Origin of the sequence: Ruegeria arenilitoris (genome assembly GCF_013035425.1) — a bacterium.
In the GTDB taxonomy this organism is placed as follows: Bacteria; Pseudomonadota; Alphaproteobacteria; order Rhodobacterales; family Rhodobacteraceae; genus Ruegeria; species Ruegeria arenilitoris_A.
On sequence record NZ_WQHX01000002.1, the window covers coordinates 342,009 to 572,108 of the forward strand.

Annotated in this window: 217 protein-coding genes and 2 tRNA genes (2 of these 219 running past the window's edge); 120 read left to right on the plus strand and 99 right to left on the minus strand. The window is 52.0% G+C overall.

Annotation, left to right across the window (positions count from 1 at the left end):
* The 4 genes in view from GOV45_RS23245 to GOV45_RS07320 are tightly spaced (each overlapping or abutting the next) and all read left to right on the plus strand, a layout consistent with a single transcriptional unit that may run on beyond the window.
* Positions 1-127, plus strand: the 3' portion of a protein-coding gene (locus GOV45_RS23245; RefSeq protein ID WP_254447936.1) for a hypothetical protein. The gene continues 140 nt to the left of window position 1, outside the view; 127 of the gene's 267 nt are visible here — the last part of the coding sequence; its start codon lies beyond the left edge, outside the window; it ends in the stop codon at positions 125-127.
* On the plus strand, positions 124-426 hold the full coding sequence (locus GOV45_RS23250; protein ID WP_254447937.1) for a hypothetical protein: 303 nt from the start codon (positions 124-126) through the stop codon (positions 424-426). The genes GOV45_RS23245 and GOV45_RS23250 overlap by 4 nt, the downstream gene beginning before the upstream one ends.
* A complete protein-coding gene (locus GOV45_RS07315) occupies positions 423-1,052 on the plus strand; it encodes a TadE/TadG family type IV pilus assembly protein (RefSeq protein WP_170475992.1) in 630 nt (209 codons plus the stop codon). Before GOV45_RS23250 ends, GOV45_RS07315 begins: the two co-directional genes overlap by 4 nt.
* Positions 1,049-1,612, plus strand: a complete 564-nt coding sequence (locus GOV45_RS07320) for a TadE/TadG family type IV pilus assembly protein (RefSeq protein WP_170475994.1) — start codon at positions 1,049-1,051, stop codon at positions 1,610-1,612. The genes GOV45_RS07315 and GOV45_RS07320 overlap by 4 nt, the downstream gene beginning before the upstream one ends.
* Here the strand turns inward: GOV45_RS07320 and GOV45_RS07325 are convergent.
* Entirely contained in the window at positions 1,609-2,088 is a 480-nt protein-coding gene (locus tag GOV45_RS07325) for a hypothetical protein (RefSeq protein ID WP_170475997.1), read from the minus strand. The two genes, GOV45_RS07320 and GOV45_RS07325, sit on opposite strands and share 4 nt — an antisense overlap.
* A 160-nt stretch (positions 2,089-2,248) precedes the next feature.
* Here GOV45_RS07325 and GOV45_RS07330 point away from each other — a divergent pair, with 160 nt between their 5' ends.
* Positions 2,249-3,160 carry a pirin family protein gene (locus tag GOV45_RS07330; protein ID WP_170475998.1) on the plus strand — a complete coding sequence of 304 codons (912 nt, stop codon included), beginning with the start codon at positions 2,249-2,251 and terminating at the stop codon, positions 3,158-3,160.
* Positions 3,161-3,194: 34 nt separating this feature from the next.
* Here GOV45_RS07330 and GOV45_RS07335 read toward each other — a convergent pair whose 3' ends face one another.
* Positions 3,195-3,782 (minus strand): TetR/AcrR family transcriptional regulator, encoded by a 588-nt coding sequence (locus GOV45_RS07335; protein WP_170476000.1) that lies wholly within the window; start codon positions 3,780-3,782, stop codon positions 3,195-3,197.
* Positions 3,783-3,881: 99 nt separating this feature from the next.
* Between GOV45_RS07335 and GOV45_RS07340 the strand changes: the two genes are divergently transcribed.
* The 13 genes from GOV45_RS07340 to GOV45_RS07400 all read left to right on the plus strand — a co-directional run bounded on the left by GOV45_RS07340 (position 3,882) and on the right by GOV45_RS07400 (position 16,477).
* The gene (locus GOV45_RS07340) at positions 3,882-4,130 is read left to right on the plus strand and encodes a hypothetical protein (protein ID WP_170476002.1); all 249 of its coding nucleotides are present in this window, start codon (positions 3,882-3,884) and stop codon (positions 4,128-4,130) included.
* Positions 4,131-4,260: 130 nt separating this feature from the next.
* Positions 4,261-5,547 (plus strand): homoserine dehydrogenase, encoded by a 1,287-nt coding sequence (locus tag GOV45_RS07345; protein WP_170476004.1) that lies wholly within the window; start codon positions 4,261-4,263, stop codon positions 5,545-5,547.
* A 71-nt stretch (positions 5,548-5,618) separates the two neighbouring features.
* Positions 5,619-6,602: a class II fructose-bisphosphatase gene (glpX, locus tag GOV45_RS07350; RefSeq protein WP_170476594.1), complete on the plus strand. Its 984-nt coding sequence runs from the start codon at positions 5,619-5,621 to the stop codon at positions 6,600-6,602.
* Between the two features lie 92 nt (positions 6,603-6,694).
* Complete coding sequence (gene recJ, locus GOV45_RS07355) at positions 6,695-8,437, plus strand: single-stranded-DNA-specific exonuclease RecJ (RefSeq protein ID WP_170476595.1); 1,743 nt, start codon at positions 6,695-6,697, stop codon at positions 8,435-8,437.
* Between the two features lie 109 nt (positions 8,438-8,546).
* Positions 8,547-8,621 (plus strand) — tRNA-Glu (locus tag GOV45_RS07360).
* A 24-nt stretch (positions 8,622-8,645) separates the two neighbouring features.
* Positions 8,646-8,720, plus strand: a tRNA-Glu gene (locus tag GOV45_RS07365).
* A 379-nt stretch (positions 8,721-9,099) separates the two neighbouring features.
* Positions 9,100-10,461, plus strand: coding sequence for a V-type ATP synthase subunit B (locus tag GOV45_RS07370; protein WP_170476006.1), 1,362 nt, complete (start codon positions 9,100-9,102; stop codon positions 10,459-10,461).
* Positions 10,439-11,044, plus strand: a complete 606-nt coding sequence (locus GOV45_RS07375) for a V-type ATP synthase subunit D (protein WP_170476008.1) — start codon at positions 10,439-10,441, stop codon at positions 11,042-11,044. The genes GOV45_RS07370 and GOV45_RS07375 overlap by 23 nt, the downstream gene beginning before the upstream one ends.
* Positions 11,041-12,837 (plus strand): V-type ATP synthase subunit I, encoded by a 1,797-nt coding sequence (locus GOV45_RS07380; protein WP_170476010.1) that lies wholly within the window; start codon positions 11,041-11,043, stop codon positions 12,835-12,837. Before GOV45_RS07375 ends, GOV45_RS07380 begins: the two co-directional genes overlap by 4 nt.
* Positions 12,834-13,277, plus strand: coding sequence for an ATP synthase subunit C (locus GOV45_RS07385; protein WP_170476012.1), 444 nt, complete (start codon positions 12,834-12,836; stop codon positions 13,275-13,277). The genes GOV45_RS07380 and GOV45_RS07385 overlap by 4 nt, the downstream gene beginning before the upstream one ends.
* On the plus strand, positions 13,277-13,954 hold the full coding sequence (locus GOV45_RS07390; protein ID WP_170476014.1) for a hypothetical protein: 678 nt from the start codon (positions 13,277-13,279) through the stop codon (positions 13,952-13,954). The genes GOV45_RS07385 and GOV45_RS07390 overlap by 1 nt, the downstream gene beginning before the upstream one ends.
* Before the next feature lies 1 nt (position 13,955).
* Positions 13,956-14,639, plus strand: a complete 684-nt coding sequence (locus tag GOV45_RS07395; protein ID WP_170476016.1) for a hypothetical protein — start codon at positions 13,956-13,958, stop codon at positions 14,637-14,639.
* Positions 14,636-16,477, plus strand: a complete 1,842-nt coding sequence (locus GOV45_RS07400; protein WP_170476017.1) for a V-type ATP synthase subunit A — start codon at positions 14,636-14,638, stop codon at positions 16,475-16,477. The genes GOV45_RS07395 and GOV45_RS07400 overlap by 4 nt, the downstream gene beginning before the upstream one ends.
* 12 nt (positions 16,478-16,489) lie before the next feature.
* Here GOV45_RS07400 and GOV45_RS07405 read toward each other — a convergent pair whose 3' ends face one another.
* Positions 16,490-17,509: a LacI family DNA-binding transcriptional regulator gene (locus GOV45_RS07405; RefSeq protein ID WP_170476019.1), complete on the minus strand. Its 1,020-nt coding sequence runs from the start codon at positions 17,507-17,509 to the stop codon at positions 16,490-16,492.
* A 137-nt stretch (positions 17,510-17,646) separates the two neighbouring features.
* On the opposite strand from GOV45_RS07405, the gene GOV45_RS07410 reads away from it, so the two are divergent.
* From GOV45_RS07410 to GOV45_RS07460, 11 genes are all read left to right on the plus strand, one after another.
* Positions 17,647-17,832: a hypothetical protein gene (locus tag GOV45_RS07410; RefSeq protein ID WP_170476021.1), complete on the plus strand. Its 186-nt coding sequence runs from the start codon at positions 17,647-17,649 to the stop codon at positions 17,830-17,832.
* A 23-nt stretch (positions 17,833-17,855) separates the two neighbouring features.
* On the plus strand, positions 17,856-19,001 hold the full coding sequence (locus GOV45_RS07415; protein WP_170476023.1) for a TRAP transporter substrate-binding protein: 1,146 nt from the start codon (positions 17,856-17,858) through the stop codon (positions 18,999-19,001).
* A 111-nt stretch (positions 19,002-19,112) separates the two neighbouring features.
* The gene (locus tag GOV45_RS07420) at positions 19,113-19,625 is read left to right on the plus strand and encodes a TRAP transporter small permease (protein ID WP_170476025.1); all 513 of its coding nucleotides are present in this window, start codon (positions 19,113-19,115) and stop codon (positions 19,623-19,625) included.
* A gap of 11 nt (positions 19,626-19,636) precedes the next feature.
* A complete protein-coding gene (locus tag GOV45_RS07425; RefSeq protein WP_170476027.1) occupies positions 19,637-20,965 on the plus strand; it encodes a TRAP transporter large permease in 1,329 nt (442 codons plus the stop codon).
* 12 nt (positions 20,966-20,977) lie between these two features.
* Complete coding sequence (gene hisD / locus GOV45_RS07430; RefSeq protein ID WP_170476029.1) at positions 20,978-22,285, plus strand: histidinol dehydrogenase; 1,308 nt, start codon at positions 20,978-20,980, stop codon at positions 22,283-22,285.
* Positions 22,278-23,039 (plus strand): SDR family NAD(P)-dependent oxidoreductase, encoded by a 762-nt coding sequence (locus GOV45_RS07435; RefSeq protein ID WP_170476031.1) that lies wholly within the window; start codon positions 22,278-22,280, stop codon positions 23,037-23,039. The genes hisD and GOV45_RS07435 overlap by 8 nt, the downstream gene beginning before the upstream one ends.
* Complete coding sequence (locus GOV45_RS07440; protein WP_170476032.1) at positions 23,036-24,016, plus strand: alcohol dehydrogenase catalytic domain-containing protein; 981 nt, start codon at positions 23,036-23,038, stop codon at positions 24,014-24,016. Before GOV45_RS07435 ends, GOV45_RS07440 begins: the two co-directional genes overlap by 4 nt.
* Before the next feature lie 23 nt (positions 24,017-24,039).
* Positions 24,040-24,450: a universal stress protein gene (locus GOV45_RS07445; RefSeq protein WP_170476034.1), complete on the plus strand. Its 411-nt coding sequence runs from the start codon at positions 24,040-24,042 to the stop codon at positions 24,448-24,450.
* A gap of 48 nt (positions 24,451-24,498) precedes the next feature.
* A complete protein-coding gene (gene comD, locus GOV45_RS07450) occupies positions 24,499-25,005 on the plus strand; it encodes a sulfopyruvate decarboxylase subunit alpha (protein WP_170476036.1) in 507 nt (168 codons plus the stop codon).
* On the plus strand, positions 25,002-25,556 hold the full coding sequence (gene comE, locus GOV45_RS07455; protein ID WP_170476038.1) for a sulfopyruvate decarboxylase subunit beta: 555 nt from the start codon (positions 25,002-25,004) through the stop codon (positions 25,554-25,556). Before comD ends, comE begins: the two co-directional genes overlap by 4 nt.
* On the plus strand, positions 25,556-26,677 hold the full coding sequence (locus tag GOV45_RS07460; RefSeq protein ID WP_170476040.1) for an alpha-hydroxy acid oxidase: 1,122 nt from the start codon (positions 25,556-25,558) through the stop codon (positions 26,675-26,677). Before comE ends, GOV45_RS07460 begins: the two co-directional genes overlap by 1 nt.
* A 44-nt stretch (positions 26,678-26,721) precedes the next feature.
* On the opposite strand, the gene GOV45_RS07465 is transcribed toward GOV45_RS07460, so the two are convergent.
* Genes GOV45_RS07465 through GOV45_RS07485 form a run of 5 tightly spaced genes read right to left on the minus strand, consistent with a single transcriptional unit; the run spans position 26,722 to position 32,475 of the window.
* Positions 26,722-27,732: an Ldh family oxidoreductase gene (locus GOV45_RS07465; protein ID WP_170476042.1), complete on the minus strand. Its 1,011-nt coding sequence runs from the start codon at positions 27,730-27,732 to the stop codon at positions 26,722-26,724.
* Between the two features lie 12 nt (positions 27,733-27,744).
* Positions 27,745-28,374, minus strand: coding sequence for a DUF3726 domain-containing protein (locus GOV45_RS07470; protein ID WP_170476044.1), 630 nt, complete (start codon positions 28,372-28,374; stop codon positions 27,745-27,747).
* Entirely contained in the window at positions 28,371-30,056 is a 1,686-nt protein-coding gene (locus GOV45_RS07475) for a hypothetical protein (RefSeq protein WP_170476046.1), read from the minus strand. Before GOV45_RS07475 ends, GOV45_RS07470 begins: the two co-directional genes overlap by 4 nt.
* Complete coding sequence (locus tag GOV45_RS07480) at positions 30,053-31,030, minus strand: membrane dipeptidase (protein WP_170476048.1); 978 nt, start codon at positions 31,028-31,030, stop codon at positions 30,053-30,055. The genes GOV45_RS07475 and GOV45_RS07480 overlap by 4 nt, the downstream gene beginning before the upstream one ends.
* Positions 31,030-32,475, minus strand: a complete 1,446-nt coding sequence (locus GOV45_RS07485; protein WP_170476050.1) for an aldehyde dehydrogenase family protein — start codon at positions 32,473-32,475, stop codon at positions 31,030-31,032. The genes GOV45_RS07480 and GOV45_RS07485 overlap by 1 nt, the downstream gene beginning before the upstream one ends.
* A 102-nt stretch (positions 32,476-32,577) precedes the next feature.
* Here GOV45_RS07485 and GOV45_RS07490 point away from each other — a divergent pair, with 102 nt between their 5' ends.
* The 11 genes from GOV45_RS07490 to GOV45_RS07540 all read left to right on the plus strand — a co-directional run bounded on the left by GOV45_RS07490 (position 32,578) and on the right by GOV45_RS07540 (position 44,566).
* Positions 32,578-33,459, plus strand: coding sequence for a LysR family transcriptional regulator (locus GOV45_RS07490; RefSeq protein WP_170476052.1), 882 nt, complete (start codon positions 32,578-32,580; stop codon positions 33,457-33,459).
* 119 nt (positions 33,460-33,578) lie between these two features.
* Positions 33,579-35,957, plus strand: a complete 2,379-nt coding sequence (locus GOV45_RS07495) for a fatty acid cis/trans isomerase (RefSeq protein WP_170476054.1) — start codon at positions 33,579-33,581, stop codon at positions 35,955-35,957.
* Between the two features lie 97 nt (positions 35,958-36,054).
* The gene (gene trhA / locus GOV45_RS07500; protein ID WP_170476055.1) at positions 36,055-36,723 is read left to right on the plus strand and encodes a PAQR family membrane homeostasis protein TrhA; all 669 of its coding nucleotides are present in this window, start codon (positions 36,055-36,057) and stop codon (positions 36,721-36,723) included.
* A 271-nt stretch (positions 36,724-36,994) separates the two neighbouring features.
* A complete protein-coding gene (locus tag GOV45_RS07505; protein ID WP_170476057.1) occupies positions 36,995-38,734 on the plus strand; it encodes an ABC transporter substrate-binding protein in 1,740 nt (579 codons plus the stop codon).
* A gap of 86 nt (positions 38,735-38,820) precedes the next feature.
* Positions 38,821-39,870, plus strand: a complete 1,050-nt coding sequence (locus tag GOV45_RS07510) for an ABC transporter ATP-binding protein (RefSeq protein ID WP_170476059.1) — start codon at positions 38,821-38,823, stop codon at positions 39,868-39,870.
* Between the two features lies 1 nt (position 39,871).
* Positions 39,872-40,948, plus strand: a complete 1,077-nt coding sequence (locus GOV45_RS07515; RefSeq protein ID WP_170476061.1) for an ABC transporter ATP-binding protein — start codon at positions 39,872-39,874, stop codon at positions 40,946-40,948.
* Positions 40,945-41,808 carry a carbohydrate ABC transporter permease gene (locus GOV45_RS07520; RefSeq protein ID WP_170476063.1) on the plus strand — a complete coding sequence of 288 codons (864 nt, stop codon included), beginning with the start codon at positions 40,945-40,947 and terminating at the stop codon, positions 41,806-41,808. The genes GOV45_RS07515 and GOV45_RS07520 overlap by 4 nt, the downstream gene beginning before the upstream one ends.
* Positions 41,805-42,602, plus strand: a complete 798-nt coding sequence (locus GOV45_RS07525) for a carbohydrate ABC transporter permease (protein ID WP_170476065.1) — start codon at positions 41,805-41,807, stop codon at positions 42,600-42,602. Before GOV45_RS07520 ends, GOV45_RS07525 begins: the two co-directional genes overlap by 4 nt.
* 8 nt (positions 42,603-42,610) lie before the next feature.
* On the plus strand, positions 42,611-43,018 hold the full coding sequence (locus tag GOV45_RS07530; RefSeq protein ID WP_170476066.1) for a DUF2160 domain-containing protein: 408 nt from the start codon (positions 42,611-42,613) through the stop codon (positions 43,016-43,018).
* 68 nt (positions 43,019-43,086) lie between these two features.
* Positions 43,087-43,482: a BlaI/MecI/CopY family transcriptional regulator gene (locus GOV45_RS07535; protein WP_170476068.1), complete on the plus strand. Its 396-nt coding sequence runs from the start codon at positions 43,087-43,089 to the stop codon at positions 43,480-43,482.
* The gene (locus GOV45_RS07540) at positions 43,469-44,566 is read left to right on the plus strand and encodes a M56 family metallopeptidase (RefSeq protein WP_170476071.1); all 1,098 of its coding nucleotides are present in this window, start codon (positions 43,469-43,471) and stop codon (positions 44,564-44,566) included. The genes GOV45_RS07535 and GOV45_RS07540 overlap by 14 nt, the downstream gene beginning before the upstream one ends.
* A gap of 124 nt (positions 44,567-44,690) precedes the next feature.
* On the opposite strand, the gene GOV45_RS07545 is transcribed toward GOV45_RS07540, so the two are convergent.
* The 15 genes from GOV45_RS07545 to GOV45_RS07615 form a co-directional block, all read right to left on the minus strand.
* On the minus strand, positions 44,691-45,485 hold the full coding sequence (locus GOV45_RS07545; RefSeq protein WP_170476073.1) for an aldolase/citrate lyase family protein: 795 nt from the start codon (positions 45,483-45,485) through the stop codon (positions 44,691-44,693).
* Between the two features lie 11 nt (positions 45,486-45,496).
* Entirely contained in the window at positions 45,497-46,297 is an 801-nt protein-coding gene (gene hpaH / locus GOV45_RS07550; protein ID WP_170476075.1) for a 2-oxo-hept-4-ene-1,7-dioate hydratase, read from the minus strand.
* On the minus strand, positions 46,294-47,148 hold the full coding sequence (locus GOV45_RS07555; protein ID WP_170476077.1) for a fumarylacetoacetate hydrolase family protein: 855 nt from the start codon (positions 47,146-47,148) through the stop codon (positions 46,294-46,296). Before GOV45_RS07555 ends, hpaH begins: the two co-directional genes overlap by 4 nt.
* Positions 47,145-48,542 carry a pyridoxal phosphate-dependent decarboxylase family protein gene (locus GOV45_RS07560; protein ID WP_170476079.1) on the minus strand — a complete coding sequence of 466 codons (1,398 nt, stop codon included), beginning with the start codon at positions 48,540-48,542 and terminating at the stop codon, positions 47,145-47,147. The genes GOV45_RS07555 and GOV45_RS07560 overlap by 4 nt, the downstream gene beginning before the upstream one ends.
* Before the next feature lie 20 nt (positions 48,543-48,562).
* Positions 48,563-49,546, minus strand: coding sequence for a 3,4-dihydroxyphenylacetate 2,3-dioxygenase (gene hpaD / locus GOV45_RS07565; RefSeq protein ID WP_170476081.1), 984 nt, complete (start codon positions 49,544-49,546; stop codon positions 48,563-48,565).
* Positions 49,547-49,627: 81 nt separating this feature from the next.
* The gene (hpaE, locus tag GOV45_RS07570) at positions 49,628-51,136 is read right to left on the minus strand and encodes a 5-carboxymethyl-2-hydroxymuconate semialdehyde dehydrogenase (protein ID WP_170476083.1); all 1,509 of its coding nucleotides are present in this window, start codon (positions 51,134-51,136) and stop codon (positions 49,628-49,630) included.
* Entirely contained in the window at positions 51,133-51,522 is a 390-nt protein-coding gene (locus tag GOV45_RS07575; protein ID WP_170476085.1) for a 5-carboxymethyl-2-hydroxymuconate isomerase, read from the minus strand. The genes hpaE and GOV45_RS07575 overlap by 4 nt, the downstream gene beginning before the upstream one ends.
* A gap of 179 nt (positions 51,523-51,701) precedes the next feature.
* Positions 51,702-53,054, minus strand: a complete 1,353-nt coding sequence (locus GOV45_RS07580; RefSeq protein ID WP_170476087.1) for an aminotransferase class III-fold pyridoxal phosphate-dependent enzyme — start codon at positions 53,052-53,054, stop codon at positions 51,702-51,704.
* The gene (locus tag GOV45_RS07585) at positions 53,051-53,866 is read right to left on the minus strand and encodes an IclR family transcriptional regulator (RefSeq protein ID WP_170476089.1); all 816 of its coding nucleotides are present in this window, start codon (positions 53,864-53,866) and stop codon (positions 53,051-53,053) included. The genes GOV45_RS07580 and GOV45_RS07585 overlap by 4 nt, the downstream gene beginning before the upstream one ends.
* Complete coding sequence (locus GOV45_RS07590; RefSeq protein ID WP_170476091.1) at positions 53,867-54,577, minus strand: type 1 glutamine amidotransferase; 711 nt, start codon at positions 54,575-54,577, stop codon at positions 53,867-53,869. It lies immediately after the preceding gene.
* 1 nt (position 54,578) lies between these two features.
* Positions 54,579-55,871 carry a glutamine synthetase family protein gene (locus GOV45_RS07595; RefSeq protein WP_170476092.1) on the minus strand — a complete coding sequence of 431 codons (1,293 nt, stop codon included), beginning with the start codon at positions 55,869-55,871 and terminating at the stop codon, positions 54,579-54,581.
* Between the two features lie 7 nt (positions 55,872-55,878).
* A complete protein-coding gene (locus GOV45_RS07600; protein ID WP_170476094.1) occupies positions 55,879-57,135 on the minus strand; it encodes a cytochrome P450 in 1,257 nt (418 codons plus the stop codon).
* The gene (locus GOV45_RS07605; RefSeq protein ID WP_170476096.1) at positions 57,116-58,720 is read right to left on the minus strand and encodes a tripartite tricarboxylate transporter permease; all 1,605 of its coding nucleotides are present in this window, start codon (positions 58,718-58,720) and stop codon (positions 57,116-57,118) included. Before GOV45_RS07605 ends, GOV45_RS07600 begins: the two co-directional genes overlap by 20 nt.
* Positions 58,720-59,253 carry a tripartite tricarboxylate transporter TctB family protein gene (locus tag GOV45_RS07610; RefSeq protein ID WP_170476098.1) on the minus strand — a complete coding sequence of 178 codons (534 nt, stop codon included), beginning with the start codon at positions 59,251-59,253 and terminating at the stop codon, positions 58,720-58,722. Before GOV45_RS07610 ends, GOV45_RS07605 begins: the two co-directional genes overlap by 1 nt.
* Positions 59,254-59,311: 58 nt before the next feature.
* Positions 59,312-60,250: a tripartite tricarboxylate transporter substrate-binding protein gene (locus GOV45_RS07615; RefSeq protein ID WP_170476100.1), complete on the minus strand. Its 939-nt coding sequence runs from the start codon at positions 60,248-60,250 to the stop codon at positions 59,312-59,314.
* 173 nt (positions 60,251-60,423) lie between these two features.
* On the opposite strand from GOV45_RS07615, the gene GOV45_RS07620 reads away from it, so the two are divergent.
* A complete protein-coding gene (locus GOV45_RS07620) occupies positions 60,424-61,908 on the plus strand; it encodes an aldehyde dehydrogenase (protein ID WP_170476101.1) in 1,485 nt (494 codons plus the stop codon).
* Positions 61,909-61,921: 13 nt separating this feature from the next.
* A complete protein-coding gene (locus GOV45_RS07625) occupies positions 61,922-63,160 on the plus strand; it encodes a Tm-1-like ATP-binding domain-containing protein (RefSeq protein WP_170476103.1) in 1,239 nt (412 codons plus the stop codon).
* Between the two features lie 16 nt (positions 63,161-63,176).
* Here GOV45_RS07625 and GOV45_RS07630 read toward each other — a convergent pair whose 3' ends face one another.
* The 6 genes from GOV45_RS07630 to GOV45_RS07655 all read right to left on the minus strand — a co-directional run bounded on the left by GOV45_RS07630 (position 63,177) and on the right by GOV45_RS07655 (position 69,444).
* The gene (locus tag GOV45_RS07630) at positions 63,177-64,109 is read right to left on the minus strand and encodes a hypothetical protein (RefSeq protein WP_170476105.1); all 933 of its coding nucleotides are present in this window, start codon (positions 64,107-64,109) and stop codon (positions 63,177-63,179) included.
* Positions 64,110-64,115: 6 nt separating this feature from the next.
* Positions 64,116-65,429, minus strand: coding sequence for a TRAP transporter large permease (locus GOV45_RS07635; RefSeq protein WP_170476107.1), 1,314 nt, complete (start codon positions 65,427-65,429; stop codon positions 64,116-64,118).
* A gap of 4 nt (positions 65,430-65,433) precedes the next feature.
* Entirely contained in the window at positions 65,434-65,967 is a 534-nt protein-coding gene (locus tag GOV45_RS07640; protein WP_170476109.1) for a TRAP transporter small permease, read from the minus strand.
* Between the two features lie 69 nt (positions 65,968-66,036).
* Positions 66,037-67,014, minus strand: coding sequence for a TRAP transporter substrate-binding protein (locus GOV45_RS07645; RefSeq protein ID WP_170476111.1), 978 nt, complete (start codon positions 67,012-67,014; stop codon positions 66,037-66,039).
* A gap of 49 nt (positions 67,015-67,063) precedes the next feature.
* Positions 67,064-68,314: an NAD(P)/FAD-dependent oxidoreductase gene (locus GOV45_RS07650; RefSeq protein ID WP_170476113.1), complete on the minus strand. Its 1,251-nt coding sequence runs from the start codon at positions 68,312-68,314 to the stop codon at positions 67,064-67,066.
* Entirely contained in the window at positions 68,311-69,444 is a 1,134-nt protein-coding gene (locus GOV45_RS07655) for an enolase C-terminal domain-like protein (protein ID WP_170476115.1), read from the minus strand. The genes GOV45_RS07650 and GOV45_RS07655 overlap by 4 nt, the downstream gene beginning before the upstream one ends.
* A 97-nt stretch (positions 69,445-69,541) precedes the next feature.
* Between GOV45_RS07655 and GOV45_RS07660 the strand changes: the two genes are divergently transcribed.
* On the plus strand, positions 69,542-70,471 hold the full coding sequence (locus GOV45_RS07660) for a LysR family transcriptional regulator (RefSeq protein WP_170476117.1): 930 nt from the start codon (positions 69,542-69,544) through the stop codon (positions 70,469-70,471).
* Here GOV45_RS07660 and GOV45_RS07665 read toward each other — a convergent pair.
* A complete protein-coding gene (locus tag GOV45_RS07665) occupies positions 70,423-72,117 on the minus strand; it encodes a thiamine pyrophosphate-binding protein (protein ID WP_170476119.1) in 1,695 nt (564 codons plus the stop codon). The two genes, GOV45_RS07660 and GOV45_RS07665, sit on opposite strands and share 49 nt — an antisense overlap.
* Positions 72,118-72,225: 108 nt before the next feature.
* Here GOV45_RS07665 and GOV45_RS07670 point away from each other — a divergent pair, with 108 nt between their 5' ends.
* Together GOV45_RS07670 and GOV45_RS07675 are read left to right on the plus strand one after the other, a co-directional pair.
* Positions 72,226-72,924, plus strand: a complete 699-nt coding sequence (locus GOV45_RS07670) for a GntR family transcriptional regulator (RefSeq protein ID WP_170476121.1) — start codon at positions 72,226-72,228, stop codon at positions 72,922-72,924.
* A 3-nt stretch (positions 72,925-72,927) separates the two neighbouring features.
* Positions 72,928-73,650 (plus strand): aspartate/glutamate racemase family protein, encoded by a 723-nt coding sequence (locus tag GOV45_RS07675; RefSeq protein WP_170476123.1) that lies wholly within the window; start codon positions 72,928-72,930, stop codon positions 73,648-73,650.
* A gap of 104 nt (positions 73,651-73,754) precedes the next feature.
* Here GOV45_RS07675 and GOV45_RS07680 read toward each other — a convergent pair whose 3' ends face one another.
* From GOV45_RS07680 to GOV45_RS07745, 14 genes are all read right to left on the minus strand, one after another.
* A complete protein-coding gene (locus GOV45_RS07680) occupies positions 73,755-74,762 on the minus strand; it encodes a LacI family DNA-binding transcriptional regulator (RefSeq protein ID WP_170476124.1) in 1,008 nt (335 codons plus the stop codon).
* A gap of 5 nt (positions 74,763-74,767) precedes the next feature.
* Entirely contained in the window at positions 74,768-75,937 is a 1,170-nt protein-coding gene (locus tag GOV45_RS07685; RefSeq protein WP_170476126.1) for a dihydrodipicolinate synthase family protein, read from the minus strand.
* Between the two features lie 3 nt (positions 75,938-75,940).
* Entirely contained in the window at positions 75,941-76,249 is a 309-nt protein-coding gene (locus GOV45_RS07690) for a Dabb family protein (protein ID WP_170476128.1), read from the minus strand.
* On the minus strand, positions 76,249-77,838 hold the full coding sequence (locus tag GOV45_RS07695; protein WP_170476130.1) for a GMC family oxidoreductase: 1,590 nt from the start codon (positions 77,836-77,838) through the stop codon (positions 76,249-76,251). Before GOV45_RS07695 ends, GOV45_RS07690 begins: the two co-directional genes overlap by 1 nt.
* Positions 77,839-77,865: 27 nt before the next feature.
* A complete protein-coding gene (locus GOV45_RS07700) occupies positions 77,866-78,624 on the minus strand; it encodes a 3-ketoacyl-ACP reductase (RefSeq protein ID WP_170476132.1) in 759 nt (252 codons plus the stop codon).
* On the minus strand, positions 78,621-80,111 hold the full coding sequence (locus tag GOV45_RS23565) for a GMC oxidoreductase (RefSeq protein ID WP_170476134.1): 1,491 nt from the start codon (positions 80,109-80,111) through the stop codon (positions 78,621-78,623). The genes GOV45_RS07700 and GOV45_RS23565 overlap by 4 nt, the downstream gene beginning before the upstream one ends.
* Positions 80,108-81,220 (minus strand): ABC transporter ATP-binding protein, encoded by a 1,113-nt coding sequence (locus GOV45_RS07710; protein ID WP_170476136.1) that lies wholly within the window; start codon positions 81,218-81,220, stop codon positions 80,108-80,110. Before GOV45_RS07710 ends, GOV45_RS23565 begins: the two co-directional genes overlap by 4 nt.
* A gap of 6 nt (positions 81,221-81,226) precedes the next feature.
* Positions 81,227-82,108 carry a carbohydrate ABC transporter permease gene (locus GOV45_RS07715; protein ID WP_170422333.1) on the minus strand — a complete coding sequence of 294 codons (882 nt, stop codon included), beginning with the start codon at positions 82,106-82,108 and terminating at the stop codon, positions 81,227-81,229.
* On the minus strand, positions 82,108-83,001 hold the full coding sequence (locus GOV45_RS07720) for a carbohydrate ABC transporter permease (RefSeq protein WP_170376146.1): 894 nt from the start codon (positions 82,999-83,001) through the stop codon (positions 82,108-82,110). The genes GOV45_RS07715 and GOV45_RS07720 overlap by 1 nt, the downstream gene beginning before the upstream one ends.
* A gap of 101 nt (positions 83,002-83,102) precedes the next feature.
* The gene (locus tag GOV45_RS07725; protein ID WP_170476138.1) at positions 83,103-84,353 is read right to left on the minus strand and encodes an ABC transporter substrate-binding protein; all 1,251 of its coding nucleotides are present in this window, start codon (positions 84,351-84,353) and stop codon (positions 83,103-83,105) included.
* A 58-nt stretch (positions 84,354-84,411) separates the two neighbouring features.
* On the minus strand, positions 84,412-85,935 hold the full coding sequence (locus GOV45_RS07730; protein ID WP_170476140.1) for an aldehyde dehydrogenase family protein: 1,524 nt from the start codon (positions 85,933-85,935) through the stop codon (positions 84,412-84,414).
* A gap of 4 nt (positions 85,936-85,939) precedes the next feature.
* Entirely contained in the window at positions 85,940-86,707 is a 768-nt protein-coding gene (locus GOV45_RS07735; protein ID WP_170476142.1) for an enoyl-CoA hydratase/isomerase family protein, read from the minus strand.
* Entirely contained in the window at positions 86,704-88,275 is a 1,572-nt protein-coding gene (locus GOV45_RS07740) for an acyl CoA:acetate/3-ketoacid CoA transferase (protein ID WP_170476144.1), read from the minus strand. The genes GOV45_RS07735 and GOV45_RS07740 overlap by 4 nt, the downstream gene beginning before the upstream one ends.
* Entirely contained in the window at positions 88,275-89,276 is a 1,002-nt protein-coding gene (locus GOV45_RS07745; RefSeq protein ID WP_170476146.1) for a Gfo/Idh/MocA family protein, read from the minus strand. The genes GOV45_RS07740 and GOV45_RS07745 overlap by 1 nt, the downstream gene beginning before the upstream one ends.
* A 377-nt stretch (positions 89,277-89,653) precedes the next feature.
* Here GOV45_RS07745 and GOV45_RS07750 point away from each other — a divergent pair, with 377 nt between their 5' ends.
* Positions 89,654-90,652 carry a LacI family DNA-binding transcriptional regulator gene (locus tag GOV45_RS07750; protein WP_170476148.1) on the plus strand — a complete coding sequence of 333 codons (999 nt, stop codon included), beginning with the start codon at positions 89,654-89,656 and terminating at the stop codon, positions 90,650-90,652.
* On the opposite strand, the gene GOV45_RS07755 is transcribed toward GOV45_RS07750, so the two are convergent.
* Complete coding sequence (locus GOV45_RS07755; protein WP_170476150.1) at positions 90,653-91,786, minus strand: Gfo/Idh/MocA family protein; 1,134 nt, start codon at positions 91,784-91,786, stop codon at positions 90,653-90,655. It abuts the gene before it with no gap.
* A gap of 41 nt (positions 91,787-91,827) precedes the next feature.
* Positions 91,828-92,931, minus strand: a complete 1,104-nt coding sequence (locus GOV45_RS07760) for a Gfo/Idh/MocA family protein (RefSeq protein WP_170476152.1) — start codon at positions 92,929-92,931, stop codon at positions 91,828-91,830.
* A gap of 114 nt (positions 92,932-93,045) precedes the next feature.
* Between GOV45_RS07760 and iolC the strand changes: the two genes are divergently transcribed.
* From iolC to GOV45_RS07775, 3 genes are read left to right on the plus strand one after another with little or no spacing between them, the layout of a single operon-like run.
* The gene (gene iolC / locus GOV45_RS07765; protein ID WP_170476154.1) at positions 93,046-94,026 is read left to right on the plus strand and encodes a 5-dehydro-2-deoxygluconokinase; all 981 of its coding nucleotides are present in this window, start codon (positions 93,046-93,048) and stop codon (positions 94,024-94,026) included.
* Positions 94,027-94,035: 9 nt separating this feature from the next.
* Positions 94,036-94,872, plus strand: a complete 837-nt coding sequence (locus tag GOV45_RS07770) for a 5-deoxy-glucuronate isomerase (protein WP_170476156.1) — start codon at positions 94,036-94,038, stop codon at positions 94,870-94,872.
* Positions 94,869-95,708 carry a class II fructose-bisphosphate aldolase gene (locus GOV45_RS07775; protein WP_170476158.1) on the plus strand — a complete coding sequence of 280 codons (840 nt, stop codon included), beginning with the start codon at positions 94,869-94,871 and terminating at the stop codon, positions 95,706-95,708. The genes GOV45_RS07770 and GOV45_RS07775 overlap by 4 nt, the downstream gene beginning before the upstream one ends.
* A 14-nt stretch (positions 95,709-95,722) precedes the next feature.
* Here the strand turns inward: GOV45_RS07775 and GOV45_RS07780 are convergent, their stop codons facing one another.
* The 9 genes from GOV45_RS07780 to iolG form a co-directional block, all read right to left on the minus strand.
* Complete coding sequence (locus GOV45_RS07780) at positions 95,723-96,502, minus strand: TIM barrel protein (RefSeq protein ID WP_170476160.1); 780 nt, start codon at positions 96,500-96,502, stop codon at positions 95,723-95,725.
* Positions 96,503-96,629: 127 nt separating this feature from the next.
* Entirely contained in the window at positions 96,630-97,436 is an 807-nt protein-coding gene (gene iolB / locus GOV45_RS07785; protein ID WP_170476162.1) for a 5-deoxy-glucuronate isomerase, read from the minus strand.
* Between the two features lie 50 nt (positions 97,437-97,486).
* Positions 97,487-98,668: a phytanoyl-CoA dioxygenase family protein gene (locus GOV45_RS07790; RefSeq protein WP_170476164.1), complete on the minus strand. Its 1,182-nt coding sequence runs from the start codon at positions 98,666-98,668 to the stop codon at positions 97,487-97,489.
* Between the two features lie 49 nt (positions 98,669-98,717).
* On the minus strand, positions 98,718-99,617 hold the full coding sequence (gene iolE / locus GOV45_RS07795; RefSeq protein ID WP_170476166.1) for a myo-inosose-2 dehydratase: 900 nt from the start codon (positions 99,615-99,617) through the stop codon (positions 98,718-98,720).
* Positions 99,614-101,446, minus strand: a complete 1,833-nt coding sequence (gene iolD / locus GOV45_RS07800) for a 3D-(3,5/4)-trihydroxycyclohexane-1,2-dione acylhydrolase (decyclizing) (protein ID WP_170476168.1) — start codon at positions 101,444-101,446, stop codon at positions 99,614-99,616. Before iolD ends, iolE begins: the two co-directional genes overlap by 4 nt.
* A 168-nt stretch (positions 101,447-101,614) precedes the next feature.
* Positions 101,615-102,436: an ATP-binding cassette domain-containing protein gene (locus tag GOV45_RS07805; RefSeq protein ID WP_170476170.1), complete on the minus strand. Its 822-nt coding sequence runs from the start codon at positions 102,434-102,436 to the stop codon at positions 101,615-101,617.
* A 1-nt stretch (position 102,437) separates the two neighbouring features.
* On the minus strand, positions 102,438-103,544 hold the full coding sequence (locus GOV45_RS07810; RefSeq protein WP_170476172.1) for an ABC transporter permease: 1,107 nt from the start codon (positions 103,542-103,544) through the stop codon (positions 102,438-102,440).
* A 64-nt stretch (positions 103,545-103,608) separates the two neighbouring features.
* Entirely contained in the window at positions 103,609-104,529 is a 921-nt protein-coding gene (locus tag GOV45_RS07815; protein ID WP_170476174.1) for a sugar ABC transporter substrate-binding protein, read from the minus strand.
* A 119-nt stretch (positions 104,530-104,648) separates the two neighbouring features.
* Positions 104,649-105,662: an inositol 2-dehydrogenase gene (iolG, locus tag GOV45_RS07820; RefSeq protein ID WP_170476176.1), complete on the minus strand. Its 1,014-nt coding sequence runs from the start codon at positions 105,660-105,662 to the stop codon at positions 104,649-104,651.
* Positions 105,663-105,928: 266 nt separating this feature from the next.
* Between iolG and GOV45_RS07825 the strand changes: the two genes are divergently transcribed.
* The gene (locus tag GOV45_RS07825; protein ID WP_170476177.1) at positions 105,929-107,203 is read left to right on the plus strand and encodes a TAXI family TRAP transporter solute-binding subunit; all 1,275 of its coding nucleotides are present in this window, start codon (positions 105,929-105,931) and stop codon (positions 107,201-107,203) included.
* A gap of 93 nt (positions 107,204-107,296) precedes the next feature.
* Here GOV45_RS07825 and GOV45_RS07830 read toward each other — a convergent pair whose 3' ends face one another.
* From GOV45_RS07830 to GOV45_RS07845, 4 genes are all read right to left on the minus strand, one after another.
* Positions 107,297-108,076, minus strand: coding sequence for an IclR family transcriptional regulator (locus GOV45_RS07830; RefSeq protein WP_170476179.1), 780 nt, complete (start codon positions 108,074-108,076; stop codon positions 107,297-107,299).
* Positions 108,077-108,167: 91 nt separating this feature from the next.
* Positions 108,168-109,526, minus strand: coding sequence for a TRAP transporter large permease (locus tag GOV45_RS07835; RefSeq protein ID WP_170476180.1), 1,359 nt, complete (start codon positions 109,524-109,526; stop codon positions 108,168-108,170).
* The gene (locus GOV45_RS07840; protein WP_170476181.1) at positions 109,526-110,194 is read right to left on the minus strand and encodes a TRAP transporter small permease; all 669 of its coding nucleotides are present in this window, start codon (positions 110,192-110,194) and stop codon (positions 109,526-109,528) included. The genes GOV45_RS07835 and GOV45_RS07840 overlap by 1 nt, the downstream gene beginning before the upstream one ends.
* A gap of 91 nt (positions 110,195-110,285) precedes the next feature.
* Positions 110,286-111,518, minus strand: coding sequence for a TRAP transporter substrate-binding protein (locus GOV45_RS07845; RefSeq protein WP_170476182.1), 1,233 nt, complete (start codon positions 111,516-111,518; stop codon positions 110,286-110,288).
* Between the two features lie 108 nt (positions 111,519-111,626).
* Between GOV45_RS07845 and GOV45_RS07850 the strand changes: the two genes are divergently transcribed.
* Positions 111,627-113,222, plus strand: a complete 1,596-nt coding sequence (locus GOV45_RS07850; RefSeq protein ID WP_170476183.1) for a GMC family oxidoreductase — start codon at positions 111,627-111,629, stop codon at positions 113,220-113,222.
* A 392-nt stretch (positions 113,223-113,614) separates the two neighbouring features.
* Here the strand turns inward: GOV45_RS07850 and GOV45_RS07855 are convergent, their stop codons facing one another.
* Together GOV45_RS07855 and GOV45_RS07860 are read right to left on the minus strand one after the other, a co-directional pair.
* Complete coding sequence (locus GOV45_RS07855; protein WP_170476184.1) at positions 113,615-115,228, minus strand: mechanosensitive ion channel family protein; 1,614 nt, start codon at positions 115,226-115,228, stop codon at positions 113,615-113,617.
* A complete protein-coding gene (locus GOV45_RS07860) occupies positions 115,225-116,547 on the minus strand; it encodes a mechanosensitive ion channel family protein (protein WP_170476185.1) in 1,323 nt (440 codons plus the stop codon). The genes GOV45_RS07855 and GOV45_RS07860 overlap by 4 nt, the downstream gene beginning before the upstream one ends.
* A 199-nt stretch (positions 116,548-116,746) precedes the next feature.
* Between GOV45_RS07860 and GOV45_RS07865 the strand changes: the two genes are divergently transcribed.
* The 4 genes from GOV45_RS07865 to GOV45_RS07880 all read left to right on the plus strand — a co-directional run bounded on the left by GOV45_RS07865 (position 116,747) and on the right by GOV45_RS07880 (position 120,556).
* The gene (locus GOV45_RS07865) at positions 116,747-117,235 is read left to right on the plus strand and encodes a potassium channel family protein (RefSeq protein ID WP_254442445.1); all 489 of its coding nucleotides are present in this window, start codon (positions 116,747-116,749) and stop codon (positions 117,233-117,235) included.
* A gap of 180 nt (positions 117,236-117,415) precedes the next feature.
* Complete coding sequence (locus GOV45_RS07870) at positions 117,416-118,495, plus strand: AI-2E family transporter (protein ID WP_170476186.1); 1,080 nt, start codon at positions 117,416-117,418, stop codon at positions 118,493-118,495.
* A complete protein-coding gene (locus GOV45_RS07875) occupies positions 118,492-119,556 on the plus strand; it encodes an HlyD family secretion protein (RefSeq protein WP_170476187.1) in 1,065 nt (354 codons plus the stop codon). The genes GOV45_RS07870 and GOV45_RS07875 overlap by 4 nt, the downstream gene beginning before the upstream one ends.
* A complete protein-coding gene (locus GOV45_RS07880) occupies positions 119,546-120,556 on the plus strand; it encodes a DUF2955 domain-containing protein (protein WP_170476188.1) in 1,011 nt (336 codons plus the stop codon). Before GOV45_RS07875 ends, GOV45_RS07880 begins: the two co-directional genes overlap by 11 nt.
* 151 nt (positions 120,557-120,707) lie before the next feature.
* On the opposite strand, the gene GOV45_RS07885 is transcribed toward GOV45_RS07880, so the two are convergent.
* From GOV45_RS07885 to GOV45_RS07915, 7 genes are all read right to left on the minus strand, one after another.
* The gene (locus tag GOV45_RS07885) at positions 120,708-122,123 is read right to left on the minus strand and encodes an FAD-binding oxidoreductase (RefSeq protein WP_170476189.1); all 1,416 of its coding nucleotides are present in this window, start codon (positions 122,121-122,123) and stop codon (positions 120,708-120,710) included.
* A 120-nt stretch (positions 122,124-122,243) separates the two neighbouring features.
* Entirely contained in the window at positions 122,244-122,501 is a 258-nt protein-coding gene (locus GOV45_RS07890) for a DUF4242 domain-containing protein (protein WP_170476190.1), read from the minus strand.
* A gap of 27 nt (positions 122,502-122,528) precedes the next feature.
* Entirely contained in the window at positions 122,529-126,116 is a 3,588-nt protein-coding gene (locus GOV45_RS07895) for an adenylate/guanylate cyclase domain-containing protein (protein WP_170476191.1), read from the minus strand.
* Between the two features lie 851 nt (positions 126,117-126,967).
* Positions 126,968-128,122 carry a Gfo/Idh/MocA family protein gene (locus GOV45_RS07900; protein ID WP_170476192.1) on the minus strand — a complete coding sequence of 385 codons (1,155 nt, stop codon included), beginning with the start codon at positions 128,120-128,122 and terminating at the stop codon, positions 126,968-126,970.
* Positions 128,122-129,177 carry a sugar phosphate isomerase/epimerase family protein gene (locus GOV45_RS07905; RefSeq protein ID WP_170476193.1) on the minus strand — a complete coding sequence of 352 codons (1,056 nt, stop codon included), beginning with the start codon at positions 129,175-129,177 and terminating at the stop codon, positions 128,122-128,124. Before GOV45_RS07905 ends, GOV45_RS07900 begins: the two co-directional genes overlap by 1 nt.
* Positions 129,178-129,203: 26 nt before the next feature.
* Positions 129,204-130,256 (minus strand): LacI family DNA-binding transcriptional regulator, encoded by a 1,053-nt coding sequence (locus tag GOV45_RS07910; RefSeq protein WP_367648662.1) that lies wholly within the window; start codon positions 130,254-130,256, stop codon positions 129,204-129,206.
* Positions 130,257-130,263: 7 nt separating this feature from the next.
* Entirely contained in the window at positions 130,264-131,886 is a 1,623-nt protein-coding gene (locus tag GOV45_RS07915; protein WP_170476194.1) for a dihydroxyacetone kinase subunit DhaK, read from the minus strand.
* A 374-nt stretch (positions 131,887-132,260) separates the two neighbouring features.
* Between GOV45_RS07915 and GOV45_RS07920 the strand changes: the two genes are divergently transcribed.
* The gene (locus tag GOV45_RS07920) at positions 132,261-133,040 is read left to right on the plus strand and encodes an MOSC domain-containing protein (RefSeq protein ID WP_170476195.1); all 780 of its coding nucleotides are present in this window, start codon (positions 132,261-132,263) and stop codon (positions 133,038-133,040) included.
* Positions 133,041-133,155: 115 nt separating this feature from the next.
* Here the strand turns inward: GOV45_RS07920 and GOV45_RS07925 are convergent, their stop codons facing one another.
* Both GOV45_RS07925 and GOV45_RS07930 read right to left on the minus strand, forming a co-directional pair.
* Entirely contained in the window at positions 133,156-133,665 is a 510-nt protein-coding gene (locus GOV45_RS07925) for a redoxin domain-containing protein (protein WP_170476196.1), read from the minus strand.
* An 86-nt stretch (positions 133,666-133,751) separates the two neighbouring features.
* On the minus strand, positions 133,752-134,645 hold the full coding sequence (locus GOV45_RS07930) for a phytanoyl-CoA dioxygenase family protein (protein ID WP_254447938.1): 894 nt from the start codon (positions 134,643-134,645) through the stop codon (positions 133,752-133,754).
* An 86-nt stretch (positions 134,646-134,731) separates the two neighbouring features.
* Here GOV45_RS07930 and GOV45_RS07935 point away from each other — a divergent pair, with 86 nt between their 5' ends.
* A complete protein-coding gene (locus tag GOV45_RS07935) occupies positions 134,732-135,499 on the plus strand; it encodes an SDR family oxidoreductase (RefSeq protein ID WP_170476197.1) in 768 nt (255 codons plus the stop codon).
* Between the two features lie 52 nt (positions 135,500-135,551).
* On the opposite strand, the gene GOV45_RS07940 is transcribed toward GOV45_RS07935, so the two are convergent.
* Genes GOV45_RS07940 through GOV45_RS07960 form a run of 5 tightly spaced genes read right to left on the minus strand, consistent with a single transcriptional unit; the run spans position 135,552 to position 140,489 of the window.
* Positions 135,552-136,142, minus strand: coding sequence for a LysE family translocator (locus GOV45_RS07940; RefSeq protein WP_170476198.1), 591 nt, complete (start codon positions 136,140-136,142; stop codon positions 135,552-135,554).
* A 16-nt stretch (positions 136,143-136,158) separates the two neighbouring features.
* Positions 136,159-137,082 carry a 2-hydroxyacid dehydrogenase gene (locus GOV45_RS07945; protein ID WP_170476200.1) on the minus strand — a complete coding sequence of 308 codons (924 nt, stop codon included), beginning with the start codon at positions 137,080-137,082 and terminating at the stop codon, positions 136,159-136,161.
* Complete coding sequence (locus tag GOV45_RS07950) at positions 137,075-137,923, minus strand: fumarylacetoacetate hydrolase family protein (RefSeq protein WP_170476202.1); 849 nt, start codon at positions 137,921-137,923, stop codon at positions 137,075-137,077. The genes GOV45_RS07945 and GOV45_RS07950 overlap by 8 nt, the downstream gene beginning before the upstream one ends.
* Before the next feature lie 11 nt (positions 137,924-137,934).
* Positions 137,935-139,734 (minus strand): IlvD/Edd family dehydratase, encoded by a 1,800-nt coding sequence (locus tag GOV45_RS07955; protein WP_170476204.1) that lies wholly within the window; start codon positions 139,732-139,734, stop codon positions 137,935-137,937.
* Positions 139,731-140,489, minus strand: a complete 759-nt coding sequence (locus GOV45_RS07960) for an SDR family oxidoreductase (protein WP_170476205.1) — start codon at positions 140,487-140,489, stop codon at positions 139,731-139,733. Before GOV45_RS07960 ends, GOV45_RS07955 begins: the two co-directional genes overlap by 4 nt.
* Positions 140,490-140,678: 189 nt before the next feature.
* Here GOV45_RS07960 and GOV45_RS07965 point away from each other — a divergent pair, with 189 nt between their 5' ends.
* Positions 140,679-141,563: an NAD(P)-dependent oxidoreductase gene (locus tag GOV45_RS07965; protein WP_170476207.1), complete on the plus strand. Its 885-nt coding sequence runs from the start codon at positions 140,679-140,681 to the stop codon at positions 141,561-141,563.
* Complete coding sequence (gene denD / locus GOV45_RS07970) at positions 141,560-142,528, plus strand: D-erythronate dehydrogenase (protein ID WP_170476209.1); 969 nt, start codon at positions 141,560-141,562, stop codon at positions 142,526-142,528. Before GOV45_RS07965 ends, denD begins: the two co-directional genes overlap by 4 nt.
* Here the strand turns inward: denD and GOV45_RS07975 are convergent.
* Positions 142,525-143,175 carry a GntR family transcriptional regulator gene (locus tag GOV45_RS07975; protein ID WP_170476211.1) on the minus strand — a complete coding sequence of 217 codons (651 nt, stop codon included), beginning with the start codon at positions 143,173-143,175 and terminating at the stop codon, positions 142,525-142,527. The two genes, denD and GOV45_RS07975, sit on opposite strands and share 4 nt — an antisense overlap.
* 197 nt (positions 143,176-143,372) lie before the next feature.
* Between GOV45_RS07975 and GOV45_RS07980 the strand changes: the two genes are divergently transcribed.
* From GOV45_RS07980 to GOV45_RS08025, 10 genes are all read left to right on the plus strand, one after another.
* On the plus strand, positions 143,373-144,386 hold the full coding sequence (locus GOV45_RS07980; protein WP_170476213.1) for a TRAP transporter substrate-binding protein: 1,014 nt from the start codon (positions 143,373-143,375) through the stop codon (positions 144,384-144,386).
* Between the two features lie 75 nt (positions 144,387-144,461).
* Positions 144,462-145,628 carry a mandelate racemase/muconate lactonizing enzyme family protein gene (locus GOV45_RS07985; RefSeq protein ID WP_170476215.1) on the plus strand — a complete coding sequence of 389 codons (1,167 nt, stop codon included), beginning with the start codon at positions 144,462-144,464 and terminating at the stop codon, positions 145,626-145,628.
* Positions 145,629-145,640: 12 nt separating this feature from the next.
* On the plus strand, positions 145,641-146,495 hold the full coding sequence (locus GOV45_RS07990; RefSeq protein ID WP_170476217.1) for a TRAP transporter small permease subunit: 855 nt from the start codon (positions 145,641-145,643) through the stop codon (positions 146,493-146,495).
* Complete coding sequence (locus GOV45_RS07995; RefSeq protein WP_170476218.1) at positions 146,495-148,324, plus strand: TRAP transporter large permease; 1,830 nt, start codon at positions 146,495-146,497, stop codon at positions 148,322-148,324. The genes GOV45_RS07990 and GOV45_RS07995 overlap by 1 nt, the downstream gene beginning before the upstream one ends.
* Before the next feature lie 12 nt (positions 148,325-148,336).
* Positions 148,337-149,284 carry a phytanoyl-CoA dioxygenase family protein gene (locus tag GOV45_RS08000; protein ID WP_170476220.1) on the plus strand — a complete coding sequence of 316 codons (948 nt, stop codon included), beginning with the start codon at positions 148,337-148,339 and terminating at the stop codon, positions 149,282-149,284.
* A 3-nt stretch (positions 149,285-149,287) separates the two neighbouring features.
* Positions 149,288-150,799: a UxaA family hydrolase gene (locus GOV45_RS08005; protein WP_170476222.1), complete on the plus strand. Its 1,512-nt coding sequence runs from the start codon at positions 149,288-149,290 to the stop codon at positions 150,797-150,799.
* Entirely contained in the window at positions 150,775-151,800 is a 1,026-nt protein-coding gene (locus tag GOV45_RS08010) for a Gfo/Idh/MocA family protein (protein WP_174823606.1), read from the plus strand. Before GOV45_RS08005 ends, GOV45_RS08010 begins: the two co-directional genes overlap by 25 nt.
* Before the next feature lie 152 nt (positions 151,801-151,952).
* Entirely contained in the window at positions 151,953-152,840 is an 888-nt protein-coding gene (locus GOV45_RS08015; protein ID WP_170476224.1) for an NAD(P)-dependent oxidoreductase, read from the plus strand.
* A gap of 3 nt (positions 152,841-152,843) precedes the next feature.
* Positions 152,844-153,725 (plus strand): DMT family transporter, encoded by an 882-nt coding sequence (locus tag GOV45_RS08020; RefSeq protein WP_170476226.1) that lies wholly within the window; start codon positions 152,844-152,846, stop codon positions 153,723-153,725.
* On the plus strand, positions 153,722-154,585 hold the full coding sequence (locus GOV45_RS08025) for a sugar kinase (protein ID WP_170476228.1): 864 nt from the start codon (positions 153,722-153,724) through the stop codon (positions 154,583-154,585). Before GOV45_RS08020 ends, GOV45_RS08025 begins: the two co-directional genes overlap by 4 nt.
* Here the strand turns inward: GOV45_RS08025 and GOV45_RS08030 are convergent.
* Positions 154,572-155,768, minus strand: coding sequence for a mannitol dehydrogenase family protein (locus GOV45_RS08030; protein WP_170476230.1), 1,197 nt, complete (start codon positions 155,766-155,768; stop codon positions 154,572-154,574). The genes GOV45_RS08025 and GOV45_RS08030 overlap by 14 nt on opposite strands.
* Positions 155,769-157,112, minus strand: coding sequence for a glucuronate isomerase (uxaC, locus tag GOV45_RS08035; RefSeq protein WP_170476604.1), 1,344 nt, complete (start codon positions 157,110-157,112; stop codon positions 155,769-155,771).
* A 124-nt stretch (positions 157,113-157,236) separates the two neighbouring features.
* On the opposite strand from uxaC, the gene GOV45_RS08040 reads away from it, so the two are divergent.
* The 6 genes from GOV45_RS08040 to GOV45_RS08065 all read left to right on the plus strand — a co-directional run bounded on the left by GOV45_RS08040 (position 157,237) and on the right by GOV45_RS08065 (position 163,475).
* Positions 157,237-158,253 carry a Gfo/Idh/MocA family protein gene (locus GOV45_RS08040; RefSeq protein ID WP_170476232.1) on the plus strand — a complete coding sequence of 339 codons (1,017 nt, stop codon included), beginning with the start codon at positions 157,237-157,239 and terminating at the stop codon, positions 158,251-158,253.
* Positions 158,250-159,251: a Gfo/Idh/MocA family protein gene (locus GOV45_RS08045; protein ID WP_170476234.1), complete on the plus strand. Its 1,002-nt coding sequence runs from the start codon at positions 158,250-158,252 to the stop codon at positions 159,249-159,251. Before GOV45_RS08040 ends, GOV45_RS08045 begins: the two co-directional genes overlap by 4 nt.
* Positions 159,248-160,300 (plus strand): Gfo/Idh/MocA family protein, encoded by a 1,053-nt coding sequence (locus tag GOV45_RS08050; protein WP_170476235.1) that lies wholly within the window; start codon positions 159,248-159,250, stop codon positions 160,298-160,300. The genes GOV45_RS08045 and GOV45_RS08050 overlap by 4 nt, the downstream gene beginning before the upstream one ends.
* Entirely contained in the window at positions 160,297-161,478 is a 1,182-nt protein-coding gene (gene uxuA, locus GOV45_RS08055) for a mannonate dehydratase (RefSeq protein WP_170476237.1), read from the plus strand. The genes GOV45_RS08050 and uxuA overlap by 4 nt, the downstream gene beginning before the upstream one ends.
* Before the next feature lie 225 nt (positions 161,479-161,703).
* On the plus strand, positions 161,704-162,594 hold the full coding sequence (locus GOV45_RS08060; RefSeq protein WP_170476239.1) for an NAD(P)-dependent oxidoreductase: 891 nt from the start codon (positions 161,704-161,706) through the stop codon (positions 162,592-162,594).
* Between the two features lie 17 nt (positions 162,595-162,611).
* Positions 162,612-163,475, plus strand: coding sequence for a sugar phosphate isomerase/epimerase family protein (locus tag GOV45_RS08065; protein WP_170476241.1), 864 nt, complete (start codon positions 162,612-162,614; stop codon positions 163,473-163,475).
* Between the two features lie 63 nt (positions 163,476-163,538).
* On the opposite strand, the gene GOV45_RS08070 is transcribed toward GOV45_RS08065, so the two are convergent.
* The 4 genes from GOV45_RS08070 to GOV45_RS08085 form a co-directional block, all read right to left on the minus strand.
* Positions 163,539-164,819, minus strand: a complete 1,281-nt coding sequence (locus GOV45_RS08070) for a TRAP transporter large permease (protein ID WP_170476243.1) — start codon at positions 164,817-164,819, stop codon at positions 163,539-163,541.
* Positions 164,820-164,828: 9 nt separating this feature from the next.
* Entirely contained in the window at positions 164,829-165,356 is a 528-nt protein-coding gene (locus GOV45_RS08075; protein ID WP_170476245.1) for a TRAP transporter small permease, read from the minus strand.
* Positions 165,357-165,430: 74 nt separating this feature from the next.
* Positions 165,431-166,408 (minus strand): TRAP transporter substrate-binding protein, encoded by a 978-nt coding sequence (locus tag GOV45_RS08080; RefSeq protein WP_170476606.1) that lies wholly within the window; start codon positions 166,406-166,408, stop codon positions 165,431-165,433.
* Between the two features lie 58 nt (positions 166,409-166,466).
* Positions 166,467-167,336 (minus strand): SDR family NAD(P)-dependent oxidoreductase, encoded by an 870-nt coding sequence (locus GOV45_RS08085; protein ID WP_254447939.1) that lies wholly within the window; start codon positions 167,334-167,336, stop codon positions 166,467-166,469.
* A 181-nt stretch (positions 167,337-167,517) separates the two neighbouring features.
* On the opposite strand from GOV45_RS08085, the gene GOV45_RS08090 reads away from it, so the two are divergent.
* The 4 genes from GOV45_RS08090 (at position 167,518) to GOV45_RS08105 (ending at position 169,940) form a co-directional block, all read left to right on the plus strand.
* Entirely contained in the window at positions 167,518-168,198 is a 681-nt protein-coding gene (locus GOV45_RS08090) for a GntR family transcriptional regulator (RefSeq protein ID WP_170476247.1), read from the plus strand.
* Positions 168,199-168,235: 37 nt separating this feature from the next.
* The gene (locus GOV45_RS08095; RefSeq protein WP_170476249.1) at positions 168,236-168,547 is read left to right on the plus strand and encodes a cupin domain-containing protein; all 312 of its coding nucleotides are present in this window, start codon (positions 168,236-168,238) and stop codon (positions 168,545-168,547) included.
* A 12-nt stretch (positions 168,548-168,559) separates the two neighbouring features.
* Positions 168,560-168,979 carry a secondary thiamine-phosphate synthase enzyme YjbQ gene (locus GOV45_RS08100; protein ID WP_170476251.1) on the plus strand — a complete coding sequence of 140 codons (420 nt, stop codon included), beginning with the start codon at positions 168,560-168,562 and terminating at the stop codon, positions 168,977-168,979.
* 79 nt (positions 168,980-169,058) lie between these two features.
* A complete protein-coding gene (locus tag GOV45_RS08105) occupies positions 169,059-169,940 on the plus strand; it encodes a sulfotransferase domain-containing protein (RefSeq protein WP_170476253.1) in 882 nt (293 codons plus the stop codon).
* Between the two features lie 189 nt (positions 169,941-170,129).
* Here the strand turns inward: GOV45_RS08105 and GOV45_RS08110 are convergent, their stop codons facing one another.
* Complete coding sequence (locus GOV45_RS08110) at positions 170,130-170,771, minus strand: TetR/AcrR family transcriptional regulator (RefSeq protein WP_254447940.1); 642 nt, start codon at positions 170,769-170,771, stop codon at positions 170,130-170,132.
* Between the two features lie 85 nt (positions 170,772-170,856).
* On the opposite strand from GOV45_RS08110, the gene GOV45_RS08115 reads away from it, so the two are divergent.
* Together GOV45_RS08115 and GOV45_RS08120 are read left to right on the plus strand one after the other, a co-directional pair.
* Positions 170,857-172,017 (plus strand): efflux RND transporter periplasmic adaptor subunit, encoded by a 1,161-nt coding sequence (locus GOV45_RS08115; RefSeq protein WP_170476255.1) that lies wholly within the window; start codon positions 170,857-170,859, stop codon positions 172,015-172,017.
* 12 nt (positions 172,018-172,029) lie between these two features.
* A complete protein-coding gene (locus GOV45_RS08120) occupies positions 172,030-175,173 on the plus strand; it encodes an efflux RND transporter permease subunit (RefSeq protein WP_170476257.1) in 3,144 nt (1,047 codons plus the stop codon).
* Between the two features lie 157 nt (positions 175,174-175,330).
* Here the strand turns inward: GOV45_RS08120 and GOV45_RS08125 are convergent, their stop codons facing one another.
* From GOV45_RS08125 to GOV45_RS08145, 5 genes are all read right to left on the minus strand, one after another.
* Positions 175,331-176,305: a zinc-dependent alcohol dehydrogenase family protein gene (locus tag GOV45_RS08125; RefSeq protein WP_174823626.1), complete on the minus strand. Its 975-nt coding sequence runs from the start codon at positions 176,303-176,305 to the stop codon at positions 175,331-175,333.
* Positions 176,306-176,429: 124 nt separating this feature from the next.
* Positions 176,430-176,837, minus strand: a complete 408-nt coding sequence (locus GOV45_RS08130; protein WP_170476261.1) for a universal stress protein — start codon at positions 176,835-176,837, stop codon at positions 176,430-176,432.
* 58 nt (positions 176,838-176,895) lie between these two features.
* Entirely contained in the window at positions 176,896-177,345 is a 450-nt protein-coding gene (locus GOV45_RS08135) for a phasin family protein (protein WP_170476263.1), read from the minus strand.
* A 461-nt stretch (positions 177,346-177,806) separates the two neighbouring features.
* Complete coding sequence (locus GOV45_RS08140; RefSeq protein WP_254447941.1) at positions 177,807-178,100, minus strand: DUF1127 domain-containing protein; 294 nt, start codon at positions 178,098-178,100, stop codon at positions 177,807-177,809.
* Complete coding sequence (locus GOV45_RS08145) at positions 178,090-178,314, minus strand: DUF1127 domain-containing protein (RefSeq protein WP_170476265.1); 225 nt, start codon at positions 178,312-178,314, stop codon at positions 178,090-178,092. The genes GOV45_RS08140 and GOV45_RS08145 overlap by 11 nt, the downstream gene beginning before the upstream one ends.
* Positions 178,315-178,445: 131 nt before the next feature.
* Here GOV45_RS08145 and GOV45_RS08150 point away from each other — a divergent pair, with 131 nt between their 5' ends.
* The gene (locus GOV45_RS08150; protein ID WP_170476267.1) at positions 178,446-179,366 is read left to right on the plus strand and encodes a LysR family transcriptional regulator; all 921 of its coding nucleotides are present in this window, start codon (positions 178,446-178,448) and stop codon (positions 179,364-179,366) included.
* 40 nt (positions 179,367-179,406) lie between these two features.
* Here the strand turns inward: GOV45_RS08150 and GOV45_RS08155 are convergent, their stop codons facing one another.
* Positions 179,407-181,344: an FAD-dependent monooxygenase gene (locus tag GOV45_RS08155; protein WP_170476269.1), complete on the minus strand. Its 1,938-nt coding sequence runs from the start codon at positions 181,342-181,344 to the stop codon at positions 179,407-179,409.
* Positions 181,345-181,481: 137 nt separating this feature from the next.
* Here GOV45_RS08155 and GOV45_RS08160 point away from each other — a divergent pair, with 137 nt between their 5' ends.
* The 12 genes from GOV45_RS08160 to GOV45_RS08215 all read left to right on the plus strand — a co-directional run bounded on the left by GOV45_RS08160 (position 181,482) and on the right by GOV45_RS08215 (position 193,439).
* On the plus strand, positions 181,482-181,925 hold the full coding sequence (locus GOV45_RS08160) for a MarR family winged helix-turn-helix transcriptional regulator (protein ID WP_170476270.1): 444 nt from the start codon (positions 181,482-181,484) through the stop codon (positions 181,923-181,925).
* 338 nt (positions 181,926-182,263) lie between these two features.
* Positions 182,264-183,304: a TRAP transporter substrate-binding protein gene (locus tag GOV45_RS08165; RefSeq protein WP_170476272.1), complete on the plus strand. Its 1,041-nt coding sequence runs from the start codon at positions 182,264-182,266 to the stop codon at positions 183,302-183,304.
* A 59-nt stretch (positions 183,305-183,363) separates the two neighbouring features.
* The gene (locus GOV45_RS08170) at positions 183,364-183,948 is read left to right on the plus strand and encodes a TRAP transporter small permease (protein ID WP_170476274.1); all 585 of its coding nucleotides are present in this window, start codon (positions 183,364-183,366) and stop codon (positions 183,946-183,948) included.
* A complete protein-coding gene (locus GOV45_RS08175) occupies positions 183,945-185,258 on the plus strand; it encodes a TRAP transporter large permease (RefSeq protein WP_170476276.1) in 1,314 nt (437 codons plus the stop codon). Before GOV45_RS08170 ends, GOV45_RS08175 begins: the two co-directional genes overlap by 4 nt.
* A 90-nt stretch (positions 185,259-185,348) precedes the next feature.
* Positions 185,349-186,113, plus strand: coding sequence for an SDR family NAD(P)-dependent oxidoreductase (locus GOV45_RS08180; protein ID WP_170476278.1), 765 nt, complete (start codon positions 185,349-185,351; stop codon positions 186,111-186,113).
* A 10-nt stretch (positions 186,114-186,123) separates the two neighbouring features.
* Positions 186,124-186,891 (plus strand): crotonase/enoyl-CoA hydratase family protein, encoded by a 768-nt coding sequence (locus tag GOV45_RS08185; RefSeq protein WP_170476280.1) that lies wholly within the window; start codon positions 186,124-186,126, stop codon positions 186,889-186,891.
* Between the two features lie 4 nt (positions 186,892-186,895).
* Positions 186,896-187,378: a MarR family winged helix-turn-helix transcriptional regulator gene (locus GOV45_RS08190; protein WP_170476281.1), complete on the plus strand. Its 483-nt coding sequence runs from the start codon at positions 186,896-186,898 to the stop codon at positions 187,376-187,378.
* Positions 187,379-187,380: 2 nt separating this feature from the next.
* Complete coding sequence (locus tag GOV45_RS08195) at positions 187,381-189,198, plus strand: feruloyl-CoA synthase (protein ID WP_170476283.1); 1,818 nt, start codon at positions 187,381-187,383, stop codon at positions 189,196-189,198.
* 15 nt (positions 189,199-189,213) lie between these two features.
* Positions 189,214-190,089, plus strand: a complete 876-nt coding sequence (locus GOV45_RS08200; RefSeq protein ID WP_170476284.1) for an amidohydrolase family protein — start codon at positions 189,214-189,216, stop codon at positions 190,087-190,089.
* The gene (locus GOV45_RS08205; RefSeq protein ID WP_170476286.1) at positions 190,086-190,553 is read left to right on the plus strand and encodes a DUF3237 domain-containing protein; all 468 of its coding nucleotides are present in this window, start codon (positions 190,086-190,088) and stop codon (positions 190,551-190,553) included. Before GOV45_RS08200 ends, GOV45_RS08205 begins: the two co-directional genes overlap by 4 nt.
* A 2-nt stretch (positions 190,554-190,555) precedes the next feature.
* Positions 190,556-192,106, plus strand: coding sequence for an acyl-CoA dehydrogenase family protein (locus GOV45_RS08210; RefSeq protein WP_170476287.1), 1,551 nt, complete (start codon positions 190,556-190,558; stop codon positions 192,104-192,106).
* A 49-nt stretch (positions 192,107-192,155) separates the two neighbouring features.
* On the plus strand, positions 192,156-193,439 hold the full coding sequence (locus GOV45_RS08215; RefSeq protein ID WP_170476289.1) for a flavin-dependent oxidoreductase: 1,284 nt from the start codon (positions 192,156-192,158) through the stop codon (positions 193,437-193,439).
* Here the strand turns inward: GOV45_RS08215 and pcaQ are convergent.
* Positions 193,436-194,356 carry a pca operon transcription factor PcaQ gene (gene pcaQ, locus GOV45_RS08220; protein ID WP_170476290.1) on the minus strand — a complete coding sequence of 307 codons (921 nt, stop codon included), beginning with the start codon at positions 194,354-194,356 and terminating at the stop codon, positions 193,436-193,438. The two genes, GOV45_RS08215 and pcaQ, sit on opposite strands and share 4 nt — an antisense overlap.
* A gap of 100 nt (positions 194,357-194,456) precedes the next feature.
* Here pcaQ and pobA point away from each other — a divergent pair, with 100 nt between their 5' ends.
* Genes pobA through GOV45_RS08255 form a run of 7 tightly spaced genes read left to right on the plus strand, consistent with a single transcriptional unit; the run spans position 194,457 to position 200,144 of the window.
* Positions 194,457-195,626 carry a 4-hydroxybenzoate 3-monooxygenase gene (gene pobA / locus GOV45_RS08225; RefSeq protein ID WP_170476292.1) on the plus strand — a complete coding sequence of 390 codons (1,170 nt, stop codon included), beginning with the start codon at positions 194,457-194,459 and terminating at the stop codon, positions 195,624-195,626.
* Positions 195,626-196,411, plus strand: a complete 786-nt coding sequence (pcaD, locus tag GOV45_RS08230; RefSeq protein WP_170476294.1) for a 3-oxoadipate enol-lactonase — start codon at positions 195,626-195,628, stop codon at positions 196,409-196,411. Before pobA ends, pcaD begins: the two co-directional genes overlap by 1 nt.
* Entirely contained in the window at positions 196,408-196,806 is a 399-nt protein-coding gene (pcaC, locus tag GOV45_RS08235; protein WP_170476296.1) for a 4-carboxymuconolactone decarboxylase, read from the plus strand. Before pcaD ends, pcaC begins: the two co-directional genes overlap by 4 nt.
* A 28-nt stretch (positions 196,807-196,834) precedes the next feature.
* Positions 196,835-197,563: a protocatechuate 3,4-dioxygenase subunit beta gene (gene pcaH / locus GOV45_RS08240; protein ID WP_170476298.1), complete on the plus strand. Its 729-nt coding sequence runs from the start codon at positions 196,835-196,837 to the stop codon at positions 197,561-197,563.
* A 3-nt stretch (positions 197,564-197,566) separates the two neighbouring features.
* Positions 197,567-198,187, plus strand: coding sequence for a protocatechuate 3,4-dioxygenase subunit alpha (gene pcaG / locus GOV45_RS08245; RefSeq protein ID WP_170476299.1), 621 nt, complete (start codon positions 197,567-197,569; stop codon positions 198,185-198,187).
* A gap of 14 nt (positions 198,188-198,201) precedes the next feature.
* Positions 198,202-199,041 (plus strand): 3-keto-5-aminohexanoate cleavage protein, encoded by an 840-nt coding sequence (locus GOV45_RS08250; protein WP_170476301.1) that lies wholly within the window; start codon positions 198,202-198,204, stop codon positions 199,039-199,041.
* A 32-nt stretch (positions 199,042-199,073) separates the two neighbouring features.
* Positions 199,074-200,144: a 3-carboxy-cis,cis-muconate cycloisomerase gene (locus GOV45_RS08255; protein ID WP_170476303.1), complete on the plus strand. Its 1,071-nt coding sequence runs from the start codon at positions 199,074-199,076 to the stop codon at positions 200,142-200,144.
* Between the two features lie 83 nt (positions 200,145-200,227).
* Here GOV45_RS08255 and GOV45_RS08260 read toward each other — a convergent pair whose 3' ends face one another.
* From GOV45_RS08260 to GOV45_RS08275, 4 genes are all read right to left on the minus strand, one after another.
* Positions 200,228-200,989, minus strand: a complete 762-nt coding sequence (locus GOV45_RS08260) for an FkbM family methyltransferase (RefSeq protein ID WP_170476305.1) — start codon at positions 200,987-200,989, stop codon at positions 200,228-200,230.
* A gap of 57 nt (positions 200,990-201,046) precedes the next feature.
* Entirely contained in the window at positions 201,047-201,850 is an 804-nt protein-coding gene (locus GOV45_RS08265; protein ID WP_170476306.1) for a GNAT family N-acetyltransferase, read from the minus strand.
* 59 nt (positions 201,851-201,909) lie between these two features.
* Positions 201,910-202,728: a polysaccharide deacetylase family protein gene (locus GOV45_RS08270; protein ID WP_170476308.1), complete on the minus strand. Its 819-nt coding sequence runs from the start codon at positions 202,726-202,728 to the stop codon at positions 201,910-201,912.
* Positions 202,729-202,888: 160 nt separating this feature from the next.
* Positions 202,889-203,851 carry a LysR family transcriptional regulator gene (locus tag GOV45_RS08275; RefSeq protein WP_170476310.1) on the minus strand — a complete coding sequence of 321 codons (963 nt, stop codon included), beginning with the start codon at positions 203,849-203,851 and terminating at the stop codon, positions 202,889-202,891.
* Between the two features lie 129 nt (positions 203,852-203,980).
* On the opposite strand from GOV45_RS08275, the gene GOV45_RS08280 reads away from it, so the two are divergent.
* The 6 genes from GOV45_RS08280 to GOV45_RS08305 all read left to right on the plus strand — a co-directional run bounded on the left by GOV45_RS08280 (position 203,981) and on the right by GOV45_RS08305 (position 211,140).
* Entirely contained in the window at positions 203,981-204,985 is a 1,005-nt protein-coding gene (locus GOV45_RS08280) for a TAXI family TRAP transporter solute-binding subunit (protein ID WP_170476312.1), read from the plus strand.
* Between the two features lie 84 nt (positions 204,986-205,069).
* Positions 205,070-207,283, plus strand: a complete 2,214-nt coding sequence (locus GOV45_RS08285; RefSeq protein ID WP_170476314.1) for a TRAP transporter permease — start codon at positions 205,070-205,072, stop codon at positions 207,281-207,283.
* A 4-nt stretch (positions 207,284-207,287) separates the two neighbouring features.
* Complete coding sequence (locus GOV45_RS08290) at positions 207,288-208,526, plus strand: NAD(P)/FAD-dependent oxidoreductase (RefSeq protein WP_170476315.1); 1,239 nt, start codon at positions 207,288-207,290, stop codon at positions 208,524-208,526.
* Positions 208,527-208,574: 48 nt separating this feature from the next.
* Entirely contained in the window at positions 208,575-209,315 is a 741-nt protein-coding gene (locus GOV45_RS08295; RefSeq protein ID WP_170476317.1) for an aspartate/glutamate racemase family protein, read from the plus strand.
* A 75-nt stretch (positions 209,316-209,390) separates the two neighbouring features.
* The gene (locus GOV45_RS08300; protein WP_170476319.1) at positions 209,391-210,119 is read left to right on the plus strand and encodes a TSUP family transporter; all 729 of its coding nucleotides are present in this window, start codon (positions 209,391-209,393) and stop codon (positions 210,117-210,119) included.
* A 16-nt stretch (positions 210,120-210,135) separates the two neighbouring features.
* Positions 210,136-211,140, plus strand: a complete 1,005-nt coding sequence (locus GOV45_RS08305; protein WP_170476320.1) for a D-cysteine desulfhydrase family protein — start codon at positions 210,136-210,138, stop codon at positions 211,138-211,140.
* An 80-nt stretch (positions 211,141-211,220) separates the two neighbouring features.
* Here the strand turns inward: GOV45_RS08305 and acdA are convergent, their stop codons facing one another.
* Positions 211,221-212,441 (minus strand): 3-sulfinopropanoyl-CoA desulfinase, encoded by a 1,221-nt coding sequence (gene acdA / locus GOV45_RS08310; protein ID WP_170476322.1) that lies wholly within the window; start codon positions 212,439-212,441, stop codon positions 211,221-211,223.
* Between the two features lie 115 nt (positions 212,442-212,556).
* On the opposite strand from acdA, the gene GOV45_RS08315 reads away from it, so the two are divergent.
* Together GOV45_RS08315 and GOV45_RS08320 are read left to right on the plus strand one after the other, a co-directional pair.
* Entirely contained in the window at positions 212,557-213,417 is an 861-nt protein-coding gene (locus GOV45_RS08315) for a LysR family transcriptional regulator (protein WP_170476323.1), read from the plus strand.
* 185 nt (positions 213,418-213,602) lie between these two features.
* Entirely contained in the window at positions 213,603-215,105 is a 1,503-nt protein-coding gene (locus GOV45_RS08320; protein ID WP_170476325.1) for a winged helix-turn-helix domain-containing protein, read from the plus strand.
* 96 nt (positions 215,106-215,201) lie between these two features.
* On the opposite strand, the gene GOV45_RS08325 is transcribed toward GOV45_RS08320, so the two are convergent.
* The 3 genes from GOV45_RS08325 to GOV45_RS08335 all read right to left on the minus strand — a co-directional run bounded on the left by GOV45_RS08325 (position 215,202) and on the right by GOV45_RS08335 (position 218,663).
* Positions 215,202-215,582: a group I truncated hemoglobin gene (locus GOV45_RS08325; protein ID WP_170476326.1), complete on the minus strand. Its 381-nt coding sequence runs from the start codon at positions 215,580-215,582 to the stop codon at positions 215,202-215,204.
* Between the two features lie 53 nt (positions 215,583-215,635).
* Positions 215,636-216,460, minus strand: a complete 825-nt coding sequence (locus GOV45_RS08330) for a class I SAM-dependent methyltransferase (protein WP_170476328.1) — start codon at positions 216,458-216,460, stop codon at positions 215,636-215,638.
* Positions 216,461-216,770: 310 nt separating this feature from the next.
* Entirely contained in the window at positions 216,771-218,663 is a 1,893-nt protein-coding gene (locus GOV45_RS08335) for an amidohydrolase family protein (protein WP_170476329.1), read from the minus strand.
* Between the two features lie 394 nt (positions 218,664-219,057).
* On the opposite strand from GOV45_RS08335, the gene GOV45_RS08340 reads away from it, so the two are divergent.
* The 8 genes from GOV45_RS08340 (at position 219,058) to GOV45_RS08375 (ending at position 227,690) form a co-directional block, all read left to right on the plus strand.
* The gene (locus GOV45_RS08340; RefSeq protein WP_170476331.1) at positions 219,058-219,231 is read left to right on the plus strand and encodes a periplasmic nitrate reductase, NapE protein; all 174 of its coding nucleotides are present in this window, start codon (positions 219,058-219,060) and stop codon (positions 219,229-219,231) included.
* A gap of 31 nt (positions 219,232-219,262) precedes the next feature.
* Positions 219,263-220,450, plus strand: a complete 1,188-nt coding sequence (gene torC / locus GOV45_RS08345) for a pentaheme c-type cytochrome TorC (RefSeq protein WP_217362442.1) — start codon at positions 219,263-219,265, stop codon at positions 220,448-220,450.
* 11 nt (positions 220,451-220,461) lie between these two features.
* Positions 220,462-222,927, plus strand: coding sequence for a trimethylamine-N-oxide reductase TorA (gene torA, locus GOV45_RS08350; protein WP_170476333.1), 2,466 nt, complete (start codon positions 220,462-220,464; stop codon positions 222,925-222,927).
* Complete coding sequence (locus GOV45_RS08355; RefSeq protein WP_170476335.1) at positions 222,924-223,505, plus strand: molecular chaperone TorD family protein; 582 nt, start codon at positions 222,924-222,926, stop codon at positions 223,503-223,505. Before torA ends, GOV45_RS08355 begins: the two co-directional genes overlap by 4 nt.
* Positions 223,506-223,678: 173 nt before the next feature.
* Positions 223,679-225,214, plus strand: coding sequence for a cryptochrome/photolyase family protein (locus tag GOV45_RS08360; protein ID WP_170476337.1), 1,536 nt, complete (start codon positions 223,679-223,681; stop codon positions 225,212-225,214).
* A 209-nt stretch (positions 225,215-225,423) separates the two neighbouring features.
* A complete protein-coding gene (locus GOV45_RS08365) occupies positions 225,424-225,936 on the plus strand; it encodes an aggregation factor core (protein WP_170476339.1) in 513 nt (170 codons plus the stop codon).
* Positions 225,937-225,952: 16 nt separating this feature from the next.
* The gene (locus GOV45_RS08370; RefSeq protein WP_254447942.1) at positions 225,953-226,423 is read left to right on the plus strand and encodes a TspO/MBR family protein; all 471 of its coding nucleotides are present in this window, start codon (positions 225,953-225,955) and stop codon (positions 226,421-226,423) included.
* A 232-nt stretch (positions 226,424-226,655) separates the two neighbouring features.
* Complete coding sequence (locus tag GOV45_RS08375) at positions 226,656-227,690, plus strand: zinc-binding dehydrogenase (protein ID WP_170476341.1); 1,035 nt, start codon at positions 226,656-226,658, stop codon at positions 227,688-227,690.
* Positions 227,691-227,828: 138 nt separating this feature from the next.
* Here GOV45_RS08375 and GOV45_RS08380 read toward each other — a convergent pair whose 3' ends face one another.
* Positions 227,829-228,671: a nitroreductase family protein gene (locus GOV45_RS08380; protein ID WP_170476343.1), complete on the minus strand. Its 843-nt coding sequence runs from the start codon at positions 228,669-228,671 to the stop codon at positions 227,829-227,831.
* 172 nt (positions 228,672-228,843) lie between these two features.
* Between GOV45_RS08380 and GOV45_RS08385 the strand changes: the two genes are divergently transcribed.
* The 3 genes in view from GOV45_RS08385 to GOV45_RS08395 are tightly spaced (each overlapping or abutting the next) and all read left to right on the plus strand, a layout consistent with a single transcriptional unit that may run on beyond the window.
* A complete protein-coding gene (locus tag GOV45_RS08385) occupies positions 228,844-229,518 on the plus strand; it encodes a succinate dehydrogenase/fumarate reductase iron-sulfur subunit (RefSeq protein WP_170476617.1) in 675 nt (224 codons plus the stop codon).
* Positions 229,518-229,850 carry a succinate dehydrogenase gene (locus GOV45_RS08390; RefSeq protein ID WP_170476345.1) on the plus strand — a complete coding sequence of 111 codons (333 nt, stop codon included), beginning with the start codon at positions 229,518-229,520 and terminating at the stop codon, positions 229,848-229,850. The genes GOV45_RS08385 and GOV45_RS08390 overlap by 1 nt, the downstream gene beginning before the upstream one ends.
* A protein-coding gene (locus GOV45_RS08395) for a succinate dehydrogenase (protein ID WP_170476347.1) crosses the window boundary here: on the plus strand, positions 229,847-230,100 show its 5' portion. Its footprint extends 100 nt past the window's final position; only the first 254 of its 354 coding nucleotides appear in the window; it begins with the start codon at positions 229,847-229,849; its stop codon lies beyond the right edge, outside the window. Before GOV45_RS08390 ends, GOV45_RS08395 begins: the two co-directional genes overlap by 4 nt.

Below are 230,100 nucleotides of genomic sequence, written 5' to 3' on the forward strand. Positions count from 1 at the left end.
TGTACAAGCTTCTACGATGGTAAATGCCACAGCATTAACTCATCGTCGTATTACACCGACACCGAGTACGGCGACACCTTGGAACTGGATTGGCCGGATGTTTGGGCGCACTCAGAGAAACACGTGATCTACTATCTTCTGCGCGACACATTTGGCACTACGAAAGCACAGGAGTGGTGGGATAAATCCACCACCGAACTGCAAGGCTATCAAAAAGACCCGCGGGTTTATTCACTTTGCGCACAGGCAGAAGCCGAAGAAGTTCTTATTTTCTCAATAGCTTATGAAGCGCCCGAAAGCGTGAAGCCGATGCTCAAGACTTGTGCGGTAGACGATGGGCGTTACTACGAAGCCACCGGAACCAAGATCCAAGGCGTGTTTGACTCGATCAGCGCTACAATTCAGAACTTAAGGCTAACTCAATGAAACCGTTACTTCGAATGCGCCTGCGTCGATTTCGCCGCAGCGAGGACGGAAGTTCGTCGACTATCGAGTTTCTGTTCTGGTTCCCGGTGTTCATCTATGTCTGCTATTCGGGCATGGACATGGGGTTGATGTCATTCAGTCATGCCAACCTTGAACGGGCGCTTGATGAAACTATCAGAGAGGTTCGCCTCAATCGCCTTCCCGCTGGTGAAACAGAGTGGACACATGACCTTCTCAAGGACATGGTTTGTGACAGGGTTCGGCATGTCTCGAACTGCTCTACTCATCTTGCGCTTGAGATGAAGTCGATTGATCCGCGCGTCGGCAACCAACTGAACACACAGGTATTTTGCGTTGACACGCCCGAGACGATTCGAAACCCGGATCAGGTTGATTTCGACCGAGGCACATCAAACGAACTGATGATCATTAGGGCCTGTCTAGAAGTTTCCCCGGTTTGGGGCTTTACCATGACCGGCGGCTTGGCAAGCCAAGATCCGGATGGACAATGGGAATTGCACGCCACGACGGTATTCGTGCACGAGCCATTCGGCGGCGACACGTCGAACCCAATAACCAACCCGGCGGCGACAGGCGGTACTTCTGAAACTGGAGGCGCAACATGAAACGCGCCATCGCAAGTTTTTTGAAGCAATTCTTCGACCGGGAGGATGGCATTATTACGGTTGAGGCAGTGCTGGTTCTGCCGATGATGTTTTGGTCGATCTTTGCATCCTACACCTACTACGACAGCTATCGTCAAAGCGCCCGCAACATCAAAGCTGCTTATGCCGTTGCCGATATCATTTCGCGTGAACGCAACATGATCAACGCAACCTACATCAATACGATGCATAGTTTGCTTGAAACCATGGTGTCTACTCGGGCTCCGGTATCTATGCGCATTTCGTTCCTGCTTTACGAAGAACCGACAGACAGCCACACAGTGTTGTGGTCGTGTGTCCGGGGGGGCGTTTACAACTCGCTGAACGACGGAGATGCCAAGCTGATGAAACCGCTTCTGCCGACGATGCCGGACAACGGCAAAATGATTGTTGTTGAAACCAACAACACATATCGCGCGCCGTTCAACATCGGTTTTGGGTTTGATGATTTTTCGATGGGCAATTTCGTCTTCACGCACCCACGCGTTTTCGACAACATTGTTGCATCGACCCCCTGCTAACTGCTCTCCGCCCGCTCCATCAGCAGAGCGGATAGCATTTCCGACATAAACTTTGTTTCGGCGGCAGAAGTCATGCCACCGACACCTATCCGACGGCCAATTCTCCACCATAGGCCTGGTTCCCAAGCATTTTTTGTCCTTGCACGGGTCAACACCAGAAACCCGTTGGATGGTTTAAATGCGAACACACCCCGATCCACTGACACGATATCAGCAATCTCGCAAATGGGTCGTCCAGACCGGGTCCTAAGTTGCGATTTAGTCAATTCAATTGCGTCCTTAGTCGATACCCACATGCGCTGTGCCAACCACAGTGAAGCAAAGCCAATCACCAACAGAAATACCTGCCACCCTGTTTCCGGTGGCGATGCAAGTGCAACGTAAATCACCAACAGTGCGACAATGCCCAGCATCCCTACCCCGATCCAACGCCTTGGCGATGAGGCCTGTACAGTGGCTAATACGTCCTGTTGCATGTGCGTCTCCCAATATTCGCCTTTGCCTTAGCGCCTTTGGCGGCAGAAGGACAGAGACCCCGAAAAATCTGAGCATCATTGCACATTATCAGTGTTTCTGTGCCAATTGATTGCCTCGCATCAGGATTTACATTGCAGATTGAGCAATCAGGAGGATGCAATGTCCCTCAGACCTACATTAGAAACACGAAAAGCTATCCCAGCCATGGAAGGCGCCGGCGTGAAACTGCATCGCGCGTTCGGATTTCAGGATCCATCCGAATTGGACCCATTCCTGTTGTTTGACGATTTCAGAAATGAAAACCCGCAGGACTATCAGGCTGGTTTTCCTTGGCACCCCCACCGGGGAATAGAAACAATTACCTATGTTCTGTCAGGCAATGTCGATCACAGTGACTCGCTTGGCAACAGCGGAACTTTGGGTGCCGGGGACGTGCAATGGATGACCGCCGGTTCCGGAATTTTGCATCAGGAGATGCCTAAGGGTAACTCGCGCGGACAGATGCACGGGTTTCAACTTTGGGGCAATCTTCCTGCTGACCAAAAAATGACTGCGCCAAGGTATCAGGATGTGAGTAGCGCTGAAATTCCAGAAGTCATCGATGACGATGGAACCACTGTGCGCATCATCGTGGGTGACTTTTGGGGAAAGACAGGGCCCGTCGACGGGATCGCGGCCGATCCGCAGTATTTGGACGTCTCAATCCCTGCAGGACTGAAAAAGACGTTTAAAGTGGACACCTACAGACGCGCATTTGCCTATGTCTTTCAAGGCCAAGCCGCGTTTGCAGATGCGTCTCAACCCACTGGAGTACTGTTGGAAAAAGAAATCGCCGGGCAAGAGGTCAATATCCGCGACATGTCAGGGAACCGCACGTTGGTACGCTTTGGCACGGGCGACGAAATCACGGTGCAGGCCGGTCCTGAAGGGGTTCGTTTTTTGTTGATTTCCGGCGCGCCCATCAATGAGCCGGTTGCGTGGCACGGCCCGATCGTGATGAACACACAATCTGAGCTGGAACAGGCCTTTCGCGAACTTCGCAACGGCACATTCATTCGTCCGGCACACTAACGGAACCCGCCTTGCCGAATTCCGGCAAGGCGGATCAGCGCGTTACGGATCTGCGTACCATATCCCAATAGATTTGCTCGACGGCATCGAGAGTCAGCCTACCCTCTGTCCGGTACCAAGTCATAACACCATTCAACATCGCAATCACCGCCAACGTTGCTATCTTGCTGTCGGTGACTGTAAATAAACCTTCGACTTGTCCTTGCTTGAAAATTCCTTCGAGCGTGTCCTCGTAATTTCGGCGCAGTGCTTCAATTTCAGCGAAATTTTCGGGGGTGAGATTGCGAAGTTCCATATAGGCAATAAACACCTCGTCAGGGCGTTGAAGATGAAACCGGATATGAAAACCTACAAACTGCTTCAATGCTTCGATGGCGTTTTCAGTCGCAGGCAATTCGGCGGCGGAATTCAAAAGCTCTTGCATGTGCTCTTGCATAAGTCGAAACAGCAGACTTTGCTTATCTGGAGTGTAGTTGTAAAGCGCACCGGCTTGCACACCGACTTCGGCAGCGATCTGCCGCATGGATACCGCGGCGTAGCCACGTCTTGAAAACAGTCTCAGCGCAGCCTTTCGGATGCGCGGGCCGGTTATATCGGAATGAGAACCTTGCGTACGTGCCATTTGGCCAACTTATCTGAACAATCGTTCAAATAGAACCCCGCTTGAACCGCGACGCTAAAAGGTGCATGACCAACCAAAGCCGCAACCCAAAGGTCCTTTATGAAACCTCTGCCGCTGATTATCTCTTTGCTTGTTTGCGCAGCCTGCGCCGATATTCCCGAGCTTGAAGGCAGCGAAGAGCCAGAATTGCGCAAAACCTCTTATCCGCGACTAATTCCAATTTCCGAAAGCCTGGGGCCTCCGGCAGATCCAGTGAGCGAAGCAGAGGAAGTCGAAGAAGAGCTAACCGAGCGCAGTGAAGCATTGGCTGCAAAAGCAAAAACCCTGCAAGAAGCTAATACCGACTAAGCGGACATATGCGTTCAAAATCAGCCTGATCCGCCCGAGATGGATTGCACCCTTCCGATGAACCCGGTAAGGCAGCCGACAAAGGGAACATGCCCTAACCGGCACATTCGAGCGGAAAGGACCCAAAGGAATGGCACAGGCGCTGAGGCTTGGAATTGCGGGTTTGGGAACCGTTGGCGTTGGGGTTGTAAAGATCATTCGCCGCCACGCCGAGCTATTGACCGCTCGAACAGGTCAATCCATTGAAATTGTGGCCGTTTCAGCACGGGATCCGAACAAAGCCCGTGGCGTGAACTTGTCAAGCTATATGTGGGAAACCGATCCGGTCGCGCTGGCAAAACGCGATGACATTGACGTCTTTATAGAACTAATGGGGGGTGAAAATGGCCCGGCAAAGACATCAGTAGAAGCGGCTCTTGCCAGCGGCAAGGATGTCGTTACCGCGAACAAAGCTCTACTGGCCATCCACGGTCAGGAATTGGCTGAACAGGCCGAAGCAGCGGGCCGCGCGGTTAGGTTTGAAGCCGCTGTTGCAGGTGGCATTCCGGTCATCAAATCCCTGACAGAAGGACTTGCCGGTAACCAAATCTCGCGCGTCATGGGCGTAATGAACGGCACCTGCAACTATATTCTTACGCGAATGCAGTCTCAGGAATTGGGCTACAACGCACTTTTTGAGGAATGCGCAAAGCTAGGGTACCTCGAAGCCGATCCCAATCTGGACGTGGGAGGCATTGACGCTGCGCACAAACTGGCGCTTTTGTCTTCGATTGCATTTGGCACCAAGCCCAACTTCGACGGAATCCAGATTGAAGGCATTCAACATATCAGCCTCGACGATATACATCAGGCCGCTGACATGGGTTATCGCATTAAATTGTTGGGCGTGGCGCAACGAACTCCGCGCGGGCTTGAGCAGCGTATGCAGCCGTGCCTTGTTCCCAGCGACTCACCGATTGGGCAGTTGGAAGGCGGGACCAACATGGTGGTCATAGAAGGTGACGCTGTTGACCAAATTGTGCTGCGTGGTCCCGGCGCCGGAGAAGGCCCGACCGCGAGCGCAGTCATGGGCGATGTTTGTGATCTGGCCAGGGGATTACGAATTCCGACTTTTGGCCGTGCGGCGACGTCTTTGGAAGAGGCACAACCCGCCCAAACCGGTACGCCTGCTCCTTATTACCTACGGCTGGCTTTACTAGACAAACCTGGTGCCTTGGCCAAGGTGGCCGCAATTCTGGGCGATGCGGGAGTATCCATTGACAGGATGAGGCAATACGCCCATTCCGAAAGTACTGCACCTGTTTTGATTGTGACGCATAAGACCACACGATCGACGCTCGACTACGCCCTGAATGGGCTGCGCGATACAGAAGCCGTTGCCGAAGAGCCGGTAGCGCTGAGAATCGAACAAGTTTGACCCCTTGCAGCCTGCAGCAGTCGCAGGCTATGCCAGAAGCAACGTCCGATCCGACCAAAGGAATACCGAACATGAACGCTGCCAAGACCGATTTCAACGATCGCCTGCTTTCGCTTGGCCTTGCGCGGGTAGCGGAACAGGCCGCGCTTGCCTCGGCATCACTGGTTGGTCGAGGTGACGAAAAGGCCGCCGACCAAGCAGCGGTGAACGCCATGCGTGAACAGCTGAATATGCTGGATATCGCGGGGGTTGTCGTCATCGGAGAGGGTGAACGCGACGAAGCGCCAATGCTCTACATCGGCGAAGAAGTCGGCACCGGTAATGGACCCGGGGTGGATATTGCTTTGGACCCGCTGGAAGGCACGACCTTGACGGCCAAGGATATGCCTAACGCTTTGACCGTAATTGCAATGGGCCCGCGCGGATCAATGTTGCATGCGCCGGACGTCTACATGGACAAGTTGGCAATTGGCCCGGGATACGAAGCTGGAGTGGTAAACTTGGACATGAGTCCCAAGGAAAGAGTCAACGCTTTGGCCAAAGCAAGGGGATGCAGTGCCAGTGACATAACTGTTTGCATTCTTGAGCGCCCGCGCCACGAGGCGATGATTGCTGAAGTTCGCCAAACTGGTGCATCGATCCGCTTGATTACCGACGGCGATGTCGCTGGTGTAATGCATTGCGCAGAAAGCGAAGTTACAGGTATTGATATGTATATGGGCCAAGGGGGAGCGCCCGAGGGAGTTCTTGCTGCGGCGGCCCTGAAATGTATGGGTGGGCAAATTTTTGGCCGTTTGCTGTTTCGAAACGACGACGAACGCGGACGTGCAGCCAAAGCAGGTATCACAGATTTGGATCGCGTATATTCTCGCGACGAAATGGTTACATCAGATGTGATCTTTGCCGCGACTGGTGTGACTGGCGGCTCGCTATTGCCGCGCATCAAACGCGAACCCGGGTGGGTAGAGACGACGACTTTGCTGATGCGATCCAAGACCGGATCGGTTCGCCGTATGTCATATCGTACACCGACCTGGCCGCACGACAACGTCTAGATACCCAAACCGAAGTTATTTCGGGAGTTTTCGAAAAGTTAGAAATAGGACGAATCCGTTAGGATCCGGCCTTGCTCTCAACAGGTGCCGAGATGAGTTTTCTTGGGGTGGAACAGTCTATGACCGGTAGGCGCTGGATTGGACCAGCGCCGAACGTCGAGCGCGCCTCGGAAATGATGGCGCAACAAACCGACCTGCCACGCGCTCTGTGTCAGGTATTGGCACGTATGGGTGTCCCCGCAATAGAGGCCGAAGGCTTTCTCGAACCCAAACTCCGAGAATTATTGCCTGATCCACGTGCGATCAAAGACATGGAGACTGCGGCAACGCGATTTCTATCTGCTGTACGCAACCGGCAAAGAATCGCGGTTTTCGCGGATTACGATGTTGACGGCGGCAGTTCCGCGGCTTTGCTAATTGTCTGGCTCAGGCAGATGGGGTTGCAGGCAACCCTGTACGTTCCTGATCGAATTGACGAAGGTTATGGGCCAAATGTGCCAGCCATGACTGAACTGGCAGCATCCCATGATCTCATCGTATGCGTCGACTGCGGTACGCTTAGCCACGAACCTATCGCTGCAGCAAAAGAAGCGGACGTCATAGTTCTTGATCACCATCTTGGCGGTGAAACGCTGCCAGATTGTCTGGCTGTGGTGAATCCAAATCGACAGGATGAAAGCGGTGATTTGGGATACCTATGTGCTGCCGCAGTAGTTTTCCTAATGCTTGTTGAAGCCGGTCGGCAATTGCGAGCCGAGGGCGCAAAGGGGCCGGACCTAATGGCCTTGTTGGATTTGGTGGCTCTGGCCACCGTGGCAGATGTCGCCCCCCTGATACAGGCCAACCGGGCATTGGTGCGCCAAGGGCTTAAGGTTATGGCAGCACGTCAAAGGCCGGGCCTCGTTGCGCTGTCGGATGTGGCTCGGATGGACACTGCGCCAAACAGCTACCATCTTGGTTTCCTGTTAGGACCGCGTGTAAACGCCGGAGGTAGGATCGGACAAGCTGATTTAGGCGCAAGATTACTGAGCACGGACTCGGCAACCGAAGCAGAAGCCCTGTCACAGCGACTGGATGCGCTGAACTCTGAGCGACGCGAGATCGAGAATTCGGTTCGCGCTGCCGCGATGGCTCAGGCCGAGGAACGAGGTCTGGACGCACCTTTGGTTTGGGCAGCTGGCGAAGGCTGGCACCCGGGCGTCGTAGGAATCGTGGCGTCACGACTAAAGGAAACAGCGAACCGTCCAGCGATTGTAATCGGCTTTGAAGGTGACGAGGGCAAAGGTTCGGGTCGGTCAGTCGCGGGAATTGATTTGGGCGCATCAATACAGAGGCTTGCTGCCGAGGGATTGTTGGTCAAAGGTGGCGGTCACAAAATGGCGGCAGGCCTGACGGTTATGCGCGCCAATGTGGAACCTGCGATGAAGCGATTGAGCGAACTTTTGGCCAAGCAGGGCGCGGAAAATAGTGGACCAAGTGACCTGAAACTTGACGGTGCCCTGATGCCAGGTGCTGCAACCGTTGACCTTATTGAACATATTGAAAAGGCAGGACCATTCGGTGCCGCCGCCCCTGCCCCACGTTACGCGTTGCCAGATTTGCAGGTACGTTTTGCAAAGCGCGTCGGGGAAACTCACCTAAAGCTGTCATTGTCCGACGGCATGAGCGGTGGGCTGGACGCCATTGCTTTTGGTGCCTTTGACGGACCGATGGGAGATCGACTTGTGAACCACGGCGGCGCCCGATTTCATTTCGCGGGCAGGCTAGAGATAAATTCGTGGGGTGGACGTCAGAACGTGCAGTTGAGGCTCGAAGACGCGGCCGAAGCGAATTGAAGTCGCAAACGACCGTCTTTGAAAGTCTTTAAAAAAGTTGCAAAGCCTTGCGTTTTTCGGCTTGCGGGGGTGCTAGGTAATCCGTAAAAGGCCCTCCACAAGCCAGCGTGGCCCGTTCGTCTATCGGTTAGGACGCCAGGTTTTCAACCTGGAAAGAGGGGTTCGATTCCCCTACGGGCTACCACTTGTACTTGGCCAGAGAGCTTGCGGCCCGTTCGTCTATCGGTTAGGACGCCAGGTTTTCAACCTGGAAAGAGGGGTTCGATTCCCCTACGGGCTACCATTACGTTGAAGTCCTGAAATCGCTAAGCACTAGTCGAATAACGCTCGTTTTGAGAGGCAAGATAACTTCTCTTCTGATGTCCTCGCTAGAACCGTTGTCACAACGACCTGATTTTGCCATCAGAGTGTCGACATTTTTGCTGACCAGACCGAGTGAGGCAATCGATTTTCGCAAAATATCAGCCGCTGAATTCCGGTTGCACAATAGTCGCCTACGTAAGGTCGGAAACGTCCGCACGTCGCATGCCGATCCGGACTGAATAGTACTGCCAGTGCTTGAGAATTGCCGGATTCATTGTAAGGTGGTCGCACTAACTAAATGATATTTATGAATATCAACGGCGAAGTTTAAAGTTGCTCGTCCCGCGTGAGGATAGCCCATGTCTCAGACACTTCTGAAATATACACGTGTGCTGGAAATTGTTGGAGACACGATCAAGGTTCGGGTTCCGCCGCAAAACACGACGGATCTAAACATTAGATTCAACGACTTAGCGATGATAGAAACCGTAGACGGGCAAAAAACGCTGGCTCAAGCGATTTTTATTGATCGGGACGTTGTAACCCTGCAGGTCTTTTCTGGAACCAAAGGCATTTCGACCGAGGCAACTGCTACGTTTGTGGGGCATCCAATGCGGACTCCGTATTCGTCCAATATTTTAGGACGTGTATTTGACGGAGCGGGTGTTCCTATCGATGGTGGACCAGACCTTTCGGCAGAGCCACGGATCGATATTGGAGGGCCCTCGGTTAACCCGGCAGAACGGGCTGTCCCCAACAAGATGATCCGTACCGATGTACCAATGATCGACGTGTTCAACACATTGGTTGAAAGCCAAAAGATTCCAATTTTTTCGGTTTCCGGAGAGCCATTTAACCCCTTTCTGAGTCGAATAGGCATCCAGGCAGACGCAGATATTGTTGTCTTCGGTGGGCTGGGGTTGATATTTGATGACTACCATACTTTCCGAACCGCCTTTGAAGATGCAGGTGTCTTCTCTCGGACCGTGATGTTCGTCAATCAAGCCATGGACCCGCTGGTAGAACGCCTGCTTGTTCCGGACATGGCACTGGCCGTAGCAGAGAAGTTCGCACTGGAGGAAGGCAAGAGGGTTTTGGTCCTTTTGACCGACATGACCGCCTATGCTGACGCCATGAAAGAGGTCGGGATCAGCCAAGAACGTGTACCATCTCAGCGCGGATACATGGGCGACCTCTATTCCCAATTGGCGCGGCGGTATGAGAAAGCTTGCGACTACGCCAAGGGTGGCTCTGTGACGGTTCTGACCGTGACGACAATGCCTGGTAACGATGTGACACATCCGGTGCCGGACAATACGGGGTACATCACCGAGGGACAGTTTTATCTGCATTCCGGCGTGATTGATCCGTTCGGCAGCCTTTCGCGGCTCAAGCAAAATGTGATTGGCAAAACCACGCGTGAGGATCACGGGCAGATCATGAACACAATGATCCGGTTTTATTCAGAAAGCCGCGACGCATCGCAGAAGCAAGCGATGGCTTTTGACTTATCGGAATACGATCATCAATTACTGAAATTCGGTGACCTGTTTCGTACGCGTTTCATGGACATCAACGTATCGATCCCGTTGGAAGAGGCGCTGGATTTGGGCTGGAAAACACTGGCCGAGTGTTTTGCGCCAGAACAGTTGCTAATGAAGCAATCCCTGATCGACAAGTACTTCCCAAAGGAAACCAATGGCGCGGTTGCAGCTGAATAAGTCCTCGCTAGCTCGCGAGCAAAAGCAATTAGAAAGCTTCGAACGGTTTCTGCCGTCATTGGATCTAAAGCGGCAACAGTTGATGGCGGAGCGTGTAAAAGCACGCGCAGAAGTGGACCGTTTGCAGGATCAGGTAAATGAGCTTTCGCAGCAAGTTGGGGAAAAACTGCCAATGCTGTCCCAGCGGGGCATTAATTTGGACGGATTGGTCGAACTGAGGGAATACAAGGTCAAAGAGGTCAACGTGGTTGGGGTGAAAATGCCCGATCTTGACCGAATTGAAGTTGCGGTTCGATCATATTCGACGCTGGCCAAGCCGCATTGGGTCGACGCTGCGGCGCGGCTGCTGCATGACATGATCGAAGCAAGGCTGCGCGTCAAAATCGCCAAGGAGCGCGTCAAGATTTTCGATAAGTCTGTCGCCACCATCACGCAACGGGTTAACCTGTTCGAAAAAGTGCTTATCCCTAGAGCAAAGGCAAATATCAAGAAAATCCGCATATATTTGAGTGATGAGCAAATGCAGGCTGTTGTGCGTTCGAAAATCTCGAAACGCAAACACGCAAATGAGGTCACGTTATGACGGTCGCTCGGCTCAAAAAGCTTTCAGTGGTTGGAATGGCCTCACAAAAGCCAGCCACGTTAGAAGCTCTGCAAGATTTGGGTTGCATGCATGTGTTGCCGTTGGCGGAAATCCCTAGCGAGCCAGAAAAGATCAGTGAACGCGGGGCGCGTGAAGCCTATAAAGCATTGCGTTTTCTTACCGAAGTTCCAAACCCGCGACGCCAGATTCAGCGCGACAACAATTTTGATATGGATCGCTTTATCAAAGATATACGTAATCTGATGCAGCGCACTCGCGATACAATTGACCGTCGGGACTTTCTGGAGCATCGAATTTCTCAAGTGCGTCCGTGGGGGGATTTAGATTTTCCTCCTTCGGATGCTTTGGCGGGCAATCGACTTTGGTTCTATCAATTGCCGATCAAGCACCGCGCATCTTTGGACGGTATAAGATTGCCCTGGGCGGTGCTGGAACAGGATCACAGATACCTTTACGCGGTTTTGATCTCAGCCGACGAACCCGAGGATGATATTCTACCTGTGCCCCGCACTCATGTCGGTTCACTACCAATCCACGAGCTTGAGGCGCAGCTGGAAGACGCTGAAATCGCTCTGGAATCTCTGGATGCGGAGCGCGTTGCACAGACCAGATACCTAACACTGATGCGTCAGAATCTGTCCTTAGCAGAAAGTGCAGCGGAGTTGGCACACGCAATCCAAAAAGTTCGAGATGAAGAACAGATGTTCGCCGTACAGGGTTGGGTACCGGAAGAACAGGTAGACGCAGTTCTAGAAATGGCGAAAACCCGAGATGCGGCTGTTCTTATCGAAGAGCCAGGGCCAGATGAAACCCCTCCGACACTGTTGGAACAGCCCGATAATCGTAGTGCCGCCGTCGATCTGGCATTATTCTATCAGGTGCCCGGTTACAGAGACTGGGACCCAAGCGTCATTGTCTCTGTTTCTTTCGCAATTTTTTTCGCGATGATCGTGGCGGATGCGGGCTATGGCGCCGTAATCCTGTTTGGCATGCTTTTGTTCTGGCGCCGAATGGATCGAACGGTATCCGAACGGTCATGGCGCAGATATGGCTTAACAGTTGCGGGTGCGACAGTCTTATACGGCATTCTTGTCGGCAGTTATTTTGGTGCTTCGCCACCCGATGGATCGCTATGGGCAAAGCTGAAGATCCTCGATTTGAACAACTTCAGCGCGATGATGATGGTGTCTATTGTTGTCGGCGTTTTCCATCTTGTGCTGGCCAACGCATTGGCCGCGCGTGCAGCATGGGGTCAGCGCAAAGCTGTTGCTAACCTTGGATGGATCGCTGCGCTGATCGGTGGGTTTGTTTTGTGGCTCAGTTACATGAAAGGTAATGCACCCCTACCCGTTGCATCAATCTTAGCAGTCGGTGTGTTGGTCATCATCCTATTTTCAAGTGAACGGGTTATCAATAAACCGACCGACTGGTTGTGGCGCCTTGTCGAAGGGCTGCAAAGCCTTGCTGGTGCTATGGGCGCGTTCGGGGATGTACTAAGTTACATGCGCTTGTTTGCGCTTGGACTAGCCTCGGCCTCGCTCGCAATCACATTCAACGATCTGGCGGTATCTGTAATGCAGGCGCTAAAAGGGCCTGGAATCCTGTTCGGTCTACTTATCCTGATCATTGGCCACATTCTGAATTTCGCCCTCGCGATGATGAGCGGCGTCGTTCATGGATTGCGCCTCAACTATATCGAATTCTTTAAATGGGGTCTTCCGGATGAAGGGATTGTCTTTCGCCCGTTTGCCCGCAAGGAGGTTCAGGAATGAATGAGCTTGTTCTAACATTGGGTTGGCTTGGTATCTACGCTCCAATGGCGTTGGGTGCCGCGGCCAGTGCAATTGGCTGCGCGATCGCGGGTCAAGCCAGCATCGGGGCGATGACCGAAACTGATGGCGGATATGGCCGCTTTGTCGGCGTCTCTGCCTTTCCCTCCACCATGGTCATTTACGGTATCGTTATAATGTTCACGTTAAACCGCGACGTGACGCCGGAAAATGCCGGCGGCTTATTCGGTATCGGAATTCTATCCGGGATTGCCCTTATGTATTGCGGCATCTGGCAAGGTCGGGCTTGCGCCGCCGCAATCAATGCCACCAAGGAAAAACCAGAGATATTTGGATTAGCGCTGGCGCCAGCCGCGATTATCGAAGGTTTCGGCGTCTTTGCATTTGTGTTCGCACTAGTAATCAGCGCGGGGATTAGTTGATGGGACAGAATGGTACGATTTCACATGGCGTAGATGAGTTGATCGAAAGGCTGCGCAGCGAAGGGGTCACAGCCGGCCAAGCCGATGGTGAAAAATTACGCACCGAGGCAAAATCCGAGGCAGCGCAAATTTTGTCGGACGCAAAACGTGAAGCAGATGAGTACCAAAAAAAAGCTCGTACAGAGGCCGATAATTATCGTTCAGCAGGAGAAGAGGCGCTTAACACTGCTATGCGGGACGCAGTTCTGACAATGAAGGCCGGGCTGACCGATAGATTTGCAGAAGACGTCCAACGACTTGTGACAAAAGAATTGGCTGACCCCAAACTATTAAAGCAGATGATACTAGAGGTCGTGGGGCGCGCGGCTGACGAGGCAAAGCTCGAAGGAAAGGTACAGGTTATACTGCCGGCAAAAGTCGCAACCCAAGAAGATATCAAACAGAACGCGGACGACATTCAGTCCGGAAAACTTACGAAATATGTGCTGGGCCTGACGGCCAAGATGCTTCGCGAGAATGTCGAGTTACACGCCGCGGACGATAATCAGGGTGGGATTAGGGTCCGGGCTGAGGATGAGGGTGTTGTTCTGGACCTAAGCGATAAGGCGGTGGCGGCCTTGCTTATGGAACATCTTCAACCGCGTTTCCGTGCCATTCTCGAGGGGGTAATCCGGTAAGATGTCAGTCGCTGACGCCTATATCGCGCTGATCAGCAGCCTTCCCGGATCCGAGCGTTTGTTTGTCGCCAAACAGCCGCCTCTATCACGGCTTAGGCTAGATCGCCGCCTGAAGGCTTTGTCGGCCAAAGATACTAAGATCCTAAACTCCATTGAGAACACGCTGAGTTGGAGCGCCTATGACATGGATGTCACCGACGCGCAGGCGGTTGAACGGTGTAAACGCACGTTGAAGAATATCCCACACGCGTCACTGCGCACTCTGTTCAATGAGCGTATGGATATGCGCACCATTGTTGCCGCAATGCGGTTGCGAAAACACGGCGTTGAACCTCCTTCTGGGCCTTTCGGTTTCAGCCGTTGGAGCCGACATATCCCTGCCAATTGGAACGACCCGACCTTTAGACTTGAGACCCAGGTGCCATGGGCATCACAAGCGAACCAACTGCTGGATAGCGACGATCCGCTGGGACTTGAACGACTACTTTTGTCTGTGAGCCATACACAGCTAAAGCGGCACGCTGCTCGTCACATGTTCGATTTCGAGGCCGTCGCGATCTACGTATTAATCTGGAATATTTTTGACCGCTGGGCACAAAGCAACGCGCAAGAAGCGGCGACACGTTTCGAGCATTTGGCGCAACAGGCAATGGCCGATATTGAATATCAGGGAATAAGCGCATGACAGCCCGACCCACATCTTCTGACACAGTGACTGCAAGAGTCGTTTCAGTTCAGGAAGGGCTGGTTGAAATTCAGGCTATTCCAGACGCCACGGGGCGACCCGGACAGTTGGTCAAAAACGAAGTTGTCTATATCCTGCCCTCGCGCTTGGCCGAGAATATGCGACAAGAACGGCTGAAAGCCGAAGTGTTGCGCGTACGCGGCGACACTGCCGATGTTCAGGTTTATGAGAATACGGATGGTGTTGCCGTCGGTGACCCAGTTGAACAAAGTGGGCAATTGCTTTCGGTCGAATTGGGGCCTGGGTTATTGGGGCAGGTCTATGACGGACTTCAGGCACCCTTGCCCAAGGTGGCGGCTGAATTTGGCACTTTTCTTCCCCGTGGCGCCGAAGTACCGGCATTGGATACCCTAGCTAAATGGTCGTTCACACCAATTGTCAAAGTCGGTGATATGGTCACGGCGGGCGACAGCATCGGGTCAGTCCCCGAGGGTCGTTTTACCCACAAAATCATGGTGCCATTCAATTGGACTGGCCGGTACAAAGTCGTTTGGGTTCAAAAGGGTGCCGCAACGATCCAGGATATCGTTGCACGCCTTGAAGACGAACAAGGCGGAGAACATACTCTCGCCCTGTCACAAAAATGGCCTGTAAGGCGGGCTTTGCCGGAAAGCATTCTGAAGCGAGCACTTTGCGAGCGGTTATACCCCACAGAACCTGTTCTGACATCGCAGCGATTGATTGATACCTTTTTTCCGATTGCCCGCGGTGGAACTGCATGTATTCCCGGCCCATTTGGTGCAGGTAAAACCGTGCTGCAAAACTTGATCGCCCGAAATGCCAAGGTCGATATCGTTATCGTGGTGGCTTGCGGTGAGCGTGCCGGAGAAGTTGTTGAAACTATAACTGAGTTTCCAAAAATGACTGATCCCACATCAGGCGGCAGCCTGATGGATCGCACAATTATCATCGCCAACACTTCGTCCATGCCAGTGGCCGCGCGCGAGGCATCGATTTTCACTGGGATCACACTGGGCGAGTATTACCGGCAAATGGGGTTCGAAGTTTTGCTGATCGCAGACAGTACAAGTCGATGGGCGCAGGCAATGCGTGAAACATCAGGCAAACTCGAAGAAATTCCCGGAGAGGAAGGATTTCCAGCCTATCTGGAAAGTTCGATCAAGGGTTTGTACGAACGTGCCGGAGCGTTGCGAACCAATGACGATGACACCGGAAGCTTGACACTAATCGGTACCGTCTCTCCTGCAGGTGGAAACTTTGATGAACCTGTCACGCAGTCGACGCTTTCGACGGTCAAATGTTTTCTAGGCCTTTCTTCAGAGCGCGCTTACAAGCGTTTCTATCCGGCAGTTGACCCCATGCTGAGTTGGTCGCGGTATCTGGATCAGCTTTCCGATTGGTATGACAAAAACGCCGAGCCCGGATGGACACATAAAGTCAAGAACCTGCTGGAGCTGATCGAAAAAGGAGAACAAGTCGACCAAATGATGCAGGTAACCGGCGAAGAAGGCGTGACAATCGACGACTTTGTAACCCAGCAAAAAGCACTGTTTGTCGATATGGTCTACCTACAGCAAGACGCATTTGACAAAGTGGACGCTACAGTGCCACTGGAACGTCAAAAGATGACATTTAAGCAGGTTTACGATATCGCCCGATCCAATCCGCCTTTTGCCGACAAAGCTGAGGCTCGTCAGGTGTTTACGCAACTGACTGGCTTAATGAAGAACTTCCACTATGCCGCTGAAAACACACCGGAATTCAAGTCCATCTGGGGGCAGATTAGCGACTTGTGCCACGAAAAACTCGGCCTTTGACCAGGGCGCCACCTAGTGCGGACACGTCAGCGAATGTCTTGACACTATTTTGGTATCCAGACGAATGGATTGCCCAGGTTTTGAATGTTCTATCATCTCGATTAACTCTGATGCCGCCTTGCGACCCATTTCTCTGTGCGGAACATGAATGGTCGTCAATCCTGGCTGTACAATGCGCGCCAGTTCGATATCGTCAAATCCCGTAATTGATATATCGTCCGGTACGCGAAGCCCCATTTTTTCAGCCTGCCTCACTGCTCCGACTGCTAAAACGTCGTTGCCGCACAAAATCGCAGTTGGTCGATTGTCCTCTGCAATCAAATGTTCAAACGCCTCCGCTCCATTTTCAATTTCATAGGGAGTTTCGACAATAGACAGTGTCTCTGGGGACAGTCCGTGCATTTGCATCGCGTCTTTAACGCCCTGAATCCTTAACCGTGCTCTGTCGTTTCCCTGACTCATCCCCGAAATCATCGCCAAGCTTTGATGGCCCAGCTTGATGACCTCATCGGCCAGAGCCATCATAGCCTGTCGGTTATCGAACCCAATCGAAGGGGTCCGTTTCCCCGGTATGAACGACCATGCGACCATTACAGGAACTTTTTGCTGTTCGAGATAATCATAAATGCGCGCTTGTCGGTCATGTCCAATCAGCAATAATCCATCGGCGCCACGCGCCACCAACGTCCTTATTTGCTCCTCTTCGACTTCTGGCTTGTACGCGGAACTGGAGACCAAAAGCGTATATCCACGCTTGTGAATTTCTTCCTGGAAAGCTTGCAGACCTCTCGCAAAAATTGCGTTTTCCATTGTGGGAATGATCGCCCCAATCGTGAATGATCGTTTGGCTGCCATCACTCGCGCCGCGAAATTTGGGGTATAGCCCAATGCCTCAACAGCGGACATCACACGTTCACGCGTCGTCGCGACCACGCGCTTGGGATCATTCAGACATCTCGACACAGTCGCGGTCGAAACTCCTGCCCTTTTGGCTACATCATCCAAGGTCGGAACTGACCGGAGTTTTGACATTTCTGAACCTGAGCTTTGCGTTTTCCTAATTCTTAACACATCCAGGCGGAGATGAAAGTAAATATGTAAGCGCTTGCATTTGCAATGTAAGCGCTTACAAGTATAAATGGACCGATTCTATAAGGAGTCCCGGAAAAATGTTTCTTGCTGCATCCATCATCGTGTTTGTCATCTATTTCACGAACGTGGCTTTGGGCGCATTTGCAGGCGACGCCTTTCTTGGGGATGTGCAAGAGATGTTGGTTCTTTTCGCGGCATCGATCTTGTTCGTTGTCGCAATTCTTAAAAAAGAAGCTGACCGCGATGCCAGTGATGGCAGCTGAATTTTTGCTTGGGAGGGCAATAAATGAACGACGATAGAAATGAACTTGCATCGGCAGAGCGCCGTAATTTCCTGAAGCTGAGTGCCAGTGGCGCCTTCACTGCCGCACTGGTTGCCGGTGCTGGCGGAATACTGTGGTCATCTGAAGCCGCAGCGCAGACCGCAAAAGAAGAAAGTGAACGGGAAAAGGCCGCCGACCACGTCATGACCATCGCGACCGCTTATGTGCTCGGCGCATCGCGCAGTTACCCGATCATGCAGCTGGACCTGAAAGAAAATATCCAGAACGCGACCAATGGTAAGGTCTATGTCAAACTGGCACCGGGTGGACAGCTGGGTGCTGGCGGTTCACTTGTGCAGAAAGTTCAGGGCGGAACGATTCAAGCTGCGCAACATTCACTGTCGAATTTTGCTCCCTTTGCATCGACGGTTGACCTGATCAATATGCCCTACCTGTGTGGCTCAAACCAAAGATTCACCAACTTGGTTCACTCTGACACCTGGAAAAGCGAGGTCCACCCCAAGGTTGAGGCTGCCGGCTTTAAGGCACTGTTTTACGTGGTAATTGATCCACGTGTCGTCGCGGTCCGTCAGGGCGGCAACGCAGTGATAACGCCCGGTGACATGAGCGGTATCAAGTTCCGCGTTCCCGGCTCAAAAATGTTGCAACAGTACTATCGAATGGTGGGTGCAAACCCAACGCCGGTTGCTTGGGGCGAAACTCCGTCAGCGATCAAGCAAGGTGTTGCTGACGCTCTCGATCCATCGGTTGGAGCGCTTTATGTATTCGGGTTTAAAGACATCCTTAGCCACGTGACTTTCACTCAGGCCGTTCCGGACAGTCAGGTTTACTCCTGCAACCTTGAATGGTTCAATTCGGTACCCGCCGATGTCCAGGAAGGCATCATGTGGGGCGCGGAAATGACGGGTCATCAGAACCTGTCCAAGGTGCCTTCGGCGCGCGCTTACGCGATGTCTGAACTAACTAAAGCGGGGGTTGAATTCCACTCCCTCAGCGAAGATCAATTGGCTGAATGGCAGGATGCCGGCGGTTATCAGCGGTCTGAATGGGATCCGTTCAAGACCGAGCTAGCCGGATCGATGGATAACTTTGAGAAATTGGTCGAAGCGGCTGGAACTCAAGGAAAATATTACGTCCACGATGCGTAAAATAATTCAGGCGGACGCTCTTTCTGCGTCCGCTACCTAATCTGTCAGCCATGCCTCAAAGGGCCCGAACCAAAAGGTTCCAGCCCGGCTGTTCTATTGCCGAGGGGAACGATGACCGCACTTCAAAAAATAGATCGAAACGCCGAACGCTGGCTGTTGCTGGTGTTCTACGTGATGTTGGTCATAACTATGGCCATCGAGGTCCTTCGGCGCGAAATATTCGCGTACTCTTCCATCTGGGGAGAAGAAATAGTCCGCTATTCATTTATCTATCTCGCATGGATCGGGGCCGCCGCTGCAGTCAAGGAGCGCGCGCATATTCGCATCGATGTGATAATGCACTACCTCGGCCCCCGGCCTAAGGCAGTTCTTTATATTTTTGGTGATCTGGTGATGTTCGCCGTGGCGATAATTGCTCTCTACTGGTCATACGAGGCCGTGCATGTCTCGGCCAAGTTTGGATCGGTCACTGACGGGCTTCGGGTCTCCAAAGTGTGGTTCTTGATGGCTGTGCCGACAGGTTTCGCGCTTATGATCTGGCGCTTAATCCAATCCTTGTTACGTGATCTGAAATCCCTTCGCGACGGCACTCCCGTCTTCGAAGGCGACAAACTGTTTGACTGAGGAGATCAAGAATGCTCTGGAATTCCCTCAACCAAACGGTCGAACTCGGCTGGGATTTTTATCTTCCGGTCATTCTTTTTGTTGGCCTAATCGCCCTAGCGGTTCCGGTTTGGGCCGCCATCGGCACCGCAGCGATTGTTATGCTGATCATGTCGGGCGACTTGCCGCTTAGCCTGGTTGGTGAGAGCCTCTTTACCGGGATTGACGCTTTTGCACTCACCGCTGTGCCGCTGTTCATCCTGACAGGCGACGTGCTTGTTCGCACCGGCCTTTCGCGGAAATTTCTGGACGTTGCCGAGGCGCTTACGTGCTTCGCAAAGGGCGGTTTTGGTTCGGCCACCGTTTTGGTCTGCGGTATGTTTGCGGCCATCTCCGGCTCAGACGCCGCAGGCGCCGCCGCTGTCGGCCGTATGACAATTAACCGACTTGTCGAAAGCGGCTATCCACGTCCCTATGCCTGCGCCTTGGTAGCTGCGGGTGCTTGCACCGGCATTCTCATTCCGCCTTCAATTGCATATATCATTATTGGTCTGGTGTTAGGAATATCCGCGTCAACTTTGTTTCTGGCGGCGCTGATACCCGGTCTGGCAATTCTCGTATCAATCCTGATTACCAATATCGTCGTTAACCGTATTTACGGTTACGAAGGCGGCGGCATGATGACCTTTGGCGAATGGCTGGCCAATCTGGGCAAAGCCCTGAAATCAGGTTGGTATGCATTCATTGTGCCGGGCATCATCTTTTACGGTATCTTCTCTGGCCGATTGACACCAACCGAGGCCGGCGCGACCGCAGTTGTCGTCACAATTATCATGGGCTTCATCCTGCGTACGCTTACACTGGCTGATTTCCCTTCGATGCTAGTGAGCTCTGCTAAGGTAAACGGCGTCATTCTCCCGATTATCGCCTTTTCCGCTCCGCTTGCCGAAGCACTGGCCATCATGGGCGTTCCTCAGGGCTTCGTCGCCTCGATCACCTCTCTTACAGACGATCCCTACCTGCTGATCCTTCTAATGATTGGCATACTGATCGCTGCCGGCTGTGTTATGGAAACGACACCAAACATCGTGATCCTTGCGCCCATTCTAAAGCCTTTGGCCGACAACATCGGCATGAACGAGATTCAGTTTTGCATCATGATGATAACCGCGCTTGGTGTTGGTTTTATCACCCCGCCACTGGGCCTGAACCTGTTCGTCGTATCTGGCATTACAGGTGAGTCGATTCTGAAGATTGCGGCGCGCGCGGTTCCTTTTGTATTAACTATGCTGATCGTTGTTCTTCTGATCGCATATGTTCCAACCGTATCTACAACTTTGCTTCCTGCAATCTACCAATAGGACCAGCTTAATATGCCTCGTGACTATCTGAAAAAGGCTACCCTGACGGCGCAATCGCATGCCTCAGAAGTGCATGACACCGTCAAAACCATCCTCGCCGACATTGAGGCGGGCGGCGACGCAAAGGCGCTGGAATATGCAGCCAAGTTCGACAAGTACGAAGGCAACGTGTTGCTGAGCCAAGAGGAAATCGACGCTGCATGCGCTCTGGTGCCTGAAAAACTTAAGGCTGATATCCGTTTTGCACACGACAACGTTCGCAGATTTGCGGAAACGCAAAAAGCTACTGTGTCGGATGTACAGATGGAAATTGTACCCGGTTTCATTGCAGGTCAAAAAGCGATCCCCGTCGACGCCGCAGGGTGTTATGTGCCAGGTGGACGATACAGCCACATCGCCAGCGCAATCATGACCGTTACAACGGCCAAAGTCGCCGGCTGCCGTCACATCACCGCCTGTTCACCGCCGCGTCCAGGCGAAGGCGTGGCACCTGCGATTGTTTACGCCGCACACATCTGCGGGGCCAACAGTATTCTGGCCATGGGAGGCGTTCAGGGTGTGGCCGCAATGACATACGGCTTGTTTGGCCTACCAAGAGCTAACATTCTTGTGGGCCCTGGCAACCAGTTCGTGGCCGAGGCGAAACGTATTTTGTATGGCAAAGTTGGCATCGACATGATCGCTGGCCCTACCGACAGTCTGATCCTTGCGGATTCCACATCCGACGCGCATGTGGTTGCAACCGATTTGGTTAGCCAAGCCGAACATGGCTACAACTCTCCAGTCTGGTTAGTCACGGACGACCGCGAACTTGCACAGAAGGTTATGGATTTGGTCCCTACCCTTATCGACGACCTGCCAGAGCTGAACCGCGAGAATGCCTTTGCTGCGTGGCGTGACTATGCCGAAGTGATCGTTTGCTCTGACCGCGAAGAGATGGCCGCCTGCTCGGACGAATATGCCCCCGAGCATTTAACTGTTCAGGCCGAAGATCTGGATTGGTGGCTGAACCGACTGACCTGTTATGGTTCGCTGTTCCTAGGCGAGGAAACAACTGTGTCTTACGGAGACAAGGCAACAGGGACGAACCACGTGCTACCGACATCCGGTGCCGCCAGCTACACTGGCGGACTGAGCGTGCATAAATACATGAAAATCGTGACATGGCAGCGAGCGACGCGAGAGGGTTCAAAATCGATCGCCGAAGCGACTGCGCGTATTTCCCGCCTTGAAGGTATGGAAGGACACGCCCGGGCGGCAGATGTGCGTCTTGCGAAGTATTTTCCCGACGAAAAGTTCGACCTGACCGCCGATGGCTGATCCACGAACGTTGTTTGACCTGTCTGGACGGGTGGCTTGCGTCACTGGCGCCAGCTCGGGCCTTGGCCGGCAAGCCGCGAAAACGTTGGCTGATGCCGGTGCCTGTGTCGTCGGTTTGGCAAGACGCACCGAAGCGCTGGCACAAATGTGCGACGAGATCGGGGAGCGTGCCGCAGCTGTCGTTGGCGATGTTGCGGATCGATCAGGTGTTGCATCGCTGGCGAAGGAAGTCTCATCAAAATTCGGTGCACCGGACATTCTGGTCCATGCTGCAGGCATTAACACACGTGAAGCTGCGGACGACGTGACTCCAGAAGGGTGGGATACCACTTTGGCACTGAATTTGAGTGCTCCATTCTTTCTAAGCCAAGCGATGGTTCCCGCCATGAAGGAACGCGGATGGGGACGGATCGTTAATTTTGCCTCTCTGCAAACCAGTCGAGCTTTTCCAGGTGGCGTTGCATATGGCGCCACAAAGGGCGGAATAGGACAATTGACCCGGGCTATGGCCGAAGCGTGGTCGCCCCACGGCATTAACGCGAATGCCATCGGACCAGGGTTTTTCCCGACAGAACTGACCCAAGCAGTGTTTGACGACCCTGAGCGTGCTGCACGTAACGCTGCGCAAACCTGCATACGTCGAAATGGTCAAATGGAGGATATCGACGGTCCAATACTGTTTTTGTGCTCTAAGGCTTCGGATTATGTGACTGGACAAATCCTTATGGTGGACGGGGGATTTACGGCAAAATGAAAGCTCTGGTTTATCGAGGTGTAGAACGATTAACTTTCGAAGATGTGCCGGATGCTGCTCCCAATACCAATGAGCATCTGATCCGAGTCGAGGCCGTTGGGATTTGTGGCTCAGACATGCATGCATATCTTGGGCACGATGCCAGGCGCCCTGCCCCGCTGATCCTTGGCCACGAGGCGGCCGGAGTTATTGTGGGCGGACCAAAAGACGGAAAGCGCGTGACTATCAACCCATTGGTGTCTTGCGGCAATTGCCCGGCTTGTACGTCTGGTCGTGAAAACCTCTGCCCGGACCGTCAAATAATATCGATGCCACCGCGCGAAGGTGCCTTTGCACAATTCGTCGCCATGCCAGAGGCAAATCTTGTTCAGGTTCCTGACCACGTTCCAATGGTCAAAGCAGCTCTGGCAGAGCCTTTGGCTGTAAGTTGGCATGCTGTCAGGTTGGCGCTCGAGGCGTTGAACCCTGCGATGGAGCAACGCGCCCTCGTTATTGGCGGCGGAGCCATCGGTCTGGCTGCAGCGTTAGCCCTTAAGGCGATGGGAGTTGCGGACACGGTGATTTCAGAGCCAAACAATGTGCGCCGGGAATTTCTTGTGGATTTGGGCGGACTCGAAGTCTGTGCTGAACCTGATGGGACTTACTCAATTGTCATCGATGCCGTCGGTTATGCAGCCACTCGCGCGACCGCCTCTGCCTGCGCCGCGCCAGGCGGAGTAATCGCGCATGTTGGTCTAGGCGAAGATGCCGGCGGGTTGGACGTGCGGCGCATGACCTTGCAGGAAGTTACCTTTATCGGGACGTATACCTATACTGTCGAAGATTTTCGTCAAACGGCACAAGCGATCTTTGATGGGCGACTTGGAACACTTGATTGGACGGAAGAGCGCGCCTTGTCTGATGGCGCGCGCGCTTTTCAAGACATCCGTTCTGGTACGGTCGCTGCACCAAAGATTATTCTGTCCCCATGGGCATAGACCCGAAACAACCGGAGGCACACATGTATAAGAAAATTCTTGTCCCAATGGCGCTGGACCATGACATTTCGCGAAATACGCTCGAAATAGCCCGTGCACTGTCGGGTGAAGGGGCACAGATCGTGGCGCTTCACGTTTACGAGTTACCGCAGGGCTCGGTCAGCACATATCTGGACAACTCCTTGGTCGAAGAATCCTATCGGCGTGCACGCCAGCTTTTGCTGGAAAAAACTGCCAATCTTGAAGGTGTGACAGCCGAAATCACCAAGGGCCATACAGCGCGTACAATCATAGATTATGCCACTGAGAATAAAGTCGATTGCATTGTAATCGGCTCACACAAGCCCGGAATAAGCGACTACTTTCTTGGGTCGACCGCATCGCGGGTCGTCCGACATGCGCCCTGTGCCGTGCATGTTCACCGCAATCCTTGAACCGTTAATCGCGCCTCTTGCGCCTCACAAAGGACAGACAGACCGGAAATGAACATAGACAAAAAGATCACCGACGATCTTGTGGCAAACAATATTTCGTTTGTTACCACCGTGCCATGCAAGCAATTGGCCGGAGTAATCGAGGAAATCGATGCACATGATGAAATTTTTCACATCCCCTCGAACAAAGAGGACGAAGGGATGGGTCTGTGCGCTGGCGCCTGGATGGGTGGAAAGCGTCCTGCAATCATAATGCAAAACACAGCCATCGGTGTGACGATCAACACTCTTGCTACACTGATCCAGTATTACCGCATGCCTCTGCCGATGCTTATTTCTTATCGCGGGGAATTACGTGAACCTGTTGCTTGTCAGGTGGAAATGGCGGTTCATACTAAAGCGCTGTTGGCACAGATGAACATCCCGACCTATCATTTTCACCATCAGAAGGATGTCGAGGAATTGGACATGATCCTCAAGTACACGTTCATGTGCAACAAACCGGTCGCAATCCTGACCGATGCCAACTTTTGGGGAGGCTATGGCGACCAATGATCCGTTCTGAAATCCTAAAAGAAATAGCTCCGATCCTGCGCGATCAACTGGTTGTCTGCAACATCGGCATTCCAAGCCAGGAGCTGCACGCTATCGATGACCAGCCGACCAATTTCTACATGCTGGGCACCATGGGTTTGGCGTCGAGCATTGGTTTGGGTTTGGCCCTTTCTCAGCCGAAGCCGGTGATCGTGATTGATGGTGACGGGTCAATCCTGACTAATCTTGGCACCTTGCCGACAATCGCCAACAACGTGAGCGACAATTACATTCTGTTGATCATCGACAATGGATCTTACGGTTCAACGGGTGATCAGCCTACCTATGCAGGACAAAAAACCTCTCTTACGAAAATGGCTGAGGCTGCTGGATGCGAACGCGTCATAGAATGTACGGCCGAAGATACTGGTCGCGCGCTGCAAGAAGCGCTTGATGCCAAGAAAATGACGATCATCGTCAGCAAATGTGAAAGTGGTAACGCTAAGATGCCAGTTATCACAATGGACCCGGTCGTTATCCGTGACAGGTTCATGAAAGCCGTACAGGCATAATGCCGCAAAGCGCCATTCACTGTTCAGAAGACGCCCGCCGCCTAGCGCGGCGGCGTCTGCCGTGGATGGTATTTGACTATATCGACGGGTCGGCAGGTGGCGAAACTGGGGCCGTACGAAACCGCGCAGCAATGGACGCAATGACCCTGCGCCCTCGAAGCCTTCGAGATGTCAGCGAGAGGTCCGTAGCAAGTTCAGTTTTTGGCAAAGCAGCGACAGCGCCGTTTGGTATCGCACCAATGGGTATGTGCAACCTCTCGGCTCCGGGTGCAGATATGATGCTGGCCCGGCTGGCGGCGAAGTATTCAGTTCCACTTGGGGTTTCAACTGTCGCTTCGACATCAATGGAAGAGATAATCCTCGCGGCAGAAGGAAATGCGTGGTTTCAATTATATTTCAGCGGCGATGGCACCGGGACCTTTAAACTGGTGGACCGGGCAAAGGAGGCTGGATACCAAACTCTTGTACTGACCGTGGACGTTCCCGAAGTGGGTCGACGTCCGCGCGAATTGCGCCATGGCTTCCGGATGCCGTTTCGGATGGGTCCCAAGCAAGTTCTGGATTTCGCACTTCACCCACGCTGGTCCCTGACCACATTGATGCGGGGTAAGCCCCAGATGGCAAACTTTCAGATGGAAGGCTATGAATTCGACCGAACCGAAAGCCGCGCAAAGGCAGATTGGCAAACATTGGCGCGCCTCAGGGAACGCTGGTCCGGCAATCTGGTCGTTAAAGGCGTATTGGACGTCGAAGACGCGGTAGCGCTCAAGGATGCTGGGGTCGACGCTATTCAGGTGTCGAGCCACGGCGCCCGACAGCTGGAAAGTGCCCCATCACCATTTTTGATGCTGCCTGAAATCCGCGCAGCGGTTGGTGAAGATTATCCCCTTTTCTATGATAGCGGTCTGCGATCTGGAGAGGATGTTCTGAAAGCACTTGTGTCTGGTGCGGACTTCGTTTTTTTCGGTCGGATCATGCAATTTGCAATCGCAGCGGAAGGAGAAAATGGCCTTCATCAGCTGTGGTCTATCCTGACCGACGAAGTGGACATCGCGATGGCGCAGCTTGGGATCACCGAGGTCAATCAACTGCGATCCAAAAAAAATGCTCCGGCGCAATAGCTTTGGAAAAAACCGACAGCGGACCGGAGGTACACGCTGTATGTTCAATTCATAATGGCTTCAATCTTCTCCAAAGTCGCAATATTTACCGCAACCCCATCCGCTTGGGCGCGCAAACGCTTTGCCCCGCGTCCATCGCCGGGCAGGCGCGCGCCTTTTTGCATCCGAATTGCATCGACTAGCCCGGCAATCGCCGTCGAGAACAAGTCGTCAGAGGTGGCGCTCGGATCTATAGCGATGAAAAACTGACCGGTCTTCGGCGGGCCGCCCGCCGTTCCCGAAAAAGGCGAAGCGTGGATTCCCAGCGTAGCCCCAGTGAGTGCCGCAGCCATAACCTCGGTTAGGAGCGCGATCCCAACACCCTTGTACCCACCAGAAGGGGCCATTGACCCCTTCAGGCCCACTTCTGGGTCGTTAGTAGCATTGCCATCGGGGTCCAGGGCCCAGCCAATCGGAATTGGTTTGCCTTCGCGTGCGTGTTTCATAACTTCGCTTCTAGCGATGGTACTTGCGCTTTGATCGATCAGCAAAGCGGGCTGACCACCTGCTCCCGGAACGGCAAGAGAAAACGGATTGGTGCCAACGACTGGTATCGAACCGCCAGACGGCGCAATCGAAGCCGGCGCGTTCGTAAAGCCCAACCCAACAAGCCCAGCCTGCGCCAATCGATGGGTGTGATACCCTAACACGCCGCAATTGTAACTGTTTCTGATTGAAAGCGCCGCCACGCCCTGTTCCCGCGCTGCTGGCACCAATTCTGCGAAGCCCAGTTCGATGGCAGAATGGGCAAAGCCCGTGGCCGCGTCGACAGTCACAACCCCCGGCCTTGGTCGCGCCAACGTGGGGTCCGCTTGACCATCAACCTTTCCGCATTGCACATGCTCACAGTAGATTGGAATATAGGCGAGACCGTGACTGGACACGCCATCAGCTTCGGTAGCCGCAGTCGCCACGGCCAACGGTCTGGCGTTCTCTGCGCTTGTACCAGCGGCCACCAATGCGCGAAATGCAAGATCTTCGATTTCAGCAATAGAGAGTGTTTTTGTATCAGTCATCTTTGCGCCACTTTAATCGTTATCAGTTAATCCTGCACCCGCGCCCAATTGACGGGATTCTTCGGTTGCAGGGGCGTAAGTGCGTTGGGCGAATTGGTTCAACCTTTTCCAGATTGCCCGGTCAGGCGTGGCTCGTGTTTGGCTGCACGTTGGCCTGTTCAGATCGCCCCCCAACTGAATGGCTACGCGCGCCGCGACATCAGGGTAGCTTTCTACAGAAAGTAGTTGTTTTCCGTCAGTGATCGCGATCTCTCCGTCGATGTCCACCGAAACACAAGTAGAAACCACGAGGGAAGCATTAGCCGCAAACGGCAACAGAATCTCGGGAATTGCGATCGGGCTAGTATCAATCTGGCCGTCTAACAAACGACTGGCGCTGTCCGACAGCAGCGCCCCTGTGACCAAGGGGCAAAGTATACCCTCGCAAGACCACCGTTCTTGCTGTCTTGTTGGAGCGTGTTCCGATGCAGAAGGCGCAAGGCCCAACTCCAACAGTCGAGTCAGAGCCGAGACACCGTCCAAACCATTGGTACATAACCAGCGCGACGCTTTACCTGCCTCTTCTGCAAGCCCCCAACTGTATCCAGCCCCGCGAGCCGCTCTTTTTGCTGTCGCCTCGACCTCATTGAGAGACAAGTTCACGTATCATCCTCCGGATACACCCAAAGGTCAGCATTACTCTGCGTCAATTCCTCGGGATATGGCGCCCCTGCATACATGCAAATTCTCACCCAGCGGTCAGATCGCGGATCAAAGTGAGTTGCACCGAAAAAGGACAATTTCGCCCGCAGCATATCGATCGGCAGAGTTTTCGCGCCAATGGTGTTGTCCTGAACCTCACTATAAGGCGCAAGGCGGCTCATCTGAGCACGACGAACGGTGTGGCGGTGTTCCGGATGGCTCAGCAAAAACGCCGCGATGGGTTGATCTGCCTCCCACTTTTCCAATGCCGCAAATGCGGCGACAGCGTCACGCGCCGGGGCGAGGGGTTGCTCATATTCCTCAATGGGTTCTTCGAACCGTTCGCCTAGGCGAGGCTCCAACTTTTCTTCGGACACATACCATGCCCTGGCGCAGTGTTCCCTTGCCGTCCAGTCCAAGCTAAGCGCCCAATCGAATTTATCTTGTATCAGATCGCGGACCGCGGCCACTGGCATCGCGCCATCAATACGAAACGCATCCGTATTACTGTCCGCCATGCAGTTGGATAGCCCATCCACCAGATGCCCGTATGGCTCTAAAATCAACGAAGCCACGAGCTCTTGCCCTTCTTCACTAAGCGCACTCTCTGACCAAGTTACTAGACGGTCCCACGGATGAATTTGTTTCAGGACGTCCCCTGCCAGGTAAGCGACCAGCGTCTGCAAGTCCTTGTTTAGCGCCCCAAGTTTCTTCACCTGTATCGGATGTTCGGACCGCCATTTTTTTACGGAAAGCACACTTCGCCCGACCAAATCTTGAAAGGTGTTAACTTCGTCCTTCGTTGCAGACGGAATACAGCGGACACAGGCAACAGCCTCTTCGCGAGCCATGATCCAATTATTGAACAAGATCGGGTGATTTATGATGAAAGGCGCCATTCCAAGGCCCGTTGAATTTCCGATGCCCAATCGCCTCGCAATGTCTGGTCGAAGCGGCACAGCCCGATTTCCACCTTGCGCAACCGCCATGTGTTGCACCAAATCGCGGACGAATGTGCGGGTAAGATAAACAGACAGCATCTCGATCTGGAACGGTGCTTGAGCTTCGTCCCGGTCGGCAATGACATCGCGATCCGCTGCGCCAAATTTGCCCGACCCGTAGACGGCTGTTGTGCGCATCAGGTAGCCCACTTCATCAATGCGCTTGGGGTTTGGTTGCTTTCCGGCTGCAAGGCTGTCGACCACGTGCGCCCACAACCGAACCGAACGGTTTGCTCGCGATAGCGACAATTCACTTTCAGAAACACGTCCGGCTTCTTGCAACGGTACGTTTTTTGACAAGCGGTCGATGTCCTCTTTGGATGGGACACCGTCAAATAAAGCGAACGTAGCGTCCCAAGCTTCTGCAATCACCCGGTCAGAACGTTTTTCGTCGGGCAAATCATGCGCGAAGGCCACAAGTGAATAGGCGCGATGTGGGCCTTGTGCGGTATAAACAGCGCTGCCAACGCCACGGTCGTCAACATCAAAGACCGGTCGTGTGAACTGCCAACCTTCGCTGGCCATTCTGCGGGTCAACACCCTCATGAAACTCAGGCGGCATTGGTGCATAGACCCAAGCCGGCTGAGCCGCATGACTTTGGCAGGTTCCCTGCGGGTAATATGTCTGCCTTGCAAAGTCATATGGCCATCGGTCCGAAGTTATCCGCAAAAAAGCGGTACCAGTTGCCGCCCATTATGCCCGCAACTTCTACTTCGTTCATACCAACGGCACGCAATCCTGTTTCAATGTTACCAAAATCGCGATTGTCGCGGAACCAATCTGGCATCAGAGGAAAGCCCGGATTGCTGGCCGACCCTTCACCATAATCGATTCCCTTGGTCCATCGCCCAACCCGCATCCATTCCACGACACTGTCCGGTTGGTCCTGACAAAGGTCTGAACCAATTCCCAGATTCTGTACGCCGTATCTATCAGCAGTGCGGGCGATCATTTCGCAGAAACTCTGTAATGTGCAGTCCGATTTATCTTTAAGATGATGCGGGTAAATCGAAAATCCAAACATCCCGCCGTTTTCCGTGACTGCCCGGATCACTGCATCGCGTTTATTGCGTAATGCTGGCGACCAGTCATGTGGGTTGGCGTGCGTAATAGCTATCGGCCTTTCAGATAGTTCGGCCGCCTCTATTGTTGACCGATCTGCCGAATGGCTCATGTCGATGACTAGGCCAACACGGTTCATTTCTTTGATAACCTGCCGCCCCATACGGGTGATGCCGGTGTCTTCGGCCTCGTAGCACCCAGTCGCCAAAAGCGATTGGTTGTTGTACGTCAATTGCATAAATCGCGCACCCAGGGAGTGCACAATCTCAACCAAACCAATATCGTCCTCAATAGGGGCTGGGTTCTGAAACCCAAAAAAGACAGCAGTTCGATCAGTTTCCTTGGCCTTGTCAATGTCGCTGGCCCACTGACCTTTGACGATAAGGTCCGGAAACTGCTCGAACCAACGGTTCCATTTTTCAAAATTCAGAACCGTTTCCCGGAAATTCTCGTGATAGGAAATTGTGACGTGAATCGCGTCAACGCCACCCTCTCGCAACTGACGAAATACCTTTTCGGACCAGTTTGCATATTGCAATCCGTCGATGAGCATCAGGCAGGATTCCCGGCGCTGATATACGCAGTCTTGACCGTGGTGTAGAATTCGGCGGCTGCCTTGCCTTGCTCCCGCGGGCCATAAGAGCTGTCGCCGCGTCCGCCAAAGGGGACATGATAGTCGGTGCCAGCAGTGGGCAGGTTCACGGTCACTACACCGGTCCGGGCGTTTTTGCGGAAATGCGTCGCGCGGGCCAAACTTGTGGTCACAATACCCGACGTAAGGCCGAAACTTGTGTCGTTTACGGTCGAAAGTGCCTGCTCATAGCTGTCAACTTTGATGACACTAGTGAGCGGCGCGAACATCTCTTCCCGGTTAATTCGCATGTCATTGGTAGTGTTAAAAAATACACCTGGTGACATGTAATATCCGTCATATGGCAGGTCCAACCTTTGACCGCCACAAATCAGCTCGGCACCTTCGGAGCGCCCGAGTTCTACATAGGCAAGGTTTTCGCACAACTGCTGTTCGCTGACGACTGGGCCCATTTGAGTACCTTCTTCCAACGCGTGACCAACCTTCATCGCCTTTGCGCCAGCAACCAGCTTTTCCACAAACGCGTCATGCACTGCGGCATGGACAACTAGCCGTGACGAAGCAGTACATTTCTGACCGGTGCCGCCAAAGGCACCACCCAGCGCCAACGTCACGGCCAAGTCTAAGTCTGCATCATCCATGACTGCTAATGCGTTTTTTGAACCCATTTCCATTTGAACCTTTGTCAGGTTCTGAACCGCGGCCGTCGCGACACCTTTGCCGACGGGTACTGACCCAGTAAAGGAAATTGCATCGACCTTTGGGCTCTCGACCAGGTGCTGACCAATTCGGCGACCCGATCCCATCACCAAAGAAAACAGACCTTTTGGAATATCTTGTCGTTCTATGATTTTGGTAAGGGCTACGGCAGAGGCCGGAGTCAAATTGGCGGGTTTCCATACAACGGCGTTCCCATAGCACAATGCAGGGGCAATTTTCCAAGAAGCAGTGGCAGTAGGAAAGTTCCACGGGCTTATGACCGCCACAACACCTACGGCCTCACGACGAACATCGATTTCGATATCTGGCCGAACGCTGTCAGCGTTTTCACCGATCTGACGAAGACATTCTGCAGCGTAGTAGGTAAAAAATTGCCCTGCCCGATAGACCTCACCCCTGCCCTCTGCCAATGGCTTGCCTTCTTCGCGCGACAACAACCTACCTAGCTCTTCGGCGCGGGCCATTAGCTCATCGCCGATACTCATCAAAACCGCTTGCTTGCGTTCAATGCCGTAGGCAGCCCATTCGGTTTGCGCTACTCGTGCCTGAACCAGTGTCGCCTCAAGTTGATCAAGATTGGCCTGAGCATACATGCCAATGAGATCGCTGAGGTCAGAAGGATTGCGGTTTTCGATCTCGCTTTCGCCCGCCAGCCATTCGCCGGCAATCAGGTTCAGTTCAGTCACGTTGCGCACCAATTCCTAATATTCGTTCTGCAATATGATGGACGCTTGAGCCAACATCAGTCAAATTCAAGTTATTTAACGAAGCTTCAGGAATTCTGAAATATGGCGATCAAAATCGAAATGCTTCGATGTTTTTGTTCGGTGGCGCTGTCCGGTAACCTTGTCGAAGCCGCAGAGCGTTTGGGGCGCACTCAATCCGCTGTTTCTATGACCCTGAAACAGTTTGAAGATCATCTGGGCAAAAAGTTGTTCGAAGGAGAACGGAAAAACCGACTTTCACCATTGGGTCAGCAGGTTTTTGAAATTTCACTTAAACAAGTGCGCCAATTCGATCAGACGGTTCAATCCATCCAAGCAGCGGCAGACGCCGAACGTGGACTGCTGCGCATCGTTTCTGTTCCGTCAGTTGCAGCACTAATGTTCCCCGCTGTTCTCGACCATATGACTAAAAAGTTTACCGGATTGAAAATCGAACTGCGGGACACCGATACACAACAAGTGCTGGATGCACTGGTCGAGGGCAAAGCCGACTTGGGTATAGCTTCGGGATATCATCCAATGAATGGCTTCAATGCTGTACCGCTCTTCCAGGATCAATTTGGACTTGTATGCGCTTCTGACCACCCGCTTATTACCAGGGACGAACCGCCTACAGTCGAAGACGTTGTTTCAGCGCCGTTCATACGCAATGCCCTGTGTGACCTCATTCAGACACCAAGCTTTCAGCGCGCAATCGAACAAGCCGACGTCACCATACAAAACACACATTCGCTGATAACCATGGTAAGAACTGGCGCTTGGGTCACTGTTCTTCCTCGGATGGTTGCGAACTTCATTCCAGAAACCACGGCATTTCGCACCATATCCGACTTGCCAGACACGCGGCAAGTTTACCTCTATGTAAGGGAAAGACCACGCTTTAAATACATAACCGACGAGTGCAGAGAGTTCATTCTAAATCAAATCCTTGCGTCATACTATTAAACGAATTTCTTTTTCTCCTTCAGGCGCTGGAACCGAGGCTCGCTCACCGGACTCGACTTTGCATCAAGAGCGGGCAAAATTGGAGCGAGTAAAAAGCTTTGCCGGGTGGGAGGAGAAGTATGCCAATTGTCCGACAGTTTGGAACTTGGGCAAAAATCGTCTTCGCCGCAGTCGTTCTCGTCATAGTGCTTAGCCCATCAAATATTGCGTTGGCCGATACAAAAACTGCAGGCGTTGTGTCACAACCCCAGCAGAACTGGGCGGAGGTCAAAACGATCCTTGATCGACGCTGTGTCGTTTGCCACAGCTGTTACGACGCGCCTTGCCAGCTAAAGTTGACCTCGCCCCAAGGTCTCTTGCGCGGGGCTAGCAAAGAAGCCGTCTATCACACCGAACGTCTGAAGGATGCACAGCCCACGCGTCTTGGCATTGATGCACAGACAGTGCCCGAATGGGTAAGGCTTGGTTTTTTTCCGATCTTACATACTGAAGAGCAATCCAAGGAAGACAGCACTTTACTGGAAAAGTACCTTAACCTTGGTCGTGAATATCCGCTGTCAGCAAATAATCCCGTACCTGACGAATTGGGCCTAGCAATCGATCGACCGCTTGTCTGCCCTACATCATCGGAATTCGGCGATTTTCGCAATTCACATCCCTTAGCCGGCATGCCTTATGCAGCGGCGCCACTATCAGAAAACGATTTTCATGTATTTACGAATTGGGTGCGCAGAGGTGCACCGATTTCGTCTTCCCTTGCGGAGATGCCCGCAGAAATTCAAAGCCAGATCGACGCTTGGGAAGCATTTCTAAATGGTTCTGATCTGCGAAATCGATTGATGAGCCGTTATCTTTACGAACACCTTTTTCTTGCGCGTCTTCATTTTGACAATGACGATTCACGAAGATTCTTTAAGCTTGTTCGGTCTATCACGCCTCCGGGTAAGGCGATTGACGTCGTCGCAACCCGGAGACCCTTTGACAACCCCGGTATCGAACAGGTCCACTACCGTTTGCAGGTTATTGATGAGAGCATCGTGCACAAGGAACACCTCGTGTACACGCTTAGCCCAGACCGGATGTCCCGATTTAAGGAGCTATTTCTGGACACTGACTGGAATTTGTTCGAATTGCCACCTTATGGCACAGCCGAAGGGGGTAACCCATTTAGTACTTTTTCGGCAATCCCAGCCCGAAGTCGATATCAATTCCTGCTGGATGACGCATTGTTTTTCGTCCGCAGTTTTATTCGCGGCCCGGTTTGTCATGGCGAAACTGCGGTAGACGTGATCGAAGACCGATTTTGGGTTAGCTTTCTCGATCCGGACGCAGACCTATCTGTTACAGACCCCGACTTTCTTGAAAACGGAGCTCAATATCTCGAACTACCAGTTTCGGACATGAATGACGGTGCGCTGGGAGATTTGCAGGCATTTTCGCATAAAAACCAGGTGCGCTACATCGAATATCGCGACAGCCAGTATCGTAACAGTTCGATTTTCACGACGGGATTTGACTATAGCTCGATCTGGGACGGCGACGGCGATAATCCCGATGCGCGCATTACTGTATTCAGGCATTTCGACAATGCTTCAGCGATGACTGGTTATCACGGTGCTGTTCCAGAAACCGCCTGGATAATCGACTTTCCGATATTCGAACGCATCTATTATGACTTGGTGGCTGGGTACGATGTGTTCGGGAGGGTGGAACATCAACTTTCCACACGCCTTTACATGGACGAGCTGAGAATGGAGAGCGAAGATCTGTTCCTCTCTTTCATGCCTGAAGACGTGCGGCAAGAAATGCACAATGGCTGGTACAAAGGCACCCTCGCAGAACTGCATACATATTGGCATCGCCGTCACGTCGACAACGATTTCCCGTCTGGAATTGAGTTTACAACCCCCAACCCTAAGAAAGAATTCCTTGTGGAATTATTGCGTAATGGCAAGGGTTTATGGCCCGTTTCTGATGCAATTAACAGATGTTCACCTGGTGATTGCCTACAGCACTTGCAAGATCCAATTGATCAGACCGTACGAGGCCTTGCAAATCAACGCGGCCCTTGGGTGCAATATCTGCCAGATCTATCAATTCTTATTGTCGAGACAGAGGATGGCTCATCAAGAATCTTTTCTCTTGCACATGACAAAGCACATACCAATGTCGCGTTCCTCTTCGACGAAGAAGCACGCAGAGAACCGCAAAGCGATGTACTGACGGTTATCCCGGGGCTATTTGCCAGCTATCCGAACTTTTTCTTCAATGTTCGCCAAGAAAAATTGGGTGATTTCATTAAAGAAACAAAAGCTGTTCAGTCTCAAGATGAATGGATGGAGTTAGTGGCCGAATACGGTGTGCGCAGAACAAGCCCCGATTTTTGGGAAACCAGTGATTTCCTGAATACTTTCTTTTTGGATCAGAGTCCGATTGAGGCCGGCATACTGGACCTCAACCGCTACAAAGATCCAAAAAAAGAAGACGATCCAACTTGACACCACAAAAACAACTAAATTCGCAGCCTAGATTAGTTGGACAATAACCCCGCCAAAGCGACTTGTCGGCTAGGGGATCGGCGCCTAGTTTAATATTATGTGGTCTTTTGCCGATATCCGGCCTGCTTACAGCAAGGCAGAGCGAATAAGCGACGGTGTTGTGCACATTGCAGGTCTGGCAGCGGCGATAGTGGCGGTTCCGACACTGATAACCTTGACCGCGCATCATCGTTCCGATCCTGACGCAGTATTGGGTGCTTCGGTATATGGGATCACTCTAATTTTGATGCTGACGCTTTCCGCCCTTTACAACATGATTGACAGCGAAAGATGGTCGGGGCTTTTACGCCGTCTTGATCACTCTGGAATTTACGTAAAGATTGCAGGAACTTATACGCCGTTCTTACTGCTATCTGGCGTTCAAGCTCCGGGGTTGCTCATTGGCCTCTGGTCTTCTGCAACCTTGGGTTCTGCATTAAAACTTGTCGACCCAAATCGGTTCAGGTGGTTTGGCCTTACCCTGTATGTGGGGATGGGATGGGCTATAGTCTGGGCCGGAGAATCTCTTTTGATGGAACTTTCACCTACCGTCTTGGCGTTGATGATTGCGGGCGGTGTTGTCTATACCTTGGGGATTATTTTTTACCTTATGGAGTGGCTGCCGTTTCATAACACGATCTGGCATGTATTCGTCCTTACAGGCAGTGTTTTGTTTTTCATTGCTGTGGCGGTGCGCATTGCACTGGTTCCACAAATTCAACTCTGAACGTCGGTGAAAAATACAACCCCTCGTTACCCATATCTCGGCGTTTTCCGGCTTTGCGTGGTTTTTACTTCACTTGCGGTAGATCGTATTCAATCTGAAATTACATTTGCGATATGGCCTGGCCTCCCATCACATCAGAGACGTAAAAAGTGTTTAAAATCAATTTGTAATCTAAATACTAAATTTTTAGTTTGACAGCATGGCGAAAAATCGCTGATGCTGTCCCTCATCCGGTCTAGACCGGAGAGCCATAATTTTTGGGAGGAAACAGATGCGGAGACATCTACTTTCCGCAGTGGCGGCGGCTGCCGTCATTGCGGGGCACGGTCCCGTGTGGGCCGACGAAGCCGCAGCACAACGCTGGATTGACGACGAATTCCAGCCATCGACACTGTCGAAAGACGAACAGATGGCGGAAATGCAATGGTTCATCGAAGCCGCACAGCCTTATGCTGGCATGGAAATCAACGTCCTTTCCGAAGGCATCCCGACACACTCCTACGAATCCGAGGTCTTGACCAAAGCGTTCGAGGAAATCACGGGAATTAAGGTCAACCATCAGATACTTGGCGAAGGCGAAGTGGTTCAGGCGGTCCAAACCCAGATGCAGACCGGACGGAATCTGTACGACGGTTATGTAAACGATAGTGACTTGATCGGCACTCATTCACGTTTGCAGCTTGCTTATCCGCTAACCGACATGATGGGCGGCAATTGGGCGGCTACAACTTCACCTACGCTGGACTTGGATGACTTTATGGGCATTCAGTTCACGACCGGACCTGATGGCAAACTGTATCAGCTGCCTGACCAGCAATTCGCGAACCTCTATTGGTTCCGTAAGGACTGGTTTGATGACGAAAACAACAAAGCCGCCTTCAAAGAAAAGTACGGTTATGATCTTGGAGTACCGGTCAACTGGTCAGCATATGAGGACATCGCCGAGTTCTTTACTAACGACGTAAAGGAAGTCGACGGAGTGGCGATCTATGGCCACATGGACTACGGCAAACGCGCACCAGACCTAGGTTGGCGCATGACAGACGCTTGGCTGTCGATGGCTGGCGCGGGCGACAAAGGTGAGCCGAACGGGATTCCCGTCGACGAATGGGGAATCCGTATGGAAGCGGGCACCTGTAATCCGGTTGGTGCATCGGTGTCTCGTGGTGGTGCAGCAAACGGCCCAGCAGCGGTTTATGCGATCCGTAAGTGGGATGAGTGGCTGCGGAACTATGCTCCTCCGGGTGCTGCTTCCTATGACTTCTATCAGTCGCTTCCGGCACTCAGCCAAGGCAACGTGGCTCAGCAGATTTTCTGGTACACAGCCTTTACAGCCGACATGGTGAAGCCGAAGTCCGAAGGCAACAATACAGTGGACGACGAAGGCACACCGCTTTGGCGGATGGCTCCCAGCCCACACGGCCCTTATTGGGAAGATGGACAGAAAGTTGGCTATCAGGACGTGGGTTCTTGGACGTTCCTGAAATCAACTCCTGAGGATCGCGCACAGGCTGCTTGGCTGTACGCTCAATTCGTGACCTCCAAAACTGTCGATGTGAAGAAGTCCCACGTTGGTCTGACTTTCATCCGCGACAGCTCGGTCAACCACGAATCGTTCACCGAACGCGCACCCAAGCTGGGCGGTCTTGTCGAGTTTTACCGCTCGCCTGACCGCGTCGCATGGTCGCCGACTGGCATCAACGTTCCGGATTATCCGAAGCTGGCCCAGATCTGGTGGCAGCAAATTGGAGACGTGAACTCTGGTGCATTCACTCCGCAAGAGGCAATGGACCGTCTGGCTGAAGAAATGGACATTACCATGGCCCGCATGCAAGCCGCGGATGAAGGTGCCGGTGTCTACGGCGGCTGTGGCCCACGTTTGAACGAGCCACAGGATCCCGCCTTCTGGCTAGAGAAAGAGGGTTCTCCCAAGGCTAAGCTGGAAAACGAAAAGCCACAGGGCCAGACCGTCAACTATGACGAACTGGTTCAGCGCTGGCAGTCCCAGTAAAGCGTTGAAACCCGGGGGTGCCGTTTCAGGCATCCCCAACCAAGACCAAGGCAGCGAAATTTGCTGCGGGATCGGAATCCACGGACATGATTGAACTACAAGACGCGACAAAACGGGTCGGCAACGTCATCCATATCAAGCCAACGAACCTGACGCTGCAAACAGGCCATTTTAACGTACTGTTGGGTGCAACTGGCTCGGGAAAAACTTCTCTGATCAAGATGATGGCCGGGTTGGATCCGATCGCTTCTGGCAGCGTCCTGATGGACGGGCAAGACGTTACGCGGTTGAACACTCAGAAACGCAAGATCAGCCTCGTGCACCAGTTCTTTGTGAATTACCCACACATGACGGTGTTTGAGAACATAGCCTCGCCGCTTCGCGTGGCAGGTATGGCCCAATCCGAAATTGACGGACGTGTGGAAGAGGCCGCCGATCTATTGCAGCTGCGCCCGATGCTGCAACGTCGTCCGCACGAGTTGTCAGGCGGGCAACAGCAACGCACCGCCCTAGCCCGCGCGATAGCAAAGGAAAGCCGCGCCGTTTTTCTGGACGAGCCGTTGGCCAACCTGGACTACAAACTGCGCGAGGAACTAAGAGAGCAACTACCCGATTTGTTCGCTGGTCGTGGCGCGGTCGTTGTCTATGCCACCTCGGAACCCGAAGAGGCTTTGCTGCTGGGTGGCCGGACAGCCCTAATGGAAGACGGGCACGTGACCCAGTTCGGATCAACAGCAGATATTTACCGAAACCCCGAAAACCTCGCTGCAGCGCGCGTGTTCTCGGACCCCCCGATTAACGTTGCACCAATAAATGTGTCGGACTCTAAGGCTCGACTGGCGGGCGGTGGTGACTGGGCCGTTCCAGAAATGGCTGACGGAAACTATGTGGTCGCCGTACGTCCACATCGCGTGACACCTTTCCGCACTTCGGAAGCAGATGTTGAGCTTACCGGCCGTGTGATTGTGACTGAATTATCTGGATCCGATTCCAGCGCTCATTTCCAACATGGGGATGAAGCGTGGGTTTCACTGGCGGCTGGAGTTCACCCTTATGAAGTGGGTGAGGATCACATTTTCTATATGAACCCGGCTCATTGCCGTTATTTCGGCCAAGACGGCAAAAGGGTGGCCTGACATGGCGCAGATCAAGCTTTCCAACCTCAAACACAGTTATTTGCCGTCGCCCCAGGGCCCAGAAGACTATGCCCTTAAGGAAATCGACGTGACTTGGCGTGATGGCGGGGCATACGCTCTGCTTGGTCCTTCCGGTTGCGGTAAATCCACATTGCTGAACATAATTTCAGGTCTTTTGACCCCATCCGAGGGGCAGATTCTGTTCGACGGGCGTGATGTAACCGCCCTGCCCCCAGACCAGCGCAATATAGCGCAGGTTTTCCAATTTCCCGTTATTTACGACACTATGACCGTTGGCGAAAACTTGGCGTTCCCTCTCAAGAACCGGGGTGTGGATGCAGCGACAATCAACCAGCGCGTCGATGAAATCGCCAAGATGCTGGACGTCACGGACATGCTTGACACCCGAGCCTCTGGGCTCAGCCCGGACAACAAGCAAAAAATTTCGATGGGCCGGGGGCTGGTACGCGACGACGTGAATGCCGTCATGTTCGACGAACCCCTGACGGTTATTGATCCGCACCTTAAATGGAAGCTGCGCTCGAAACTGAAGGAACTGCATCAACAAGTGAAAGCCACGATGATCTACGTCACTCACGACCAGACCGAGGCACTGACATTCGCCGATGAGGTCGTTGTGATGCAAGAAGGCGAAGTGGTGCAGATCGGTACACCCGTGGATTTGTTTGAGAGACCTCAACACACTTTTGTCGGTCACTTCATCGGCTCACCCGGAATGAATGTCCTACCCTGCGAGGCCAAAGGCGATCGTGCAATCTTCGAAGGCCACGAAGTCCATTTGGAAGGACCTGTACAAGGGACCGGAGGTAACACCAATCTGGGCATTCGCCCCGAATATGTGGGTTTTGGCGAGACGGGCATCCCTGCGCATGTGACCAAAGTTTCTGATATCGGCCGTCACTATGTAGTAAGCGCAATTGTTGGCGACACCGCTTTGAAAGTAGTGTCAGAACACAGCGCGCCGGAACCTGGATCACAAGTATTCCTGCAGTTCAAACCTGAACAATCCCGTGTTTATCGCGACGGCTGGATCGCAACCGAGGAGCGCGGCACATGAGAACAGAAAACCAAAGGGCGTGGTTCTTTGTGCTTCCAGTCCTGGCGCTGGTCGCATTCAACGCATTGGTGCCGATGATGACAGTTGTCAATTATTCGGTGCAAGAAACATTTGGGAACAACCAATTCTTCTGGGAGGGGTTGGGATGGTTCGAGCAAATCCTCCGCTCGGATCGGTTCCAAGCAGCACTGGGGCGCCAATTTCTGTTTACTGCCCTGATCCTTATGATCGAAGTACCTTTGGGTATAATCGTGGCCCTTTCGATGCCGCGTAAAGGGATTTGGGTGCCGGTGTGTTTGGTTTTGATGGCTTTACCAATGTTGATCCCTTGGAATGTGGTGGGATCGATGTGGAATATCTTCACCCTGCCCAAGATTGGATTGTTGGGCTATTTCCTGAATGATGTCCTTGGCATCAACTATGACATGACCCAACAACCAATCTCGGCCTGGATTACCGTTATCGTAATGGATGTCTGGCACTGGACTTCGCTAGTAGTGTTGCTTTGTTATGCCGGGCTGGTTTCGATCCCAGACGCCTATTATCAAGCTGCCAAGATTGATGGTGCATCCAATTGGTCTGTCTTTCGCTACATCCAGTTGCCCAAAATGAAAACTGTTCTCACGATCGCGATCCTTTTGCGCTTTATGGACAGCTTTAACATATACACAGAGCCCTTCGTGTTAACGGGCGGTGGTCCCGGAAACTCGACCACGCTGCTGTCGATTGATCTTGTAAAGATCGCTTTGGGTCAGTTCGATCTTGGCCCCGCAGCGGCAATGAGCTTGATTTATTTCGCCATCACGCTGTTGGTCAGCTGGGTCTTCTACACTCTGATGACAAAGGACGACGCCGAATGAGAAAGCGTTCCCTGATACCCATCCTCTATATCGCATTCCTGATGCTGCCAATCTATTGGCTCGTAGCGATGTCGTTCAAAACCACCAACGAAATACTCTCTGGTTTTTCGCTTTTTCCGCAAACATTTACGCTGGACAACTACATAACGATCTTCACCGATCCAACGTGGTATTGGGGTTATATCAACTCGATCATTTACGTAACGATCAACACGGTGCTTTCTGTTTGTGTTGCATTGCCCGCGGCCTACGCATTCTCACGTTACAGGTTTCTTGGCGACAAGCAGCTGTTCTTTTGGCTGCTGACCAACCGGATGGCACCCGCTGCTGTCTTTGCGCTGCCATTCTTTCAGCTTTATTCGTCAATTCATCTTTTCGACACCTACCTGGCCGTAGCGCTGGCACACACCTTGTTCAACGTGCCGCTGGCGGTCTGGATCCTGGAGGGATTCATGCGAGGCATCCCAAAAGAGTTGGACGAAACCGCCTATGTGGATGGCTATTCCTTCCCTAGATTCTTTGTGAAAATCTTCCTCCCCAACATCAAAGCCGGGGTTGGGGTCGCCGCTTTCTTTTGCTTTATGTTTTCATGGGTGGAAATGCTTCTGGCCAAGACGCTTACTGCAGTTGAGGCAAAACCCATAGCGGCGGTGATGACCCGAACGGCATCCAGCGCTGGGTACGAGTTGGGGTTATTGGCGGCGGCGGGAACGCTGACAATCATCCCAGGCGCCATCGTCATCTGGTTTGTCCGAAACTACATCGCGCGCGGCTTCGCGATGGGTCGAGTTTGAGGTTCGATATGCAAAAACTTCTCACAGCACTCATTGCTCTTCTGCCTTCCTCGGCATTAGCACAAGCTAAGGCCGGTTGGGGTAATGTTGGCCAGCAGGAAGAAGCGGGATTCTCATGGACCGCCCCGCTGTGGCCTGATTTCTGGATGGCATGGACGCCCGCGACTCTGGCCGTATTTGTTGGCATCTTCTCGGCAATTGCGATCATCGGCGTCCTTGAGATTTTTAAGTTTCGAGACGGCATTGAACGGCGCGGTGTTCTGGGTCTTACAACCACACTGGGTGATCGTCTGTTCATCACTTTATTGGGTTCTGCCTACATTTTTCTGGCATGGCTCGGGCTAGTGGGGCAACCGGTCTGGACCCCACTTTTCATTTCAATTGGCTGGGGCTTTTTCGTCTTTTGGAAAGTTTAGGCTTTGCGTAACGGCAAAAGGATGCTTGTTTTACAAGCACACTAGGTAAAATGGTGACACCGAGATCTATGCGAAAAAGAAAGACGGGAAATCTTCTGACCGAGGTTGAACTTGAGTTCATGAACGAACTCTGGGGCCTTGGGCAAGGCTCGGTGCGTGATGTCCTGGACCGCCTTCCGCCAGAGCGAAACCTGGCCTACACTTCCGGCGCAACGATCCTGCGAATTCTCGATGAAAAAGGTTTTGTCGAAAGTCACAAGGACGGCAAGACGCTGATCTACAGGCCGCTTCTGGAGAAAGACAGGTATCAGGCGCGCTCGCTTCAGAACCTGTCCCGCACACTATTCGACGACACGCCCGCATCTCTGGTTGCGCGTTTAGTCGACGATGCGGGGCTGAGCGAAGCGGATCTCGAGGAAATTCGGGCACTGGTAGAGAGGAGACTGCAAAATGACAGCGGTTAAACCGGTTCTCGATGCGTATCTCGAATTGAATCTTGTATTGGCTTTGTCGGCGATTGTTTGGCTGGCATCTAGAGCGTTGTTGTCACGAACCCGTCTGGGCCACAGCTATGTCGTTCAATTACAGGCGCTTAAGGCGCTGTGCGTATGCGTAATTCTTAGCCCCATACTGGCTTTGGGTGCCACGTCAATAGCCGCCCAGCTTTGGCCGGGCCAAACTGTGGCCTTCGGAGACATTGCAGTTGCGGCATATTTACGTGGCGACATCGCAATTCCGGCAATTCAATTCGAAGCACTGCTAAACACCCGCCAGCATTTGGTCGAGCTCTTGATGTCAGGCGAAAACTCAGCGTTGACCGGCATTTTCTACCTGTTGGCCGCGACCTCTGCGCTTTTGGCGCTTCGCGTGTTCCGCGACGCGCTGGTCATTCGTGAAGCGGTTCACAACAGTTTTTTGTGGCGGAGTTCGAACAAAGTCGACATCCGCTTGTCAGATCGCGTTTCCGTACCCTTTGCAGTTCGAGGATTACGCCGATGCCATATAGTTTTGCCAAGCCACTTACTGGACACGCCGCGGGAACTACGCTTCGCCCTGGCACATGAACTCCAGCACGTGCGCTCTCACGACGTTGAATGGGAATTGGGATTAGAACTTTTGCGCCCACTGTTGTTCTGGAATCCGGCTTATCTGGTCCTGAAATACCAATTCAACCGCCTGCGCGAACTTGCGTGCGATCAATCTGTTGTAACTCGAAAAGGTATCGATGCGCGCGATTATACGTCGTGTTTACTCGATTACTGTGCCCGGACTGTGGCGCGAAACCATCCTAAGGTTTTGAATGTCGCCTTGGTTTCCGAGGGAAAAGCTAAGCGCGTATTGCGTCAACGCGTCATCGCATTGGCAGACGCTCCAACAATTCAATCTGCTGTGCCGATGGCTTTTCTAGGTCTTTCGCTGATGTTCGCTGTCTTGCTGGCGGTTGGATCAGCCGGCATGCAACAAACTCAGGATTGGAGCCACGACAGATTGATGCTGTCAACGGTCGTGAACCTTGAGCGATTGCAAGCTCGTAATCAGGGAAACTGAGCCCACCAAGGTAATCTCTTATGAGAAGGCTCCGACCCAAAGACTAGTTCGCGCTTTATCCCAACCCTTTAAACTCGATGAAAGGGCCTGGGCGTTAGAGGCGGCCACTGGCCCCAAAACTTCGTCAGGACGCTTGATTCGAAGCGTTGGAAAGTATCGCAGCGCCGGATTTCGCAGCGGATCGTGAAGCTTTGGCAAGCAGCGTCACGTCGATATCTGTAGCTAGAAACGTGGCCCCTTGGTCAACGCATTTTTTTTGCATTTCCGGATCTAACGTCAAAATGCCCGCGGCCTTGCCCGCGTCCACGATCCGGGCAAGTGCGTCCATGATTGCGGACACAACAAGCGGATGATCAGCGTTCCCAAGGTGGCCAAGATCCGCAGCCAGATCTGCAGGTCCAATAAAAACACCGTCGATATCGGTTTCCAGAATATCGCCCAGCGCTTCAAGTCCTAGACGGTTTTCCACTTGTACAAGCAAACAGATTTGTTCGTCTGCCGTTGTTAGATAATTCGGGATCGCCCCAAAACGGGAAACACGAGCCAAGGAAGAGCCAACTCCACGCACGCCAGCTGGCGGATAGCGAACGGCTCTGACAAGGTCTTCTGCTTGTTGGCCGCTTTCGACCATAGGTACAAGTATGCTTTGCACTCCTGCATCAAGATATTGCTTGATCATCCACGTCTCGCCGATCGGCAAACGGGCGACTGGGTGGCTGTCTGAGGCCTCAACCACGCGAATTTGCTCGAGTGTCGAACGAAGATCGTTTGGAGCATGTTCCCCGTCGACCAACAACCAGTCAAACCCGGCTGTTGAAACGACTTCGGCGGCATAGGCATCAGCCAGCGCCAACCAGCATCCTAGCTGAGGTTCTCCGGCTTTCAGAGCGGCTTTGAAGGTATTGGTTGGCGCAGACACTTGGCGCTCCTTTAGGCAAAGCGAACATCGACCGACCCAAACGAGCCGAAATCAGCATGAATTCTGGTATTTGGCGGGCACTCTATAGGTCGAATGAAACTACCTGATAATATCACATGACCGGGTTCAATGCTCTGGCCGTACTGCGCCATACGACGCGCCAGCCATACGACACTTTCAATCGGGTCGTTTAAGACACCAGCTCCAAGCCCTGTCTCTTCGATCTGATCATTGCGAAAGGTTATGGCGCCGACCCATCTAAGGTCGAAAGCATCCAAATCATGCCGGTCAGTCCCCAGTACGACCCCAGCGTTCGCCGCGTTGTCACTGATTGTATCTAAGACATTGCGTGCAGTTCCAGTCTGTGGATCAACGCGGTGGATCCTTGTGTCTAGGATTTCAAGGGATGGCGCGACATAGTCCGTCGCTGCAATTACGTCGCCGCGGGTCACGTCCTTTCCACCAACAGACGATTTCATCACAAACGCGATTTCGGCTTCGACACGCGGTTGAATGAAGCGTCCCTTTGGAACGGTATCACCGCTTTCGAAAAGCATGTTGTCAAATAGTATACCGCTGTCCGGAACGTCGATGTTCAGCGCATATTGCATCGCTTTTGAAGTGAGTCCGATTTTCCAACCTATCACCTTTCGGCCTTGGGCCAGTTTCTGACGGTGAATTTCCTTTTGAACTTCGTAGGCGTCACTCATATCCATCTCGGGATAGCGCAGCGACAAAAGGCCTACCTGCTTACGAGTACGTTCGGCCATGAGCAGGTCTGCAGCAGCACGGAAGTGATCATCTGGCGTCATAGCGCTTCGTCCTCAACCGTATTGCGAAGTGTTCCGATACCATTAACCGAAACCTCCACAACATCGCCAGGTTTCAAAAACCTTGGCGGGTCAAACCGGGCTCCGGCACCAGTTGGGGTGCCCGTCACGATTATATCACCGGGTTGGAGGGTCATGAAGGTCGAGATGTATTCGATCTCGCGGCGGATGGGAAACATCATTCGGTTCAGAGTGTCATCCTGACGAAGCTCACCGTTCACGTGCGTTTGTATTCTTGCCTCGTCAAGTTGCGCGGCATCGCTAAACGGTACCAGCCAAGGCCCAAGTGCACCTGATCGATCCCAGTTCTTGCCTTGCGTTACATTAAACTTTGCATGGCGCACCCAGTCACGGATCGTGCCCTCATTACATAAGGTCAAAGCGGCGATGTGGTCGTATGCGTCTGCCTGAGCGATCCTGCGGCCACCTTTTCCTATCACAATGGCCACTTCACCTTCATAATCCAACTTGTGGCTTTCCGGAGGCCGGATCAATGGGCGTTCATGCCCGGTAAATCCGCTGGCAAAACGGGGAAACAACGACATGTATTCCGGTTGCACACTACCATCATTGTACTCAGCATTACGGTCAGGAAAATTTACACCAACACATAGAATTCTGGATGCATTGGGCAGAACCATCTCGTATTGGAAGACCTTGTGCGAAGCCAACCTACCCTTCGCCGCTTGTTCAAGTTCGCCCAGCGCGTTGTCTCTTACCGCATCCAGCAAGGTCGGCCATTGAGGGAAACCGTCATCCAGCGCGATCATGCCTTCTTCGGTCACTGCGCCGTAATGAAAGTGACCTCCGACGGAAAAGCTCGCAAATCTCATTGCAACGCCCTCCAAACATCCTTGATCACGACAGGCGCCATCATGACCTGTTCGCGTGTGGTGTCGAATTGACCAACCTGAAACCTAATCACCTTGCGACCTTCGAACATGGCCTGCGTCAGGTAAATGCGCCCGTCATCATTCAATGCATCAACCAATCGCTGTTGCGCCGCGTCGTCACCAGGACAGCGAAATGTAAAAAGGCTTAAAATTGGTTCGGTAACAATCTCAAACCCTTCGGTTGCGCGAATTTTGTCGCAGACTTCGTGCCCCCAAGTCACATGATTGCGAATACGTTCACGCAGCCCCTCCAAACCATAGGAACGGATCAGGAACCAGATTTTAAGCGCCCGAAACCGACGGCCCAGCGGAATAGTCCATTCGGAATAATTTGTTACCTCGGCCCCAGAGGTTTTTAGGAATTCCGGTTCTATCTTCAGAGTATTGAGCTGAGGTATCGGATCTCGCAAAAATTGTACTGAGCAATCGAACTGCGCACCGAGCCACTTATGTGGGTTGAAGACAATGCTGTCGAACCCCTCAACCCCTGCCCAAAAATCGCCTCTGAACTCCGGGCAAATCATTGCGGAACCAGCCCAAGCCGCATCAAGATGCGTATACAAATCCTGCTCATTTGCGACTTTCAGTACTTCATCCAACCGATCGCTGGCCCCAATACCGGTGCCACCGGTTGCAGCGATAATACCCGCTGGTTTTTGCCCGACGTCGCGATCACTAGAAATCGCTTCGCGCAGCGCCGCAGCGTCCATCGAATGGCGCGGGCCAACTGTCGGTATCTTAACCAGATTTTTTTCCCCGATCCCCGCGACCCAGCATGCCCTATCGATGGAAGAATGGACTTGCTCAGAACAATAAATGCGCAAGTCACCCTTGGCGTTCAGCCCGTCGCGATTGCCGGTGAAGCCAGTTGCCCGTTCGCGCATGGTCAAAACCGCTGAAAGCGTTGCGGAAGAGGCGCTGTCCTGAATAACCCCTGTATATTCAGGCGGCAGATCAAGCGCCTGGCGTAACCAATCAACCATAACACCTTCAAGCTCGGTTGCTGCAGGCGAAGTCTGCCACAACATGCATTGCGCTGCGACGGTCGTGATCAACATGTCCGCCAGCATTGAAGGAGGTGCTGCATTAGCCGGAAAATACGCGAAAAATCGGGGATGTTGCCAATGGGTCATTCCGGGCATTACGATCCGTTCGAAATCGGCCATGATGTCTTCCATGGCCTCGGATTCATCAGGTGGAATTTCCGGCAATTGAGCGGCAATTTCACCCGGAGCCGTCTGCGCCCTTACTGGGAGTTCAGGAAGACCCTTGTGATAATCCGCAGCCCAGTCAGAAATATGTTTGCCCCAATGGCTGAACTCATCCCAGTTCATTCACAACTCCGTAGTAAATTTTATGGTGCGATAATCGGGGTAGCATTCAACTCGGCTTCTTTAACTGCGACATCAGTAAACTGCGTTCCATGTTCGAACCAGCTGCGCGGTGCCGGAGCCCCCCAAAGAGTTTGGCGTTGCGGGTCTTTCAAATCCCATTTCAAAGGTTCGTGGTCGGGATCTACGGTTTGATAATCCGAGCTATAGATTTCGATCCGGTGACCATCCGGATCAAGAATATACAAGAAGAACGCATTTGAAATACCATGCCGACCCGGTCCCCGCTCTATATTCTCTACGTATCCGGTCGTCGACATTACATCCAGTAAGTCGATGATGTGCAACGGATTGGCTACCCAAAACGCCACGTGGTGCAACCGAGGGCCAGTACCGTTTGTAAAGGCCATATCATGCACACCGCCTTTTCGGTGCAGCCACGCGGCCCAAAGGCGTTTACTTTCCTCATCCTCGGTGTATTCGGTCACCCGAAAACCCATTTCACTGTAAAAAACGACGCTTTCATCCACATTGGGGCTGAAGCAGTTAAAGTGGTCGATCCGCAAAGGGCGCACACCGTGGTAGCGCGCGTATTGCTGATGGATCGTCGGCAAACGGTCCATCTTGTGATAAAATTCCAAAGGAACGCCATTGTTGTCAGATGTCAAAAGCGTCCGGCCTTGATGCGGTCTTTCAATCCACTTGGTTGGTCGACCCTTTGTTTGAAACCATTTGTTTGCCCGGTCCAAGTCTGTTTCGTCAAACAGCTTGAAGCCCATGACTTCAACAGTGCCCGGGGCGTCTGATGCCTGCAGAACAATGCTGTGGTGTCCCCGCTCCTCTAGCGCGCGCAAATAGATGTGACTGTCAGTTTCGTTGGTCACCTGAAGGCCAAACATGTCCACATAGAACTTACGCGAAACCGTCAAATCTTTGACATTTAGACAAACATGGCTCAGTCGGATTGTATTGAAATCCGGGTAAAGGTTCGGTGCGGGTACTGGCATTTTAAACTCCCATGGCTTCCAAAGCGTCTGGCTGCCTTGACAATTGGTGTTGGTGCGCGCGTTTTTATCAGCCCAGTCGGGTCACACTCCAAGACGGGTAATTCTGTGTTGACCGGTGGCAAAACCGATGTGCTTTTGCTCCATATAAAACTCGAAAGACCAATCCCCGCCGTCACGCCCAATTCCAGATGCTTTCACGCCGCCAAAAGGGGTCGGCAGATGGCGTACATTTTCTGAATTCACCCAGATCATCCCCGCCTCGAGCCCGTCAGTAAATCGTAGCGCGCGCGTCAGGTCGTTCGTCCAAAGATAACCGGTCAAACCATAAGGTGTATCGTTGGCCAACTGAAGAGCTTCTTCCTCGGTTGAAAAAGAGATTGAGGTCAGAACAGGTCCGAATATCTCTTCTCGCGCGATGCGCATCTGGTTGGTGGCGTTCGTAAACAGAGTGGGCCGGACAAAGTAGCCCTTGTCACCCAAAACCTCACCACCAGCGGCGATTTTTGCGCCGTCCTGTTTGGCTACTTCGAAGTACGAGGTGACCTTATTAAAATGCTCTTCGCTTATCAGCGGCCCAACTTCGGTTTCTGGGTCTAGCGGGTGGCCAACGCGGATGTTATTGACGCGTTCGATCAGCTTGGCCTCAAATTCCTCGCGGATCGTTTCCTGAACCAAAAGGCGCGAAGACGAGGTGCATCGTTCGCCATTGATCGAATAGATCATGAAGATTACTGCGTCCAATGCGCGGTCCAAATCGGCGTCTTCAAACACGATAACCGGATTTTTGCCCCCAAGTTCAAGATGATTACGCTTCAGCGTATCTGCCCCTTGTTTGGTAACCAGGCTACCTGTGCGACTCTCACCTACAAACGCGATTGCGCGTATTTTTGGATGTTCACACAGAGCTTTGCCCACCTCCTCACCATAGCCATTCACGGTATTGAGTACGCCTTTGGGCAAGCCGGCCTCTTCTGCGATTTCAACCAACAACCGCGCCGTCAACGGGCTGGCCTCAGCTGGCTTGTGTATGACTGTACAACCTGCAGCCAGTGCCGGCGCAATCTTCCACGTGGAAAGCATGAAAGGCGTATTCCAAGGAGTAATGACACCCACCGGGCCGATCGGCACGCGCGTTGTAATGTTCATAAGCGTTGGAGACTTCAGGTGCTGACCATCCCGCGCTTGCACCACCTGATCCGCAAAATAGCGAAAATTTTCTGCCCCGCGCAGCGCTGCCTTGGACATGAACTTTAGCGCCTGCCCTGTATCCCAGCATTCGCACAAAGCAATTTCTTCCGCTCGCGCTTCAATAGCTTCGGCGATGCGTATCAGTATACTTTGCCTTTCCTTCGCAGCCATATCGCGCCAATCAACAAACGCGTCCGCCGCCGCTGTCGCTGCGGCATCGATGTCATCAGTGTTACCCCTCGCAACTTGGCAAATCGTGCTTCGGTCGACAGGAGATGAATTTTCGAAAACCCCCAATGAGCCTGCACGATCCTGACCTGCAATCCGGTTCAGCACTCCGTTTGATTGGAACCTGTCCAAATGCCGATACAATTTTTTGACGTTTTGCTCTAAAGTGCTCATTGTTGCTCCTCTAGATGATCACGGATGGTGCCACATTTTGGGGCAAGGTTGGCATCGATTTCTCGCAACTCAGCTGACAGCGCGATTGACCGGATGTTCATCGCCGACGATAGAAAAGCCCGAGCCGACTCGAAAATCCGTTCTATCACCTGTTGCTTGACCCGAGCAGTACGCCCCTCGCGCAGACGAACTGATATGTCTACGAAACCGTGTTTGGGGTCGCCATCCGCGATTGCATAATGATCCACCTTTATGGCGCGCACGCGTATTCCCGGTATAGGCAGAGCGTCGATTTGACTGGCTGAACTCCTAACAGCTTCGCACAATGCGCCAATGTCAACATCTGGCTCAAGGTTGCCAGAATAGTCGATTTGGATATGCGGCATGACACAACCCTGTTTATTTTACATGTTAATCATTTTGGAAAGTAACGGAGTTTGTTCAACTGAGTCAAACAAAATACTTAACATGTGTTGTACTTTCTCGATGAACCAAAGACCAATGGCGCTTACAAGGCGCAAAGCCGCTGTCAGCGTTGAGCAAACGGATCAGCCACCGCAAGCACTTAAATTGCGTTTAAACCGCTATCCAACGCTGAAAGGATGGTATTAACGTCTTCTTCGCTAAGGATCAGTGGTGGTGAAAGAATGATATTATTCCCGGAAACGCGCACCATGGCGCCAGCATCGTACGCTGTTTCCTGAACCTTACCGATCACAGACTTACCGATAGGCACTTTGCTTGTACGATCTGATACAAGTTCAAGCGCACACATTAATCCGTATCCGCCACGGACATCACCGACCGCATCGTGTTTTTGCGCAAGCCTTTTTAGCCCTTTGAACAACTGATCTCCGCGGGCTGCAGCGTTGTCTTTAACATTGAGCCTTTGTGTTTCTTTCAGACACGCGATCGCTGCAGCTGCCCCGACCGGATGCCCGGAATAGGTGTATCCCGAACCAATGGTTGCCTTGCCCGTTGCGTCACTCTCAAAGACATCAGAGACTGAATCGCTGATCATCACCGCTCCAAATGGAAAATATCCGTTGGTAATGGCCTTTGCGGTAACTGCCAAGTCAGGCTGAACACCAAAACGGCGTGAACCACTCCACGCTCCAGTACGGCCGTAGGCCGTGATAACCTCATCCGCGACCAGCAGAATTCCGTACTTTGCACATATTTCGCGCACTCCGGGAAGAAAGCTTTCATGCGGCGGAATCACGCCACCTGCGCCAAGGACAGGCTCAACTATCATGGCAGCAATCGTCGACGAATCCTGAAACTTGATTTCGTCTTCCAATGCCGCCAGACACAACTGCGCCAGCTTGTACGAGTCCGTTTCCCCAAACGGGTTGCGATATGTGTAAGGCGAAGGAATGTGGTGGCAACCCGGCATCAGCGGCTCATACTGAATGCGGAAATTCGGGTTTCCGTTAACCGATGCGCCCAAAGTGTGCGTTCCGTGATACCCCTTTTTCAGACTCAAAAATTTAACACGGCCACTCTCGCCCCGAACTTTGTGGTACTGTCGGGCAAGGCGTAACGCGATTTCCACACCATCTGATCCTCCCGAAGTGAAAAACGCGCGGGAAAGGCCGTCAGGGGCAAAAAATTCACGAAGCATCCAACTGAGTTCAATCACCAGATCATTAGTGGTGCCGCGAAAAATCGAATAATAGGGCAGTCGATCAAGCTGTTCGGTGATCGCGTCTTTTATCGGTTGGCAGGAATAGCCAAGATTCACGTTCCATAAACCCCCAACACCATCAATGACAGTACGACCGTCAACGTCCGTGATGGTGACGCCCTCACCCCCAACAATGATTTCAGGCGGATTTGCTAAGCTGTCCGCCGGATGCGCCATAGGATGCCACAGGTGGCGCGCGTTGTTTTCTTTAAGGAAATTACTGTCCTTCATAACATCACCTGTTTAGCAGTGGTTTCTTCGCCCCATCCTGACGGCAGACTCTGAAAAATTTTTGGGAAAACACCACCCAACGCGGTGGAGGCTCGGTCTGCTTCTTGTAAAAGCATCAGGGCAATATCGCGAAGTTTAAGAGGGCTGATGCGAGCGCTTGGCACTGCGACCGCCAGAGATCCGACAACTCTTCCCCCATCGCCGAAAAGCGGGACGCCCACTGAACTTACCCCTTCATCGAATGTGCCTGTAACGGTGCAAACGCCGTATTGGCGAACCATCCCTATTTTGTCCCTAAGCACAGCGGGATCAGAAATTGTCTGGTCTGTGTACTTTGACAGCGGTCTGGCCATGACCTTCGTCCGCAAGTCATCCGGGCAAAACGCCAATACCGCAATTCCCGAAGACGTGGCGTGCAGTGGCAACATTTCCGCAATGTCGAAATTCACCTGAACCCCATGTAAACACGGGTCCGCATGCGCCACCGGAGATAAGGCCTCGCCCTGCAGAAGGCTGGCATGGGCCAGTTCTCCGACCTTTTCTGACAACTCAAAGACGATTGGTTGCAACAACTTGCGAACTGGAAACAAAGTTTCACGCAGCGCCGACAAACGTAGCAAAGCCGGACCCAACCGGTACGCGCGGGTCATTGGATGCTGTTCCAGATATCCGTTTTCTGCAAGTTCAGTCAGGTGGCGATGCAGGGTCGCTTTGTCGCGTCCAGTGATGCGCACAAACTCACCAAGTCCGATCTCGGCTCTGTCGCGGTCGAAAAGCCCAAGCAACTCAAGTGCTTTTGTTATTGTACCCATCTAGCGCATCCCGTTCTCAAAAAAGGCTGCTATTTCGTTTGCAAAGACCAGTCTATCTGCGGAACCGGCTTGCAATGACAGACGCGCCTTGTTCGTGACATCTTCGCCAAGATAAGAAGCGTATTCTTCGACAAGGTCGGTCACGAACTCATGGGTCATCTCAGGATGATGTTGAACAGTGAAAACGTGATTGCCGATGGCAAATCCGGCAATCGGGCAACCCGCGCCTTCGAAGATACACTGTGCACCGTCCGGAAGCGCACCCACCTGTTCGATGTGAGAACCGTAAAGATAAATAGTTTCGTTCTCGCCAGACCAGTTCGTCTTAGCCACGCGATGCATTTCGATCCGTCCGTGCGCCCAACCGTCGGGGTTTCGCACAATCGGAGCCCTCAGTGCTTTGGCGATTATCTGATGCCCGAAACAGGCACCAAACAGAGGAGTTTTCTGAGCTATTATCTGTCGGATCAAGGTCTCCAACCGGAGCATCCAGGGCTCATTTTCAGTGACAGAGGACGGGCTACCCGTGATCATCACACCATCGAATTTTGAAATGTCTGCCGGGAATTCGCCCTTACAGACCCAAAATGCAGTTACATCCCAATCCGGTCTCACTTCATTAATCAGATTTGCAAAGGCGGTGTCATCCATCGGGCGAGCCAATGCAAAGGCACTGAAATCGGTATTTGTGACAAGGGTTGCTATTTTCATTTCAGACAAACCACACATAGAAGTCCAACAGAGCGTCAGGTTCCAGTTCGCGCGTTTTGCGGAATTCCCGCTCCTTCATGAAAACATGATTTTCTACCAGTTCGCGTCCTACTGCATCGACCAACGCGGTATCAGCTTGTAGGTCCTGAATAGCCTTGCGCAGGTTTGGTGCCGTTCCGACCCGGGCATCAACAGTGTCAAATCCATCGCCTGTCTCGATTGGTGGCAGGGTTAGCTTGCTCTCGAATCCAAGACGAGCTGCCTGCAGAACAGCGGCTGCGGCCGTATAAGGGTTCGCGCTGGCGTCGGCCATACGATGCTCTAACCGCGCTTTTGCTCCGCCTTCCCCAGACACCCGTGTGGTTACGCCTCGGTGATCACCCCCCCAGTTTTTCCAGTAACCGGACAGAGTCGAAGGCTGCAATCGACGGTACGACCCAGCGGTAGGCGCAATTAGCCCAGCCAAACCTTCGTGATGGTGAACCAATCCTGCCAGGCACCCTCGCGAAAGGTCATTCAAATGATCCGGACCACCGAGATCTCCTGTTGCCAACGCGTTACCGCCTTCGGCATTCTGGAACGAGAAATTGATATGCATGCCGGATCCACCCAGTTCAGACAAAGGCTTGGGTAGGAAAGTCAGTACAATCCCGTGATCCAAAGCGACTTCTCGGGCCATTTGTCGGAACAAAACTGTGTCATCCACGGCTTTCAACGCGTCGTCGAAAGTCAATGTGTATTCAAATTGCGGACTGTCATATTCTGCGGTTATCAGGTCCAGCCGGAACCCCAATTCCAAGGCTTTGTTCCAGATGACGTCATTTATCCGTATTGGATCGGAAAATGGTCCAGTACCATAGACTGTCCCGCCAGGAGCGTCATACGGGCGCAATCGCCCGTCCTCGCCCCCTTGCAAGGCATAAGCCTCAAGCTCGATGCCAAGCATTGGTTTAAGCCCGTGTTTCTCCCAATCCCCTATGGCACGTTTCAAGGCGCCTCGCGGACACAGGGACAAAGGCGTTCCATCCGCATCAAAAAGATCACCAACGACGATTGCAGTTTCCGGCTCCCATCCTTTTCGGATATCGTCACCCCGCCACCGAAGCTCCATATCCGGCGCTCCTTCGCGCACCTTGGCATGTGGCGCATCCAGCAACAGGTCTCTGTCGTAATGCACACCAAACGTGGCTCGGGCAAATCGGGTTGACGCATCGCCGATCTTGCTGGCCGGCAGGTACTTGCCCCTTGGGATCGACAGGTGGTCAATGAACAAGGCGCGTAAACGGTTCGACATGGTGATCCTATTGCAATGTGACGCTGACGGGCATCCGTTTGATACCGTTCACAAAATTTGAACGGACGAAAGCTTCAGGCCCATCGGGTTCAATCGTTTTGACCCGTTTGACCAGCTCTTCAAACAGAACGCGTACTTCGAGCCTGGCAAGATGCATACCCAGACACACGTGTGGGCCGCCCTGCCCCCAGCCAAGTTGCCGATTGGGTTTACGAGACAAATCCAGGCGATACGGACTCTCGAACATGGTCTCGTCCCGGTTTGCCGAAATAAACCAATAAAGTACTTTGTCGCCTTTTCTTATGTTCTGACCATGAACTTCCACATCCTTCATTGCAGTACGTCGGAAATAAGTGGCAGGCGAAGCCCATCGCACGATTTCGTCAGCGGCAGTCCCCCAAACCTCGCCTGACTGCAATTCTTGCAAAAGCCCCTCCTGCCGAGCGATCGCCTGAATGCCGGCTGCTATGGAGTATCGCGTCGTATCGTTTCCAGCGGCCACGAGCAGACAAAAGAAATTCCGGAACTCGGTTTCAGAAATTGTCTCACCATTTTCGTCTGGCTGCAGGATCAAATGCAGGATTCCGCTGGTGTCACCGATCGCGTTTTTTCTATCCATTAGCGTACGCGAATATTCGTAAAGTTCGGCGCCAGCAGGAGAGTTGAAGGGCATCAAACGGAACTGGTCCGTTTCTATCTTATCCACGACATAGTCGGTGAAGTCCGGATCTGAGTTGGCCATCAGGGCGTCGCCCTTATCCACAAGCCATGGCAAATCTTCGTCTGGAACCCCAAGGATCTGCCCAAGCATCCGCATTGGCAATTCTCTGGCAATTTCGCGCGTGGCATCGAAACTGCCTTTTTCAAAGGCTCGATCCAAAATTGGCCCACATAAATCGCGAATCTGGTCTTCGAAACCCGCTACGACCCGAGGCGAAAATGCTTTGGCGACCTTCATCCGCACCTTTCGATGCTCGGCGCCGTCAGTTTCCTGAAACGTCCGGCGGGCCATGTACTCTTCGTAGGTTTGATCCTCCATCCGAATACCTTGCGCCGACGAAAAGGTTTCGACATCACGCACCATCTTGTCGATATCCTCGTGACGAGTGATAGACCAATATCCCTTACCCCCATCAAATTCAGACCAGTGGCAGGGCGCTTCGCGTCGCAAACGTGCAAAGGTGTTGTATGGCGCTCCTTTGGCGAAGCTGTCATGCGAACCGAGATCGGCGAATCCGTCATCTTCAGGAACCCACATGGTCATAGAAACGCCTCCGTCTTTGTTGTTTTTTTCGACTTTCGAAATGCCGGTGCGAACGGCCAGAAATGCGCTTTGAAAATGTATTCGATGCCTTTTTCTGCAGCGAGCGCCGGTCGATTGGCCGCCACTCTCGGCGCAGCCGCCAGATGGTCGAACCGATAATGACAAGGATCACACAGAACAGCAGGAAAGCAATTGGTCGGTCGATGAAATCCAGAGGCGTCTTTACCCGCGCCAACGAAGCGCGCAGTTTGACCTCCATAATGCCCCCGAGAACCATGCCCAGTATGATCGGGACAATCGGCATGTTCAGACGCTTAAGTACAAAGCCCAGCAACCCAAACACTGCCGCTATAATGCAGTCCATTGCAGAATTGCGGATCGAGTAAACACCCACAAAACTTAGCAGCAGAATACACATTCCCAAAAACCGGTTGGGTATTCGCGTAAGGTGGACTAGCCATCCAGTTGAGACCAACAGGAAGCCGACAACAATTACGTTCAAAACCAAAAGCGCAATGTACAACGCAACGACGAAATCCATGTCGTTCTGAAAAAGGCCCGGTCCCGGAACGACATTGTGAACATAAAAAACTGACAGCATCATGGCGGTCAGCGCCTCGCCGGGGATACCCAACGCCAACAAGGGTATCATCGCCGCGGCAGGAACTGCATTATTGGCGGTCTCGGATGCGATCAAACCCTCGGAAGAGCCATGCCCAAACGCTTTTGGGTTCTTGGAAAGCTTGCGGGCCGAGGTGTATGACATGAACTGGGCGGTAAACTCCCCTACTCCTGGGATCATACCCATGACTACGCCAAAACTGGCAGCAATACCCGCAACCCGAGGATGTTTCGCCAATTCACGGAAGCCTTGGAAAAGAGAGCCGCGCGACCTTGGAAGGCGGATTTTCTCGTCATCCATGGTCAGCAACAGGAACGCTTGGGACAACGCAAATAACCCCAGCACAACGACGATCAGGTCGAACCCGCCCGCTAGCCAGCTCTGGCCGAATGTAAAACGACGTGTATAGGCGGCGGGCTCTAAGCCGACGGTGCCGATCAATATCCCGAACCCAGCTAAAGCCGCGGCAATCGCCATTTGTCCTTTGTGTGCGACTACAACAAGCACCAAACCCAACAGAGCAGCGAGAAAAATCTCTCGCGAACCGAACATAGGTGCAATCTTTGCCAGCACAGGAGAAAGAAGGATAAGGCAGACAACCGAAAAAATGCCACCCAAAAAACTGGCCGAATAGGCCAGAGATAAAGCGCGCCGACCTTCGCCCCTTAGCGTCATTGGGAATCCGTCGTAAGTCGTCAACGCGTTAACGGCAGTACCAGGAGTGTTTATTAGGATTGCGGGTATTGATCCGCCATACATGGATGAACCATAGATACCCAATAAAAGTGTCAGCCCGACAATTGGATCCATCGAAAAAGTTGCTGGTAGCAGGATCGCGATTGCAACCGCCGGACCAACGCCAGGGATCGCGCCTATTGCCACGCCGCCTATAGCGCCGACCAGTAAAGCCAGCATTACATCCCAACGGGCCAAGACATCCAAGGCGGAAAAGATCAGGTCCATCAGAGGTAAACCAGGAAGAATGTGCGTATGGAATCTGGCAGATATTCATAAACCTGCGCTCCGGGAATGTTTACGCCCAGCAAGCCCTTGAAAAGCACTACTGTCGCAATTCCAAAGGCTGCGGCCAACCCAAGTGCGGCACGGCTTCGATAACCCAACCGATAAGTCAATGTGCATGCGAACAAAATACTCATCGGCATGAAACCAAACCGCGGCACGACCGCGACGTAAATCAAAAACCAAAGCAGGTATTCCAACGGCTCGACCCATCGCCGCGCTTCGACCCAATCCAAAGCATTTGGCCGTCTGCGCCGCATCAGCCAGTAATGGGCGGCAAATCCGAACACCATAATGACAAGCGCAATAGCAGGCCACAACCTTGGCTGACCACCGATGTTACGGGCATTTTCAGACCATTCCGTCTGATTGCCAATTTGCGAAAGCAGCAATAATGAAATCGCCAGACCGGCCACAACAAAAACAACCTGCCCCGAAGTCTTTGTTTTTACCTTTAACAGCTCTGAATTATCCATCCGGGAAGGCCTTTGATAACCGAGAGAGGGCGGCAAACCGCCCTCCAATGGGTCGAGTTTAGTTACCCAACGCGCTGCTTATTGTGCCAAGTGTCGCCTTGTCCTCGGCAATGACTGCGGCGCTTTCGTCTGCGTTCAGCCAATAAACAAGCGCTCCGGTTTCAGCTGCAAGCTGCTGTGCCCGCTCGCTTTTTGCAGTCTTTTCAGCCACCGCCGCAATTTTCTCACGCACATCAGCAGGTGTGTCCTTGGTCACGAACAAACCATTCCACAGTGAGATATCCAGCGTCGGTTCGACCTCACCAATTGCAGGCGTATCCGGGATTTTGCTAATCCGTTCACCAGTAATCGACACCAAAACTTTGACATCGTCCAAACACGGCAAGATCAATTGCAAAGTTGTATTGATGACATCTGCATCACCAGAGGCCAGCGTATTGCAGTCCAAGGCATCAAAGGGCGCGTCTCCTGCCCATTCGAAGTCTTTTATCGACGACAGGGCCTTTGTCACCTGAGTTGGCGTTAGAACGTCGCCAAAATGGCCCAAAAACACGTCGTTTTCTTTTGCGTATTCCGCTAGCTCATCCATCGTCGAATACGGGGCGTTGCCGGACGTCGCGATTACGAATGGATAGGTAAGAAAAATACCAATAGGATCGAATTTTTCGGGTGTAAGTTCAGGAATATCGATTTCATGCCCGATAAGCGACACTGCAGGTACAAACGAGCCTATCGTATAACCGTCTGCTGGTGCGTTTGCCACTTCTACCGCACCGGGGAACGGGCCACCGCCGCCGCCGGGTTTATTAACCACCGCTGCAGGAACGCCATACTCCGCTTGGAAATCTTCAGCGATCATTCGCGTCAGAACGTCCTCAAGATCGCCTGGAGGCCAAGGAACAATAAAACTTACGGGCTTTTCAGGATACTCTGCCAGGGCCGGACCAGCTAGGCCGACAGCAAGCGCGGCCAGAATGGCCTTGGTTTTCTTGGACATGTCATCTCCCTGTGATGCGCTATTTAATGGTTTATTATTTGAACCTTTAGTATCATTTATTCTGATCTAGATTCATATTCTGTCAACAAAAAAATCATGATTGACAAATGGGACATAAAAGATCGAAGATTTTTAATACCATCGGTTCAAATATTAAACCATAGAGGCTTGAATTGGACAAATTTGAAATCGATCGAATCCGCGATCATGTCATTGCACCTGCAAAACACATCATTAATGGTGAGCGCGTTGACGCGGCTGATCGTGGAACAATGGATGTCATATCGCCCATCGATGGCCGCAAATTGACAACAATTCCTAAAGGAACTGAACAAGATGCTAAATCTGCCATCAGGTCTGCCAGAGCTGCGTTCGATGACGGTCGGTGGTCGGGGCTAAGCCCAGCGGCGCGAAAACAGGTCATGCTTAAGTGGGCCGACTTAATTGAAGCCCAAGCTCAGGAACTGGCCGTTCTAGGTGTAAGAGACAACGGCACCGAGATTGGGATGGCCCATAAAGCAGAGCCGCTGAGTGCCGTGGGAACTTTGCGCTACTTCGCCGAGGCAATCGACAAGATTTACGGTGAGATCGCTCCAACTGCACCCGGCGCACTTGGGCTTATTCATAAACAACCTGTCGGTGTCGTCGGAGCGATCGTTCCATGGAACTTTCCATTAATGATCGGCAGTTGGAAGTTGGGACCCGCCCTAGCGGCTGGATGCACCGTGGTAATGAAACCAGCAGAGACGGCATCATTAACTCTTGTGCGGCTGGGAGAGCTGGCACTGGAAGCTGGTATTCCACCCGGCGTCCTGAATGTAGTGACCGGAGAAGGAGCAGTTGTAGGCGCAGCTATAGCCGAGTCTGAAGATGTTGACGTTCTTGTTTTTACTGGTTCAGGCAACACCGGACGAAAACTAATGGAGGCTTCGGCCCGATCTAATCTAAAGCGCGTCTATTTGGAGCTGGGCGGAAAATCTCCCAACATAGTTTTCGCCGACGTGCCGGATTTGGATGAGGCAGCAAAAGTTTCGGCTGCTGGCATCTTTCGAAATTCCGGGCAGGTTTGCGTCGCCGGGTCCCGCCTTTTGGTTCAAAAAGACATTCATAATGCCTTTGTCGAGAAACTGGTTGCGCAGGCAGAGGCAATGCTGGTCGGCGATCCACTTGATCCAAAAACCAACGCAGGCGCAATTAACTCTGAGCGACAGCTGGCACAGAATCTGGCCTTTGTCGAAGAGGCACGTCGCGCGGGTCGAAATATAGCGACCGGCGGTATGCGCATCCTGCAGGAAACTGGGGGAACTTACATGGCTCCCACGATCGTCACCGGTGTCGACGCAAGCGACCGGATTGTGAGAGAAGAAGTTTTTGGCCCTGTCCTGACTGTTCAGTCTTTTGCAACTGAAGATGAGGCCGTCTCTCTTGCAAACGATTCCGATTTCGGCCTCGCGGCCGGTGTATGGACTTCGGATTTGTCCCGTGCTCATCGAATGATCGCGCGTATTCGGGCAGGTGTTGTTCATGTTAATACTTACGGCGGTGCGGATGTCACGGTACCGTTGGGTGGCATTAAACAATCCGGCAACGGGCATGACAAATCGCTTCATGCCTTCGACAAATATCTCGACTTAAAAACCGCTTGGATCAAGCTTTGAGGAAACTGTTGATATGAACGACAAGACCATTCTGCTCGTCGGGACCTATGACACCAAAGATGACGAGCTTAACTACTTGGCCGAGACGATCCGGGCGCAGGGCGGTAAGGTTCTGACCATGGACGTCAGTGTATTGGGCGACCCGTCGAAGCCCACTGACATTTCCAAGCATGAAGTAGCCGAGGCAGGTGGTCACAGCATTCAGGAGGCCATAAACAGCGGCGACGAAAACACGGCTATGCAAATAATGGCAAAGGGTGGATCCATTCTTGCCGCACGTCTGCAAATGGATGGGAAAATTGACGGTGCGTTGGTTCTTGGCGGCACAATGGGCACTGATCTTGCATTGGACATCTGTTCGGCCCTTCCTGTAGGGGTGCCAAAGTACATCGTTTCTACCGTTTCCTTTTCCCCTTTGATCCCGCCCGAGCGGTTGCCAGCTGACGTGCAAATGATCCTTTGGGCCGGTGGGCTTTATGGCTTGAATTCCGTCTGCAAATCATCGCTTAGCCAAGCTGCTGGTGCAGTTTTAGGGGCTGCGCGCGCTGTCGAACGATCAGACAGTGACAAGCCACTGATCGGCATGACTTCTTTCGGAAAAACCGTTCTAAAATACATGGTTACCCTCAAACCTGCTCTGGAACAACGTGGGTTTGAGGTTGCTGTTTTTCATGCGACGGGAATGGGAGGACGCGCATTTGAAAGTCTCGCGTCCGAAGGTCGTTTCGCTGCCGTGATGGACTTCGCGCCGCAGGAGGTCGGCAATCACCTAATGGGGTCATCTATCTCAGCCGGGGCGGATAGAATGACGGCCGCAGGATTATCTGGCACGCCTCAGATGGTATCGATCGGGTGCTATGATTTGGTAGACTTTGTAGGTTGGCAGGATACTCCAGCGAAACTTATCGGCCAGGAAACCCATGCCCACAACAGACTTTTGACGTCTGTAATGATGACCGCCGATCAACGCCGAGAAATGGCGCGGGAAATCTGTTCAAAACTTAGCAAGGCGAAGGGTCCGACAACCTTGCTTCTGCCGATTCAAGGCGGCAACGAATGGGATCGGCCCGGTGGACCGCTCAGTGACCCTGAGGGATTGACGGCCTTTGTTGAAGAAATCCGCAATCACTGCCCCGCCAATGTGACGTTGATCGAACTAGACGCACACATAAACGATACGGCTTTTTCAGATGCTGCGCTCGAAACCTTCGACAATTGGGCAGAGGCAGGCTTTATCGACAGCGGAAGTTGAGCAAACCAGAGTTGTATTAACCAATGTCGGCGATACTGCGATAAACGCGACGCATGACCGTCGGGGTCAGATACATCGGAATCTGATAGGCACCAATGAAAACCAAAATGGGTGCCGTGACCTCAGGCGGGAGAGCGACAAAGAAAATGGCTATGTTTCGATTTCCTGCAATCAAAGAAACAGCCGTCGCTTTATCAGCACTTAACCTACCGCGAGTGAAATAAAAAACGACCAATTGTGCCCCGAAATTCAACAGGCAGGCGAAACCAATCCAAAAAATAGCGATTTTCGGATCGATCAGCGCGGTGGAACTAACTGACGGCATCAAACCGACGACAAACACGGCAAGCGTGATTGTTGCAAGACCTTCAAGGTTTTCCAGTACTGGACGCGTCGGGTCGCGCAGAAATCGCCAACGTATAACCATCGCCGCAAGGGTCGCTAAGGAAATAGTCAGGAACAGTCGAAAAGTCGCCTTTAGCACAGAACTGATATCCCCTAATTCAGGAATCATCCAGAAGATCGGAAATGCCGTAAGCGGCAAAATCGCGGTCCCCACAACCATCAAACGCAAAGCATGTTCCGCAGTGTACCCCAGCATTAGGCACATGTTGGGGCTACCTGAAATTGATGGGGCTGCTGCCATGATTAGCAAAGACAAAAATACCGGAGAGCCGGTCCATCCAACGCCGATCCCGATAGCTGCGACGAACAAAGGAAGAGCAACCTGAAATCCCATGACCGTCTTTGATACTTGGCTCAAATCGGCCAGCGATCCCAATATCGCTGCGGGCTCCATCCTAAGGACCGTTAGAAACAGCAAAAGCCCAACCAGTGGCGGCAACAGGGGCCGCATGGGTTCGGCCAGTCCGGGCAGCAACAGCCCAGCCACCAAACCCGTCACCAACACCAGCGGGCCATGACGAGCCGATAGGCGCAGCGGGTTCACCTAATTCTACCCGCCGGGACTTTGCCGCAAGTTTTCAGGCAACCAAGTGGCCAATTCTGGGAACCAAATCAGGACAAACACCATTAAAACCATAATGAGGAACATCGGGATCGCAGCGCGAGCGATATAGCTCATTTCATGGTTGGTCATTCCTTGCATTACAAACAGGTTGAATCCGATTGGCGGAGTAATCTGCGCCATCTCGACCACCACAACGATGAAGATGCCAAACCAGATCAGGTCAATCCCAGCATCGCGTATCATCGGTTCGACCACAGCCATGGTCAAAACAACCGAAGATATTCCGTCCAGAAAACAGCCCAGGATGATATAAAATACAAGCAGCACCATCAGTAATTCGAAGCGGGTTAGTTCCCAACCGGCAATCAAATCTGCCAATCCACGCGGAAGACCAGTAAAGCCCATGGATAAGGACAGGAACGCTGCCCCCGCCAAAATCAGCGCGATCATCGCGCTTGTACGTGTCGCGCCCATCAAGCTTTCAGTAAATGTCTTCCAATTCAGCGATCCCTGCCCCGCGGCCAACAACAGCCCGCCAATAACGCCAAAGGCTGCCGCCTCGGTCGCGGTGGCATAGCCGAGATACATTGACCCAATCACAACAGTGATCAACAGGATTACCGGCAGCAAAAACCGAGAATTCCTGACTTTCTCGGAAAAGCTAAGCTTGCCTTCGCTGTTCGGGTTCCAATCCTTGCCCAGCTTCGAATAAACCGCGACGTAACCCATAAACATTGCCGCTAACACGAGCCCCGGAAGAATGCCCGCAAAGAACAGCTTTGTTATAGATTCATTGATGGTGACGCCGTAAACGATCAACGTCAAAGATGGCGGGATCATTAAGCCAAGCGTCGCGGCACCCGTAAGAGTCCCAATGATCATACGTTCCGGATAGTTGCGTTTTCTCAGCTCTGGAATAGACATCTTACCGACAGTAGTCAGAGTGGCCGCCGAGGAACCGGACACAGCGGCGAAAACCGTGCAACCGACAATATTGGTGTGAACCAACCCACCGGGCAACGGGGCCATCCAGGGCGACAACCCTTTGAACATGTCCTCAGACAATCGCGTTCGATATAAGATTTCGCCCATCCAGATGAACATTGGCAGAGCGGTGAGGGTCCAGGAAGATGACGCAGACCAGATCGTGGTTATCATTACGTCGCCGACCGGACGGGTGGTAAATAGCTCCATCCCGACCCATGCGACACCCATTAAAGCCAAACCGACCCAAACGCCGGTGCCAAGCAGCGTAAACAGAACAAAGAGAAAGAGTATGATAACAGAAAGGTTTTCCATGCTCTTACTCTCCGTGACTTTGATCGGCGAGATCGCGCGTGATGCGGTGATCACCGCGGAACAACACGTGGAGCAGATGATCCGTCAAGGCGATGGCCAGAATGACGGCACCAATCAACATGGTCGACTGAGGTATCCAAAGCGCGGTTTTGTCCTGTCCCTGGCTAATGTCGTTGAACTTCCAGCTCCAATAAACAAAGCGATAAGCGTACCAGCAGAAATACCACATTACCGCCGCACCGATTGCGAAGCACCAGATCTCGAGAATGCGCCGAACGCCTTGTGGAACTGCATTTAAAAGTATCGATACTCGAATGTGGCTGCCCCGGTTCAGCGCGTTTGCAAAGGCAAGAAATGATGCCGCTGCCATGGCATATCCAGCGTAATCGGGTGCACCCGGAAAGACCTCACCTGTCCAGCGGGCAAGCATTTGCACTACGATCAGCAAAAGTATGGCAATCAGGCTTAGCGCCGCCAAAACGCCCGCTGCGAGATACGTGAAATCCAATACTGTTCGAAGCCCTTTCAATAGCGCCATACCGTCCCCGCTTTCGATTTTGTTGGATGGTTCCGGAGCGGCAGACAGTGCCGCCGCTCCAATGCGCTGTTACTGCGATGACTGGAACGCATCGACGATAGCTTTGCCTTCGTCACCAGCGGCTTCCAACCATTCGTTTGTCATGGTCACGCCGATTTCTTTCAATTCTCCAACCATTTGGTCGGATGCCGGACCAACGGTCATACCGCCATCGCGTAGACCTTGCAAAGTAAACCCAGTGTATTCCTTTGCGCGCCAGTTGCCTGCATATTCGGCTAATTCAGCGCATGCTGTGATAACGTTTTTATTGGCGTCCGAAACACCCGACCAAACATCTGAATTTACCATCACATAGTTGCGCGGCAACCAGGCGTCGACTTCATAGAAATAATTCAGGCTTTCCCAAACTTTGCGGTCATATCCAGTTGAACCAGAAGATACCATCGCGTCGGCTACACCTGTTGCAAAAGCCTGGCTGATTTCAGCAGCTTCGATGGTCACGGGCAACATACCAGTCAACTCGGCCAAACGGGATGTGGCGTTGTTGTAAGACCGGAACTTGATGCCTTCCATGTCGGCAACCGAATTGACTTCGTTTTTGAAATACAAACCCTGCGGCGGCCACGGCACTGCATACAGCAGCGTCAGGTTTTGTTCTGCCAGCAGACTCTCAATTGAAGGCTTGGCTGCTTCCCAAAGCTTTGCGCTGTCATCAAACGAAGTCGCAAGGAACGGGATAGAGTCAAACCCGAACAGCGCGTTTTCGTTCTGATGACCAGACAACAGACGCTCGCCAATTGGGGCCTGACCCGTCTGGATCGCGCGCTTGATATCCGCACCTTTGAACAGCGAACCAGAAGGATGCGTAACAATCTCAATCTCGCCACCGGTTCCAGTCGTCACGCACTTGGCAAATTCGGCACCCGTGGCCGAGTGGAAATTCGACGCCGAATAAGCCATCGGCATGTCCCATTTTTCAGCCATTGCCGGTGCGGCAGCGGCGGCGGTCAATGCGGTTGCAGCTAAAAGGCTGGTGAGTTTTTTCATCGTTTTCTCCCTACTGAATATTGACTTGCCGTTGTTTTTTCCGGCTTTTTTACGTTACGAAACGCGAAGGCGCATAAGCGCTTAAATCCGTGTTCGGAGTTCTGCCCGAAATCAATTGCGCCAAAAGGCGACCTGTTTTCGGCCCTCCTGTTAGACCGACATGATGGTGTCCAAAGCCCATGAAGGCTCCTTCCACACCTGGCACCTCACCGATTATTGGAATCGAGTCCGCAGGCGCCGGCCTGTGCCCCATCCATTCCACTTCCTCCTTCCATGTCAAACCCGGAAAGACCTGCCGGGCGTTCTTGCGCATCAATTCGAAGGGCGCACGAGATGGCGGAGCGTCCAGCCCCCCGAATTCTACAATCCCTGCCAGCCGAATACGACCGTCCATCGGTGTTGCCACAAATTTTCCAGACACTACCATCACAGGACTGCGCGGCATGGCAGAGGGCTCTATCAATTCAAGATGATAGCCGCGTTCGCTTTCAAGAGGAACAGAAACTCCTAACCGTTTTGCGAGAGGCCCTGACCACACACCGGCGGTCACAATCGCCGTGTCGCATTCGATGATCTGACCGTCCGCTCTGACCCCACTAACCCGACCATTTTCACGGACCATATCCTCGACATTGGCGCGGATAATTCTGCCACCCTTGGCTTCGACATAAGACGCAAGGTCTTTAACGTACCGACCAGGGTCAGTGATGTGGCCATGATCCGCCAACCTAATTGCGAAGCCGATATCCTTGCTGAACACAGGATCATAAGCTCGAAACGCCTGACCCTCTAATTCGTCCCAAGTAAAGCCGTTTTTTCGCCGGACGTTCCATCCGAACGCGTCACCATCGAAATGGGAACGGTCATTGTACAAAAATAGATAGTCCGAAGGTACGATCCACTTTTCTGCACCGGTCCCAGCAGCCAGTGCCTTATGATCATTCAAACTGTCGCCAATAATTGGCGTCAAAGCCGCGGCGATGCGGTCCACGTCCGCGTCATTTGCATGCTTCAGATACCGCGTCAGCCAAGGAATTAGCCGAGGCAAATACGCCCATTTAAGGAACAAAGGCTGAGAAGGGCTGAGCAACATTTTGGGCGCCTTGCCTAACAACCCCGGAACAGTCACTGGAACCACCGAACAGGAAGCCAATACACCACCATTCCCGTGTGAGGTGCCCTCACCCGGCCCGGCTTTGTCAATCAGGATCACATCGTGACCATCCCTTTGCAGCCAGACTGCCGTCGATACCCCGACAATGCCGGCCCCGATGATCGCAATGGTTTTAGAAGAGCTCATGCCGCCACCGCCTTGGTCACTGCATAGTGGTTCAGTTTGCCCTCATCTGGCCTACTACCCAACCCGGCTGTCTGCGGAACAACAACCTGGCCGTCTGCAACAGGGAAGGAAGTTTCCAAAATGTCTTCTGCCAGAAAGTAGGATGCCTGATAAAACTCACAGCCCAATGTTATTTCTGGAGTAGCAGCAATCATATGCGTTCCCGCCAGATGCGCCAGACCAGCTTCGAACATGTCTCCGCCGTATGCGCTAAGGCCGTGCGCTGCGGCAATGCGGGCGACGGTTTGACCGCGGGACAATCCGCCGGATTTCATAATCTTTACGGACACACCGTCGCAAATCCCTTCTCTTGCTGCGCGTTCCATGTCCTCGGGTCCAAAAACGCTCTCATCCGCCAAAAGCGGCACGTCGATGATCTGTTTTAGGTTAGCCATTGCTTTGAAATGATGCGCGCGCACTGGTTGTTCGATGAAATCAGGCTTGAACTGCGCTACATCTTTTACTTGTTTTGGCGCGTCTTCAATAGAAAGACCCTGGTTGTAATCCACTCGAACCGAAAATTCCGGGAAGTTTTGTGCAAGCTGTTCCAATCGCATAATGTCAAACGCGTGATCCTTGAAACCGGTTTTAAGTTTGACAATCCGTACGCCGTCATCTCGCAATCGCGCCAACAGATCGATATCTTGTGAAAAATCCGGGTTGGCGATGGAACAGCTCAGCGGAATGGTATCCCGGCACTTACCGCCCAGCAATGACCAAACAGGTACCTTTGCAATCCTACCAGCTAAGTCCAACATAGCGCTGTCCAAGGCGGCTTTGGCTTCGGTGCAATGCGCAACCGCATAAGCGGCACTTTCCATGATAGCAGCTCGGTCACTGACTTGCTTGCCAGTCACCAGCGGCCGCAAGTATCTGTTCAATGCAGCGTACGTCGCCTCTGGGGTACCGGTAAACACAGACCACGGAGATGCTTCGCCAAAACCTTCGCTTCCGTCCTCAGAGGTCAGGCGTAAAATGACGACTTCGCATACGCCCTCAACGGACCCAATGCCGTGATCGCGTCGTGATGTGACTGGCAACTCTAGGTGCCACAGGTCATACCCGATAATCTTTTGCTTCAGGTCGCCCATTCGCCCTCCTAGAACAAAAACCAAACTGCCTTGACGCACCCATCATTTCAAATACTATCTTTTCACAACTCCATCAGAAAAAATGATGAGGCGGAAGATGTCCCTGAGATTTCGTCAATTGCAGGCCTTTCATGCAATCATGGAAACAGGAACGGTGACCGGCGCTGCGTCGGTTTTAGGAATTTCGCAACCGGGGATCAGCAATCTTCTTTCGCAATTAGAGCGCGAAGCCCGCATACCGCTTTTTGAACGAAACAAGGGCCGTCTGCTTCCGACGCCAGAGGCTGAATTATTGTATCGTGAGGTCGACACCGTGGTACGCGGGTTGGATCATGTAGCCCAAGCGGTTTCGGATTTGCAGAACAAACATCCTGGCCAATTACAAGTCGCAGCACCTCATATGTTGTCTTTTGGTTTTATGCCGCAGGAGATTGCGAAATTTGCCCAATCACGTCCCAATTTGTCGGTCAGTTTTCAATCTCAATATTCGTCGAAGATCCAGGAATGGGTCATCTCAGGTCTGTTTGAGATCGGGGTGGTTGAAATGCCTATATTGCACGACACGCTGAACTATCAGGTCTTTCAGTTCGAAACACTGGCCACCTTTCCGGAAAACAGTCCGCTGGCTGCCTATGATATTCTGACGCCCGAACTGCTTGAAAACGAACCGTTTATCGTGATGGGTCCAGAACATCAGACTCATCGTCGCACACGCGATATTTTTCAGGCTGCTGGACGGGTGTGGCGCACCCAAATCCATACGCATCTGTCCGAGAACCTTCTTAGCTTCGTGAAACAGGGCCTGGGTGTCGCGATGATCGACCCATTCACAGTCAAGTTCGATAGTGAAACCGGTTACTTGACCCGTCCCTTCGAACCCGCTGTAACGCTCGACCTTGCCGTAATCACCGCAAAAGGTCGACCACTATCATCAATTGCGCAAGAGTTCCTGGCGCAGATGACACAGTCGATTGCGACTCATGCAACCCATTCAGACACCGGTGCAGCCGCTTCGTGCAGTGGCTGAGAGTGGATATCAACCAGCGTAGGACCATCGTGTTCTATCGCTTGTTTCAAAACTTTTCGCAGGTCTTGTGGGTCTTTCACCGTCCATGACCGTACACCAAATGCAGCCGCGACAGCGGCATGATCCGTCCTGGTAAAATCCACGTTGTAATAGCGCTGTCCAAAGCCGGCATTTTGGCCAGCCTTGATCCAACCAAAGACTGAGTTTGAGAATACGATGGAGGTTATCGGCATCTTATGCCTGACCATGGTTTCAAACTCACCGCAAGTGAACCCAAATGACCCGTCTCCCATTACGGCAAGCGTTTTGACCGACGGGCGGCCAACATGTGCACCCATTGCAGCCCCAAGCGAATAACCCAGTGCGCCATGGGCCCGATTGGTGATAAAGTGACGCCCGGCGGTTTTCCAACGATAGTGCGCACTGAAATAAGGACACGGCGTACCGGGATCGGCGACAATAATTGCATCGTCGTCTAGGATATCTATAAGCGCGGCCATCACAGCTTCGGGTCGGATTGGTGTTTGAGTGCTTGCGGCTAGGGGAGCAAATGCTGCTAATTTGGCATCCCAAGCCGATTTAGCCCGCGCTTTTCCGTTTTGACTTGGAAGATCTTTACGTGCCTGCAAAGCGTCCGCTAGCGCATTCAATGCTAATCGGGCGTCCGCGCAAATTGCGACTTCTGTTTGGTAATTCGCGCCGATAACCATGGGGTCGCTATCGATGTGGATGATTTTGGCATCCCGCCCTGGGCTCTGCCAACGTTCAGTTGTGACGGAACCTGCCCGGCACCCGATAAACAGAACGACATCAGCTTGATCCACGACTTCCCGAGTTGCAGGAACACCTCCGTTCGATCCGACGACGCCCAATGATAACGGATCAGTTTCAGCGACGGCCCCCTGCCCCGAAACTGTCGTCGCGATTGGCATCTCCAAAAGATCGGCCACTCGGCGCAATTCATCAACCGCCCCAGAAAGAACCGGACCGCCACCGCATACTACGACGGCCGATCTAGCCTGCGCTAAGACGTCGGCAGCTGCTTCGACAGCATCTGGATCGGCGGCAGCACGTTCGGCCGGAAAGCTGCGATGCCGCGCGTCGGCCCAAATTTCAGCCTCATCGACTGGAGCTTTCTGGGTATCAAATGGCAAGGCCAAATGCGCCGCGCCCGGGGTTCCTGTCGTCATCGCACGAAACGCGGCCCGAACCATTGCGGGCAACCTTGCCGCGTCATCAAGCGACGCATTCCATTTCGCAAGCGGCTTAAACAAGGTCTGTTGATCCAACTCGGTCAAAGGGTATTTTCCGCGGCTGGTCGTCGCCACATCAGACGTAATGGCCAATATCGGCACGGAACTTTCGTTAGCCTCTACCACACCCGGCAAAATGTATGTGGCACCTCCGCCTGATGGACCTTCGCAAACACCGGGCTTGCCGGTGACGCGGGCGTAACCGTCTGCCATGTACGCAGCGTGACGTTCATCCCGTGTTAGGATGTGTTGAATTCCGTGGTCCATACGCGCCAAGGCATCGTAGAATGGCAAGGTAGTATCCCCGCAGAGGCCAAACATGTGCTTGACGTCATGCGCCTGAAGCATACGAACCATGGCTTCCGCTCCGGTCAGGTGATTTGTACCCGTCATTGGTTGCTCCTCGCCAGAAAATTGCACACAGAACTGTATACAGTCTTGTATATTGAATTCAAGACCGACCTGTGGCACCCCTGAGTCACTGATAACGAGGCGTTTGATATGACTGGACCGCGTGTTGACGATATCTATGAACAGGTAAAAGCGATGGCCGTTTCGTTTCGCTTGCACCCCGGAGATCGTCTTAACGAAGTTGCGTTGTCAAAAGAACTGGGCGTAAGCCGCACGCCGTTACGCGAGGCATTGAATCGGTTGGTGGCCGAACGTCTGTTTGATTTTCGCCCCGGGCAAGGATTTTTTTGCCGTCTGCTGGACGCACAAGGCGTTTTTGACTTATTCGAACTGCGGCAGATAATCGAAGTTGCTGCCGCGCGGTCGGCCTGCGAAAGAGCAACGGATCAAGAATTACGGGCGCTTAATGACGAACTTCACTCAACTGGTCTGGATGTGACGGGTTTGACCGTGGAAGAGGCCGTAAGGCGGGATGAGGCATTCCATCTTGGCATCGCACGTTTGTCGGGCAACATGGAACTTCTCCAAACCCTGGAAAGGATCAACGAGAGAATCCGTTATATCCGTTGGGTTTCCATGAACTTAGACCGGGTGCATCGGTCAAAAGGCGAACATAAACGAATAATGCATGCCCTGCTGGAGCGCGACGTGGATAAAGCAGCTTTGAATTTAGGCGAACACATCACCAAGCGTATGGATCAAATTCAAGAGGCCGTACGCAACGGAATATCCAGTATCTATATGGAAGGATCACAGGAAATTTCGACCCGCGTTATCGAGGAGGCATAGGGGATGATCGCAAATGGCGGCAAATCTTTATACGGGGCATCGGTCGGCATTTTGATGCTGGATGCCCGGTTTCCACGTATACCCGGAGATATGGGGAACGCGCTGACTTGGCCTTTTCCCGTACACTATCGAATAGTCCGCGAAGCCACCCCCGATCTAGTTGTCCGCCAAAGCGCAAAAGGATTGTTAGACGCCTTCGTTGACGCAGCAAAGGAGTTGGTCAAAGACGGCGTAGACGGGATAACCACCAATTGCGGCTTTCTATCCCTATTTCAAGAAGAATTGGCCGCAGCTGTTCCGATACCAGTAGCAACATCCTCTCTGATGCAGGTCGGGATGGTTAACCGGGTTTTGCCAGCAGGCAAACGCGCCGGCATACTAACCATATCAGCGTCCACACTCACCGACGACCACCTGAGAAAGGCTCAGGTTCCAGACGGGACGCCAATTGGCACGACCGAGGGAGGCGAGGAATTTACCCGCGCCATCCTTGGCAATGAGCCGACGCTAGATGTCAACAAGTCCCGACTGGATAATGTCGAGGCTGCAATGAAACTGAAATCAAACAATCCAGACCTTGGGGCAATTGTTTTAGAATGTACAAACATGTGTCCCTACGCGCCAGACATCCAGCAAGCCACTGGATTACCTGTATTTTCAATCGTGACTTTTGTGAGCTGGTTTCAGTCAGGGCTCATGCCGCCAAGGTATCAGACCCCGCATTGAAACATACAGACCCCTTGAACCGTTGGCCAGCTAGCAGGGTTTTTACTCACGTTGTCATGCGGTCATGCAAAACGGTACAGCTTTTGCCGACCCCTAAGGGCATTTTAGTCTGCGTTTTTTGTCGTTTGTCTCAGGACCAGACGAACAGGTGTTCGCTTGGTTTCGGAAGGCACAGTGCTGTCTTGCAGCCAGCCTAGTATTGTGTCGGCAATCTGTTCTCCGAACTCTTCAACTCCGCAATGCACAGTTGATAACGTAGGCCAACATTCCGACGCCTCCTTAATATCATCAAAACCTATTATTTGAAAATCCTGGCCGACTTTGAGATTGGCCTCGTGACAGGCGTTTATCATTCCGAATGCGACCAGATCGTTGAAGCACAATGCAGCATTACAATCCGGATGTTCCCGAAACAGATCAGCAGCAGCGGCATGACCAAAAGCTCGACTGGATTTTCCAGTCTTTACAATCGGTTTCAGCCCCTTTGAATGCATAATCTTTAGGTACCCGGAAACTCTTTCCTCTGTAACTTGCCGCCCCTCTAATCCACCTACAAAAGCAATTTCTCTCGCGCCAGAGTCCAATAGAAATTGAGTTGCCGCGCGACCACCATCTTCGTAATCCGGGGCAAAGAATGGGAACTTGGCAGTACACCCATCCGCCCGGCGCAAAACTTGCATCATCGGGATTCCGGCTCGTTCCACAGCAGCAAGTGTGCTTGAGACGTCCCCGTAAGCAGGGGACAGGATTAGTGCCGAAACGCCGTGTTCTAACATGGCCGCCACAACCTGATCCTGAATGTCCGGGTCTTCGTTTGTGTTAGCCACAACCACAGCATAGCCCCGAGAACCAAGAGCCATCTGCAAAGAAGTCGCAAATTCAGTGAAAAAGGGGTTGGTCAGATCGTTAATTACAAGACCGATTAGCGCCGTACCGGAGGATCGAAGATTAGCCGCCGACCGATTATAGACGTAACCGATTTCTTTCATAGCGGCGTGAACTAATTGTCGTGTTTCAGGTTTTACTTGAGCACTCCCTTGGAGCACCAAGCTGACCGTGGATTTTGAAACGCCCGCCTTGTCAGCAACATCTATGATGGTCGGTCTGCGCATCCAGTTTATTGTTCGATACCGTACAACTTCAACAGTGTCTTCATCCGCGCTGTAGCCTCATCAGGCGACAGGAGTAAACCAGCTTGATCAGCAAGCCTGAAAACCTGCGCGTAGTGACAAACGCCCCGACTTGATTGAAATCCTGCGGGCATCACAAAATGTGACTGTGCTTGGTTTAACCAGGCCAGAAACGCTATCCCCGCTTTGTAGAAGCGTGTAGGCGCTTTGAAAATTTCGCGGCTTAGTGGAACAGTTGGTGCAAGTAGTGCGTGGTACTTTTCCATGTCATTCTCGGCTAAAGCCTCAAGCGCTTGACTGGCTGCGGGAGCGATAGCCGCAAATATTCCTAACAAAGCATGTGAATAATGCTTCCCATCGCCGGCTATCAAGTCGGCATAATTGAAATCATCTCCCGTATAGAGCCGTACCCCTTCAGGCAACCTTGCGCGAAAAGTCTCTTCGTGTGCCTGATCCAACAGCGAGATTTTAATGCCATCTACTTTGGCAGGGTTCTCAGAGATTAGGGACAGAACAAAGTCGCTGGCGGTCTCAATTTCGTTACTGCCCCAATAGCCTTTCAATGCGGGATCGAACATGTCGCCTAACCAATGTAGGATTACCGGCTCGGAAGAACCATCGATCAGCGCTCGATAGACATTGTGATACACATCCGGACCGGCATTTATTGCTGTAAACGCCCGCGACGCCATCAAGATCAATTGCCCCCCGGCCTCCTCGATCGCTTGAGCCTGATGTTCGTAAGCCGCCAGAATATCATCTGCTGACCGCAGCGACTCTGGGTCAGCGTGATCTGTCCCTGCCCCACAAGCCACTCTGGGAGACAACGAATGAACACGTGCCGCCGCCATAGTCCGTTGGATCAGTTCGAGTGCGGTGTCCCAATCGACGCCCATTCCGCGTTGTGCTGTGTCCATCGCTTCGGCCAGCCCCAATCCTTGGTCCCAGAGTCCTTCGCGAAATTGCAGCGTTGCGTCCCAATCGACAGCAGGTCTGCCAACTCGCGGTGTATGATCCAACATTGGGTCCGAGACCACATGTGCTGCGGCAAATGCAGTACGCGTCAGAGGCACTTTGGGTGCGCGCGGCACCAAAGGCGTACCGGCCGGTGCATATGTTTCCAATTCGCCTTGGTAGGTTGGCAGTATTAGCGTCATCGCTTAGACCTCGATATCCAGAACCAGAATACCGTCAATTCCACCGATGGCATTCTGAACAAGTTTGGCGCCCAACGCTTTGTGCGTTTCGTCGGACTGATAACGCTCCAGCGCAGACCAATCGGTGAAATCAATCACAAAGCCGTGAATGTAGCCGCGCTCTATCTGTTCCGGACTATTGCTGCGCCCTCCTGTAAAACCGCCAGCACCGGTCAATGACTCGGACAACTCAGAAAGACCGGAATAAATATTCTCGATCGTTTCTTCGGTCACGTCGGTTTTGAATTTTGTCAGAACAATATGGCGGATCATCACAAAAATCCCTGATCTTGTTTAATCATGTCGGAAACTTTTTCCCCGATCATGATCGTTGGAGCGTTGGTGTTCGAAGAATTGACTGTCGGCATTATCGACGCGTCGGCGACCCGCAGCCCGTCGACTCCGTTGAATCGCAAACGTAGATCTAGAACGGCTTCGGCATCGCTTCCCATTCGACAAGTACCCGCGCAATGGTGCGAGGTTTTAGAGTGCACACAGATAAAATCGAAATACTCCTGCTCGGTCCTAACCTTCGGCCCTGGCAGACGCTCGGCAAGAATGTAAGGTTTCAACGCGTCCTGAGCCAGTATCTTCTGCACCAATTTGAGACCGCGGATCGACATCTCCCGGTCATAAGGGTCAGCCAGATAGTTCGGGTCGATTAGCGGCATAGCTGAAGGGTCAGCGCTCTGCAATCGAACTGTGCCCCGGGACCTTGGGCGCAAAAAACACGCGTTTAGGGTCACCCCGCCATTGGGCATCGACTCGACCCCGGCTTCGATCCCGGTACCCAACCCCAAATGCATTTGAATATCCGGCGATCTTGCCTCGGGGTCAGCATACCAGAACCCTCCGGTTTCGAAGAGACTTGAAGCGACCGGCCCCCTTCGGGTTAAAAGGTATTGTAATCCCGCTATTGCCGAAAGATGGAGCTTGGCAAACCTGTCATATGTATGTGGGCCAGTAACCTCGCATATTGAATATAAGTCCAGATGGTCCTGCAGGTTCTCACCAACTTGTGGCTGGTCATAAACCGCTTTGATTCCGATACCTTCCAGCTGTTTCGCGGGCCCTATTCCAGAGAGTTGCAACAGTCGCGGAGATCCAATCGCGCCTGAGGATAAAACAACCTCTTTGGCAGCGGCGATTTTTTCGCCGCTAATCATCTCCACACCAGTTGCGCGCCCCTTCTCTACCAAAATTCGCCGAACTTGAGTGTCTGTGCGCACGGTCAAATTTGGGCGCTTGCGGTTAGGAGCGACAAAGGCCATAGCAGCGGAAGAACGACGCGCGTTGCGTTGGGTCAATTGATAATAGCCGGCGCCATCCTGTCTTGTTCCGTTTACGTCGCGGGTTTCCGGAATACCCAACTGCCCTGCTGCTTGAATGTATGCATCACAAATCGGCAGTGGTGCTGAAGGCATAGAAACACCCAATGGCCCACCCTTGCCGTGGAACTCGTCGTCATAGACGTCATTATCTTCTGATTTTTTGAAGTAGGGTAGCACATCCGCATACCCCCATCCCTCGCACCCCATTTGACGCCATTCGTCATAGTCCTGCGCTGCACCACGCGTGTAAATTTGCGCGTTGATCGACGACCCGCCGCCAATAACCTTAGCTTGCGTGTAGTTGAACACCTTGTTTTGCATATTTTTTTGAGGCACCGTCGACCACCCCCAACTCCCGATGCCTTTGGTCATTTTGGCAAATCCAGCAGGAAGGTGGAAAAGTGGGTTTCTGTCAGAGGTTCCGGCCTCTAGCAGCAGGACTTTAGCGGATGGTTCTTCGGACAAACGTCCAGCAATTACAGAACCAGCCGAGCCTCCGCCGACTACGATAAAATCATATCCTTCAGACATTCTCTTTCGTCCTCAGAAGCTTGTTGTTTACAAACGCGAGATAGACAAACCGCCATCCACCGGAATCGCAGCACCGGTGGCGAATTCCAATTTTCCCTCCGCGATCGGCACGATCACTGAACCAATGTCCCTTGCTTCGCCCCAGCGCGCAGCAGGTACAAGGCCACCTTCGATACGGTCGGTGTATTTTTCGCGTACACCTTCGGTCATTTCGGTCGCAATAATGCCCGGGCGCAGTTCGAAAACTCCGATCCCATGTGGCGCCAATCGAACGGCAAATAGCTGGGCCATCATCGCTGCTGCGGCTTTAGACACGCAATATTCTGCTCGCTCGACGGATACCATCGTCGCGCTGACAGAGGTTACAAATGTGATCGAGCGGTACGTGTTTTGTGGCTGTGCAAGCATACGCCGAGCAACTTCTTGCGCCAGAAAGAACGCCCCTCGCAAGTTGATGTTCTGCACAAAGTCCCAATTCTCGGGCTGTAGGTCCAGCATGTCACCCCGAACCGGAGCACCAACGCCAGCGTTGCTTACCAACGCGGTCACCGGACCCAGCTGCGCTTCTACCTGATCAAGGCAGGAAGACACATTGTCTATGTCCGAAACGTCATGTTGTACGTAAACCGCGTTGGGCCCAAGTGCTGCCAGCGCGTTTTTTACGGCAGGTTTTTCTGGTGCCGAGCGCGAAGCCATTGCAACCTGGAATCCTGCGGCAAGCAAGGCACGCGAAATTCCAAAGCCTATCCCCTGTTGTCCACCAGTGACCAATGCGATTCCGGTCATGCCGCAAACTCCGTTTCAATTATGTGGCGTCCGGTTCGCAACGCGAGTGCCGCGATAGTGAGCGCTGGATTGACGGCGGCGGAAGTCGGAAGGACTGACGCGTCAACAACGAACAAGTTCCTGTGGTCATGGCTCCGGCAAAAGATATCCACCACGCTGTTGGTCGGATTTTTACCCATGCGTGCCGTGCCACACTGATGCGACGGAGTGCGCCTGTCAAAAGGGCGGGACAATACGACAGGAAAGCCAGCCCGGCGAACATGAGACTTCAATCGCGCCACAAGTTCCTTGTGCGCTTCCCAGTTCGAGCGCTTCCAGTCGAGGCGAATTTTCCCCCCTTCAACTGTTACACGGCTTTCCGGGTTCGGCAGGTCCTCGGACATTGCGTAGAAGTCAAAACTGCGCTCGGCGATTAGCTTGGCGATCCAACCCGGCAATTTGGTTTGAGACGCAAGGATTGGACCAGTGATTTTACCCAGCATCTGGATGTTTCCCAAAGGCGGTCCGCCGTTACCGTCGCTGTTGTAATAGTCGTTGAACATCAGAGTTTTCTGATAAATCGATCTGTTGCGGCGCAAAGGGTGCAAGGCCAGTACAGCCGAGCAATTATGGTTCATGAAATTTCGTCCGACTTGATCGGAACGATTTGCCAGTCCCTTGGGGCAAGTTTCATTTGCCGACTTTAGCAAGAGCGCCGCAGACTGAACGGCTCCGGCCGAAAGAACTATCAGTGGCGCCTGCAACATGCCATGGCCTTCAACCTCGACACCCATTAGACTGCCGTCTTCGGCAGCGATCAGTTTACGCGCCTGCGCGCCGGTCAGAAGTTCAACATTTTCATACTGCAGAGCTTTGGCCAAAGCACTGTTTTCCGCATCCATTTTGCCACCACAGGTGTTTGGAAACGCGTCCCAAGTGGTTTGACCCGCAGCCAGCCATCTATCGATATCAACCCCAAGCGGCACCGATGATGGTGTCAATCCGACTTGGTTAAGGCGCTTACGCAAATCAGCAACATCCGGTTCATCCGCGACTGGCAAGTGCGGATATTTTACGCTGTGCGGCGGTTCCGTCGGATCCTCGCTGTCGGTCCCGCGAACTTCGTACAGGTGCTCGGCAGCGCAGTAGTCGATCTCTAATTCATCATAAGAAATAGGCCAACCAGGGGAACTTCCACTCATGTGCGGGCGCGGTTGGAAATCCTCACGCCGGTACCGGATCAACGCTGCTCCGTAGAACTTTGAATTCCCACCAACGCAATAGTAGTTACCCGGATTAAATGACTTATCGTCGCCGTCCAACCATGTCTCGTCTGGACGGAAAAATCCATCTCCAAAAATCGCCTTGGGGTCCCTGTCTTGTGGCGATGGAACCAGACGTTCACCGCGCTCCACGACTAAGATTCGGCGACCAGAAGGCGCCAAGGTCGCTGCCAGAGTTGACCCGCCCATCCCGGAACCGATGATTATTACGTCTGCCCGTGTCACGGAGTGATCCGCATCTCGCTCTCTGGGTCAAAAGCCACGGCCTTTTCCATGTTCACGGCAAATGGGAAATCCTGACCTGGTGCGACCTCTGCGTCCGAGCGCATTCGGGCAATTACATCCTGCCCACCGAGTGTCATGGAGACAAAAGTGTCTGAGCCTGCAGGCTCCGTCACCACGATGCGGTTGGTCATCGAGGCAATGTTGGAGGACTTGCGATCGGCACCATCCATGTCGGTAATGGTCTCGGGGCGGATGCCCAACAGGATCTCGCGCCCATCCCAAGCTGAAAGGTTGTCCTGACTAAATGGGAGTTGCGCCACGGAACCATCATGCAGCGCGACCTCGGCATGCGGGCGGCCATTTAACACGGCTACCTTCGCTGGCACCACGTTCATCGCAGGTGACCCCATAAAGGTCGCCACAAAGATATTTGCCGGCGTGTCATAAATTTCCTGAGGGGTACCAAGCTGCTGAACATAGCCGCCGTTCATGACTGCGATGCGGCTGGACAAAGTCATCGCTTCAATCTGGTCATGAGTCACATAAACGATGGTTGTGCCGAGGTTCTGGTGCAGCTTCTTGATTTCAGTCCGCATGTCCACGCGCAACTTGGCGTCGAGGTTGGATAGAGGCTCGTCAAACAAGAACACGTCCGGTTCCCGCACCAGCGCACGTCCCATAGCAACACGCTGGCGCTGACCACCGGAAAGTTGCCCGGGCTTGCGGTCGAGAAGCTGCTCAATTTGCAGCAAATTGGCGACCTCGGTCATCGCCTTTTCACGCTCAGGCTTGGGCACACCGTGCATCTCAAGCCCGAATGTGATGTTCTGCCCTACTGTCATGTTGGGGTAGAGCGCATAGCTCTGGAACACCATGGCGATGTTGCGGTTTGACGGATGCACACCGTTCATAACCTGATCCTTGATCCGGATTTCACCGCTGGTAATATCCTCAAGCCCCGCAATCATGTTCAGCAAAGTGGACTTGCCACATCCTGATGGGCCGACGAGCACAAGGAACTCGCCCTCTTGCACCGATATATCGACTTTATGCAAAACTTCGACTGACCCATAGGATTTGGTCGCGTTGTCTATGTCCAGAAATCCCATCAGGCCTTATCCTTTCACGGAACCCGCCATCAGGCCGCGGACAAAGTATCGACCGGCCACGATGTAGACGAGCAGAGTTGGCATGGCAGCCAATATGGCGCCTGCAAAATGAACGTTGTATTCCTTTACGCCGGTTGACGACTGAACGAGGTTGTTCAGCGCCACGGTCATTGGCTGGCTGTTGGCGTCGGCAAAGGACGCACCGAACAGAAAGTCATTCCAGATGTTCGTGAACTGCCAGATGATAGAGACCACGGCGATCGGTCCTGAGCTGGGCAGAAGGATACGCCAGAAAATCTGGAAAAAACCTGCCCCGTCAATCTGTGCCGCTCGGATCAGTTCGGTCGGAAAAACGGCGTAGTAGTTGCGGAAATATAGCGTTGTGAAGCCTATCCCATAGACCACATGTACCAAAGCCAAGCCCCAAGTTGTGCCCGCCAGCCCGATGATACCAAGCATCCGCGCCATTGGGATCAAGACGATCTGGAACGGGATGAAACAGGCAAACAGCATCAGACCGAACAGGATAGTATCGTACTTGAACCGCCACTTGGTCAGCACATAGCCATTCAAGGCGCCTAAAATTGTCGAGACGATCACAGCCGGGACAACCATCTTGATCGAGTTCCAGAAGTAGGGCTTCAAACCGGTTGGATCGACACCGATCTGGGCCGAAGACCAAGCTTTCAGCCATGGTTCCAGCGTAAAGACTTGGGGAAGGTTCATCATCCCACCGCCGGTGATTTCCTCCAGCGGTTTCACAGAATTGACCAGCATCACATAAAGCGGCAACAGGTAGAAAAGCCCGAACAACAGCAACACCAGATAGATCAGCGTGCGCGTGACGCGGCCAGTGCGGATTGCGGTATCCTGAGTGGCTTGTGACATCAGCGTTTCTCCCGCAATTCGGCGTATAGGTACGGGATCATTATCGCGGCGATTGTCATCAGCATGATCGTGGCTGAGGCAGCACCGATCCCCATCTGGTTCCGAGTGAATGTGTAGGAGTACATGAAGGTCGCGGGCAGTTCTGTTGCTCGACCCGGACCTCCTCCGGTCAACGCGATCACAAGGTCAAAGGTTTTGATCGCCAGATGACTTAGGATCACAAAAGCCGACAGGAACGCGGGCCGCAGCTGCGGGATGATGATCCGGCGGTAGAGGTTCCAGTTCGAAGCCCCGTCCATCTGCGCCGCGCGAAGGATTTCGTTGTCAATCCCGCGCAGGCCAGCCAGAAACATCGCCATAACGAAGCCGCTGGTTTGCCAGACCGCCGCCAGAACAACGGTATAGATCGCGTAGTCACGGTTCTTGATCCAGTCGAACTCGAAACTGGTCCAACCCCATGTGTGCATTACATTTTCAAGGCCGATTCCGGGATCAAGAAACCATTTCCAAGCGGTACCAGTGACAATGAAGCTCAGCGCCATAGGATACAGATAAATCGGGCGCAACAATCCCTCACCACGGATTTTCTGATCGAGGAAAATGGCCAACCCTAGCCCAATACATGTGCAGATCACAATATAGAGGCTCGCGAAGATGCCCATATTGATCAGCGAGGTTTCCCAATGGCTTAACCGCCAGAGTTTGTCATAGTTTTCCCACCCGACCCATCCAAAGCTTGGCAGGATACGGCTGTCGGTAAAGGACAGATAGACTGAAAACAGAATGAAACCGTAGACAAAGACCAGCATCATCGCCAGAGAGGGCGAAAGGACCAGCTTGGGTATCCAATTCTGAAGTCGTGTCTTGAAATCCGCGTCGGCCGAAGCAGCCATGGCGCGTTCTCCTCGTTCGCTTTGCAGTATTCCTTGGCCCTTAAGCCAGGGGAATGACAGGGCGGCTTTCCTGCCGCCCCATCGGGAGGATCACTTTCGGATCACTTGGCGATTGAAACAGCGTCAACCAGTTCTGTTACAGCTGTTTCGCTGTCATACTCGCCATTGAAGTGAGCAGTGACGACATCGTAAACCGCGTTCTTCACCGACGCAGGCGCCGCGTGGCCATGAGCCATCGAGCCGAACAGGTTACCGGACGATGCAGCAGCCGCCAGATCTTTCATTCCCTGCTGACCGCATGCATCCAGATCGCTGCCGTCGACATCTGTCCGCGCGGGAACTGACCCTTTAACCTTGTTAAAGGCGATCTGGAAGGACGGCGAAAGTATCGCACTGGCCAACGCAGCCTGCTCGGCAGAAACCGAACCGCCTTGGTCGAACATCATGAACTGATCGGCGTTAAATGTGACCTGATCCTGGGTTCCCGGAAAGCGGAAACACAGGAAGTCTTCACCGGGCACTTTACCTGCATTCAGGAATTCACCCTTTGCCCAGTCGCCCATCATCTGGAAACCGGCCTCGCCATTGATAACCATCGCCGTAGCTAGGTTCCAATCGCGACCCGAGAAGTTCTCGTCAACGTTATCGCGAATGAATGCCATGCGATCAAAGGCTTCCTTCATGGCATCGCCACCCAACGTACCTTCGTCGAGGTCAATAAATGCAGCCTTATAGCCATCCGGCCCCAGCGTAGACATCGCCACCGCATCGAAAACAGTCGCGTCTTGCCAAGCCTGACCGCCATGCGCGATTGGGGTTAGACCTGCAGCTTTGAGCGCCTCCACAGCGGCAACAAACTCATCCCAGTTTGTTGGCTGAGCAATTCCATTTGCGTCCAATACAGCCTTGTTCGCCCAAACCCAGTTGGTCGAATGCACGTTCACCGGCGCAGCAACCCATTTGCCATCGTGCTTTGCAAACGCTTTCAAAGCGTCTGGAACAACATCATCCCAACCTTCATTGGCAGCAACATCGTTCAAATCAGCCAAGGCGCCTTGATCGGCCCAGTCCAGAATATCAAACCCTAGCGCCTGAACAGCTGTAGGCGCGTTGCCCGCGGTGACGCGCGCGCGCAAAACTGTCATGGCCTGCTCACCGCCTCCGCCAGCGACTGGCATGTCGGTCCATCCGATACCTTGTCCGGACAGGTCGTCTTTGAGAACATTCAAAGCCGCAGCTTCACCACCGGATGTCCACCAGTGCAGTACCTCGACCTCTTCCGCCTGAGCGAGGCTGGTTGAACATAGCAACCCGGCCACGATCAGCGTTTTTGTTTTCAGAAATTTACGCATTCTTGTTTCCTCCCTAAATGCGATTTTCATTTCCTGACCCCTTTCCAAAGGCCCGTTTTCAATCTTGCGAAACCCACGGCGTTCGGGTGTTCCCGACACGCATAACCACCGATTTCACTTCGAAAAATTCCTCGAACCCGTAGCGTCCGATTTCCCGCCCCTGCCCGGATTGTTTGACCCCTCCAAAGGCGACTTCGGGGAACCCGTCCATCCAGGTGTTGGTCCACACTGTTCCCGTTTCTGCACGACGGGCGAATTCAAGGCAGGTGTGAACGTTTTCGCTCCATACACCCGCAGACAGACCGTAAGAGCTATCATTGGTCAGCGCGATGGCTTCGTCCAGTGTTTTGAAGGTCAGAACTGACAAAACCGGTCCAAATACTTCGTCCTTGGCGATCGGCATGTCAGGTGCCACGTGTGTGATTACCGTTGGTTGGTAAAACTGGTCGCCAAGCCCGTTGACGCTCAATCGTTCTCCACCCAAAGCGATCCGAGCGCCATCAGATTGCGCTTGTTTCACATAGGTGTCGATCTTGGTGTTGTGTTCCGGCGTAACAATGGCACCAACTTGGGTCGTTTCGTCCAAGGGATCGCCGAACCTGACTCTCTGCGACAAGGCCACAACTCGGTCGCAAAATTTCTCGGCTATGTCCTCGTGTACGATGATGCGACTGCTGGAATTGCAACACTGACCGACATTGAAATAAACCCCGAACACCACAGCATCCGAAGCAGCTTCCAGATTTGCATCGGGAAAGATCACCTGGGGGTTCTTGCCTCCCAGTTCCAAAGCGACTTTCTTGAGCGTATCCGAGGCCGCGGCGCTGATGGTCTTACCCACTGCAGTCGAACCGGTGAAGCTGATCATGTCCACCTCAGCGTGGCTGGACATCACACTCCCGACGGGAACTCCAAAGCCCAATACAATATTGCAAACGCCCGCGGGTATGCCAGCTTCGATCAGAAGCTCGCCGAGCATCACGGTCGTAGATGGTGTCATCTCAGACGGTTTAACAACGACGGTACAGCCTGCGGCCAGCGCAAACGGCAGTTTCTGACTAAGAATCCAAAATGGGAAATTCCACGGAGTGATAATCGAAACAACACCAATCGGCTCCTTCAGAACGACGCCCATTATTTCCGCACCCAGCGAGTTATGGCTATCACCATGAACACTGCGCGCCAAAGACGCTGCATAACGCCACAAGTCTGCAGCCCCCTCTATTTCGCCGCGGGACTGGCTTATGGGTTTGCCACTTTCCAATGTTTCGATCATTGCGATCCGGTCAACGTTTTGTTCAATAAGGTCTGCAACCTTAAGCAAAACAGCAGAGCGCTCTTTGCCCGAAACCCGGCTCCAGACACCGCTGTCAAAAGCAGTTCTGGCAGCTAGGATCGCGGCGTTTGCCTCTGCCTCTCCGCCCCGCGAAGAACGGCTGACAATATGTCCATGCGACGGCGAGCGACGTTCGAAAGTGTCACCTGGCTCACTTTTGCACCAATTGCCATTAATTAGATGGCGACCTTCAAAAAGTGATGGTAGCTCGACAGAGATGGCATGATTGATCGTAAAGTCTTTCATCGCGTCATATGCCTGAAAAATTTGGGTTTCGTTTATCCATGAAGGCAGCGACGCCCTCATCTCGATCAGCTGATGCCGCAACCGCCGCGCTTCCTAACGCTTCGACGGCGGCGTGCTTATCTTCATCAACTGCTGCGTGAATCATTTGCTTCGCAATTTCCGTTGCCCGAGGAGACAGCCCCTGCTGTTCGGCTGCGATTTCCAAAGCCCGGGACAAAACGTCATCGGCAACTTCAACAGCGTAGCCCAAGGTTACTGCGCGTTCTGCATTAATACGGCGACCAAACAATGCCATTTCCTTGACGGCACCTTCCGGAAACAGCCGAGTCAACCGCTGCGTACCAGACCAACCCGGAACGATTCCGACTTTCGCCTCTGGAAGTGCCAAGGTTGCGCGCGGTGCTACAAGGCGCAGGTCGCAACAGCTGGCCAGTTCCAAGCCACCGCCAAAGGCGTGCCCATTGATCGCAGCAATCGTCGGCTTTCCAATCCGGGCCAACCGATCAAAAATTCGATGCCCGCCTCGCACCCAGTGTCGTGCAAACTCCGCCGGACTCAGCGTGCCCCAAGCGGAAATATCAGCACCGCAGCAAAAAGCCTTTTTGCCTGCTCCGGTCAGCACCAATGCCCTGATCGACCCATCCCGTTCTACATCTCGGACCCGTTGCTCCAATACCTCAAGCATTTCAGAGGTCAAAGCGTTTAGCTTCGCCTCGTTTTGCAGGGTCAAAACTGCCGTTTCATCCACGACATGAAAACCGACACCGCTCATAGGCTGATCCCCATCGGACCCTGGGCGAACAACGACTTGGGCATAACCGAAGCGTTTTCCGCAATTTTGACCCGCCCATCCGAAGCTGCGACTATATCGCGTTGGGTGTCTATACCCGGCATTACTTCGGTTGCGACCAAGCCATCGGGTTCAAGACGGACTACGCATCGCTCGGTGACATAAATCACTTCCTGCCCTGTTTCCCGTGCGCGGCGGCCCGAGAACGTGACATGTTCTACCTTGTCCACCATCTTGGTGAACTTCCCTGGCGCGGCGACGTGAATACCATTATCGTTTAGTTCTATTTTTGCGCCTGCCTCAAACCAGCCAGAGAACACAATCTTTTTCGCCCGGGCGGTTATGTCGACAAAGCCACCGCACCCAGCTGTCAGGTAAGGTTTTTTACCCAATTTCGAGACGTTCACGTTTCCCTCGACATCAACTTCGAGGAAAGACAAGAACGACATGTCAAACCCACCACCTTGGAAATAGATGAATTGCTGCGGCGACGGCACAAAGGCATGTGCGTTCGACGCGCAGCCAAAGGCAAACCCCGTCAACGGAACACCACCGACGGCCCCTTGTTCGATTGCCCATGTCACTGCTTGCGGGTGTCCTTCTTCAAGTAAAATACGCGGCACCATAGCGCTTATTCCAAATCCCAAATTTGCGCTCATCCCTGATCGCAGTTCCATCGCAGCGCGGCGTGCGATAACCTTTTCAACGCCGTACTCGGCAAGTGAAAAGCTGTCCCAAGGGCGCATGATCTGGCCAGAAATTGCGGGATCATAGACCGTTTCGGTCGTCTGCTTCTGGTCGGGATCTTCGACGATCATATCGACCAAATGTCCGGGCACACGAACGTCGTGCGGGCGCAAGCTGCCCGCAGCGGTGACGCGCTGAACCTGCGCGATAACCAAACCACCGTGATTGCGCACGCAGATGGCTTGTTCGAGCCCTCCCAAATAAGCCCCTTCATGCTCATAAGTCAGGTTCCCAAATTCATCTGCGGTTGTTGCTCGCAATATACATACATTTGGGTTGATGTTTGGAAAATGCAGCCAGGATTCGCCGCCGAACTCGGCTCTTGTGACAACCGGCGCAGCCGCTCCTCTGGCATTCATTGCGCAGCCTTCGCGAACAGGATCGACAAAGGTTTCCAATCCCACCTTTGTCAAAACACCGGGCCGGTGCGCTGCAGCCTCTCGATGCATGTCAAACAAAATTCCGGACGGCACATTATAGGCGGCCACGCGATCTTCTACGATCATTTTCCAAATCTCTGGCATCTCAAGATTTGAAGGACCCGATGGGTATGATCCCGCCAAAACTCGGGTCAACAACCCATCTTGAGCAAGGTAGTCCATGCCCTTCACGCCATACATGTCGCCAGCGGCGATCGGATGTAGTGAAGTCAGATTTCGTGGGTGGCCTTCATCACGAAACCGCTGCCCTATAGCTTTCAAAACCAGGTCGGGACATCCTAAGGCTGAAGACGATGAGACCGTGACCACGGCATCATCGGGGATGCTTGATACGGCCTGAGAAACGGAAACAAGCTTGGTCATCAGAAACCACCGTAATCCACTTCGACTCGTTGACCGGTCTTTGCAGCCTCACGAACGCTCAAGGCTACGGACAGAGATTTCACGCCATCCGGTCCGTCCGCTGCCGGGCGCCCATGGCCCTCTGTTGCTGCAACGAACTCGGACACACCCATCACGTAAAGAGAATGATCCGGGAACGCGATTTCTTCGCGCCCGACTTCGGTGACCAGAGTTATCGCGCCAACTGGGCGTTGGGTCATAACGCCGTTCGCGAATATTGACCCTTGGGTTCCATGTACTTCCAGACTCGACCCGGCGAAGGGGTGAGTAAAACTTTCATGTGTCATAACCATAGCACCCGACGGCATCGTCCAAACCGACATGCACGAGTCTTCTACTCCCTGACCCATCCCAGAGCTGGTCATTTGAGCCACGACGGTTGCAGGATCTTCTTGTAACAGAAACCGGGTTACATCTGCGTCATGAACGACAATATCCGGGATAACTCCACCTCCGCTGTCAGCGGAATTGATCCGCCAACCCTGAAGATGGTCAGGCAAATGAACCGCATGATGAATTCGAAGGGACAAGACTTTGCCAACGCGCCCCTGCGCAATGAGTTTCCGAATGGCCCGATGGCTACCAGAACACCTTAGGTGGTGGTTCGTACCAAAGGTAACTCTGGCAGCATTTGCAGCGCGCACCATTTCCGTCGCTTCCTGTAAGGTCATGCCTAACGGCTTTTCGCACAAAACGTGCTTTTTGGCGGCAATGGCCGCCATCGCCTGAGCGTGGTGCTTTTCGTTGGTTGAAGAGATATAAACTGCGCCCACCTCTGGGTCGGAAATCGCGTCTTCCAGGCTTGTGGTAGCATTTGCGACATTGTGCTCCTTGGCCCAAACTTTAACGCGATCAGGTGAGTTGCTAACAATCCAAGTAACTTCGTTTCCAGCCTGCTGACGAACCGCATTCATCATATGCTGCGAAGCAATCGTACTTGCGCCCACGAAAGCCCAGTTCACTTTCCATCCCCCGCTTAAAGTCTAGTTGGAACGTTCCAATTCAATAATGGAACGTTCCAATGATTGCAACAGTCAAATTAACGAAGCCATACTTTTCGTTCAGACTTCAATTCAACAAGCTAGATACCGACCCGTTCGGCGATGTTCTGAACAAATTTCGCGTCGCTGCATCGACACATCAATCCGTTTTAAGTGAATTGCCAAATGAAGGATTTTTGTGTGCTTCTCACGTTCGGCCCAACGGGTTGGTCGAACTTCTACATGTAATGGTTCGGACGAAGCACACCTCTTTTTTGTTGCAACCGATTGCAAAAATTTTCTTTCCACGTAATTCTGAGAAACACAAAATGGGTATTTGCAATAGGAGTACAAACTACGTGAGTGTCACCCTCAAAGAAGTTGCGGCGCTTGCTGGTGTCTCCCGTTCTGCTGTTTCGCGTACGTTTACCGAAGGCGCTTCAGTTTCGGCCAAAACGCGCAGAAAGGTTGAAAAGGCAGCGTTGGAGTTGGGATACAGCCCCAACGCGTTGGCTTCGTCCTTGACCACTGGTCGAACCAAACTTATCGGGCTGATTTCAAACAACTTTCACAACCCTATCTTCCTTGAGGTTTTTGACCAGTTCACACGCGCTCTGCAGGAACGCGGATTGCGACCATTAATAGTCAACCTGACAGACGAAACCGAGCCCTCTAACTCGGTTCGAATGTTGCGCCAGTATTCGGTTGATGCGGCGATCGTCGCCTCTTCGACCCTGCCACCTAGTTTTGCAAAGGCGTTTCATGATGCCGGTGTGCCGGTTGTCCACACATTCGGCCGCTCGGCTACTTCACCCGAAGTCCACGTTGTAGGAATTGACAACGTGGAATGTGGACGCATGGCGGCGCGAGAGCTTTTGGCGCGAAAATATCGCAGAGTTGGTTACCTAGGCGGCCCCAAGGATGCGACCTCTGCCCAAGACCGGTTCCGGGGTTTCACAGAAGAGCTGGGCCACCATCCGGAAATCGATGTGACGCACAGCTTTGCTGATGCCTATTCATTCGAAGCGGGGCGCGCAGAAATGCTGAACCAATTGAAGGGCTCGCCGCCAGAAGCCTTTTTTTGCGGCGACGATATCCTGTCAATCGGCGCGCTGTCGGCAGTTTCGGATCATGGCTTGATCCCCGGCAAAGACATTGGGATCATCGGCCTGAATGACATGGAAATGTCTCGTTGGGAAAGCGTAAATCTGACGACAATCCACCAACCTATAAAACAAATTATCACTTCGTCAGTGGATTTGGTCGAAGAAATGTTGAAAGAGCCTCAGCGATATCCCGAAGCTCGCATTTTTCCGTGTCGCGTGATCGAACGGGGCACTTTGAGACCCCGCTCCTGATCATCTGAACATCGGCGGGCGCGCCTCTTTCCACGCGCCATTTTCCTTACCGGAAGAAACAGCCGCATGGACCGCCGCAATTGAACGAACGCCGTCGGATGCACCTGGCAAGCCGCCGCGGATTTCGCCACGAATTGCATCCGCCAGATCACAATAGATATTGGCTACAGCAAGCGGAAAGCCCTCGGGATGGGCTATGGCAACGCGCGACAGACGCTGAGCCTCGCCGTGCAATCCGCCCTCGCCTTTTTCAATAATCTGCGTACGACCACCAACTGGAGTATAGATCAACTGATTAGGTTGTTCAGACGCCCAACGCAGGCCGCCAGTCTCGCCAAAAACCTGAATGTCGAAACCATGCTGCCTGCCGACGGCAACCGACGATGTCCAAAGTCGCCCAACAGTTCCACGCTCAGTACGGAAATTGATCATCGCATCGTCTTCCAGAACGCGGCTGGAAATCGTGGACGCAAAGTCGGCTGAAAGCGTGCTTACCTCATCATCACAAATGAAACTTGCCATATGCAAAGCGTGGATGCCGCAATCTGCAAATTGACCTGAAACGCCCGCCATCTCGGGATCATAACGCCAACGCACGCGCGGGTTATCGGCATCTGTTGCGTCTCCGTGATGCCCATGACTGAAGTTAGTTACAACCACGCGAACTTTTCCGATATCACCAGACCTTACCATTGCTCGGGCCTGGCGCACCATGGGATAAGCCGAATAGCAATAGTTTACTGCGCAAACCTTGCCCGAAGTTTCGGCAACCCGGACTATTTCCTCGCCCTCCTCGACGGTCATGGTCATTGGCTTCTCGCATAGAACGTTAAAACCAGCCTCGAGAAACGCTTTGGTAATCTCAAAATGTGTCGAATTGGGCGTCGCAATTGTCACCAGATCGATCCGGTCCGTGCGCCCACGCTCGCCAGCCAACATCTCTTGCCAATCACCGTAGGCACGATCGGCAGCGATACCCAACCGTTGCGCATATTCGCGGCCTACTTCGGGCCGGTGGTCCAACGCTCCCGCGGAAAATTCGAACAAGCCATCCGCCAGCGCCCCCAGTCGATGGGCTGGCCCAATCTGACTGCCTTCACCACCACCGATCATGCCCCATTTCAGCTTTGTCATGGTTTTAGTCTTTCTTAAAAAGTCTCGTTGCCGTTAAACGATCAAAAATCGTCAACCTTTGTCCACTGACGACGTTCCGAAGACGCTAGTGACGCTGCCAGCACGCGGTTGATTTCGTGCCCGTCGCGGAAAGTCGGCCACATCTCTTGCCCGCTGTGAATTGCCTGCAGGAAATCTTTCGCCTCTATGATTATCTGGTCCTGATACCCAGTTCCGTGACCGGGCCCTTGGCAAAACGGCTCATAATCTGGATGAGTTGGACCGGTAAGTATCTTGGTAAAGCCACGCGTCGCTTCCGGTCCATCATGACGGTATAACCACAAGGCATTTTGATCCTCCTGATCGAACCTTATGGCGCCCTTTGTGCCGGAAATTTCATAGGCGTAGCCCATTTTTCTGCCTGTTGCGATGCGACTGACATAAATGTTTCCCATTGTTCCGTTCTCGAACCGGCACATTATTTGGGCGTGGTCGTCGTTTGTCACGGTTCCACCAGGGCGTGTATGATGAACCGTTTCTACTTCAGCCATGACCTCGGCAATGGGGCCATTTAAAGCCAGGGCGCCGTTGACTATATGGGGGGCAAGATCACCTATTGTACCGTTGGCCATTCCGGTGGTACGCCATGTCGCAGGAGCCTGAGGATCGGCGTAAAAATCTTCGGTGTGTTCCCCACGAAACCATGTGATTTCGCCTATCTCGCCGTTTGCAATAAGCTGACGAGCAAATTGGGTCGCCGGTGTTCGAACGTAGTTGAAACCAACCATGTTGGTTACGCCGGACGCTTCAGCCGCCGCTACCATCGCCCTCCCATCTTCGATGGATGCACCTAACGGTTTTTCGCAGAGAACTGGTTTGCCTAATTCAAGGGCGGCCTCTGCAATTTGCCGATGCGTGGACTGTGGCGAGGCGATGATGATAGCTTCAACCGCCGGATCTTTTACAAGTTCACGCCAATCATCTGTTGCCCTTCTAAACCCATAGGCTTGGCGGTAACGCTCGGCACTTTCTTTACTTGAGGCACAGATCATCTCAAGTCTTGGCCGTAGTGCCGTATTGAACACTGCACCTACCGCCGACATGGCGACGGAATGCGCCTTGCCCATGTAGCCGCCACCGACAATTCCAATTCCAATTTCAGACATCTGTCACGGCCCTAAACATACCATTTGCAACCGGTTGCAAAATCAGTATCGTGTGAATCGCGTCGACGCAAGGTCCAACCCTTTGCGCAAACCCCTTTTTCCGGAGGAAATGACTTGAGCACTTTGATAGACGGTATCAAAGGAAACCGGTTCGCCGTATTGGGACGGGCAGGTATGGATATGTTTGCTGACCCTGTCGGTGTCAAAAGCGAAGATGCAGAATTGTTCCGCGCTGATCTGGGCGGATCGTCTGCAAACATTTGTGTTGGTCTTGTCAAGTTGGGTAGCCAGGCTTCGTTGATCACGTCGGTGTCGGATGACGCAGTTGGACGTTTCTGCACTAATCGCCTGAAACATTATGGCGTCGACACGACCTATATCAAAATTGTTGGTGGCGAGTATCGAGTGTCTTTGGCGGTTTATGAAAGCCGGATCGAGAACTTTCAGAACGTTATATATCGCAACGGCGCCGTCGATTTTCAGGTTACCGAAGACGATATGGACCAAGTGGAATTCGGCGCGTTTTCTGCAGTGATCTCTGCCGGCACCGTGTTTGCAGCCGAACCGTCGCGCAGCGCCACATTCAAAGCCATCGAAAATGCGCGCCAAGCTGGACTGCCAATCATCTTCGACATCGATTACCGCCCTTACAGCTGGCCGTCACCGGAAGTGGCCGCAGAAGTTCTGTCGCGCGCCGGAGAGGAAAGCGATCTGATCGTTGGAAATGACGAAGAATTTGGCTTCATGGCAGGTGGTATCGACAAAGGATTTGAAAAGGCCAAGGAACTCGCTGCGAAACCCGGTCGGATGGTAATCTATAAAATGGGTGAAAAAGGTGCAGTAACCTTGGTGGACGGTCAGGAGATTCATACGGGAATTTACCCAGTAGAGGCCGTAAAGCCAAATGGAGCAGGTGACAGTTTCATGGCAGGTCTTTTGGCCTCTGTCGCTGCGGGCCATTCCCTGAAAGATTCAGTGATGCGCGGATCGGCCTGCGCCTCGATCGTGGTATCGCAACCCGGTTGCGCTCCTGCCATGCCGACTACTCAAACACTGAATGCATTTTTGGCCTCTCATCCAGGGCCTTCGACGTAGGAGAATTTCATGCACATCGCCCCTTTTGACAACGAGAACATTCCCATAGTGGATACCGACGATCCAACCGTGCCGTTGAACTATTTCAACATCGTCAAACTGAAAAAAGGCGAGGCATTCGAATACCAGGTGCCAGGTTATGAAACCTGCATTGTACCCGCGACAGGCAGCGTGGATGTGGACATTGAAGGTGTCAAATTTGCCCGGTTAGGCAACCGAGGGGAAGACGTCTGGGACGGAGAACCCGAAGGCGTATATGTCCCGGTCGGCGCCAAGGCGCAGCTGGTATGCGTATCAGATGAAACCGAGGTATTCATTGCTGGGGCAAAGTTCGACAAGGTGCTTGAACCATTTGATGTGCGTCAGCACGATTTGGTGCAATACGGCAGCGATGACACCAAAACCCATCGTAAAATCAAACACATCCTCGGCCAAAAGCAACACGACAAAGTCGGCCGGCTTTTAGTGAGCGAACTGTTCACCGTGGGCCAAGGCGGTTGGTCCGGTTTTCCAAGTCACAAGCACGACACAAACCGCTTGCCAGACGAAACGCGCCACGATGAAACGTATAATTTCCGATTTAAACCCAATTGGGGGTCGGGCCTGCAGATGTTGCAACGCGAAGACAATGAACCGGGTGATGCTTACCACATCGTCGACGGATCGACGATCTGCATCGACAAGGGTTATCATCCCTGCTGCGTCTTGCCGGGTTACGAAATGTACTATTTCACCATTCTCGGTGGGCTAACACAGCGCTCATTGGTTCAGTATTTCCAACCCACCCATGCCTATCAGATCGAAACGATCCCCGGCATAAAAGACATGATAGCCAAGTTCAAATGACCCTTGTCACACTAAAAGACGTCCTAATCCCGGCTTACGATCAAGGCTATGCCGTTGGCGGGCTGGTAACTCTGGGCTGGGAAGATATGCGCGCCTACGTCGCCGCTGCAGAGGCTGAGAATGCGCCGGTGATTCTGCAGGCTGGCCCCAGTTGCCGAGAGCACACTCCGCTGCCTGTTTTGGGAAAAATGTTCAGGCATCTGGCGGAAAACGCGTCAGTTCCTGTAGTTGCTCACCTCGATCACGGTTACACGTTTGAGGAATGCCAGATCGCGCTGGAGAGCGGATTTACATCGTTGATGTTCGACGGGTCGCGTAAACCGCTGCTTCAGAATATCGATGAAACCGCGGCAATTGCCGAGATGGCCCACGCCGCCGGGATTTCGTGCGAAGGTGAGATCGGCTTTGTCGGCTACTCTGGTGGCGAAGGCTCTAATGGAACGGACCCCGAAGAGGCCGCACAGTTTGCCCGTGAAAGCGGCGTCGACGCAATGGCGATCTCTGTTGGTAACGTTCATCTGCAAGAAAACAAAGAGGGCGGCTTGGACGAAGAGCGAATTGCCCAAATCGACGCCATCACAAACGTGCCATTGGTTATTCACGGTGGTTCGGGCGTTCCGGTTTCGCAACGCGCTCGACTGGCCCGCGAAACGTCCATTTGCAAGTTCAACATTGGGACCGAACTTCGAATGGCCTTCGGTGCCGCCCTGCGCGAGGCCGTAAACCGTGACCCTGACAGATTCGACCGTGTCGCAATCCTCAAAGAAACCCACGACCCTGTCGAAGCCGCAGCCCGAGCTGTGATCAGAGCATTTGGCGCTCCAACTCAGAATTAAATATCCGATAACGTTCAAATGGTGAAGGCGGCACGGAATGATTCAAGTGCCGCTTCCGGGGCACTTGATGCGAAAGCTTCCATTGCCACCGGACCACGGTAATCAAGATCAAATAGCGCCTTTGCGATTGCTTTGTAATTGACCTCGCCCGACTCTGGTTCACAACGACCCGGGTTGTCCGCCACCTGAATTTCCCCAAGCCAAGGCAAACATTTTTCACACCAACGGATCAAATCGCCCTCACCAATCTGGGTGTGATATAGGTCGAGATTGATCCGTAATTGGGGGCGGTCGACCGAAGATACGAGCGCCAACACGTCTGCAGTAGATCCAAACGGGCACCCGGGGTGATCTAAATGATTGAGGTTTTCCAGGGTAAATATCACGTCTTCTTTTTCTGCCAGATCACAGATACGGTTCAATGTATCGTGCGCCTTGAGCCACATTTTACCTGTCACGACTTCATGTTGCCAGATGGGGATGCCTCCGTCACCTAGCCCAGTGCCATGCAGGTTAAAGCGATCCACATCCAGCCTCTTGCCGACCTTGACTGCTTCCTTGGCTGAATTAAGCAGCAAGTCAGCACCCTCATCATCCGCCAAACGTCCCTCAAGATAACCATTCATGATGGTATAGTTGGCACCGATGCCCTCAAGCTTTTCAATATCTAAATCCGGCCAGTTCCAAAGCCCAACACCAAATCCCATTTCAGTTAATCGGGCTGCACGCCAATCCATGGGCCGGTCCAGCCAGAGCATTTCGGCACATGCCGCGAGTTGGAACGGTTGAGACATGCCAGATCTCCTGAATTTGGCAGGGCAATGGTTTCAGACGTTCTTAGTGTCAGCGAACAAATCGTCTGAGTTGCTTGTCACAGTCACAAGCATCAAATGTGTTCGCAGCACTAGACCGCCTCTCACTTCAACTATCTCGTTCCATAATCCACTCGACCTCTGGGGCGGCAACAAAGCGCCACTTACGCAGAGGACCGGCCATAACGTTCAGATAATACATCTCGAACCCATAAGGAGCCCCGCAAGGGTGATGGCCGCGCGGGACGGTGACAACGTCGCCGTCAGAAACCGCCATAGTTTCATCTAGTTGCCCATCATCTGTATAAACCCGCTGAATGCCAAACCCATCGGAAGGATTTAGACGGTGGTAATAAGTCTCTTCCAGATATGTAATCCTGGGATAGTCGTCTTCGTCATGGCGATGGCTTGGATAAGAGGACCAATGACCATTAGGCGTAAAAACCTCGGTCACAAGAAGACTATCGGCATAGTCCTCCACTTCCATGGCTATGTTGTTGATAAAGCGGGTATTCACGCCCTTACCGCGCTCAGTCAAAGTTATACCATCGGGTCCTATCCGCCGGGCTTCGTGGCCACCTTTGCCAGGTGCAGAGCATACGGCAATCACGCAATCTGTTTCAGCAACGGCTTCCCATTCAGTTCCATTAGGCAGATACAAACAATGCGGTGGTGTTTTTTCAAAAACATCCATCCGATCACCAAGCACACCCCAGTTCTTGCCGCCGCCGGAAATTCTGGCCTTGCCTTCGACTACAACCAGAATGACTTCTCGGTCGCGAGTGGCCTCAGCCGCCTGATCACCTGCCCTGAGGTGGTACAGCCCGAAACCAACGTATCGCCACCCAGCGTTTTCTGGAGTGATATCATGCACTTTTCCCCGGGTTCCAAACGGTTTCCTGAGCAGGTTCGGCATGTTCGTCTCTCCTTAATGGGCGGGCACAATGGCCCGCCCTGTTTTCTGGTTCAGGCTGCTTGTCTGCTTTGCAAAGCGGACAGGGTCGCGACCAATTCGTTTTCGGTCCAACCTTCTTCTACTGCACGGAGCAAAATCTCCGCCTGACTTTCAGGTGCGTTGCCACCGATTGGCGGATCCGTGTCCAAATTGGTTGGAAAAGGATAACCCTCGGCAGTAGCGGCAATAGCCGCATTCACCTCTGCGGGACCTAGATCACCACGTTTCTTCAGCGATAAAAGGAATGGAAAAACCGTTTCCGACATTGATCGCCGATCAACGGCCTCCATCGCTCGACCAAAGGCAGAAGAGATTTGCAACAAGTTCGCCATCCTGTGAATGTCAGCGCTGCGGTTTTCTCCAGCTGCGTGAAAAAGTGCTGGGTTAAAAAATATCGCGTCGCCCTTTTCCAACGGAAGTTGGACATAACTCTCTTCGAAAACAGCGCGATGTGCTTCATCATGAAACGCCACGTACCCCGCCGGATACAACTGTGAAAACGGCAGCAGTTTTGTTGGTCCGCTTTCAACTGGCATGTCACAATGGGCAACCGCGCCCTGTAAAGTCAGAGACGCGCTAACCAAGTGAGCATGCGCAGGATATCGCGCGGCACTGTCGGCGCTCTGAAAGCCAAGATGATAATCCCTATGCGCCTGCTGAGCCTGACCTCCGGGACGCACCTGGTTGATTTGTGCAGTAACCTGATAGTTGGGGCCTAACCAAGCCTCGCACGCGGCAGCGACTGCTGTATTTCCAAAATACAGTGCGAAACCTTCGGGATCGCGAAGGCATTGCTTTTGCAATGCGTTCCATATTCGGTCATTTGCACCCGAAGCGGCAAAGTGATCGCCTTCACCTGCACCACTTCGGCGTTCTTCTTCGATGATCTCTCGAAAAACAACAGTCGCACGATCAATCACCGATGTGTCCGAATAGGCGCCTTTCAAGGCTATAACGCCAGCAGATTTCTGCAGAATACGGCCCCATTCCGCCAGCAATCTGCGCCTTTGAACGGCGTCATCAAGATCGGAGCGCAGAGAACCCATGTCATAGATTGGAACATTCTTTTCGATGGCTGCAGCTAGTGGAGCATCAGCGGCCGTCAGACTTTGCGAGGTCAACACCTTGAATTCATCCAGATCACAGGATTCCCGGTCAAAATAGCCGACAAAACCAAGTTCTTGATCTACCATGACAATCTCCTTTCTCATGGCTTAGGTGTTGCGCAAGCGCGTGTTCCCTTTAACTAGCTATCTCTAACCCGGCGCGTTCGCAGACTTCGACGATGTGCTCGTATCCCTTTTTTGAGTATTCGTAAGGAGGAGCCTTGGCCGGGTCCTGTTCCGCCTCAACCACAATCCACCCATCATAATTCATGGCCTTAAGCGCATTGGTGACGGCCTGAAAATCAATACAACCGTCTCCCGGAACGGTGAATGCACCCGCAATCACGGCATCTAAAAAGCTGAGATTTTTTTCTCGTGTATCCTGTATCACTGACGGGCGGATGTCTTTGAAATGAACATGATGAACCCGGTCGCCCCAGCGTTTTAGCGTTGCCATAACGTCCCCGCCGCCAAACAACAAATGCCCAGTGTCAAAACACAGTTTGACCTCGTGTCCCGATCCTTCCATCAGCCAGTTCACATCATCCTCGCTTTCGATGATGGTTCCCATGTGGTGGTGATAGGCCATGGGCATACCCTGATCGGCCATCCATTTCGCAAGTTCGGTAATCTTTGCTCCGTATGCCATTATGTCATCTTTGGAGAGTTTTGGCCTGTCGTTGACAGGAGTGCCAATCTGGCCCTGAACGGTGTTGGAACACTCGGCATAAACGATGCATGGGCTGGCCAACGCCACGAACTGTTCAACCTGTTCGCGTACCGCCTCTCGTTCGGTCGCAAAATCATTGACCAGCGACGCACCAGAGCACCATCCGCCGCACAGCGCGATGTTGTTGGCATCCAGATAGGAGCGCAAGCTTTCCGTATCGCTCGGCATACGTTGACCACGTTCAACGCCCGTATATCCGATCTCACGCGCCTCTCTCAGCGCCTGTTCCATGGTAAAAGATGCCGTCAAGTCAGGCAGATCATCATTTTGCCAAGCGATCGGAGAAATACCGATATTTACGCTCATTTTGTGTTTCTTTCTTTTATTGCGATCTCGTAAGCCGCTCGTTTTTCGTTGACCTCGGGGCGGACGCTTACTTCGGGAACTGCTACTTCCCACCAAGTGCCGCCATACTCTGTAGATGGATAAGGATCGGTGTCGATAACTACTACGTAAGGACCTGTGACGCCCCCGCGTTTGGCCAACGCGTCCTCAAGCTCGGCAATCGAACTTACTTTGACCGATGTCGCCCCCATCGACGCCGCATGTGCGGCAAAGTCGATTGCAGATGGCTTCTCATGTACAGCGTGATCCAACAGGTTGTTGAACTCAGCCCCACCGGTGCCCATCTGCAGGCGATTGATGCAACCAAACCCGCGATTGTCGGTAATGACGACTGTAAAGGATACGCCCATCATGGCAGCCGTGGCCATTTCCGAGTTGGCCATCATATAGGTTCCGTCGCCGGTAAAACAGATCACGTCGCGGTCGGGCTGCGCCAATTTAATGCCCATGGCCCCCGCAATTTCGTAACCCATGCAGCTAAAGCCGTACTCCATGTGATAGGCTCCGGGGCGTGGTGCCTTCCACAGCTTGTGTAATTCTCCCGGCATTGTTCCCGCCGCACACATCACCACAGTGTCTTCGTGCGAGGCGCGCTGAACCGCGCCAACCACCTGCATATCCGTCGGCAGGGCATTGCTGTCAGATGGGGCGTCCGTCAACGCATCTACTTTTTTGAACCAGTCCGATTTCAATGTGTCGGCAACTGGCTTGGCAGAATAACCGCTCAGCGCTACGCCAAGCTCATCCAATCCAACACGCGCATCAGACAAAAGTGGCATGGCCCCATGTTTTTCTGCATCATAGGCGGCGGTGTTCAGGCATACCATTGTTCTTTCAGGGTTCGAAAACAATCCCCATGATCCGGTCGTGAAATCCTGCAAGCGTGTGCCGACGCCGATAACTAAATCCGCCTCGGCACAGACAGTGTTTGCTGGTTCTCCTCCCGTCACCCCGACAGGCCCCAAGTTCAAAGGGTGATCCCACGCCAGCGATGACTTGCCTGCCTGTGTTTCCGCAACCGGTATGTTGTGCGCCTCAGCAAATCGTTGAAGGGCTTCGGTCGCACCTGAATAGTGTATGCCGCCTCCAGCAACTATTACAGGTTTTGCGGCAGACTTAATCGCGGAAGCGGCACGGGCCAGCTCGTTTTCGTCTGGACGGACGCGACGCTGATACCACACACGCGGCTCGAAGAAGCTTAGTGGATAGTCGTAAGCCTCGGCTTGAACGTCCTGACAGAAAGCCAGCGTTACGGGCCCACAATCTGCTGGGTCCGTCATTGTACGAAAAGCACGAGGCAATGCTGTCAATAGGTGTTCGGGGCGGCTGATCCGATCAAAATAGCGACTGACAGGCCTAAAACAGTCATTTGCACTTACCGTGCCGTCAGTGAAATCTTCCGTCTGCTGCAAGACCGGATCCGGGCCGCGCGTCGCGAACACGTCGCCGGGAAGTAAAAGGACAGGCAATCGGTTCACGTGAGCAAGTGCCGCGGCGGTTACCATATTGGTTGCGCCTGGTCCGATGGACGATGTTACAGCCATCGCGCGTCTGCGCCCCATCTGCTTTGAATATGCTATGGCTGAATGCGCCATGGTTTGTTCGTTGTGACCGCGATAGGTCGGCAAGGTGTCTTTGACAGCATGCAACGCTTCGCCCAACCCAGCTACGTTTCCATGGCCAAAAATTGCCCACACACCGGCAATGAACGGCTCGCTAGCTTCGTTCATCTGCGCGCCCAGATAACGCACCAGAGCTTGCGCCGCAGTCAGTCGGATTGTCTTGCTCATCATGATCCCTTTCAACACATGGCCGCTTTGGGCAATCCGTTGATTCCAAGTTTTTCGAAGGTTTCAGGCCCAGTAGTTAGGCCCGATCAGGTTTGGCGGTATCGCACACCAAGGTTTTTTCTATAAGGTGGCCTACCCAATCAAGCAGGCCACCTTGATTTCAAACTTTTAGACAGTACCGCCCAAAGACCCTTCAAGCTCGGCCATTTCCTGACCGCCAGCCATTAAGTCCTGCAGCTCTTCCGGCGTAATCTCGCCGCGCCTTGCAGTACCAAGAGTTTTTCCTCGGTTCAGCACGGTGAAACGGTCTCCCACAGCCAAAGCATGCCGTACGTTGTGGCTGATGAAAACGACCCCAACGCCCTGACTACGCACCTTGTCGATGGTTGCCAGTACATTCGAAGTTTGCCGCACCCCGAGTGCTGAGGTTGGTTCGTCCAAGATCAGAATCTTCGCACCGAAATACACTGCGCGGGCGATGGCAACGGTTTGACGCTCACCGCCGGACAGCGTGCCCACCGCTTGATCCGGGCCACGCAGGTTGATACCCATCTTGCGCATTTCTTCCATGCAAACATCGTTCGCGTGATCTACATCGAACCTTTTAAGCAATCCCTTCCCTTTGGTAGGTTCGCGACCCATGAAGAAATTGCGAGTTACGCTCATCAGTGGGATCATCGCAAGGTCCTGGAAAACAGTCGCTATGCCCGCCTCCATTGCATCCCGAGGAGTGTCGAAATGCAGCGGTTTACCTTCGAAAAAAATCTCGCCTTTGGTTGGCTTGTGCACCCCGGACATTGTCTTGATGAAAGTTGACTTGCCCGCGCCATTGTCACCAAGCAGACAATGACACTCGCCCGGTTTGACGTCAAAACTGACACCAGCAAGAGCGATGATATTGCCAAAATGCTTTTCGATGTTTTTCATTTCCACGATCGGAGCGACATCCACCGCTGCGTCGCCATGATGGAACTTGGAATCTTCGGTCATATCAGCGCTCTCCCGTTACGCGCTTACGGATCGCATTGTTGAACAGAACCGCAATCAGCAACATTGCACCCAGGAAAACCTGGAACCAGTCCTGGTCGAAGTCGGTATAGGTCAGGCCGATGACTACCATGCCGAAAATGATCGAGCCAAAGAATGCTCCGATCGCCGAGCCATAGCCACCAGTCAACAAGCATCCACCGATAACAGCAGCGATGATCGCTTCGAACTCTTTCTGGAAACCACGACGAGCGTCGGTCGACCCCGCATCCATAACGGTGATAATAGCAACGAGCGCAGCGCAACACGCCGTCAGCATGAAAAGTGAAACCTTGACGCGGTTCACGGGCACACCGGAATTTGATGCAGCAGTTTTGTCACCGCCCGAGGCGAAAATCCAGTTGCCGGCCGGAGTGCGCAGCAACACGTAGGTCGCCGCCAGTGCCAGAGCAATGAACCATAGGATTTCGACCGGAATACCCGGCACTTTGGGCGCACCGCTTTTGAATGTATCGATTATTCCGCTCTCAGCCAGCCAAGTGAAAAGGCTGCCAAAGGCCTCGCCCGAGAAGAATGGTGCTAGCCAATCGTTTTCAACTGTGTCACGAACGCCGCGCAACTGAGTTGAACCACCGGTCGCCATTTTGAGACCGACAAGGGACAATCCACGTAGTATAAAAAGAAAAGCCAACGTCACGATAAATGAGGGCAAACCTGACCGTATCACGATGTTGCCGTTAACTGCCCCGACCAAAGCGGCAAACACGAAAGTCATTGGGATCGCCGCGATAAGCGGCAGCTGCCAGGTTACTACGCAGACCCCAAAGAACAGGCCGGAAAACGCTACCATCGATCCGATCGACAGGTCGAACTCGCCTCCGATCATCAACAACGCCGCGCCGATGGCAAGAATGCCCAGTTGCGCCGCAGGTGTCATAAAGTTCATCACCCCGGCCAAAGTGAACATGGATTCATCCGCTGTAATAGCGAAAAAGATGAAGACCAGAACAACGCCGGCCATGGCACCGAGTTCAGGGCGCTTCATTAGCTTGGTCAAGAACGGCTCTTTCTTGACTCTTTCGTCGGCTACAACTTGCGCTGACTGGCTCATGTTTTCCTCCCAATCCAAATGAAACGGCGCAAGCAGCGCCGTTTCAGTGCTTTTTATCCTCGTTTTAACGGATGCCCTGCGCAGACAGATCGATGACCTGGGCGGCCTTTTCCTGTGTCACAAGGTTCGGGCCAGAGGGAACATTTCCACCCGGCATCAAGCCGTATTTAGCGTGAAGACCCATGAAGTTAACCGACAGGTAGCCTTGCAGGTATTGCTGCTGGTCAATGGCGAAAGCAGCGTCACCGTCCGCGATAGACTGAAGAAAGTTCGCCGACAGGTCGAATGATGCCACGTTCACGTCCCGGCCCGAAGCTTTTACCGCTGCAACTGTTGGTTCACCGGCCGAGCTAGCTCCCAAAGCCATGACCGTATCAACTGCTTCGTTTGCGGCCAGCGCAGCAGACACTTTTGACTCGATTTCCGACGGATCATTCGAAGTCGGCAGCACTTCGACGTTGCCGCCAAAGCCTTCGGCAAACCCTGCGCAACGCAAATCCAATGCAACGTTGCCGACTTCGTGGTTCACACAGATGGCGGTCGAGCCGCCCATAGAGGCCAGCTTTTCACCCGCGGCTTTACCCGCGTCAAATTCGTCCTGGCCCACGTGCAGCAATGCACCCAGTTCTTTTGAGACGTCCGAACCAGAGTTGATCGAAATTACCGGAATTCCTGCAGCTACGGCGCGTTCGATCGACGGACCAAGCGCGTCTGCGTCCGGGATCGAAACGATCAGCCCATCCGGCTCTTGGTTAACAGCGGCATCGATGAGCTGCGACATGGCAACCATATCAAACGTTTCTGGTGCGCGATATTCAACGTTTACACCAACGTCTTTGCCGGCCTGCTCCACACCGTTTTTCACAACATTCCAGAACGCGTCGTTGGCCTGGCCGTGCGATACGACCACGATTTCCTGCGCGAAGGCCGGCGTTGCGAGCGCCAAGGCACCTGCAGCTAACGCACCTTTAACAAACTTGTTCATTTGGTTTCCTCCCATTGGGACAAGTCATCTTCGTTTAGGGCTTCAACCCCATGCATTCGGCCAGGCCGAATCTCAAACGCCGACATGTGTCGGCACAACATCAGTTTCCGTAATTCAAACTATTTTGCAACCGGTTTCAAAATTTCTTTCATTTCAACTGGTATTCTTTTCTCATTCGACAAGGTCGCGGCCTCGGCCATAGCAAGCGCAGCCACCCCATCCTCCATAGTAACAGGAACCTCCGATCCAGCGAGGATCGCGTCGACAAATGCCTCCCATTCGGCGGCATAAGCCTGCATGTAACGTTCGAGGAAAAAATAGGTCGGCTTCGCTCCTGTCACTCCGTACTCAGTCGACTTAATCACAGTGTTTTCCAACATGTTTTGAGCTTGCAAAAGACCTTTTGCGCCCAAAAGCTCGACCCGCTGGTCATAGCCATAAACCGCCCTTCGAGAGTTTCTAATAACCGCTATCCGGCCGTCCGCGTAAGTCATTGTGACGATTGCAGTGTCGACATCACCGGCCGCAGCAATCTCGCTATCTACAACGGATGTCCCGACTGCGGAAATAGAAGTTGGTAAACTGCCCATGATATAGTTTGCCATATCGAAGTCGTGGATCATCATGTCACGAAACAACCCACCAGAGACTTTTATGTAACTCACTGGCGGTGGGGCCGGATCGAAGGATGTAATCGACAGCATTTCCGAAGCACCAATTTCGCCCGCGTCAGACGCCGCCTTCAACGCAGCAAAATTCTGGTCAAACCGGCGGTTAAAGCCAATCATCACTGGCACCGTGTTGCGGGCGGCGGCTGCTTGGCATTGCTGCGCGCGGGTCAAGCTCAGATCAACTGGCTTTTCGCATAATACGGCTTTTCCCGCTGCCGTGGCCGCTTCGATTAAATCTGAATGTGTATCCGTAGGCGTCGCGATCAGAACGGCATCAATCGACGGGTCCTCAATAATTTCTTCGGAACTTTGAACTTTGGCATTGAATTCTTCCGCCAAGTTTTGGGCACTCTTTGGATAAGCGTCTGATACAGAACACAATTCACTTTTCATATGAGCCGAAATGGCACTTGCGTGGACCTTTCCAATCCGACCTGCGCCAAGAAGTCCGATTCTGAGCATTGCCACCTCCCGCACCTACTTTGATCGCGAACATGATCAAAATTGCAACCGGTTGCAAGAAAAATTTCAACTTTGGCCCCTGGGGATTTCCGTCCACCTCCGAACCTTTTGTCCCGGCTCCAAGATAGATCGCGACGTTATTCAGCACGGTGATTTCTAAAAAGATCTTTTCAAGAACTGTTTGAGTGACTGAATTCTAATTGACGAGAGGACCTTACACGCGCGAGATTATGTCGAGAGTTTCGAAAATCAGAATGTAGGAATTTATGCGCCTTTTCCTGTTCTTTCTAGTTCCAGCTCTCTTTGTGGTCCTTATTGCGTTTCTTATTCTTAGTCTCAAACCACCCACCAGCATTCGCCTGGCCGCAGGAATAGATGGCGGGGGGTACTGGCAGATCGCTCAACTTTACAAGGCCGAACTCGCTCGCGATGGGATTGAAGTTGAGGTAATACAGACAGAGGGTTCTCTTGAGAACATCAGCAAACTGGTATCCGGCGGTGCAGACATAGCATTTGTCCAGGGTGGCATCGATATTCCGCAGGATGTCGGTTTGCAGTCAGTCGGCGCCATGTTCCCAGAGCCATTGGTAATCTTCAAAAGCAAGTTTGGCGTGATTGGGTCCAACCCAGGAGAGTGGTCGGAACTCCGGTTAGCCGCTGGGTCCGAAGAGTCGGGAACCCGTGCTGCAGCGATTGCACTTATCAAGGCAGCTGGACTGCAGAATGTTGGAATAAAGTTGATCGATGCAAGCGGAACTGCGGCATTGAACGCTTTATACAACAACCTCGCAGACGCAGCGTTATTTGTTACACCATTGGACTCTCCTTATCTTATGGAAGCAATATTCGACCCAGAAGTGATATTCGTTCCAATGGCCCTCGTAGACGCTATTGCGCTGAAATTTCCGGGCGCGCGCTCTGTGACAGTACCCGCGGGTTCGATTACTTTGGATCCCCCGCGCCCGCCTGAGGACGTAAAAATTCTTACGTTAACAGCGTCAATGATTGCAACGGCCAACCTGCATCCTGCGGCGGCTGATAGACTGGCAAATGCTGCGCTAAAAATCCATGGTGAGCGCAGCATACTGCAAGATCCACGAGAGTATCCAAACACAGATTCTCCACCCGTGCCGCTGAATAAGGTGGCCAGCGAGCTTATCACGTCAGGGTCAAACGTTTTGCACAACTACCTGCCTTATTGGATCGCGGCTCAGTTTGGCAGGGTATTGCTTTTGCTCTTGCCACTGTTGTTTCTGGCACCACTTTTGCGGGTCATTCCGTCAAGCTATGTTTGGTTTCAAAAGAGACGTGTTTGGCGATTTTATCAGCGGATCGCGGCGCTCGAACAAGAGCTTAGCGAGGCCACTACAGCGGAGGAAGTCAATGCTGTTGCCAACAACATCGAAGAGTTGGACATGAACCTCGCGACTTTGAAACTGCCGCTGGCCTATCGTCAGGGTGCCTATGATGCACGATTGCATATTGACTTAATTCGGCAGGAAATTCTGCGTCGTAGAGCAGTGCAGGTCCAAGCTCAATAGCGCAGTTGTTTTATAGCAGATCTACGGAGGTTGAACCTGCCTCTGGCGCTGCAAAATCGAACTGAGCTTTTGCCTAAAGCAAGCAAAATGATACTATGGTGAGAGCAAATTTGATAACTGTTTTGCTCCGTCTTGTAAGACGGGCAAAAATTGCTTCAAGCTGTTCAAATCATGCCGCTGGGTGGGCGCGTGAACAGACAAAGTGGCGACAAGCCTTTCATTTCCCTCAAGAACTGGGACGGCGACGGCCGCCATTCCCTGCATGAATTCTTCTTCGTCAGTTGAATACTTTCTATCCGATATATTACTTATTTCTTTACGAAGAGCATTTGGATCTGTCAGCGTCTTGATGGTCAACTGCTGCAACTTGCGCGCGGACAGATAACCGTTAAGTGTCCGCTGGCGTAGGGTGGATAAATACATCTTTCCGCTGGCAGTGCAGTGGAACGGAACCCGAGACCCAATAGGCAGTTGAATACGCAACGGCCACTTGGTTTCGACCCGATCAAGATAAATCATGCCCTCGCGATCAGGTATGGCGAGGTTGCACGTCTCTCCGATTTCGTCCGCTATCCCTCGCAGTATTGCGAGCCGCGCTGTTCGCAAATGCTCAGATGAAACCGTATTTACCGAGAGCTGGCGCAGTCTAGGTCCCGGACCATATGTGCGGCCATCCAGATCTCGCTGCAAAAAGCCTTCTGCCTCGGCTGTTTGCAACAATCGATGCACTGTTGGCTTCGCCAGACCCAGTGTTTCAATCAGGTCTGACGGTTTGACTGCGACCCCACGCTTTGCGACCTCTTCCAAGATAAGTAACAAACGCAGGTTGGTCGGTATCTGGGTTTCCTTCTGAAGCGTAGTCGTCTCAGTCATCAGCCTACAGTCTGGTTTTTTTGGCGGTTCAATCTATTCTCTACAGGATCCGCCTCAAACAGAAATTTCGCATATTTACCCATGGCTTATATTATCGATTGGGCAAAAGTAGAAGGGCGATATCCGGTGTCAGAGCTACAAGGAGCCACACCGAGATCAATGCGATCAAGTAGTAGAACGTGTATCTCAATAGCCGGAAATAGGGCACTCCGGTCACGCCTGAGGCAACGTACAAGTTAAGGCCATACGGCGGCGTTATGAAGCCGATTGAAGCGCCAACAAGAAATATTACCGCGAAGTGGATTGGATCGACACCAACGCTTGCTGCAATCGGCGCGAGAATTGGTGCTAGGATGATCGTAACCGGCAGGGACTCCAGTACCATGCCAGAAACAAAGACGATAGCCATGGCTGCGAACAGAACAGGATAGTATCCGCCCATCGACGTCAGGAAGTCTGTTATTACCGCCTGCGCCCCCAGCAACGAAAGTATCTGCTGCATCACAACCGAAATCGCAATAAGCGGTGCCAAAACACCGGTAATTTGGGCAGAACGCATGGTGATGCTGGGAATTTCTCTAAGGGTGAATCCCTCCACGACCAACATCTCGGCATAGGATTTCTCGGACCAATCCTTGTTCATATTCAACTTCAACACGCGACTTGCGATCCAGCTTAGGAGTCCGGCAATGATACAGAAACCGACGGTTACTCCGGCTGCTTCGGTCGGTGAAAACTTGCCCGTGTAAATACCCCAAAGCACAAGCCCAATAGCAAAGAAACCAAGCCATGCGCCGAACGCTGTTTTCAAAACCCGGTTCAGTTGCAATTGGATCAGGTGACCCCAGCCATTAGCACGGCAAACAAGCCAGCAGGCAACCTGCATACCGATCACCATTAGCGCGCCGGGCAGGATACCAGCCACAAAAAGGTCCGAGATCGGAAGGTTCAGAAGGAAGCCATAAACGATAAAGATAATCGACGGAGGGATGATGATCCCAACCGTGCCGCCGGCCGCCGCTGTTGCGGCAGAAAAGCGTTCGTCGTACCCACCTTTAACCATCTCGGGGTGCAGCATTGAACCGATGGTTGCCGTAGTGGCTGAGTTCGAACCCGAAATCGCGGCGAAAAGGCCGCATGCACCCAGCGAAGCCATGGCAAGCCCGCCACGCACCCATCCAAGGCAAGCGTATGCGTAATCTGATAGCCTTCGCGCAATACCCGACTTGTTGATCAAGTCGCCTGTAAGAATGAACAATGGCATCGCAAGCAAGGCAAAGCCCTTGTTAAATACGTTCAGAAGCTCGGCTCCCATATTGTCGAGCGTCAGGCCTAGAACGAAAGAACAGCCTACAATCCAGGACGCGATGACCAAAAAAACCGGTACACCCAACATAAAAAGAAAGGTGACGCCGACCGAGATCAGGGTGATTATTGTTCCGTCGGTCATTAATCACCTCCTCCGATAACGGATTGCTTGATAAGTTCGTTACCTTCACGGTAGTTCTCAAGATCTTCCAGAAAGTTTTCAACCACGCGGCCAGCCATCAGCACAAAAGCGAGAGGTGCCGTTATTAGGAACCACCATTGCATTGTATTGTCGGTGCCAAGAACGATTTGGAAATTTGACGCCGAAAGCGCCACAGCCCGAGCCGTCGTCACAATCACAATAATTGCAAAAGTCATCCACAAAACGTTGTCGAGGCAGAGACAAAGGAGTTGACCCTTGCGGCTCATCCGACTGCGGAACTCTGAAAAACTGAGGTGAGAGCGAAGACGCACATTATAGGTTGCACCAAACCAAGCCATGACCATGAACAACAATGGTGGGATCGTCGTCGACCAAGGCTGCTGATTGGAAAAGATGAACCGGTCAACCACGCCCCAGAAAATTATTAACGCAATGGCAAGATAGCTGATCACCATGAAACTACGTTCCAAATGGCGGTCCAGAAGTGGCACGCGCTTATAAATCATCGCTATGGCCCAACCTCCGCCGATTGCTACGATGAACCCGAGTATCCAGGTTGCATCGCTTTTCAGAGCATTTCGAATGCCAAAGGCATCGCCTGCAAGTAAGGCCGAAAAAATCGCGCCAATGTCAGCAAGAATTGACATGTATACCCTCCCGTCAGTCTCGGCCCTTCAGCCACTCGCGGCAAAAAAGCCAGCCCTTTGAAAGGGCTGGCTCGATGCTAGACTAACAATCTTAACCTTTCCACCAACGACGCGGCTCGACATTTTCCGCGAGAGTATGCGGGTTGGTTCGTACCTCGTCATAGATTTCCTGATAGGTATCGATGCCGCCGGCCCAACTGTTGATCCGTTCACGCCACTCTTCCCAGAGCTGTGGCTGGAACTCGGGGGAACACATTTCTTCCGCCTTTTTGATCTCGGCATCAGACAATGCGGCGACGCGCACATTATTCTTGGCGAAGATCGTGTCGGGGCCTTGATGCGGGTGCGAGAAGCCAACGGTGTTGACCAGAGCTGCCTCGTTTGCTGCTTGCACGTGCACCTGCGTCAGATAAGAAGACTCCATCACAGCGTCCTGCAATTCGCCACCAAGACTGTCGAATGTCGATGCCGACATAGCAGTATGCTCAGTACCGCAGAAAAAGCGCAGATCGACACATTGCGAAACCACTGGCGACATATTGGCGTAGGCCACAGCCGATGCCCATGTCTCTGCGCCGTCGATTAGCCCTTGCTTCAAACCGTCAAGGGTTTCTTCCCAAGCGACCGGAACAGGGTTCAAGTCCAGTGCCTGCATCGCGATGCGACCAAGCTGAGTACCGGTGACGCGGTTCTTGGTGCCAGCTAACTGCTCGACGGAGGTCACGGTGTCTTTGTCTTCCCAGGCAAGGCCAAGCTGGATGCCGCGGAGTTCCGCGTGGGTGAAGAGGAACTTCAGCCCGTGCATCTTCTCAAAAGGATCGCGCAGGATGGTCTGCGAGGCAGGCGAATACATGAAGTGATACTGATCGGCACGCGAACGGAACATATAGGCATAGTCAAGCACGTTTAGATAGGGTGCGCCTCCTGCCGAGTTTTGTGTCGATGCCGCGTAGATATCGACGATCCCTTGCTGTGTTTTTTCGACACAGGAAAGCTGACCGCAAATCTGGTTGTTGCCGATGAATTCGACACGGATCTCGCCATCGGTGCGTTCTTCCAGGTCGCGCACAAACTCAAGACAGCCGGCTCGTTCAATAAGAAGGTTGTCTTGATTGAAGCCTGCCGCGCCAAACTTCAGATTAAACTTGGGTTCCTTCGAATACCGGCGATTGTACTGCGATTCAGCTGCTTGCGCCAGGTTGGCGGCTGTCATTGCGCCGCCCAAAGTACCTGCAGCCAAGAGTGTTGAACTCATGCCATAGGTACCTGCAATCTTGAAGAAATCTCGACGCGAGACCCCTTTCACACGGTCAAATATTCCCATTGGTTCCTCCCATTTCCCAATTATTGAGACGTATTGTATCAAAAAAGGCTAGTATAGTTCCGGCAATTTGCCTAGAGTTTTTTTCAACGACCTTGGGAGGAGACGGTTATGGAGGTGGATTATGCAGTCGTCGGAGCGGGGTCTTCAGGCTGCGTCATTGCAAATCGCCTGAGCGCTAACCCCAATACAACAGTCGCTTTGTTGGAGGCTGGAGGTCCAGACACCAACCCATGGATTCATATCCCCGTCGGATATTTCAAGACGATGCACAACCCATCCGTGGATTGGTGCTATCGTACCGAACCCGACCCCGGCCTGAATGGCCGGTCAATTGACTGGCCTAGAGGAAAAGTTCTGGGCGGTTCATCATCGCTGAATGGTCTTCTTTATGTACGCGGTCAGAAAGAGGATTATGACCGCTGGCGACAAATGGGAAATGTTGGCTGGGGATGGGACGACGTACTTCCTCTATTTAAACGCAGCGAAGACCAAGAGCGCGGTGAAGACGACTACCATGGCGTCGGCGGACCCTTGTCCGTATCTAACATGCGCATACAGCGACCGATCTGTGACGCATGGGTGGCGGCTGCTCAATCCGCTGGGTACCCATTCAATCCTGATTACAATGGGGCCAATCAAGAAGGCGTCGGTTATTTCCAATTGACAACGCGGAATGGTCGTCGGTGTAGCGCTGCTGTCGCCTACCTCAAGCCAATTCGAAATCGGCAAAACCTAAAGATAATCACACACGCATTGGTGACGCGCGTCCAACTGGACGGAAAGCAAGCAACGGGCTTAATTTACGGAGACCGCTCAGGTGAACAGAAAACGATCAAGGTTCGCCGCGAAATCATTTTGTCCGGAGGCGCGATAAACTCTCCGCAAATTCTGATGCTGTCAGGTATCGGGGATCCCGATCATTTGAAAGAAAACGGAATTGAGCCTCTCCATGCACTGCCCAGTGTGGGAAAAGGCCTTCAAGACCATTTGCAGGCGCGACTTGTTTTCAAGTGCAACGAGCCTACGTTGAACGACGAGGTTCGCAGCCTGTTCAACCAAGCAAGAATTGCAATGAAATACGCGCTGTTTCGCGCCGGTCCAATGACGATGGCGGCTAGCCTGGCAACTGGGTTCCTTAAAACCCGAACAGAGCTTGATACACCTGACATTCAATTCCACGTTCAACCTTGGTCTGCTGACAGCCCCGGAGAAGGCGTGCATCCATTCTCTGCTTTCACGATGTCCGTATGCCAGCTTCGACCTGAAAGCCGTGGCGAGTTGCGTCTGGATGGTCCCGACCCTTCTCAATACGTAAAAATACACCCGAATTACTTATCTACTGAAACAGATTGCAGAACTATTGTTGACGGAGTGAATATCGCGCGGAACATCGCGCGACATAACCCACTGGCCTCAAAAATTTCTGAAGAGTTCAGGCCAAGCTCAGAGTTGTCAAGTGATGATTACAAGGGAACTCTGGATTGGGCCCGATCAAATTCAGTTTCAATATACCACCCCACCGGAACATGCGCGATGGGCACATCGAAAAACTCCGTGGTTGACCCAACACTCAGAGTAAACGGGATTGGAAATCTTAGGGTGGCTGATTGTTCAATAATGCCCGAGATTGTCAGCGGAAATACAAATGCCCCAGCAATAATGATCGGTGAAAAAGCTAGCGAGATTTTGCGCGTAGACGCGTGATCCCTGCAGCTTGCACAGAATAAACAGCGATTTAATTCGATACTAAGAAGGTTTAGCTCCTCAAAAAACCGATTGTGAGGCCTCGTCGAATTGTCACTACCGCTTTTTTTGCCGCAATCGCTGTGACTAAAAAATCCTGAGAAACAACCACCTGAAAAAAAAATCACAAATTAAACTGCGCAGACCGAGGCAATAACCCAAAAACACACAACGCAATGTTGAGTTTTAACAACTGACAGATAACAGCTCGAACCTTTTTGCGCTCAAAGACATTGCCCTTGCCCCACTCCCCGCAAATTTCATAGTGCTTCACGCTTATTCAAACAAAGACGCCGCAACCATGATGCGTCTCTGCTGCAAGTCCGAACCTTGCCAAGATCTTAGCTACAAGCTCAGGTGGTATTCTGCGCTAATTTGCCATCCCATTCTTCAGTGGAAATCTTGGGCTCAGGGGGATCCGCAATATACGAAGGTGTCATTATTTGTGTACTGTTCTCGTTGAAGACATTGACAATATTCTCGTGCAAATCCGACAGAATTTTAGGAAGACTTGATCCACGTGACGTATAGGCATTGATTTCGTAGTTGATGGCATAGTCGGCCAACTGGGTCCAAAGCACAAAAGGTTCCGGTGTTTTTCGCAATCCTTGGGTGCGACGGGCAGCTTCTATCAACATTGCTTGAATTTTTTTTGGCGGTTCTTCGTACCCGATCCCTACCGTCGTATGAACAAGGATTCCTCGACCGTCGACCTTGCGCGAATAGTTTACAACTTCGGAGTTCAATAACTGAGCATTTGGAATACTGATCATTTCGTTCTTTATCGACTTGATAAGCGTTTCCATAAGTTTGATTTCGGTTACATCCCCCACTTTGTCCCCTACCCGAATTCGGTCACCGATATTGGTGCTTCGACGATAAATGACAAACAATCCGGCCATCATGTTGGAAACAACAGTATTGGACCCTAAAGAAACCATTATTCCAGCGAGAATAGTCAGGCCCTGAAAAGCCCGGGAATCCGAGCCGGGGATATATGGGTAAGCAAACACAACCGCGATAACGATAACCAAAGCCCGGCAAAGCATGTTCGTTGGAGCGATCCAGTGCGCTTCAAAGTCCTTTATTTGGAACGCACCGTTTTCCAAGTTTTCAAAGAACAGATCAAGGCCGCGGATAACAAACCTAGTTACCGCTGCAATTATCGCCAGCATAATAAGATTGGGTAAGTAGCCCACCACAGCCAGCACAATTCCAATCAGCGGTTCGCTCACATATTTAAGCAAAACTTGCGCAATGGCTTGCGTTTCCGCGAAAGACAATAGGACCAGGGACAGGTAATAATAGAAAAAGAACAGAAAAAGCACCCACATTATCGTGTGGATTGCATACACTATGATTGAGGCGATAGCCCGGCTTCGCAGAAGGGATTTGGTTGCCTCTTCTACAGTTTCCACCCTTTTTTCCAGCTGTTTGCGGATGTAACTCAGAAACTTCTTTCGTTTTGTAAAAAAGAAATATGACACAAGCCCGAATATTGCTGTCCACGCGACCGCAGCCAAAGCGCTGTCAACTCGTCCTTCACTGGATCGAGCATCACGGTACTGTAAAATAGCGACTTCGATGGCTTCCGCCTGCAATCCAGCCAGAACCTCAATATCCATCTGCTCATGGTCGGCATCCGCTTGAGTGGTGATGGTGACCATCTGACCGTCGGCACGAATGAGTTGTCCAAATTCAGCTTCTGAAACTTGGATATTGACCGTCGCGCTTTCTGATTTTTCCGCGACCTGAGCGATCCTTTCCTCAATTTTCTCGGCACGCTCAGTGGCCGGCAACGCACTAGATCCGCGCACAACAAACAGTTCTTCCCCGTCCACAGTTACCGGTGCGATAAATTCGGGATCGTCGCGTTCTGGTTGCGGTTGCAGAATTTCTTCGGTTTGGGCCAGCACAACGTTGCTGGCAAACAGAAGCAGCGTGAAACAAACTAAAAGCGCTCTCATGACTTCAATCCTTCTGCCGGGATCAGATGAACATCGCGCTGCGGGAACGGAATCGATATCCCTTCTTCGTCAAACCGCTCCTTTGCCTGACCTGTTATGTCCCAATACACCGTCCAATAGTCGTCTGACTTGGACCATGGCCGGCAAAAAATATTAACGGAGTTATCGCCCAATTCTCCGACAAAGACTTCTGGTTCCGGCGAACGAAGGCACAAATCGTGCTGCGAGACCAATTCTTTCAAAACATCGATTGCATGAGCGGCGTTGTCGGAATACGCGATGCCAAATACCATATCGACACGGCGCTCTTCTGATGCGCTTACGTTGGTAATTACGTCGCCCCAAATCTTACTGTTTGGTACAATGATAATCTGGTTGTCGAAGGTGCGGATTTTCGTCGAAACCACAGACATTTCATCGACAAAACCAGAGGAACCGCCGACCTGAATATAGTCGCCAGTATCGAATGGCTTCAAAACCATTATCATCAGTCCGCTTGCAAGGTTTCCCAGCGTTTCCTGAAGCGCGAAACCTAAAATAAAAGACAAACCACCCAGAACCGCGAAAAGCGGTGTCACGTTGACGCCAAACAACGCCAAGACAACCAAAATCCCAAGTACAAATACGGCCCAATAAACCGACGTCGCTATGAATCTTTTTAGCATCCTGGATATGGTCGGTATTTTGTTTAAACCGCGTTCTGTGACTCTGCGCACAAGCCGAGCAATAAACATCATGACCCAAACGGCGACCAATACACCAAGGCCCGCCATTAGCAGGCCAACTCCACCATCCCATGACACCAGCCATTGTACTGCGTTTTGGAATAGTGTTTGCAAATCGGTTGTCTTTAAAACACCCGTTTTCAGCGCCAGAATGTAATCAGTGTGCGGCTTCAGGTCTTCCTCGGCAGCTCCTTTCAAAGCCCATTCTTCTAAGACAAGCGTGTAATTATTTAAGACTCCCGCACCTGTATCATTCATAACATTAAGCTGAGACCTCAGATTATCTTCCTGAGATCCACTTGCCGATTGTAGGTTCACGTTGATCCTTGCAACGTCTTCAAGCAATTCACGAACATGATCCTGCCAAATTCCAGCTGACTCAGACAGTTCGTCAACAGTAAGTGGGACTAGCAATATCTCCAGTTCGCCGCTCGAAATACTCTTATCCACGACTTGCAAAAACAAGTCATCTTGCTCAACCTCAACGGGCTCTTGTTCCACCTCAGTTTCCTGAGCGTTTAAAAGGAAAGTGCTCGAAACAAATATAATCCCGGCAAGTATCCAAAGTACTGCTGGGCAATCGAAGCGCGCCATTTTTGTCCCTCCCCCTGTTAGGGAATTACGAAATCATAAACAGCGCTGAGAAATCCATTATTTTATTCGAAATAGTAGAAGTTTGTAGAATATTGAAGTTCGATAACCGCAAAAAAAGCCCCGCATAATGCGGGGCAAAGGTAACACAGAAAAAGTCTTCCGTGTTGGGGAACACTTTTAGTACGTGGTTGCAGTTCGGTTGGATCAAATTGCCGATTTTAGCAACTTGCGGACGGAAGATGCGGAGAGCATCCTCAAATTTGGCTACGTCTTTCCGTTGGCTACCACTAACTCCTTCCAACCAATTTTTGAATTTTGCGAAAGCCTGATATTAAAGCCTCCAGCAAACTATGGAGGTCCAATGAATTCGTTAGCCAGAATAACCCGAGGAATAGGTATCGCGTTTAAGGACGGGAGAGTTAAAGGAATTCTTGCCTTTACCGTAGGCATGATTTTTTGGGCATCTGTGTTTTATCATTATGTTGAAGGCTGGGGCTGGTTGGACTCTGCCTATTTTTCGGTTGTGACCATTTCTACCGTTGGGTTTGGTGATTTTTCACCTGAAACAGCGGCAGGTAAAATATTTACGATGCTTTATATTATTGTCGGGCTGGGCGTTTTTGTAACAGCAGCCACGACCGTCGCTGACTCAATTCTATCCCAAGATGACGACGATGCCGACAAGTGAAAAACGTCCCTTGTGCCGTTCAAAAAGTTAAGTCCGGCAATTTGTTCGTTGCATTTGTAGTTCAGCGCGTTTGGAATTTTCGCTGAACTACAACCTGATAGACGTCATCTGAGCAAAAAAATTGTACATATCTCAATTTTTGAGTGTAACATTTTCCTTATTAAACTTCGGAGGGATGGAATGGAAAAGACTCAAGACGCAAAAATAGTCGATCTCGCAATACGATTACTTTTCCTTGGACTATTCCTTTACAGTGCACTGATAATGGTCGCCCCACTTGCAAGCGTGGTTATTTGGGCGACGATTCTTTGCGTGGCGCTGTACCCGATTTTCGATTGGCTTCAAAGCAAACTGGGCGGGCGCAAGTCATTGTCAGCCACCATCTTGGTTTTGTTGGGGCTTTTGCTGACGTTAGGACCAATTGCGACTGCTGTATCGGGCGCGGCTGAGCTTGGCTCAGAATTTGCCGAACAAGCAGATCGCGGAGAGTTGAAAATTCCACCTGCACCGGAAGGCATAAAAGAATTGCCGCTAGTCGGAGGCAAAGTCGCGGACGTCTGGACGATGTTTGAGCGGAACCTTGATGGTGCCCTTGCCAAGTACGGCGCTCAAATTCTGGAGATAACCAAGTCGCTCTTTGGAAAGGTTTTGGGCATTGGCATTGGCCTGCTTGGGCTTGCTTTGTCTGTTATCATTATGGGTGTCCTTTTCAGCCCTGGCCCACAGCTGGTTGAAGGCCTGCAAAGATTTGCAAATCGTGTCTTTGCCCCTCGGGGAGGAGAATTCATAACTCTGGCAGGTGCCACAATCCGCAATGTCACCAAAGGTGTGATCGGCGTTGCAGCAATTCAGGCTGTTGTTGTTTGGGTGTTATTGACAGTATTTGGAATATCGTCGGCGGCAACACTAGCATTTGTCTGTCTCATTTTATCGATTATCCAAATTGGTCCTGGTTTGGTTCTGCTTCCGGTCATAATTTACGCTTGGAGTACCATGTCTGGCGGGTCGGCGCTGATTTTTACCATCCTGGCCATTCCAGTGACAATTATGGACAGTTTCCTTCGCCCGGTATTCATCTCTAAAGGGTTGGAAACACCTATGCTCGTTATCCTAATCGGCGTTTTGGGCGGCATGATGGCCTATGGCTTGATCGGTATATTCATGGGGCCGGTGCTGTTTGCGGTTTTCTATGAGTTGTTCAAAGTTTGGATCGACGCACCGCCTGAAGGCGCAGACGCTGCTGAAGGAGCAGCAGAATGAGAAAGACGATTTGGACCACACTGGCGATAGTTCTATTCTTTCTGGTTTGGTATTTGGTCGCAGATCGCAAAACACCGTTTACCGGAAACGCTCGGGTCAAAGCTGTCGCCACGCAAATTGTTCCGCAAGTGACCGGGACCGTTACCGAAGTACTTGTGGAAAATGGTCAGGTCGTATCCGCGGGCGACGTGTTGGTGCGGATTGACCGAAGGCCATACGAGATAGAACGCTCCAAGGCAGAAGCCGACCTAGAAGCCGCCACTCAAGAGGTGGGGGCTTCCTCGGCGGAAGTAAGCGCTGCTCAAGCTAAGCTGGCACGCGCGCAGAGCGATCTGGATACGATGCGTCTTCAGACGGAACGTGTTTTCGCCTTGGAAAAGAAAGGATTGATAGCCATTACACGGGCGGACGATGCCCGTGGGCAATTAGCTGAATCAGAAGCAAATCTGGAAAACGCGCTGGCGGACCTGGAAAAGGCAAAGCAGAGATTGGGCGACGAAGGGTTGGAAAACCCAAAAATTCAAAGAGCTCTGGCAGCCTTGGCCGATGCTGAACTCAACCTTGAATGGACGGAGTTGCGAGCCCCGGCAACAGGTGTGATTTCGAACCTGCTGATAGCACCCGGGACTTACGCGCGTTCTGGACAAGATCTTTTGACTTTCCTTGATGCCACAGATGTTTGGATTGAAGCATATTTTACCGAGAATAATATCGGTAGAGCTGAAGTAGGTTCACCTGTAGACGTGGTTTTGGATATGCATCCCGGACAGATTGTTCCCGGGGTCATCGAAAGTTTCAGCGCCGCCGTATCGCTAAGTGGTGGCGATGAGCCAGGTCAATTGGCAAGCCCTCCAAGCACCAAAGGGTTTTTACGTGAACCAGAGCGTTTCCCAGTACGAATAGTATTGCCCGGATATGAAGCTGGAGATGCCGAAGATGATCTTCGTTTTCAGTTAAATGGACAGGCAGATGTCATTATGTACCTAAGTGATAACTCTCTGTTGAACCTTGTGGGGCGTGCGTACATTTACGTAGTTTCCATATTTTCCTATGCGTATTGAAGATCGCCGCTCAATTCTTCGGCTCGCATTCGGCGTGACCGGAGTATTCTCGCTTGGTCTGTTTTTAGGCTGGCCGCTTGCCGTGGTCGGAGCAGTATTCGCTGCCCTCTTTCTTCAGGCGCCCGCACCTTTGCCATTGGCGGCGTTTGGCAAACTATTCGTGTTTTCGATTGGGCTTATGTTCATTTCATTTTTGCTTTCATCGATATTTTCGCCCTACCCCTTGGTATTTCTTATCTTTGTAGCAATCGGAATTATTCTTTCTTTTGTTTGGTCGGTGTCAGGAGCCGGTGTTTTACCTGGTGTAATCGCATTGATGGGCGCCTTAATGATCCCAAACCTTGCGTTGCAATCGCAAGATTTAGCTTTGGTTCTGGTTTTCTGGATTCCTATGAATTTATTTTTTGCAGGATTTGCTTCAACGTTAATGTTTGTTCTCATCCCGGCCGAACCTCCAAGCGAAGCGCAGACAAAAAATGCTGCTCAGCAGGATTTCGACCCACATAGACGAATTGTCAGGATGTCCTTGGTTACTGTACCGTTCGCGTTGGTATTTTTTATATCCGGCGCTTCAGCGTTACTCGTATTATTTTTTGTCGCATTGCTCAGCCAGCAGCTTGCGGCTATGCCTTCCGCCGGTACCACTGTCGCCAAAGCAATGTTGACAGCAAACTTCCTTGGTGCGGCGGTCTCGATTATCTGTTACGAAATCAACGTGATCGCGCCGATTTTCCTTACGCCAGTACTTTTGTGCTTTTTGTTCTGTCTGACGCTAGGCGTTCTCGGAAAATCGCAAATTCCTTTGGCCGCCGCCGCTGGGTCCGCAATTACAACGGCCTTGATTGTATACGGCGGCTCAATCGCACCCTTTTCCGACGAGGCCGACGTCAAGAGTATCACACGCGTTCTACAAGTCGCTGGCGCAGCATTTTTTGTTATCATCGCTTACGTTGTGGTAGATGAATTCTGGCCAGAGCGAAACAAGCGAATTGCCAACTGAATTTAGCTAACTCCAATCCGAACTGCTACCTCAGTGCAGACACCTCAAAATACCCCATCCCCATACAGAAGGAACCTCTATTTGGTCGCAGTGGCGAGCTTGCCACTGCTCTTAGCCCAGATTGCCGCAGAACAAACCAGCAATAGAGTTCTTAAGCGGGCAAAATATTGTGGTTGATCCTGAACAAATTTCCAGGGTCATATTTCGCTTTGACCTTCGCCAATCTCTCACCGTTGTGACCATATGCGCCAGCCATGTGATCGGCCTCGTCTTCGGGCATGAAATTCACGTATGCACTGCCGGTCGAGTGTGGTTGCATCCGGTCATAAAGATCTCGCGCCCATTGGATGCATTCTGTATCTTTCTGAGGGTCCTCCCATCTCGTATGAACATTCATGATAAAATGGGCGGACCTTTGTGGATACGCAGTTGAATCGGCCCCCACTCGCGCCATCGCGCCACCCACGTGGGCAATGAAGACTTCGCAAGCTGGGTCAGGAAGCTGTGAAATACCGGAGAGAAGACCTTCGATTGCTTCGGGCGATAGAGAATCGAAGTCATGGCTTTTCCAATAATTTCTTGCCCCCGGCGTCAACAGTGGATCAAACGCGGACTGCCAGTCTGTGAACCTGTGCGGTGAGATCACATCGGCGATCGGGTCGCCCAGAGCCCTCAGGGCTGCAACAGCTTTTTCACCTTCTTCGATGCCACCGCTGTAGCAGGCTGCGAAAATCAATACTTCTCGGCCATGCCACTCTTCGGGCAAGAAGGGTAACGGCGGCGCCTTTCGCATCACGCTCCAAACGGTAAGCTCATCTGGAGATGTATCAGCAATTTTCGCATATTCGACCATTAATTCGGGCGCCTTTTCGATCGGGTGGACGATAAGCCCTGACAAAACTTCTGGTCCAAGGTCATGTAACTGGAACTCAAAGGAAGTCACCACGCCGAAATTTCCGCCTCCACCACGGATGGCCCAGAATAGATCTGGATGACTGTTGGGCGATGCCGTGACGATTGCTCCATCCGCTGTCACCACCTCAGCCGACAGAAGGTTATCGATCGTCATTCCGAATTTGCGTGTCGTCCAACCAAATCCGCCGCCAAGCGTAAGCCCGGCGATGCCCGTGGTTGAATTTATACCGGTAGGAACTATAAGCCCATGTGCCTGTGTTTCCCGATCCACATCACCCAGAACTGCCCCTGGGGCCACACGCGCCGTTTTAGAAATCGGATCCACGTGAACAGAACGCATGTGCGACAAATCCAACATAACCGTGTCGTCGGCTACCGCGTGACCTGCAATTTGGTGACCACCCGACCTAACGGATATGGCCAGACCGGCGTCCCTTACGAAGTTTACCGCATTTTGAACATCGCTCGCACCCAAAGCTCGAACCACAAACCCGGGGAAGCGTTCGAACATGCTGTTCCATGTAATGCGGGCTTCGTCATATTCCCGACTGCCTTTATGGTGAACTGCCCCGCGCAGAGATGCATCCAATGCATCTAATGCAGCTTGATCCACCGTTGACTTAGTTCCATCCAATGCCATCAGGTCGTACATGAGTTGGCCTTCCTTAATTAGGTCAGGCTTCCTGCGATACTGCCTCGGCTATCATGAAATTCCTCTGCTCACCTGTTCCCTGTGACGAGAGTGAATTTCATTTCAAGAAAATGGTTTAGGTCAGGCAAATATCCCCGGATCAATACGATCAACTGGCGTTATCACGTCCGCTGGAATGTTGAGCCGCTCAGCCGCCTTTCTCAGACTTTCTTCGTCAGGGGCTTCATACAGACAGTATGTTTTGCGTTTATCGGCACTCAGGAACGAAAAAATCCATTCAACACCCACTTCGTCGTTAATTTCTTTGATTTTGATTTTGTCATCGTCGCCGACATTCAACTGTTCGGCAAAATTTCTCTCAATAATATACCTAGGCATATGCTCCCCCTGGGCAATTTTAGGACGTTAGCTTGCTTTTCCTTCGAGTTTTGACCTTAGGGAAACCATACTCAGTTTCTGCGCAATTGCCAACGCTTCCGCTTCTAGTTGAAACGCCGCCTTCACGTCGTCATTTGTTCCCCGACGCCTTAAGGCAGACGCATAAGCAGCCTTGCTGTGCGCAATCCACGGCGGCGATTTCATTCGAGTGTCAATTTCAATCGCCTTTTGAAACATTCGCTCGGCTGTTTCCCAATCCTTTAACAGGGCTGCCAAACTGCCCAAGCGCCGCGCAGCCGCACCCGTGCAAACCGTGGTCGCTCCGGCTGTAATGGTCAAATCTTCATACGGTTCCAATAACTTGTAGACAGTTTCAGCATGCTGGAAATGCTGGATTTCAACGCAAATGTCACTCAGATATGACAAAGTCGTGGAATACATAGCATCTGCTGGCAAAACGAAACCATTTTCTGCGATTTCGTTCAGTATTCGTTCAGCGGGTTCTCGATATCCCAGTTCTGCAGCAATAAGACCAAAACCAGGTTTCCAGGCAACGTCCTCGGGGCTTTCACTCATCAACCGCTTGATAACAGGAGCAACCTCGTGCAGGCGACTCTGCTCTCTTCGGATCGTGAACATTTGAACACCAAAAACTCCTTCCACATGCTCGCCATGCGTTTTCCTGCCGATTTTCACGGCTTCAGTCGCGTGTTTTTCTGCCTGCTCAAATTCTCCGGCCATAATCGCAACCATAGCGCGAGCATGCTTCTGAACCCAATAGAGCTGTAGGTGATTGTCCTTCTTCGATATCTCTGTCAGCAGTTCAAGCGCGTGATCCATCACTTCACGGTCAGCCATTTCTGCCCCTACGAAAATGCTAAGAGTTCGGTCCCTTCCCTGATCAATACTTCCGAGCTTTTCGGCAACCCGGTGCATCGCTTCCAGGTTTTCGCGCCAATTCCGCGCATCGTTCTCTTTCCTCGCAACAAACGGTGCTCCAAAATGCATCATCATTACGGAGAACTGAGATTTGTGATCACCAAGCTGCGCAGCCAGTTCCATTGACTGTTGACCGTAACGTGCACCTTCGGCGAACTGACCGATAAACATGTACGCGCGCGCAAGCTGGCTCATCAAACTGCACCGCCGAACTTCGTCATGGTCCGCCAAGTCCCCAAGTGCATCCAAGCAAAGTTGAATGGCCTGGTCGTGGCGTTCGCTTGACATCATACAAGAGTCCGCAAAGTGGTGCGCGGCGTCGGCCGCGAGTTCTACATGGCGAATGTGCCTTGCCGCGTCCGAGGCTTCTTTTAACGTTGCAATCCCTTCAGGCAGTTGGCCCAAGCTATCGTGGCTTCGCCCAACAAGAATTTTGCTAATGACCCTCTCTACTCCCGCGTCTTCTCCAAGCTGTTCTGCGGCCTTGAGTGTTTCTTTGGCATTTGCCATTGCCTCTTGGCTCGCTGACCTCGACAAAGCCATTTCAGTGGCTCTGCGCCAACGGTCGAAGGCCGCGCTCCAATCTTCAGCTTCGGAAAGGTGGCGGGCAACCAATTCAGGACGACGCTCAATTTCCGCAGACCGCAATTGCAAAAGCGCTCGCGCTACGTCCGCATGCTGCTTCCTGCGCGTTGACCCCAACATAGATTGATAAGCTGTGTCTCGGATTAGCGCGTGCCGAAAAACGTAGTGCCCTCGGTTATGTCCGCTTTCAAATATCAATCCTGTCCGCGAAAGTTCCACCAGGCGATCTTGAACTTCGTCGTTTGACAGCTTCATCGCAGCACTCAGCAAACTAGGTTCAAATTCGCGTCCTATTACAGAACCTGTTAACGCAACCTGTTTGGCGTCTGGTGAAACCGCGTCAAGGCGTGCCATCAATGTGCCTTTCAACGAAGATGGAATGGAAAATTGACCATTCTCACCTTTATCTACCATCGCGCGGGTCAGCTCTTCCACAAAGAGGGGAACGCCGTCGGTTTTCTCTATGATCGCGGCTATCAGCTCGTCATTTGGCGTCTTCCCAGAAATTGCACGCATCAGGTTGGCAACATGATCTGTATCGAACCTACGAAGTTGCAGTGTCTGGACGTGCGCGTCACCGTCGTCACGCGCCAGTTCCCATCCAGGTCTGTGGGTGATCAAGATCATCAACGGCAAATCAGCGCAAATTGCTTTGAAGCGTTCAAGCAATGCATGCGTAGATGGATCGATCCAGTGCGCGTCTTCCACACACAAAATGACAGGACGCACTTTCGAACGAATTTTCACCGTGTTGATCAAAGTTTGAATGGTTATGTCACGTTGTTCCTGCGGTGACATTTCCAGCACCTCTTTGGCGAGGGCACTCTGTGGCGCTACTAAAGCAGCAAATACCGGAAGGACTTGTTCCCAATCCAGACCAGGCCTTGCTTCCAACATTTTGCGCACCTGACCCAGTATCTGGTCGTCGTCAAATCCAGGTTCAACACCTGCATCCTGGGAAATCCGTTGTGTAACGGGATGAAAGGGGCTGCTGGTAAGGTAAGGCGAGCAATTTAACCGTATGACGTCTGCACGGCCTTCTGAGGCGCTCTCAACAAGAAACTCCTCTGTCAGGCGTGACTTGCCAATCCCGGCTTCACCGGTAAGCAACACGACTTCTCCCAGCCCATCTTGTGCACGTTGCCACGATTGCAGCAGGATGCCTTTTTCATAATCCCTGCCGATCATTTTGGTGCTGCTGTCGTCACCGTGTGATGCGCGAAATCTGCTTTCGGCACTTCGTTCTGAAACCACTTGCAAAAGGGTTCGAGGTTCCTTGAAACCTTTAAGCTCTGTTGTTCCGAGCGACGAAAACTCGAAAATCTTATGCAATGCAGCTTCGGTTTCCTCGGCAGGCAAAACAACAGTGTTGGGCTTTGCTTTTTCTTGAATTCGAGACGCCAGGTTGACGATTGGTCCGGTCATGGCGCCTTCTTCATAGGTGTTTTTTCCTATTGTGTCGCCGACCACCACATCGCCGCTGGCAATGCCAAGTCTAACCGCCAAGTGTTCTCCATCAGGGGTTCGGAGTTCTTTGACCCGGTTGATAGCTTCCAGGCCAGCCTTTACTGCCCGTATCGCGTGATCTTCGTAAGCCGTTGGCCATCCAAAAAACACAAGGAGTCCGTCGCCTAAATACTTTGCTACGTAGCCACCGAAACGGCTAATGGCTCCGGCCACTGCATCTTGGTAGCGTTGCAATAGGTCCCGCATGTCTTCGGGATCAAGGCTGTTGGTCATTTCCGTCGAGCCAACCAAATCTGCAAACAAAACAGTTAGGTGGCGTCGCTCAGCAAGCGCGTTGCGTGCCTGTTTGCCTACCGCCGCTGTGTCTGCTTGGGTCTCTTCCGAAGCGACCGCCTGTTTGAAGTCCACAGATTGCGCGTCGGTCGCGTCAGATGGTTGCGGAGAAGTCTCTTCGGTCCCCGGCTTTTGAACCGCGGCGAGAATAATCTTCCTATGGCCAAGACTGACGCCAAGCTCTTTGAGATCTTCGTTTGTCAGTAACGGAAGAACCCGAGCGTCGACGTCATTTTCCGAGAAAACGTCAACGTATTGCCCCAGCCCGAGATCGTTCAGCCACTTTTCCATCTCAGTCTCCATGGATAGATCATGATGTCTTGTCGATTACTAATCAAGGATACAGGCAGTTGAACGATGTTTACGTCCATTCAATTTGAACGTTGCGTTTAACGTCAAACCTTTGCCTGTTGAACAACGGCTTGGCAGGATACTGCGGATATCCGAGGCAAGATCAGTTAAGAAGGCGGATATTTGTAACTTTTAGTGGTTTTACCTGGGAAAAGCGTATGATGCCGTCACCGACAAATATCTGTCGGCTAAACGTAAAACTTAGTTGCCCGACCACTGTCGAATGTCATGATGAAAAAATCGGAGAATAGTGTGTTTTCCAGACCTGCGCTCTCAAAGTTAGTTATGTTCGCATTCTTGTTGACGACGCTGCCAAGCGACAGCATGGAAGCATCTGCAGCCGGTTGCGCTGGTGCCGGGGGGATTCCAGTAGATATAAATGGAGTAACAGTTTGTTCATTTTCTGGGAACGCCTGCCCTAGCGGATGGAGCACATATCGATCCTTGAAGCAGTGGCAACCAAAAACATGTGGCGGTTCACAATGCACAGGCAAAGATCTGTGTACAACAGGGCTTGAGTGGTCGGAAACTGCAACAAAGTGCATTTATGAGTCCGGTCGAAACTCCGAGGGGGACTGCATGCGCAAAAACGACTGTATTTCGGACACCGTCGCGCGGACAGCGTGCGCCAAGTAAATTATTAGCGAGCGAACAACCAATCACACAAAAGAGGACCAGTCCAAACCCGTCCGAAACTTGCAAACATCACTTGAAGCTGGCTTGTGCGGTTCGGTCAAATCGGCAGCAAAGCGCTTTGAATTCATTGAAAGCGCCCTGCTTATGCGAACACACTAATCGAGTTTGACCCACGCCGCATTTCGTGCCGAACTTTGCACGCATGCCGCGACGAACTTAACACCGCTGAGCCCATCTTGGACGGTTGGGAAGACAACTGAAGCGTCGGGTGACGCACCATTTCTGAATGCCTGAATTGCATCAGCGGCTTCACTGTAAATATTCGCGAACCCCTCCAAATAACCCTCTGGATGGCCCGGAGGAACGCGGCTTAGTCGGTTTGCCGCATCGCCTGCCCCTGACCCATTTCTGGTAATCAGCCGCTTTGGTTGACCATAAGGGGTGAACCACAGATAGTTGGGATCCTCCTGCGACCATTCTAGGCCACCTTTTTCTCCGTAAACACGCAAGCGAAGCGCATTTTCGTTTCCTGGTGCGACCTGTGATGACCACAACATTCCTCTTGCTCCGCCTTCGAAACGCAGCAATACGTGTGCATTGTCATCAACCTTGCGCCCCGGAACAAAGGCTTGCAAATCCGCGGCAAGGCTTTCAGCCGTAAGGCCAGTTACAAAACATGCAAGGTTATAAGCGTGAGTGCCGATGTCTCCGGTTGATCCACCAGCGCCAGACCTTTCGGGATCAGTCCGCCATTCTGCTTGTTTGAAATCCTGCTGCTCTGTCAACCAATCTTGTGGATATTCGACTTGTACCACGCGGATTTTCCCGATCTCTCCGTTGGCCACCATCTCCCGAGCCTGACGAACCATTGGATAGCCGGTGTAGTTGTGCGTAAGGATAAACAAAGCGTCGGAACTCTCCGCCGCTTTCACTAGTTTTTTTGCATCGCTGAGCGTCGACGTAAGTGGTTTGTCACAAATGACATGAATACCGCGTTTGAGGAACTCACGCGCGGCAGCATAGTGAACATGGTTTGGCGTAACGATCGAAACCGCTTCAATACCGGACTTCAGACGTGCTTCACGTATGGCCATCTGCTCAAAGTCATCGTAAACGCGCGCGAGACCCAGCGCCTCACCACTTTCTCTTGACTTCTCGGGGGTAGATGACAGCGCACCGGCAACAAGTTCAAACTTATCGTCCAGACGCGCCGCGATACGATGCACGCCACCTATGAATGCATCATTTCCGCCGCCAACCATGCCTAGACGAATACGACCAGATACTTCTTCGCTGCGTCCTGTAACCATCAGTCTATCCCTAACATTTTCCGGTTGGCTGCTTCGTCGGTTCCGCCATCCGCGAAATCGTCAAAAGCTTTTTCCGTCACACGAATGATGTGATCCGAAACGAATCGTGCTCCTTCCCGCGCTCCATCTTCAGGATGTTTCAGGCAACATTCCCATTCTACAACGGCCCAGCCGTCAAAGTCATTTGCCGCCATTTTTGAAAAGACTGCTCCGAAATCGACTTGCCCATCACCAAGCGAGCGGAACCGCCCAGCGCGATCAACCCAGCCTTGGTATCCCGAATACACGCCTTGGCGACCGGTCGGATTGAATTCCGCATCTTTAACGTGGAACATCCGGATTCGATCTTTGTAGATGTCGATGTTGTCCAAGTAGTCGAGACACTGCAGCACATAGTGCGAGGGGTCATACAGCATACACGCACGTGCATGGTTGCCCGTACGCTCCAAAAACATCTCATACGTGATGCCGTCATGCAGGTCTTCACCCGGGTGAATTTCATAACAAACATCCACGCCGCACTCTTCGGCATGATTCAAAATCGGAAGCCAACGCTTTGCTAATTCGTCAAACGCTGTTTCAATCAATCCGGCGGGTCTTTGAGGCCAAGGGTAAACGTAAGGCCAAGCCAGTGCTCCTGAGAATGTAGCATGGGCAGAAATACCCATGTTCCGGGACGCCGATAGAGCTTTCTTGACTTGGTCAACGGCCCATTCTTGCCGCGCTTTCGGATTTCCCCGAACGCTTTCTGCCGCGAACCCGTCGAATGCAGTGTCGTATGCTGGATGGACCGCAACCAGCTGTCCTTGCAGGTGGGTAGACAGTTCGGTAACTTCGACGCCGTTTTCTCTCGCCTTACCTGTGAATTCATCACAATAATCCGCGCTGGATGCCGCTGCATCCAAATCGAACAACCGCCCATCCCAGCTTGGGACTTGAACACCCTTGTACCCGCACTGGGCAGCCCATTTCGTGATTTCGTCCCATGAATTAAATGGTGCCTCGTCGCCAGCAAATTGTGCCAGAAACAAAGCCGGTCCTTTTATCGTCTTCATATTGGTTCCTCCCCAGAACATGGGCCTTACGGCGGCAAATTTTCTTTAAGATATATATCAATTCGAATTCTCTCCTGCGCCCTGTTAAATGGGACACCATCAGAAGTGGCCCGCAACAAACGCACTGCAGATCGTATGATGTGACCGGAATCCTGTGAGATCAATGCATCAAAAGTTCCCATGCAAAGAGCCTCACGACTGAGCGGTGTGAGCTCATGTGCAATAATCACCAATTCTTCCGACACCTTGCTTTCAGTGAGGAATTGAATAAGCCCTGCATTCCCCGCCGCTGAAGAGTAAATTCCAACAAGATCGGGATAGGAATCGAAAATTTCGGGCATCATTTTGTAGATCAGTTCCGGATCATCTCGACCCTCTACCGAAGCCACGACTTCGAGATGCGGAAAATCCTCTGCAACAACCAAATCAAAGCCTTGTCGCCTTTCCAAGTGATCCCTTGCTAAACGAGAACCAGTAAGAACAAGTACCTTTCCTCTTTGATGCACGAACCGGCCCATCAAATGAGCAGCTGTTCGGCCAGCTGACACGTTGTCAATCCCCACAAAGTGATCTCTGTCCGAACTTGGAAGGTCCGAAACCATCGCAACGACTGGTATCCCTTTGTCTCTGACTCGTTTTACCGCATCACGAACTGATGGGGTTTCCGGACCAAAAACGGCTACTCCGTCGACTTCGCGACCGTCGACAGCGTCCAGTATCTCTACTATATCCTGCGGTTCAAAAGGCGTGACCTTTTGGATCGATGTGCGTGTCCGCTCAATAAACTGATTTCGCGACTGCTCTGCGATCTGGTTGCTCAGGGCCTCAACAAATTCGTTATCGGTGTCAGGTAATACAAACAGGAAATTATAAACACGTCTGCGTGCCAGATTTGCCGCGGCCGTATCACGTATATAGCCCAGCTCATCAATCGCCTTTTGCACTTTTTGGATCGTAACTGCCCTAACACCGGGCCTCCTATTTAGCACCCGGTCTACCGTCGCCAAACTGACGCCGGCAACGCGCGCAATGTCGTTCACTGTTGGTTTGTTCACCACTTCTAGTTTTTGTTCTTCCACAACACGTCTAGCCTTCGATTTCCCGGGCCAAGCCTTCGAACAAAAGTGCGACAGCTTCAGCGCCGGGGTCGTTGTGCCCGATCAGGTTTTCTTCAGGAACATATGCAGCGCGACCCGCCTTGGCCCGGTGGATTTTTGCTGTTTTATCAGCACCTTCCCGAGCAGCTTTTGCTGCTTGGTTTAACCCAGATGGCAGTGCATTAAGCGCCGGTGCAAGCGCGTCGATCATTGTCCGGTCCCCTTCTTTGGCACCGCCCACCTGGCTGACACGATTCAAGCCTTCTATCAGAGATTTCGGTATCGACGCACCGCTTGCACATGCGTCACCGGCGGCATTAAAAAAGATGGCGAGAATAACCCCAGAAGACCCACCCATCGTCTGGCTAAGTTCGTTACCCAATGCCGGAAAAAGTTGGGTCAGATCCGCCAAGGGCATTCGATCCAAACCGCTTTGTAATGCCCGCGCCGCTGTCGCCAGTGTACTGCCAGTGTCACCATCACCAGATTTCGCATCCAGTTCGTTAAGGTCTTTCTCAGCCTGAATAAGAAGCTCTGACAACCGCGCGATCGTTTCCTTCGTTTTCGGATTATTCGAAGGAATTGGGGCAATCGGCGTCAAACCGTCCGGCAGCGGCGCGACATTGACTGGTTCTATCGCGTTTACGCCCGGCCATGCTGCTAGGCCTACGGGCTCTTGCAAGGCTTCCAACTCTTCCTGACTTACAGGAAGTATTGAAACCGAGAAGCCATGCATGTCCAAGGATGTCATCATTGGCGCAGGCCCGATGATATGGCGGGCGATACCAGTCTCTGCCAAAGCATGCGTCAAAACAGACATTTCCAATGGCGTCGTCGACCCAAGGTTGTTCACCAACGCGACCCCAGACCCTGACGCCACGCGCCGCGTTAGCTTTTCCACAACAGTGTTCACTGCCGATACGGCGCTTGAAAAGTCGACTTGCTGTACTCCGGGTTCGCCGTGAATACCCAAGCCGAGTTCAGCTTTGCCCGGAGCGATCCGGTCTTCTTTGGGGGATCCCGGGACAGTGCAGGTATCAAGGCTCATCCCGATACTCACGACTTTTTCAATGACGGATTTCGCAGCATTGGCAACAGTTGCAAGATCTGCGCCATTTTCCGCTAGCGCTCCTGCAATTTTATGTACGAACAGCGTACCTGCGACCCCGCGCGGTTGTGGCAAGTCTGGTAGTGCGATGTCATCATCTACAACGACCATTTCGACTTTGCGCCCCAAAGCGCGGGCGCGTTCTGCAGCCAAACCAAAGTTCAGACGATCACCGGTGTAATTCTTTACGATCAATAAACACCCCGCCTCGCCCGTAACGGCCAGAATCCCAGCCAAAACCGCTTCTACGGACGGAGAAGCAAATACTTCGCCGCACACTGCGGCTGTCAGCATACCTTTACCGACAAACCCTGCATGTGCCGGTTCGTGGCCGGACCCGCCTCCGGAAACAAGCGCGACTTTCGATTTATCCCAATCAGATCGGTAAACGACTTTGATGTGCGGGTATCCATCTAACCTAGTTAGCGCGCCGCCCGAGGAAGCCAGTAGACCGTCTATCGCATCTGTAACGAGGGTTTCTTTTGTGTTGAGGAACTGTGCCATGCTTTTGCTCCTTAAGTCACACGCGCGCCAGAAATCGAGGATGTGCGAATCCCGGCATACTTCAAGGATATTTGAGGTGCGCACCTCAAGTCCACATTTTTTTGAGGAGCGTACCTCAAAAACGTTTTCGGCACGTCAGAAAATCATGACAATACTGTATTTTTAAACAAATAAATCGACTCGGGCGTGGCCAACTTTGTTGAGCCAAGCTCCTGTTTGAATTCGATATTGCCCGCAGTTCAACCCAGCTTTTACCTCGGACGAGGCACTTCGGTGCATCTAAACGCCAACTGATATTTCAAGATTTATTCAATTTGAAACGCGGCCGTAATCAAGACAAAATCATACCGACAACTGTATTGGGGAAAACGCCAATGACAGAATTTACAGTGAAACGGTTAAGCCGATTTCCGGTTAAGGGATTAAGCGCGGAGCCACTGACTTCTGTCACGATGAGCGTAGCCGAAGGTTTTCCGGGTGACCGAATTTACGGCTTTGCTCGGCACAACTCGGGCTTCGACCCACAAAACCCAAAACCTATTCCCAAGGATCGCTTTGTCGTGCTTTTGAAAGAAGCGGCTCTGGCAGGTCTGCACACCCGATTTGATGCTCAATCGCAAGTATTAGAAATCCGAGAGAGCGGTAAATCGCGAAAATTCTTAATGCAATCAGGCCAGGAGCGTTCTGATGCGGCCCTGTTTATTCACCAAGTCTTGGGCTCGGCTGATCCGGAACCCCCCACGTTTGTTTCCTCGGAACCACATCGCTTTACTGATGTATCAGTAGTGTCGCCGGTCATGATGATTGCTGTGTCTGTTTTGAATATTGCCTCTGTCAAGGCACTTAGTCAGCAATTGAACAGAGACGTTCACCCCGCCCGATTTCGCGCGAACGTCGAAATTGACGGCCTCGCACCGTTTTCCGAGTTGGAGTTCGTGGGACATACGCTGATTTTTGGCGATGTCAGGATGCGTATTCTTTCAAGAACGAAAAGGTGCGCGGCAACCGAAGTAAACCCGGAAACCGCCGAGCGTGATCTGAGGCTGCCCTACCTTTTAAATAAACACCTGGGTCACACGGACATGGGCGTATACGCCGAAGTAACGACGAATGGCACGGTTTTCGTGGGACAATCCGGTAGATTGGAAATCTGATGCCTCAATGTGCCTTTTGCCCAATTCGAACCATCCTATATTGAAAGTGCGCACTGTGACCCAGTCTGTAGACGGGCGACAAAAAACTCAACGGCTTAACGGCAGCAAGCTGAATTCAAGCAGTTCCACGCGTGGGCCGATCGTTTTCAATATTGAAGATCATCCCGTCTAAAAGCTCGTCCAGATCAGGGCGTGCCGCCGGACCATTCGATATGTCGACCAACATCAACGTACCGTCGGGACGTATTGCAAACGCTCCGGGTTCAGCAAAAAGATCTGATGTTTCCGCTTCGGATAGCGGCTCAGAAACATATAATCCAAGCGAGCGCATCTGAGGTACGGTTAATCCGTAACACAGGTTAAAACTCCAACCAAATTCATCGCGGTCTGCCAGCGCTTTGCTTTTGCTGTCAGCAGAAACCACAATGACATCCATTCTATCAGTCCATTTGGTCAGTTGACCGTTGAGCTTTTGCAAAAACCGTTTGCACCGAGGGCAATGCCGACCGCGATAAACAAACAGCATGGTCCAACGCTCACCCTGCCGACCGATTTCACGATAACCTCCGTCCACGCTAAGAAAACTGATTGGGGCTACGGTAGAGCCCACTTTAGGTTTTGACATTCCAATCTATCTCCGTTGTGGGGAATATTCGTTTGGCCGCTTCCCGGCAGTTTTCTTTGGCATTTAAAATGAGCCCAAACTGAAAATTATCCGACACCATCGAAAAGTATTTCCCTCTTTCGATCTGCATCCTGTTGGCAAATTGAAAAGTCATCTTCATGCAGGAAACCTCGGGGGGCGTTCGCTATTTCAAAATGACCGTAATTGTCGCGTCCTGCCACCAATGCCACCAGAGTTTTGGCGCCATTTTCTTGTTTCATAGAGGGTTTGATGAAACGCAGCGCTGCACCTATCCTTCGGTCGCCAGTTTCATTCGGCCCAGACGCGTGGAAAAGGTGCCCATGATGCATTGATGCCTGACCTGCGCGTAAAGCGGCGGCAACGGCGTCGCATTCATTAACCTCAACCGCGATCTCTTGGCCGCGCGACAAAAGGTTGTTTTCGCTGAACGTATCAACATGTGGGACAATTCGGCTTTTGTGGCTGCCGGGGACAAATGTCATACATCCGCTTTTTTCAGAAGCTTCAGAAATGGCGACCCAGCACGTTACTTCCTCAGCATCGTCCAGCCCCCAGTAAGTCAAATCTTGGTGCCACGAAACGATCTTGGGAGAGTGCGCCTCCTTTACAAACAAAGCGCCACTCCAAACCATGAGATCAGGTCCGAGTACCGCTGATGCGGCCTCAATCAATTTTGGATGACGTATGAGTGCGTCGAAGGACGGCAAAAGTCTGTCAGGATAAGAGTATAGGAGCTTAAGCCTGTCTGGATCATCTTTTAAGGCTTGCTCTGCTCTTTCGAAATCATCGCGCAACTCTTGTGCCTCTTCCTCGGTGAGGATGTCTAACGGAGCCACGAAACCATCCGTGTCGTAAGTCTCAAATATTTCTGATACTCGACTATTCATCGTCTCCTCATCGGTAAACCAGTTGAACATCTGTTTTATGACTGCGGTTGTACTCAACTTTCCAAGCGGCATTTGCATTGGCAACGGCTAAAGACTGTGTCACCTGCCGATCAATTAAGGATACGAATAGTCGACGCCCACAACCAAGGGAATTTTGCATGACGCTGGAAATCTTCAACTTGAATGGCGCAAGGGCGTTAATTACCGGATCGAGTCAGGGAATTGGGTTTGCTCTTGCGCAAGGACTCGCGGGAGCCGGAGCAGAGATCGTTTTGAATGGGCGCAATACGGCAAAGTTGACCGCAGCAGCAACCGAACTGACAAGTGCGGGAGCGACCGTGCATGAGTTAGCATTTGACGTGACCAAACATGAAGAAGTCAAAGTTGCGATAGACAGGTTTGAAGCAACTACTGGCCCAATAGATATTTTGTTCAACAATGCGGGAATGCAGCATAGAAGCGAGTTACAAAATTTCCCTGCCGATGCGTTCGAAAATCTTTTGCAAACGAATATTGCGTCCGTTTTTCACGTTGGACAGGCGGTCGCGCGTCATATGATTCAAAGAAAAACCGGCAAGATAATCAACATTGCTTCGGTTCAGTCCGCACTTGCCCGCCCGGGTATCGCGCCTTACACGGCGACAAAAGGGGCTGTGGCCAACTTGACCAAAGGAATGGCGACAGATTGGGCGCGATATGGGCTAAACTGCAACGCGATAGCGCCAGGCTATTTCGACACACCGTTGAACGCCGCATTAGTTGCCGACCCGGAATTTAGCGCCTGGCTTGAAAAAAGAACCCCAGCTGGCCGATGGGGAAACGTTGAAGAATTGGTCGGAGCAGCAATCTTTCTCGCGTCAACCGCGTCCAGTTTTGTCAATGGGCATACACTCTATGTTGATGGCGGGATAACAGCATCGCTTTGATGGAAATATCCCGACAGGGACAGGAAATCAGCGCCTTAACGAAGACGCGATATCAATAGCTTGAAATCAAGGCCATGGCCACAACGGCCAAAAGCGCGACTGCCATGGCAATATTAATACGCTTGTGCGCCCGTTGACTGAGATCCAGACTCCCAAGCTTTACACCGGCACCAAGCCAAATTAGATGCACTGGCACCCAAATCAGGTTGAAAACCACAATTTTGGTCACGACTTCCCAGATTGGTGCATCAGGCATAAATGCAAAGCCAGAAAATAAGGCTGTGCTGACCACATAGGCTTTCGGGTTAATAAATTGCAGCGCCAAGCCGTTGAAAAAACCAAGCGGCGAGTTGGCCGGAGAAAACCCAATCTTTGAACCGGCGCTGGCAATTCGCCAAGCTAAATAGACCAGGTAACTGACTGACGCAAAAAGCAATAACGTCCTTAGAAGCGGTGCAGCCAATGCCGCAGCCGCCACGCCAGACACAACCAACATCATGTTGATGAACCCACCCAGCATCAACCCGGTTATGAATGCAAGACCGGCGCGAAATCCAAACGCAGCCCCAATTCCGGCCGTTGTAAGAACGCCGGGTCCCGGGGTGATGAGTAGAAAGAATACCGCGACGACAAATTCTAGCATTTGTCAGTGCGGTCTTTCACAAATGCCTGCATTCCGGAACCGCCGTGATCACCGACCCGTCGTGTATGTGTCGCAACAGATTGTCGACCGTCAGGTCACCCATAGCCGCACGCGTTTCTGTTGTGGCGCTGCCTGCATGAGGCAATAGCACAACATTAGACAATTCGCGTAAAGCTTTGGGAACATGTGGTTCCTTCTGAAAAACATCCAACCCGGCCCAACCAAGGCTGCCGTTTTGCAGAGCTTCAATGAGCGCCTCTTCATCTACGACCGACCCACGGCTGACATTAATCAATGTGCCGTTTGACCCCAAAGCATTCAGCACATCCGCATTGACCATCTTGTTCGTCGATGGCCCACCCGGAGTTATGCAGATCAGAACGTCCACGTGCCTTGCCATTTCCTGCAGGTTATCGAAGTACCTGAAAGGGACGTCTTTCGCATTGCGCGAATGGTATGATATTTCGGGTGCCCACGGCTTCAGCTTGTCTGCAATCGCCTGACCTATTCGTCCAAGACCCAAAATTCCAACCTTTTGGTTATCCGCCGAACGTGTTAGTGGCGCATTTCCTTCTGCCTCCCACTGACCGGATCGAACATAGGCGTCATCGCGCAAGAGTTCTCTATAGCAGGACAACATTAGTAAAACCGCTGTTGTGGCGACTTCGTTGTTCAAAACATCCGGAGTATGGGTCACTACCACGCCACGCTGCGCCGCAGCGCCTGCGTCAACTGCATCGTAACCGACACCATAGACGCTGATCATTTTTAGATTTGGTAAAGACGCCAAAAGGTCTGGCGCCACTCCGTCATGACCATTTGTGACAATGTGGGTTATACTTTCTGCGTCAAAACTGTCCAACTGGTGGATATCGAACGCTTCGGATAAACGCGATCTCATCCGTTCAGTTATGCCACCGATCTGTAATAAGTCAGGCATCTTGATCAACCTGTTGGCGCTGTACACCAAGACCATCGATGCGCAACTCCATGACATCGCCTTTCTTAAGATATACAGGTTCCGGTTTGATCCCCATCCCGACACCGGGCGGCGTCCCTGTAGAAATCACGTCGCCGGGATGCAGGGTGAACAGATGGCTAAGGTGCTCGATAATCTCAGCGACGGTAAAGATCATGGTCGCCGTATTACCGGTCTGCATGCGCTTTCCATTCACATCGAGCGTCATGCCCAGCTTCTGTGGATCCGGGACCTCATCCCGCGTAACCAACCACGGACCTGTTGGGCCGAAGGTGTCGCAGGACTTTCCTTTTGTCCATTGACCCGTCAATTGCGTTTGAAAATGCCTTTCAGACACATCGTTAACGATGCAGTAGCCCGCGACATGTTCCAGTGCTTTGTCTTTGGAAACATATTTTGCAGTCTTCCCTATGACGACGCCCAACTCACACTCCCAATCCGTATGGGTCGACCCGCGTGGCATGACAACATCATCGTTGGCCCCCACAATTGCCGAATTTGCTTTGAAAAATAGAATTGGGTGTTCAGGTATGGCCGCGCCGGTTTCTGCCGCATGGTCCGAATAGTTGAGTCCTATGCAGAGGAATTTTCCTATGTTCCCCACACATGCTCCAATACGATGCTCACCAGTGACGATCGGAAGGCTGTCCGGATCAAGCTCACGTAGGCGCGCAAGATTGGCGTCATCCAAAACATCACCTGTGATATCGTCAACATGCGCGGACAAATCGCGCAACTGACCGGCATCGTCTAACAACGCAGGTTTTTCTGCTCCTGCGGCTCCGTAACGAACGAGTTTCATTTCAGTTCCTTTTAGTGATTATCGCGTGGCATGAACTGGCGCGCGATGTCCTTGTACTTGTCTGCACCTTTCAGAGTCATTCCTTGATCCAGTCGATCGATTTTTTCGCGGAAAATCTCCTGCCATGGCGATTGGTTAGGTGGCATCGAATAACCGCCGCTTGCCTCCAGTTCTCGGGCTCGCTCATTTAGTACGTCCAATGAAACAAGCATATCAGCGGTGCCCTTTGCCAGATCGATACGCAGCCGATCTCCGTTTCTCACAAGGGCGAGCCCGCCACCTTCGGCAGCCTCAGGAGAAGCGTTGAGAATGGAAGGACTTCCTGAAGTACCAGATTGCCGACCATCGCCAATACATGGAAGTGCTTCGACGCCCTGTTTCAGCAGATATGATGGTGGTCGCATATTCACCACTTCGGCCGCCCCCGGATAACCTTTAGGACCGGCGCCTCGCATGATTAGGATACAATCGGCGTCGATATTTTCCGCCGGGTCATCTATCCGGTGATGAAAGTCTTCGGGTCCATCAAAGACGACGGCCCGTCCTTCAAACGCATCTGGATCCTCTGGGTTGGAAAGGTAAGCTTGGCGAAAGGCTGGCGAGATCACAGAAGTCTTCATGATCGCACTTTCGAAAAGGTTGCCGGATAAGTTGATAAATCCAGCCTGACTTTTGACAGGGTTGCTCGCCTGTTTGATCACGTCATCGTTCAATGATCGCCGTGATGACGAATTCTCGCCCATCGACTTGCCGTTCACGGTCAGTGCACCCGGATTTGGCAGCAGTCCCCCCGCTATCAATTCGCCTACCACTGCAGGAACACCTCCAGCTTGTTGGTAGTCTTCACCAAGATATTTTCCTGCCGGCTGCATATTTACTAACAATGGGATATCGTGACCGAAGTTCTGCCAATCATCATTATTGAGTGGCACACCCAAGTGTCTGGCGATCGCGTTTAAATGAATTGGCGCATTCGTTGACCCGCCAATCGCCGAGTTGATTACAATCGCGTTTTCAAATGCCTCTCGCGTCATCACTTCGCTGGGGCGAAGATCTTCCCAAACCATCTCGACAATGCGTTTTCCGGTTTCATAGCTGATTTGCCCGCGCTCTCGGTAAGGTGCTGGAATTGCAGCGGATCCTGGCAGTTGCATCCCAAGAGCTTCTGCCAATGAGTTCATGGTCGTGGCTGTGCCCATGGTGTTGCAGTAACCAACTGAGGGCGCTGACGCAGCGGCGATTTCCATGAATTCATCCGTGTCAATTTCACCCGCTGCAAGATCTTCTCGCGCCTTCCAAATAACTGTCCCTGACCCGGCCCGTTCGCCTTTCCACCAACCGTTCAACATAGGACCGACTGAAAGGGCGATAGCAGGAATATTGACCGTGGCGGCTGCCATCAAAAGTGCCGGAGTCGTCTTGTCGCAGCCGATGTTCAGAACCACCCCATCCAAAGGGTATCCAAACAAACTTTCCACCAATGACAAATATGCAAGGTTTCGATCAAGTGAGGCTGTGGGCCGTTTGCCAGTTTCCTGAATCGGGTGCACCGGGATTTCAATGCACGTCCCACCAGCCGCTATAATTCCGTCACGAACACGCTTGGACAACTCGATATGGTGACGATTGCACGGGCTCAGATCACTACCCGTTTGGGCAATACCGATAATCGGCTTGCCGGATTGCAGCTCCTCCCGGGTCAGCCCGTAGTTTAGATACCTCTCGAGATAAAGAGCGGTCATTTCGAGATTTTCAGAGTTCATAAACCACTTGCGTGAGCGCAAGTCGTCAATCGAAATTTTCTTTGTCATTGGCCTGACCAACCCCCATCAATTATGTGCGTATGTCCCGTTGTAAACGCGCTCTCGTCGCTTGCCAGATAAACAACCAGAGCCGCTATTTCTTCTGCTTTGGCTACTCGCCCCATAGGTTGCCGGGCAACGAACTGGGCAAGTGCCTTTTCCCGGCTGCCCAACTGCTCGCCCAGTGCATCAACCCTATTCCTCCAGCTAGGACTATCGACTGTGCCGGGGCAAATGCAATTACACCGGATACCCTGCGTAATAAAGTCCACGGCAACCGACTTTGTCAGTCCGACAACGGCGGCCTTTGTCGTCCCATAAATAAAACGGTTCGGCGCGCCGATTATAGAACCCAAGGCAGAAGACATATTAATAATCGAGCCTTCACCGCGCTCTAGCATACCTGGCAAGGAAGCCTTGATTGTCCGGACCATCGAACGGACATTCAGGTTCGATGCGAATTCCAACTCGTCATCCGTCGAATCCAGAATAGTGCCGTGATGTACGAATCCCGCGCAGTTGAACAAAACGTTCGGGTCCGCTCTTTTTACACCCTCGCGCACACTGTCGTCGCTCAGCACATCCATCTCGAAAATTTCGATATTTTCGAGATTCCCGTCGCGAATCGAAGATAGTCCTTCAAGGTTAATATCTGTTGCGAAAACCTGTGCGCCCTCTTTTGCCATAGCGATGGCGCTAGCACGCCCAATCCCCTGACCAGCGGCCGTAACCAAGACACGCTTTCCCTTAAGTCTTTCTGTCATATGGAAAATTTAACCTTCTGAACATGTTTCGAACAAGCGGGACTTCGTACACTTACCCAATCCAAAAGCAAAAAACCAATGATGGTTTTTCAACGACTTCTGGTGCATGACCCTCAATACGTTAGCGTATGACAGGTAAATCGGTTTGACCATAACCAAGCTCGGAACCACTTTGGAAGGACAGGCGATATGAGCGATCTGCAAAACGTGACACTGATCGGCACCGGCTTGATGGGTGCGCCCATGGCGCAAAACCTGATGAAGGCGGGTTACCCACTTACCGTATGGAACCGTAGCCCGGAAAAGGTGAAGCCGCTTGTCAGGGAAGGTGCAAGGACGACCACGACAGCAGCCGAGGCCATTGCGGGAGCGGACATAGTAATAACGATGTTATCTGACGGACACGCGACAGGCGCCCTTTTATCAGACCCCGCATTTTTCGATTCGCTAGACCCCGGAATGATCTGGATCGACATGTCCAGTGCCAAGCCTGAACACGCACGTGCACAATCCAAAAAACTAGCCGCAAAGGAGATTGCTCATCTGGATGCTCCCGTCTCTGGCGGAACCAAAGGTGCGCAGGCCGGAACCTTGGCAATCATGGTCGGTGGCGAAAAATCGGTTATGGACAAAGTTGGCACAGTCCTTTCCGCAATGGGTCGACCTGTTCACGTCGGCCCAAGCGGTGCGGGACAGCTTTGCAAGCTTGCTAACCAAGCAATTGTTGCCGTCACAATATCCGCTGTCGCAGAGGCAACACTGTTGGCTGAAAAGGGCGGCGCCGATCCGGCTGCGTTGCGTGCCGCACTAAGGGGCGGATTTGCAGACAGCGTAATCCTACAACAGCATGGCGAGCGTATGTCCGAAGGTAACTTTGTCCCCGGAGGGTTATCCAAGTTTCAATTAAAAGATCTCAACAATACATTGGATGAAGCAAACTCTTTGAAACTAGAGTTGCCTACGACCCGGTTGGTGCGCGATCGTTTCGAGTATCTGATTGAAGAAATGAATGGCGCCGAGCTTGATCACTCGGCGCTGTATCTGGAACTCAAAAGACGGAATGGACTGACGTGAAGAAAGTACTTGTAATCGGCGGCGGTGGAATGTTGGGGCAAAAACTGGCGCACCGGATTGTGACCGAAATGGAACTTGGCCATGATGCGCAAATCACGCTTTTCGATCTGTGTTTCCCCGATAATGGCATCGACGTGACTAGGGTGCACGGGGATATTTCACACTCAGACAAGGCGAAAGAGTTGGCCGCCCAGCGCTACGACGTGATCTTTCATCTTGCTGCAATCGTCTCGGGTCATGCAGAAATCGACTTTCCCTTGGGTTGGGACGTCAACCTCATGGCGACGTGGGAGTTGCTGAATGCACTTAAGGCCGAGCACGAAGCATCAAAAGGCACCTATCGGCCGAAGATGGTATTCGCGTCGTCAATCGCAGTTTTTGGAGCACCCTTCCCCGAAAAAATTGGCGATGACTTCCTGTGTGCCCCTTTGACAAGCTACGGGTCACAAAAAGCTGCCTCCGAGCTGATGGTCTCGGATTTCAGCCGCAAAGGATATATTGATGGAATTTCGCTTAGGTTGCCTACTTTGTGTGTTCGGCCGGGAAAGGCGAATGCTGCAGCTTCTTCTTTCTTCTCAGGAATAATTCGTGAGCCGCTGAACGGGAAAGAAGCCGAGTTGCCTGTTGTTGATACGGTTCGGCATTGGCATGCCAGTCCTCGCGCGGCTGCCGCGTTTCTCACTCACGCTGCAAATCTGGATACCCAATTGCTAAACGGTCGACGCGCTTTAAACATGCCGGGGGTAAGCTGCACCGTGGCTGAACAAATCGAAGCGTTACGAAATGTTGCCGGGCAAGAAGCGGTCAACCTAATCAAAAGCGTCCCCAATCCCGCAGTCGATGAGATTGTCAAAGGGTGGCCGCGTGACTTTAAACCAGATCGCGCATTAGGCCTTGGGTTTAAGGCAGAAACCAATTTCGAAGAAATCATTAGGGTGTACTTGGAAGACGATTTCCAACATTAGTCGCCCATCGTTCTACCGGTCAAATGCCGCTTGAGATGATCATGTATTTTCATCCGCGTCAGGTGTTCATCCCCTGACAACGCTGCTTCCAGAATGTTTGCGTGATGATCAATGTTTTCTGAGATAAAGCCAAACTTCCGATCCGCCACCATCAATTGCTGACGAAATTGTGCATAAATTCTTCCATGCATTTTCTTAAGTATTTCTGATCCACAAGCAGAAATCAGCGTTTCATGGAATTCTTTTTCTGACGCAAACCATATCGCAACCAGATCGCTTGGATCATTCGTGCCGTGTATGCGTTTTTCAATGTGACTGAGTTTATGATGCGCCGCGGTCAACCGCGCCTCCCAGTCAACACCGCCATTGCGGATCGACATAGAGGTTCCCTCTCCCTCCAACAAAATGCGCAAATGGGTAAGTTCAATTAGTTTTTGCGGCGACCGCTCGGGTACTCGAAACCCTCTTTGTTCTTGGAAGTCCGTCAGCCCAACCGAGGCAAGTCGGAAAAGTATTTCTCGAACGGTACTCGCCGAACAACCGTATTCCTTTCGCAATTCCTCCGCCCGCACCTTCGATCCGTGCTCGAATCCATTCGAGATGAGGCGTATCTTAAGGTCTTGATAAATATCGACTTCTTGATTCATTTGATCAGGTGCCTTCGGCTCTCATACACTAATGGTCGTAGAGATAATTTTGAATTATTGCAAGAATCTCGAAATTTTCAGGAATTTCAAATTTTTCTTGTTGCATTTGATTCGTCGGCTTAACGTCAAGCAGCGTGATTGCAATGGAGGCAGCAGGATCTTCAATCCGCGCAACGCTAAACGTCTGGGAGGACAATATGAAAATAGTCAAAACAGCGGCCATAGCGGCCGTAGCTACGACAATGGCCGCCGGTTTCGCGATGGCTCAAACGACAAAGCTTCGTATTCAAACACACTTCAGCCAGGAAACCCTGTCAGGTCAGCTTGCTGAAAAGTACATCAACGACATTCAGGAAATGTCGAATGGCGAAATCGAGGTCGAGATGTTCTATGCGTCCTCGGTTGTGAAATCGGCAGAGACTTTCGACGCAGCCGCAACGGGAATTCTTGACTGCGACATGACGGGCGGTGCTTACCAAACCGGTAAAAACCCAGCGTTCCAGTTCACTGGCGATCTCATGGGTGGCTACTCCAACCCTTATCAACAGATGGCGTGGCTCTTGCATGGTGACGGTCGCGCGGCGATCGACAAGCTTTATAAACAGCACAACATGAGCTTTGTGGGCTGGTGGATTCCGGGTCCTGAATCGTTGAGCTCCACGCGTCCGATCCGCGGCGTTGAAGACTTCAAAGACTGGAAATTCCGTTCGCCTCCGGGTCTGGCAACTAAAGTCTTTGCAAACCTTGGCGCATCTCCGATCGTGATGGACTTTAACGAGATCTTCACAGCGCTGGAGACCGGCATCATTGACGGTGCTGACGCGGCAAACCTTACCAACAACATCGGCCTTGGTCTTTACGACATAGCCAAGCACACCAACTACCCCGGCTTCCACTCCATGCCGGCGGACCACCTTGCATGCCGCACCGATGTCTGGGAAGCCATGCCAGCACATCACCGCAAGATCATGGAGGTCGCCATGGACAGCCTCGCGCTGCACAATGCGACCATAAACGAGGTGAAAAACGCGCAGAACGCGGTCGAACTGAAAGCCAAAGGCGTCAACCTCTATGAATGGTCGCCTGAAGAGTTGGGCAAATTCCGGACAGCGGTTAAAGCTGGCTGGGAAGAGTTCGCAACCACGCCCGAAGCCCAGGAACTGCTGCAAAGCCACGTAGACTTCCTGATTGGCATTGGCGCTATGCAATAATCAGCCCTGTGGGTTGATTGAACAAAGGCGGCAGGGCTGGATGGTCCTGCCGCCTTTTGTCACCGGAACGCAGACATGAAGATAACGCGCATCACCAGCCACGTATTGTCGTGCGACATGCCCGAGCTTTTGGGATATTCGCAGCAATACTACGCGAAACGCAGCGCACATCTGGTCGAGGTGCAAACCAACGAAGGCGTAACTGGCTGGGGTGAATGCTTTGGGCCGGGAAATGTCGCTCTGGCCAACAAGAGCATCGTCGAAAAGGTGATCCAACCTTTGATTGCCGGGGACAATCCAATGAATCGCGATGCGATCTGGCACAAGGTCTATAACCTTCTGCGGGATCATGGACAAAAGGGCATGCCGCTTCAGGCATTGTCTGGTGTTGATATCGCGTTGTGGGACATTGCAGGAAAGATCACCGGGCAGCCGATCTACAACCTGCTGGGCGGCGCGCATCGCAACAGTGTTGGGGTCTATGGGTACGGCATGATGCTGCGGCCCGAATCAGTGACCGAACTGGCTGCGCGCTTTGTGGATGAGGCTGCGGAAATCCGAGAAGCGGGATTTGCCGCCACCAAGATGAAAATCGGACTGGGCCCCCGTGAGGACGCCAAACTTGCAGCAGCCGTTCGCAAAGGTGTGGGTGAAGACTTCGACTTTATGGCGGATGCCAACCACGCCTACACAACTTCAGATGCGTTCTATGTGGGGCGGGCGCTCGATGAATTAGGCGCGTACTGGTTTGAAGAACCTGTGGCCCCCGAAGATCACGCTGGTTATTCCGAACTGCGCCGCAGTCTGAAGATCAACATTGCCGGCGGCGAAGCTGAATTCAACCGATGGGGCTGGAAGGCGCTGTTGGAGAGCAGAGGACTCGACATTGCGCAACCCGAGGTTTGCGCGCTTGGTGGCATAACGGAATACCAGCGCGTTCTGAGCCTGTGCCATGCCCATTTCACGCCAGTTGTGAACCACGTCTGGGGCTCTGCCATTGCCGTTGCAGCCAACTTGCAACTGCTCGCAGCCATGCCGCCTTTGCCCGGCGGGCTGTTTCCGCGCGAGCCTTGGCTGGAATTCGATACGACAGAAAACCGGTTTCGCGACGAGTTACTGAGCGTGCCGTTAAACATTCAAAACCAGGTCAAAACCAATGCAGGTCGCGTGGCGATACCTGATGGGCCGGGACTGGGCGTCACACCAGACCGCGAAGTAATCGAACATTATAAAATTTGCTGACGAGGGGGAGGAATGATCGTGGAAGAAGAAACGGGTACCTTTTGGGAATGGGTGATCCCTATGTGTTTCGTGCTCTGCGCAAGTTGGACGATCTGGCACATACCTGCATATATCCTGACCTGGGCTCCGCATGAAAACGAATCGAAGCTGGCACAAATTACAGCTGTGCTGGAAGGGTCGGATATTGCGCCCAATCTTCCCGGCCTTTTTGGCGGATTTGCGGACATCATCGACTACACCGCGCTGTTTCTGCTTCCAGTCTTTCTGATCTTGGGTATGCGCGGCGTTCGCGTGGCCTCGATGGAGTTTCAGCATTACAGGCCCATAGATCGGTTTGCGCTGTTCTTTGGACGGGTAACGATGATGCTGATCCTGCTCATGACCAGCGTCATGCTATATGAGGTTTTCCTGCGCTACGCCCTTGAGGCCCCTACACTCTGGGCAAATGAGCTGACACTCTGGATTGGCGGGTTCGTCTTTTTGTGCTCGGGTCTATACGGGATGCAACAGCGCAGCCACATCCGGATCTTTATCCTCTACGATGTGTGCCCGCGCTGGCTGCAAAAGATTTTTGACACAATCTGGACGCTTGTTTTCGTGATCTTCGCCGCCGGTCTGGTTTTTGGCAGCTACAAGCAGGTGTTCATCACCAAGTTCCACAATTGGGAGCTTTTCGGCACGGCCTTTGACCCACCTATCCCGGCAACGGTTCAGCCCGCTGTTCTGATCATCATCTGCCTTGTGGCAATACAGGCGGTGATCAACTTGATCTGTGACTGGAATCTCGAACCTGAAAAACACACCGCCGCCGACGACATTGATGAAGAAGAGCTTGAAGCCATCAAACGCGCAGTAGGAGACAAGTAATGGATATTGGAACGATCTCGCTTGTCGTCGTTTGCGGACTAATTGTTCTGCTGGCCATCGGCATGCCGCTTGGTCTCGCCTCGGGTGCTCTGGCGCTTGTTGTACTTGTGCTGAAGTTCGAACCGACGCTGCTGACGGACCCGCAGTGCTATCTCTGGGCAACGTGTCCGGATCTGAACATCCCCGGCATGCTGACGGCACGACCGGGAACCGGGGCACTTTACATTCTCTTACAGAAGATATTCGATCTTATGACCGAATATGTTCTGTTGTCGGTTCCATTGTTCATCTTCATGGCGGCCCTGCTGGAAAGATCGGGGATCGCCAAAGGCATGTATGACGCATTGGACTATTGGCTGTCGAACGTGCGTGGCGGCATCGCCGTTGTAACCTCGCTGATGGCTGTCATCATGGCAGCGATGTCCGGCATCATTGGAGGCGAAGTTGTTCTGCTGGGTCTGATCGCCTTGCCGCAGATGCTGAGGCTCGGATACAACCAGAATCTTGCAATCGGCACGATCTGTGCCTCAGGATCTTTGGGCACCATGATCCCGCCCTCAATCGTTCTGATCATTTATGGTCTCATCACCGAGACATCGATTAAGAACCTATTTACCGGTGCTTTCATTCCCGGCTTCATGCTGGCCTCATTCATCATCATCTACATTCTGGTGCGCGTTAATCTGGACCCAAGTCAGGCCCCGCTGCCGGAGCGAAAACCCCATGAAACGGACGGGATGCACAAAGGAGCACTTTTCGGAGCATTCCTGTCGATCATGGGCGCAGCGGGCGCTTCCGTACTCTTATTGCGCGCGTTGTTTTTCCTTGTTAGCGGACAGTATATCCTTGAGGAAGGCGAAGATCCGATCTCGCTGGGGATGCCCTATCACATTCCTTATATCGCAGCGTGGCTGGGCGGTTTTCTGGTGCTGGCGCTGTTTGTATTTGGACGCAAGCGTAGCGCACTTGGGTGGAAATACGGCAAGGGTCTTGTTGCGCCCTTTACCATCATCGGCGTCGTTCTCGGCTCCATCTACGGAGGGATCACGGGCATTACCGAAGCTGCTGGAATGGGCGCGCTCGCAGTCTTTCTGATTTCGATCATCATGGACCGCAGCTGGCCGGACTGGAAGGCGCTATTCAAAGACAACATGATCAAGGTGATCGCCATCCTGATCGCCACGACAATCGTCGCCTTTGGCCTTGGAACCTATATCGGCGGCGAGCAAAAAGCGATCTGGATATCCATGACCTACATCGTGGTGTTCTTTTACTGGTGTATGCGGGCACCAGGCAAAGTGCCATTGGTCTGGGACGGTCTGATGCGCACGTTGCGGTCTACCGGGACAATCATCTGGGTTACAATTGGTGCTGCGGCGCTGGCAGGTGCCTATACCCTTGCAGGAGGCCCCACATTTATCGCCAATATGATCGTCGGCTCTGAGATGCCGACCATGCTGGTCCTGCTTAGCATGATGGTCATCCTCTTATTCATGGGCGCATTCATGGACTGGGTCGGCATCGTATTGCTGATCATCCCGGTATTCCTGCCGATCGTGCGCAAGCTCCCGATTGAAGAAATCGGTTTCATTGGCCAGCTGGATCCCAAACACCTTTCTGTGTGGTTCGGGGTTCTGTTTTGTATGAATATGCAGGTAAGCTTTCTGTCACCACCCTTTGGTCCGGCGGCCTTTTACCTGAAATCGGTTGCGCCTCCTCACATATCGCTGACAGATATCTTCCGCGGGTTCCTGCCGTTCATTTGCATACAGCTGCTTGCTTTGTCTGTGCTGTTGATCTGGCCGCCCATCGTCGAGATCCTTTTGTAAGGAGGTAACACCATGCTGACGCAAGAACAAAAGTCGCAGTTTGAGCGCGACGGCTATCTTGTATTGGAAAACGTCATTGACGAAGCCACTCGTCAGGCTGTGGTCGATGAGTACACGGCTTTGATGGACAAACTTTACCACCGCTGGCACGCCGAGGGCAAAGTGCAGGCCGCCACGTCGGATATGGGATTTTGGGACAAACTGGATGTGGCTTACAAATCCGGTTTCGACTGGTATCAACCGCTCGATATTTCCCTGCCCCACGCTGACATCACCGAAGAAACGCCCATGCATTTTGGGCCGGCGGTGTTCGACATGGCAACGCATCCGCGTATTCTCGACATTGTCGAGAGCCTCATCGGACCTGAACTTACGTCAAACCCCATACAGCACGTCCGGATAAAGCCACCCGAAAGAAATGTCGCAAAGGACGAGATCCGGGCGCACATCGTATCGACCGACTGGCATCAGGATCAGGGAGTGACTTTGGAAAGCGCCGATAAGACCGAGATGATCACCGTTTGGCTCGCCATAACGGACGCCACGGTCGAGAACGGTTGCCTCCAAGTCAAACCAGGTCGCGGAACGGAATTGCTGCCGCACTGCTCGCTCAAACAAACCGGCATCCGCGAACGCTATCTGCCACAGCAAGAGGCTGTTCCGTGCCCCGTGAAAGCCGGCGGCGCCGTAATCTTTCATCCGCTCACTCCGCACGCAAGTCTGTCGAACCGCTCAGACGGATACCGCTGGTCATTTGATCTGCGCTATAATGTGACCGGCCAAAGCACCGGGCGCGACCATTTTCCCAGCTTTGTCGCAAGGTCGCGCGCAAAGCCGGAAACCGAATTGCGGGACTGGCGCAAATGGCGCGACCTTTGGGAGGACACGCGCCTGCGTGTCGCCAACAGCCCTCATATTGAACAACATCGGTGGCCCACCTCCGGACCATATTGCGCCTGACTCATGAAACATTACGTCCGTCTTGATCCATCCGACAATGTCGTCACCGCGACCCGCGCTCTCGAAGCGGGAACGCAAATCGGAGCATGCGCCACGCGTGCGCTTATTCCTTCAGGCCACAAGATCGCCATTGCCCCCATCGCCAAGGGCGCTGAAATCCGCAAGTACGCTCAACTGATCGGCTACGCTGCCGAGGACATAGAACCGGGCGATCACGTGCACACTCAGAATGTGGACTTTCGCAATACCGATACCGCTTACGAATACGCAACGGACCTGCGTCCGGTGACACCGGTGTCCGAGGCTGATCGAGACACTTTCATGGGGTACCGTCGTGCCAATGGACGTGTCGGAACACGTAACTACATCGCGATTGTCACTTCGGTAAACTGCTCGGCCACCGCCGCGCGCATGATCGCCAACCACTTCACGCCCGACATTATGGAAAAGTACCCGAATGTCGACGGCGTCGTCGCTTTTGTGCATGGAACCGGCTGCGGTATCGGAGGCGACGGAGAAGGGTTCGAAGCACTGCAGCGCGTAATGTGGGGATACGCACGCCACCCCAACCACGCCGGAGTTCTCATGGTCGGACTGGGGTGCGAAATGAACCAAATCGACTGGCTGCTGGAAGCTTACGGCCTGCGTCAAGGACCCTGTTTTCAAGTAATGAACATTCAGTCTGTCGCCGGGTTGCGCAAGACGGTGGAACTGGGGATCGAAAAGGTCTCGGCTATGTTGCCCATCGCCAATGAAGCACAGCGCGAGCCGTGCCCCGCCTCTGAACTTATGGTCGCCTTGCAATGCGGCGGCTCAGACGCTTGGTCCGGGATTACTGCCAATCCAGCGTTGGGCTATGCCTGCGATCTGCTGGTAGCACAGGGCGGTACCGGCGTGCTGGCTGAAACCCCCGAAATCTATGGGGCTGAACACTTGCTGACCCGCCGCGCCGTTGACAGAGATACCGGCGAGCGGTTGGTCGGTCTGGTGCGCTGGTGGGAAGACTATACCGAGCGCAACAAGGGCTCGATGGACAACAACCCGTCGCCCGGAAACAAGGCAGGCGGTTTGACCACGATCCTTGAAAAATCCCTCGGGGCTGCCGCCAAGGGAGGGACCTCTCCGTTAAACGGCGTTTTTAAATACGCTGAACCCGTCACTGCGAACGGTTTCGTTTTCATGGACAGCCCCGGGTATGACCCTGCATCTGTCACAGGTCAGATTGCCGCTGGCTGCAACCTCGTGTGCTTTACAACTGGGCGCGGGTCGGCCTTTGGATCAAAGCCCAGCCCGACCATCAAAGTTGCGACAAACTCGACTATGGCCAAACGCATGGTTGAGGATATGGACGTGGATGCAGGCACCATTCTGACCGATGGCGTGTCAGTCGAGGATAAGGGCCGAGAGATCTATAAGCTATTCCTGCGCGTTGCCTCTGGCGAGGCGAGCAAATCAGAAGCTCAGGGACTTGGTGATTACGAGTTCGTGCCATGGCAAATCGGAGCGGTAATGTGAAGCGGTTGCTGGTCGTTGGGGGCGGACTCATTGGTATTCGGCACGTTCACGCAGTAAAACAAAACCCCAACTGCACGTTGGTTGGACTAGCAGATCCCGATACATCGATTGAGATAGACGCAAAGCGCTTTGCTTCTATGGACGACGTCAACGAAGAGGTTGATGGTGTTATCATCGCCACACCAACGCATCTTCACGCGACGCACGGCGTTTCTGCTGCATCGAGGGGATGGCATATGTTGATCGAAAAGCCGGTCGCAGAAAGTTTGGAAGAAGCCGAAACACTAAAAAATGCTGTTTCCAATGCAGGCATACACACCCTTGTCGGCCACCATCGGCGTTATCATCAGACCTTGCAAAGATTGAAAAGCCACATTGAACAAGGCGCAATCGGTAAGCTCGTAAACGTTTCGTTGATTTGGGCAATGCGCAAGCCAGACAGTTATTTTGAGGGAAACTGGCGCACCTCTGGCGGAAGTCCCGTCATGATAAATTTAGTCCACGATATAGACGTACTACGCTTCGCAATCGGCGAAATCTCCGAAGTTGTTGCCTTACGCGGGGCTTCGGTCCGTGGAGCGAACCGAATAGAAAGCGGAGCGGTAGCGATTGCGTTTGATAATGGCGCGACTGGAACAATCAGCTTTGCCGATACTACTCCCAGCCCATGGGGTTTTGAGGCTGGTATTGGCGAAAACCCAAATATTGGCACAACTCATCAAGACATGATGTGGATCACGGGTACCGAAGGTGCAATTAGTTTCCCGTCGCTGAACCTGTGGAACGGTCGTGATTGGGGTACGGCAGCGCAAAAAGAGCAGCTGCCAAAACCAGTTCAAAAACGAACTCCGCTTGAGGCTCAGTTAGATCATTTCCTAGAAGTGATCGATGGTGCGCCTCCGCTTATCGACGTTTCCGATGCAGCGCGGACTCTAGCCGTCGCAACTACGATAGAAGCCGCGCTCAAAGAGCAAGTAACTCACATTCAAGCTAGGGCTTGAAATCAAATTGCGATTATCCCGAATGGGCAGTCTACCTCGCCCAGGTCAAAAAGAATGAGGATCGATTTCAGGGCGTTGTCGGGCTTAAAAAACAGAAACCTCGGCTTCAGATGCGTTGATGAAACCGACTTTACAGATTGAAAGGAAAACCAATGAGCAAACCATCTATTGGGTTCATCGGCCTGGGACTAATGGGCGGAGCCATGGTTAACCGCCTGCAGGACTTGGGGTATTCAATTACAGTACTTGGCAATCGCGATCGAACTTATTTGGATGCGGCAATCGACCGTGGCGCGCGCGAAGCTGAAAACGCTAAACAGCTGGCAAAATCAAGCGACATAGTGATGCTTTGTATGGGGACATCTGAACAGGTCGAAAACCGCATGCGCGGGGATAACGGCGTCATTTCCGGACTGAATAATGGGGCTATTGTTGTTGATTTTGGCACTTCACTTCCTGGCAGCACCAGAGCTTTGGCTCAAGAAGTTGCTGACGCAGGCGGCAGCTTCTTGGACGCCCCTCTTGGCCGGACACCTTCACATGCGCTGGAGGGGAAGCTAAATATCATGACCTCAGGGGATAAAACGGCTTTTGACAGAGCAGAACCCGTTTTGAAGGACTTGGGAGAAAACGTATTCTATCTCGGTGCAGTTGGATCGGGGCATACGATAAAACTGATCAACAATTTCTTTGGAATGACCGTCGCAAACGCAATGGCCGAAGCGTTTGCGATGGCTGACGTCGCAGGAGTAGACCGGAAACAGGTGTATGACGTAATGGCCGCCGGGCCTTTGCACTCGGGCATGATGGACTTCGTGAAAGCGTACGGTGTTGAGAAAGATCCAAATCAGTTGGCTTTTGCGATCAAGAACGCTGCAAAGGATCTTGGGTATTATGACCAAATGGCGCGAGATGCAGGAGTGACAAGCGTAATGTCGCAGGGAACGCTTGCTGCATTAAACGATGCGCGAGATAACGGTCAGGCAGATGACATGGTCAGCCAAATGGTCGACTATTATGTAAATCGCTTCAAGACCTGATTGATGGCTGTCACCGCCAGCTCAACCGCGGACCTGCCGCGTCTTGGCATCTTGTTGATGCTGTCGGCATGGCTGCTGTTTTCTTTTGTTGATTTGGGCGCAAAGTGGCTGGCCGTGGCCGGAATTCCGGCGTTTCAATTGGCCTTTATGAGGTATGCTGGGCACTTTGTGATCTCACTAGGTGTGATCGCGAAAGGCGGAGTGGATCTAAGCCGGTTTAAAACCGATCATCCTTGGCAAGTCATCAGCAGGGCGCTTCTTCTGATATCCGCGACTGTTTTAAATTTCTACGCGCTGCAATTCCTTCCGTTGACGGTGGTGTCGGCCATAATGTTTTCAAGCCCTGTCATCGTGTGTTTTCTTTCAGTTTTTGTGCTGAATGAATCTGTTGGCCCTTGGCGTTGGGCTGCCATCTTGCTGGGATTTGTGGGCGTCCTTGTTGTCGTTCGACCATTTGGAGCCTCATTTCATCCGACAATGCTCCTTATCATCTACAATTCGACGGCGCTGGCGCTCTATTCAATTATGACCCGAAAACTCTCCGGAATCGTCGCTGTCGATACAATGCAATTTTATCTGGGGTTGGTCGGAACAGTCGTATTGCTGCCATTTGCTTTGTGGTTCTGGATTCAACCTGAGAACGCTTGGGGTTTGATTGTTCTAATCGGGTTAGGCGTGTTTGGTTGGGGCGGACATCAACTGCTCACCAATGCTCATCGATTTGGTACGGCCAACCAGTTGATGCCTTTCACTTATTCGTTCCTGATTTATGTGGCGATTTGGGGCTATCTGTTTTTTGGAACAGTACCTGACGGCAGTACGCTCGCAGGTGCGGCACTGATAATGACGGCAGGGCTGATTATCTGGAAACGGGAAAAAAAATGACGCGAATAGCCTGCATCGGCGAAGCAATGATTGAATTGTCCATATTGGATGATGGCGCAATAGTGGGCGTTGCTGGCGATACTCTGAACACCGCAATCTACCTGCACCGTCAAGCTCCTGATTTGCAGTTGGATTACGTTACCTGCATTGGGGATGATCCGTTTTCAAATCGAATATCCGAGTTTATTTCCGGCCATGGTATTGGAACAGCAGAGATCCATACCATTGCCGGTGCATCTCCTGGTCTTTACGCAATTACAACATCTCACAGTGGTGAACGCAGCTTTACTTATTGGCGAAGTGAGTCCGCTGCGCGGCAACTGTTTTCCGACCTCGATTTTAGTGGACTGGAAATTTACGACGCATTGTACTTGTCCGGAATTTCAGTGGCCATCCTCCCGCACGAAGTCAGGATTGCTTTGCTGAATTGGCTCGATCGAAACCCAGCCAAGTTTATCTACGACAGCAATTATCGACCACGCCTCTGGGAAAGTGCTGATCACGCCCGGCAAATTAATGAACGGCTTTGGCACCGTGCAGACGTGGCCTTGCCATCGATCGACGACGAGATGGCCTTGTTTGGTGAAAGCGCCGAACAAGTCGCCGATCGGTTCGCCAAACACCCCGGCCTTGGTGCCTTAAAACGTGGCGCACAAGGTCCCCTTTCAATCGGTGAAGAGGTACATCAAACCTATTTGCCAGCGGAAAACGTTGTGGATACAACTGCCGCCGGCGACAGTTTTAATGGAGGATACTTGGCCGCTTTGTTGTCCGGAAAATCGCAGGCCGAGGCATTGCTGGCTGGTCATGCGATGGCATCCAAGGTTGTGCAGTTTAGGGGCGCTATTATTCCTGAATAAGCTGCGCTAAATCCTCGGCCCCTATGAGTTTCAATAATCCGATTTCGGGTTCAGATTGTTTAGCTATTCGAGCGATCTCGGCAGCTTTGGGATCGTTTACAAGCCTGCCATTAGCTGTCTCCGTAAGACAATACGATATCCACGCTCGCGTTCCTTCAACAACCGCATTCGATCCCGTTTCCCGCAACGTAGGAACAAACCGGTAAGGCAGCTTTTGACTCCCATCCATTGCTATTTGGTCCAAACGATGAGCCAACTCCGGGTTTTCGAACCTTTTCATCAGCGCATCCAAATAAGCTGAAACCTGATCCTGAATTTGAGACGGCAAAGTTGAAGCGGCATCTTTCATCAACTGAATTACAAGTGTGCGCAAAACTGGGTCTTGAACAGCCTCATGCACATATTCCAAACCTCTCGCTAGCCCGGCATACGCCAAGAATGAATGTGCGCCATTCAACATGCGAAGCTTTCGCATTTCGTACGGCGCTACGTCTTGAACAATCTGAACACCCGGCCAATTTGGTCGTGGCCCCGCAAAATCGTCTTCAATCACCCATTCCGAAAACGCTTCGGTTGGAACAGCCATCGGATCGCCGCTTATGGCGCGGACGGTATCTGTTGTGGCCGGAGTGATCCGGTCCACCATCGAATTTGGGAAGCGAATGGCACTCCAGTCTATTTCCAATTCTGCGGCGGCCGCGAATTCGACAACTGCACCTTTCAACGCCGTACCGTTTCCGACTTGGTTGTCACAACTCAGTACCGTCACAGGACTAGTTCGTCCGACCAACCCGAATGCAAGAAAACCAATAAGTGTCGAAGGTCCCTGCCCTGCAAGGTCAGCCGCGACTGCCGGGTCGGCAAAGTTCAACTGCCCTTTCGCGTCCAGATGATAGCCTTTCTCGGTTACAGTCGCCGATATGATCTCCACATTCTCCACGGCTTTGATAATCGCATCTCGATCTTCCGGAACAACGAGAACATTGCGCAAGATATCGACCCGCTTCACGCCCTGCCCCTGCACGCATAAATCGTAGCGATAACCTTGTTTAGCCAGTCCATCCCTGACCGAAGACGAGCGAAGGCTTACACCGACCACGTCCCAATCACCGGCTTGTTGCGTATAATCCAAAAGATGTGCACGAGCGAAATTTCCAAGTCCGAAATGTAGAATTGTGCCCATCTAGTTTTCCAACCCATAAACCTGCCGAGCGAGGTCAGTCGTAAGCAGCTTTGCCAGTCTTTCAGCGCTCTCCCGTCCAAATTGCCCGTTGGCCACTTGATCCGCCAAATGCACGGCTACACCCCGGCGCCACAGATCATGACGCGCGGGAATAGAAAGGAAGGCGCGTGTATCGTCGTTGAAGCCAGCCAAGTTAAAATATCCAGCAGTCTCAACAACTTGATCGAAATACCGCGCAATACCAGCCTGGCTATCGTGAAACCACCAAGGTGGACCAATACGAAGGCACGGCCAATGCCCTGCCATAGGTGCAAGTTCGCGGGCGTACGTGCCCTCGTCCAAGGTAAACAGCACGATCCTTAAACCTGCATTGTTCCCCACCCTGTTCAAAAGGGCGTCCAACCCATTTACCCAATCCATTGAAATCGGAATGTCAGCCCCTTTGTCCCGGCCGAACTCTTTCATTATATCTTGGTTCGTGTTGCGCTTGCTGCCAGCATGTATCTGCATTGTCAGCCCGTCTTCGACTGACATCTGAGCCATTTCAATCAGCATATGCCCGTAGAAGCGGTTTGCATCCTGCGCTGACCCTTTCTGTTTCTTCAATCGCTGGTACAGTGCATCCGGATCATCCAACCATTCGGTATTTACAACTTGGATTCCGTGGTCGGTTGCCGTGCAGCCCATCTCAATGAAAAAAGCCCGGCGCTGTCTCAAAGCTTCCAAGAAACCCGCAAAGCCGCCGACATCTGTGCCTGTCAAAACCTCAAGCTTTTCCAGATTCTGAGTAAAGCTTGGGTCGGTCGCGTCCAACACCCCGTCCGGACGAAAAGTCGGCACCACACGACCACCCCAACCGCTTTCATGGATTGCCTTGTGATGAGAGAGATCGTCCAAAGCCGAATCTGTTGTCGCCAGAACTTCTATGTCGAATTTATTGAATAATGCCCGTGGTTTATATTCGTCCCGCGCCAAACGCTCCGAAATCTTATCATAAATTTCGTTGGCAGTTTGTGGAGACAAATCTTCTGAAATTCCCAGTGTTTCGCGCAGCACGTAGCTGATCCAATCGCGTGACGGCGTTCCCAGAAAAAGATCCCAGTGTTCGGCAAAAGTGGCAAAAACTTTGCGTGGGTCGGTTTTGCGCCCCTCTTTGCCGACACCAAGTTGGTGCAACGGAACACCCTGCGAATAGAGCATTCTGAAAACATAGTGATCCGGAACAACCAACAGCTCAGCTGGGTTCGGAAATGGATCATCATTTGCGAACCAACTTGGGTCACAATGCCCGTGTGGGGACACAATCGGCAAGTCCTTGACCCCAAGGTAAAGCTCTTCTGCCATCCCCTTCAAAATGCCTGTCAATTTCTGCCTCCGCCGTTAGTCTGCGCACTTGTTAACATATTTTTTACGGCTTGCATCTTTCACGTACAAAGTCTCAGAGTGGCACCGTATGTTGGGGGGATAAATGAATATAGCGTTGATTGGCTTGGGTATGGTCGCAGGCACCCATGTGGCTGCGATAAACGCGTCAGATCAAGATCTCAACCTAGCCGGGGTGTTGGGACGTGACCCTCGAAAGACAGCCGGTTTTGCTGACAACCACGACACCAAAGCGTTCAACTCAATCGAAGAAGTTGCGAATGATCCCAGCGTGGATTTTGCTATCGTCGCGACGCCCCCTGACCAACGCTTGGAACTGATAAAGACCCTGGCGGCAGCAAGCAAACCGGTCTTGATGGAAAAGCCAATCGAAAGAACAATGAGTGCCGCCACAGAGATCGTCGAACTTTGCGACGCAAACAAGATTCCATTGGGCATTGTTTTTCAGCATCGTGCACGTGAGGCCTCCAAAGCCTTAAAGTCCGCCTTGAATTCCGGCGATCTGGGAAAGATCGCGACTGTCGATATTCGTGTGCCGTGGTGGCGAGATCAAAGCTATTACGATGCACCCGGGCGAGGCACATACGCGCGCGATGGTGGAGGGGTCATGATCTCTCAGGCAATACACACGCTGGACCTCGCAATGTGGTTATTGGGGCCAATTTCGACCATTCAGGCGATGATGAGGAAGACACCATTGCACGAATTGGAGGCCGAGGACTGGGCCGGAGCAATTTTTGAGATGGAAAACGGTGCCATTGGCACGATGATGGCGACCACTGCCGAATTTCCAGGCGCAGCTGAAACTATTACGATACAAGGCACCAAGGCCAAAGCCCATTTGGGGTCGGGTGTTCTGACACTAACTTATCTGGACGGCAAAGAAACAGTGATCGGGGAGACAGCTTCAACTGGGGGTGGTGCTGATCCGATGGCCTTTACGCACGAATGGCATCAGTCAGTTATCGAAGATTTTGCAAACTCGATCAGGTTGGGAACGCAGCCTATGTCCACTGGGCGTACCGCATTGTTAACCCATGCCGTCATTGATGCAATGCAGACCGCAAATCGAACTGGCCAAACCACACGAGTTTCTCAATGACGCTAACCTGTGTAGCCCTCGGGCTGGACCACCGTCACATCTACGGTATGACCGAAAACGTGCAAAAAGCTGGCGTGAAATGCGTCGGCTACTGGACGCAAGGGGAGCCCGAAACACTGCCCGGTTTTATCAAACGGTTTCCCGATGTGCCGCGTTTGGATCGACTGGAGGACGCCCTTGGCAGCGGCGCTGATCTGGCCTTGATTTCGTCAATCCCCGCAGATCGCGCGGATTTGGCCATCTGGGCCATGCAAAATGGGATGGACGTGATGAGCGACAAGCCCGGCTGCACGACATTGGAGCAGTTGGGACGGATAAAAAGAGCGGTTTCAGAAACAGGGCGTATTTGGTCAGTCAACTTTTCCGAACGTTTCGAAACTGCGGTTAGCACCCGCGCGACAGAGCTTGTTGAAGCCGGAGCAATTGGACAAGTTGTTCAGACGATCGGATTGGGTCCACACAGATTGAACAGACCAACTCGGCCTGACTGGTTTTTTAGACGAGACCGATTTGGTGGAATTTTGACCGATATTGCGTCTCATCAGATCGACCAGTTTCTGCATTACACCAGTTCAGCCTCTGCCGAAATTACGAATGCCTTTGTTGCCAACTATGCCAACCCAACCGATCCTGAATTGCAGGACTTCGGCGAAATCAATCTACGTAGCGAACGTGCGACCGGATACATCCGCGTGGACTGGTACACACCGGACGCATTGCCAAACTGGGGCGACGGACGACTGACAATTCTTGGTACAGAAGGCTACATTGAGCTCAGGAAATACGTGGATGTGGGCGGCGCACCTGGAACCGATCACCTGATCATTGTGAATTCTGAAATCTGCGAAAAGATTGACGCGTCTGACGCTGGTCTTCCGTATTTCTCGCGTCTGGCGAGTGACATTGAACATCGAACTGAGACTGCGATGACGCAGACCCATTGCTTTACGGTCATGGAGTTGGCCCTACGCGCGCAGGAAATGGCGGAAGTAGAATGATCAATGTTGCAATTCTGGGTGCTGGCATTGGTCGCCAACATCTCACCGCATTCAAAAAGTTGGACGAAGAGTTTCGTGTATCAGCCGTTGTTGACAAGGATGTCGCCCGCATAAAAGAGGTTCGGGACGATAACGACTTTATCGCGATGACCGATACCCAAGAGGCTCTTGATGATCCCGAGATCGACGTAATCGACGTTTGCCTGCCCCCACATCTTCACGTTTCGGTCACGCTCGATGCGCTTGCGGCTGGAAAACACGTCATTTGTGAAAAACCTCTGGCCACTTCGATGCAAGACGTGGACAGGATAATTGAAGCGGCTCTTCGTGCTGGGAAACAAGTATTTCCCGTCTTTCAATATCGATGGGGCCCGTCGCTTGCGCAGCTAAGGCATTTACAACGAGAAGGCCTGACCGGCGAGGTTCAAACAGCAGCTTTGGAGACACATTGGTCCCGCGGACCTGACTATTACTCGGTTCCATGGCGTGGAACCTGGGCAGGTGAACAAGGTGGGGCAGTTCTGGGGCACGCTATTCACAACCATGATCTTTTAATGCACCTGGCCGGTGAAATAGCCACCGTGTCTGCAATGACGACAACTCGGGTAAACCCAATCGAGACTGAAGACTGTGCGGCTATTTCATTTTGCATGAACTCTGGAGCTCTATGCACCAGCAATATCACTTTGGGCGCCGCAAAGGACGAAACTCGATTGCGAATTGTGTTTGAGAATTTGACCGCGACCTCCGGTCTGGAACCCTACGCGCCCGGTCAACCCCCGTGGAATTTCGTCGCGCGGGATCCTTCCATGCAGAGAATCATAGATGACGCAATTGCGCGGGCGCCCGGGGAACCAACTGGGTTCGAGGGGTTTTTCACCGAAGTAGGCAAGGCTTTGCGGTCGGAGCCGAATTCGGCAGTTACACTAAGAGACGGTGCGGCCTCTGTCGGTCTTGTTACGGCGATTTATCATGCTGCGCGCACTGGTGAACGGGTAAGCCTACCTATTAGACCTGACCACCCACTATACTCAGGATGGATGCCATGAAACAATGTTGGCGCTGGTTCGGCCCAAAAGACCCGATAGAATTGGATGACCTGCATCAGGTTGGTGTTGAGGGTATTGTGACAGCTCTACATCATATCCCTCCAGGACAACCATGGGATGAACAATCAATATCCGATCGCCAGTCGTTACTTTCCTCCGGTGGTTTTGGTTGGGATGTGGTTGAAAGCCTGCCGGTTTCAGAGGCGATAAAAACGCAATCTGCGGATATGGCAGAACATGTGTCAGCTTATAAATCCAGTTTAAAGGCGCTGGCCGCGCGCGGGATTGAAACCGTATGCTACAACTTCATGCCAATCTTGGATTGGACGCGCACCTCGTTACGTGCACCGCAGCCGCACGGTGGAACGGCTATGCTGTTCGATCTGACAGATTTCGCAGTATTTGATATACACATCTTAAAGCGTATTGGTGCCGAAGACGAATACTCTGAAAAGATGCGACACGCCGCTAAAACCAGATTCTTGGGCATGTCGGACCAGGCCAAAGTTCAACTGCAAAACAACGTCACCGCAGGATTGCCAGGTGCCAACGATCAGTGGAGCGTCGAAGACGTACGTGCGTTACTGGGAACTTACTCCGGGATTGATCGCGACAAACTGCGTGGGAACTTGATTGATTTTCTCTCTGAAGTGGCCCCGATCGCACAACAGCTGGGGTTACGATTGTGCTGTCACCCCGATGACCCACCATTTTCACTGCTTGGTCTGCCGCGTGTAATGTCCAGCTCGGATGACTATAGCGCGGTCTTGGACGCGGTCGATCTACCGTCCAGCGGTGCCACATTATGCACTGGCTCCCTGGGGGTGAGCTCCGATTTCGATGGACCAGAATTTGTACGAAGACATGGCGATCGGATACACTTTGCGCACCTTCGCAACACGAAACGCATCGCCCAATCCGACGACAGCAAACCCGACTTCTTTGAAGCGCCACATCTTGAAGGTGACACGGATATGGTTGGTACCGTTCGGGAGCTGATGGCCGAAGAAAAACGTCGCCAAACTGACGGGCGGCAAGACTGGCAAATCCCTATGCGCCCCGATCACGGACAGGAGTTATTGGGCGATCTGGGCGGCCATAGCACTCCGGGTTACCCCTTGATCGGTCGGTTGCGGGGTTTGGCTGAATTGCGCGGGGTGATGGCGGCGTTCACGTAAGTGAAACCGCCAATCAAATTTCTTTTTGGCGGTGACACTTCTTTGCTTGCCTGCAATCCGCTTTCTTCGTTTACTGGTGTCACCTAAACGGGCAGCGGGGTGTCTTCCGGACTCGCCCGGCGTCTGGACAAGGCGCGTGAAATCCCCGCGAAAACCGATGCCTTGCAGCATCATTTTCGAAACGTCAGCCTGTATTCGAACGGCTGAAAAACGGGAGGTTTCTATATGAAAACCGCAGGCGTAATCGGTCTTGGCGATATGGGCAGCGGCCTGGCCAAGAACCTTATAAAAAATGGTTTCGAAACATCTGGTTTCGATTTGAGCAACACCCGCATGAGTGCTTTTGCTGAGATGGGTGGCAAAGCAAAAGATTCTGCCGGCGAGGTCGGTGCCCACGCAGACTGTGTTTTTGTCATGGTAATGAATGGAGATCAGGCCAGAGAAGTCATTCTGGGTGAAGATGGCCTGGTCACAAACATGGGCAAAGGCGGGACGGTCATCCTTTCGGCAACCATAAAGCCCGCGGAAGCTCGTGCAATTGGCCGAGACATGGAAGGCTCGGGTATCAATCTGATCGACACTCCTGTATCTGGTGGGTTTCCGGGGGCTCAGAATGGCACACTAACGATGATGGCTGCCGGAGCACCAGATGTTCTGGACCGAAACGCAGAGGCAATGCAGGCAGTGTCGGGAACCATCCACCGGGTCGGCGCCAATCCCGGCGACGGCCAGACAGTCAAGGCGTGCCTCCAATCTTTGATCGGGTCGATCTTTTCGGCCACGTTCGAAGCTGCGGCTCTTGCCGCTAAGGCAGGGGTCAGCGGCCAGGCTCTGCTCGACGTGTTCTCATCTTCCAGCGCGGGATGCGGTGTTGTTAACACTGCGCTTGAAAACATCATTGACCGCAAATTTGTCGCAACAGGTAGCCATATAGCGACAATGCACAAAGATTTGACGATATCGCTTGCACTGGCCAGTGAACTTGGGGTCCCGATGCAGACCGCATCGTCAGCCATGCAAGTGTTTCACGCCGGAAAAACCAAATACCCTGACGGTGACAACTGGATCTGCACGCGCGTGATCGAAGAAATCGTGGGCGCGGAACTGCACCGCTGAAGACTGGGAGTTTTCCAATGAAACTTGGTGTAATTTGCGATGGAATCAGCCGTGACCTAACTCACGCCGTAGATGTGATGGACGAATTCGATCTGGAGTACGCAGAGCTTCAGTTTGTCGGCGATACAGAGGTCGGCGATCATACTGCTCAGGAAATTGCCGAAATCAACGCGCTGTTACGTGATCGAGGTAAACCGGTGTCCTGTCTGTCACGACATATTTTTGCGGGCATGACTGCGGCAAACAAACCCGGTGATGAGCTGCACACAAAGCACATGGACGCTTTAAAGCGTGTCATCGACATGGCACACAACGTTGGTTCACCGTTAGTGCGCATTATGACCCAAAGGAAAGAACAGATTCTCTGGGGTAAAAACGGGGCCGAAAAGTGGAATGTAGCCCATGGCGTCTGGGACACGATGCCGCCTTTGATTGCACCGGCCGTCGAATTGGCGAAGTCAGAAGGTATAAGACTTGTGGTGGAAACCGGGAACGGCACCCTGGTCAATTCTAACTACACGGCCCGTAAATTGATTGACGACTTGGACGCCAAAGACACTTTGAAAGTGCTTTGGGACCCAGGGAATAACTGCTGGTGCCACGAGCTTGCATATCCGGATGGTTACAATGAATTGCGGGGCGGTTATTTGGGCCATATCCACATAAAGGATGTAAAAGTCGACACTCCGAGAGCCACACTGGAAGTCCGCCGAATGGGTGAAGGCCAGTTGGCGGATCTGTTTCAACCCATTGCCGACGCGCTTAGATCTGATGGTTATGACGGCGTTATTTCATTCGAAAGCGTTTACCACCCCGGCAATGGAAATTTCGAAGACGGTTTCCGATTGTGTGTGGATAGGTTCAAGCAACTGTTTGGCTGATAAATACCATGTGACTGACAAAACCTAGGTTTCTGAACGCGGATTGAGGGCAAGGTTTGCCCCTCAACCAATGAGATTTGGAAGAGTCATTGAGATCGCCGGAACAAACGTTATCAGCATTAGTGCGACAAGAATGGCCAAATAAAAGGGCCAAATCGTCCGCACAGCTTTCTCCATTGGCAGTTTGCCTACCGCGCATCCAACAAATAGGCACGACCCGACAGGCGGAGTGCACAAGCCCAATCCCAGATTGACCAGTAAGATCATACCGAATTGCAATGGATCGATCCCCAAGCTGTTTGCGACCGGCAGGAAAATTGGCGTGCAAATCAAGATCAGTGCAGCCATATCCATTATCATTCCCAGGACCAGCAAGACCACGTTTATCATCAACAAGATCATAATGGGGTTTTCGGTCAACCCCGTAAGCAGTTCGACCGTTTTGTCTGGCACTCGGTAGAAGGTCAGCATGTAAGCAAATGCACCGGCGCACGCGATCAAGATCATGACCATTGCTGTTGTGCGCACAGCCGAAGACACGGCGATGCAGAAGTTTTCCCAGGTAATGCTGCGGTAAACAATTAAAGTAACGACGAAAGCGTATATCGCGCCGAAAGCACCTGACTCCGTTACTGTGAAGATGCCTGACAATACGCCCCCAACGATTATTACAGCCGTCAGCAAGCCTGGAATCGCACTAACGAAACTTAGGAGAAGCGCACGCCAACCGGGAAATTTTTCCGCCTGATATCCTCGCCTGACGGCCACTAAATACGCTGCTACGGCTAAGCAGATGCACATCAATATTCCCGGAACAACACCTGCCAGAAACAACTTTGAGATGGAGACACCGCCCCCAGCCGCAATAGCAAAAATAATCATGTTGTGGCTGGGTGGAATGATAATCCCGGCAATTGATGAGGTTACAGTCACATTGACAGCGTAGTCGGCATCATACCCTTTTTCCTTCATCACTGGCACAAGAATGGACCCAAGGGCCGAGATATCGGCTATGGCCGAGCCGGAGATTCCACCGAATAGCATCGACGAAAAAACGTTAACTATCCCAAGTCCGCCTCTAACGGCACCGACCGCAGCAGACGCGAACCTGACGAGGCGCATCGCGATGCCGCCGTGAAACATCAACTCGCCAGCAAAAATAAAAAATGGAATGGCCATCAGCGAGAAGACGTTGATGCCGGAGACGATCCTTTGAAAGCCAATCATCAACGGCAACCCTTCAAACCAAAAGGCCGAAATTGCTGCAATACCCAATGCAAAGGCCACAGGCGTTCCAATCAGAACGCAGAGTGCAAATACTGCCAGCAGAAAAAGAATTCCCATCAAACGCCTCTATTCAATGCTGTCGCTACGCTCGTCGCCACCGACAAACACACGGATCAGATGACCGATGGAGAACACAAGAATAAGCCCCCCACCAATTGTCAGCGGCAATGAACGCAAACCCTCAGGCACTTGGATCAGCGGAATGAGTGATCCCCATTTGAAAATTGTAAGTCGAGCACCAAACCACAGCATCAACCCACCGAAGCCAGCCATCAGGACATCAGTAGAGACAACCAATACTCTTCTGATCCAAGGGGGAACGGCAGACCGTAAAAGCGAAACAGACAAATGGGAATTGTCGTGCACTCCAACCGCAGCTCCAAGAAATGCGATTGTCATCACAAGCAACAAAGCGACCTGTTCGACCCAAGTTGGTGTGGCGTTCAGGACGTACCGACCAAATACAAGCCAACCGAAGATTACGGTGATCGCCACCAGCGCAATACCCGTTAAAACCCGGCAAACATACGCGATCCAATCAAGAATAAGAACCATATTGCGTATCGATACAGGCAGATCGGAAGCTACTTTCATAAGATCATTTCCTGCGTTAAGCACCCGACCACGCATCACCGTGGTCGGGAATTTTCAGGCTAGAGCTTTCTGTCTCAATCTGTTGCCTGGATGGTTTCGACCAACGGGCGTAGATCCGGGTTGGTCGAAAAGTAGGCTTCGTAAACCGGCCCCATTGCAGCCTGAAACGGTGCTTTGTCTGCAACTTCGTTCACAACTACTCCGGCTGCTTCAACCGCTGTACGGCTTGCCGCCTCGCGCTCAGCCCAAAGTTGGCGCTGCAATTCGGCCGACTCCTCCGCCGCTTCGCGGACGGCCGATTGCATTTCAGGTGAAAGGGCACTGAATGTATCAGTGTTTATACAGATGCATTCAGGAATGATCAGATGCTGTGAAAGAGAGTAATAGCCAGCTACTTCAAAGTGACCGGTCGACTCGTACGATGGCCAATTGTTCTCTGCCCCGTCGACGACACCCGTTTTCAAGGCCTGATAAACTTCGGCAAATGCCATTGGTGAAGGGTTTCCCCCAAGCTCGGCTATCATTCCCGTAAACAGGTCGTTGTTCATGACACGCACTTTCATGCCTTCGACGTCAGCAGGCGTATTGATCGCCTTTGTGCCGTTGTAGAACGAGCGAGCGCCAGCATCGTACCAAGCCAGCGGTGTTAAACCCTTTTCAGCCATCCCAGCGGCAATTGCTTCGCCGCCCTCACTTTCCAGAACCCGGAACATGTGTGGCACGTCCTTAAAAATGAAAGGCAGTGAAACAACGTTGGCTTCCGCAACGATCGGACCGATTGGGCCGAGGTTAAAGTTTCCAACTTCCAACGCGCCTGCCCGTACCTGCTCGACAGCGTCAGGTTGGCTACCCAAAGTACCTCCGTGGAACATCTGGACGTTTATTTCGCCGTCCGTCTTTTCGGTTACGAGTTCAGCAAATTTATCCATGGCTATCGTGTTGGGATAACCGTCCACGTGAATATTCCAACCGCGCCAATCTGCTGCAAAAGCTGAGCTGCTCAACACGGCTACCACGGTCGCGGCGCCAAATAGTGCTTTGGATTGTTTCATCGTCATTTCTTCCTCCCTAGAAAATTGGTTTCTTGAGCTTTTGTCCGGTCAAAACCGGTTATGAAAAAAGCAGACCCCCGTTGATGTCGATGTTTGCGCCGGTGACGAAAGCAGCTTCATCCGATGCCAGGTACGCCACCAGGTTCGCGACGTCTTCCGAAGAACCTTCGCGTTTGAGCGGCGTTGCCTCAGCCACGTTGGTTCTCACCTCATTTTTTGTGAAAATGTTGTGAAAATCGGTGTCGATCATCCCAGGACAAACCGAGTTCACGCGGATGTCTGGCCCCAGTTCCTTAGCCAGCCCGCGTGTCATGGTCATAATCGCGCCCTTCGATGCGGCGTAGGCAACCGCACCCGGGCCGCCCCCATCTCTGCCAGCTTGGCTGGCAAAACCAACGATCGCTCCGCCGACGTTCATGTGTGGTAGAGCCGCCTTAACGACGCGCAAGAATGACGTGGCATTCAATTCCATCACGTCTTGCCAGTGGGCTATATCCATTTCCGCGATCGTCTTACGCGCCACTAACCCTCCAGTCACATGCACCAGGACATCAATAGACCCGCCAAAAGCAGAAAGAGTCTCTGAAACAAGTGCTTTGACATCATTGTCTGATGTCATGTCTCCTTGAAGCGAAATTGCGTTTCCTCCGTTTTTCCGGATTTCCGAGACAGCAGAATCCGCCCCTTCAGAAGAACTGTGAAAATTGATCGCGACCGATGCTCCTGCTTTTGCAAGCCGCATTGCGCAGGCGCGTCCAATGTCACGACCACCACCAGTAACAATCGCGACTTTTCCTTCGAGGTTTTGACGGGCGCCAAATTTCTCTGCGATTGATCCTGTCATTTTTAGTCCTTTCTGATTGCGGGTTTTCTTTTGACGGGTTCCATCCAGCGTCCTGACAACCGCACCGCCTCGACGAGATTGCATTATTTAGTCGACTAGGATACTAGTATTGTCAACTGAATAATTTCTGGCCATATTGTGCGAACAAGAAATCAGCAGGGTTCAAGAACGTTGGCAGCAGTCGCGCAGAAAGCTAACTTGGCACAGACACTTTGAATTAACTGGCGCTTTCCCAAACTATTTGAGATGGCGAAAAAGGAAACAAATGCAAAGCCTTAAGGAAAAACTTGCACGGCGCACGACCGCAGATATCGTGTATGATTATCTGTACGAAGCTATCGTCACACTGGAATTGCTGCCTGGAACCAAGTTGTCAGAGGCAGACATTGCCAAAAGGTTTGATGTTTCCCGACAACCGGTTCGCGACGCTTTCACCAAACTAGAATCGCAAGACCTTCTTTTGATACGACCACAGAAAGCCACTCAGGTGCGTAGCTTTTCGATGGAGCGCATAGAACATGCCCGTTTCGTTCGTTTGGCAGTTGAACTGGAAGTTGTGCGCGCGGCTTGCAGCGTCTGGCGACCCGAGCACGCTCTGGCCCTTAAGGAGAATCTGGCTGAGCAACTGAGCGTTATAGAAAAAAACGAAACGGAAAGATTTCACCAACTGGACTATGAGTTCCACAGGCTAATCTGCGAACTGAGCGGAAAACCCCTGGCATTTGAAACCATTCAAGAATGCAAAAGAAAAATTGACCGGCTTTGCGTTTTGAGTCTCGGCCGCCAAAGCGAAGCCAAAACTCTATACGAAGACCACTTTGACCTTGCCAAAGCGCTTTCCGACAAAAACGTAGATGCGGCAACAAATGTTGTCCGTCGCCACTTGAGCAGGATCGATAACACAATCGAAGAAATACACGCTAAACACGCTGACTACTTTGAGTGAGTTGGAAAATTGGACATTTCAAAAGGACGACACAGTAATGGTAGTGCTTAATCCAATCGTGCCCACCGACCCAGGCGTGACGCGTCAAGTCTTGGCGGATCATCCTAACCTGATGATGGTTTCGTTTCGCTTTGATGAAGGTGCCGAGGGGTTACTCCATCAGCACCCGCATGTTCAGGCAACATTTGTCAAATCCGGTCGCTTTGAATTCACTGTTGGCGATGTGAAAAAGGTGCTTGGGCCAGGCGACAGTATTATTATCCCTTCGAACCAAAAACACGGCTGTATATGCCAAGAAGAAGGAGAATTAATTGACTGCTTCACGCCTCGCAGAGATGACTTCGTGTAGAGTTAAAACTATATGAAACAAGAGTTTTTTGAAGTTTCAGTTTCCACACCCGGAAAGTCACTGACAGATATAAGCGAATTGATTCAGCGCGAAGTTACCAGCCGCAGTTTCCATTCCGGTTTGCTTACAATCTGGTGCGCTCACACTGGTGCTTCATTGTTGGTCCAAGCAAATGCGGACCCGGACGTGCAGCAGGATATCTTGGATTATTTTGAGAAACTCGTACCCAAGTCTGCGGGAGCGTACCGTCATAAACCTGACGAAGACGACAATGCTCCGTCTCACTTGCGGGCGCTGCTTACCCAGACCCAGTTATCTATCCCGATATATGACGGACTTCTTCCAATGGGCAAAGTCCAAAGTCTATACTTGTTTGAACACCGGGAAGCCCCAAAAATCCGACGCCTGAACATCCATTACTTGGGTACTTGAGCGACAGCACCTAACAAAGTTGGTCGTCGGCTTCTCGAAATCTGGTATTTTTGAGTTCAGGTCCGAGTTGGAGATGGAAATGTTAACGACAGAGCAGCTAAGAGATTATTGCGGCACCGTAACCAACACTGACATTTGGAACGGCTTCGAATTGCGTCCGGACGACGTAATTGTGACCACACCCCCTAAATGCGGAACCACATGGATGCTGAACATCGTAATGATGCTCATATACCAACGCGTCGTTCCGGATGCCGGAAACTCAAAAGATGCCCCATGGCTTGACTGTGGTTTTCGTGATCGAAAGGAAATCGCGGAATTTTTGAACAGCTTGGACCGTCGCAGATGTATTAAAAGCCACACCCCAATGGACGGGATCGCCTACGGGCGCGAACCGACCTACATCGTTGTATACAGACATCCAGTTGACGCTCACTTTTCATTGCGAACTCATGCGGGAAATATGAAGGAGGACTGGCTCGATTATATGTTTCCAGAAAGCGAGAGCGAGGGGTTTCAGCGTTTTGTTAATGCGCCGGCCACCGATGCTGGGACCGACGATTTAACGCTTGCCTCATTTGTTCATCACTACCAACAGGCAAAAGAGCGCAAAGACAATGGCAACGTGCATTTTTTTCATTACGCCGATATGTCCCGGGATTTATCCGGTCAGGTCGAAAAGCTTGCGCGAATAATGAAAGTGCCTCTACCGCAATCACTCAGGGATGAAATAACTGAGGCAACTAGTTTTAAACAAATGCGAAAAGCCGTTGAAAGTAGTGAGCGCCGTTTTCATAAAGACACGCCTTTCCACGACCTCGCGGATTTCTTTTCTTCTGGCACATCAAACAAGTGGGAGGGGCGCATTTCACCGGAGGAAATGGAAACTTATAGCCGACGAATTCGGAGCCTTTTACCTGCCGAAGAAGTTACTTGGTTGGAAAATGGCTATCAGTTTTGAGTTCGCTGAGTTTGACGCGCTTGTCTGGCATTCTTTGTTCAACCACCACGCTAAGATTCCGAAACGTTTAAATGCATGAATCCCGACATTTAATAAAATCTCGCTCTCAAAAAATTTCGAAAAGTCACTAGAAATCCGTTGATACAGGTCTGCCTCACAATCCGGTGTCGTGACTTTGCATGTCTTGGCCTATTTCAACATTCTTTCTGACACGTCTTTCAGCAGATCATGCAGATCGAACTCCTCACCTTTGTCGGCCAGGCCTCGGTCACGCAAAATAAAAGACAGTCCGTGAACAAAACTCCAAAGCAGGAATCCGCGACGGCGAACCTCTTCGGTGATTCTGGATTCGCCTAGGCATTTTGCGACCTCGGAAAGCAGAATTCCAAAGCTTTGTTGCCCACCCTCCTCGAGCCGGGGGTCAGCAATGCGATCGGTGAATCCCCCAAACTTGAGCCGGAAAACACCCGGTTCGTTCATGGCAAACGCAACATACTCCATACCAATGGCCGTTATACGTTCTGGCGATCCTTCCGGGAATTCTTGCAAAGCGGAAAGCATATTTGCACGATGCCTGGCCATTCCCTCAAGAACAACGGCAACAAGCATTTCGTTCTTGTCTTTGAAGTGTTTGTAAGGTGCTGCCGTGGACACACCTGCCAACCTGCATGCGTCCGAAACTGAAAAACTGTCCGGGCCTTTTTCCTCAACCAACTGCCGCGTCGCCTCTATCAAAGCCGCTCGTAGATCACCATGATGGTAGGCTTTTTTTTCCGCCATTCGGCCTTCCGCGTTGCCGCCAGAGTTCTTGATTAATTTGGTGTCTGTCATGATCCAAGGTTTGGCAGATCACGTATCCCTTGTCAAAGTGAGAAGTTCTAACATATGTTAGAGAGACTAACTTGATGAGGTCAAAATGCCGAATCCAGAGATTTCCGCTTCTGCTCCTGCTAATCGAAGCCCTTGTTCACGCGTCCTTCACCGCATAACACAGCTTAGTTTGACCGTAGGCGTCATCCTCGTCGCTGCTGCAGCGGTCCACTTAGGAGCTTCTGAGCTTTCGCGCCGTGCGAACGCCGTTCCCGCTCCTGACGCCGCCTCGGTGACGCCCGTTTCAGTAACGCCTATTAGTCAAGAAAGTTATTACTTAGTTGATCGAGTTTTCATCGGTCAGGTCGAGCCACAACGGTCTGCAGATATTTCCTTTGAGTTGAACGGAACCCTCGCGAAAATACTGGTCGACGAGGGAGATGAGGTTTCGAAAGGTCAACTGCTTGCTACGCTGGATATCGCGTTGCTGGAAGTTGAACGTGATCGCCTGTCCGCATCTCGCAAAGCTATAGCGGCGCAGCTTTCCTTTGCCCAAAAAACCGTTGAACGCAGTACAAAACTTATCGAGCAAGGATTTACCAGTCAGGCTCGTCTGGACGAGGCAATAGCTCAGCAAGATGAGCTGCTTTCCAGAATGGGAGAGCTAGACGCAGCTTTACGCGACGTGACCGTTCGGATTGACAAATCCAGTATTAAAGCTCCCTTCGCAGGTCAAATTACCTCCCGGCATGTCGACGGCGGTGAAACGCTACGATCTGGAGAGCTTGTTTTGGGAATGGTCGAAATCGTGTCACCGCAGGTACGAATAGGTATTCCACTTGATGTGGAGCCTTCACTTTTGACCGATGTTGAAATCGAAATTGCCGACAACCAGTATCAAGCGAAGCTGGCTACTTTGCGTCCAGATGTCGATCCACTAACCCGGACGCGTACAGCACTTTTTGACCTGAAAGACGGTCCCAACGTCGCGTTTGGACAGACCGCACGTGTTCACATCAGTGACCCGGTCGAAAGTACCGGCACTTGGGTTCCTACAACATCACTAAAAGAAGCGGCGCGTGGTCAATGGACGCTTTTGGTTGCGGACGCCGAGAAAACGGTTCGCATTGCGACCGTAGAGGTAATCCATGCCGAAGATGACCGCGTTTTTGTCAGAGGGATGTTTCCAAAAGGCACTGTCTTGATTGATCGGGGGCCACAGCGTGTGACGGTTGGTCAGCGAGTCGCATTTGGCGGCAACGAGTGACGGAGGATACAAATGGAAACCCTTACATTTCGTCACCCCAGGCTTGTCGCTCTAATAGTCTTGGTGTTGGTATCCGCTGGACTGTCATCTTTTCTTTCGTTGGGGCGGCAGGAAGATCCAACAATCACCAATCTGTTTGCAACTGTGACGACTCAGTTTCCAGGTGCGGACCCGGAGCGGGTCGAAGCGCTGGTAACCGCTGAGATCGAGGAAGAGTTGCGGAAAATTGCTGAATTAGACGAGATAAGTTCGGTTTCCAGATCTGGGATTTCAGTAGTTTCCGTTGAATTGCTTGAAACGCTGGATGAAGCCACCATCGAACAAGTTTGGGCCGAAGCAAGGGATGCGATCGATGACGCCAGTCAGAATTTTCCCACTGGTGTTCTGCCACCAGATTTCGACGCAGAAGGCATTTCCGCCTATTCTGCGGTGATCGCAGTGGCGGCTGACAGCCCGAATTTCCCAATAACGCTGCTATCGCGCCATGCGGAATCCTTGGGCGACAGATTGCGGACGATCCCGGCCACTCGTGCCGTTGATTACTTTGGGCAGCCGGAAGAGGAAGTCCTTGTCAGCGTTGATATGGATAAAGCCGCAGCATTAGGCCTGAGTGCCACTGAAATTTCGCAGCGGATAACCGAAGCTGATGGAAAAGTCCAATCAGGCCGCTTACAGTCCGATGTGGATTTAACCATAAATATCAGTGGGGAAATCGAAACAATTGACCGCATCAGAAGCATTGTTCTGCGCGAAAATGCCGAGGGCGCAGTTGTACTACTGGGTGACATCGCCACAGTGGATCGCGGCCCCCGAATGCCTGAGTCTGCGATCGCATTTGCCAACGGCATGCCAGCCGTTCTTGTGGGCGTTCTTGCTCAGGACGGGGTTCAGATCGACCGGTGGACTGGATTTGTGCGGAAGGAACTTGAAGAAGGTTCTGCGTCAGTCCCTGTGGGTATTCAGGAGTTACTACTCTTTGACCAAAGTAAATACACAACAGACCGCCTGACCGAAGTCGGGATTAACATGGCAATCGGTGTCACGCTCGTGGTTGCGGTTCTGTTCATAACGCTTGGTGTTCGAGCCGCTGCAATCGTCGCACTTGTTCTGCCGGTCGTTTCGCTTGCCACGCTCGCAACAATGAACATGATTGGACTGCCAATTCACCAGATGTCCGTCACCGGACTGATTGTGGCCTTAGGCTTGCTGGTAGACGCCGCAATCGTGATGACAGACGAAATCCGGCGACGTTTGCAAGACGGGATGGATCGTATCACTGCAGTGCGCGACGCGGTACGCCGATTGGCGGCTCCGCTGTTGGCGTCCACCATCACCACCGCGCTAGCTTTCATGCCCATGATCCTTCTGCCCGGGCCTGCTGGTGACTTTGTAGGCGCCATAGCCATCGCCGTTGTGCTTATGTTGGTGTGGTCTTTGTTGGTTGCTTTGACGGTCACGCCTGCAGTTGCAGGCTGGGTTTTATCTGACAGAAAAGACGCTGGAATACTTGCTCAAGGCATCAGTATCCCAGCACTTGCCCGTCTGTTTGAGGCATCAATACGTATTTCGGTCTCAAACCCAGTGCGGTCCATCGCGCTGGCGTTGGTATTACCCGTTCTTGGATTTGCAGCATTTCCCACTCTGACTGCTCAATTCTTTCCGGGCGTAGATAGAAACCAATTCTACATCGAAATTGATATGCCAGGGGGTACTTCGATTTCCGGCACAACGGCAACAGCGCGGCTGATCGACGAAATGCTTTTGGCTGATGCCGGCGTGCAAAGCGTCTACTGGACGGTGGGAGAGTCAGGTCCAGCCTTCTATTACAATATAGTTGGCAATCGCTCGCGTGAGCCCGGATTTGCGCAGGCAATGATCACAACGAAAACTGCGGAAGATGCCGCCCGCCTGGTCGGAGATTTGCAGGGTCGCCTGGACACAGATTTCACCGAAGCCCAAATAATTGTGCGCAACCTTGTTCAAGGCCCCCCAGTTGCCGCGCCTATAGAGGTAAAAATACAGGGACAAGACATTACAATTCTTCGCGAGCTGGGTGACAAGATTCGATCGGTCATGGCCAACCTCGATTTGGTGACACAAGCCCGAGCAAGCGTAAATGGCGGCAACCCCCAAATCCGGTTCGAGATTGACGAGATAAATGCCCGCCTGCTTGGCTTGGATGTTGCGGACATAGCAGGTCAGCTGGACGCCGCGTTGGTGGGAGTGACCGGAGGTTCATTGATAGAAGGCACCGAGCAACTACCCGTTCGGGTGCGTTTTGGTGACGAAATTCGCTCTGATCTGAGCACTATAGTCAGCATGCCTATCCTTCTGCCGGACGCTGCTGCAATCTCCGCTACTGGTATGTTTCCTGCGGTTCCTTTGTCCGAGCTTGCCAAACCCATAGTCGAACCCGCTGAAAGCGTAATTACTCGGACCGATGGCGTCCGTGAAAACACAATTCAGGCATTCATCGTGCCTGGTGTACTACCTGAAGAAGCTCTGCAGGATGTGCTGGAAGCCTTGGATGTTTCGGGATTTGAGCTACCGCAGGGATATACAATGACCTTGGGCGGAGACAGTGATGCACGTTCCAGCACAGTCGGCAATCTGATGGCTTCGGTGGGGTTGATCGTGACACTGTCCATCGCGACAATCGTCCTGACTTTCAACTCTTTCAGGTTAACCTTGGTGACGTTGGCGGTTTGTGTCCTGTCGGCTGGTCTTTCTATGCTGTCACTTGCAATCATGCAATATCCGTTCGGCATTCAGGCGATCATTGGCGTGATTGGCTCCATCGGCGTTTCGATATACGCGGCCATAATAATACTCACCGGCTTGCAACAAGATCCGCGGGCAAGTCGCGGTGACCGAAACGCAATGGCGCGCGTTGTCACCGGTTCCAGCCGGCACATCATCTCGACCACAGTTACGACGTTTGGCGGGTTTCTCCCCCTGATAGTAGGTGGCGGTGCATTCTGGCCCCCGTTTGCGGTGGCAATAGCAGGCGGCGTGTTGCTGTCGACCGTTGTGTCATTTTTCTTCACACCACCTGTTTTTGCATTGGTTTACCATGGGCGTTTCAGAAAATTACTTATTTCCGAGAAACATCAATCCATTTCAGACAAGGCGGTTATCTCATTAGCGGCAGAGTGAGGATCACCTGTCTCGACGATGCACACTCTGGTAAGAACAAAAGCGCAGTTTCAACCTCATTTCCAGATGTCAGACCTGGAGAAAAAGTGTGGTTTTAGAAAAAGGCTGCAGAATTGGCAAACAAGTCTTAGAGTATGCGCAGCCAGACGGGTCGGAACTAAACACAGAGAACCGCTGCGCCTTGCAATCGTCCGGATCGCAAGTCGTCAAGGGCATCATTCGCGCATTCAAGCGGATAAGTTAATACACGGGTTTCTATAGGTATTTCCGAAACCAATTCAAAAAACTCATCACCGTCTTTCCTTGTCAGATTGGCGACGGAACAAATAGAGCGTTCCTCCCACAGGTCTGAATATGGAAACGACGGTATATCACTCATGTGAATACCGCCGCAAACAATACGCCCTCCTTTGCGGGTTGCTTTAAGGGCAAGTGGGACAAGTGCGCCGACCGGAGCAAATATGATTGATGCTTCAAAACTTTCAGGAGCACTTTCAGAAGAGCCACCGGCCCATTTAGCACCCAATTCCAAGGCAAACTTTTGTGCTGCGATGTCGTCATCTCTTGTGAAAGCATAAACATCGACGCCAAGCGACGTAGCAACCTGACAAAGGATATGAGCTGCAGCGCCGAAACCATAGATACCTAAGGATTTTGGATCGCCAGCCATCCTGAAGCTGCGATAACCGATCAGACCGGCACACAAAAGCGGAGCCAAATCCGCCGCTTCTTTTTCTTCCGGCAACGGGAAAACAAAACTCGAATCCGCCACACAGTATTCGGCGTAGCCACCGTTAATTGTGTATCCTGTAAACCCCGGCTCGTCACAAAGGTTCTCGCGATGAGATCTACAAAATTCGCACCTACGGCATGTATGTCCCAGCCAGGGAACGCCGACTCGCTGACCAATTTTTAACTTGCCCACCCCCTCTCCCAAGTCACTGATACGCCCGACGATTTCATGTCCTGGGACAAGCGGCAGTACGGGGCTTTTCAGGTCACGATCAACGATGTGCAAATCAGTTCGGCAGACACCACACGCTTCGACTTGCACCTGCACCTGCCCTGCGCCAGATACTGGAATAGGTAATTCACAAAGTCGCAGACTGGGACTCTTCCCATCGAAAACCATTGCTCGCACAGCACACCTCCTTGCAGTGCACTATCTCGAAAACAGCGACCAAGCTCCAGCTTGCCCCGACGCGCGACATTGAACGTCCTGATAGTGTTTGAAGTTAAGTCAGCGTGGATAAGGATCACCTGGTTACGTGAACTGCACATTTGGCATGATGCACAACCCTGTTCGCAGTTGACCCTAGAAAGATATTCTCAAAACCCGGCTTGTGCGAAGCAATTACAATGCAGTCAACATCGTGTTCGTTGGCGAAATCGACAATCGCCCTGCCAGCATGCCCGGAAACCAACTTTGCTTGAGCGTCGGGCAACTCTGACGCATTCTTGAGTAGGTTCTCCTGAATCTCATGGCGTGTGTTCTTGAAAACCTCTTCTGGAATCTGAGACGCCACGTACGCCGGAATAGGTTCCTGCACGTGGAGCATAATGAATTCTGCATCGGCGTCAGCCAGCAGGCGCGCCGCTTCAAAAGAAGCCCGAGTATCATGGTCACTATCCAGCGCCACAGGGACTAGAATTTTCTTGTACATGTACAGTCCTTTCGACTGATCGGGTTAAATTCAAGTGGAAACTTCCAATGTTAACACCCTAAACCGGCTCTGACTTTGAAGACTGCCCAACTTTTTTCGCTGTGGTGGTAACATCGTCAATTGTTTTCTCCACGGCTTCCGCTTCAGTTTCTGCCGCATATGCCGCACAACGGGCAACTGTTTCGAACCATTCCTGAGCGTCCGCGATCAGACGTTCTGCTGAGTGACGCTGCCATTCCGTAATCGTTTGCATGGCTTTCGATGGATCGCCTGCATTGGCCGACGACGCGGTACGCGCCGCCTTAAGTGCAGACCGAACAGCCTCATGACGCCTTTCAAACCAATGTTGTGCAAAGTTTTCTGCTTCTTCCAGCATCTTCTCCTGCGCGTCCCAAAATTGCTCAATCTGAGCGCCAAGAACAGGATTCACAGACTCCGAAGGCTGCATTTGTTTGAACACGTCGATCAATGTTGTGGGGTGTTTTGGTTTCGGCGTCTTATCTGGCATCGAAAGTTCCTCCTCATTCTCTCGCCAGCCATTGTGCCGATACTCACAAATTCCGCTTTAATTTAGATCAATTTCATCGATCATCTTTGTCCATGACCATTCAACGAAATTCGTTTATTCACTTACGCGACAGGCATCCTGGAAAACTTCTTTTAAAATCAAGGGATGCGGACATTGAATGAGTCATCATTAGTTATTTGTTTGGAAGGCCACCAGTTTCGCATGAGTTGGTGACGAGGTTTTTCAGAAAAAATCTGCCCTAAATTCACGGAGATTCGTCACAACTACCCGCAGCCGAAATAAAAGATCAGACCAGCCCCTTTGGGAGGAGATAAAGAGGCTGGTCCTTTGCGTTGGCGTACACTGTTGAACTTTCGCCGCCGCTTGCGCTGGCATACTCTGGGAGGAGCGAGAACCAGCAGATTCATAGTGCCTATTAAACACCTGGTAATTACATGTTTTTACAGGTTTTCGGCGTCGCTACCCCAATCATCTGAAAGCAATTTCTCGGCATACATTGGTATGTCTGCCCGCGAGATCCCGATCTGGGTAAGTTGGTGATCACTCATTTCGGATAGAGTTGACATCATTCGCGCCATTTGAAGTGTTCTTAATACTCCGCGCATGCCTGCAAATACTTTGTTCAGTCGCGAAAGGATCAGAGGCAATATACTCTTGGCCCCACGTGACATGGAACTCAAATATAACAATGTGTTATCCGAGATTGGCCCGACTGCTTGCGATTTAAAGGTCATTTGCTGCCTCCTTTGCCAGTCCTTTGATACTGCCACGCGGAATACCTAAATCATTGAGGTCACGGTCAGTGAGATTAGAAAGTTCGCGATAAGTGTTTAGATAGACCTTTCTTTTGGTGATGGCGGCCCGCACGGCATCCCGCTTTTGCTGAAAGACTGTGCGGCCAGCATGCAGAACGACCTCTAACGAAGTAATCGATCTTGTATTTGCCATAATTGCGCCTCGTCTATTGCTGCATTGCAGTATTTATGCTGCACTGCAGAAGTAACCGAGCTTGATAGCGCTCACAATTTCTTAAATTGGAACAGGACCCATTCCAATTTGGAACAGGCCAATGGTGTGAAATGGATATATCTGCGCAAATGTTGATCTTTGCGACCGTCGTTGAGCGCGGGAGTATTTCTGCGGCTGCCCGGTCAATGGATCAGACCCCTTCTGCTGTAAGCAAACAAATCGGATTGCTTGAAGATCGCGCCCATTACCGCCTTCTTAACAGAACTCGAACCGGTGTGTCGCCTACGCAAGAAGGTATGGAATTTTACCGAAGATGCAGAGCCATGGCCGACAAATTCAAAGAGGCCGAGGCACTTATATTGAATCAGGATGGAACGCCTCGCGGCAAACTCAAGGTTGTGTCAACCGTTGCATTCGGAAAGTCGCAATTGATCCCTCAACTTCCAAAATTCATGGAAGAAAACCCTGAAGTTGAGGTCGCACTTGACCTGACGGACAGGGAAGTTGATTTGCAAAGTGAAGGATTTGACGCGGCCATATGCTTTGACGAACAACACAAAAGCCCTGACACGATCGTGCGCCGTATTATGGAAAGCCGTCGGGTTTTATGCGCATCACCAAAATACCTAGAGCGCTGCGGAACGCCTTCGAACTTTGAACATTTGGCACAACACAATTGCTTAAGAGTTGCGGGAAGCAAGTTTCGGAATTCTTGGAGGCAAGCAGAGATCGACGGCAACCAGTTATTTGAGGCGCAAGGGAATTTCGAAGGTAACAGTACAGACGTGATATACCGCGCGGCTCTTGCAGGTCTCGGGATCGCCAGACTGCCCTGTTATATGGTTGAGCAAGAATTTAATTCGGGCGAGTTGGTTCAGGTCATGCCCGAATATTCGCCGAACAGTACCGACATTGTCGTAATGTTCGCGGACAAGCGAAATTTGGCGCCAAAAACCCGCGCATTCATAGACTTCTTGGCACGTCAATTTAAAAACTCTTCTAAAGATCTGGCGATTGAAACTTGTCCGTAGGACCTTGTCGTTCATTAGCTGAAGCGGCTTATACCAGACTTCAATGTTCAGCTTCGCCAACGAATATTCCGGCGAAGAAGTCTGTCAAACCAAGATAATCACCCAGACGCAAGACATTGGCAACGTATTGGTCAGGTCTAACGATCACCATGCATCCGATGTCTCGATCAATTCCTCGCATGGTATAGATGTCGTTGCCAGTTTTGTGGTCGACGCAGAAGACCTTTTCGGCGTCGCGCAGACCATACTTGCCTTTTGCTGGCCTTAAGAACGAGGGCATGTCCTCGAAGCCTAGCGACCTAAAGTCCTGTTGAAAAATCGCGCGAACGTCAATCAAGCCGTCAATAGCCTCGCCACGACGCCCGAAAAGTTTAATCGGTGAGCTTGGATCGTTCAGAAGAAAATTACATAGGAGATGAATAGAACCATCCCGAGTGCCCATATCGCCCGATCCGGCAAAGGCGTAAATTCTCCAGCGGGCATCTGCCTCGGCAGTATGCCCCAATTGCATAGGCATGGCGTCAGCGAGCCGCACAACTGGAGCGGAGTGAAACCGCTTTCCGATGACCTGCCCCTTGGCCAGATGCTGATAAGTCGGTTCTGCGATCAAGTCGGATGGTTCATAACGAACGGCGAGTCCGCCAGTGAATTCCAGATTTTCTATGAACTGCTTCTGAATCCGGGGCACATCGGTGCCGTCTAGCTCTGCCTCGCTAGGGGGCGCGCTCATGATACGCGCCCATTTATGGTCGGTTTCCACAAGCCGCTTTGCTTCCAGCAACCGTTCAGTGGAATAACTGTGCAAAAGGCTTGGCTTTGAACGCCCTGTCAAAACATGTACGAGTTTCCATCCGAGATTGAATGTGTCTCCCATCGATACATTCATTCCCTGCCCCGCTTTTGGGCTATGCGTATGACACGCGTCACCAGCAGTGAAGACACGGGGCGTCCGGGTATCCACTTCATCTGTGGGTACGTCATCGAATTTATCAGTCAGCCTGTGTCCGATCTCGTAAACCGACCACCAAACCACCTCTTTGACGTCAATTGAATATGGCAGAATGATCCGATTGGCCGCAGCAATGATGTCGTCGGCCGTTAAGTTTCGGTTTGCGACCCTTTCTGCCGGATTCAATTTGTCCAGCTCGACATACATCCTGAACAGATATCCGCCCTCACGAGGAAGTATCAGAACATTCCCTTCGGCCGAAGATTGAATAAGGCATTTACGTCGAACGTCTGGAAAGTCAGTATTGGCGAGGATGTCCATTACTCCCCAAGCTTGATGGGCTGCATCTCCTTGCAACTTTCCGCCAATGGCTTTGCGCACATTGCTGCGCGCGCCGTCGCAACCGACAACGTAATTGGCGCGCACTTGAATTGGTTCGGCAGCATCCTCATTCTCTTTTACAGGGTCGAGCACTACTGTGACCGGGTGGTTAGCAGTAACAGTGTCAATCGTCAGATCGCGGACGTTAAAACCGTATCTAGGCTCCAACCGCGTTGGCGCATTTCTCATAACATCTAGGAAAAGCTCATGTATCCGAGCTTGATTCATCAGAGTGTGCGGCATTTCGGATTGATCGTCGGCTACATCTTGAACAATGCCTGCCCGTTTTATGTGACCGGGGTTAGCAGGGTTTGGTGCCCAGAATGTTGTTTGGTTTACCCAATAAGCTTCACGCTTGATCTTGTCCGCAAATCCGAATGCTTGAAACATTTCCATCGAACGGACGTTAACGCCGTCAGCTTGCCCTTTTTCCATTGGACCCATCTTTTGATCCACAATCATTGTTGTAAATTCGCTGAACTGTGAAAGTTGTGCCGCAAGGCATAGCCCTGCTGGGCCGCACCCTACGATCAAAACATCAACGGTTTCGGGAAGAACTCTATTCTCGTCATTATTTTTGGACCCGCCGTTATCAGCTGGCTTTATGTCCGGATCACCAGGTCGAAAACCATTTAAGTAATATTGCATGACCACTGCCCAGTTACTGTTTTGCGGGATATGATATTTGTACTTACTATATTGAGGCAAAAAAGGTATGTATACATATTTTTTTATCAAACTATGGTCGATTGAAGCATGAGTGAACCAAAGTGGCGGAGGCTAAGGTGCAAATTTACGGAATGGCGGGTCATCTTATCCGGCGACTCAATCAAATTTCGACGCATGTATTCTCAACCCGAATGATGGAAGCCGGTATTGATCTGACTTCGGTTCAGTTCGCGGCACTGGACGCTATTCGTACCCGCCCGGGAATCGATCAAGCGACGATTGCGACGATGATAGCCTACGACCGGGCGACAATCGGCGGGGTCATAGATAGGCTTGAACAAAAAAAATACGTGACAAGATCGATCAGCAAGCGAGACAGGCGGGCTCGTGAAGTCACACTTTCTGCGGAAGGAGAAAACATCTACGCCAAGGCTTTACCTGTCGTCGTAGCCCTTCAAAACGAAATCTTGCGTGGACTGAGTTCCAGCGAGCGTGAAGCATTTCTCGAATTCGCGACAAAGACTATCGAGGCCAATTCCGATGAAAATCCAAGCGCCTGAGCAATACGTTGCGCCAATGTCTTCAACACTGAAATAGAAAGCAAATCCTAAAAAAAATCGATTTAGTTGCCGATTTCTGAAACTAACGGAGAAGAAAGCTCAATTTACCTCAGCCCAACATAAAGGCAATGTGAGCAAGAGAGAGGAAGAATGATGTCCAAGCCCAGATTGTATGGTGACACGGTCAGGAACCACGAGGTTCGGTCAAGGAACGCAACTCCTAAGCCGAACCACTTGAAACACCACAACAAAATGGCACAAGATCGTTATAGCTTATAACTACAAAGAGATATCACATAGAGAAGGGTGATACTCATAGGTCATTAAGGGAGGAGACCATGACCAACTCGCGCAGAACTTTACTGAAATCCGCCGTCGCGGCGATTGCTTTCGGCGCCATGGCCACCGCAGCTTTCGCAGCCGATGTCACTTTGCGAATGCATCAGTTTTTGCCAGCGCAGGCTAATGTTCCCAAGAACATATTGGACGTCTGGGCTGACAAGATCGAGGCGGAGTCAGATGGCCGTATCGAAATCCAACGCTTTCCAGCCATGCAGCTAGGCGGCAAGCCTCCCGAACTGATCGACCAGGCCATTGACGGGGTTGCAGATATTGTCTGGACTGTATCTGGTTACACACCCGGCCGGTTTCCCCGGACCGAAGTATTTGAACTCCCCTTCACAATGACCAACGCCGAAGCAGTTTCTCGTGCCTATTGGGATTTGGCCGAAGAAACCATGATGGACGACGACTTCAAACAGTTCAAAGTTCTTGGGCTTTGGGTGCACGGCCCCGGCTTGATCCATTCGAAAGATCCTATTGAAAGTATTGAGGATCTTAACGGCGTGAAACTGCGCGCACCGACACGTGTAACCAACGGCTTGTTCAGCTCGTTAGGCGCTACCCCGGTCGGGATGCCAGTACCTGCGGTACCGGAGGCTTTGTCCAAAGGTGTGATCGATGCCACCGTCATTCCATGGGAGGTGACCGGAGCGTTGAAAGTCAATGAATTAGTGGGAAATCACACTACTTTCGGTGACGATTCATTGTACACGACGACTTTCATCTTTGCGATGAACAAAGATCGTTGGGACGCATTGCCGGACGATCTGAAGGCCATAATTGATGCCAATTCCGGCGCAGAGTTCTCTGCTTTTGCGGGAAAGCAAATGCAGGCTGACGACGATGGGCCACACAAACAGGCCATGGAACGCGGCAATAATATAATAACACTAAGCCCTGAACAGGTCGAAGAATGGAAGGCTGCCTCGCAACCCACCACCGATGCTTGGATTGCCGAGATGGACGAAAAAGGTATGGACGGCACGGGCCTTCGAGCTCGCGCTCTTGAGTTGATCTCGCAATACTCAGGTAATTGATCCGATTGCGTCCCCTGCAGACAAGTGCCTGCGGGGGAAGCTGTCTTTTGGAGTAAATTATGCAGAACATGGTGGAACGCACGGCGCGTTACATGGCCATTCTTGGCGGTATTGTGCTGACGCTACTGGTCTTGTTGACAACAATCAGTGTTCTGGGGCGCGGCCTTAACACGTTTGGGCATTCGGACTTTTTGAACGCCCTTTCGGAATCGGCAGCGCAAGCGTTGATTGCAACAGGCGTTGGACCTGTTAACGGTGATTTCGAACTCGTCGAGGCCGGAGTTGCGTTCGCCATATTCTCTTTCTTGCCTATATGTCAGCTCTACGGAGCGCATGCGACAGTCGACGTTTTTACAAACATTCTGCCACCAAAGGCCAACAAAGTGATCGTTACCTTCTGGGAAGTAGTGTTGTCACTTGTGATATTGCTGATTACCTGGAGACTGTTTGTCGGCCTGCAAGGTAAAATGGACAACGGCGAAACGACCTTTCTGTTACAGTTTCCTGTCTGGTGGGCCTATGGGTTGAGTTTCATGGCCGCGCTAATTGCGTCCTTGGTGGCTGTTTATTGCGCTGTTGCGCAAGTTATTGAACTTGTGACAGGGCGCTTAATCCTGCCGCATCGTGGGGAGGCGGCACATTGACACTACTAGAAATGGGCTACCTGTCATTTCCCATCCTTTTAATCATGATCTTTATGCGCGCACCGATCGGACTTGCGATGCTATTGTGCGGAATTGGCGGGCTGTATTTCGCCATGGGCGGCGCTAACATGTTCATGTCCAAGCTGAAAACTGAAACCTATTCGACTTTTTCCAGTTATTCACTGACCATTATTCCGATGTTTTTACTGATGGGGCAGTTTGCAACTCTGTCAGGTATGTCTTCGGCTCTGTTCAAAGCAGCTGAGAGTTGCCTGGGCCACCGAAAGGGCGGTGTCGCAATGGCAGCCGTGGGTGCCTGCGCTGGTTTCGGTGCAATCTGTGGGTCATCCCTCGCCACTGCCGCTACAATGAGCCGGGTCGCGCTGCCGGAACTACGCCGATATGGTTATTCTGGCGGGTTTTCAACGGCCACGCTGGCCGCTGGGGGTACTTTGGGAATTCTGATTCCACCTTCGGTAATTCTTGTCATTTATGCAATTTTGACAGAACAGAATATTGCAAAACTGTTCTTGGCGGCCTTTATCCCAGGCATCCTGGCGGCGCTTGGGTATATCGTCACAATATCAGTTTATGTTCGTATGTATCCAGACTCCGCTGGTACCCGCGAGGCAGTCCCTTATGCGGAACGTGTTCGCGCGTTGCTGGATGTCTGGCCAGTCCTTTTGGTATTTGGTCTCGTGGTCGGCGGCATTTACTTGGGATGGTTTACGCCGACAGAAGGTGCCGCAGTTGGCGCAGCTGGAACTGGTCTCATCGCTCTGCTTTCGGGTAATCTGAACTGGCAGGTATTCGTTGAAAGTATCATTGCTACTGCCACAAGCACCGCGATGATCTTTTTTATCGTTTTAGGCGCAGGGCTTTATAACAGTTTTCTCGCTCTTACGCAGGTTCCGCAGGAATTATCCAATTGGGTCGTGAACCTGGGCCTCAGTCCGTGGACAGTATTGTGCCTGATCTTGGTATTCTACTTGATCTTCGGCTGCCTCATGGACAGTCTTTCAATGATCCTGCTGACTATCCCAATCTTCTTTCCCGTGATCAGTACGCTGGACTTTGGGATGAGTCCCGAGCATGTGGCAATCTGGTTTGGCATACTTGTACTTATCGTCGTCGAAGTCGGATTGATCACTCCTCCAGTAGGCATGAACCTGTTCATCATTAACGCAATGGATCGGTCAACGCCGATGGTTGAAACATACAAATCAGTTATGTGGTTCGTGACGTCTGACATCGTTAGGGTCGTAATTCTGGTCCTTTTCCCTGCTATCACGTTATTCCTGATACCTTAGAGCCGGTGCCAGAGGCCGTTCGCGAATGAATTGTGTAAAAATAGATATGGAACATAACAATGACAAACTATATGCAAATCGAGGCCTGCCGTGGAACTAAATAATACCATTGCTTTAGTTACCGGAAGCGCCAGTGGTCTGGGTGCAGCAACGGCGAAACATTTTGCTGCACATGGGGCCAGAGTCGCCGTTTTGGATTTCAATGAAGCCCAGGCCAACGCTGTTGCTGAAGAACTCAAAGGCTTTGCTGTAGCAACAGATGTGAGAGACGAAGCCGCTGTTGCTGAAGCATTCGAATCCGTTTCAAATTTTTTTGGGTCCCCGCCGCGGATCGTAGTCAATTGTGCCGGCGTCGGCATGGCTGCTCGAATAGTTGGTCGGGAAGACAAACTGTCATTTGACGTATTTGAACAGACCCTTCGCGTAAACCTCTTCGGTACATACAACGTGATGAGCCATGCAGCATTGCGAATAGCTAAGCTGAGTTCGCTCGAAGATGGTGAAAGGGGTGTTATCATTAACACTTCTTCAGTCGCATGGGAGGACGGGCAACTTGGGCAAACAGCCTATGCCGCCTCCAAAGGTGCGATCACCGCGATGTCGCTACCCGCCGCACGGGAATTTGCGCAATCAGGTATCCGCGTGATGGCCATTGCGCCAGGATTGTTTAACACCCCTATGATGGAAGGATTGCCGGAAGACGTCGCCGCCAAAATCACGGCAAACATTCCCTTTCCAGCGCGTCTTGGCGAAGCCAACGAGTTCGCCTTGCTTGCCAAACACATTGTGCAAAACCCGTTCCTGAACGGCACGACCATTCGTCTGGACGGTGCTGTACGTCTTCCACCCCGATAAGGAGACCAACATGGACGCCCAAATCCTGAAAGTTGACCGCGAAGGGCCGATCGCAACGCTTACCATGAACCGCCCAGATAAGCGGAATGCGATGTGCGAGGAATTGTTGGTCTCACTGGATAAATATTTTTCAGATCCGCCTAAAGATGTCCGAGTTGTAGTATTGACTGGGACTGCTGGGCACTTTTGCTCGGGGCTTGATTTGTCCGAGCATGTAGACAGGTCCGCCGAAGAAAACCTACACCATTCGCGTCATTGGCACAGCGTAATGGACAAAATCCAGTTCGGCGGACTAGCCGTGATTTCTGCGATGTTTGGTGCTGTAATCGGAGGTGGGCTGGAGCTTGCTGCTGCCACACATGTGCGTATCGCCGAACCATCAACAATCTTCCAACTTCCCGAAGGCCGCCGCGGGATATTTGTTGGCGGTGGCGCAACGGCGCGGGTTGGACGCTTACTGGGACCAGACCGAATGACGGAAATGATGCTGACTGGCCGAAAGTACGGCGCGGAAGAAGGCGTGTCCCTAGGCCTTGCGCACTATTCCACGGCTGAAGGGGAGGCAATGGCGCTTGCGCAAAAGCTGGCTGGCAAAATTTCCCGCAACGCCCCTTTGTCTAACTATCTGATGATCCAAGCAATTCCCAGGATCAACGAGATGTCCCACGGCGATGGGTTGTTCACCGAGTCATTGGCCGCAGCTCTTTCACAAACGACAACGGATGCCCAGGAAGGTTTAAGAGCTTTTCTGGAAAAGCGTGCCCCACAGTTCAGGTAGTCAGATGAACACAGAAAAGCAAAACCTTACGAATTCGACGGAAACCCATGCTGTCAGCGACGCCACGTTGCGCGCGTTCATAGGTTACAGAATGAAGCGTGCTTTTAACGTCGTTCGCGACGACCTTACCGCCACGCTTCGGGCGTTTGATCTGCGTATGCTGACCTACACTGCACTGGTTTTGATCGTCGACAACCCAGGCCTGCGACAATCACAACTGGCAGACGCAATGGATATCGAGCGCCCAAACCTCGTGATCATTATTGACGAGTTGGAACGCAGAGATCTGATAATCCGGGATCGTGTTCCCACCGATCGCCGTGCGTATGCGCTTAAGGCAACTTTGGCGGGTCGGCAACTCTATGAGAGGGCTGTTGCGGCCGTCACTTCGCACGAAGAAAAACTGTTGGCCAACCTCGATCAAGGCACCATCAAAATTGTTTTTGACGCTTTCAGCGTTATCGAGCAAGCAAAGCGGAGGACCTGAAAGTGCGGCGTACCTCTGATTTTCTTGCCCATTCCATTGCTCGGGAAGATCGCGCGGATGGCACTATCCTTCTGCGGTCGAAACACCCTCTGGGACCTGTTGTAAAATCTTCCAGCGACTGGCTTCATAAGTGGGCTGTGAAATCGCCGAACCAAACCTTCGTCGCAGAACGAAGCGGCGCTGGTTGGCGAAAGGAAAACTACGCGGCAACCTTACAAAAAGTGCGAGCCGTTGCCAGCTCGCTGTTGGCAAGAGGAATGGGACCTGAAACCCCAATCCTTATCATGTCGGGCAACGGAATTGATCATGGTATTTTGAACTTGGCCGCGCAATATGTCGGCGTGCCAACTGCCCCGGTAGCAGAGCAATATTCGTTGATCCGCGGAGCTCATGACCGCCTGCGTCATGCCATCGAACTGGTTGGGCCCAAGATGGCCTATGTCTCAGACGCAGAACAATACGGTGAAGCGCTGTCGATTGAGGCATTGAATTCAGTTGAAGTAATCGCCAGCCGCACAGGAAGCTATTCTGCAGTTACCTCTTTTGAGGATCTCCTGTTTGGTGACAACGGGGTCGATCTGGATGACGCGCACTCCAAGGTCGGACCGGACTCGATCGCCAAAATCCTGATGACCAGCGGATCGACCTCGGCGCCAAAGGGAGTGATCACGACACAGCGTATGATGTGCGCAAACCAAACAATGCTTGCCGATGCGCTGCCATTTCTGCGCGAACGTCCGCCGCGGATCGTTGACTGGCTTCCTTGGAACCACGTTTTTGGCGGATCTCATAATTTCAACATGATGCTCGCAAATGGCGGCAGCTTATTCATTGACGATGGTAAGCCCGTAAAAGGTCTGTTTGAACGTACGTTGGAAAATCTTGCCATGGAAACGGGAACGCTCAGTTTCAATGTGCCGGTTGGGTACGCAATGCTGTTGGGGGCGTTGCAAAGCGACGTTGATCTTCGCCAACGCTTCTTCAGGGATCTGGATCTGATCTTTTACGCTGGTGCCTCTTTGCCACAGGACATCTGGTCTGGCTTTGAACAAATGGCGATGGAAATGAAAGGTGAAATCCCCCTGATGACCACCTCGTGGGGGCTGACGGAAACCGCGCCAGCAACAATGATGCAAAGTGAGCCAATCAATCGATCTGGCGTTGTCGGCGTTCCCATGAACGGCGTCACACTTAAACTGATACCCGATGAAGAAATGCGCTGCGAAGTCCGCGTAAAGGGTCCCAATGTTATGCCTGGTTACTTCAAGGATCCCAAAAAAACGGCCCAAGCTTTCGATGACGAAGGATTCTTGATTACCGGGGACGCGATGCTGTTCGTTGACCCAAGGGATGTAGACAAGGGCATGACGTTCGATGGCCGCATATCAGAAGACTTCAAACTTCTCACCGGTACCTGGGTGCGGGCTGCGCAGCTTCGCATGGATATACTGAACTGGCTGGCGCCTATAGCGAACGATATCGTCGTCACCGGCGCAGACAGAAATCAAATTGGTCTCCTAATCTTCCCTGACCAAGAAGAACTAACGTTACAGGGATATGAATTGATTGATGACAACGGTGCTTACCGTTGCGATTTGCTGCAGGGTGAAATCCGCCGCCGTCTGGCGGAACGTGCGAGCAAAGTTTCAGGCAGTTCCACCCGTGTTGCCCGGGCAATTATTCTTAGCAAGCCCGCGTCAATGTCCGACGGTGAAATAACCGCCAAGGGCAATCTCAATTTTCGCAAGGTGCTTACGGAACGTCAGCGATTATTAGAGCGTCTTTATGACGACGCCGACCCCGCAACCATCAATATCTGAGAAAGGAAAAGGCAAATGGTCGATATTTCCAAAGTTCGCGCGATCGACATCCACACTCACGCCGAGGAACCTTGCGGTTGCCACTCAGACGACGGGTACGACGACTTGCAGGCGACAATGGCTAAGTATTTCGGTGCGCCGTGGAGCCATCCTCCGACGGTTCCAGAGACCGCGCAGCATTATCGAGATCAAAACATTGCCGCCGTGATCTTTCCGGTCGATGCCGAGCGCGAAACCGGCTACCGGCGCTATAAGAACGAAGAGGTTGCTGAACTAGCTGCTGATAACGACGATGTGCTTATCCCCTTTGCTTCGATCGACCCGCACAAGGGCAAAATGGGCGCGCGCGAAGCGCGACGCCTCATTCGGGATTTTGGGATAAAGGGGTTCAAATTCCATCCCACGATGCAAGGCTTCTTCCCAAACGACCGAATGGCGTACGAGTTGTACGACGAAATAGCGCAAGCGGGTTGCATTGCGCTTTTTCACACCGGTCAGACGGGTGTCGGTTCGGGCATGCGAGGTGGTAATGGGATGCGGTTGAAATACTCGAACCCAATGTTCATGGACGATGTGGCCGTCGACTTTCCCGACATGAAGATAATACTCGCACACCCATCGTTTCCTTGGCAGGAAGAGGCGCTTGCCGTAGCTCAACATAAGCCGAATGTTTATATCGACCTTTCGGGTTGGTCGCCCAAATACTTCCCGGAAATTCTGGTCAAATACTGCAACTCGATATTAAGAAAAAAGGTCTTGTTTGGATCGGACTGGCCAATGATCACCCCCGAACGCTGGCTGTCGGATTTTGAAAAGATCAACATTAAGGACGAGCTTCGACCCGATATCATCAAGGGCAATGCCGCCCGGCTGCTGGGGCTGGCTGAATGATGTTGCCCCATACCCCTTCCCTTGCCCTTTCATTCACCCTTCGGATTCAACTCGGGGCTCCGTTGGAACTGGGTCAAGGTCGCGCCGGTCAGCGGCGCATAATACCGATTGTTGGCGGCGAAGCGATCGGACCGGACATCACAGGCGAGGTGATGAACCTCGGCGCAGATTGGCAGACGATATTTACCGACGGAGCAGCCCACTTGGATACACGGTACGCGCTGAAAACCCACGATGGCGTTGTCATCGAGATCGTAAACATTGGAACTCGGCGCGGCCCTCCTCAGATCATGGCTAAGCTGGATACCGGAGAAGACGTTGACCCTAAACTCTACTATATGCGCACAGCGGCACGTCTGGAAACCGGGGATAATCATTATGGCTGGGTAAACCACACATTGTTCGTCTGTTCTGGGGTCAGACACTCTTCAGCCGTGGAAGTTGCATATTACCAGGTAACTTGATCATGAAGCCTTTCCAAGCTCCTCTTGAAGACATTTTATTCTCTCTCAACCACATAGCACGGGCGACTGAATTGCCGGATTGGGACCCCGAATTGGCTAGTTCAATAGGCAAACATTTCGCTGTTTTTGCTGAGGCTGAATTTGCACCGTTAGATGAACCCGGCGATATTCAAGGCTGCGTCGTAAAAGACGATAGAGTCTACATGCCCGATGGCTTCGCCGAGGCATACAAATCGTATGCAGAACAAGGTTGGCAGTCGCTCACCATGCCCGAAAAATTCGGCGGGCAAGGCGTAGGCGCGTTGGTTTCCGCGATCACATCCGAAATCTTTTCGGGAGCCAATCACAGCCTTCAGATGGTAACAGGACTTGCTCCCGGAGCCGTGCGGACACTTTTGAACTTCGGCAACGCCGAACAGAAATCTCGATTTATTCCTTCGCTGGCATCAGGTGAAGCGTTGGCTACGATGTGTCTGACAGAGCCCGGTGCTGGGTCCGATCTGTCGCGCGTGACTTGCAAGGCACGGCCCAATCGCGACGGCTGGACAATCTCAGGTGAGAAAATCTTTATATCCGGGGGCGATCAGAACTTGAGCGAGCGCATCTATCATTTGGTGCTTGCGCGCACGTCCAGCGGCGGCGTCAAAGGCCTGTCGCTGTTTCTTTGCCCTTGTACGCGCCCTGACGGAACTCGAAACGGAGTTTTCGTGACCCGGATCGAGGAAAAAATGGGTCTGCATGCCTCGCCAACGTGTCAATTGACCTTTGAAGAAGCCGAAGCAGAACTATTGGGCAGTGAAGGCCAGGGATTGCAGGCAATGTTCACGATGATGAACCACGCCAGACTGGATGTAGCTATTCAAGGTGTCGCTCATGCTGCGCGCGCGCATGATATTGCCGAAACCTATGCAAGCCAGCGTGTTCAAGGGCGTGGAGAAAGCGGTAACCCAGTGACACTGAACCAACACGCCGACGTGCGTCGCATGCTGGACGAGATAGACTGGCTGGCGCTAAGCAGTCGCAGCCTTGCACATTTGGCTTACGTAAATTTGGAACACGGTGAGTCACCCGATCTGGTCGAATTCCTGACTCCAGTTGCCAAAGTTTATTGTACCGAAGCGGGTATAAAAGCGTCCGAGTTAGGCATTCAGGTTCTTGGAGGATATGGTTACTTGCGAGAGTACCGATTGGAACAAACCTATCGGGATGCCAGAGTTACATCAATCTACGAGGGTACAAACGGAATTCACGCTCGCATGCTAGCCACGCGATTGGCGCCAGCGGCGGCAGGTGACGCCTTTGCCGAGTTTGTTGCATTGGAAAATGAAGGGAACTCGTCATGTGAAATCTCTCATGCATTGGATGATTGGCAATCCGCACGCACGCGGCTGGTAAAATCAGACGGAGTTGCATTGGCGAACGAGTTCATGCAAGCAACCATTTCCACAGTCTTGCTTTGTATACGTAACCGAATCCGCCGGGCGGCGAGCCAGCATTCACAGCCGGAAAGAATTACCCGTGTTTGCGATCGGACCGTCAAAAGCACCGTTTAAACAAGATGTAAGAACAAACTCCCACGTCCAGAGAAAGAAGAAAAGCGATATGGCAGATCAAAGAGTAATGATTGCCGGTGGAGGAATCGGAGGCCTGTCTCTGGCTTTGACGCTGAACCAAATCGGTGTTGACTGTATTGTCTTCGAAAGTGTGGAAAATCTGCGTCCATTAGGCGTGGGGATTAACCTTCAGCCAAACGCTGTGCGCGAGTTGTTCGATCTTGGGTTAACATCAGACGATCTTGACGCATTCGGAGTTCCAGCAAAGGAATGGGCGCTGGTTGGATTGAATGGGCAAGAGATATATTCCGAACCTCGCGGCACGCTGGCTGGCTATGACTGGCCACAATATGCCGTTCATCGAGGGTCATTCCACATGGCGTTATACCAACGGTTGTTGGAAAGAGCGGGTCCTGATGCCGTTAGGTTAGGCTCGCGGGCAACTGGTTACGAAATTAACCCTGATGGCTCGGTCTCTGTCCTGTTACAGACCGGATCGGGTAAAACGCGCGAAACCGGGACGCTTCTGATCGGCGCAGATGGCATTCATTCATCCATCCGGAGCCAAATGCACCCTTGTCAGCCTCCGATCCATTGGGGCGGCTCAGTGATGTGGCGCGGCACTACGCAAGCAAAGCCAGTCCGCACAGGGTCATCCTTTGTCGGGCTCGGGACACACAAGCACAGAATGGTGATGTATCCAATCTCGCACCCCGATCCAAATACTGGTTTGGCACAAGTGAACTGGATTGCCGAAGTTACATACGAAGACCCGAGCGCACATCAGACAACCGGATGGTTTCGACAAGTAGAAACGAACGATTTCGCTCATCACTTTGATGATTGGACCTACGACTGGCTGGATGTACCTGCCCTGATCCGCGGGGCCGAAGTCACGTATGAAAACCCAATGATTGATCGCGAGCCGGTCGAGACTTGGATCCACGGAACCGTTGCCTTGCTCGGAGACGCCGCCCACGCGATGTATCCAACTGGATCGAACGGTGCCAGCCAGGCTATAATGGACGCTCGTATTTTAGGGTCAATGCTGCTGGAACATGGACTGAGCAACGAAGCATTGACTGCATACGACGCAGCGCTTTGCGGTCCAATTTCTGACCTTGTTTTGCGCAATCGGAACGCCGGACCTTTTGGCCTTTTGAAAATCGTCAATGACCGATGCAGCGGAGATTTTGACGATATTGACAATGTTATTTCTCCTTCGGAGCGTTCGGAGTTCATGGCCAAATACAAGGCTGCTGCGGGTTTTGCGCGCGATGCGTTAAACCGGGCCAAGCCAACGATTGCACCGGGTGCTCGATTGAAAAACTAGGATAGTAGGCCAAGCTTTTTGAGCGCGTTGTTGACAGCCAAGCCAAAGACTCGGGCCTGCGGTGACAGAATTTCATCGGGTCTGTGCATTAATCCGACAGGTCCACGTGTAATCGTAGTATCGAAAGGTAAGGCCTCCATCCGCTCATCCGCTATTTCGTTGGCAACCACGCCCTCTGAGATGATCCAGATTGCGTCAGATTGTCTAGTAAAAACCCGACCAAACGCGCCAGAAACTGTTTCCAGCTTGCGTTCGATTTCTCCGACGCCATGCGCAATAAGATATCGGTCGACCAATGGCCGAATTGCCGAACCCTTTGGTGGATAAATCACTGGCCATTCACCAATACGCTGAAGGTCCGGCCTTTGCAGAAGTGGATGCCCAGCGCGCACGACAAATTCGACCCGCTCTTCGTAAAGCTGCGTGAACGAAATTCCTTGCATGGTGTCCGGCTGCCCAAGCCGACCGATCACAAGGTCCAGATCACCAAGGCGCAGACGCTCGACAAGATAGCCATGCGGCCCGTCAATAATACGTAAGCTGGTATTGGGGTTAAGTTCCATGAACTCGGTGAAAACGGTTGGCATCAGCCTTGCAGCAACCGATGGCAAGGCTCCGACAGACAACCGGATCTTACCTTGTGCCCCGACCTGCTCGACGCCAGTCAAACCTTGCTGAATGGCAGCCAGAGACATTTCAGCAAAATGCAGAAACACCTCTCCTTGTTTGGTTAATGATACGCCGGCACGATTTCGCACCAAAAGCGTCGCCTCCATAATCTCCTCAAGCTCTTTCAGTGTCTTTGAGATAGCCGGCTGTGTCAGGTACAATTTTTCTGCCGCAACTTTCAAACTCCGCTCGCGACAGATTTCGACGAAGCACTGAATGTGTCGGAATTTAATACGGCGGTCGATCATTTACTTGCCAATAAAGGAAATTATTTCGGACGTATTATCATTTTACTTCACCATTTCATGCAATCAATATGTGTAGTGAAAAACATGGGAGGAGACATCTATGCGTACGCAGGTCGCAATTGTCGGCGGTGGCCCATCTGGTTTGTTGCTAAGCCATCTTCTCCACCGCAATGGTATCGATACCATTGTTCTGGAACGTAAAACGAAAGAATACGTTTTAAGTAGAATTCGCGCAGGGGTCTTGGAAACTGGCTTTGTGGACCTAATGCGAGAAGCCAAAGTGGCAGATCGCATGGACAAAGAGTGCATGATCCATGATGGCACGGTGATTTCATATGGGAACAGCCAATTTCGAATTGATTTCAAAGAACTCACCGGCAGTCATGTTGTGGTATACGGCCAAACCGAAGTTACTCGGGACTTGTATGAAGCCCGCGATGCGATGGACGGAAAGATTGTCTTTAATACCGAAGGTGTCACAATCCACGATGCGGACACTGTAACACCATACGTCACTTACAACGTAAGTGGTGCCGAACACCGTATCGACTGCGACTTTGTGGCGGGATGCGACGGATTCCACGGGGTCAGTCGAAACACGATTCCCTTGTCGGTTCGCCGAGAGTACGAAAAACTATACCCATTTGGCTGGCTGGGGATTTTATCCGAAACACCGCCGGTTCATGATGAACTCATTTACTCCGGCTCTGATCGAGGTTTTGCCTTATGTTCTATGCGCAATCAAAATCTAAGCCGATACTACATCCAGTGTCCTCTTTCAGATACGCCGGACGATTGGACCGACGCAGCTTTTTGGCAAGAACTCAAGCGCCGCATTCCTGAAGAATTTGCTGAAAAGTTAATAAGTGGACCATCCATTGAAAAATCTATCGCGCCACTTCGGTCTTTCGTAACGGAACCGATGCGCTGGGGTCGCTTATTTCTTTGCGGTGATGCGGCCCATATTGTTCCTCCCACTGGGGCCAAGGGATTGAACACTGCGGCCAGCGATGTCCATTATCTGAATAATGGTCTGTTACAGTTCTACCAAGAAGGTAACAGTGAGGGGATCGACCAATACTCGGAAAAGGCCCTGGCCCGCATCTGGAAAGCCGAGCGTTTCAGTTGGGCCGCAACCAAACTCCTGCATAATTTCCCGGACCAAAATGCCTTTGACCTAAAGATCCAGCAAGCGGATGTGGACTTTCTAAGTGACAACCGCGAGGCGCAGTCAGTCTTTGCCCAAAACTATGTGGGACTGCCCTACTGATGCGAATGGCCGATTTAAAAAGTGTCCAATTGCATTGGCGTGAGGACGGCAGCCATGATGGGCATGTGGTTGTATTCGCTAATTCTTTAGGAACCGATCTGCGCCTTTGGGACAAGATTATTCCCTTATTGCCTATAGATTATCGGCTGATCCGGTTTGACTTACGCGGACACGGCCTGTCCTCTTGTCCGTCCGGCCCCTACTCAATCGACGAACTGGTATCCGATACCGAAGACTTGATGGATCATCTCGATGTTTCGTCGTGTGTATTTGTAGGCCTTTCAATCGGAGGAATGATTGGACAGGCATTGGCCGCACGCCGCCCGGATCTGATAAAATCTATGGTCCTTTCCAACACTGCTGCCCAAATGGGGGATGCAAAACTATGGCAGGATCGCGTCAAGGCGATCGGGTCGAGTGGAATAGAAGGCCTGTCAGAACAAATTCTTGATCGTTGGTTTGGCCCGGATTTTCGCGATCATCGCGAAGTTAACGCTTGGCGAAATATGCTAACTCGCACGCCGGTCGAGGGCTACGTCGGCTGTTGTCTGGCTATTGCCGAAGCCGACCTAAGCTTGACGACCCAAACTTTGCGCCTGCCCACGCTTGGGATCGCGGGCACAATGGACGGCGCCAGCCCACCTGACTTGGTTCGGGACACAATTAATATGATCCCCAACGCCCGGTTTGAATTGATCGAAGGGGCGGGACATCTGCCCTGCGTCGAGAAACCTGCCCAGTATGCCGATCTTTTAACCGAGTTCCTGAAGGAGACATTTAGATGAGCGATCGATTCGAGACCGGCGCCCGTGTCCGCCGAAATATTCTCGGCGATGAACATGTAGACCGCGCCGAAAGCAACAAAACCGCTTTTGATGCTCCATTCCAGACACTGATTACCGAAGGCGCTTGGGGGACAGTCTGGGCCTCGGATGGGATAAGCGACAGGGAACGTTCAATGCTGACACTTGCTCTGTTGGCCGCGTTGGGCAACTTTGAGGAAATACCAATGCATATCCGCGCCACGGAAAGAACCGGAACCAGCAAATCGGATGTTTTGGAAACTTTCCAACACGTAGCAATTTATGCGGGCGTTCCCCGAGCCAACCACGCGTTGAAACTGGCCAAAGATACCTACGCGGAAATAGAAACAGAACAAAGGTCGCAAGCGTCCCGATGATCCCGAATACTTAAAGGAGAACCGCCCAATGACAAAAAACGGCGAATTCTACCAGCGAGACCGAACTTGGCACCCGCCTGCGGTAACACCTGATTACAAAACCAGCGTCACCCGATCGCCGCAGTACTCGCTAATTTCTCTGCAAAACTCAGTCAGTGAAGTTACGGGACCTGTATTCGGCCACAACGACATCCATGCACTGGATAACGACCTAATACACAACTACGCCCAAGCCGGAGATGCGGCAATCGGTGAAAGGATCATCCTGCATGGCCGGGTTTTAGATGAAAACCACAGGCCAATTCCGAATACGCTGGTGGAAGTTTGGCAAGCAAATGCAGGTGGTCGCTATCGCCACAAGAAGGATACTTATCTCGCCCCGATAGATCCCAACTTCGGGGGCTGCGGGCGCACTCTGACAGACGAGAGTGGATATTATTTTTTCCGTACGATAAAGCCCGGCGCGTACCCATGGCGTAACTGGGTTAACAACTGGCGACCCGCGCATATTCACGTGTCGATCTTTGGGACAGCATTCGCGCAAAGGCTGATAACGCAATGTTATTTCGAAGGTGATCCCCTTATTGATAAGTGCCCCATCGTTCACACAATCCCGGACGCTCAGGCCCGCGCACAGCTTGTCGCAGCGCTCGACATGAACGCTTCTGTTCCACTGGACAGCATCGCCTACAAGTTTGATATTGTACTACGGGGCCGACGCTCGACCCTGTTTGAAAACCGGCTGGAAGGGAACTGATCCATGATCCAGAAATTGGATTATCTGAAGGAAACACCGTCCCAGACCGCCGGGCCTTACGTCCACATTGGCCTTGCTCCGGGTGCAGCTGGTTTTGACATCTATGAGAAGGAATTAGGTTGGGATATAGCGGGACCAAATGCAAATGGTGAACGTATTCGCATCGAGGGCGTCGTTATCGACGGTACAGGGTCGCCAATCAAAGATGTCATGCTTGAAGCGTGGCAGGCCAATTCCGAAGGGCACTATGCTCATCCTGAAGGGGGTGGAACTGTTGAAGACGGTTTCAAAGGTTGGGGCCGCGTGATTACCGACTTCGAAACAGGTGAATGGGCATTTGACACAATCAAACCGGGTCGCACGCGCGGCCGCGATGTGGGCCAACAAGCACCCCACATCAACCTGTGGATCGTTGCCCGTGGTATCAACGTTGGCTTGAACACCCGCCTGTACTTTGACGACGAAACAGAGGCTAACGCTGTTGACCCTGTATTGAATCTAATTGAGTGGGAAACGCGACGAAGCACACTTCTTGCAAAGCGCAATGATCGCGACGGGCATGTCGTGTATCGTTTCGACATCAAGTTGCAAGGCCACAATGAAACAGTCTTTTTCGACATCTGATCCAGAATAGTAAAATGAAAAAACCATGCATAATCTGCTGCGCAATCACCGGATCCGTGGCGCGGAAAGAAAACAATCCCGCAGTGCCAATTACAGTTCAGGAACAGGTTGAAAGCACTCACGAAGCGTTTGAGGAAGGTGCCAGCATCGTACACGCCCACGTGCGCAACGACGACCAGACGCCCAGTTCAGATCCGGAACGCTTTGCACGTCTTAAGGAGGGCATTGAGAAGCACTGCCCTGGAATTATCATACAATTCTCGACCGGTGGACGCTCTGGCGCGGGGAAAGAACGCGGAGGCATGCTACCATTATCGCCCGATATGGCGTCTCTTTCCGTGGGCTCCAACAATTTTCCAACCAGAGTGTACGAAAACCCGCCGGATCTTGTCGATTGGCTGGCCGAAGTCATGCGCCAATACAACGTAACGCCCGAAGTAGAGGCATTTGACCTCAGCCACATTTTCCAAGCAATTCGCATGCATCAGCAAGGAAAGCTTTTTGGCAAACTGTATGTTCAGTTCGTGATGGGCGTCAAAAACGCAATGCCCGTCGATCGAGAAGTTTTTGATTTCTACAAAAAGATGATGCAGGAACGCGCGCCAGATGCGGAATGGTGTGCGGCAGGTATCGGAGCGAACCAGATCGTGGTGAACGAATGGGCAATCGCTGCAGGCGGTCATACCCGCACGGGACTAGAGGATAACGTGCGTCTAGATCGCGAAACATTGGCTCCGTCGAACGCGGCCCTTGTCCGTCGGGCCGTTGAACTGTGTGAAAAACATGAACGCCCGGTGGCGACGTGGCGACAAGCAAGGGAATTACTGGGGTTGAAGTCCCCAGATGTCGTGTAATCATTGCGGCGCGTAACGGCGGCGAGAAATTAATGGCAGATGTTTTCACCCATCCTTGGCTTGGTGGATTATTCGGAGATAGTGAAACTGAGGCCCTGCTTTCGGCGGAAGCGACGTTGAAACGTTTGCTTGCTGTCGAGGCCGCCTATTCCCGCGCTCTGGGCGTCGTTGGAGTTGTGGACAAAAACACCGCCAACGAAACTGCTGAACATATTCTTCAGTTTTCTCCAGATATGGCTGAACTTCATCGAGGCGCGGCCGAAGACGGCGTCGTTGTCCCAGCTTTGGTAACTGCACTTCGTACCGACCTACCACAGCGGTGTGAAAAGGCACTACACATCGGGTTGACGTCTCAGGATGTGATCGACACAGCCACGGTAATGATGTTCAAGCAGGTTTGCGACCTGTTTTCAAAACGGCTTGAGGCAGTAACAGGGACACTCGCAGCCCTCAATGAAATACATGGAAATAGATGGATAATGGGGCGAACCAGAATGCAAGCAGCTCTGCCCATTGCAGTTTCCGACAGGTTGAGCATTTGGACGCGCCCGCTTACAGAGCTTCTCGAACGCTTGCACCAGCAGCAAGCTTGTCTTTTCCGCCTACAGCTCGGGGGTCCGGTCGGCACCCGCGATTCAATAGGTGCGAATGCAAATGAAATTGCTGACCAAATGGCCGATGAACTGGGCCTTATCAATTCAGGTGTTTGTTGGCACACTAATCGCAGCGCTTTTGCGGATTTCGCCAATTGGCTTTCCCTTGTGACCGGAGCGCTAGGAAAAATTGGACAGGACGTCGCGCTCATGACGCAACAGGGTGTGGACGAAATGCGCCTCAGCGGGGGCGGTCGGTCTTCAGCCATGCCGCACAAACAAAACCCGATCCTTGCCGAGCTGCTGGTCACGCTTGCGCGCTATAATGCGACTTTGGTTTCGGGTATGCATCACGCAGTCGTGCATGAGCAAGAACGCTCAGGAACTGCATGGACGCTTGAATGGATCATTCTTCCCCAACAAATAATGACGACCGGACGCGCGTTGGTCGCTTCGAACACCTTTCTTGAACAGATAGAAACTATCGGAAGCGATGCCCCAATCGCCTAATCTGAGGAAATTAAACTTGGAATGTTGCGGCGAAAACTGAATGCAGAAACTGCTTAATTTAGACAGTCTAGATCCCCAACAAGCTATGGTTCAAACAGAATACTCGGGAATTGCTCGGATACACGCTTTGATAGGAGCGCTTCAGATACGTCATGGTCAACGCCATCCAACGTGCAGTTTTTGTAAAAGGCCAGGCTATCAGCCAGCGATTGCGTGGCGGCACTTTTTTCGCTCTCATTAAGAAAAGGGACGTGCGTCGAAAGATAAAAAGCTGGTTTTTGCACTTTCAACCAAGGTTGAAGGGCCGGTACCAACGAAAACTCTGCTCCTTCAACGTCCATTTTTACCAATGAAACATCACTCAAATCGACTTTTTCACTGAACTGCTCCCAAGCCAAGCTAACAACATCTGTCCCGTTTTCATTTGCCGCCAAAACAGACGTCATAGAATCTCCTGGTTCGCCGCCCAGGCTGGACATGCGTAGAATCCCGGTTGAGTTCCAAAGAGCCACACCAAAAGCCGTTACATTACGAATATTGTTCAATTCGAGGTTCCAGTTAAGAAACCTGTAGGCGACCGGGTCCGGCTCGAAACACCAAACATGGCGCGCCCGGCGAGACGCGTACAACACCGTTGCGCCAGCCCACGCCCCTACATCGATATAGTCGCGGTCAGGCGAAAGATATCGATCCAAAACCTCAAAGGTTTCAGGTTCCCAAAGGCCAGAAGATGCTTTTTTCCAGAACTTGGAATGGTAAGGGTCAAGGCGAAAAGGTTCGCCGTTGAGAGTTCCATTGAAATACCCGCGCGCGCGGTAGAACATTTTTTGCGCGTTTGTGATCACGAGTTGTCTCCGGTCATTATTCGTTCTGTTTTGCCGTTATTGGCAGGATGAAGATCTTTAATCGAGCTTTAAAGACAGTAATTGCAACTCTGTGTAGAGGTGATCGACTGCACTTCCAGACAAACTGGGAGACTTTACAAAGCGCGGAGCTGGCAGCGTGATTTGCGTGCCAGAAGCGGGGGCTTTTCCACAAAAGCGCCTGTCCGCAGACAAGACCGCATCGTTCGAAGGCAGCAAAATATTTGCGATCTGCTGTCCAAATTCAGCCAAAAACCCAGATCGAGCATCTCGGGTGTAAAGAACATCCAACCAAGGTTGGTCGTCGCCTTTTACAGTACTTGCGAAGACGATCAGCGTTTCAAAGTCGCCTTTGCGAAATACTATAGGCACCACTCCAAACGGCAATAAATCTTGAAGAATATCCTGCTCTTGCTCCGTGGATCGAGACAGAATTTCCTCGATTTCAGAAATAGCTTCAATGTTGTCTGTGCTTTGCGCGTTTCGCTGCCAATCCCACCGGAAGTCATCCAAAGATTCAAAGCCAGCCGCTCGCAAAACGCCCATTGTTCTTGGATTGCTTGTACTTGTCATACTGGTGAAGTGACGCTCAGGGTCAGAGGTCGCTTCGGCCATGAGGCGCAAACCTGCACCATTTCCTCGATGATCTTTTTCAAGGTACCACGCGCACATGTTTGTGATGCCCAAGCGATTCCCATCAACAATTCGGTCGGAATGAATCGCGCCAACATAGCCGACAATACGCTGGTCGACCTCGGCAACATATCCGTAATTCGGCTTGCGCATCCCCCAGTCGTACTCAAATATTCTGCGCCAGCGTTCAGGAGAAATCTTTCGGCTCATCTTTCCGTGTAAAAGCTCGATGGCTGGTGCAATGTCACTTTGCACTGCTGGTCTTATGATCATGGTAAAAACGCTTCTTTAGGCGACACAAAATATGCTGCCGAGTGTTCGTGAAGAACTGACAATAATTTCTCGCTGAAATCCCAGATTGCATCATCATGAACGGCGTGATGAGTGATGAAACCCGTAGGCTCTTCGGAATCGACCAGACCCTTGCGTCTTGCGCTCAGATGGTCAGTCAAAAATGAAATCGATTTTTCAGTGCCTGTAAAATGCGCTCCGCCTTTCCACTTGATTGGATCGCAATGCACATTCACAAGGTTAAGACCCGGCGCAGCCTCCTTTGCGTACCGTGCTTCGCCAGTCGATAATCCGACAAAACCCAAGCCTGCAAGATGTTCGACAATCAGGGGATCAATTCGATTCCATGGTGGAACCGCAACCGGCACAAAACGATCTTCTTGAAAAAGGCCGCGCAGCAAAGACTTCCCTTTCTCAAGTTCGGCCAGCACTACACCCAACGGTCGTTGCAACCCAAGTTCCCAAGCTCCTTGAACATTCATTCCCGAAGCGTGATTTGTGTGAGCATATCCGTGTTGGAGAACGTAAGCGTACTCGTTCAAGTGGACGGCTTCCGCCAACTGGCTATCGGCAAAAGCCGGGATTACTGCTAACCCGATCGGAGCTTCGTAGGTTTTGGATAGAGCCAAAAGCCTTGAAAGCTGTGGCCCGGTCGTCGTTGCATCATCGTCGCGCCACCAGAAAGAGGCTTTCTTCCCTTGCTTGGTCCAATTGTTCAGTTCGTTCCTTAAACTTTCCCAAGCCCCATTCTCAGACCCGACCTTGGAAAAGCTCTCAACACTTTCCATCCGCTCCATTAACCTTCCTATCTCAACGCTGGCGGATCTTCTGAAAATCACAACAGCTACTTTAGCTATACCTATTGAACCGACCAAGAATAGGGAAGCGTCAGAAACGTTTCGAAAAGAATCGTAGTCCGACGCAGTGTGGTCATGGTGTGCCAAGCGTCAACGAGCGTTAAGGTTCCTGCCTGTGGAACAATACTTCGGATCGAGGATTCGCACCAACATCGTTCAACATTTTCAAAACCTCTTCTTTCCATCCAGCCTTGATCTTGAGCGCCAATTGCGAAGGTGGCCGATGATCAGGCACCAAGATTGCATACTCGTATCTAAGCGGTTTCTTAAATGGTACGAACACCACCCTTCCGTTGGAAAGGTTCAATTCCTGTTCGGTAGCGACCGTCAAAGGATCCACGATAGTGCAACACTGGCCAGAGCTGACAAAGGGGATGAGCGGAAGGAAGTACTGGCACGTGACGCTGGGACTATACGTTGATGAGACCGCTTGAAATTCCGCCCTTATTTTTCTTTGAAAGGGATGCGTTGCATGCAATCCCCCCATTGGTATTCCGTCCAGATCTGAAATCGATATACCGCTTTTCGCGGCCAGAGGGTTGTCTCGATCGAGGGCGCAAAAGCAATCCCCATAAATTATTTCAGCCGAAAACTGGGATTGCCTGCCAGTAGAAAATTCGAAATCCGCAAAACCAAAATCAATGTTTTGAGTACCCGCCAATTCCACGATTTGTGGCGAACTGCGTGTGGAAAGCGTAATTTCAATATCCGGATTCTCACCAACTGAGTTGCTGATGTATCGAGGGAAAAGATAAGCTGAAGGTCCAGGCATGGTGGCTATGTTTAAACTGCCACTGCTGGCTTTGACCAACCCTTCCATAGTTCTGGAAATGGTTGAAATGCGGTCCAGGATACCCGTGGTTTCGGCCAGCAGATAATGCGCCTCAGGAACCGGGACGAGCCGGCGCCCCCGGCGCTCAAATAGCGTCAGCCCAAGCTTTTTTTCAAGGTTCTTGATGGCGAGACTGATAGCTGGCTGAGTACGATTCAGCTTCTTTGCGGTCTGAGAGATGGAACCTGTTTCCATCACCTCGCGAAAGACTGTGAGCTGCGCAAGATTCATTTCTTGTATATAAGAAAAATCTCAGTTTTGTAAAATATAACAAATTTGTATTTATGGAAATTGCCTCTACGCTTACAGGATCGAAATTCGGGCAAACCGAATCTGATGTTCCAGAACCGGGAGAATGAAATGAACTTTGTGAAAACCTTGAAGGGCCTCGCATTGGCCAGTGTTCTTGCAGCGCCTGCAATGGCACAAGACCCCACCTTTTTCCGCATTGGCACGGGTGGCGCAGGAGGAACGTATTTTCCGATCGGCGGCACCATTGCCAACGGAATTTCGGCCCCTCCCGGATCCCGCCCATGTGAAGAAGGCGGCCAGTGCGGTGTTCCTGGCCTGATCGCAATCGCGCAGTCCACTACTGCTTCTGTCTTCAATAATGCGGCTGTGCAGAATGGTGAGCTAGAAGCTGGACTAGCTGCTGCTGATGTCACCCGCTCTATGTATTTGGGAGAAGGAAAATTCGAAGGCAAACCGCATCCCAAGCTGCGTATTGTCGCCAACTTGTTCCCAGAAGATTTGCACCTAGTGTTGCCGGCAGGAGAAACAATCAATGATCTGAGCGATTTGGAAGGAAAACGTGTCGGTATCGCCCAAGCAGGTTCAGGTACTCAAGTCGCAGTACTTCAGATGCTCGAAGCTTGGGGCGTCAATCGCGACAACATGGACGAAGCTGAACTGAATAACAGTCAAAGCGCCGAGCGTTTGGCTGACGGTCAACTGGACGCATATTTCTATGCTGCGGGTTGGCCTGTGGCTGCTATGGTTCAACTGTCTTCTACCAAGGGAATGAGCCTGCACTCATTTTCAGATGAAGACCTCGCCAAGATCAACGAAATCATTCCCGCATATATCCCCTCTGCCATTCCAGGCGGCGTTTACGAAGGCGTGGAGTCTGAAACCAAAACGCCTGCTGTAAGTGCGATGTTGGTTGTTTCTTCCGATCTTTCGGAAGATCTCGTTTATCAAATGACCAAAGCACTTTGGAACGACAATACCCGCAAGCTCTTGGATAACGGCCACGCAAAAGGCAAGCAGATTACACCAGATACAGCGCTGGACGGTGTGGAAGCCCTTGGCGTTCCGCTACATCCGGGTGCCGAAAAATTCTATAAAGAAGCCGGTCTGCTCTAAGCCTAAATTTCTGACCAAGACCAGTACGACGGTACCCCGCATGGGGTACCGCACCATAGAGTTTACTCAAATCAGGGTGCCATTATGTCCGATTCCCAGAACCTTGATGACCACGAACTGTCAGCAGAAGAACTTGCAGCGATTGAGGAACAGTTCGATGAAGGTGCACAAGTTAGAAAGGTGACGCCAACTGCTGGCAAAGTGTTGCGCGTTGTCGCCCTGATCTTTGCTTTTTACGAGTTTATAACTGCAGGATTTGGGTTGCCCGCCGATCATTGGCATATGGGCATTTACCTGGCGGGGCTATTCATTCTGATTTACGCGACAATTCCAATCATCGGGTCGAAAAACCTGTACGCGCTAAAGGTTAGCCGTTTTCGGATTGGAAACATCCCACTTTATGACCTTGTATTTATGGCATTTGGCGTCCTTGCCGCCCTTTACGTGGGATTTGCATGGCGCGGAATACCATTCCTTGGCATCGAGGAACAAACCTTTCGGATGGGAAATCCGAACAACTATGATGTCATTCTGGGTGTCGTCATAATTTTGTTGGTTCTGGATATCGCACGCCGCACTCTTGGATGGGTGCTGCCGCTTATTATTTGTGTGTTCATTTCCTATGCTCTTTTAGGGCCGTATTTCCCCGGCTTGCTTCAACATCCAGGCGTAAATTTTAAAACTTTCGTGTCGTCCATGTATTTCCCCCAAGAGGGTATTTATGGCGTCACATTATGGGTTGTCTCGACCATCGTCTTCCACTTTGTGTTGTTTGGCGTGATTGCGCAGCGCACCGGTCTGGGCCAATTGTTCATAGACAACGCCACCATCCTTGCTGGACGGTATACCGGCGGCCCGGCAAAAGTGTCGGTGGTTTCTTCGGCTTTCTTCGGAACTATTTCCGGATCCTCGGTGGCGAACACCGTGTCGACTGGTGCCTTGACTATTCCGAACATGAAGCGCCTTGGTTACCCAGGTCACTTTGCCGGCGGTGTAGAAGCCGCGTCCTCGGCCGGCGGGCAAATTACGCCACCAATCATGGGCGCAGCAGCGTTCATTATGGCCGAGTTTCTGGAAGTGCCTTATACGACAATCGTGATCGCGGCGATTTTTCCGGCTATCCTTCACTACGTAGGCGTTTTTGCTGTTGTGCACTTGATGGCGCGAAAGCTAAATCTGCAGGGCCTCGCCAAAGAGCAATTGCCGCAATTAAAGGCAGTTTGGAGCGAAGGCTGGGCCAATATTGTTCCACTGATTGGCCTGCTCGTAGTGCTGTTTTCAGGATACACTCCATTTATGTCGGCGTTTTGCGGCATTTCACTTGCGGTAATCGCAGGAATGTCCCGCCTGAAACAGCCGCCAACATTGATCTATGCGGCAGCGTTTCTTGCGTTTGTCATATGGAAGTTTTCCGACGGTGGCTTTGATATGACAATGACAGCGATCCTTAGCGCGCTTTCCATCGTTGCAACGTTGAACCCACAAAAACGCATAGAGGTTCCTGAAATGTTGCAGGCGGTCGAGTTGGGCGTAAAGTACTCGCTGGCAGTCGGCGCGGCGGCCGCGGCGGTCGGCATCGTTGTGGGAGTGATCAACACAACCGGTATTGGTTTCCGGATAGGCTTCATGGTCACCCAAGGCGCCGGGAATCTCGCCTCTGATTTGTACAACATGATCTCGTTCGGCAGCTTTCAATTCTTTGCCATGGAAGACCTGCAACTGTTCATTTCTTTGGTATTTATTGCGATAGTCTGCATTCTGATGGGGGCCGGCATCCCCACGACCGCGTTGTATATCATGTTGGTTTCTGTTGCTCAGCCGGCGCTGGCGCAATTGGGTGTTCCGCCAATCGCAAGCCATCTGTTCGTACTTTACTACGGTGTCGTATCCGAGATTACGCCACCGGTCTGCACATCGGCCTATGCTGCAGCCGCAATCGCAAACTCCAACCCTTTCCGAACCGGCCTTTCTGCGTTCACGTTAGGGCTTGGTAAGGTTATTGCTCCAATGGCTTTTGTTTACGCACCAGTGCTGTTGTTCGTGTCTTCCACCGGCTTCAATTTATGGGAATTTACATATACGGCGACAAGCTGCATCGCCGGTGTAATCGCCCTTTCTGCCGCAGTGGTCGGGTATTGGTTGACACCATTGAACTTGGCGTCTCGAATTCTTGTCGCGTTTGCTGGCGTGATTTTTGTCGCGCCATCTTTGACTGCCGACCTTATTGCATTGTTGGTCGCTTCACCTGTCATTGTTACCCAATTGATTGCGCGCAATCGCATCCGATCCACGGCCTGAGCAAATGACAGAGCAAGTTACAGTCATTGGCGCCGGAATCGTCGGAATTTGTTGCGCCTTGTCCCTGATTGAGCGAGGCATTCCTGTACGTCTACTTGATCGTGGAGAACCGGGCCAGGAGACATCGTTCGGGAACGCCGGAGTGGTTTCGCCTTGGTCGATAATCCCTCAATCCGTGCCCGGCGTTTGGAAGCAACTACCGGCAATGCTTTTGAACCCCAAAAGTGCGTTGTCGGTCCGCGCAGCTTTTTGGCCAAAGATGATCCCATGGGGGCTGCGGTTTCTTGGAAACTCCAACGAGCAAGCTGTCCGAGATACTTCCGATGCGATGGAACTGTTGTGTCGCCCGTCTATTGATCTGTACCGACTGCATCTAAATGGCACTGGTCACGAGGACCTGATCGTCGACAGCTACTATGTTCACGCTTTTCGACGTCCGGAACGGGCCAACCTTGACGGTTTAGACTACCGCATACGTAAGGAGAAAGGCGCAAGGTTGGAGCGAATTGACAGGGAAGAATTAAGTCACTTAGAACCCGCGTTATCGCGTGATTTCAAAGCTGCCGTTCTGATCAAAGGACAAGCGCGCATTACATCTCCGGGGCGTGTCGGCGCAGTTCTTGCCGAAAAGGCACGCAGCAAAGGCGCTGAGATTATTAAAACCGAGGTCAATGCCATCGCTCGCGCTCAAGACGGCGGTTGGGAACTGGAAACTTCAGGCGGAACACTGCGAACTCGAAAAATCGTGCTCGCGGCCGGAGTTTGGTCGGCAAATCTTTTGAAACCGTTGGGAATTAAGGTGCCTCTGGTTGCCGAGCGCGGTTACCATATCGAATTTCCAAACCCATCGAGCAGACTCAATCACTCGGTTATGGATGTTGAGGAAAAGATTGTCGCTAGTTCAATGCAGGACGGTCTGCGTGTTGCGGGAACTGCGGAGTTTGGGGACATCGATGCGCCGCCAGACCCACGCAAAAAGTCGATCCTTGCTAAGCAGGCCAAGGCAATGTTGCCAGACTTGAACGAAGACGGGTCTCGGTTTTGGATGGGGCGACGGCCGTCCTTCCCCGACAGCCTTCCGGCCATCGGCGAGTTGGCGGGACAACCCGGGCTTTATACAGCTTTTGGGCATTCACACTATGGGCTCATGATGGCGCCAAAAACAGGCGAGCTTGTTGCCGACCTGCTGTCGGAACGTCACCTAAACATTGACTTGAACCGCTTTGCTTTGGCGCGGTTCTAGGTCCAATGACTAATCCCCACACCTTGTTTGACAAAGGATCTGAACGAAATGCCAATTTACAATGGAGGTCAGAACATCTGCGGGGCTTCGATAGGCGTTCTCTGTCTGGAAAGCTACTTCCCTAAGCCACCCGGACATATCAAAAATCCGTCGAGCCTGCCTTTCCCCATTTTGTACGAGATGATCGACGGCGTTACTGTGCCGGATCTATTGAACAATCCCACACGCGAATTGTTGAAGCCCTTCTTAAAAGGTGCCCAGCGGCTGGAGGCTGAGGGTGTTCGCGCGATCACAGGAAGTTGTGGGTTTCTGGCGCTATTTCAAAAAGAATTGGCAGCATCCGTTTCGGTTCCGGTTTTCGCATCGAGCCTTATTCAAGTGCCTTTGGCTTATCAAATGACGGGTGCCACAGCGCCAGTAGGAGTGATCACTGCAGACGCCTCGGCGCTGACAACCAATCACTTTGAAGGTGTTGGTGCCAATGGTATCCCTGTTGCAGTGAAAGGGCTGGAAAATACAAGTGAGTTCGCCGAAGTAATCCTGCGGAACTCGCGTACAAAGATGGATACCAACCTGATCGAAGCCGAAGTTTTGCAGGCTGTGCGCGAACTCAAACTCGAAACGCCTGAAATTCGATCTATTGTGTTGGAGTGCACCGATTTACCGCCCTATGCTGCCAAGATTCAGCAAGAATTGAGGTTGCCGGTATTTGATCTTACTACATTGGCGCAAATGGCACATTCGGTTTCAGCACGCACACCATATAACGGTCTTATGCCTTGGGCGTAATTTCCACGAAAGAGCCGAAGGTTTAAAAATACCTTCGCGCCGTGAAAGAGACTGGTTTGTCAAAGGGTGAATAACTTGCTTCTGGAATTGTCCGTTTTGGTGATCGCTGTATTTCTTGGCGCCATGCTGCAGGTTGGGGTCGGCATTGGATTCAGCATTGTGGCCGGACCACCTATGATGATCCTGCTTGGCACGGCAACGGCTGTGCCTGCGCTTTTGTTGCTCAACACAATTGTTTCGGCCATAGCGACAGACCGGCGGGCCGTGCCTGCTGAACTGAGCACCATCAAAATGGCAGTTCTTGGGTGCTTGACAGGCGTGGTCGCTGGTCTGGTCGTTTATCCGTTGCTTAGCGAAGCCTTCGTATTGGCACTAACCGGATTTCTTCTGCTGATTGGCGTTGTTACGACATTAATCCCACTGCATAAATCGTTTGGAACAAAAGGCTTTGTGACCGTCAGCGGCCTGTCAGGATTAGCGACAGTATGGGCCGCAACACCCGGTCCGCTTATGGTTTTTGGACTGATCGCAAAAGGATTTTCCTCAAAGGAGGTTGCGGTTTTGGTTCAACCCATTGCCTTGGTTGCCTATGGAGTCGCATTTCTGCTGCACAGCATCTCTGACTGGCAATCAATTCCATTTGGTTCCCAGCTAATGGGTTTTGCCGGCGCCGCAGTAATCGGAAGCCTTTGCGGGCGTGCGGTGCGTCCGTACTTGCCGCAAACTCTTGTCAAATCCGCCATTCGAGTAATTTCTCTTTTGGCCTGCTATGTTCTCTTGCGACGTGCTTTTCTAGCGCTGTGAACTCAACAGGTGAGCTATGAAACAAGATGATCTGTTGTCCAAATTTCCCAGAGCCCAACTTATGTCGGGCCCAACGCCGCTGGAACGACTGGACCGCCTGTCAGAAAAACTTAACATCGAACTTTGGCTCAAACGCGACGATCTCACCGGGCTTGGATTTGGAGGAAACAAAACTCGACAGCTCGAGTTTTATTTTGGGGACGCGTTGGCACAAGACGCGGACACAGTTTTGATCACCGGTGCCGTACAGTCGAATTACGTTCGCTCGGCAGCGGCGGCAGCGGCCCGCCTTGGAATGAAGTCAGTTCTGCAGTTAGAGGAACGGGTCCCCGATATGGGGCCAGAGTATTATCAGTCTGGGAATGTATTATTGGCGAAAATACTTGGCGCCGAGCACATAAGTTTCCCTGTCGGCGAAGACGAAGCCGGGGCGGACTTAGCTTTGCACAAACGCGCCGATGAACTGAGAGCGCAAGGACGAAACCCCTATGTCATTCATCTAGGACTTCATCATCCACCATTGGGGGCCCTTGGTTACGTTGCTGCAGGACAGGAATTGCACCAACAAATGCAAGATTTTGACGCTGTAGTTGTTCCGACAGGCAGTGGAGCGACCCATGGCGGGTTGCTAACGGGCCTAAAAATTTCAGGAAGTTCTGCCAAGGTAATGGGAATATGCGTTCGTCGAAACAGCCAGTTACAGCATGAACGGATGGTAACGGTTGTCGAGAACCTTGCAAACTTACTTGGTATTGATCCGTCTGCTCTGGTGCGTGACATCGAAACTCGGGATGAGGCTCTTGCGCCCGGTTACGGCCGGCTCGGTCCAAAGTCACGTTCAGCGTTAGAGTTAATGGCGCAAACCGAAGGTATTTTTCTGGACCCCGTATACACAGCCAAGACCTTCGCCGGTTTACTGGATCTGGTCCAACGGAACGAAATTCGGCGCGGGCAAAAAGTGGTTATGATACACACTGGCGGCTTGCCTGCTCTGTTCGGATACCAAAAAGAACTTGAATAAGCTTGATGGTCGATTGGAAAAGGGCAATCAAGCAATCGATAATTCGCAATAAAATACCGAAATGCAGTTCCCGGCACAGTCTATTCAGCGGCCAAATCATTAAAAGCAGTGCTTGAAGTCTGGTATCCGTCGCGGGTCTGCGGGAACTTTTTGCCCAATGCCGAACTGGCAATCTGATTGCGTAAAATTTGCGCGGTCCCGCCACCAATGGTGAACATGCGAACGTCACGGTACATTCGTTCCAATGGTTCCCGGTCGCTGTACCCGCGTGCTCCGAACATTTGAAGCGCATCGTTCACGACCTTGATCGCCATCTCTGAAGCAAAGAGTTTGGCTCTTGCAGCCGTCGCCATTTCAGGGAATTGGCTTCCGTCAACGCCCCCCGAACATGCGGCCTCACGCAACAAAAGCCGCGCGGCATGGATTTGTGTATCCATATCCGCAATCATCCACTGCAACCCCTGGAATTCGGCCAACGGACGCCCGAACTGTTCGCGTTTTAGCAGGTATTTCTTTGCATGCTCGAAAGCTCCTGCCGCGACACCCAAAGCGATCGCTCCTGCGCCCACTCTCTGTGAGTTATAGGCCCGCATGAGATCAGAAAACCCACGTTCAAGCCCAGACGGCGGATTGATCAGCCAGCGACTGTGCACCGAGAGATTGTTAAAACGCAGTTCGGCTTCTGGCATGCCGCACAATCCGAGTGTGTTTTCTCGTCCAACTATCTCAAATCCTTTGGGCAATTCTCCGTTGGTGGGATCGGCGTAGACAATAAACCCCCCGATGCCCTTGTCGCAGTTCGCTTCGTCAATCACGCGGGCGAAAACAAGATGCAACTTCGATACACCCCCGCCAGTGATCCAGTGTTTTCCCCCGTTTAAAATGTAGTTTTCCCCAGACTGTCTGGCCGTTGTCTGCATCTCTGTTGCGGCGCTTCCTGCCTCGGGTTCGGTTATACAAATTGCCGGTTTGTCGCCAGCCAGAACGAGTGGTGCGCAAAAAGACTTTTGCTCCTTATTTCCGTAGGCCATGACAGCACTAATTCCACCCATGTTGGATTCAACCACAACACGCGCCGTTAGCGTGCATGCCTTTGCGATTTCTTCGACAACTTCCACAACTTCAAGATAACTTGCCCCCCGACCACCTAATGCCTTGGGAATAGTCATTCCCAGGATGCCTGCGTCCACCAATTTTGAGATATTGCTCCAGCAGTAACTGCGGGTCCTGTCCCAATGGGCAGCTTCAGCTGCAAAACCTGGCGCAAGGTCTTTTGCGGCTTTAACAAATGAGTGTGTCATTGCTTGAATCCTGCACACATCCGGATCACAGAAGCGTGATAGCTTACTTATAGCAAAGCTTGATATTCAATGAAACAAAGTTAAAATGTATATCTAGTTCAGCAAGTTTGAAGTAATGCACACACGGTCCCTCAGAAGCCTCGTCAAAGTCTCGCAAGTTGATTCCTTTACCGAGGCCGCCGAACAACTAGGTATGACGTTGTCAGCACTTTCCATGCAGATGAAATCTTTGGAAGATGTGCTGGGCGCCGAATTGTTTGACCGATCAGTACGGCCTCCTCGGTTGACACCAATCGGACGCGCAATCGTCAAAGAAGCCATCCCAATGCTTAGGCACGAGGAAAAGCTAAGCGAAATTTGCCGTCCAAGTGGCGACCTTGCCGGCAATTTTAGATTGGGATTTGTGACAACGGCAGCGGTACGTTTGCTTCCAATGTTCCTCAGATCCGCAAACAAGAAAATGCCACGCGCTGTTTTCGAGTTCGAAACGGGATTGTCAGCCAACTTGGAGCAAAAAGTTCTGTCCGGCCTTTTGGATGCGGCGGTTATCACAGATGCCAATGGGCTTCCCAATCAACTTTCATCTCAGGTTCTGCGACAGGAACCTTTCGTGTTCGCAGCCCATGAAAACCTGCTTGAAAAGGGCTTGAATAATCTTTTGTCCGAGGGCGTATTCTTCCACTTTATGCCAGATACGGGGATTGGAAAGTTAATCGCTCGCGTCATGCTTGATTTTGAACGCCCAGCGCATTCCAAAACAGTCGTACTTGATAATTTGGAGGCGATAATGGAGTGCGTCTCGGCAGGGCTAGGTTTTACAATGCTTCCAGCCCCAGATGTAGAGCGTTACCGCGTGTCAGCAGTAGAAGCGATCGATGCACAAGCATCCCTTCAGCGCGAATTGGTTCTTGTTATGCTTCGTGAAAGTATTCTGGTTCGTCATCGCACCGACCTGGCGACTTTGCTGGGAAGTTAGTGCGATGCTAATCTGATTTTAAACTTCGCCCCGCCGCTCAAAGGATCCCATAATCCTAACTTGGCAATTACAAAGACGGTGCGAAACTAAACCCTGGCGTGCGTGTCCCAATGGAAATTTGAGAAAGTGTAAATCTGGGCCGGGTTGGCCTTTGCGAAATATGCTGAAACGGGCAAAGATGAGTTATGAAATATGTCTTTGGTTCATACACTTTGGATGTTCGCCGATTGCAGTTGATGCGGGACGGTGCGGCAGTACCGACCGAGCCGCAAGTATTCGCGCTGTTGCGGCACCTGATAGAAAATCGGGATCGGGTCGTATCCCGAGACGAGATTTTTGACGTAATATGGCGGGATCGAGTTGTATCGGATGCGGCGTTGAGCAGCCGTATTAAGGCAGCGCGCGCAGCCATTGGTGATGATGGTACCCGCCAAGAGTTTTTAAAGACATTACACGGTCGTGGATTTCAGTTTGTAGGGCAGGCAGAGGAACGTTTCGACGGAGCGTCAACCTCGCCAGCATCTGCGCAACCTTCAATAGCGATCCTGCCGACGATGATGGTCTCGCCGACGGACGCTCAACGTGCTTTTGGAGAGGGCCTTGAGGATGACATAAGCGCTGCATTGGGACGAGTTGGCACATTATACGTGGCTCGCCACTCTGGCGGGTCAGACTTAAAGAGCTTGGCCGAAGCACTTGGCGTTCGATATGTACTAGAGCTCAAGTTGCGTTTTTCAGGTGAAGCTTTTCGGCTAAACGCGTCGCTACTCTATGCAGAGCGCATGGAAGAGGTTTGGGCAGATCGCTTCGAAGGGCAACTAGACGATCCTTTCGCAGCCCAAGATCAAGTCGTTTCCGCAGTTTTGGGCCGGCTCGTACCAAACGTGATGATGGTCGAAGTTCAGCGAGCTGCATCCGAGACAAGCGTGACGGATGCTTATCACGAGCTACTGCGCGCGACACCGCTCTGCATGAGGATGGATGCAAAGGACAACCGCCAAGCCGTTGTTCACTTGGAACGCGCACTCATCGCCGATCCTCAACATGCGCTTTCGCACGCAATGCTTGCCTGGTGTCTGGGCCAGCAAGCACTGTCGGAATGGGCGCCTGACAGAGACGCCGCTTTTGCTTCGGCGATGGAACACGGCCAACTTGCCTTGACGCTCGCGCCCAGAGACGCGCTGGTCCTGACATTTGTAGCCAGCGCAGAGGTTGCTGCGGGCGAACATGTCGCGGCGCGACATCATCTGGAAACAGCACTGGACAGGGACCCCAGTCTTGCGTGGGCTTGGGCCATGCTTGGTGCGTTGGAGACCTATTCCGGTCGGCTGTCTAAGGCGATCGCAAACTATGAAAGGGCGCTGCGTCTAAGCCCGCACGACCCAATGCGTTTCAGTTATTATTTTGGGATTGGCGCGGCGCGCTACGGAACCGGCGACTACGAAGGCGCGCTGCCAATGCTGGAACAAGGCTACATTGAAGCTCCGGGGTCTACGTGGGCACCTCGGCTGATAATGGCATGCGCGGCTGAAATGGGAAATACACAGCGCATGAATGAAGTCGCCAAGGTTGTTCGGAGCCTAAAACCACATGCGACAGCTGAGGAACTTGTCGATTCTGCCCCAATCCGCGACCAAGGCTATCGGGAAAGACTTGCCGCTTCCTTTCGCAAGGCGGGTTTCAAGTGACGCCAAACCAATAAAAGAAATTAGTAATCCACACAGCTAACTTAAAACCGTATTGGGCCAAATATGCCCGGTGCCAAGTTCTTTCGTCGTGCCACACTATTTTACAATAATCGATCGTCGCGCCTCTACTGCTGCAAGTGTCAATTTTAAATCTTCCGGCGTGAAACCGGCATCCGTCAGCGTATCACGAAGGATGACTGCAATCTCATCAAAATGAGCGTGCGTGACATGCAAATGGGCGTGTGCATAGGCCAAACGCTGGTCGGCAAATTTCGCTGGGCCACCTAAGACCGAAGCAAAGAACTTGGTCTGGTGATCAACGAGTTTAGCCAGGTCCACATCTTCGAAGAAATGGCCGACCACATCACTCTCCAACACGCGGTCGTAGAAGTCGAAAATGACTGCTCGCAACGCGCCCAGACCGCCGTATTTAGCGAACAGCGAAGGAGTTTGAAACGTCCGAATTTGAGCAGTCATAGCCGATACCTTTCTGTTGCCTTCCCAGCCCGGAACGCAAGGCCGTCAATTGTTTATGAGCGGTAAATGACGGCTTCCGCATATTCTGCGGGGACAATCATTGCGTTTGGGTCAACAGAATGTTCACGCGCCACTGCGATCAGATCCGCCGCAAGTTCGGGCGCGCGTTTGCCAACAGCACCAAAGGCTTTGTGAACCGGACCGTAGACCTCGCGCCAATGTTCAACCCAGTACTTTGGTGAGCGCACCCGGAACACAAAGTTGCGTTTTGTAATCTCGATCCGAGCAGCCCCGTCACCAAATAGTTCCTTCAATCGCGCTTCGGTACCCCACTCCAGAGGTGACCGAACCCCGGCTTGCGGCGGGACATGGCGACCGATGGTACGAAAAACGTCTCCAATGAAACTTTCCGGTGTCCAATTAGCCAAACCGATCTTGCCGCCTCTGCGGCATACACGCAGCATCTCTTGGGCGGCGGCATCTTGGTCGGCGGTGAACATTACGCCGAAAGTCGACATGACAACATCAAACGAACCAGCGTCGAAAGGCAGGTTTTCGGCATCGGCTTCTCGGAAATCAACATCGGCATTCTCAGCTTCGGCGCGCGCAGAACCTGCACGTAATAGACTGGGAACATAGTCGGTGGACACAACGTTGCAGTGTCGCCTTGCCGCGGCCAAAGTGGCGTTGCCATTTCCAGCGGCGACGTCCAATACTCGTGCATCAGGGCGGAGATCCAACGCTTCGGCCAGATTTTCCCCTACAATCTGAAGGGTTGTACCCACAGCTGCATAATCTCCTGAAGACCAAGTCGCGTGTTGCTTAGCTTTTATAGCGGCAAGATCGAGTGCTGTGGTTTCGACTTCAGCGACGTGCATGTGAGTCTCCCTTCCCAAATCGTTCCTCTCTCAACAAATGCCGTAGGGGCAGGAACAGTGCTTGAAGAGAATCTGGAGAATTTGTGGAGACGCGTGAAGAATAGCTAGAATTTACATAAACTGTCGTCGGAGCACGGCAGACAGCTGAACGTTCTGGTGACAAGGCCCTGGCATCGTGAGTTAGTTTTCTCTGAAAAGTGTCGGCGCAAGCTATACGCAATCACCCGCGGATTCCTATGCGGGGTCAGCGTGGTACGTGGATGCATCAAACCAAGCTAATGCTCATGCCCTATGCTTAAATGACTAGGTCTCAATCCACGTATAAGGGATCAAATCGCTTTGACTGGTCTTCGCCCCAATTCGCCAGAACCGCCTCTGCCCAATCACGTTCTGCCGTGGCGCGATCTTCAAGGACGCCATGGACACGACAAAGGAACAACTGGGAATCGTCTATTGCATTGGCTTGGGCGAACCAGTCCTGAGGGGCAGTTTTGACAGGCGAAAGCTCTGCTATAATTGTTGCTGTCGGCGTTAAAGGCTCAAGGAACGCTTCGTCATCGGTTATATCCTCGATCAAGGTCGGGCGTGCGCCTCCGCTGTCGATGGCAAAGGTGTTCAACCATTGCTCGCGCGAAGCAGGCTCAAAGCGGCCCTGTTCCTCTTGTGGAAAGCGGATTGCCTGACCTGGATAGACATCCTTTTGCACAACGCTGTCTCTTACAACAATTTGTCCGTTTACCAGCACGAACGGAATGCCGGTTGACGGTAAGCCATTGCTTCCATTGCTATATGTCGCTTGTTCTCTAACATTCTCAGGATCAAAGATCGTGATATCCGCAACCATTCCTTCTTGCATCCGGCCGCGGACTTTCATGGCTTGCAATCCGGTGTCGCCGAGAAACTTAGCGTGGTAATAGCTGAGCTGTGCCAGCGTAAAGATAAGCGGAACATCGTTTTCACGCCCCAGTCGCAGAACGGTGGCATGTGTGCCCGCGGACCTTGGGTGACCTGCATAATCTTCGTACGGAGAATCCCACGTCAGAGGCTCGCCTTTGGAATTAAGACTGGGCATTCCATCCCCCGAGACACCAAAACCCGGAATCTTGATCCAGTCCAAAAGCCATTGTTCCCTAGGTGGGCTGAACGCAATCAGCGTTCGCCCCGGCTCATTCGCGGCAAATTCTTCGAATTCCTCACGAGTCACATAGCGGTCAAGTTGAGGGTCAAAAATAGTCTCTTCATATTTGTATCCCATGTTGTCTTCCCAATTCGAGGGAGCAACAATCGAAGCGCCGTAATTTCCCGATCCTGCCGTCCACGGATAATAGCTGGACCATACGTTGTACCCCTTGGCGCGGGCCAACTGCATCTTTTCCTGGTTTTCCCACCATCCATAATCGTTGTCGTGGTGAATATGCAGCGGCGCATCCAGAACCATCGCGTTTACCAAGAGTTCATTTACACCAGTTTGGGTTTCCGTCGGCGTAGAGGCACTTGGGTGAAAACGATGATGCGCAGATGTAAGACGTCCGTATCTGGCCGCAATCTTCTGGGCTTCTAGCATTTCGTAAGTCGTAATACCTTCTCTGGCATAACCAATTGTGGACCCAACGCCGATTGCCCCTTGCCGCAGACCTTCGTCAAGAATCTGCGTAATTTGGTTCATCTGATCCAAAGAACTTTTGGTGACTGACCAGCCGTCAACGCCATCTTCGGCAGCTTTTGCTCGATGCACTGACAATGTCAGCGGCATGGACACATCAGGACCTTCTAGAGCCATTTCGTCATGGATACGCATCCGCGCATATTCTTGGCCAACGACAGTACCAAAATTTGCCTGCGTCGCCCCTTCCCTCTTTGCGTACCACTCGTCGATATTCAACGCCCCAAGCTCAAAATCCATTTGAGTGGTCACACCATCCCGCAGGTTAACCTTTATTCCCCAAGGGTCGAGACCGTGTTGTTCAAGATCGATGAACCCGGGGGCAACGACGTGCCCAGTCGCATCAATCGCTTCGTCGCCCTCTATTTGTTGGTCGGTGATCTCAACAATCCATCCTCCTGATATTCCGACGTTGGCGACGGCATCAAAATTCGTTTCAGGGTCCATAACGCGACCATTCAAGATGACGATGTCGTAAGTTTGTGCAATCGGCGCCGTCGCAAAGGCCGAAAATGCTATTGCAAGAAACCCTATTCGCATCAGATGGTCCTCCCTTTGCAGAACGATAACTAGTATTCAAATTCATGCAACTCTGTCGGATTGAACCATGTTTGGTCCAAGAAATATTCACACCGTTTTGCCTTGGCTGTTCTGATGGCAGGGCGCCGCTAGGCTTCTCCAAAGAAGGTTCTTTGGTCGGCTCAGCCCTGACATAATAAAGAACTGTTCTCATGCTGAGCTGTGCCAGAGGGGACCTCAATTCTCTTTGCAAGCTCCAAAGGACGAAACGGAATCTGCTGTCGACGCGATGAAAACACCACTTTCTGCTCTGCCTCATACGTGCGTCATTCTGCCGCGACTTATCTGTCTTTAGGGTATTCAGATGGTGGTAACATTGGCCTGAGATTACAATCTTAAAGCAGGCGATGTGATTATGTCAGATCAATCCGTCAGCAGATCAAAAGGTACAGCCCGGCGTGAATGGCTGTCCTTCCTATTTATTACGTTGATTTTACTGCCCGGGATTACAGTCCTTGGTGTCGGGGTGTATGGATTTACCGTCTGGCTCCTTCAAATGATCTATGGGCCACCAACCGGATCTCTGTAAAACCCGGAAATGAACCGAGGAGCACGTTAAAATGTCTCTGAAGTCCACGTTATCATCATTCTGGAACACAGTTTCGCGCCCTGCGACGACAATTAGTCTTGGCGTTATCAGTCTCGGGGGGTTCATCACCGGGATCATTTTCTGGGGTGGTTTCAATACCGCTATGGAGTTCACGAACACTGAAGAATTCTGCGTTTCCTGCCACGCAATGCGCGACAACGTATACGTAGAACTTCAATCTACGGTCCATTGGGAAAACCGAACCGGTGTGTGCGCCACCTGCCCGGATTGCCATGTGCCCCACGAATGGACCAACAAGGTCGCAAGAAAAATGCAGGCGTCCAAGGAAGTGTGGGCGGCAGTGTTCGGAACCATTAACACTCGTGAAAAATTCGAAGCCCGCCGCGCGGAACTGGCCAAGCATGAATGGGCGCGTTTAGAAGCCAATAACTCGCTCGAGTGTAGAAATTGCCATGACTACGACAGCATGGACTGGAACGCCATGTCTGCCAAAGCGCGTTTCTATATGGAGCCAGCTGCGGCGCTGGATACAGGCTGTATCGAGTGCCATAAAGGGATAGCTCATCACCTTCCTGACAATGTTGCCGTCGGTAGCCCGGCAATGGCCAAGCTGGAAAACAAGGCAAACTCAGGCAGTTTATCTGTTGGCAAGGACTACTTCGCAATTCGGGATATCCCTGTTTTCGACAGCGCAGACGGTACGGAGCCAGTAGGGAATCTGACCCTTGGTGCCGCCATCGAAGTGCTGGATGAAAACAATAATCGAGTTCAGTTCGCGCTTAAGGCTTGGCGAAAGGACAAGGGTTTTGGCCGGGTGATTTTCGACGAATTCGGGCACAACATCAGAGTTGCAATCCTTTCCAAGGACACTGCTCAGGACGCCAGCCTTGTCGAGGTATCTGCACCACAAACCGACGAAGCAACCGGGCTGGACTGGGCACCAGTTACCGTTACGCTTTGGTCAGACAAACAGGGATTTGTGGATGAGATCGACGAGCTTTGGAACGTAGCTGAAGAAAGCTACACAGCCAATTGCTCCACCTGTCACGCTCAACCTGACCCTGATCACTTCGGTACCAATTCCTGGCCCGCGCAATTCAATGGCATGGTCGGGTTCACCAACATGGATGAAGCACAAGCCAATCTGGTTTTGACCTACCTGCAGAAACATTCCGCAGACTATAGCGGCTCGCACTGAGGGGGACACCAATGTCAACGCGCCGTGAATTTTTGAAAAGCTCCGGGGCGGCAGGACTGTCCGCAGTTCTGGGCCCAAGCCTCCTTCAGCCGACTACGGCTCGAGCTGAGAAACTGACGTCTGTCGGCAGCTGGAAAACGACAGGCTCGCATTGGGGCGCGATCGAAGCCCTGGTCAAAGGTGGACAGGTGGCCGAAGTGCGACCGCTGGCGGATGACCCGCATCCGACAGATATGATCAACGGAATCAAAGACCTGATCTATTCCCCTTCCCGCGTGCGTTACCCTATGGCTCGGGCTGAATGGCTCGACAATCGGAAAGATGCCGACCGAACGACAAGAGGCGACAACCGCTTTGTTCGCCTGACGTGGGATGAGGCCCTTGATCTTTTCTTTAAAGAAATGGAGCGTGTGCAGATTTCGCACGGGCCTTCGGGTCTTTATGCCGGGGCTACTGGCTGGCGCCAAACCGGACAGTTCCACTCTTGCATAAATCACATGAACCGCGCTGTCTCAATGTATGGCGGGTACGTCAAAAAAGCAGGCGATTATTCTACCGGTGCAGGTCAGACTATCCTACCTTATGTGCTTGGTTCTACAGAAGTTTACTCACAGGGAACCAGTTGGCCATTGATTCTGGAAAACGCCAAAAACATCATTTTCTGGGCAAACGACCCACTAAAGAATCTGCAAGTTGGATGGACATGTGAAACACATGAGCCTTTTGAATATTTCGATCAATTGAAGGACAAAATAGCCGCTGGTGATATCCGAGCAATAAGCGTCGATCCGGTTCGCACCAAAACGCAAAAACACATCGGGGCTGAACAACTCTATATCAATCCAATGACGGATGTCGCCTTCATGCTAGCGCTCGCACACACGCTGTATTCCGAAGGCCTGCATGACGAAGAGTTCCTTAGTATATACACCCTCGGGTTTGAGCCTTTCATGGCTTATGTTATGGGCGAAGCGGAGGACGGCGTCGAAAAGACACCTGAATGGGCTGCGCCAATTTGCGGTGTTCCAGTTGATACGATCAAAGAATTTGCGCGATTACTTGCGTCAGATCGCACGCAACTCATCTTTGGATGGTCAGTTCAGCGACAACAGCACGGAGAACAGCCATACTGGATGGGTGCGATTATAGCCGCCATGCTGGGTCAGATCGGACTGCCGGGTGGCGGGATCAGCTATTCTCATCACTACAGCGGTATAGGCGTGCCAACTTCGGGTGCCAGTATGCCCGGTGCATTTCCTCTCAACCTGGATATCGGCGTGAATCCTGTGCGCTCGGACGACAATTTTCTGGGCGCCAGCAGCACAATCCCTGTCGCGCGATGGATTGATTGCTTGATGAACCCCGGGGGCACTGTGGAGCACAACGGGCACACGGTCACATACCCTGACATCCGAATGGCTATATTCACCGGCTGCAATCCGTTCCACCATCACCAAGACCACAACAAGATGCGCGTAGCAATCCAAAAGCTGGAAACCATTGTTGCCATTGATTATGCATGGACAGCCACCTGCAGGCACGCTGATTTGGTTTTGCCAGCGTGTACTCAATTCGAACGCAATGATATCGACAGCTACGGATCCTATTCCCGTTCTGGCGTGATTGCGATGAAGAGGTTAGTTGACCCTTTATTCCACTCGAAAACTGATTTTGAGATCTTTTCGCTGTTCTGCCGACGCTTTGGCCGTGAAACGGAATACACGCGTGGGTGGGACGAAATGGAGTGGATCGAAAGCCTTTACGAAACGACCCGCAGTGCCAACGAAGGAAGCTTTGAGATGCCTTCTTTCGAAGAATTTTGGGAAAATGGGATTGTTCGATTTGAAAGAGGCGAACCATGGGTGCGCCATGCAGATTTCCGCGAAGACCCGGAAATCAATGCTCTTGGAACCCCTTCTGGTTTCATCGAAATCTCCAGCCGAACTATTGGCAATTTCGGATACGATGACTGTGGAGAACATCCGAAATGGATGGAAAAGATCGAACGCTCGCACGGTGGGCCAGGGTCCGACAAGTTTCCGCTTTGGTTACAATCTTGCCACCCGGATCAACGTCTTCATTCGCAGATGTGCGAGAGCGATCCTTACCGAGCGACCTACGCCGTGCAAGACAGGGAGCCTGTTTACGTAAATCCTTACGACGCTGCTGAACGAGGGATCGAAAACGGGGATATCGTGCGCGTTTTCAACGATCGCGGCCAATTGTTGGCTGGTGCGGTCCTGAGCGACGATTACCCAAGGGGCGTAATCCGAATTTACGAGGGAGCCTGGTACGGCCCCGTCGACGCAACACCCGGCTCGCTCGACACGTACGGTGACCCAAATACGGTAACTTTAGATGTCGGAGCATCAAAACTGTCGCAAGCAACATCGGCCAACACTTGTATTGTTGAGATAGAGAAATTCGAAGGCGACGTACCCGCTGTTACAGCCTTTGGCGGACCGAACACTGTATGACTAAGCATTCCCCGGAACTGATACGTTTCTTGTCTACCATGTTTGCCCGTGAACTTGACGAAGCGACCATCTGTGCATGTTTTGACGGGGTTGCGGACGCGTTACTTTCTGAAGTGGCCGGAGCTCACAATCTATTAGATGAAATGAAAACGTGGTCCGATCCCCGGAAAACCAAAAGGGATCTCGCAATCAGTTACGCCAGCTTATTTCTTACCGGTGGCAAAGACTCTGCACCGCTCTATGCGTCGGCGTGGCAAGGAGATGGGGCGCTTATGTCTACCCCCCATTCAAAGATGCAGTCGCTTTTGCAGCAATCCGGCCAAGAAGTTGCTCTCAATTTCTCTGAACCAGCAGATCATCTGGCCATAATCCTGGAATACCTAGCGATGTGTTTGGAACAAAAACCTGACACAATGGATCCAGCTGTATTTGCCTCTGAGTTTATCTTGCCTTGGTACAAAGGGTTTTCTGCCAAGGTTCAAAGTCATCGTTGGGTTGCACCGTTTTACTCGTACCTCGTGACGCTGACTGAGGCTTTTGTGGTGGAATGCGCCGCTGCGCAAACAGCAAAGACATAGGTGCCCTCTGTGCGTGATCGCAAGTTGGCCTTGACCGAAAGAGATTACGCATTGAACGAAATTCCCAATAAGTCTGAAACTGAGACCCGCACCTGTATTCGGACGGCACAATATTTGAAACAACCTGCCCTTGGACGCTCGTTTTTAAGCATAATGAACCTATCCTTCTGAGGATGGAGACGGTCAACAAAATACAGCCAGAGCCAAAACTGATCGTGATTTTGGGCGACCAGCTATCGAAGGATATCGCTGCTCTGCGTGCTGCAGATCAAAAAAGGGACATTGTGTTGTTTGCCGAAGTCATGGCCGAAGCGCGATATGTCCCGCATCACCAGAAAAAGATCGCGTTTGTGCTGTCCGCAATGCGCCACTTTGCCGAAGAGCTTAAGTCTCTGGGTTGGAGTGTTCGATACGTGCGCTTGGATGATCCTGAGAATACAAACAGCTTGGCCGGAGAAATTGCTCGTGCTCAGAACGAACTGAAAATTGCTCGAGCGTTTGTAACCGAGCCCGGAGAATTCAGGTTGTCCCAAGCGTTTACAAACTGTGCTGGATTGGCCGTTCTACCAGATGACCGTTTTCTCGTAAGTCATCAGGAGTTTCGCGATTGGGCAGAGGGACGAAAACAACTGCGGATGGAATATTTCTATCGCGAGATACGTCGCAAAACAGGGTTGTTGATGTCAGGAAACGAACCTGAAGGTGGGCGATGGAACTATGACTCTGACAATCGTAAGCCCGCCAACCCGGATCTGTTCATGCCTCAACCAATGCAGTTTAAGCCAGACCAAACAACCAGGGACGTTTTGCAGCTGGTCGAGGACAACTTTGGCGAAAACTTTGGATCCCTTCACCCCTTTTGGTTTGCCGTCACGCGGAATGACGCAAAAATGGCATTGGAGCATTTTGTCAATGTCGCCCTGCCCCAGTTTGGCGACTATCAGGATGCAATGTTGTCCAACGAGCCGTTTCTATATCATTCTGTTCTGGCGCAATACTTGAACACAGGGCTGCTGTCTCCGATGGAGATTTGTCGCCGGGTTGAGCGAGCGTATTACGAAGGTAATGCCCCATTGAACGCGGCAGAAGGGTTCATCCGGCAGATAATCGGGTGGCGAGAATTTGTTCGTGGCATCTATTGGCTGCGAATGCCGGGCTATACGCAAGAGAACTATTTTAACGCCAAACGCCCTCTGCCAACCTTTTACTGGACAGGTGAAACTGACATGGCGTGCATGGCCGCTGCGATTGCGCAGACGCGCGACGAAGCTTACGCCCACCACATCCAAAGACTTATGGTTACGGGCAACTTTGCCTTGCTGGCGGGAATAGATCCAGCCGAAGTACATGAATGGTATTTGGCTGTTTACGCGGATGCCTATGAATGGGTCGAAGCGCCCAACGTGATCGGCATGAGCCAGTTTGCAGACGGCGGGCTTCTTGGGTCAAAGCCCTACGCGGCAAGCGGGAATTACATAAACAAAATGTCGGATTATTGCGCTACGTGCCGGTATGATGTGAAAGGGAAAACCGGCGAAAACGCATGCCCATTCAACCCGCTATATTGGGATTTTCTGCAGCGCAATTCGGATAATCTGCGAGACAACCCACGTCTGGGAAATGTTTACAGAACTTGGGATCGAATGTCGGAAGCAAAACAAAGCGAATATTTGGAAAGTGCAAAAAAGGTGCTGGAAAGCATTAACTAAGCTCCATTAGTATATAAAAAATAATAATTTTTTTCGCCTTCGCCATCCACTCCACGTCGCTGGATTGGATCGTTGTTTCAATATCAGGGTTTAAAGGCATACTTAGCAGCATGATTAAGTGATTTCCGTGTCGTCTCATCAATACTGATCCTGAAACACGTCTTGGCCGTAACTCAAATACAAATCTATAAAATTACAGGATGAAAGTAATGGGCTCATTATTAATATCCCGGACGGCTTTTTTAGCTGTCTTTGCTCTTGCTGCAACCGCAGCTTCGGCTGATTTGCAAGTGAGTTTTTTAGAAGGTGCCCCAAAGGACCGCTTCAACATCAAAAACACGGGTAATTGCAATATCACAGAGTCGACCCTGCGGCTTGATCTCGGAACGTCAAAAGGGGCGCTGATATTTGACGTTACGTCCAACGGCGCAGGCGTAGAAGTTTCTCAGCCCTTCGAACTAGTGGAGGGAAGCGCCATCTTAAAAGGCGAACCAAAAGTGACAGATGGCATGTCAGGGATCGATTTGCTCATAGGGAATATGCCTCCGGGAGCATTGGTTTCGTTTACGATCGACGTTGATGATACATTGGGAGGCCGGGAAATCACTGTCACCGGCGCCGAGATCGAAGGCGCAACAATATCATTCACCGGCAATGATCAAATCGCCGCGGGTGTCTTTTCATCGCAGTCCAAGGCCGAAATTGCGATAAAAGGCTGTTGATGGCGGGAGTGGCTCGATGGGGGACAAGACGCAGATGAGTAAACTGGCGACACGCCTTGCCTTTCTTTTACTCGTCATCGGTGGAGGAATAACGGTCGGCATACTTACGGGTCCCGGAGAATGGTATGCAAACCTAAACAAGCCGGCTTTTAATCCGCCCAATTGGATATTCGGCCCGGTTTGGACCGTCCTTTACGTGCTAATCGCATTGGCAGGTTGGCGAACTTTCGAAAACAATCTTCCCTCTTTGGAAATGAAAATCTGGTGGGTTCAGCTCGGACTAAATTTTGTCTGGTCCCCCGTTTTCTTCGTCTTGCATCAACCGTGGGTAGCCCTTGGCGTAATAGTCTTGTTGTTAACAACAATTATCATATTCATACGGAGGAATTGGGTCGCGGATCGGGTTTCTGCCGTGGCATTTATACCGTATTTGTTGTGGGTCGGTTTTGCATCAATCTTGAATTTGTCAATCGCGGTTTTGAATTGAACAGAAACTTCGCTGTCAAGAAACTTTGACGCACCGTTTGCAACCCGGCAATGGCTGCCCCTGGTTAAACGAAATGGATGCGGTCCCATTTAATTGTCCCTGGGGTGAACACTCGTCGTGACTTGGGCAGGAAGTAGGCTACAGTGACCCAACTTTGGAAAGCCATCGTTCTAACAAAAAAACCAGAGTCGTTGGCTTAGGCTCCTGTAAAAAGACGATTACGAGGGAAAAAATGCGTGCAGCAGTCGTAAGAGAATTCAACCAAGACTTATCGATCGAAAATGTTCCTTCCCCAAGTTGTCCAGAAAATGGCGTAGTTCTGGAGGTCGCCGCTTGCGGGATTTGCCGATCGGATTTCCATGGATGGGTCGGAGGACATCCAAAAGTTTCCAACGGCTCAATTCTAGGGCACGAATATTGTGGAACGGTTGTCGAAGCCGGCGCAAGCGCCAAGCACAATGTCGGTGACAGGTTAATTGCCCCGTTTATTCTGGGATGCGGAGATTGTCCTGCATGCCAGACAGGCGCATCTAACACATGCGAAAAATCCGTGGTTCCAGGGTTCGGTTCGCCTGGGGCCTATGCAGAATTTGTTGCGGTTCCATTTGACCACAACCTAGTACATCTACCGGACACTCTATCCCCTGCCCTTGCAGCCGGATTAGGCTGTCGGGTCACGACAGCATGGCACGCGCTGACGGATCGCGCGAATGTTCGCGTCGGTGAATGGGTTGCTGTTCACGGGACAGGTGGAATTGGTTTGTCGGCTTTGCTTTTGGCTAAAATGCTTGGCGCGCGTGTGGTCGTAGTTGATGTCGTTGATGAAAAACTCACTCATGCAAAAGGTTTAGGTGCAGACGCAATTGTAAACGCACAACGGGACAACGTTGTTCAGGCGATTCAAGATTTAACAGACGGCGGTGCTCAGGTTTCCATCGAGGCGCTAGGTATCGAGGCGACGACGAATGCTTCCGTTGAGTGTCTGGCGACACTGGGACGTCATGTCCACATTGGCATGCCTTCTGGTGACGGGATGATGAATATCAACATGCGTGCTATCTATTCAAAGCAGTTGGCGTTTTATGGCACGCGGGGTATGCCATCGTGGAAATACCCCTCGCTTTTAGGTATGATCGAGCGTGGCGATGTGGACCTTAGCCCAATGCTTGACAGGGAGGTAAACCTTTCTGATGCAAGCGCAGAGCTTCGCGCAATGAGCGGACCAACACCTCCTGGCACGGCGGTGATTACGAACTTCTCAAGTTAGTATATTCGCGTATGAACTAAAAATGGTTCTTTAGTTCAAGCTCATCAAATCGGTATTGAAAGCGTCGTAACTCGAGCTTTTCCAAGCCTCTCCAAAATCCGGGCTGCTCATGCCTGAACCTCTTGCACCAAAGTTTGTTCAGTCCAACGAAAAACCCTGAGCACGGACAAACTGCCCAAAGTTACCGCGTTCAGATTGGCTATATTGACGTACTTTGTCCTCAGACCATGCGTAGTTATTACTTTCGGCAAAGATCGACGGGTAACGCTGTTTACCATAAGGTTGCGCCTTTGCCCGCTCTGCATCATAGCGATCAACCTTCTCAAGAATTTTGTCCTCTTGATAACGGTCAGTGTGACATGTGGCGTTCAATGGCAGGCGCTTTGAAACCGCTGGAGCTTCTGTAGGGAAGCCAAATGCCAGCCCTGCGAAAGGGAAAACATACTCTGGAAGGCCAAGGAGCACAGAAACCTCCGCAGCCTTATTGCGGACCGCACTAATCGGACAGCACCCAAGGCCAAGTGCCTCGGCAGCGGTTACAAAGGCGCCCAGTGCGATTGCGGCATCACCTATTGCATTGAAGAACGCGTCGAGGTGATCGTTGGCAAATGGGATTCCGCGTCGTTCGTGCAAAAGCCTTTGGCGGCGGTTATTGCCACAAAAAACGGCCATCATCGGTGCCTCGGCCACCCAATCCTGATCCTCTATAAGGTCCACAAGACTCCTTCGAACGATCGGAGACTTTAGCAGCACGATATCGCGTTGCTGCAAATCGCTTTTGCTTGGCGCTGCAAGAGCGACCGCGCACAACATTTCCACCCACCCATCTGGCACAGCTTTGTCTAAAAACGTCCTGCACGAACCACGTGCCGCCATCGAGTCAATAAGATTGCCATGTGGTTCGGTTCCATCAAGCCGAGGCGCATCGCCGAAACGGTAATCAAGCAACTGCTGCAGGTCGAGATTTGTTTCGTTTTTCATGACTTCAATTCTTATCCAATCCCCAATCAAGCCCTGCTAACAAAAAGCGAAAGAAAAATTCGCGGTTATTGAGCTCGGCCATCCAGTATAGTGACAGTGAACCTTTTGGAAGGCATCGCAATCAGTGACTGAACAAACCATCAAGGCAATAATCGAACGCGGCCCAAATCCTATGGGTGCTCGGACGCAATTTGATGTGCCAGCCTACGACAATCAAACCGTTTTGGATGTAGTTTCATGGGTTCAACAAAACGTTGACCCAACCCTCAGTTACCGTTTCGCCTGTAGAGTAGGTATGTGCGGCAGTTGCGCAATGATGGTTAACGGTGTCCCGCGCTGGACATGCAGAACGCATATTTCCAAAGTGCTTGTCGGGAACGAGGTTACGATAGCTCCGCTCCGAAATCTGCCAGTTGTCAAAGATCTTGTGGTCGACATGGACGCTTTCTTTGACAAATGGATAGCGGCAGAAGGTTTGCACCACGGAGCGCTGACCCGCGAAGACCCGATTGCAAAGGTTGACCCCACATCCTCTGCCAGAGTTGCATCGGATGCGGGGGTTGAATGCATCAATTGCGCGGTCTGCTATGCTGCATGCGACACGGTTTCAACCAATCAAGAATACCTAGGCCCAGCAGCTCTGCAACGCGCATGGACGTTGTTGAATGACACCAAGGACAACGGGCGGGAAAAAATCCTTGATGCGGTGACAGGAGCCGGAGGATGCCAAAATTGTCACTCAATGGGTTCGTGCACAGCTTACTGCCCGAACGAGCTTGACCCGATGTCCGCAATTGCGGGGCTAAAGAGGGAAAGCGCCAAGTCATTTTTCAGAAAGGGTCGTTGATGCTCAGCATGCGTCTTTACATGCTTCAGAGAATTACCGCTGTAGCAATGGCGCCTTTGGTTCTAGGGCACCTGTTAGTGATGATATACGCCGTACAAGGAGGGTTAAGCACAGCCGAAATTCTGGGGCGAACCAAAGGGTCGTTTTTTTGGTTCCTGTTTTATGGCACCTTTGTACTTGCTGCCTCGATCCACGGTGCCATTGGATTGCGAACGATCGTCTCTGAATGGGCGGGACTAAAAGGCGTGGCTTTGAACTGCTTTGGCTGGCTGACATACGTGGGACTTTTCGTATTGGGAGCGCGCGCCGTTTGGGCGGTGACTTTCGCATGAAGGCGTCCAAGAGCATCAAGGCGCGTGCGCATCCTCTCTGGCTCGCTTACGCCCTGCACAGGTTATCGGGGTTGGGTTTAGCTTTGTTCCTACCCTTGCATTTTTGGGTATTGGCACTGGCTGTGACAAATCCCGGGCAGCTGGACAGGTTTTTGCAGCTCACTGATGCCGGGATTGTAAAGCTGGCAGAATTCGGATTGGTGTTTCTGCTTGCTGTCCACTTTTTCGGCGGCTTGCGGCTGATCGCGTT

What these genes read in the sequence shown, in the direction of transcription:
- GOV45_RS07495 (WP_170476054.1), top strand. Translation starts at nt 33,579, where the DNA reads ATGCCAATTGTCCGACAGTTTGGAACTTGGGCAAAAATCGTCTTCGCC.
- GOV45_RS07840 (WP_170476181.1), bottom strand. Translation starts at nt 110,194, where the DNA reads ATGTCAATTCTTGCTGACATTGGCGCGATTTTTTCGGCCTTACTTGCA.
- GOV45_RS07335 (WP_170476000.1), bottom strand. Translation starts at nt 3,782, where the DNA reads ATGGCACGTACGCAAGGTTCTCATTCCGATATAACCGGCCCGCGCATC.
- GOV45_RS08115 (WP_170476255.1), top strand. Translation starts at nt 170,857, where the DNA reads ATGCCGAATCCAGAGATTTCCGCTTCTGCTCCTGCTAATCGAAGCCCT.
- GOV45_RS07650 (WP_170476113.1), bottom strand. Translation starts at nt 68,314, where the DNA reads ATGAGCTCTTCTAAAACCATTGCGATCATCGGGGCCGGCATTGTCGGG.
- GOV45_RS07960 (WP_170476205.1), bottom strand. Translation starts at nt 140,489, where the DNA reads ATGACAGAAAGACTTAAGGGAAAGCGTGTCTTGGTTACGGCCGCTGGT.
- GOV45_RS07435 (WP_170476031.1), top strand. Translation starts at nt 22,278, where the DNA reads ATGGCTGATCCACGAACGTTGTTTGACCTGTCTGGACGGGTGGCTTGC.
- GOV45_RS07675 (WP_170476123.1), top strand. Translation starts at nt 72,928, where the DNA reads ATGATCGCAAATGGCGGCAAATCTTTATACGGGGCATCGGTCGGCATT.
- GOV45_RS08200 (WP_170476284.1), top strand. Translation starts at nt 189,214, where the DNA reads ATGGTCGATATTTCCAAAGTTCGCGCGATCGACATCCACACTCACGCC.
- GOV45_RS07605 (WP_170476096.1), bottom strand. Translation starts at nt 58,720, where the DNA reads ATGGACCTGATCTTTTCCGCCTTGGATGTCTTGGCCCGTTGGGATGTA.
- GOV45_RS08095 (WP_170476249.1), top strand. Translation starts at nt 168,236, where the DNA reads ATGGTAGTGCTTAATCCAATCGTGCCCACCGACCCAGGCGTGACGCGT.
- GOV45_RS07930 (WP_254447938.1), bottom strand. Translation starts at nt 134,645, where the DNA reads ATGCCGCTTGGAAAGTTGAGTACAACCGCAGTCATAAAACAGATGTTC.
- GOV45_RS07425 (WP_170476027.1), top strand. Translation starts at nt 19,637, where the DNA reads ATGCTCTGGAATTCCCTCAACCAAACGGTCGAACTCGGCTGGGATTTT.
- GOV45_RS08000 (WP_170476220.1), top strand. Translation starts at nt 148,337, where the DNA reads ATGCTGACGCAAGAACAAAAGTCGCAGTTTGAGCGCGACGGCTATCTT.
- GOV45_RS08190 (WP_170476281.1), top strand. Translation starts at nt 186,896, where the DNA reads ATGAACACAGAAAAGCAAAACCTTACGAATTCGACGGAAACCCATGCT.
- GOV45_RS07690 (WP_170476128.1), bottom strand. Translation starts at nt 76,249, where the DNA reads ATGATCCGCCATATTGTTCTGACAAAATTCAAAACCGACGTGACCGAA.
- GOV45_RS08295 (WP_170476317.1), top strand. Translation starts at nt 208,575, where the DNA reads ATGCCAATTTACAATGGAGGTCAGAACATCTGCGGGGCTTCGATAGGC.
- GOV45_RS07755 (WP_170476150.1), bottom strand. Translation starts at nt 91,786, where the DNA reads ATGACAAAGCTGAAATGGGGCATGATCGGTGGTGGTGAAGGCAGTCAG.
- GOV45_RS08170 (WP_170476274.1), top strand. Translation starts at nt 183,364, where the DNA reads ATGCAGAACATGGTGGAACGCACGGCGCGTTACATGGCCATTCTTGGC.
- GOV45_RS07320 (WP_170475994.1), top strand. Translation starts at nt 1,049, where the DNA reads ATGAAACGCGCCATCGCAAGTTTTTTGAAGCAATTCTTCGACCGGGAG.
- pcaG (WP_170476299.1), top strand. Translation starts at nt 197,567, where the DNA reads ATGATCCAGAAATTGGATTATCTGAAGGAAACACCGTCCCAGACCGCC.
- GOV45_RS08305 (WP_170476320.1), top strand. Translation starts at nt 210,136, where the DNA reads ATGAAACAAGATGATCTGTTGTCCAAATTTCCCAGAGCCCAACTTATG.
- GOV45_RS07400 (WP_170476017.1), top strand. Translation starts at nt 14,636, where the DNA reads ATGACAGCCCGACCCACATCTTCTGACACAGTGACTGCAAGAGTCGTT.
- GOV45_RS07975 (WP_170476211.1), bottom strand. Translation starts at nt 143,175, where the DNA reads ATGAATCAAGAAGTCGATATTTATCAAGACCTTAAGATACGCCTCATC.
- GOV45_RS07440 (WP_170476032.1), top strand. Translation starts at nt 23,036, where the DNA reads ATGAAAGCTCTGGTTTATCGAGGTGTAGAACGATTAACTTTCGAAGAT.
- GOV45_RS07945 (WP_170476200.1), bottom strand. Translation starts at nt 137,082, where the DNA reads ATGCCTGACTTATTACAGATCGGTGGCATAACTGAACGGATGAGATCG.
- iolG (WP_170476176.1), bottom strand. Translation starts at nt 105,662, where the DNA reads ATGCTCAGAATCGGACTTCTTGGCGCAGGTCGGATTGGAAAGGTCCAC.
- GOV45_RS07870 (WP_170476186.1), top strand. Translation starts at nt 117,416, where the DNA reads ATGGAAAAGACTCAAGACGCAAAAATAGTCGATCTCGCAATACGATTA.
- GOV45_RS07715 (WP_170422333.1), bottom strand. Translation starts at nt 82,108, where the DNA reads ATGTCACAAGCCACTCAGGATACCGCAATCCGCACTGGCCGCGTCACG.
- GOV45_RS07980 (WP_170476213.1), top strand. Translation starts at nt 143,373, where the DNA reads ATGAAAATAGTCAAAACAGCGGCCATAGCGGCCGTAGCTACGACAATG.
- GOV45_RS07855 (WP_170476184.1), bottom strand. Translation starts at nt 115,228, where the DNA reads ATGAGAGCGCTTTTAGTTTGTTTCACGCTGCTTCTGTTTGCCAGCAAC.
- GOV45_RS08365 (WP_170476339.1), top strand. Translation starts at nt 225,424, where the DNA reads ATGGGCTCATTATTAATATCCCGGACGGCTTTTTTAGCTGTCTTTGCT.
- GOV45_RS08075 (WP_170476245.1), bottom strand. Translation starts at nt 165,356, where the DNA reads ATGAAAGTAGCTTCCGATCTGCCTGTATCGATACGCAATATGGTTCTT.
- GOV45_RS08185 (WP_170476280.1), top strand. Translation starts at nt 186,124, where the DNA reads ATGGACGCCCAAATCCTGAAAGTTGACCGCGAAGGGCCGATCGCAACG.
- hpaE (WP_170476083.1), bottom strand. Translation starts at nt 51,136, where the DNA reads ATGAGCACTTTAGAGCAAAACGTCAAAAAATTGTATCGGCATTTGGAC.
- GOV45_RS07625 (WP_170476103.1), top strand. Translation starts at nt 61,922, where the DNA reads ATGAACGACAAGACCATTCTGCTCGTCGGGACCTATGACACCAAAGAT.
- GOV45_RS08020 (WP_170476226.1), top strand. Translation starts at nt 152,844, where the DNA reads ATGGCTGTCACCGCCAGCTCAACCGCGGACCTGCCGCGTCTTGGCATC.
- GOV45_RS08265 (WP_170476306.1), bottom strand. Translation starts at nt 201,850, where the DNA reads ATGAGCCGAAAGATTTCTCCTGAACGCTGGCGCAGAATATTTGAGTAC.
- GOV45_RS07665 (WP_170476119.1), bottom strand. Translation starts at nt 72,117, where the DNA reads ATGACGGGTACAAATCACCTGACCGGAGCGGAAGCCATGGTTCGTATG.
- GOV45_RS08210 (WP_170476287.1), top strand. Translation starts at nt 190,556, where the DNA reads ATGAAGCCTTTCCAAGCTCCTCTTGAAGACATTTTATTCTCTCTCAAC.
- iolD (WP_170476168.1), bottom strand. Translation starts at nt 101,446, where the DNA reads ATGAGCAAGACAATCCGACTGACTGCGGCGCAAGCTCTGGTGCGTTAT.
- GOV45_RS07900 (WP_170476192.1), bottom strand. Translation starts at nt 128,122, where the DNA reads ATGGTTACAGGACGCAGCGAAGAAGTATCTGGTCGTATTCGTCTAGGC.
- GOV45_RS08050 (WP_170476235.1), top strand. Translation starts at nt 159,248, where the DNA reads ATGATCAATGTTGCAATTCTGGGTGCTGGCATTGGTCGCCAACATCTC.
- GOV45_RS08025 (WP_170476228.1), top strand. Translation starts at nt 153,722, where the DNA reads ATGACGCGAATAGCCTGCATCGGCGAAGCAATGATTGAATTGTCCATA.
- GOV45_RS07990 (WP_170476217.1), top strand. Translation starts at nt 145,641, where the DNA reads ATGATCGTGGAAGAAGAAACGGGTACCTTTTGGGAATGGGTGATCCCT.
- GOV45_RS08285 (WP_170476314.1), top strand. Translation starts at nt 205,070, where the DNA reads ATGTCCGATTCCCAGAACCTTGATGACCACGAACTGTCAGCAGAAGAA.
- GOV45_RS07330 (WP_170475998.1), top strand. Translation starts at nt 2,249, where the DNA reads ATGTCCCTCAGACCTACATTAGAAACACGAAAAGCTATCCCAGCCATG.
- GOV45_RS07885 (WP_170476189.1), bottom strand. Translation starts at nt 122,123, where the DNA reads ATGTACGACCTGATGGCATTGGATGGAACTAAGTCAACGGTGGATCAA.
- GOV45_RS07475 (WP_170476046.1), bottom strand. Translation starts at nt 30,056, where the DNA reads ATGACTTTGCAAGGCAGACATATTACCCGCAGGGAACCTGCCAAAGTC.
- GOV45_RS07995 (WP_170476218.1), top strand. Translation starts at nt 146,495, where the DNA reads ATGGATATTGGAACGATCTCGCTTGTCGTCGTTTGCGGACTAATTGTT.
- GOV45_RS08390 (WP_170476345.1), top strand. Translation starts at nt 229,518, where the DNA reads ATGCTCAGCATGCGTCTTTACATGCTTCAGAGAATTACCGCTGTAGCA.
- GOV45_RS07375 (WP_170476008.1), top strand. Translation starts at nt 10,439, where the DNA reads ATGGCGCGGTTGCAGCTGAATAAGTCCTCGCTAGCTCGCGAGCAAAAG.
- GOV45_RS08100 (WP_170476251.1), top strand. Translation starts at nt 168,560, where the DNA reads ATGAAACAAGAGTTTTTTGAAGTTTCAGTTTCCACACCCGGAAAGTCA.
- GOV45_RS07575 (WP_170476085.1), bottom strand. Translation starts at nt 51,522, where the DNA reads ATGCCGCATATCCAAATCGACTATTCTGGCAACCTTGAGCCAGATGTT.
- GOV45_RS08010 (WP_174823606.1), top strand. Translation starts at nt 150,775, where the DNA reads ATGGCAAATCGGAGCGGTAATGTGAAGCGGTTGCTGGTCGTTGGGGGC.
- pcaH (WP_170476298.1), top strand. Translation starts at nt 196,835, where the DNA reads ATGACAAAAAACGGCGAATTCTACCAGCGAGACCGAACTTGGCACCCG.
- torC (WP_217362442.1), top strand. Translation starts at nt 219,263, where the DNA reads ATGTCTCTGAAGTCCACGTTATCATCATTCTGGAACACAGTTTCGCGC.
- GOV45_RS08355 (WP_170476335.1), top strand. Translation starts at nt 222,924, where the DNA reads ATGACTAAGCATTCCCCGGAACTGATACGTTTCTTGTCTACCATGTTT.
- comD (WP_170476036.1), top strand. Translation starts at nt 24,499, where the DNA reads ATGAACATAGACAAAAAGATCACCGACGATCTTGTGGCAAACAATATT.
- iolE (WP_170476166.1), bottom strand. Translation starts at nt 99,617, where the DNA reads ATGAGCGTAAATATCGGTATTTCTCCGATCGCTTGGCAAAATGATGAT.
- GOV45_RS07790 (WP_170476164.1), bottom strand. Translation starts at nt 98,668, where the DNA reads ATGGTAGATCAAGAACTTGGTTTTGTCGGCTATTTTGACCGGGAATCC.
- GOV45_RS08380 (WP_170476343.1), bottom strand. Translation starts at nt 228,671, where the DNA reads ATGAAAAACGAAACAAATCTCGACCTGCAGCAGTTGCTTGATTACCGT.
- GOV45_RS07555 (WP_170476077.1), bottom strand. Translation starts at nt 47,148, where the DNA reads ATGAGATTTGCGAGCTTTTCCGTCGGAGGTCACTTTCATTACGGCGCA.
- GOV45_RS07730 (WP_170476140.1), bottom strand. Translation starts at nt 85,935, where the DNA reads ATGAAAGACTTTACGATCAATCATGCCATCTCTGTCGAGCTACCATCA.
- pcaD (WP_170476294.1), top strand. Translation starts at nt 195,626, where the DNA reads ATGCGAATGGCCGATTTAAAAAGTGTCCAATTGCATTGGCGTGAGGAC.
- GOV45_RS08105 (WP_170476253.1), top strand. Translation starts at nt 169,059, where the DNA reads ATGTTAACGACAGAGCAGCTAAGAGATTATTGCGGCACCGTAACCAAC.
- GOV45_RS07420 (WP_170476025.1), top strand. Translation starts at nt 19,113, where the DNA reads ATGACCGCACTTCAAAAAATAGATCGAAACGCCGAACGCTGGCTGTTG.
- GOV45_RS08255 (WP_170476303.1), top strand. Translation starts at nt 199,074, where the DNA reads ATGGCAGATGTTTTCACCCATCCTTGGCTTGGTGGATTATTCGGAGAT.
- GOV45_RS07580 (WP_170476087.1), bottom strand. Translation starts at nt 53,054, where the DNA reads ATGAAGGACAGTAATTTCCTTAAAGAAAACAACGCGCGCCACCTGTGG.
- glpX (WP_170476594.1), top strand. Translation starts at nt 5,619, where the DNA reads ATGAACGCTGCCAAGACCGATTTCAACGATCGCCTGCTTTCGCTTGGC.
- GOV45_RS07740 (WP_170476144.1), bottom strand. Translation starts at nt 88,275, where the DNA reads ATGACCAAGCTTGTTTCCGTTTCTCAGGCCGTATCAAGCATCCCCGAT.
- uxaC (WP_170476604.1), bottom strand. Translation starts at nt 157,112, where the DNA reads ATGGCAGAAGAGCTTTACCTTGGGGTCAAGGACTTGCCGATTGTGTCC.
- GOV45_RS08335 (WP_170476329.1), bottom strand. Translation starts at nt 218,663, where the DNA reads ATGCGAATAGGGTTTCTTGCAATAGCATTTTCGGCCTTTGCGACGGCG.
- GOV45_RS07640 (WP_170476109.1), bottom strand. Translation starts at nt 65,967, where the DNA reads ATGGCGCTATTGAAAGGGCTTCGAACAGTATTGGATTTCACGTATCTC.
- GOV45_RS07815 (WP_170476174.1), bottom strand. Translation starts at nt 104,529, where the DNA reads ATGAACAAGTTTGTTAAAGGTGCGTTAGCTGCAGGTGCCTTGGCGCTC.
- GOV45_RS07780 (WP_170476160.1), bottom strand. Translation starts at nt 96,502, where the DNA reads ATGTCTCAACCGTTCCAACTCGCGGCATGTGCCGAAATGCTCTGGCTG.
- GOV45_RS07830 (WP_170476179.1), bottom strand. Translation starts at nt 108,076, where the DNA reads ATGACTGAGACGACTACGCTTCAGAAGGAAACCCAGATACCGACCAAC.
- GOV45_RS08320 (WP_170476325.1), top strand. Translation starts at nt 213,603, where the DNA reads ATGAAATATGTCTTTGGTTCATACACTTTGGATGTTCGCCGATTGCAG.
- GOV45_RS08330 (WP_170476328.1), bottom strand. Translation starts at nt 216,460, where the DNA reads ATGCACGTCGCTGAAGTCGAAACCACAGCACTCGATCTTGCCGCTATA.
- GOV45_RS07695 (WP_170476130.1), bottom strand. Translation starts at nt 77,838, where the DNA reads ATGTCTGAAGGATATGATTTTATCGTAGTCGGCGGAGGCTCGGCTGGT.
- GOV45_RS07315 (WP_170475992.1), top strand. Translation starts at nt 423, where the DNA reads ATGAAACCGTTACTTCGAATGCGCCTGCGTCGATTTCGCCGCAGCGAG.
- GOV45_RS07505 (WP_170476057.1), top strand. Translation starts at nt 36,995, where the DNA reads ATGCGGAGACATCTACTTTCCGCAGTGGCGGCGGCTGCCGTCATTGCG.
- GOV45_RS08340 (WP_170476331.1), top strand. Translation starts at nt 219,058, where the DNA reads ATGTCAGATCAATCCGTCAGCAGATCAAAAGGTACAGCCCGGCGTGAA.
- uxuA (WP_170476237.1), top strand. Translation starts at nt 160,297, where the DNA reads ATGAAACAATGTTGGCGCTGGTTCGGCCCAAAAGACCCGATAGAATTG.
- GOV45_RS07880 (WP_170476188.1), top strand. Translation starts at nt 119,546, where the DNA reads ATGCGTATTGAAGATCGCCGCTCAATTCTTCGGCTCGCATTCGGCGTG.
- GOV45_RS07810 (WP_170476172.1), bottom strand. Translation starts at nt 103,544, where the DNA reads ATGAGCCAGTCAGCGCAAGTTGTAGCCGACGAAAGAGTCAAGAAAGAG.
- GOV45_RS07520 (WP_170476063.1), top strand. Translation starts at nt 40,945, where the DNA reads ATGAGAACAGAAAACCAAAGGGCGTGGTTCTTTGTGCTTCCAGTCCTG.
- GOV45_RS07345 (WP_170476004.1), top strand. Translation starts at nt 4,261, where the DNA reads ATGGCACAGGCGCTGAGGCTTGGAATTGCGGGTTTGGGAACCGTTGGC.
- GOV45_RS07590 (WP_170476091.1), bottom strand. Translation starts at nt 54,577, where the DNA reads ATGAAAATAGCAACCCTTGTCACAAATACCGATTTCAGTGCCTTTGCA.
- pcaC (WP_170476296.1), top strand. Translation starts at nt 196,408, where the DNA reads ATGAGCGATCGATTCGAGACCGGCGCCCGTGTCCGCCGAAATATTCTC.
- GOV45_RS08015 (WP_170476224.1), top strand. Translation starts at nt 151,953, where the DNA reads ATGAGCAAACCATCTATTGGGTTCATCGGCCTGGGACTAATGGGCGGA.
- GOV45_RS08315 (WP_170476323.1), top strand. Translation starts at nt 212,557, where the DNA reads ATGCACACACGGTCCCTCAGAAGCCTCGTCAAAGTCTCGCAAGTTGAT.
- GOV45_RS07925 (WP_170476196.1), bottom strand. Translation starts at nt 133,665, where the DNA reads ATGTCAAAACCTAAAGTGGGCTCTACCGTAGCCCCAATCAGTTTTCTT.
- pcaQ (WP_170476290.1), bottom strand. Translation starts at nt 194,356, where the DNA reads ATGATCGACCGCCGTATTAAATTCCGACACATTCAGTGCTTCGTCGAA.
- iolB (WP_170476162.1), bottom strand. Translation starts at nt 97,436, where the DNA reads ATGCCGAACCTGCTCAGGAAACCGTTTGGAACCCGGGGAAAAGTGCAT.
- GOV45_RS08145 (WP_170476265.1), bottom strand. Translation starts at nt 178,314, where the DNA reads ATGGCAAATACAAGATCGATTACTTCGTTAGAGGTCGTTCTGCATGCT.
- GOV45_RS07465 (WP_170476042.1), bottom strand. Translation starts at nt 27,732, where the DNA reads ATGACTGATACAAAAACACTCTCTATTGCTGAAATCGAAGATCTTGCA.
- hisD (WP_170476029.1), top strand. Translation starts at nt 20,978, where the DNA reads ATGCCTCGTGACTATCTGAAAAAGGCTACCCTGACGGCGCAATCGCAT.
- GOV45_RS07380 (WP_170476010.1), top strand. Translation starts at nt 11,041, where the DNA reads ATGACGGTCGCTCGGCTCAAAAAGCTTTCAGTGGTTGGAATGGCCTCA.
- GOV45_RS07825 (WP_170476177.1), top strand. Translation starts at nt 105,929, where the DNA reads ATGCGCCTTTTCCTGTTCTTTCTAGTTCCAGCTCTCTTTGTGGTCCTT.
- GOV45_RS08125 (WP_174823626.1), bottom strand. Translation starts at nt 176,305, where the DNA reads ATGGTTTTCGATGGGAAGAGTCCCAGTCTGCGACTTTGTGAATTACCT.
- torA (WP_170476333.1), top strand. Translation starts at nt 220,462, where the DNA reads ATGTCAACGCGCCGTGAATTTTTGAAAAGCTCCGGGGCGGCAGGACTG.
- GOV45_RS07875 (WP_170476187.1), top strand. Translation starts at nt 118,492, where the DNA reads ATGAGAAAGACGATTTGGACCACACTGGCGATAGTTCTATTCTTTCTG.
- GOV45_RS07560 (WP_170476079.1), bottom strand. Translation starts at nt 48,542, where the DNA reads ATGAACTGGGATGAGTTCAGCCATTGGGGCAAACATATTTCTGACTGG.
- GOV45_RS07940 (WP_170476198.1), bottom strand. Translation starts at nt 136,142, where the DNA reads ATGCTAGAATTTGTCGTCGCGGTATTCTTTCTACTCATCACCCCGGGA.
- GOV45_RS08370 (WP_254447942.1), top strand. Translation starts at nt 225,953, where the DNA reads ATGGGGGACAAGACGCAGATGAGTAAACTGGCGACACGCCTTGCCTTT.
- hpaH (WP_170476075.1), bottom strand. Translation starts at nt 46,297, where the DNA reads ATGACGCCAGATGATCACTTCCGTGCTGCTGCAGACCTGCTCATGGCC.
- GOV45_RS07645 (WP_170476111.1), bottom strand. Translation starts at nt 67,014, where the DNA reads ATGAAAAAACTCACCAGCCTTTTAGCTGCAACCGCATTGACCGCCGCC.
- GOV45_RS07685 (WP_170476126.1), bottom strand. Translation starts at nt 75,937, where the DNA reads ATGACGCTAATACTGCCAACCTACCAAGGCGAATTGGAAACATATGCA.
- GOV45_RS07760 (WP_170476152.1), bottom strand. Translation starts at nt 92,931, where the DNA reads ATGTCTGAAATTGGAATTGGAATTGTCGGTGGCGGCTACATGGGCAAG.
- GOV45_RS07725 (WP_170476138.1), bottom strand. Translation starts at nt 84,353, where the DNA reads ATGCGTAAATTTCTGAAAACAAAAACGCTGATCGTGGCCGGGTTGCTA.
- GOV45_RS07915 (WP_170476194.1), bottom strand. Translation starts at nt 131,886, where the DNA reads ATGGCACAGTTCCTCAACACAAAAGAAACCCTCGTTACAGATGCGATA.
- GOV45_RS07535 (WP_170476068.1), top strand. Translation starts at nt 43,087, where the DNA reads ATGCGAAAAAGAAAGACGGGAAATCTTCTGACCGAGGTTGAACTTGAG.
- GOV45_RS07890 (WP_170476190.1), bottom strand. Translation starts at nt 122,501, where the DNA reads ATGCCTAGGTATATTATTGAGAGAAATTTTGCCGAACAGTTGAATGTC.
- GOV45_RS07395 (WP_170476016.1), top strand. Translation starts at nt 13,956, where the DNA reads ATGTCAGTCGCTGACGCCTATATCGCGCTGATCAGCAGCCTTCCCGGA.
- GOV45_RS07595 (WP_170476092.1), bottom strand. Translation starts at nt 55,871, where the DNA reads ATGTCGAACCGTTTACGCGCCTTGTTCATTGACCACCTGTCGATCCCA.
- trhA (WP_170476055.1), top strand. Translation starts at nt 36,055, where the DNA reads ATGTGGTCTTTTGCCGATATCCGGCCTGCTTACAGCAAGGCAGAGCGA.
- GOV45_RS07530 (WP_170476066.1), top strand. Translation starts at nt 42,611, where the DNA reads ATGCAAAAACTTCTCACAGCACTCATTGCTCTTCTGCCTTCCTCGGCA.
- GOV45_RS08070 (WP_170476243.1), bottom strand. Translation starts at nt 164,819, where the DNA reads ATGGGAATTCTTTTTCTGCTGGCAGTATTTGCACTCTGCGTTCTGATT.
- GOV45_RS08120 (WP_170476257.1), top strand. Translation starts at nt 172,030, where the DNA reads ATGGAAACCCTTACATTTCGTCACCCCAGGCTTGTCGCTCTAATAGTC.
- hpaD (WP_170476081.1), bottom strand. Translation starts at nt 49,546, where the DNA reads ATGCCAGTACCCGCACCGAACCTTTACCCGGATTTCAATACAATCCGA.
- GOV45_RS07775 (WP_170476158.1), top strand. Translation starts at nt 94,869, where the DNA reads ATGACCCTTGTCACACTAAAAGACGTCCTAATCCCGGCTTACGATCAA.
- GOV45_RS07735 (WP_170476142.1), bottom strand. Translation starts at nt 86,707, where the DNA reads ATGAGCGGTGTCGGTTTTCATGTCGTGGATGAAACGGCAGTTTTGACC.
- GOV45_RS07480 (WP_170476048.1), bottom strand. Translation starts at nt 31,030, where the DNA reads ATGCTCATCGACGGATTGCAATATGCAAACTGGTCCGAAAAGGTATTT.
- GOV45_RS07615 (WP_170476100.1), bottom strand. Translation starts at nt 60,250, where the DNA reads ATGTCCAAGAAAACCAAGGCCATTCTGGCCGCGCTTGCTGTCGGCCTA.
- acdA (WP_170476322.1), bottom strand. Translation starts at nt 212,441, where the DNA reads ATGACACACTCATTTGTTAAAGCCGCAAAAGACCTTGCGCCAGGTTTT.
- GOV45_RS08040 (WP_170476232.1), top strand. Translation starts at nt 157,237, where the DNA reads ATGAATATAGCGTTGATTGGCTTGGGTATGGTCGCAGGCACCCATGTG.
- GOV45_RS08155 (WP_170476269.1), bottom strand. Translation starts at nt 181,344, where the DNA reads ATGCAATATTACTTAAATGGTTTTCGACCTGGTGATCCGGACATAAAG.
- GOV45_RS07460 (WP_170476040.1), top strand. Translation starts at nt 25,556, where the DNA reads ATGCCGCAAAGCGCCATTCACTGTTCAGAAGACGCCCGCCGCCTAGCG.
- comE (WP_170476038.1), top strand. Translation starts at nt 25,002, where the DNA reads ATGATCCGTTCTGAAATCCTAAAAGAAATAGCTCCGATCCTGCGCGAT.
- GOV45_RS07905 (WP_170476193.1), bottom strand. Translation starts at nt 129,177, where the DNA reads ATGAAGACGATAAAAGGACCGGCTTTGTTTCTGGCACAATTTGCTGGC.
- GOV45_RS07655 (WP_170476115.1), bottom strand. Translation starts at nt 69,444, where the DNA reads ATGGGCGACCTGAAGCAAAAGATTATCGGGTATGACCTGTGGCACCTA.
- GOV45_RS07510 (WP_170476059.1), top strand. Translation starts at nt 38,821, where the DNA reads ATGATTGAACTACAAGACGCGACAAAACGGGTCGGCAACGTCATCCAT.
- GOV45_RS07635 (WP_170476107.1), bottom strand. Translation starts at nt 65,429, where the DNA reads ATGGAAAACCTTTCTGTTATCATACTCTTTCTCTTTGTTCTGTTTACG.
- GOV45_RS07670 (WP_170476121.1), top strand. Translation starts at nt 72,226, where the DNA reads ATGACTGGACCGCGTGTTGACGATATCTATGAACAGGTAAAAGCGATG.
- GOV45_RS08140 (WP_254447941.1), bottom strand. Translation starts at nt 178,100, where the DNA reads ATGACCTTTAAATCGCAAGCAGTCGGGCCAATCTCGGATAACACATTG.
- GOV45_RS07710 (WP_170476136.1), bottom strand. Translation starts at nt 81,220, where the DNA reads ATGGGATTTCTGGACATAGACAACGCGACCAAATCCTATGGGTCAGTC.
- GOV45_RS07415 (WP_170476023.1), top strand. Translation starts at nt 17,856, where the DNA reads ATGAACGACGATAGAAATGAACTTGCATCGGCAGAGCGCCGTAATTTC.
- GOV45_RS07490 (WP_170476052.1), top strand. Translation starts at nt 32,578, where the DNA reads ATGGCGATCAAAATCGAAATGCTTCGATGTTTTTGTTCGGTGGCGCTG.
- GOV45_RS08205 (WP_170476286.1), top strand. Translation starts at nt 190,086, where the DNA reads ATGATGTTGCCCCATACCCCTTCCCTTGCCCTTTCATTCACCCTTCGG.
- GOV45_RS07700 (WP_170476132.1), bottom strand. Translation starts at nt 78,624, where the DNA reads ATGACCGGAATCGCATTGGTCACTGGTGGACAACAGGGGATAGGCTTT.
- GOV45_RS08275 (WP_170476310.1), bottom strand. Translation starts at nt 203,851, where the DNA reads ATGAATCTTGCGCAGCTCACAGTCTTTCGCGAGGTGATGGAAACAGGT.
- GOV45_RS08280 (WP_170476312.1), top strand. Translation starts at nt 203,981, where the DNA reads ATGAACTTTGTGAAAACCTTGAAGGGCCTCGCATTGGCCAGTGTTCTT.
- GOV45_RS08060 (WP_170476239.1), top strand. Translation starts at nt 161,704, where the DNA reads ATGAAAACCGCAGGCGTAATCGGTCTTGGCGATATGGGCAGCGGCCTG.
- GOV45_RS07340 (WP_170476002.1), top strand. Translation starts at nt 3,882, where the DNA reads ATGAAACCTCTGCCGCTGATTATCTCTTTGCTTGTTTGCGCAGCCTGC.
- GOV45_RS07405 (WP_170476019.1), bottom strand. Translation starts at nt 17,509, where the DNA reads ATGTCAAAACTCCGGTCAGTTCCGACCTTGGATGATGTAGCCAAAAGG.
- GOV45_RS07895 (WP_170476191.1), bottom strand. Translation starts at nt 126,116, where the DNA reads ATGGAAAAGTGGCTGAACGATCTCGGGCTGGGGCAATACGTTGACGTT.
- GOV45_RS07410 (WP_170476021.1), top strand. Translation starts at nt 17,647, where the DNA reads ATGTTTCTTGCTGCATCCATCATCGTGTTTGTCATCTATTTCACGAAC.
- GOV45_RS08005 (WP_170476222.1), top strand. Translation starts at nt 149,288, where the DNA reads ATGAAACATTACGTCCGTCTTGATCCATCCGACAATGTCGTCACCGCG.
- GOV45_RS07935 (WP_170476197.1), top strand. Translation starts at nt 134,732, where the DNA reads ATGACGCTGGAAATCTTCAACTTGAATGGCGCAAGGGCGTTAATTACC.
- GOV45_RS07525 (WP_170476065.1), top strand. Translation starts at nt 41,805, where the DNA reads ATGAGAAAGCGTTCCCTGATACCCATCCTCTATATCGCATTCCTGATG.
- GOV45_RS07770 (WP_170476156.1), top strand. Translation starts at nt 94,036, where the DNA reads ATGCACATCGCCCCTTTTGACAACGAGAACATTCCCATAGTGGATACC.
- GOV45_RS07720 (WP_170376146.1), bottom strand. Translation starts at nt 83,001, where the DNA reads ATGGCTGCTTCGGCCGACGCGGATTTCAAGACACGACTTCAGAATTGG.
- GOV45_RS07955 (WP_170476204.1), bottom strand. Translation starts at nt 139,734, where the DNA reads ATGACAAAGAAAATTTCGATTGACGACTTGCGCTCACGCAAGTGGTTT.
- GOV45_RS07390 (WP_170476014.1), top strand. Translation starts at nt 13,277, where the DNA reads ATGGGACAGAATGGTACGATTTCACATGGCGTAGATGAGTTGATCGAA.
- GOV45_RS07370 (WP_170476006.1), top strand. Translation starts at nt 9,100, where the DNA reads ATGTCTCAGACACTTCTGAAATATACACGTGTGCTGGAAATTGTTGGA.
- GOV45_RS08325 (WP_170476326.1), bottom strand. Translation starts at nt 215,582, where the DNA reads ATGACTGCTCAAATTCGGACGTTTCAAACTCCTTCGCTGTTCGCTAAA.
- GOV45_RS08085 (WP_254447939.1), bottom strand. Translation starts at nt 167,336, where the DNA reads ATGCAATCTCGTCGAGGCGGTGCGGTTGTCAGGACGCTGGATGGAACC.
- GOV45_RS08110 (WP_254447940.1), bottom strand. Translation starts at nt 170,771, where the DNA reads ATGACAGACACCAAATTAATCAAGAACTCTGGCGGCAACGCGGAAGGC.
- GOV45_RS07805 (WP_170476170.1), bottom strand. Translation starts at nt 102,436, where the DNA reads ATGACCGAAGATTCCAAGTTCCATCATGGCGACGCAGCGGTGGATGTC.
- recJ (WP_170476595.1), top strand. Translation starts at nt 6,695, where the DNA reads ATGAGTTTTCTTGGGGTGGAACAGTCTATGACCGGTAGGCGCTGGATT.
- GOV45_RS07860 (WP_170476185.1), bottom strand. Translation starts at nt 116,547, where the DNA reads ATGGCGCGCTTCGATTGCCCAGCAGTACTTTGGATACTTGCCGGGATT.
- GOV45_RS08090 (WP_170476247.1), top strand. Translation starts at nt 167,518, where the DNA reads ATGCAAAGCCTTAAGGAAAAACTTGCACGGCGCACGACCGCAGATATC.
- GOV45_RS07680 (WP_170476124.1), bottom strand. Translation starts at nt 74,762, where the DNA reads ATGCGCAGACCGACCATCATAGATGTTGCTGACAAGGCGGGCGTTTCA.
- GOV45_RS07965 (WP_170476207.1), top strand. Translation starts at nt 140,679, where the DNA reads ATGAGCGATCTGCAAAACGTGACACTGATCGGCACCGGCTTGATGGGT.
- GOV45_RS07660 (WP_170476117.1), top strand. Translation starts at nt 69,542, where the DNA reads ATGTCCCTGAGATTTCGTCAATTGCAGGCCTTTCATGCAATCATGGAA.
- GOV45_RS08065 (WP_170476241.1), top strand. Translation starts at nt 162,612, where the DNA reads ATGAAACTTGGTGTAATTTGCGATGGAATCAGCCGTGACCTAACTCAC.
- GOV45_RS07385 (WP_170476012.1), top strand. Translation starts at nt 12,834, where the DNA reads ATGAATGAGCTTGTTCTAACATTGGGTTGGCTTGGTATCTACGCTCCA.
- GOV45_RS07445 (WP_170476034.1), top strand. Translation starts at nt 24,040, where the DNA reads ATGTATAAGAAAATTCTTGTCCCAATGGCGCTGGACCATGACATTTCG.
- GOV45_RS07835 (WP_170476180.1), bottom strand. Translation starts at nt 109,526, where the DNA reads ATGACCGACGGAACAATAATCACCCTGATCTCGGTCGGCGTCACCTTT.
- GOV45_RS07950 (WP_170476202.1), bottom strand. Translation starts at nt 137,923, where the DNA reads ATGAAACTCGTTCGTTACGGAGCCGCAGGAGCAGAAAAACCTGCGTTG.
- GOV45_RS08290 (WP_170476315.1), top strand. Translation starts at nt 207,288, where the DNA reads ATGACAGAGCAAGTTACAGTCATTGGCGCCGGAATCGTCGGAATTTGT.
- GOV45_RS08165 (WP_170476272.1), top strand. Translation starts at nt 182,264, where the DNA reads ATGACCAACTCGCGCAGAACTTTACTGAAATCCGCCGTCGCGGCGATT.
- GOV45_RS07600 (WP_170476094.1), bottom strand. Translation starts at nt 57,135, where the DNA reads ATGACCATGTGGGTTCCTGAAGATGACGGATTCGCCGATCTCGGTTCG.
- GOV45_RS08030 (WP_170476230.1), bottom strand. Translation starts at nt 155,768, where the DNA reads ATGGGCACAATTCTACATTTCGGACTTGGAAATTTCGCTCGTGCACAT.
- GOV45_RS08270 (WP_170476308.1), bottom strand. Translation starts at nt 202,728, where the DNA reads ATGGAGCGGATGGAAAGTGTTGAGAGCTTTTCCAAGGTCGGGTCTGAG.
- GOV45_RS07985 (WP_170476215.1), top strand. Translation starts at nt 144,462, where the DNA reads ATGAAGATAACGCGCATCACCAGCCACGTATTGTCGTGCGACATGCCC.
- GOV45_RS08250 (WP_170476301.1), top strand. Translation starts at nt 198,202, where the DNA reads ATGAAAAAACCATGCATAATCTGCTGCGCAATCACCGGATCCGTGGCG.
- GOV45_RS07845 (WP_170476182.1), bottom strand. Translation starts at nt 111,518, where the DNA reads ATGGGAATATTTGACCGTGTGAAAGGGGTCTCGCGTCGAGATTTCTTC.
- GOV45_RS07610 (WP_170476098.1), bottom strand. Translation starts at nt 59,253, where the DNA reads ATGGATAATTCAGAGCTGTTAAAGGTAAAAACAAAGACTTCGGGGCAG.
- GOV45_RS08375 (WP_170476341.1), top strand. Translation starts at nt 226,656, where the DNA reads ATGCGTGCAGCAGTCGTAAGAGAATTCAACCAAGACTTATCGATCGAA.
- GOV45_RS07515 (WP_170476061.1), top strand. Translation starts at nt 39,872, where the DNA reads ATGGCGCAGATCAAGCTTTCCAACCTCAAACACAGTTATTTGCCGTCG.
- GOV45_RS08150 (WP_170476267.1), top strand. Translation starts at nt 178,446, where the DNA reads ATGGATATATCTGCGCAAATGTTGATCTTTGCGACCGTCGTTGAGCGC.
- GOV45_RS08360 (WP_170476337.1), top strand. Translation starts at nt 223,679, where the DNA reads ATGGAGACGGTCAACAAAATACAGCCAGAGCCAAAACTGATCGTGATT.
- GOV45_RS08130 (WP_170476261.1), bottom strand. Translation starts at nt 176,837, where the DNA reads ATGTACAAGAAAATTCTAGTCCCTGTGGCGCTGGATAGTGACCATGAT.
- GOV45_RS07850 (WP_170476183.1), top strand. Translation starts at nt 111,627, where the DNA reads ATGGAGGTGGATTATGCAGTCGTCGGAGCGGGGTCTTCAGGCTGCGTC.
- GOV45_RS07920 (WP_170476195.1), top strand. Translation starts at nt 132,261, where the DNA reads ATGACAGAATTTACAGTGAAACGGTTAAGCCGATTTCCGGTTAAGGGA.
- GOV45_RS08385 (WP_170476617.1), top strand. Translation starts at nt 228,844, where the DNA reads ATGGGTGCTCGGACGCAATTTGATGTGCCAGCCTACGACAATCAAACC.
- GOV45_RS08135 (WP_170476263.1), bottom strand. Translation starts at nt 177,345, where the DNA reads ATGCCAGATAAGACGCCGAAACCAAAACACCCCACAACATTGATCGAC.
- pobA (WP_170476292.1), top strand. Translation starts at nt 194,457, where the DNA reads ATGCGTACGCAGGTCGCAATTGTCGGCGGTGGCCCATCTGGTTTGTTG.
- GOV45_RS07540 (WP_170476071.1), top strand. Translation starts at nt 43,469, where the DNA reads ATGACAGCGGTTAAACCGGTTCTCGATGCGTATCTCGAATTGAATCTT.
- GOV45_RS07585 (WP_170476089.1), bottom strand. Translation starts at nt 53,866, where the DNA reads ATGGGTACAATAACAAAAGCACTTGAGTTGCTTGGGCTTTTCGACCGC.
- GOV45_RS08215 (WP_170476289.1), top strand. Translation starts at nt 192,156, where the DNA reads ATGGCAGATCAAAGAGTAATGATTGCCGGTGGAGGAATCGGAGGCCTG.
- GOV45_RS08045 (WP_170476234.1), top strand. Translation starts at nt 158,250, where the DNA reads ATGACGCTAACCTGTGTAGCCCTCGGGCTGGACCACCGTCACATCTAC.
- GOV45_RS08080 (WP_170476606.1), bottom strand. Translation starts at nt 166,408, where the DNA reads ATGAAACAATCCAAAGCACTATTTGGCGCCGCGACCGTGGTAGCCGTG.
- GOV45_RS07325 (WP_170475997.1), bottom strand. Translation starts at nt 2,088, where the DNA reads ATGCAACAGGACGTATTAGCCACTGTACAGGCCTCATCGCCAAGGCGT.